At 38.6% G+C, this 209,236-nt stretch carries 202 protein-coding genes, 5 tRNA genes, 2 pseudogenes and 2 riboswitches; of the genes and pseudogenes, 94 read left to right on the forward strand and 115 right to left on the reverse strand.

What is annotated here, in order from left to right:
* The first annotated feature begins 368 nt into the window (after positions 1 to 368).
* Entirely contained in the window at positions 369 to 935 is a 567-nt protein-coding gene (locus H6G59_RS10375; RefSeq protein ID WP_190714089.1) for a transposase, read from the forward strand.
* A gap of 72 nt (positions 936 to 1,007) precedes the next feature.
* Here H6G59_RS10375 and H6G59_RS10380 read toward each other — a convergent pair whose 3' ends face one another.
* The gene (locus H6G59_RS10380; protein ID WP_190714091.1) at positions 1,008 to 1,505 is read right to left on the reverse strand and encodes a DUF937 domain-containing protein; all 498 of its coding nucleotides are present in this window, start codon (positions 1,503 to 1,505) and stop codon (positions 1,008 to 1,010) included.
* A gap of 156 nt (positions 1,506 to 1,661) precedes the next feature.
* Here H6G59_RS10380 and H6G59_RS10385 point away from each other — a divergent pair, with 156 nt between their 5' ends.
* Both H6G59_RS10385 and H6G59_RS10390 read left to right on the forward strand, forming a co-directional pair.
* Entirely contained in the window at positions 1,662 to 3,215 is a 1,554-nt protein-coding gene (locus H6G59_RS10385; protein WP_190714094.1) for a YcjF family protein, read from the forward strand.
* A 577-nt stretch (positions 3,216 to 3,792) separates the two neighbouring features.
* The gene (locus H6G59_RS10390; RefSeq protein WP_190714096.1) at positions 3,793 to 5,586 is read left to right on the forward strand and encodes a serine/threonine-protein kinase; all 1,794 of its coding nucleotides are present in this window, start codon (positions 3,793 to 3,795) and stop codon (positions 5,584 to 5,586) included.
* A 42-nt stretch (positions 5,587 to 5,628) separates the two neighbouring features.
* Here H6G59_RS10390 and H6G59_RS10395 read toward each other — a convergent pair whose 3' ends face one another.
* On the reverse strand, positions 5,629 to 7,740 hold the full coding sequence (locus H6G59_RS10395; protein WP_190714098.1) for a serine/threonine-protein kinase: 2,112 nt from the start codon (positions 7,738 to 7,740) through the stop codon (positions 5,629 to 5,631).
* Between H6G59_RS10395 and H6G59_RS10400 the strand changes: the two genes are divergently transcribed.
* Complete coding sequence (locus H6G59_RS10400) at positions 7,727 to 8,008, forward strand: hypothetical protein (protein WP_190714100.1); 282 nt, start codon at positions 7,727 to 7,729, stop codon at positions 8,006 to 8,008. The genes H6G59_RS10395 and H6G59_RS10400 overlap by 14 nt on opposite strands.
* Positions 7,995 to 8,702 (forward strand): rhomboid family intramembrane serine protease, encoded by a 708-nt coding sequence (locus H6G59_RS10405; RefSeq protein ID WP_190714449.1) that lies wholly within the window; start codon positions 7,995 to 7,997, stop codon positions 8,700 to 8,702. The genes H6G59_RS10400 and H6G59_RS10405 overlap by 14 nt, the downstream gene beginning before the upstream one ends.
* Before the next feature lie 46 nt (positions 8,703 to 8,748).
* On the opposite strand, the gene H6G59_RS10410 is transcribed toward H6G59_RS10405, so the two are convergent.
* The 8 genes from H6G59_RS10410 to H6G59_RS10445 form a co-directional block, all read right to left on the reverse strand.
* Positions 8,749 to 9,939: a glycosyltransferase gene (locus H6G59_RS10410; RefSeq protein ID WP_190714102.1), complete on the reverse strand. Its 1,191-nt coding sequence runs from the start codon at positions 9,937 to 9,939 to the stop codon at positions 8,749 to 8,751.
* Positions 9,940 to 9,966: 27 nt separating this feature from the next.
* On the reverse strand, positions 9,967 to 11,022 hold the full coding sequence (locus H6G59_RS10415) for an aldo/keto reductase (protein WP_190714104.1): 1,056 nt from the start codon (positions 11,020 to 11,022) through the stop codon (positions 9,967 to 9,969).
* A gap of 235 nt (positions 11,023 to 11,257) precedes the next feature.
* The gene (locus H6G59_RS10420) at positions 11,258 to 12,349 is read right to left on the reverse strand and encodes a Kelch repeat-containing protein (RefSeq protein ID WP_190714106.1); all 1,092 of its coding nucleotides are present in this window, start codon (positions 12,347 to 12,349) and stop codon (positions 11,258 to 11,260) included.
* Positions 12,350 to 12,407: 58 nt separating this feature from the next.
* Positions 12,408 to 12,929: a hypothetical protein gene (locus H6G59_RS10425; protein WP_190714108.1), complete on the reverse strand. Its 522-nt coding sequence runs from the start codon at positions 12,927 to 12,929 to the stop codon at positions 12,408 to 12,410.
* A 17-nt stretch (positions 12,930 to 12,946) separates the two neighbouring features.
* Complete coding sequence (locus tag H6G59_RS10430; protein WP_190714110.1) at positions 12,947 to 13,912, reverse strand: phytanoyl-CoA dioxygenase family protein; 966 nt, start codon at positions 13,910 to 13,912, stop codon at positions 12,947 to 12,949.
* 28 nt (positions 13,913 to 13,940) lie between these two features.
* The gene (locus H6G59_RS10435; RefSeq protein ID WP_190714112.1) at positions 13,941 to 14,894 is read right to left on the reverse strand and encodes a glycosyltransferase family 2 protein; all 954 of its coding nucleotides are present in this window, start codon (positions 14,892 to 14,894) and stop codon (positions 13,941 to 13,943) included.
* Between the two features lie 9 nt (positions 14,895 to 14,903).
* The gene (gene hpsE / locus H6G59_RS10440; protein WP_190714114.1) at positions 14,904 to 15,935 is read right to left on the reverse strand and encodes a hormogonium polysaccharide biosynthesis glycosyltransferase HpsE; all 1,032 of its coding nucleotides are present in this window, start codon (positions 15,933 to 15,935) and stop codon (positions 14,904 to 14,906) included.
* Between the two features lie 466 nt (positions 15,936 to 16,401).
* Positions 16,402 to 19,449 carry a PTS sugar transporter subunit IIC gene (locus H6G59_RS10445; protein WP_190714116.1) on the reverse strand — a complete coding sequence of 1,016 codons (3,048 nt, stop codon included), beginning with the start codon at positions 19,447 to 19,449 and terminating at the stop codon, positions 16,402 to 16,404.
* 525 nt (positions 19,450 to 19,974) lie between these two features.
* On the opposite strand from H6G59_RS10445, the gene H6G59_RS10450 reads away from it, so the two are divergent.
* Positions 19,975 to 20,178, forward strand: coding sequence for a chlorophyll a/b-binding protein (locus H6G59_RS10450; RefSeq protein WP_190714118.1), 204 nt, complete (start codon positions 19,975 to 19,977; stop codon positions 20,176 to 20,178).
* A 266-nt stretch (positions 20,179 to 20,444) separates the two neighbouring features.
* Here H6G59_RS10450 and H6G59_RS10455 read toward each other — a convergent pair whose 3' ends face one another.
* The 10 genes from H6G59_RS10455 to H6G59_RS10500 form a co-directional block, all read right to left on the reverse strand.
* Positions 20,445 to 21,782, reverse strand: coding sequence for an SLC13 family permease (locus H6G59_RS10455; protein ID WP_190714120.1), 1,338 nt, complete (start codon positions 21,780 to 21,782; stop codon positions 20,445 to 20,447).
* A gap of 114 nt (positions 21,783 to 21,896) precedes the next feature.
* Positions 21,897 to 22,541: a universal stress protein gene (locus tag H6G59_RS10460; RefSeq protein ID WP_190714451.1), complete on the reverse strand. Its 645-nt coding sequence runs from the start codon at positions 22,539 to 22,541 to the stop codon at positions 21,897 to 21,899.
* Positions 22,542 to 22,703: 162 nt separating this feature from the next.
* Positions 22,704 to 22,839: riboswitch (cyclic di-AMP (ydaO/yuaA leader) on the reverse strand.
* 17 nt (positions 22,840 to 22,856) lie between these two features.
* Complete coding sequence (locus tag H6G59_RS10465; protein ID WP_190714122.1) at positions 22,857 to 23,693, reverse strand: ABC transporter ATP-binding protein; 837 nt, start codon at positions 23,691 to 23,693, stop codon at positions 22,857 to 22,859.
* 190 nt (positions 23,694 to 23,883) lie between these two features.
* A complete protein-coding gene (locus H6G59_RS10470) occupies positions 23,884 to 25,326 on the reverse strand; it encodes an ABC transporter substrate-binding protein (protein WP_190714453.1) in 1,443 nt (480 codons plus the stop codon).
* 243 nt (positions 25,327 to 25,569) lie between these two features.
* Positions 25,570 to 26,421: a nitrate ABC transporter permease gene (ntrB, locus tag H6G59_RS10475; protein WP_190714124.1), complete on the reverse strand. Its 852-nt coding sequence runs from the start codon at positions 26,419 to 26,421 to the stop codon at positions 25,570 to 25,572.
* A 98-nt stretch (positions 26,422 to 26,519) separates the two neighbouring features.
* Positions 26,520 to 26,732, reverse strand: a riboswitch (cyclic di-AMP (ydaO/yuaA leader).
* Between the two features lie 326 nt (positions 26,733 to 27,058).
* Positions 27,059 to 28,339, reverse strand: coding sequence for an MFS transporter (locus H6G59_RS10480; protein ID WP_190714126.1), 1,281 nt, complete (start codon positions 28,337 to 28,339; stop codon positions 27,059 to 27,061).
* Positions 28,311 to 28,763: a MarR family winged helix-turn-helix transcriptional regulator gene (locus H6G59_RS10485; protein WP_190714129.1), complete on the reverse strand. Its 453-nt coding sequence runs from the start codon at positions 28,761 to 28,763 to the stop codon at positions 28,311 to 28,313. The genes H6G59_RS10480 and H6G59_RS10485 overlap by 29 nt, the downstream gene beginning before the upstream one ends.
* Positions 28,764 to 28,782: 19 nt before the next feature.
* The gene (locus H6G59_RS10490; protein ID WP_190714130.1) at positions 28,783 to 29,637 is read right to left on the reverse strand and encodes an ABC transporter permease; all 855 of its coding nucleotides are present in this window, start codon (positions 29,635 to 29,637) and stop codon (positions 28,783 to 28,785) included.
* Entirely contained in the window at positions 29,594 to 30,448 is an 855-nt protein-coding gene (locus tag H6G59_RS10495; RefSeq protein WP_190714133.1) for an ATP-binding cassette domain-containing protein, read from the reverse strand. Before H6G59_RS10495 ends, H6G59_RS10490 begins: the two co-directional genes overlap by 44 nt.
* Before the next feature lie 141 nt (positions 30,449 to 30,589).
* Positions 30,590 to 30,832, reverse strand: coding sequence for a hypothetical protein (locus H6G59_RS10500; protein ID WP_190714135.1), 243 nt, complete (start codon positions 30,830 to 30,832; stop codon positions 30,590 to 30,592).
* 148 nt (positions 30,833 to 30,980) lie between these two features.
* Here H6G59_RS10500 and H6G59_RS10505 point away from each other — a divergent pair, with 148 nt between their 5' ends.
* Entirely contained in the window at positions 30,981 to 31,775 is a 795-nt protein-coding gene (locus tag H6G59_RS10505; RefSeq protein WP_190714136.1) for an HNH endonuclease, read from the forward strand.
* A gap of 198 nt (positions 31,776 to 31,973) precedes the next feature.
* Entirely contained in the window at positions 31,974 to 32,882 is a 909-nt protein-coding gene (locus tag H6G59_RS10510; protein ID WP_190714138.1) for a DUF4351 domain-containing protein, read from the forward strand.
* Positions 32,883 to 33,039: 157 nt separating this feature from the next.
* On the opposite strand, the gene H6G59_RS10515 is transcribed toward H6G59_RS10510, so the two are convergent.
* Positions 33,040 to 33,804, reverse strand: a complete 765-nt coding sequence (locus tag H6G59_RS10515; RefSeq protein ID WP_190714140.1) for a DUF4058 family protein — start codon at positions 33,802 to 33,804, stop codon at positions 33,040 to 33,042.
* 303 nt (positions 33,805 to 34,107) lie between these two features.
* Here H6G59_RS10515 and H6G59_RS10520 point away from each other — a divergent pair, with 303 nt between their 5' ends.
* Positions 34,108 to 34,359, forward strand: a complete 252-nt coding sequence (locus H6G59_RS10520; protein WP_190714142.1) for a type II toxin-antitoxin system HicA family toxin — start codon at positions 34,108 to 34,110, stop codon at positions 34,357 to 34,359.
* Positions 34,360 to 34,773: 414 nt separating this feature from the next.
* On the opposite strand, the gene minE is transcribed toward H6G59_RS10520, so the two are convergent.
* The 5 genes from minE to H6G59_RS10545 all read right to left on the reverse strand — a co-directional run bounded on the left by minE (position 34,774) and on the right by H6G59_RS10545 (position 39,481).
* A complete protein-coding gene (gene minE / locus H6G59_RS10525) occupies positions 34,774 to 35,064 on the reverse strand; it encodes a cell division topological specificity factor MinE (RefSeq protein ID WP_127056565.1) in 291 nt (96 codons plus the stop codon).
* Positions 35,065 to 35,099: 35 nt separating this feature from the next.
* Positions 35,100 to 35,906, reverse strand: coding sequence for a septum site-determining protein MinD (gene minD, locus H6G59_RS10530; RefSeq protein WP_071187805.1), 807 nt, complete (start codon positions 35,904 to 35,906; stop codon positions 35,100 to 35,102).
* Positions 35,907 to 36,222: 316 nt separating this feature from the next.
* On the reverse strand, positions 36,223 to 37,284 hold the full coding sequence (gene minC, locus H6G59_RS10535) for a septum site-determining protein MinC (RefSeq protein ID WP_190714144.1): 1,062 nt from the start codon (positions 37,282 to 37,284) through the stop codon (positions 36,223 to 36,225).
* A 121-nt stretch (positions 37,285 to 37,405) separates the two neighbouring features.
* Positions 37,406 to 38,740, reverse strand: a complete 1,335-nt coding sequence (locus H6G59_RS10540; protein WP_190714146.1) for a four-carbon acid sugar kinase family protein — start codon at positions 38,738 to 38,740, stop codon at positions 37,406 to 37,408.
* A 246-nt stretch (positions 38,741 to 38,986) separates the two neighbouring features.
* Positions 38,987 to 39,481, reverse strand: a complete 495-nt coding sequence (locus H6G59_RS10545; RefSeq protein WP_190714148.1) for a DUF29 domain-containing protein — start codon at positions 39,479 to 39,481, stop codon at positions 38,987 to 38,989.
* Between the two features lie 257 nt (positions 39,482 to 39,738).
* On the opposite strand from H6G59_RS10545, the gene H6G59_RS10550 reads away from it, so the two are divergent.
* The gene (locus tag H6G59_RS10550; protein ID WP_190714150.1) at positions 39,739 to 40,719 is read left to right on the forward strand and encodes a class I SAM-dependent methyltransferase; all 981 of its coding nucleotides are present in this window, start codon (positions 39,739 to 39,741) and stop codon (positions 40,717 to 40,719) included.
* Complete coding sequence (locus H6G59_RS10555; protein WP_190714152.1) at positions 40,719 to 41,399, forward strand: alpha-ketoglutarate-dependent dioxygenase AlkB; 681 nt, start codon at positions 40,719 to 40,721, stop codon at positions 41,397 to 41,399. Before H6G59_RS10550 ends, H6G59_RS10555 begins: the two co-directional genes overlap by 1 nt.
* A 126-nt stretch (positions 41,400 to 41,525) precedes the next feature.
* Here H6G59_RS10555 and H6G59_RS10560 read toward each other — a convergent pair whose 3' ends face one another.
* Positions 41,526 to 41,780 carry a UPF0175 family protein gene (locus H6G59_RS10560; protein ID WP_190714154.1) on the reverse strand — a complete coding sequence of 85 codons (255 nt, stop codon included), beginning with the start codon at positions 41,778 to 41,780 and terminating at the stop codon, positions 41,526 to 41,528.
* Between the two features lie 144 nt (positions 41,781 to 41,924).
* Here H6G59_RS10560 and H6G59_RS10565 point away from each other — a divergent pair, with 144 nt between their 5' ends.
* On the forward strand, positions 41,925 to 42,380 hold the full coding sequence (locus H6G59_RS10565) for a DUF29 domain-containing protein (protein WP_190714156.1): 456 nt from the start codon (positions 41,925 to 41,927) through the stop codon (positions 42,378 to 42,380).
* Positions 42,381 to 42,637: 257 nt separating this feature from the next.
* Here the strand turns inward: H6G59_RS10565 and H6G59_RS10570 are convergent, their stop codons facing one another.
* Positions 42,638 to 43,465, reverse strand: coding sequence for an alpha/beta fold hydrolase (locus tag H6G59_RS10570; RefSeq protein ID WP_190714455.1), 828 nt, complete (start codon positions 43,463 to 43,465; stop codon positions 42,638 to 42,640).
* A 775-nt stretch (positions 43,466 to 44,240) separates the two neighbouring features.
* On the opposite strand from H6G59_RS10570, the gene metG reads away from it, so the two are divergent.
* From metG to lptC, 3 genes are all read left to right on the forward strand, one after another.
* Positions 44,241 to 45,842: a methionine--tRNA ligase gene (metG, locus tag H6G59_RS10575; RefSeq protein WP_190714158.1), complete on the forward strand. Its 1,602-nt coding sequence runs from the start codon at positions 44,241 to 44,243 to the stop codon at positions 45,840 to 45,842.
* A 147-nt stretch (positions 45,843 to 45,989) separates the two neighbouring features.
* Positions 45,990 to 46,619: a LabA-like NYN domain-containing protein gene (locus H6G59_RS10580; protein WP_016950273.1), complete on the forward strand. Its 630-nt coding sequence runs from the start codon at positions 45,990 to 45,992 to the stop codon at positions 46,617 to 46,619.
* The gene (lptC, locus tag H6G59_RS10585) at positions 46,619 to 47,962 is read left to right on the forward strand and encodes an LPS export ABC transporter periplasmic protein LptC (RefSeq protein ID WP_190714160.1); all 1,344 of its coding nucleotides are present in this window, start codon (positions 46,619 to 46,621) and stop codon (positions 47,960 to 47,962) included. Before H6G59_RS10580 ends, lptC begins: the two co-directional genes overlap by 1 nt.
* Before the next feature lie 154 nt (positions 47,963 to 48,116).
* On the opposite strand, the gene H6G59_RS10590 is transcribed toward lptC, so the two are convergent.
* From H6G59_RS10590 to H6G59_RS10620, 7 genes are all read right to left on the reverse strand, one after another.
* On the reverse strand, positions 48,117 to 49,442 hold the full coding sequence (locus tag H6G59_RS10590; RefSeq protein ID WP_190714162.1) for a D-alanyl-D-alanine carboxypeptidase: 1,326 nt from the start codon (positions 49,440 to 49,442) through the stop codon (positions 48,117 to 48,119).
* A gap of 317 nt (positions 49,443 to 49,759) precedes the next feature.
* Positions 49,760 to 50,830, reverse strand: coding sequence for an LOG family protein (locus tag H6G59_RS10595; protein WP_190714164.1), 1,071 nt, complete (start codon positions 50,828 to 50,830; stop codon positions 49,760 to 49,762).
* 783 nt (positions 50,831 to 51,613) lie between these two features.
* Entirely contained in the window at positions 51,614 to 51,967 is a 354-nt protein-coding gene (gene trxA / locus H6G59_RS10600; protein WP_277872038.1) for a thioredoxin, read from the reverse strand.
* Positions 51,968 to 52,287: 320 nt separating this feature from the next.
* A complete protein-coding gene (locus tag H6G59_RS10605; RefSeq protein ID WP_190714166.1) occupies positions 52,288 to 53,451 on the reverse strand; it encodes a GuaB3 family IMP dehydrogenase-related protein in 1,164 nt (387 codons plus the stop codon).
* Between the two features lie 126 nt (positions 53,452 to 53,577).
* Positions 53,578 to 54,108, reverse strand: coding sequence for a YdcF family protein (locus H6G59_RS10610; protein ID WP_190714168.1), 531 nt, complete (start codon positions 54,106 to 54,108; stop codon positions 53,578 to 53,580).
* A 538-nt stretch (positions 54,109 to 54,646) separates the two neighbouring features.
* Positions 54,647 to 54,720, reverse strand: a tRNA-Arg gene (locus H6G59_RS10615).
* A gap of 33 nt (positions 54,721 to 54,753) precedes the next feature.
* Positions 54,754 to 55,851 (reverse strand): tocopherol cyclase family protein, encoded by a 1,098-nt coding sequence (locus tag H6G59_RS10620; protein WP_190714170.1) that lies wholly within the window; start codon positions 55,849 to 55,851, stop codon positions 54,754 to 54,756.
* A gap of 404 nt (positions 55,852 to 56,255) precedes the next feature.
* On the opposite strand from H6G59_RS10620, the gene H6G59_RS10625 reads away from it, so the two are divergent.
* Positions 56,256 to 56,834 (forward strand): GNAT family N-acetyltransferase, encoded by a 579-nt coding sequence (locus H6G59_RS10625; protein WP_190714171.1) that lies wholly within the window; start codon positions 56,256 to 56,258, stop codon positions 56,832 to 56,834.
* A gap of 723 nt (positions 56,835 to 57,557) precedes the next feature.
* On the opposite strand, the gene H6G59_RS10630 is transcribed toward H6G59_RS10625, so the two are convergent.
* The 3 genes from H6G59_RS10630 to H6G59_RS10640 all read right to left on the reverse strand — a co-directional run bounded on the left by H6G59_RS10630 (position 57,558) and on the right by H6G59_RS10640 (position 62,267).
* Positions 57,558 to 58,388 (reverse strand): metallophosphoesterase, encoded by an 831-nt coding sequence (locus H6G59_RS10630; RefSeq protein ID WP_190714173.1) that lies wholly within the window; start codon positions 58,386 to 58,388, stop codon positions 57,558 to 57,560.
* A 209-nt stretch (positions 58,389 to 58,597) separates the two neighbouring features.
* Positions 58,598 to 60,016 (reverse strand): FAD-dependent oxidoreductase, encoded by a 1,419-nt coding sequence (locus H6G59_RS10635; protein ID WP_190714175.1) that lies wholly within the window; start codon positions 60,014 to 60,016, stop codon positions 58,598 to 58,600.
* An 88-nt stretch (positions 60,017 to 60,104) separates the two neighbouring features.
* On the reverse strand, positions 60,105 to 62,267 hold the full coding sequence (locus tag H6G59_RS10640; RefSeq protein WP_190714177.1) for a DEAD/DEAH box helicase: 2,163 nt from the start codon (positions 62,265 to 62,267) through the stop codon (positions 60,105 to 60,107).
* Between the two features lie 141 nt (positions 62,268 to 62,408).
* Here H6G59_RS10640 and H6G59_RS10645 point away from each other — a divergent pair, with 141 nt between their 5' ends.
* A complete protein-coding gene (locus tag H6G59_RS10645; RefSeq protein WP_190714178.1) occupies positions 62,409 to 63,800 on the forward strand; it encodes a serine/threonine protein kinase in 1,392 nt (463 codons plus the stop codon).
* Positions 63,801 to 63,814: 14 nt separating this feature from the next.
* Here H6G59_RS10645 and H6G59_RS10650 read toward each other — a convergent pair whose 3' ends face one another.
* The 3 genes from H6G59_RS10650 to H6G59_RS10660 all read right to left on the reverse strand — a co-directional run bounded on the left by H6G59_RS10650 (position 63,815) and on the right by H6G59_RS10660 (position 68,365).
* Positions 63,815 to 65,140: an ATP-binding protein gene (locus H6G59_RS10650; RefSeq protein WP_190714180.1), complete on the reverse strand. Its 1,326-nt coding sequence runs from the start codon at positions 65,138 to 65,140 to the stop codon at positions 63,815 to 63,817.
* A gap of 241 nt (positions 65,141 to 65,381) precedes the next feature.
* Positions 65,382 to 66,650, reverse strand: coding sequence for a tellurite resistance TerB C-terminal domain-containing protein (locus tag H6G59_RS10655; protein WP_242038846.1), 1,269 nt, complete (start codon positions 66,648 to 66,650; stop codon positions 65,382 to 65,384).
* A 371-nt stretch (positions 66,651 to 67,021) separates the two neighbouring features.
* Positions 67,022 to 68,365, reverse strand: a complete 1,344-nt coding sequence (locus tag H6G59_RS10660) for an ATP-binding protein (protein WP_190714184.1) — start codon at positions 68,363 to 68,365, stop codon at positions 67,022 to 67,024.
* A gap of 62 nt (positions 68,366 to 68,427) precedes the next feature.
* Here H6G59_RS10660 and H6G59_RS10665 point away from each other — a divergent pair, with 62 nt between their 5' ends.
* From H6G59_RS10665 to H6G59_RS10675, 3 genes are all read left to right on the forward strand, one after another.
* Positions 68,428 to 68,748 carry a TMEM14 family protein gene (locus H6G59_RS10665; protein WP_190714189.1) on the forward strand — a complete coding sequence of 107 codons (321 nt, stop codon included), beginning with the start codon at positions 68,428 to 68,430 and terminating at the stop codon, positions 68,746 to 68,748.
* A gap of 886 nt (positions 68,749 to 69,634) precedes the next feature.
* Entirely contained in the window at positions 69,635 to 70,873 is a 1,239-nt protein-coding gene (locus H6G59_RS10670; protein WP_190714191.1) for an aminoglycoside phosphotransferase family protein, read from the forward strand.
* 33 nt (positions 70,874 to 70,906) lie between these two features.
* The gene (locus tag H6G59_RS10675; protein ID WP_190714193.1) at positions 70,907 to 71,995 is read left to right on the forward strand and encodes a T3SS effector HopA1 family protein; all 1,089 of its coding nucleotides are present in this window, start codon (positions 70,907 to 70,909) and stop codon (positions 71,993 to 71,995) included.
* 15 nt (positions 71,996 to 72,010) lie between these two features.
* On the opposite strand, the gene H6G59_RS10680 is transcribed toward H6G59_RS10675, so the two are convergent.
* The 7 genes from H6G59_RS10680 to H6G59_RS10710 all read right to left on the reverse strand — a co-directional run bounded on the left by H6G59_RS10680 (position 72,011) and on the right by H6G59_RS10710 (position 75,022).
* Entirely contained in the window at positions 72,011 to 73,174 is a 1,164-nt protein-coding gene (locus tag H6G59_RS10680; RefSeq protein WP_190714195.1) for a tyrosine-type recombinase/integrase, read from the reverse strand.
* 1 nt (position 73,175) lies between these two features.
* Entirely contained in the window at positions 73,176 to 73,457 is a 282-nt protein-coding gene (locus H6G59_RS10685; RefSeq protein WP_190714197.1) for a hypothetical protein, read from the reverse strand.
* A gap of 75 nt (positions 73,458 to 73,532) precedes the next feature.
* Positions 73,533 to 73,703, reverse strand: coding sequence for a hypothetical protein (locus tag H6G59_RS10690; RefSeq protein WP_190714199.1), 171 nt, complete (start codon positions 73,701 to 73,703; stop codon positions 73,533 to 73,535).
* Between the two features lie 453 nt (positions 73,704 to 74,156).
* Complete coding sequence (locus tag H6G59_RS10695; protein WP_190714203.1) at positions 74,157 to 74,384, reverse strand: hypothetical protein; 228 nt, start codon at positions 74,382 to 74,384, stop codon at positions 74,157 to 74,159.
* Positions 74,374 to 74,580, reverse strand: a complete 207-nt coding sequence (locus H6G59_RS10700) for a hypothetical protein (RefSeq protein ID WP_190714205.1) — start codon at positions 74,578 to 74,580, stop codon at positions 74,374 to 74,376. Before H6G59_RS10700 ends, H6G59_RS10695 begins: the two co-directional genes overlap by 11 nt.
* Positions 74,580 to 74,780: a hypothetical protein gene (locus tag H6G59_RS10705; RefSeq protein ID WP_190714207.1), complete on the reverse strand. Its 201-nt coding sequence runs from the start codon at positions 74,778 to 74,780 to the stop codon at positions 74,580 to 74,582. The genes H6G59_RS10700 and H6G59_RS10705 overlap by 1 nt, the downstream gene beginning before the upstream one ends.
* Before the next feature lie 35 nt (positions 74,781 to 74,815).
* Positions 74,816 to 75,022: a hypothetical protein gene (locus H6G59_RS10710; protein ID WP_190714209.1), complete on the reverse strand. Its 207-nt coding sequence runs from the start codon at positions 75,020 to 75,022 to the stop codon at positions 74,816 to 74,818.
* A gap of 406 nt (positions 75,023 to 75,428) precedes the next feature.
* Here H6G59_RS10710 and H6G59_RS10715 point away from each other — a divergent pair, with 406 nt between their 5' ends.
* Positions 75,429 to 75,749 carry a hypothetical protein gene (locus H6G59_RS10715; protein WP_190714211.1) on the forward strand — a complete coding sequence of 107 codons (321 nt, stop codon included), beginning with the start codon at positions 75,429 to 75,431 and terminating at the stop codon, positions 75,747 to 75,749.
* Between the two features lie 93 nt (positions 75,750 to 75,842).
* Here H6G59_RS10715 and H6G59_RS10720 read toward each other — a convergent pair whose 3' ends face one another.
* A complete protein-coding gene (locus H6G59_RS10720) occupies positions 75,843 to 76,124 on the reverse strand; it encodes a KGK domain-containing protein (RefSeq protein WP_190714213.1) in 282 nt (93 codons plus the stop codon).
* A 93-nt stretch (positions 76,125 to 76,217) separates the two neighbouring features.
* On the opposite strand from H6G59_RS10720, the gene H6G59_RS10725 reads away from it, so the two are divergent.
* The 3 genes from H6G59_RS10725 (at position 76,218) to H6G59_RS10735 (ending at position 79,352) form a co-directional block, all read left to right on the forward strand.
* Positions 76,218 to 76,511 (forward strand): hypothetical protein, encoded by a 294-nt coding sequence (locus H6G59_RS10725; protein WP_190714215.1) that lies wholly within the window; start codon positions 76,218 to 76,220, stop codon positions 76,509 to 76,511.
* Between the two features lie 91 nt (positions 76,512 to 76,602).
* Positions 76,603 to 79,071: a DnaB-like helicase N-terminal domain-containing protein gene (locus H6G59_RS10730; protein WP_190714217.1), complete on the forward strand. Its 2,469-nt coding sequence runs from the start codon at positions 76,603 to 76,605 to the stop codon at positions 79,069 to 79,071.
* Positions 79,068 to 79,352: a hypothetical protein gene (locus H6G59_RS10735; RefSeq protein WP_190714219.1), complete on the forward strand. Its 285-nt coding sequence runs from the start codon at positions 79,068 to 79,070 to the stop codon at positions 79,350 to 79,352. Before H6G59_RS10730 ends, H6G59_RS10735 begins: the two co-directional genes overlap by 4 nt.
* 1 nt (position 79,353) lies before the next feature.
* Here H6G59_RS10735 and H6G59_RS10740 read toward each other — a convergent pair whose 3' ends face one another.
* The 9 genes from H6G59_RS10740 to H6G59_RS10780 all read right to left on the reverse strand — a co-directional run bounded on the left by H6G59_RS10740 (position 79,354) and on the right by H6G59_RS10780 (position 85,398).
* Positions 79,354 to 79,644 carry a hypothetical protein gene (locus tag H6G59_RS10740; protein ID WP_190714221.1) on the reverse strand — a complete coding sequence of 97 codons (291 nt, stop codon included), beginning with the start codon at positions 79,642 to 79,644 and terminating at the stop codon, positions 79,354 to 79,356.
* Between the two features lie 3 nt (positions 79,645 to 79,647).
* Positions 79,648 to 79,995: a hypothetical protein gene (locus H6G59_RS10745; RefSeq protein WP_190714222.1), complete on the reverse strand. Its 348-nt coding sequence runs from the start codon at positions 79,993 to 79,995 to the stop codon at positions 79,648 to 79,650.
* Between the two features lie 7 nt (positions 79,996 to 80,002).
* The gene (locus H6G59_RS10750; RefSeq protein ID WP_190714224.1) at positions 80,003 to 80,230 is read right to left on the reverse strand and encodes a hypothetical protein; all 228 of its coding nucleotides are present in this window, start codon (positions 80,228 to 80,230) and stop codon (positions 80,003 to 80,005) included.
* 57 nt (positions 80,231 to 80,287) lie between these two features.
* Positions 80,288 to 80,566 carry a hypothetical protein gene (locus H6G59_RS10755; RefSeq protein WP_190714227.1) on the reverse strand — a complete coding sequence of 93 codons (279 nt, stop codon included), beginning with the start codon at positions 80,564 to 80,566 and terminating at the stop codon, positions 80,288 to 80,290.
* Between the two features lie 196 nt (positions 80,567 to 80,762).
* On the reverse strand, positions 80,763 to 81,587 hold the full coding sequence (locus H6G59_RS10760) for a hypothetical protein (protein ID WP_190714229.1): 825 nt from the start codon (positions 81,585 to 81,587) through the stop codon (positions 80,763 to 80,765).
* Positions 81,580 to 83,619, reverse strand: a complete 2,040-nt coding sequence (locus H6G59_RS10765; protein WP_190714231.1) for a coiled-coil domain-containing protein — start codon at positions 83,617 to 83,619, stop codon at positions 81,580 to 81,582. The genes H6G59_RS10760 and H6G59_RS10765 overlap by 8 nt, the downstream gene beginning before the upstream one ends.
* On the reverse strand, positions 83,616 to 84,488 hold the full coding sequence (locus H6G59_RS10770) for a collagen-like domain-containing protein (protein ID WP_190714233.1): 873 nt from the start codon (positions 84,486 to 84,488) through the stop codon (positions 83,616 to 83,618). Before H6G59_RS10770 ends, H6G59_RS10765 begins: the two co-directional genes overlap by 4 nt.
* Before the next feature lie 11 nt (positions 84,489 to 84,499).
* On the reverse strand, positions 84,500 to 85,015 hold the full coding sequence (locus tag H6G59_RS10775; protein ID WP_190714235.1) for a hypothetical protein: 516 nt from the start codon (positions 85,013 to 85,015) through the stop codon (positions 84,500 to 84,502).
* Positions 85,016 to 85,068: 53 nt separating this feature from the next.
* On the reverse strand, positions 85,069 to 85,398 hold the full coding sequence (locus tag H6G59_RS10780; protein ID WP_190714237.1) for a hypothetical protein: 330 nt from the start codon (positions 85,396 to 85,398) through the stop codon (positions 85,069 to 85,071).
* 160 nt (positions 85,399 to 85,558) lie between these two features.
* Here H6G59_RS10780 and H6G59_RS10785 point away from each other — a divergent pair.
* The 3 genes and pseudogenes from H6G59_RS10785 to H6G59_RS10795 form a co-directional block, all read left to right on the forward strand.
* Positions 85,559 to 85,708: pseudogene (locus tag H6G59_RS10785) on the forward strand (T3SS effector HopA1 family protein); the annotation flags it as partial.
* Between the two features lie 224 nt (positions 85,709 to 85,932).
* Positions 85,933 to 86,664 (forward strand): hypothetical protein, encoded by a 732-nt coding sequence (locus tag H6G59_RS10790; RefSeq protein ID WP_190714239.1) that lies wholly within the window; start codon positions 85,933 to 85,935, stop codon positions 86,662 to 86,664.
* 146 nt (positions 86,665 to 86,810) lie between these two features.
* Positions 86,811 to 87,260 (forward strand): acyl-CoA thioesterase, encoded by a 450-nt coding sequence (locus H6G59_RS10795; protein ID WP_190714241.1) that lies wholly within the window; start codon positions 86,811 to 86,813, stop codon positions 87,258 to 87,260.
* 13 nt (positions 87,261 to 87,273) lie between these two features.
* Here the strand turns inward: H6G59_RS10795 and H6G59_RS10800 are convergent, their stop codons facing one another.
* The 3 genes from H6G59_RS10800 to menA are packed head-to-tail and all read right to left on the reverse strand — an operon-like array spanning position 87,274 to position 90,463.
* Complete coding sequence (locus tag H6G59_RS10800; RefSeq protein WP_190714243.1) at positions 87,274 to 88,620, reverse strand: 2-succinylbenzoate--CoA ligase; 1,347 nt, start codon at positions 88,618 to 88,620, stop codon at positions 87,274 to 87,276.
* Positions 88,605 to 89,564: an o-succinylbenzoate synthase gene (locus H6G59_RS10805; protein WP_190714246.1), complete on the reverse strand. Its 960-nt coding sequence runs from the start codon at positions 89,562 to 89,564 to the stop codon at positions 88,605 to 88,607. The genes H6G59_RS10800 and H6G59_RS10805 overlap by 16 nt, the downstream gene beginning before the upstream one ends.
* The gene (menA, locus tag H6G59_RS10810; protein ID WP_190714248.1) at positions 89,564 to 90,463 is read right to left on the reverse strand and encodes a 2-carboxy-1,4-naphthoquinone phytyltransferase; all 900 of its coding nucleotides are present in this window, start codon (positions 90,461 to 90,463) and stop codon (positions 89,564 to 89,566) included. Before menA ends, H6G59_RS10805 begins: the two co-directional genes overlap by 1 nt.
* A 299-nt stretch (positions 90,464 to 90,762) precedes the next feature.
* Here menA and H6G59_RS27825 point away from each other — a divergent pair, with 299 nt between their 5' ends.
* Positions 90,763 to 92,196 carry an isochorismate synthase gene (locus tag H6G59_RS27825; protein ID WP_422602235.1) on the forward strand — a complete coding sequence of 478 codons (1,434 nt, stop codon included), beginning with the start codon at positions 90,763 to 90,765 and terminating at the stop codon, positions 92,194 to 92,196.
* A gap of 950 nt (positions 92,197 to 93,146) precedes the next feature.
* Here H6G59_RS27825 and H6G59_RS10820 read toward each other — a convergent pair.
* The 3 genes from H6G59_RS10820 to H6G59_RS10830 all read right to left on the reverse strand — a co-directional run bounded on the left by H6G59_RS10820 (position 93,147) and on the right by H6G59_RS10830 (position 96,043).
* Positions 93,147 to 94,454 carry a glutamate-5-semialdehyde dehydrogenase gene (locus tag H6G59_RS10820; protein WP_190714249.1) on the reverse strand — a complete coding sequence of 436 codons (1,308 nt, stop codon included), beginning with the start codon at positions 94,452 to 94,454 and terminating at the stop codon, positions 93,147 to 93,149.
* 165 nt (positions 94,455 to 94,619) lie between these two features.
* A complete protein-coding gene (gene mazG / locus H6G59_RS10825) occupies positions 94,620 to 95,420 on the reverse strand; it encodes a nucleoside triphosphate pyrophosphohydrolase (protein WP_190714251.1) in 801 nt (266 codons plus the stop codon).
* A gap of 23 nt (positions 95,421 to 95,443) precedes the next feature.
* The gene (locus H6G59_RS10830; protein ID WP_190714253.1) at positions 95,444 to 96,043 is read right to left on the reverse strand and encodes a metal-binding protein; all 600 of its coding nucleotides are present in this window, start codon (positions 96,041 to 96,043) and stop codon (positions 95,444 to 95,446) included.
* A gap of 144 nt (positions 96,044 to 96,187) precedes the next feature.
* On the opposite strand from H6G59_RS10830, the gene H6G59_RS10835 reads away from it, so the two are divergent.
* From H6G59_RS10835 to H6G59_RS10855, 5 genes are all read left to right on the forward strand, one after another.
* Positions 96,188 to 96,260: transfer RNA gene (locus H6G59_RS10835), tRNA-Val, on the forward strand.
* Positions 96,261 to 96,629: 369 nt separating this feature from the next.
* A complete protein-coding gene (psb34, locus tag H6G59_RS10840) occupies positions 96,630 to 96,800 on the forward strand; it encodes a photosystem II assembly protein Psb34 (RefSeq protein WP_190714256.1) in 171 nt (56 codons plus the stop codon).
* Positions 96,801 to 96,979: 179 nt separating this feature from the next.
* Positions 96,980 to 97,180, forward strand: a complete 201-nt coding sequence (locus H6G59_RS10845; protein WP_190714479.1) for a hypothetical protein — start codon at positions 96,980 to 96,982, stop codon at positions 97,178 to 97,180.
* 34 nt (positions 97,181 to 97,214) lie between these two features.
* Positions 97,215 to 97,436 carry a hypothetical protein gene (locus tag H6G59_RS10850; protein ID WP_190714258.1) on the forward strand — a complete coding sequence of 74 codons (222 nt, stop codon included), beginning with the start codon at positions 97,215 to 97,217 and terminating at the stop codon, positions 97,434 to 97,436.
* Positions 97,424 to 97,867 carry a type II toxin-antitoxin system VapC family toxin gene (locus H6G59_RS10855; RefSeq protein ID WP_190714266.1) on the forward strand — a complete coding sequence of 148 codons (444 nt, stop codon included), beginning with the start codon at positions 97,424 to 97,426 and terminating at the stop codon, positions 97,865 to 97,867. The genes H6G59_RS10850 and H6G59_RS10855 overlap by 13 nt, the downstream gene beginning before the upstream one ends.
* Positions 97,868 to 98,145: 278 nt before the next feature.
* On the opposite strand, the gene H6G59_RS10860 is transcribed toward H6G59_RS10855, so the two are convergent.
* From H6G59_RS10860 to H6G59_RS10875, 4 genes are all read right to left on the reverse strand, one after another.
* The gene (locus tag H6G59_RS10860; protein ID WP_190714268.1) at positions 98,146 to 99,468 is read right to left on the reverse strand and encodes an ATP-binding protein; all 1,323 of its coding nucleotides are present in this window, start codon (positions 99,466 to 99,468) and stop codon (positions 98,146 to 98,148) included.
* Positions 99,465 to 101,828, reverse strand: coding sequence for an nSTAND1 domain-containing NTPase (locus tag H6G59_RS10865; protein WP_190714270.1), 2,364 nt, complete (start codon positions 101,826 to 101,828; stop codon positions 99,465 to 99,467). Before H6G59_RS10865 ends, H6G59_RS10860 begins: the two co-directional genes overlap by 4 nt.
* Before the next feature lie 168 nt (positions 101,829 to 101,996).
* Entirely contained in the window at positions 101,997 to 102,572 is a 576-nt protein-coding gene (locus H6G59_RS10870; RefSeq protein WP_190714272.1) for a Uma2 family endonuclease, read from the reverse strand.
* Positions 102,573 to 102,716: 144 nt separating this feature from the next.
* Positions 102,717 to 106,703 (reverse strand): magnesium chelatase subunit H, encoded by a 3,987-nt coding sequence (locus tag H6G59_RS10875; RefSeq protein WP_190714273.1) that lies wholly within the window; start codon positions 106,701 to 106,703, stop codon positions 102,717 to 102,719.
* 413 nt (positions 106,704 to 107,116) lie between these two features.
* Between H6G59_RS10875 and H6G59_RS10880 the strand changes: the two genes are divergently transcribed.
* A complete protein-coding gene (locus H6G59_RS10880) occupies positions 107,117 to 107,692 on the forward strand; it encodes a Uma2 family endonuclease (protein WP_190714275.1) in 576 nt (191 codons plus the stop codon).
* A gap of 227 nt (positions 107,693 to 107,919) precedes the next feature.
* Entirely contained in the window at positions 107,920 to 109,089 is a 1,170-nt protein-coding gene (locus H6G59_RS10885) for a DNA (cytosine-5-)-methyltransferase (protein ID WP_190714458.1), read from the forward strand.
* 18 nt (positions 109,090 to 109,107) lie between these two features.
* On the opposite strand, the gene H6G59_RS10890 is transcribed toward H6G59_RS10885, so the two are convergent.
* The gene (locus H6G59_RS10890; protein ID WP_242038847.1) at positions 109,108 to 109,839 is read right to left on the reverse strand and encodes a hypothetical protein; all 732 of its coding nucleotides are present in this window, start codon (positions 109,837 to 109,839) and stop codon (positions 109,108 to 109,110) included.
* Between the two features lie 529 nt (positions 109,840 to 110,368).
* On the opposite strand from H6G59_RS10890, the gene H6G59_RS10895 reads away from it, so the two are divergent.
* From H6G59_RS10895 to H6G59_RS10905, 3 genes are read left to right on the forward strand one after another with little or no spacing between them, the layout of a single operon-like run.
* A complete protein-coding gene (locus H6G59_RS10895; protein WP_190714279.1) occupies positions 110,369 to 110,665 on the forward strand; it encodes a hypothetical protein in 297 nt (98 codons plus the stop codon).
* Between the two features lie 4 nt (positions 110,666 to 110,669).
* Positions 110,670 to 111,068 carry a type II toxin-antitoxin system VapC family toxin gene (locus tag H6G59_RS10900; RefSeq protein WP_190714281.1) on the forward strand — a complete coding sequence of 133 codons (399 nt, stop codon included), beginning with the start codon at positions 110,670 to 110,672 and terminating at the stop codon, positions 111,066 to 111,068.
* Positions 111,065 to 111,256: a hypothetical protein gene (locus H6G59_RS10905; protein WP_190714284.1), complete on the forward strand. Its 192-nt coding sequence runs from the start codon at positions 111,065 to 111,067 to the stop codon at positions 111,254 to 111,256. The genes H6G59_RS10900 and H6G59_RS10905 overlap by 4 nt, the downstream gene beginning before the upstream one ends.
* 151 nt (positions 111,257 to 111,407) lie before the next feature.
* Here the strand turns inward: H6G59_RS10905 and H6G59_RS10910 are convergent, their stop codons facing one another.
* A complete protein-coding gene (locus H6G59_RS10910; protein WP_190714286.1) occupies positions 111,408 to 111,734 on the reverse strand; it encodes a type II toxin-antitoxin system RelE/ParE family toxin in 327 nt (108 codons plus the stop codon).
* A complete protein-coding gene (locus H6G59_RS10915) occupies positions 111,718 to 112,008 on the reverse strand; it encodes a type II toxin-antitoxin system Phd/YefM family antitoxin (protein ID WP_242038848.1) in 291 nt (96 codons plus the stop codon). Before H6G59_RS10915 ends, H6G59_RS10910 begins: the two co-directional genes overlap by 17 nt.
* Positions 112,009 to 112,184: 176 nt before the next feature.
* Between H6G59_RS10915 and H6G59_RS10925 the strand changes: the two genes are divergently transcribed.
* Positions 112,185 to 112,400 (forward strand): antitoxin, encoded by a 216-nt coding sequence (locus H6G59_RS10925; protein WP_190714288.1) that lies wholly within the window; start codon positions 112,185 to 112,187, stop codon positions 112,398 to 112,400.
* Positions 112,401 to 112,826: 426 nt separating this feature from the next.
* Complete coding sequence (locus tag H6G59_RS10930; protein ID WP_190714290.1) at positions 112,827 to 114,089, forward strand: glycosyltransferase family protein; 1,263 nt, start codon at positions 112,827 to 112,829, stop codon at positions 114,087 to 114,089.
* Between the two features lie 41 nt (positions 114,090 to 114,130).
* Here the strand turns inward: H6G59_RS10930 and H6G59_RS10935 are convergent, their stop codons facing one another.
* Together H6G59_RS10935 and ftsH are read right to left on the reverse strand one after the other, a co-directional pair.
* Positions 114,131 to 114,514, reverse strand: a complete 384-nt coding sequence (locus H6G59_RS10935; RefSeq protein ID WP_190714291.1) for a hypothetical protein — start codon at positions 114,512 to 114,514, stop codon at positions 114,131 to 114,133.
* A 205-nt stretch (positions 114,515 to 114,719) separates the two neighbouring features.
* The gene (gene ftsH / locus H6G59_RS10940) at positions 114,720 to 116,615 is read right to left on the reverse strand and encodes an ATP-dependent zinc metalloprotease FtsH (protein ID WP_190714299.1); all 1,896 of its coding nucleotides are present in this window, start codon (positions 116,613 to 116,615) and stop codon (positions 114,720 to 114,722) included.
* Between the two features lie 293 nt (positions 116,616 to 116,908).
* Here ftsH and H6G59_RS10945 point away from each other — a divergent pair, with 293 nt between their 5' ends.
* Together H6G59_RS10945 and H6G59_RS10950 are read left to right on the forward strand one after the other, a co-directional pair.
* The gene (locus tag H6G59_RS10945) at positions 116,909 to 117,454 is read left to right on the forward strand and encodes an NADPH-dependent FMN reductase (protein ID WP_190714300.1); all 546 of its coding nucleotides are present in this window, start codon (positions 116,909 to 116,911) and stop codon (positions 117,452 to 117,454) included.
* Positions 117,455 to 117,606: 152 nt separating this feature from the next.
* Entirely contained in the window at positions 117,607 to 118,170 is a 564-nt protein-coding gene (locus H6G59_RS10950; protein WP_190714302.1) for a Uma2 family endonuclease, read from the forward strand.
* A gap of 36 nt (positions 118,171 to 118,206) precedes the next feature.
* On the opposite strand, the gene H6G59_RS10955 is transcribed toward H6G59_RS10950, so the two are convergent.
* Positions 118,207 to 118,452, reverse strand: a complete 246-nt coding sequence (locus H6G59_RS10955; protein WP_190714304.1) for a DUF4926 domain-containing protein — start codon at positions 118,450 to 118,452, stop codon at positions 118,207 to 118,209.
* Positions 118,453 to 118,693: 241 nt separating this feature from the next.
* Here H6G59_RS10955 and H6G59_RS10960 point away from each other — a divergent pair, with 241 nt between their 5' ends.
* Both H6G59_RS10960 and H6G59_RS10965 read left to right on the forward strand, forming a co-directional pair.
* Positions 118,694 to 119,188: a hypothetical protein gene (locus H6G59_RS10960; RefSeq protein WP_190714307.1), complete on the forward strand. Its 495-nt coding sequence runs from the start codon at positions 118,694 to 118,696 to the stop codon at positions 119,186 to 119,188.
* Positions 119,189 to 119,194: 6 nt separating this feature from the next.
* Positions 119,195 to 119,743, forward strand: coding sequence for a Rho termination factor N-terminal domain-containing protein (locus H6G59_RS10965; protein WP_190714309.1), 549 nt, complete (start codon positions 119,195 to 119,197; stop codon positions 119,741 to 119,743).
* A gap of 54 nt (positions 119,744 to 119,797) precedes the next feature.
* On the opposite strand, the gene H6G59_RS10970 is transcribed toward H6G59_RS10965, so the two are convergent.
* From H6G59_RS10970 to H6G59_RS11015, 10 genes are all read right to left on the reverse strand, one after another.
* Positions 119,798 to 120,181: a type II toxin-antitoxin system VapC family toxin gene (locus H6G59_RS10970; RefSeq protein ID WP_190714311.1), complete on the reverse strand. Its 384-nt coding sequence runs from the start codon at positions 120,179 to 120,181 to the stop codon at positions 119,798 to 119,800.
* Positions 120,178 to 120,405 carry a type II toxin-antitoxin system VapB family antitoxin gene (gene vapB / locus H6G59_RS10975; RefSeq protein WP_190714313.1) on the reverse strand — a complete coding sequence of 76 codons (228 nt, stop codon included), beginning with the start codon at positions 120,403 to 120,405 and terminating at the stop codon, positions 120,178 to 120,180. Before vapB ends, H6G59_RS10970 begins: the two co-directional genes overlap by 4 nt.
* Before the next feature lie 63 nt (positions 120,406 to 120,468).
* Positions 120,469 to 120,744 carry a BrnA antitoxin family protein gene (locus H6G59_RS10980; RefSeq protein ID WP_190714315.1) on the reverse strand — a complete coding sequence of 92 codons (276 nt, stop codon included), beginning with the start codon at positions 120,742 to 120,744 and terminating at the stop codon, positions 120,469 to 120,471.
* On the reverse strand, positions 120,707 to 120,982 hold the full coding sequence (locus H6G59_RS10985) for a BrnT family toxin (protein ID WP_190714316.1): 276 nt from the start codon (positions 120,980 to 120,982) through the stop codon (positions 120,707 to 120,709). The genes H6G59_RS10980 and H6G59_RS10985 overlap by 38 nt, the downstream gene beginning before the upstream one ends.
* A gap of 97 nt (positions 120,983 to 121,079) precedes the next feature.
* Complete coding sequence (locus H6G59_RS10990) at positions 121,080 to 121,682, reverse strand: Uma2 family endonuclease (RefSeq protein ID WP_190714461.1); 603 nt, start codon at positions 121,680 to 121,682, stop codon at positions 121,080 to 121,082.
* Positions 121,683 to 121,799: 117 nt separating this feature from the next.
* Entirely contained in the window at positions 121,800 to 122,915 is a 1,116-nt protein-coding gene (locus H6G59_RS10995) for a ferrochelatase (protein ID WP_190714318.1), read from the reverse strand.
* Between the two features lie 800 nt (positions 122,916 to 123,715).
* Entirely contained in the window at positions 123,716 to 123,952 is a 237-nt protein-coding gene (locus H6G59_RS11000; protein WP_190714320.1) for a DUF3134 domain-containing protein, read from the reverse strand.
* A 234-nt stretch (positions 123,953 to 124,186) separates the two neighbouring features.
* Complete coding sequence (gene leuD, locus H6G59_RS11005) at positions 124,187 to 124,795, reverse strand: 3-isopropylmalate dehydratase small subunit (RefSeq protein WP_190714321.1); 609 nt, start codon at positions 124,793 to 124,795, stop codon at positions 124,187 to 124,189.
* Positions 124,796 to 124,878: 83 nt separating this feature from the next.
* Complete coding sequence (gene leuC, locus H6G59_RS11010; protein ID WP_190714322.1) at positions 124,879 to 126,282, reverse strand: 3-isopropylmalate dehydratase large subunit; 1,404 nt, start codon at positions 126,280 to 126,282, stop codon at positions 124,879 to 124,881.
* Positions 126,283 to 126,503: 221 nt separating this feature from the next.
* Positions 126,504 to 127,910 (reverse strand): lysophospholipid acyltransferase family protein, encoded by a 1,407-nt coding sequence (locus H6G59_RS11015; RefSeq protein WP_190714324.1) that lies wholly within the window; start codon positions 127,908 to 127,910, stop codon positions 126,504 to 126,506.
* 79 nt (positions 127,911 to 127,989) lie between these two features.
* Between H6G59_RS11015 and H6G59_RS11020 the strand changes: the two genes are divergently transcribed.
* Positions 127,990 to 128,622: a class I SAM-dependent methyltransferase gene (locus H6G59_RS11020; protein WP_190714326.1), complete on the forward strand. Its 633-nt coding sequence runs from the start codon at positions 127,990 to 127,992 to the stop codon at positions 128,620 to 128,622.
* Here the strand turns inward: H6G59_RS11020 and H6G59_RS11025 are convergent.
* Positions 128,623 to 128,695: transfer RNA gene (locus H6G59_RS11025), tRNA-Ala, on the reverse strand.
* Positions 128,696 to 128,784: 89 nt separating this feature from the next.
* Here H6G59_RS11025 and trhO point away from each other — a divergent pair.
* Positions 128,785 to 129,684, forward strand: a complete 900-nt coding sequence (trhO, locus tag H6G59_RS11030; RefSeq protein WP_190714328.1) for an oxygen-dependent tRNA uridine(34) hydroxylase TrhO — start codon at positions 128,785 to 128,787, stop codon at positions 129,682 to 129,684.
* A gap of 118 nt (positions 129,685 to 129,802) precedes the next feature.
* On the opposite strand, the gene H6G59_RS11035 is transcribed toward trhO, so the two are convergent.
* Positions 129,803 to 130,465, reverse strand: coding sequence for a class I SAM-dependent methyltransferase (locus H6G59_RS11035; RefSeq protein ID WP_190714464.1), 663 nt, complete (start codon positions 130,463 to 130,465; stop codon positions 129,803 to 129,805).
* Between the two features lie 244 nt (positions 130,466 to 130,709).
* Here H6G59_RS11035 and H6G59_RS11040 point away from each other — a divergent pair, with 244 nt between their 5' ends.
* Together H6G59_RS11040 and radC are read left to right on the forward strand one after the other, a co-directional pair.
* Positions 130,710 to 131,648: a phosphoribulokinase gene (locus H6G59_RS11040; protein ID WP_190714330.1), complete on the forward strand. Its 939-nt coding sequence runs from the start codon at positions 130,710 to 130,712 to the stop codon at positions 131,646 to 131,648.
* A 124-nt stretch (positions 131,649 to 131,772) separates the two neighbouring features.
* Complete coding sequence (radC, locus tag H6G59_RS11045) at positions 131,773 to 132,504, forward strand: RadC family protein (RefSeq protein ID WP_190714332.1); 732 nt, start codon at positions 131,773 to 131,775, stop codon at positions 132,502 to 132,504.
* Positions 132,505 to 132,539: 35 nt separating this feature from the next.
* Here radC and H6G59_RS11050 read toward each other — a convergent pair whose 3' ends face one another.
* On the reverse strand, positions 132,540 to 134,525 hold the full coding sequence (locus H6G59_RS11050) for an RNA-binding domain-containing protein (protein ID WP_190714334.1): 1,986 nt from the start codon (positions 134,523 to 134,525) through the stop codon (positions 132,540 to 132,542).
* 247 nt (positions 134,526 to 134,772) lie between these two features.
* Here H6G59_RS11050 and H6G59_RS11055 point away from each other — a divergent pair, with 247 nt between their 5' ends.
* Positions 134,773 to 136,101 carry a YcjF family protein gene (locus H6G59_RS11055; protein ID WP_190714336.1) on the forward strand — a complete coding sequence of 443 codons (1,329 nt, stop codon included), beginning with the start codon at positions 134,773 to 134,775 and terminating at the stop codon, positions 136,099 to 136,101.
* Between the two features lie 189 nt (positions 136,102 to 136,290).
* On the opposite strand, the gene H6G59_RS11060 is transcribed toward H6G59_RS11055, so the two are convergent.
* Positions 136,291 to 137,214 carry an ion channel gene (locus H6G59_RS11060; RefSeq protein WP_190714338.1) on the reverse strand — a complete coding sequence of 308 codons (924 nt, stop codon included), beginning with the start codon at positions 137,212 to 137,214 and terminating at the stop codon, positions 136,291 to 136,293.
* Between the two features lie 24 nt (positions 137,215 to 137,238).
* Here H6G59_RS11060 and H6G59_RS11065 point away from each other — a divergent pair, with 24 nt between their 5' ends.
* Complete coding sequence (locus H6G59_RS11065) at positions 137,239 to 138,483, forward strand: MFS transporter (protein WP_242038849.1); 1,245 nt, start codon at positions 137,239 to 137,241, stop codon at positions 138,481 to 138,483.
* 42 nt (positions 138,484 to 138,525) lie between these two features.
* Here H6G59_RS11065 and H6G59_RS11070 read toward each other — a convergent pair whose 3' ends face one another.
* Entirely contained in the window at positions 138,526 to 139,056 is a 531-nt protein-coding gene (locus tag H6G59_RS11070) for a YsnF/AvaK domain-containing protein (RefSeq protein ID WP_190714340.1), read from the reverse strand.
* A gap of 161 nt (positions 139,057 to 139,217) precedes the next feature.
* Positions 139,218 to 140,117, reverse strand: coding sequence for a DUF2382 domain-containing protein (locus H6G59_RS11075; RefSeq protein ID WP_190714342.1), 900 nt, complete (start codon positions 140,115 to 140,117; stop codon positions 139,218 to 139,220).
* Positions 140,118 to 140,590: 473 nt separating this feature from the next.
* Here H6G59_RS11075 and H6G59_RS11080 point away from each other — a divergent pair, with 473 nt between their 5' ends.
* Complete coding sequence (locus tag H6G59_RS11080) at positions 140,591 to 140,842, forward strand: hypothetical protein (protein WP_190714344.1); 252 nt, start codon at positions 140,591 to 140,593, stop codon at positions 140,840 to 140,842.
* 210 nt (positions 140,843 to 141,052) lie between these two features.
* Positions 141,053 to 141,844, forward strand: a complete 792-nt coding sequence (locus tag H6G59_RS11085; protein ID WP_190714346.1) for a DUF4231 domain-containing protein — start codon at positions 141,053 to 141,055, stop codon at positions 141,842 to 141,844.
* Positions 141,845 to 142,011: 167 nt separating this feature from the next.
* Here H6G59_RS11085 and H6G59_RS11090 read toward each other — a convergent pair whose 3' ends face one another.
* The 4 genes from H6G59_RS11090 to H6G59_RS11105 form a co-directional block, all read right to left on the reverse strand.
* Positions 142,012 to 144,996, reverse strand: a complete 2,985-nt coding sequence (locus H6G59_RS11090) for a hybrid sensor histidine kinase/response regulator (protein ID WP_190714348.1) — start codon at positions 144,994 to 144,996, stop codon at positions 142,012 to 142,014.
* Positions 144,997 to 145,240: 244 nt separating this feature from the next.
* Positions 145,241 to 147,493, reverse strand: coding sequence for a methyl-accepting chemotaxis protein (locus H6G59_RS11095; RefSeq protein ID WP_190714350.1), 2,253 nt, complete (start codon positions 147,491 to 147,493; stop codon positions 145,241 to 145,243).
* A 58-nt stretch (positions 147,494 to 147,551) separates the two neighbouring features.
* Positions 147,552 to 148,049, reverse strand: coding sequence for a chemotaxis protein CheW (locus H6G59_RS11100; RefSeq protein WP_190714352.1), 498 nt, complete (start codon positions 148,047 to 148,049; stop codon positions 147,552 to 147,554).
* 392 nt (positions 148,050 to 148,441) lie between these two features.
* The gene (locus H6G59_RS11105) at positions 148,442 to 149,488 is read right to left on the reverse strand and encodes a response regulator (protein WP_190714354.1); all 1,047 of its coding nucleotides are present in this window, start codon (positions 149,486 to 149,488) and stop codon (positions 148,442 to 148,444) included.
* A gap of 484 nt (positions 149,489 to 149,972) precedes the next feature.
* Here H6G59_RS11105 and H6G59_RS11110 point away from each other — a divergent pair, with 484 nt between their 5' ends.
* A complete protein-coding gene (locus H6G59_RS11110) occupies positions 149,973 to 150,317 on the forward strand; it encodes a DUF760 domain-containing protein (protein WP_071189614.1) in 345 nt (114 codons plus the stop codon).
* 230 nt (positions 150,318 to 150,547) lie between these two features.
* On the opposite strand, the gene H6G59_RS11115 is transcribed toward H6G59_RS11110, so the two are convergent.
* On the reverse strand, positions 150,548 to 151,753 hold the full coding sequence (locus H6G59_RS11115) for an HhoA/HhoB/HtrA family serine endopeptidase (protein WP_190714356.1): 1,206 nt from the start codon (positions 151,751 to 151,753) through the stop codon (positions 150,548 to 150,550).
* Positions 151,754 to 152,065: 312 nt separating this feature from the next.
* Between H6G59_RS11115 and H6G59_RS11120 the strand changes: the two genes are divergently transcribed.
* A complete protein-coding gene (locus tag H6G59_RS11120; protein ID WP_190714358.1) occupies positions 152,066 to 152,956 on the forward strand; it encodes a LysM peptidoglycan-binding domain-containing M23 family metallopeptidase in 891 nt (296 codons plus the stop codon).
* A 70-nt stretch (positions 152,957 to 153,026) separates the two neighbouring features.
* Here the strand turns inward: H6G59_RS11120 and H6G59_RS11125 are convergent, their stop codons facing one another.
* The 3 genes from H6G59_RS11125 to H6G59_RS11135 all read right to left on the reverse strand — a co-directional run bounded on the left by H6G59_RS11125 (position 153,027) and on the right by H6G59_RS11135 (position 155,694).
* Positions 153,027 to 154,067, reverse strand: coding sequence for a cysteine hydrolase family protein (locus H6G59_RS11125; protein WP_190714360.1), 1,041 nt, complete (start codon positions 154,065 to 154,067; stop codon positions 153,027 to 153,029).
* 339 nt (positions 154,068 to 154,406) lie between these two features.
* A tRNA-Arg gene (locus H6G59_RS11130) sits at positions 154,407 to 154,479 on the reverse strand.
* Positions 154,480 to 154,521: 42 nt separating this feature from the next.
* Positions 154,522 to 155,694 carry a murein hydrolase activator EnvC family protein gene (locus H6G59_RS11135; protein ID WP_190714362.1) on the reverse strand — a complete coding sequence of 391 codons (1,173 nt, stop codon included), beginning with the start codon at positions 155,692 to 155,694 and terminating at the stop codon, positions 154,522 to 154,524.
* A 150-nt stretch (positions 155,695 to 155,844) separates the two neighbouring features.
* Here H6G59_RS11135 and H6G59_RS11140 point away from each other — a divergent pair, with 150 nt between their 5' ends.
* Positions 155,845 to 156,036 carry a hypothetical protein gene (locus H6G59_RS11140; protein ID WP_190714364.1) on the forward strand — a complete coding sequence of 64 codons (192 nt, stop codon included), beginning with the start codon at positions 155,845 to 155,847 and terminating at the stop codon, positions 156,034 to 156,036.
* Between the two features lie 44 nt (positions 156,037 to 156,080).
* On the opposite strand, the gene H6G59_RS11145 is transcribed toward H6G59_RS11140, so the two are convergent.
* Positions 156,081 to 156,977, reverse strand: coding sequence for a prohibitin family protein (locus H6G59_RS11145; RefSeq protein WP_190714365.1), 897 nt, complete (start codon positions 156,975 to 156,977; stop codon positions 156,081 to 156,083).
* Positions 156,978 to 157,433: 456 nt separating this feature from the next.
* Here H6G59_RS11145 and H6G59_RS11150 point away from each other — a divergent pair, with 456 nt between their 5' ends.
* Positions 157,434 to 157,901, forward strand: a complete 468-nt coding sequence (locus tag H6G59_RS11150; RefSeq protein WP_190714367.1) for a DUF29 domain-containing protein — start codon at positions 157,434 to 157,436, stop codon at positions 157,899 to 157,901.
* 131 nt (positions 157,902 to 158,032) lie between these two features.
* Here the strand turns inward: H6G59_RS11150 and H6G59_RS11155 are convergent, their stop codons facing one another.
* Complete coding sequence (locus H6G59_RS11155) at positions 158,033 to 160,069, reverse strand: elongation factor G (RefSeq protein WP_190714369.1); 2,037 nt, start codon at positions 160,067 to 160,069, stop codon at positions 158,033 to 158,035.
* Positions 160,070 to 160,315: 246 nt separating this feature from the next.
* Here H6G59_RS11155 and H6G59_RS11160 point away from each other — a divergent pair, with 246 nt between their 5' ends.
* The 3 genes from H6G59_RS11160 to H6G59_RS11170 all read left to right on the forward strand — a co-directional run bounded on the left by H6G59_RS11160 (position 160,316) and on the right by H6G59_RS11170 (position 162,396).
* A complete protein-coding gene (locus H6G59_RS11160; RefSeq protein ID WP_190714371.1) occupies positions 160,316 to 161,311 on the forward strand; it encodes a tetratricopeptide repeat protein in 996 nt (331 codons plus the stop codon).
* Positions 161,312 to 161,421: 110 nt separating this feature from the next.
* Positions 161,422 to 161,976: a phosphate-starvation-inducible PsiE family protein gene (locus H6G59_RS11165; RefSeq protein WP_190714373.1), complete on the forward strand. Its 555-nt coding sequence runs from the start codon at positions 161,422 to 161,424 to the stop codon at positions 161,974 to 161,976.
* Between the two features lie 180 nt (positions 161,977 to 162,156).
* The gene (locus H6G59_RS11170; protein WP_016949276.1) at positions 162,157 to 162,396 is read left to right on the forward strand and encodes a hypothetical protein; all 240 of its coding nucleotides are present in this window, start codon (positions 162,157 to 162,159) and stop codon (positions 162,394 to 162,396) included.
* Positions 162,397 to 162,477: 81 nt separating this feature from the next.
* Here H6G59_RS11170 and H6G59_RS11175 read toward each other — a convergent pair whose 3' ends face one another.
* The 6 genes from H6G59_RS11175 to ndhC all read right to left on the reverse strand — a co-directional run bounded on the left by H6G59_RS11175 (position 162,478) and on the right by ndhC (position 165,573).
* Positions 162,478 to 163,149, reverse strand: coding sequence for a Shedu immune nuclease family protein (locus H6G59_RS11175; protein ID WP_190714375.1), 672 nt, complete (start codon positions 163,147 to 163,149; stop codon positions 162,478 to 162,480).
* Positions 163,150 to 163,152: 3 nt separating this feature from the next.
* A complete protein-coding gene (locus H6G59_RS11180) occupies positions 163,153 to 163,476 on the reverse strand; it encodes a type II toxin-antitoxin system RelE family toxin (protein ID WP_190714377.1) in 324 nt (107 codons plus the stop codon).
* Between the two features lie 125 nt (positions 163,477 to 163,601).
* On the reverse strand, positions 163,602 to 163,790 hold the full coding sequence (locus tag H6G59_RS11185) for a hypothetical protein (RefSeq protein WP_190714379.1): 189 nt from the start codon (positions 163,788 to 163,790) through the stop codon (positions 163,602 to 163,604).
* Between the two features lie 175 nt (positions 163,791 to 163,965).
* Positions 163,966 to 164,493, reverse strand: coding sequence for an NAD(P)H-quinone oxidoreductase subunit J (locus H6G59_RS11190; RefSeq protein WP_190714380.1), 528 nt, complete (start codon positions 164,491 to 164,493; stop codon positions 163,966 to 163,968).
* Complete coding sequence (locus H6G59_RS11195) at positions 164,486 to 165,220, reverse strand: NADH dehydrogenase subunit K (RefSeq protein WP_190714383.1); 735 nt, start codon at positions 165,218 to 165,220, stop codon at positions 164,486 to 164,488. Before H6G59_RS11195 ends, H6G59_RS11190 begins: the two co-directional genes overlap by 8 nt.
* Positions 165,211 to 165,573: a photosynthetic/respiratory NAD(P)H-quinone oxidoreductase subunit C gene (gene ndhC, locus H6G59_RS11200; RefSeq protein ID WP_127055227.1), complete on the reverse strand. Its 363-nt coding sequence runs from the start codon at positions 165,571 to 165,573 to the stop codon at positions 165,211 to 165,213. Before ndhC ends, H6G59_RS11195 begins: the two co-directional genes overlap by 10 nt.
* Before the next feature lie 237 nt (positions 165,574 to 165,810).
* Between ndhC and H6G59_RS11205 the strand changes: the two genes are divergently transcribed.
* Complete coding sequence (locus H6G59_RS11205; RefSeq protein WP_190714385.1) at positions 165,811 to 166,677, forward strand: methylated-DNA--[protein]-cysteine S-methyltransferase; 867 nt, start codon at positions 165,811 to 165,813, stop codon at positions 166,675 to 166,677.
* A gap of 198 nt (positions 166,678 to 166,875) precedes the next feature.
* On the opposite strand, the gene H6G59_RS11210 is transcribed toward H6G59_RS11205, so the two are convergent.
* Complete coding sequence (locus H6G59_RS11210; protein WP_190714387.1) at positions 166,876 to 168,948, reverse strand: hypothetical protein; 2,073 nt, start codon at positions 168,946 to 168,948, stop codon at positions 166,876 to 166,878.
* 375 nt (positions 168,949 to 169,323) lie between these two features.
* Here H6G59_RS11210 and H6G59_RS11215 point away from each other — a divergent pair, with 375 nt between their 5' ends.
* The 6 genes from H6G59_RS11215 (at position 169,324) to H6G59_RS11240 (ending at position 171,677) form a co-directional block, all read left to right on the forward strand.
* A complete protein-coding gene (locus H6G59_RS11215) occupies positions 169,324 to 169,668 on the forward strand; it encodes a rubredoxin (protein ID WP_190714389.1) in 345 nt (114 codons plus the stop codon).
* A gap of 54 nt (positions 169,669 to 169,722) precedes the next feature.
* Positions 169,723 to 170,745 (forward strand): photosynthesis system II assembly factor Ycf48, encoded by a 1,023-nt coding sequence (locus tag H6G59_RS11220; RefSeq protein WP_190714391.1) that lies wholly within the window; start codon positions 169,723 to 169,725, stop codon positions 170,743 to 170,745.
* Between the two features lie 233 nt (positions 170,746 to 170,978).
* Positions 170,979 to 171,227, forward strand: coding sequence for a cytochrome b559 subunit alpha (gene psbE, locus H6G59_RS11225; RefSeq protein WP_016949289.1), 249 nt, complete (start codon positions 170,979 to 170,981; stop codon positions 171,225 to 171,227).
* Between the two features lie 9 nt (positions 171,228 to 171,236).
* On the forward strand, positions 171,237 to 171,374 hold the full coding sequence (gene psbF, locus H6G59_RS11230; RefSeq protein ID WP_015115279.1) for a cytochrome b559 subunit beta: 138 nt from the start codon (positions 171,237 to 171,239) through the stop codon (positions 171,372 to 171,374).
* Positions 171,375 to 171,383: 9 nt separating this feature from the next.
* Positions 171,384 to 171,503 (forward strand): photosystem II reaction center protein PsbL, encoded by a 120-nt coding sequence (locus H6G59_RS11235; RefSeq protein WP_084776858.1) that lies wholly within the window; start codon positions 171,384 to 171,386, stop codon positions 171,501 to 171,503.
* A 54-nt stretch (positions 171,504 to 171,557) separates the two neighbouring features.
* On the forward strand, positions 171,558 to 171,677 hold the full coding sequence (locus tag H6G59_RS11240; RefSeq protein ID WP_016949290.1) for a photosystem II reaction center protein J: 120 nt from the start codon (positions 171,558 to 171,560) through the stop codon (positions 171,675 to 171,677).
* 419 nt (positions 171,678 to 172,096) lie between these two features.
* Here H6G59_RS11240 and psaI read toward each other — a convergent pair whose 3' ends face one another.
* Together psaI and H6G59_RS27340 are read right to left on the reverse strand one after the other, a co-directional pair.
* Positions 172,097 to 172,237, reverse strand: a complete 141-nt coding sequence (gene psaI / locus H6G59_RS11245) for a photosystem I reaction center subunit VIII (RefSeq protein ID WP_083389547.1) — start codon at positions 172,235 to 172,237, stop codon at positions 172,097 to 172,099.
* A 97-nt stretch (positions 172,238 to 172,334) separates the two neighbouring features.
* Positions 172,335 to 174,803 (reverse strand): hypothetical protein, encoded by a 2,469-nt coding sequence (locus H6G59_RS27340; RefSeq protein ID WP_242038850.1) that lies wholly within the window; start codon positions 174,801 to 174,803, stop codon positions 172,335 to 172,337.
* Between the two features lie 871 nt (positions 174,804 to 175,674).
* On the opposite strand from H6G59_RS27340, the gene H6G59_RS11255 reads away from it, so the two are divergent.
* The 13 genes from H6G59_RS11255 (at position 175,675) to H6G59_RS11315 (ending at position 185,617) form a co-directional block, all read left to right on the forward strand.
* Entirely contained in the window at positions 175,675 to 176,166 is a 492-nt protein-coding gene (locus H6G59_RS11255; protein ID WP_190714393.1) for a hypothetical protein, read from the forward strand.
* 243 nt (positions 176,167 to 176,409) lie between these two features.
* Entirely contained in the window at positions 176,410 to 177,057 is a 648-nt protein-coding gene (locus H6G59_RS11260; protein WP_190714395.1) for a pentapeptide repeat-containing protein, read from the forward strand.
* A 146-nt stretch (positions 177,058 to 177,203) separates the two neighbouring features.
* Entirely contained in the window at positions 177,204 to 177,689 is a 486-nt protein-coding gene (locus H6G59_RS11265) for a glutathione peroxidase (protein WP_190714397.1), read from the forward strand.
* Positions 177,690 to 177,781: 92 nt separating this feature from the next.
* Positions 177,782 to 178,606: an SDR family oxidoreductase gene (locus H6G59_RS11270; RefSeq protein ID WP_190714399.1), complete on the forward strand. Its 825-nt coding sequence runs from the start codon at positions 177,782 to 177,784 to the stop codon at positions 178,604 to 178,606.
* Between the two features lie 20 nt (positions 178,607 to 178,626).
* The gene (locus H6G59_RS11275; protein WP_190714401.1) at positions 178,627 to 179,556 is read left to right on the forward strand and encodes an alpha/beta fold hydrolase; all 930 of its coding nucleotides are present in this window, start codon (positions 178,627 to 178,629) and stop codon (positions 179,554 to 179,556) included.
* Positions 179,557 to 179,749: 193 nt separating this feature from the next.
* The gene (locus H6G59_RS11280; RefSeq protein WP_190714403.1) at positions 179,750 to 180,721 is read left to right on the forward strand and encodes a sodium-dependent bicarbonate transport family permease; all 972 of its coding nucleotides are present in this window, start codon (positions 179,750 to 179,752) and stop codon (positions 180,719 to 180,721) included.
* A 4-nt stretch (positions 180,722 to 180,725) separates the two neighbouring features.
* Positions 180,726 to 181,034, forward strand: a complete 309-nt coding sequence (locus H6G59_RS11285) for a P-II family nitrogen regulator (RefSeq protein WP_190714405.1) — start codon at positions 180,726 to 180,728, stop codon at positions 181,032 to 181,034.
* Positions 181,035 to 181,170: 136 nt separating this feature from the next.
* Positions 181,171 to 182,325, forward strand: coding sequence for an iron-containing alcohol dehydrogenase (locus H6G59_RS11290; RefSeq protein WP_190714408.1), 1,155 nt, complete (start codon positions 181,171 to 181,173; stop codon positions 182,323 to 182,325).
* A gap of 61 nt (positions 182,326 to 182,386) precedes the next feature.
* On the forward strand, positions 182,387 to 182,950 hold the full coding sequence (locus H6G59_RS11295; protein WP_190714409.1) for a Uma2 family endonuclease: 564 nt from the start codon (positions 182,387 to 182,389) through the stop codon (positions 182,948 to 182,950).
* 188 nt (positions 182,951 to 183,138) lie between these two features.
* Positions 183,139 to 183,873, forward strand: a complete 735-nt coding sequence (locus tag H6G59_RS11300) for a hypothetical protein (protein WP_190714411.1) — start codon at positions 183,139 to 183,141, stop codon at positions 183,871 to 183,873.
* A 547-nt stretch (positions 183,874 to 184,420) separates the two neighbouring features.
* A complete protein-coding gene (locus H6G59_RS11305) occupies positions 184,421 to 184,837 on the forward strand; it encodes a XisH family protein (RefSeq protein ID WP_190714413.1) in 417 nt (138 codons plus the stop codon).
* Positions 184,825 to 185,160, forward strand: a complete 336-nt coding sequence (locus H6G59_RS11310) for a XisI protein (protein ID WP_190714414.1) — start codon at positions 184,825 to 184,827, stop codon at positions 185,158 to 185,160. The genes H6G59_RS11305 and H6G59_RS11310 overlap by 13 nt, the downstream gene beginning before the upstream one ends.
* Before the next feature lie 52 nt (positions 185,161 to 185,212).
* Complete coding sequence (locus H6G59_RS11315) at positions 185,213 to 185,617, forward strand: hypothetical protein (protein ID WP_190714416.1); 405 nt, start codon at positions 185,213 to 185,215, stop codon at positions 185,615 to 185,617.
* Here H6G59_RS11315 and H6G59_RS11320 read toward each other — a convergent pair.
* Together H6G59_RS11320 and H6G59_RS11325 are read right to left on the reverse strand one after the other, a co-directional pair.
* Positions 185,614 to 185,916 (reverse strand): type II toxin-antitoxin system RelE/ParE family toxin, encoded by a 303-nt coding sequence (locus H6G59_RS11320; RefSeq protein WP_190714418.1) that lies wholly within the window; start codon positions 185,914 to 185,916, stop codon positions 185,614 to 185,616. The genes H6G59_RS11315 and H6G59_RS11320 overlap by 4 nt on opposite strands.
* Positions 185,913 to 186,179 (reverse strand): type II toxin-antitoxin system ParD family antitoxin, encoded by a 267-nt coding sequence (locus H6G59_RS11325; protein WP_190714420.1) that lies wholly within the window; start codon positions 186,177 to 186,179, stop codon positions 185,913 to 185,915. The genes H6G59_RS11320 and H6G59_RS11325 overlap by 4 nt, the downstream gene beginning before the upstream one ends.
* Before the next feature lie 122 nt (positions 186,180 to 186,301).
* Here H6G59_RS11325 and trmFO point away from each other — a divergent pair, with 122 nt between their 5' ends.
* The gene (gene trmFO, locus H6G59_RS11330; protein ID WP_190714421.1) at positions 186,302 to 187,624 is read left to right on the forward strand and encodes an FADH(2)-oxidizing methylenetetrahydrofolate--tRNA-(uracil(54)-C(5))-methyltransferase TrmFO; all 1,323 of its coding nucleotides are present in this window, start codon (positions 186,302 to 186,304) and stop codon (positions 187,622 to 187,624) included.
* Between the two features lie 126 nt (positions 187,625 to 187,750).
* Here trmFO and H6G59_RS11335 read toward each other — a convergent pair whose 3' ends face one another.
* Positions 187,751 to 188,044 (reverse strand): hypothetical protein, encoded by a 294-nt coding sequence (locus H6G59_RS11335; RefSeq protein WP_190714423.1) that lies wholly within the window; start codon positions 188,042 to 188,044, stop codon positions 187,751 to 187,753.
* Positions 188,045 to 188,276: 232 nt separating this feature from the next.
* Between H6G59_RS11335 and H6G59_RS11340 the strand changes: the two genes are divergently transcribed.
* A complete protein-coding gene (locus H6G59_RS11340; RefSeq protein ID WP_190714425.1) occupies positions 188,277 to 188,468 on the forward strand; it encodes a DDE transposase family protein in 192 nt (63 codons plus the stop codon).
* A 36-nt stretch (positions 188,469 to 188,504) separates the two neighbouring features.
* On the opposite strand, the gene ctpC is transcribed toward H6G59_RS11340, so the two are convergent.
* A complete protein-coding gene (gene ctpC, locus H6G59_RS11345; protein WP_190714427.1) occupies positions 188,505 to 189,788 on the reverse strand; it encodes a carboxyl-terminal processing protease CtpC in 1,284 nt (427 codons plus the stop codon).
* 132 nt (positions 189,789 to 189,920) lie between these two features.
* Entirely contained in the window at positions 189,921 to 191,144 is a 1,224-nt protein-coding gene (ispG, locus tag H6G59_RS11350; protein ID WP_190714467.1) for a (E)-4-hydroxy-3-methylbut-2-enyl-diphosphate synthase, read from the reverse strand.
* 113 nt (positions 191,145 to 191,257) lie between these two features.
* On the opposite strand from ispG, the gene H6G59_RS11355 reads away from it, so the two are divergent.
* The 8 genes from H6G59_RS11355 (at position 191,258) to H6G59_RS11390 (ending at position 203,268) form a co-directional block, all read left to right on the forward strand.
* Positions 191,258 to 192,310, forward strand: a complete 1,053-nt coding sequence (locus H6G59_RS11355) for a serine/threonine-protein kinase (protein ID WP_242038851.1) — start codon at positions 191,258 to 191,260, stop codon at positions 192,308 to 192,310.
* A gap of 299 nt (positions 192,311 to 192,609) precedes the next feature.
* Positions 192,610 to 194,235 carry a peptide chain release factor 3 gene (gene prfC / locus H6G59_RS11360; RefSeq protein WP_190714429.1) on the forward strand — a complete coding sequence of 542 codons (1,626 nt, stop codon included), beginning with the start codon at positions 192,610 to 192,612 and terminating at the stop codon, positions 194,233 to 194,235.
* A 103-nt stretch (positions 194,236 to 194,338) separates the two neighbouring features.
* Positions 194,339 to 196,528: a M48 family metalloprotease gene (locus tag H6G59_RS11365; RefSeq protein ID WP_190714472.1), complete on the forward strand. Its 2,190-nt coding sequence runs from the start codon at positions 194,339 to 194,341 to the stop codon at positions 196,526 to 196,528.
* A gap of 609 nt (positions 196,529 to 197,137) precedes the next feature.
* Positions 197,138 to 197,632 (forward strand): RNA recognition motif domain-containing protein, encoded by a 495-nt coding sequence (locus H6G59_RS11370; RefSeq protein WP_127055152.1) that lies wholly within the window; start codon positions 197,138 to 197,140, stop codon positions 197,630 to 197,632.
* 1,066 nt (positions 197,633 to 198,698) lie between these two features.
* Positions 198,699 to 199,967, forward strand: coding sequence for a glycosyltransferase family 4 protein (locus tag H6G59_RS11375; RefSeq protein ID WP_190714431.1), 1,269 nt, complete (start codon positions 198,699 to 198,701; stop codon positions 199,965 to 199,967).
* Positions 199,968 to 199,996: 29 nt separating this feature from the next.
* Positions 199,997 to 200,269: a hypothetical protein gene (locus tag H6G59_RS11380; RefSeq protein ID WP_190714433.1), complete on the forward strand. Its 273-nt coding sequence runs from the start codon at positions 199,997 to 199,999 to the stop codon at positions 200,267 to 200,269.
* 356 nt (positions 200,270 to 200,625) lie between these two features.
* Positions 200,626 to 201,414, forward strand: a complete 789-nt coding sequence (locus H6G59_RS11385) for a choice-of-anchor W domain-containing protein (RefSeq protein WP_190714441.1) — start codon at positions 200,626 to 200,628, stop codon at positions 201,412 to 201,414.
* A 126-nt stretch (positions 201,415 to 201,540) separates the two neighbouring features.
* Positions 201,541 to 203,268, forward strand: a complete 1,728-nt coding sequence (locus H6G59_RS11390) for an Rqc2 family fibronectin-binding protein (protein WP_190714443.1) — start codon at positions 201,541 to 201,543, stop codon at positions 203,266 to 203,268.
* A gap of 384 nt (positions 203,269 to 203,652) precedes the next feature.
* Here the strand turns inward: H6G59_RS11390 and H6G59_RS11395 are convergent, their stop codons facing one another.
* A complete protein-coding gene (locus H6G59_RS11395) occupies positions 203,653 to 205,245 on the reverse strand; it encodes an iron uptake porin (protein WP_190714445.1) in 1,593 nt (530 codons plus the stop codon).
* 345 nt (positions 205,246 to 205,590) lie between these two features.
* Here H6G59_RS11395 and H6G59_RS11400 point away from each other — a divergent pair, with 345 nt between their 5' ends.
* The 5 genes and pseudogenes from H6G59_RS11400 to H6G59_RS11420 form a co-directional block, all read left to right on the forward strand.
* Complete coding sequence (locus H6G59_RS11400; RefSeq protein WP_190714473.1) at positions 205,591 to 206,583, forward strand: metal ABC transporter substrate-binding protein; 993 nt, start codon at positions 205,591 to 205,593, stop codon at positions 206,581 to 206,583.
* A gap of 443 nt (positions 206,584 to 207,026) precedes the next feature.
* Positions 207,027 to 207,806, forward strand: coding sequence for a metal ABC transporter ATP-binding protein (locus tag H6G59_RS11405; RefSeq protein ID WP_190714475.1), 780 nt, complete (start codon positions 207,027 to 207,029; stop codon positions 207,804 to 207,806).
* Positions 207,807 to 208,022: 216 nt separating this feature from the next.
* Entirely contained in the window at positions 208,023 to 208,892 is an 870-nt protein-coding gene (locus H6G59_RS11410) for a metal ABC transporter permease (RefSeq protein ID WP_190714447.1), read from the forward strand.
* Between the two features lie 78 nt (positions 208,893 to 208,970).
* Positions 208,971 to 209,043: transfer RNA gene (locus H6G59_RS11415), tRNA-Phe, on the forward strand.
* A gap of 92 nt (positions 209,044 to 209,135) precedes the next feature.
* Positions 209,136 to 209,236, forward strand: a pseudogene (locus tag H6G59_RS11420) (IS4 family transposase); the annotation flags it as partial.

The raw sequence follows: 209,236 nt of genomic DNA on the forward strand, positions 1-209,236 counted from the left end.
TAATGAGACTTAATCCCAATAAGCGTAAGTATTATCAACAAGGTCTAAGAGCTATGAATCTTATACAGTCTGTCTTTTAGTTGATCTTGTCCCCCCTTCAGATAAATTTGTCACTGTTAATTATTCATGGGGTAGGGGTTTAGCAATGCTAAACCCCCACAATATCAGGTGCAACACCAGCCAACATCATGCAATTTCCCTATCCAAAAAAGTCCACAATCAATATCATTCATCAACATCAAAATCATTGCAGATTTGTTACCTGTTAACTATTCGTTGGGTTCGGGTTTAGCAATGCTAAACCCCTACAATATTTACAATTTCGGGTATAATATCGGTAAATATCAAAATAATTCCCCAATATAAAAATGCCCTATAATCCCCAAATCCATCATCGCCGTTCTATCAGATTAAAAAATTACGATTACACCCAAGAAGGTGCATATTTCATCACTATTTGTACCAAAAATAAACAATGTATTTTCGGTGATATCAAACAAGGGGAAATGAAATTTAATTTATTAGGTACAATTGCCCGTGATTATTGGCAAGAAATACCCCAACATTTCCCCCATATCAAATTAGATATATTTGTGATTATGCCTAATCATATTCATGGCATATTATGGATTGTTGAGAAAATTAAAATTACGAATCAGCAACGAAATTTTGGTGAAATGATTCCTGGTTCAATTCCTTGTGTAATTCGCTCTTATAAAAGTGCCGTTACTAAAAAGATTAATCAAATTTGTCATCAAAAAGGGATTTCTTCCGTATGGCAAATAAACTTTTATGAACACATTAATCAGGATGAACAATCTTTAGAATCTATAAGACAATATATTATTAATAATCCTTTAAATTGGGACAATGATCCTGATAATCTGGGTAAAATTTATTATGATAATACATTGTTATTAGATGTACCTTTTTAGTGTTGAGATTGGTAAGGGTTTAGCATTGCTAAACCCCTACGTTTTGCTGACTATCTACTACTCAGTTAATAATTACCTACCCAAATACCGACTCGCTAACTTAATAGCATCAGCAATATCAACATCACCATCACCGTCAGTATCAAGGAATTTATTCAGCATTGGATTTCCGCCAGATTGCAAGAAATTCAAAACTAAAGGCACTAATGTAGGTAATAATTGTTGAATCATTCCCGCATCTAAGCCAGTGCGCTGGGCTGCAACATTTGCCACTTGTTGTTGAATGGCTGGAGAAAATAGTGTATCGACGGCTTGGGAATCTGGAGAAGTACCTGCAAATTGATTCACCAAATCTTGTACAGCTTCTGTTCCCTCTGTAGCTTGCTTCTCTTGCAAAGATGAATGTACCTGTTTACCGACTACGGATAAAACTGATTGAATGGTTGAGGTATCAGCACCAGTGTTATTGCTTATCTGTTGAACAGTACTAACAATACTTAGCAGTGAACCTAAACCGCCTTGTTGATTAGAACTACTGACTGCACCGAGAATTTGATCAAAAAGTCCCATTCAGTTTTTTCTCCCTTTTTTCTGATTTTAGTAGTTCACCCAGGCAAATTTTCCTCAATCTACCAAATTGGGCTTTTTTATCTTCTGGAGAAAAACACTTAACCGATTAAGATCAGAAGCATCTAGCTTCTTAATATCTATTTATCCTTGCTATTCATGCCTCTGTCGCGCATAGTCACACTTATTGCTGGTCTGATTATCATTTTGGGGTTAGCCGTGTGGCTGATTGATTCACTGTCACGGCTTTACTGGCAAATATCCTATTCTCCCCTATTAGGTAATCTGCTGCTGTTGCTGTTGATTCTACTCCTGGGAGGATTGGTTGCTGCTTTTGTCTATTATGTACTGATACTGCAATCTGGTGAGCAAAAATCCCGCTATAACCGCAGACGAGTTACTCCTGCTCAAATTCCCGCGGCTAAATCAGATGCGGCTTCTACCACTCTCCAAGCAGTACGCCAACAAGTAGCACAAATTCAAGATGAAGTTACCCGCCAAGCTTTACTAAGTCGCACTAAGGAAATTGAAGCTAATTTAGCCAGGGGAGAAATTCAAGTGGTGGTGTTTGGGACGGGAAGTGCTGGCAAAACTTCCCTAGTTAATGCGATTATGGGACGGATAGTCGGTCAAGTAGATGCACCAATGGGGACAACCCAAGTCGGGGAAACCTATTGTTTGCGCCTGAAAGGATTAGAACGCAAAATTTTAATTACCGATACGCCGGGGATTTTAGAAGCGGGGGTAGCCGGAACAGAACGGGAACAATTAGCTAGGGCGTTGGCGACGGAAGCAGATTTGTTGTTATTTGTGGTAGATAATGATTTAAGGCGTTCTGAATATGAGCCGTTAAAGGGTTTGGCGGAAATTGGTAAGCGATCGCTCTTAGTTCTCAACAAAACTGACTTATATACAGATGACGACAAGGAAACTATCCTCGCTCGATTGCGTCAACGGGTACTAGGATTTATCGCTCCTAATGATGTTGTAGCGATCGCAGCTAATCCCCAACTCGCAGAATTAGAAACCGGCGAAACCTTCCAACCAGAACCTGATATTATCCCCCTTTTGCGACGCATGGCCTCTGTCCTACGGGCTGAAGGTGAAGATTTAGTTGCAGATAATATTCTTTTACAATCTCTGCGGTTGGGAGAAGAAGCCCGAAAATTAATTGATTCTCAACGTCGCCGTCAAGCTGATAAAATTGTTGAGCGTTTTCAGTGGATTGGCGCTGGTGTGGTATCTGTCACCCCTTTACCAATGGTAGATTTATTAGCTACCGCCGCAGTTAATGCCCAAATGGTAGTGGAAATTGGCAGAGTCTACGGTTGTGAATTGAACATGGAACGGGGACGAGAATTAGCCCTGTCTTTAGGTAAAACCATTGCAGGTTTAGGAATTGTCAAAGGCGCAATAGAATTACTCTCAACTGCACTACAATTTCATGTAGCCACCTTTTTGATTGGTAGAGCTATCCAAGGCGTGACAGCAGCTTATTTAACGCGTATTGCTGGAAAAAGTTTTATTGAGTATTTTCGCCATGATCAAGACTGGGGTGATGGAGGAATGACAGAAGTAGTACAGCAACAGTTTCAGATTAATCGCCGAGACGAGTTTATCAAAGTATTTATCCAAGAAGCGATCGCGAAAGTAGTCAAACCTCTCACAGACAGCTTTGAGGATAAACAAGAAAACGGCAAAGATTCTCGTTGAATAGAAGACTTTTTAGTCGCATCCATCAATCGGTTTCGCTTATAGCAGGAGTCAAGAGTCAGGAGACGCTTCGCAGACCTCCGGTTCAGGAGTAAAACCCTCTTGTAGTGAGAGTTTCATTATCAATTGATGTCCTAACCACCCTGTCCACGGCTATAATTACTTATTCAAAAAACTCGACCCGTCCCCCCGTTAGCCCTAATAAGTTTTTAACCGAACACAATATTACTCTACCCAACTCCCAAAACTCTATCCTTTTTTGTGTGTATTATCAAATTTAAGGCTTACAGTATAAACCCTTAAGTAATTAATTTATGTTTTATAAATTGATCAACTTCTAATCTAGTTGATTTTACCCATAGTTAAACGTCTCCCCATTTTGGAGAGAAGCTGAAAAAGCATGGAATCACTATGCTGATGACTATATCCAGAAGAAGACGGCAGTTGGGAGAAAGAAGTTTCTTGAACGTCTCTTAATTTAAAGATACAAATAATTATTTCTCAGTATTCCGGAAAGTACAAGGAAATTCAGAAAAGGTATGTAACAAGAATATAAAAATTTCTCAGTAACAAATATATGAATCAGCAAATAATTGGTAAATTACTACAAGGGCGTTACCACATTGTGCAAAGCCTTGGTGCAGGGGTGTTTGGACAAACCTATATCGCTGAAGATGTCCATTACCCAGAAAAACCCAAATATGTCGTCAAGCTGCTGAAAGTCAACAGCCATCAATCTACTTCCTATTTTGACTACCTGAGATTACGGTTTCTGACTGAAACAGAAACTCTCAAGCATTTAGGAGGCCATAACCAAATTCCCCAACTCATCACCTGCTTTGAAGAAAATGAACGATTTTACTTAGTACAAGAATATATTGCTGGACAGCCTTTGTCGGTTGAATTACATAGAAATAAACAAATGGAACGTCAGTGGAGTGTTCCTGAAGTTATGGAGTTTCTCGAAGATGCTTTAGGGATTCTCGCATTTGTTCACTCCCAAGGCTTCATTCACTGTGATATCAAACCAGAAAACTTAATCAGACGTAATTCTGATGGTAAATTAGTGTTAATTGATTTTGGATCAATTCAGCCAATTGACTTTAGTATAGATGCTGAATTACCCATTTCCCAGATTCCTGTAACTTCATTAGGTTACATCCCACCAGAGCAATTTCTTGGACAAACACAACCCAATAGCGATCTTTATGCTTTGGGGATGATTGCTATCCAAGGTTTAACAGGATTAACACCTTTGCAATTAACAATTGATCCTGCTACTAATGAAATACCCTGGTGTCTTGATAATCACCCAAGTGATGATTATCTAGCTGTTTTCCTCAGCCAAATGATTCGCTATAATTACCAAGAGCGTTTTCAGTCTGCAAATGAAGCGCTGTGGGTATTCAAACATATAAAATGGGAAACCCAGCTAGAAGAATTTGTCGCAGCACAGTCTCCAATTTCTGTAGAGACATCTGTAAAAAATCAAAACAATAAAAACAATAAACAAAGAAAATCTGATCCATTATTAGCAGGAATGCGATTAGGATTAACTATTAATTCTGTAATAGTTGGATTAGGAGTATATGCTTTAGTTAATAATTCTCTCAGCTACTCAGAAACAGGAACCTTATCTAAAGCAATAGCAGAATATCAAGCCGGAGATTTAGAAAAAGCAATTAGTTTAGCTAAATCAATTCCTTCCTATAGCAACGTATATCCAGAAGCTCAAGAGACAATTGCAGAATGGCAAAAGCAATGGCACAATGATACAAAAAAGTATTTAGTAGCTGAACAGGCTTTAAATGACGGTAAACTGTCACAGGTTATGAATTTTATTCCTCAAATTCCATACACTTCATACTGGCGTACTCAAAGAGAAAAATTAATTGAGAAAACCCTAACTAACCTGGAAGAAAAAACACACGCCTTATTAAACAAAGCCTACGCTAGTGCCGAAAATAGAGATTTTTCCGCTGCTTTAGAATACCTGCGTCAAGTTCCTCCAGAAAGTTCTGCTGGTGCTATAGTCCAAAAGAAGTTAGCTGAATACAATCAAAAAAAGCAAATGAGAGCCGGATATTTTTTACATACAGCCTATCAAAAAGCTTTAATAAGTGATTTTTCAAGCGCGATAAAATTTCTAGAAAAAATTACTCAAGATACTGATGTTTATCCTCAAGCTCAAATCAAATTGCAAGAGTATAAAACAAAACTAAAAATTCGGGAGAAAGTTCAAAATACTCTCAGAGTAAAAAAAGTTTTTCCTGTCAATCAATCGACTACATTGGGACAGATAGACTCAGATACTAAAACTGCATATTTTTACTCGCCCGATTCTCCGCGAGAAATAAATATTAGCAGTTAGATAACCTGATTGGAAAAATTAACATCATTTAAGATTATTTTTTTAAGAGTTTGAATTAGGCATTCGCAAAATCGGTACAATTATAGAGCGAGATTTTTCAGATGACAATTGAGTTTGTGCTTGTTTGATAGCATCTATTGCTTGTTGGTAATCAGGTTTGTATTTAATGGCTTGTTCATAAGATGAAATCGCTTCTGGATATTGTCTTAAATTTAAAAAAGCATTACCTCGGCTATACCAACTTTCGTGATGACTTGGTTGATAGCGAACTGCTTTATTATAGGATTCAATTGCATCTGCGTATCTTTGTAAATTATATTGTGAATTACCTAAATTATACCACACTTGATAATTATTTTTCTTTAAATAAATTGCTTTATTATAAGCTTCGATTGCTTCTGCATACCTTTGAGTTTGATGTAGTGACCAACCAATATTATACCAAGATAGATAGTTGTCAGGATTATATTTAATGACTTGTCGAAAAGAATCAATTGCTTCTGGATATCTTCGCAAAGTAATTAAAACATTACCTCTAGAAAACCAAGCTTGATAATAATTAGGTTTGTACTGCACCACTTTATCATAAGCCTTAAAAGCATCTTCATAGCGATTTAAATTCACCAGGGAATTTCCCCAATTATACAAAGCAGCTTCATAGTCTGGTTTTAATTCCACCGCTTTTGTATATGCTGTAATTGCATCATCATATTGTTTTAAAGTTTGTAATGCGAAACCTTTCTTATACCAAGTTTCATAATTATCTGGTTGCAATTCAATTGCTTGATCATAAGATTTAATAGCATTATCGTATTGTTTTAAATTTCTGAATGCATCACCTTTAGCATTCCACATCTCTGGATAATTATTTTTTATTTTTAACGCTTTATCAAAAGCAGAAATTGCTTCTGAATAACGCTGTAAACTTGCCAAAGCAAAACCTCTCCCAGCCCAAGCTTCTAAATAATCAGGCTGAATTTGAATAGCTTTATCATAGGACAATAGTGATTCTTGATATTTTTTTAATTCAAATAATGCTTTACCTTTACCATACCAGCCTTGAAAGTAATTGACTTTAATATTAATTGCTTTTTCATAAACTGCAAGTGCATCCTCATAGCGATGTAACTGCAAAAGTGTATTTCCTTGATTATATAATTCTGTCGCATTCTTAGTATTAATTTTGTTGAAAATAAATATTGATACTGTTCCCCCCAAACCTAGTAAAAATATGCCTAATATTAATTTGATAAATAAACCTTTTTTAGATTGTTGAGGTTTGAGATTATTAATTGAAGTAGCAGGACTTAAAGCTATTGTCCCAGATGGAGGTTTAATTAATTCTTGAAGTGCCTGTAATGCCACCGTGGCTGAACCAAAACGTTGACGAAAATCATAACAAACCATTTTGTCTAAAAAGTCAGCAAATTCTGATGTGACTATGGCATGATTTCGCCAAATAATTTCATTATTTTCGGAATCTTGTTCTATTTGTTCAGGTGATAATCCTGTGATTGCTTGAATGGCAATTATTCCTAATGCATAGATATCACTACTTAATTTTGGTGTTCCTTGCGCTTGTTCTCCCGGCATATAACCAGGTGTACCAATAACGATGGTAGATTTAGTTTTACCTGTGGGAGCAATTATTTGGGTTGTGATTTCTTTAACTGCACCAAAATCAATTAAAATTAATTTGCTATCTTGATCACGTCTGAGAATATTACGCGGGTTAACATCACGGTGAATTACTTTTTGTTGATGTACAAAGTCTAAAACTTCTAAAATCTCTTGTAACAACAAAACTACTTGATCTTGACTGAGGATTTTTCCAGGTGGTAACTCTTGACCTAGATCATGACCGATAATGAATTCCTGCACAAGATAGAATTCGGCATTTTCCTCAAAGTAGGCTAAAAGTTGGGGAATACAATCATGAGTTCCTAACTTGTATAAAACCTGTGCTTCTGTATCAAATAGCCGCCTAGCTATTTCCAAAGTGGCTGCATTAGTTGACTGAGGCTTGAGTTTCTTGACAACGCACTGGGGTGAGCCAGGTAAATGAGTATCATAAGCTACGTAAGTTTCACCAAATCCCCCTCCTCCCAGGTGGCTGATAATCTGGTATCTTCCAACAAGTGTGTTTCCTAGCATCTCGGTTGCTGAGTTGAGTGCAATATTACCTGATTACATCTTGCCACAGGGGACTGGGGAGATGAGGACGCGGGGAGAAGAGGACACGGGGAAAATTAAGAATTCCCTGTTTACGAATTACCAATTACGAATTACGCATTACCAATTACCAATTACCAATTACCAATTACCAATTACCAATTACCAATTACCAATTACGAATTACGAATTACGAATTACCAATTACCAATTACCAATTACCAATTACCAATTATATGATTCCTATTAGTGATAACATTCAGAGTTGGAAAAAGCCAATTATTACTTATTGGTTGATTGGGATTAATCTTGGTATATTTTGTTGGGAACTTAAATTAGATGCAAGTAATCAATTAAGTTCTTTTGTGAATAGTTGGGGGATAATTCCAGAGCAAACTAATGCGGCGATAACAAATGCCATTTTTTATAATTCAGCAGCTTGGATAGTTGTATTTTGGCGGTTAATTTCTCTACCTCTAGCGCTATTTTTGCATAGCAGTTTTAGTCAAATACTCGGCAATCTAATTTTTTTATGGGTGTTTGGTAAGACTATAGAAAGGGTTTTAGGACAACAAAGATATTTATTGATTTACTTAGTTGCTGGTATTTTTACTGGAATAGTGCAAATTTTCATGGAACCAAAGCTAAGTGTAGCAGTGATTGGAGCTAATGGAGCGATTGCATCTATTTTAGGAGCTTATATCATGAAGTTTCCTCAAGCTAAAATATATTCGATATTGCCTTTAATTATTGTATTCGTCCCAGTGGAAATACCAGCTTTTTTATATTTATTTTGGTGGTTTGTTCAGCAGCTATTTTATGGAATTGGCAGTTTAAATATTTCTGGTGGTGTAGCTAATCTTGGTTATTGGGGACAATTTGCAGGATTAGTTACAGGTGCGGCTTTTATGCGAATGGTGCAACGACGTTACAATAATTCGTAATTAAGTTTTATGTTATAACGAAGTTTAGATAGTTTCAGCTTCTCATTCATCCGGCATTTATAGAATGCTGTATATTGTATATTTCTTCTAACTTAGCAGTATTTAATTTTAAGTTGAATTTTTGTTCTACACAAGAACGCCCAGCTATTGCTAAACTATCCCGCAATTGTTGATTCTCAAGCAAGGTTAAGATGGATTTTGCTATAGTTTCCCAGTCTCTTTCTTGGGTTAATAAACCTGTTTGTTCATGAATTATCGCTTCAGGAATACCCGCATGAATAGAACTTACTACAGGTAATCCCATAGCCATCGCTTCTAGGATAACTATCGGGAGTCCTTCTGATTCTCCTTGAAGGGTTGTGATACTGGGCGCACATAGCAAAAGCGATCGCGTCATCCATTCTTTCACAATTTCAGGAGGTTGTACTCCTAGAAAACGGTAGCGATTGAGTGAATTTGCAGCTATACTTTCTAAAGTAGAACGCAAGGGTCCATCTCCAATCATAACTAATTCCACATTAGGCATTATTTTCTGGACTTGAGCCATTGCACGAATTAAGTATTCACATCCTTTCTTTTCAACGAAGCGTCCGACAAATAATACTACAGGTTCGCGTTGAATCTTAGGAACAGAAGTAAATTTATCTATATCTATACCAATGTAATGAACTTTGATTTTTTCTGGGGGACATCCTTTTTCAATTAGTTTCGAGCGAATAAATTCAGAAACAGCAATAAAACAATCAGCTTCTTGAAAGAGGCGATTGCGTTTTCTAACATACAGTTCTCGAAAAAATTGTCCGCGTCTTTTTAAATAATCTAAACTATAATCATACCAAGTTTTTCTTTGAGTTAAATCAATATCTGCTGTTGCATAATAACCATGAAAGGTAACAATTAAAGGTATGTTTAATTTTTTGGCTAAGGGTAGGGCTAAAACACCATCTAAACCAAAGTGAGCATGAATTAAAATGGGGGATAAGGCTTGGAGGTGTTTTATCCAATTAGGATGACAGAATTCAGCTAATTTATAGGCAGTTTTCCAAAGTTCAGAAGGGGAAACTAGCTCTCCCAAAATAATAGTTTTGTTTGGTGAAATCATGGATTTAGCACTAGACAATCGGGTATTGCCAACGTAAAATCCAGTATGAGATGAAAAGTTCTCAACTTGAGCCGGAATAAAAGTTTCTGAATAAGGGATTAATTGATCACGGTAGATGATTACTGTTGGTTTCATTATTTATTTTATCACAAAAGAACGATATTAGACTTTTTCATGTCCTGTAAAATTATCCACATCGGCAAATAATTCTTTCAGCTTCAACAAATCTTTATCAGATAATGGAGGCTGCAATAAAGAAGTTACATTAGCAGCAAGATGCTCGATATTTCCCGTACCAAATAACACTACATCAACTCCCAGTTGATGGCGACAAAAGCGATAAGCTGCATCTGTAATGTTCTTCGCTCCACCTTCATCAAACAAAAAATCTAGTGGTTTCTCTACGTTTAAAGGTTCAAGTTCAGCATATCCCATTTGCTGCAATTTTATTATTGCTTTTTTCAGATTTGTCGCACTACTTAATGCTCGTCTAACAGCAAACATTGAAAGCACACCAATATTTTTAGTAGTAGCTTGGGGAAGAACTAACTTTTGTGCAGATTGATTAAGGATATTAAACCCTATCATAATGGTATCCCAACAATCATCCTCAACAGCACGTTGTAGCATTTGATGACTTGGCTCTTTTACGAATGCTTCTGTGATGCCGATAAACCGTATTTTACCTGCATCTCGCATCTTAAATAAAACTGGAACAAGTTCTGTTAAAACGTAATCATATTGATTTATTGTTACACCGTGAAAATTATAGATATCTACATGGTCAGTTTGTAATTTTCGGAGGCTTTTTTCAACTTCTTTGACTAATTCCTTGCCAGTAATTAAGCGGTCTTGATTAAGCACTTTTTTCTTAGTAGATAAGACTACATCTTCACGCTTAATCTCCTTAATTGCTTTGCCAATAATTTGTTCAGTATTATAATCTTCAGCAGTATCAAATAAATTAATACCAAAGTCAAGTGCTGTACGGATAAGATATGCAGATTCTGCTTGACTTTTGCCTGTACTTTGACCGATTTTGCTATATCCACCACCACCTAAACCCATCACACTTACTCTGAGTCCAGTACGACCCAAGGTTACATATTCCATATTTGTCTGATTGATCTGAGTAATTAACTCATAGCTTCGTTTTGGTGGTTGTTTACCTAAATCACGGATTGATTTTAGGAAACTTTTAATAGACTTTTTAATCATAAGTAAATAGATTTGTAGTTATTAAAAAAGTAAGAATTCAGGAGTCAGGAGTCAGAATGCTTATGAAATGAAGAATAGATAGAAGTGAGATTTTATCAAAATCATCAAAGTTGACTAAAAAAGCCTTTATTCTCATGACTTGGAGTATTCTCTATCCTGAATACTTACATAAAAAACAATTTTACAGATTTCACATTTACTAAAAACTAAATAGTGCTAGGTTATATCTTTTTGATTATTTACTTCTGTTCTTCACAATATCTATCAAACTTTGATTAAGCAAAGTCCTACATTGCATATTATTATGTCTATTTCTACCACCTCCAGTAACAACTAACCATTTACTAATCACATTAGCCATACAAGCATAGAGATTAGTTGGTAAGGATGCTATTTCAGTCCAGGTATCTAGTTTGATGTCATAAAGAGTAATTTTGGGAATCAAATCTGTATAATACTTAGAACCTTTAATTGAATCCTTCAGTACCAGAAAAATTTGTAGGGGAAAATCATCAATTAGTTTGTCATTTTCATAGGCAAATATATCTGTTAGCTTTTCACTCAATAAGTGGGGATTTTGATTGTTACGCCCACCTATAATAACGATGTAATTATCTACAACAAAAGTTGATGGCTCAAAATGAGACCTGGGTTCGGGTAAACTAGCTAACTCTAACCAAGTATCTTTTTCCCAATCATAAACATGAACTGAATTAACATCAACTGGATTAGTATCATGGCGATGTTGACCGCCAATAGCATATATTTTTTCACCAATAGTAGCACTAGAAACATGACCTCGCGGATTTGGCAAAGGTGCTTTTTCTATCCACTCTGTTCCCCCATCCAGTGAGAGCGACCAATGTTCTCCACAAGTAGTGTCTCGATCCGCTGCAAATCCGCCAAAATAATGAAGTTTATTATGAATAATCTGAAGACCACCACCTGCACGAGGTTGAGGTAGTGGGATACCTTCTGTCCAAGAATTAGCGATCGCATCATATTGCCAGACCGCATCTGTTGTGGGTCCAGGATGATTACCCACAAATCCACCAGCAAACCACGCCCGCGACTCATCAAGAACTGCATTGATATGAGTAATAGGAGTAGGCATTTCACCTAATTTAGTCCATTGGTTGGCTTCGAGATTATAGACAAATACATCTTTGGTCGCTTGCCACCTAAATGTAAAGCCGCCAAAAATATAGAGTTGGTTGTTAATGACTGCTGTAGCACTTTCTAAGAGTGGAGTGGGAAGTGGAGCAACAGTTTTCCATAATTTGTGAGGTAGTGTCCAATTTTCTAATGTTTGTGTGATTGATGCCATAATTAATTGTTCAAAGTAATATTTTTGATAACCTGAAAAATTAATTGTTTTTACTTCACTAACCTACAGTTTCAGTAGAGGATGATCCAACTTTGATTTTCTCTGCATATTCTAACATTTTCTCCCTGGCTTTTTCCGTAGCTATTTTTAATCGAGTCTGGTCAATTTTCAACAACTGAATTTGGCGATCAGGATGACGTTGTAACCAATAATAGAGATTTTTTTCTAGTTCAAAAATTGCCCGTTCAATTTGCTCTTCAACTGTTGTTTCTGGTAAAAATAAACGCTCCTTACATTTTGGTTGACATTCTATAAGTTGAATATGACAATGCCCTTGTCCATTAATATAGGTATCAAATCTGAGAATCTCATAGCCAAAAGCATGAAATATTAGTGACGGACCTTCTGCTACATTAAGAACTTTCCAATATACCTCTAGACCAACATTATCACCAATTTCAAAATCTACAACATCCTTTCTAATTTTGTCTTTTTTTGATTTATATAGATGTTGTTTTTTAAGACTGCGGGCATACATATAGGAAAAAACAGAAGTTGCTAAATCACGAATAAAAGACATATTTAGTCTCCTTTTAATTAATAAAGGTATGAATATTTAGGAATCAACTTGACTATAGTGGGAAGAGAATCTTGCCAATAAACGCAAGCTTGTTTTTCTGGAGGAAGTTTTGCAGCGATAAGAGATAATTCTTCTCTGGATAAAAGATTTCTACCAGCCCGAAAAGGTTGATGGGGGCGACGACTTAAATAGCCAAAAGTAACTGCATGGCGAGAATATTTTGTGGGAGGTTTCCCACGATGATAAGAATGAGCAGTATCTACAATAATTACAGTTCCAGCTTTCCCTGTGTAAGTTGTTAACCAATCTTGTTGATGATTAGGTATTAGTTCTTCTATTTCTTGATGGTGGAAAAATTTGTATTTATCTTTGACTTTTTTCAATAGTAATGAACTAATTTCAGGGCGCATATACTGAAAAGGTCCGCCATCATCATCTACATCATTAAAGTAAATAATTATTTTTATAACTTTCCTGTCTTCATTGTCTATGTGCCAACGTCTAGTTGCCGTTTCTTTGCCATTATTAAGACTTAAATGTGCCATGAAGGTATCATAAGCAATGGGAGCGCCGATGTAATTAGAGACAATACTGATTAATCTATCTTCAAGTCCCCAAGTAAATATTTCTGGATATTTTAGGATCTGTTCTAAATTAGACTCAATGGCAAATTTACTGCTTTTTTTCTCAGAAAGTTTAGTAATTTCTGTCATTAACCTATTTACAGATTCAATAAATTCATTTGTGCCTGGTATTTCCAGAGATTCTAAGGTGGTTATATAGATGCCTTGCTGTTTCAAAGTTTCAATAATTATTGCATCATTGGTAGTAACTAATGGTAGCTGGTTATGAAAATTTTCTATATATTTTTTGTATTTAGGATAGAAAAATTTGGACTCTAGATAACTGTTATTAACTAGAGATTGGGCTAGATTTGGAAGACTATTTCTTAAAAATTTCCGAATTGAATTTTTGTTAATCATGGTTTTTTTAATAACTAAATGCTTTAAGTTATGTTTTGCTTAATGTAGCATTTGAAATTTTTCTTGCCTGAATTTTAGTATAAGTAAAAATTACTTTGAACATCAAATTGAGGCGGTAAATTAATTGCGGATGATATTGCAGATATTCTTGATATTCAGGAATCTGAAGAGCTTCATTTAAACTGGTGTAATTAATAAGTTGAGCCAAGGAATTAGCCAAAAGCTTATCTGTAAAATTTTGAATTTCTGGAAATCTATTTCTGAGATAGTATGCAACTTTAATATATAATTTCGATCTCTCAACCCCAATATTTTTCTTAAATGCATAAAGATTATTCCCATGACTGCGATGAACAGCAAGTTTTTCTGGGGCAAGTATGCCCGGAGATAGATGAATTGCAGCTAACCTTAAAAAGGCATCGCTAGAAATCACAAATTGATCTGGCATTGGTAATATTTGCTTAATATTATCGCGTTTAAAGCATAAACCTGTGGTTGCCGGAAACCAATAATTTAGCAATTTTCCCTTCAATATATCTTCTCGTAGGTCAACATATTCAAAGTTTTTAATACAACGGTTTTCAGATATTTTTAAAGGAAAACCTTTGATATCTACTTCTGCTAAATCATGAAAAATCCAACCTGCATTGGGGTATTGATGAAATAGCTCAACGATTTGACTGATCTTTTTTACTAAGTAATAATCATCAGCATCAAGAAAGCAAATTATTTGTCCCTTACTAGCTTGAAATCCTGCATTAAAGGCTGAGGCTTGTCCCCCATTTTCCTTGAAAACAGGGATGATTTTTCCTTCATAGCTACAAATAACTTCTTGTGATTCGTCTGTCGATCCATCATCAACAACTATAATTTCAGTATTAGGGTAAGTTTGAGCTAAGACACTTTCTATTGCTTCTGGTAGAAAGTTCCCGTAATTATAATTATTAATAATAATACTAACTAAGGTCTCTTCTAATTTCATAATTATGATTTATGGTTTGTTATCAAAGCATTTTTTCACGATCCAATTTTTCCAAAAATAAAAAGGACTCAATAAACTATATAATAAAAGTTCTCTTTCTCCAGCAGCCACTACATCTGTCGCAATTACGTTATGATACTTAGACCAGTGTAATATAAGCTTATGAAAATCATTGACAATATAAACTGGAATCATGAATTGTCTTTGCCAAGGTTCGTGTTTCAATATCCGAGTCCAATAACGACTCAATCCCACTCCACGAAAAAATTTGAGTACATAGTCTCGTTCAAAACGAGTTTTTGGTATCCGATGGTAAATCTCCATTGCGGGATTGTACCAAATTTCCCAACCTGCTTTTTTAATATACGATAATGCTTCTATATCTTCTCCTTTGGCTGCCAGAGAATCTCCAATAGGACCCTGCAACTGTAGGCATTCTGGAACATTTTTATCCCAAGCTGATTTGCGAATTACTAAGCCAGCACCTGGAGGAAATAATCCCAAACGATTAGATAAACCATGATTAAAGCAAATCTGTTTCTCTCGCTCTATGATTGGTAAAAAACCAGCTATCCGTTCAAAATTTTCAGGAGGTTGAACTTCAAAATCTCCATGAATCTGACTTCCATAAGCACCAGCTTGAGGGTTTGCTTGACCAAAAGTATAGGCTGAAGCTACCCAATCCGGTGCGGGGATATTGTCATCATCCAAAAAGCCAACTAGAGGAGATTTAGCCTCTTGCATAGCTCTAATTCGAGCAAAGGATGCGCCTTGTCTCGATTCAAAGTAATAGTTAATAGAACAATTCTCTATCCAGTTTGACTGGTACTCCTGAATAATCTTAGCTGTGTTATCAGTACTATTATTGTCAACTATAACAATTTCCCAGACAATATTTTCTGGGTTGATCTGCGATCGCAATTGCTCCAATAAATCAGGTAAGCATTTTTCCCCATTGTATGTGCGAATAGCGACAGTGAAGTCAATTAATTGATTTGGCTGCTGTAGGTGTACTTCTATTTCTTTGAATTTGCTCGTCATTATTGATACAGGCAATTTTATGTAACGGAACTCAAACAGGTTTGAAAAATAAATAAGCGTTTAACCATTGCCGAGTTAGGAAAACGCACAAAATGCCTAAGCACAGGGATTTTATGGCGATATTTCAACAGGTGGACTGGCGAAGGTATACTGAGAAAGTATACCAAAATTCTGAAATATTATTTGTTGGGCAAGGTAATTATTATTAACATAATATTCATCAGTACATCGTCAGTAATCCTATGAATTGGAGGTGTTACTGAAACCAAGTAAGTATGAATTTAGATGTAGAGCCGAGAATCCCTACCCAGGTCACGTCTCTACAAGGGTTAAAACATCATCGAAAATCATTTTCATACCTCAAATCAGTGCGATCGCTAGTGTAGATGTCTGTTAATTAGCAGTTCATTCCAAAAAAAACCTCCCAGATGGGAGGTGAAAAATATAGCGGAGATAATTTATAAACCTAGACAAGCACTACAGCGATCGCACCTCCTAAAGCCGCAGCAATACCGGAAACAACTGCCGTTGTAAACAACCACCAAGCAGCATTAGCCGCAGCTTTGCGCGTTTCCTCGGCTTGGCGCTGTGCTTGGTGTTTCACCTGTTCTAGGCGATGTTGAGCTTCGTGCTGTAGGCGTTCGGCTCGTTGTAATACATTATTCCGGGCGCGTTCAATTTGGTCAACAATGCGGTTGGCATCTTCTGCTGAGATATCCTCACGAGAACTCAAAACAGCTACCAAGGTATCCCGGTTAAAAGATGAAAGGCGATCGCGTAAGGCATCAAATCCAGCTTGGGGATCATCAAACAATTGGCGGATATCATGGGTAATGCCATCATAATTAAGTTCCGGGCGATCTAGAGCATTGAGATAATTACGAACACGGGCAAAAACGCCCTCAATCACATCTTGAATCCGCCGTTGGATTCCCCGTACCTGTTCCACAAATTGGTCACGCACAAGGACAATATTATCGGCAATCCGGGCTGCATCTTCATCAGTTATGTCTTCCCGAATTTTCAACAAAGCAATAATGGTTTCCCTATCGAAATGCGCCAAGCGATCGCTCAAACTTTCCATTCCCACTCGTGGATCATGCAACAATAATTGCAAATCCCGCTTGATGCCTTCTGGGTTCAATTCTTCCTTACCAGTCAGCCGTAAATACTCTTGCAGGTAAGCTTGGAAATTTTGCATTCTTTGCTGTGTGCGGGTTGCAAGGCGACGTGGCGCACGGACAATGTTCCGAATTGATGTCTGCACACCATCAATAATTTGATTAACTTGTTCCTCACTCAAATCTTGACGTTGACTGAGCAACTTGACCAAAGTATCTCTGTCAATATGTGATAAGCGACGACGAATTGCCACAGCACCCTGTTGCGGATTTTCAAACAATCTCGTCAAATCCCGCTGAATTCCTTCAGGATTCAATTCCTCCTTACCAGTCTTTCGCAGGTAATCTGCAATCGTAGTAGTAACAGAGTCATATTGTTCCTTGGCTTTGTCTGCAACCAGTTGCGGTGTATGGCGGATGCTATGCCATGATTCCTCAACCGCATCAATAATGTGATTAACTTGTTCTTCAGACAAATCTTGGCGTTGACTCAATAACTGCACCAAAGTATCTCGGTCAAACCGAGACAAACGCCAGCGAATGGCGGCCAGTCCAGCTTGGGGGTCTTCTAAAAGTCTTTTTAAGTCAGCCCGGATAGCATCAGGATTTAATTGTTCCTTGCCTGTATTACGCAGATATGACTCGACATTTAGCCAAAGGGTTTCCGCTTGATGTTGTGCCTGTTGAGCCAGTCCTAAAGATTCTATCAAAACGCGATCGCGCTGCATTTCCAATTCATCCAAAATCGGATCTAATTCCCGTTCTTGAATATCATTGCGTGCTAAGAGAATTTCCCCCATTTGTTCCCGTTCAACTTGTGCCAATCGTCGGGATAGAGTTTCATGATCTGCTTCTGAATCTGCCAAAAGCGGTTTGAAATCTCGCTCAATTCCTTCTGGTGTCAAATTTGCTTTCGGAGTCACCAACAGATAACTTTCAACTCGTCGTTGCAAATCTTGAACAATTTCTCTTTCTTCCTGGGCTGTTACTGTTACTAGCACATTATCCCGCACAGCTACCAATTGATCTGCAATGTGGCTAATTTGAGTTTGCGTCAACAGTCCCCGCTGTTGGAGAATATTTACAAAATCCTGGCGAGATATTTTCTCTAACTCCCTGCGGATTGTCCCAGGATCAGCAGCAGGATCATAAATCACATCCCGAAATTCTTGAGCAATTCTTTCCTGACTTAATTGCCAAGCATAGGTGTTACCCAAGTAGTTTTCAATATCGGCACGAATTGGGCTGTAAGGTTGTTCTGTAACTTGTTGTATGACTTTTTGTCGAGCAGTACCAAAAGTACGCAAAATTTTCTCCACATCCAAATCTGATAAATCTGCCCGACCCAACACCACACCAGTCAGGGCTGAAAGTGTTTGTTGAATAAAACCAGGTTTTTCTTCTACCTCTTTGGTAGCGTGGGTTTCCGCAATTAGCTGCTCAAGTTTAGCATTGAGTTCATCTGTTTTAGTTTGTCCTGGGGGAAGTGATTTCAGATAATCCACCAACTCACCCACCCGGTCTGTGCTTGGTACTTGCTGACTCACCACCTGTTGCCAAATTTTGTATAAAGCATCAGCAATGCGGTTAACTTCTCGTTTAGATAAATCAGTACGACTGCTGATTAAATCGATAAACTGCTGACGGTCAATGTTGCGGAGGTCAGGACTGTTAGCGATCGCTTTAAATTGTGGTTCATTGAGTAACCTTTCAAATTCACCCCGAATCTTAGAGATATCTATCTCTGGGGGACGTAGCTTTTCTATGTAATCTTCTATATTCTCACGAATACTTGCTGGAGCGATGGCACTGCCAAATTCTCGCCTTACAGCCGACGCAGCCGCTTCAGCCGTTGCTACCACTTGCTGATTCACAGCTTTAGCACCGAGTGCAGCCGTAGCTGTTCCCATAATTGCCTGAAAACCAGAAGTGGCTGTATTGACCACTGAACCAATTAAGGAACCTACAGTAGTAGTACTCACCCAAACCAATAATAAAAAGTATGCCCCCCAAATAACCAATCCTAAAATTGCTCCTAAACTGGGATCTAAAATCAATAGACTCAATTTCACAGCCAAGAAACAAGCGATTAATAAGGCTAGTGTAACTGTGACTAATGTCCAAATCCCTAAGCCAGTACCAATTTTGCGAATCGTGCCGCCGAAACTTTCAACTTCTTCTGACTCTGATGAATGCCCCAAGTATGAAATACCAGCAGCAACTGAGAGATTTGTGAACACTAATTGGAACGCAAAGGCGAGAATCACACCAGAAATTAAAGCCACAAAAAAGCGGGGACCGGAAGTGAGTACCGATGCCTGTGCTGGCGTGACGTTGGCGGGGTTTACAGGTATTTGTGCCATCCACCATAAATGTTTGTACAGTTCCAGCATGATTTGTATTTCCTGCCTCTAATTAAATTTGAGAAATTTGATTGAGAAATTTGAGAAATTAAAGATTTCGTTAGTATTTGTGGCAATATCCAACTCCTCTAGCTTTCAGAATCCAGGAATATAGTCGATCCCCACATCCATCTAAGGTGGGAAAATATTATCTAACGTTAGACAGAAATTGCCGATTTTAGACTAGTTTAGACTGTTAATTTGTGTTAAAATTATCTCTTTTTTTAATATAAGTTTTACTATTTATTTAGTTATATATTTTGAGTCTTTGCTGAACATAAATCATAACTTAATTAGCTGAATTTACACTTATTTATAATTACTGGCTATGTCAACCTCTCAGGGTGGATTTGTCTGCGCCAATAGTTTTTTATTATCTTCCACAAGTAGTGCCTCTAGTTTGTACCTCTAGGCATAAATAAATTTTGTGTACTAACGTTACCTTGAAGTTAAGCATTAAATTGTTTAGGACAAAAAAGTCAAGACCTCAAACTAGCTTAATTTTGGAGGTAAAAAATGGAAACTCGCTCATCTACTGATATATCAGCAGTTGCTAAAGCCTATAATGGCGTAGATCGTAACGCCTTTATCTTCGGCTGGAATCCCCAAGCCGAATTATGGAATGGACGCTTGGCAATGATTGGATTTATTGCCTATCTAATGTGGGATTTATTCGGCTACAGTGTTCTCCGTGACGTGCTGCACATGATCAGATACTAAGCCAATTTACCTTGGGCTGGTAATGGGTAATTGATAATTGGTTAAATTCCTCTTTAAACCCCGTTGTGTACCTGCCACCTTTTCCTTAACTATAGGGATAATATTTGATTTGGAAATATACGTAGGGTGGGCATTGCCCACTCTACAAAACTTAAAATTTTCAACTACTGGGTATTTTCAAAAATCAAATATAACTTCCATAATTTTTTAAAAATCTCTTTTCCTGTTCTTGATAGCCAATGGGGATTTTTGATAATTTGCACAACTCAAAGTAAAAAACGCACCAATACGTAAAAAGCAGAAGTCACAAGTTGAAGCAACATTACAGGAATACCGTAATGTAAAAAAGTCTTAAACGAAATCCTTCTTCCATGCTGTTCAGCAATCCCCGCAGCGACAATATTAGAAGAAGCACCGACGAGAGTGCCATTACCTCCCAATGTTGCACCAAACATCATGGCGTAAAACAATGGTAAAACTTCTGGGGGAAACTGTCCTTGATAGTCTGAGGCTAAAACTTCTGCTGGTGCTAATCCCACATTGACGATATATTGTTTCAGCAAGGGAACCATGGCCACAACTAAAGGAATATTAGGAATAACGCTAGATAATATCCCCACTAAAAATAACAATACTAGGGAACCTAGGAGAATATTTTTCCCCAAAATCGTTCCTAAAATACCTGATAAACTTTGAATCACACCTGTTTTATCCAGTCCCCCAATTAGCACAAAAATGCTCATAAAAAATATTAATGTACTCCAATCTACATCTTTTAAGATGTTGTTGACAGTATCAATGCGGCTGTGATGAGATAATAATAAAGCTAAAGCAGCCCCTAACAAAGCCACCGCAGCAGGTGAAATAGGTATCGGTAAGGATTCACCAATTACAAAAAATAGCAATACAAAACCTACAATTACTCCACCCACCATTAAAACTCGTGGATGATTGATTTGTGGATGTGGTAATTCTGCTAAATCATCTAGTCTTGTATTCCAAATTTTTCTAAATAAAAATGGTAGTGTAACAATCACAGAAACAACAGCAAGTACACCTCCTAAACTCAAATTCCATAAATAATCTATAAAGCTAATATTTACAGCATCACCAACTATAAAAGTGGCAGGATCTCCAACTAAGGTTAACAACCCAGCACTATTAGCAACAAACACCATCAAAATTAATAAAGGCACAAAATTAACTCCTATTTCTTGTGCCATGGGTGGAATTAAAGGTGCTAATAACATTACGGTAGTCGCATTGGGTAAAACTGCACAAATTGGTGTTACTAATGCCACTATACCTAATAGTAATTTTTTGCCACTACCTTGAGCGAGAATGACTATTTGTGTAGCTATATAACTGAAAATATTAGTCGGTTCAAATGCTCTTACTAAGACCATTACACCAAAAAATAAACCCAATGTTCCATGACTTTTGCTAATGTAACCAACAGCTTCCGGCAAAGTCATGATATTAGCAAAAACTAGCAACAATGCTCCCAATAAAGCCGCAATTGTGAGATGTACCCATTCCGTCATGATTAAAAAAATAACGGAAATAAATATGATTATGCTCAGGATAGCTTGCCAATTTTCCACACTCTAAACCTCGAAATATTACTGTTTGCATAGTAGCGAAAAAGCCACCTAAAGTATAGGTGACTTTTCCATAATTTTAATTTAATTTCCCATCACTGTAATTGATAACAGCAATTATTCATCAATACAACTGGGAATACCCAAGACAGCGCAGGGAAAATTAGTGCCTAGCGTCTTAATCATCGGATGATTGATGGATTTACACCCTAAAAACAGAATATCAGCGGCTTCTGATTCCACAAATTTTTTAAGTTCTGCACCAATACTGCCAAACCGCAGATGTGATTTAAATGATCCCTGCCATTCTTCAGCTAGAGTTTTTGCTTGCGAGAGAATTTTGTCGGCTTCTTGCAAAAAAGTTCGGGATTCTTTTTGTAGCTGTGGTAAACTTGCTGTTATTTTTGGTTGCGTCAATACCAACGTAACTGATTTTGATATATCGCTCACAGGACATTCTAATTGAGGCTGATTGTGAGCAACTTTGAAAATATCAAAATACTGATTTTTCAAGTTTTCTTCTAATACATACACAGCGTGAACTGTAACTTGAATGTTAGTAGCTAAACTCGTTTGGTGGGCAATCCAACAGGCAATATCTAGGGCTGTGTGACTCTGAGGGGAAGCATCATAGCCAACAATTAAATTAATGGAGTTGGCGACTTGATATTGTTGAGAAACGAGGTGTTCAGCTTCTGGTAACAATACCATTTGTTCAATTAGATCATCACGACCTATAGCACTTTGTAAACGTGCTAACATTGGCTTAATTTTCACAGTTTTAACTTCTCTCCCATGAAACGAGTGACGAATGAGAAGCAGGGATGCCAATTTAGGATTTAGGATTTAGGATTGAACCAAAATCATCAATCTAAAATTGATTTAGGAAACCCCAATCATAACTGCTACTACAGCCAAGGTTTTGGGGGTTCCTTCCATTGCCGACGGAGTTAGCTGACGGGCTAAGACTGGAAGGTGTCTCTCATAAGATTAGCCCCAATTTTTGGTTCCTCCGTTTCAAATCCAGCTTTCATGAATTTGAATTAGGCTACCCGCTAAAAACATAATAATACTATTTTATTCTTCTGAAGTAAAGTGGTGATCTAGAAAATTTAGAGCGTGGTTGCGGAGTTCAAAATATTCTTTAGAATTTCGGATCACACTGCGATCGCGTGGACGCTGAAACGGAACTTTGAGAATTTCCCCAATATTAGCGCATGGGCCATTGGTCATTAATACAATTCGATCAGACATATAAATTGCTTCGTCTACATCATGAGTAATCATCATTACGGCTTGACGATGATTTTCCCAGATATCTAATACCTGACGCTGCAATTTACCACGAGTTAAAGCATCTAGTGCGCCAAAAGGTTCATCCATTAATAACATTTTCGGACGAATTGCCAAAGCTCTAGCAATACCTACTCTTTGTTTCATACCTCCAGAAATTTCATCAGGATATTTATCGGCTGCTGATGTTAAGTTTACCATTGCCAAGTGTTCATTGACAATGCTAATTCTTTCGGCACGATTAGCATTTTTTAGCACTTCATCAACAGCTAAACGGATATTTTCGCGTACCGTTAACCAAGGTAAGAGCGAGTAATTTTGAAATACCATCATCCTATCTGCACCTGGCTTGCGGATTTCTTTGCCATCTAAACGTACTGAGCCAGATGTGGCTTTTTGAAATCCACCAATAATTTTCAGTAATGTTGATTTACCACAACCTGAATGACCAATTACAGAAATATACTCATCTTCACCAATCGTAAGATTAACGCCATCTAAGACAACAGCATCTCCTTTGTCTGGTGTTGGATAAGACTTGACCAAATTTTCAATTTCCAGAAATCCATGCTGGGGCTTAACTTCTTGATAAGACTCGTTTGAGAAGGAGGTATATTGCATGATTAAATATTCCTGAATTAGTGAAATTTTGAACCCAAAAATTAAGACATGAACAAATGAGTTATTTCTCGTTCCCATACTCTGTATGGGAATGAATTCTAGAAGGCTCTGCCTTTAATGAATGTAGAGGCAGAGCCTCTGTGATAGCATTCCCAGTCTCTGACTGGGAACGAGATAATATACACCTACTTTAGGACATAAAAAAGCGATTGGGAGCGTTAGCCCTGATGGCAAAACTATTTAGATAACCAACAGGATCACTAGGGTCAAAGCCTTTTTTATCTATGAATGCTTCGGGCGATTCAACCTTATAATCATCCTTGGGGCATTGAATTCCCATTTCCGCAGCTATATCCCGATATAAATCTGTTCGCCACCCTCTTTCGGCTATTTGATTGGCATTTTTGGGAATTTCTTTGATTTGTCCCCAACGAGCGGCTTGAGTCATAAACCAAATACTTCGAGAACGCCATAAAAATGTGGAATGTTCTCCTGTTTCTTGGGGAATATTTTCAGGAATATCGTAGAAAATTGTGGTATCAGCAGCTGTAATAGTGCGGTCTTTACTATCAAAGCCACCATAATTGTAATTACCAATAATTCCTGGAGAAGTCAATTTAGTTATGGGCGCATTTTGCTGTTTTGGTTTTGCGCCAGTAAAGGATTTTTCTGTCATTAATTGTGCTACTTCTTGCCGATTTTCAGGTTTACTGCAATACTGACAGGCTTCAATCATTGCTTTTACCAAAGAACGATAGGTTTTGGGATAATTATTGATGAAAGATTCCATTACTCCTAGCAATCTGTCTGGGTGTCCTTGCCAAACTTCTTTACCTTGAGCGAATGTAAAACCGATGCCTTCGTTACCTTGAATTGCTCTGGTGTTCCAAGGTTCGGCTACCATGTAAGCTTGCATTGCGCCAATTCTCATGTTTGTCACCATTTGCGGTGGGGAAACGATGATGACCCGAAATTCCTTGAAGGGGTCTACACCAGCAGCCGCAGATATATAGCGGACAAAGTATTCATAAATAGCAGAACTCAAAACTACCGCCCAAATTTTCTTTTCTGGGGGTTGTTGGTTAAAAAATCCCCGGAAGTCTCTTCCAAAGGCTTCTAAAGCACCATCACCATATTTTTGTTGATATTCATACCAAGGACGTATGCCAAAGTCCCACATTTCTTTGTTCATGGTCATGGCGTTACCATGACGGTGTATGGTCATGGCTGCACATAGGGGGGCATGACGCGCACCTTCTGCGCCAATTCTGGCATTGGTGACAGCACCGGATACGACGGGTGCAGCATCGAGACGACCAAAAATTAAACCGTCGCGGGAGTTTCCCCAACTAGCTTCGCGGTTGAGTTTGACATTTAAGCCGTATTTGCGGAAGAATCCTTTTTTCCATGCGATCGCAAATGGCGCACAATCATTAACAGGAACATAACCAACAGTAATATCGGGTTTTTCTAAATCTTCGGGTCTAACTAAAGGTTCCACAGCTAAAGCAGCTTCCGTCAGTCCTTTAACAGACTTATCTCCAGATATCCCACATGATGACAACGCTAAACCCGCAGTCGTTGCACCTATTCCCTTAATAAAATCTCTACGAGTCCAATTATTTTCACTCATAATCGTATCCAATTTTGGATTATGTAAGATTTGCTGAGTCCGCTTTACAGCAGTTTTCATCTATATTGGAGACTTTCGATTAAAAAAATGTCCCAATTTGTAGTGTGAATGTAGGGGTTTAGCACTGCTAAACCCTTACTCATACTTTCTTAGACCACACTCTTCATTTCTCTGGAACGACTCTGCACCTCTGCGTGAAAAAATGTGATTTATTTACCTAAAAATCACTTTCAATAAATTGTTTTACTTCACACTTCCCGGACGGTGAGTAACTAACTCTTGAAGTTTACCCACACCATAATCTAGAACTAAGCCAGTTAAGCCAATTACAAACACAGCCAGAAATACAGAACTAAGATTTAAACGGCTCCATTCATCCCAAACAAAAAAGCCGATACCCACACCACCTGTCAACATTTCTACGGCAACAATTACCAGCCAAGCAATTCCTAAACTAATTCGCAAACCTGTAAAAATATAGGGCAAACTGGCAGGCCAAATAATTTTGATAATCTGTCGCCACCGAGGCATTTCCAACACCTGTGCTACATCTAAATAATCTTTAGAAACGCTAGAAACTCCCAAGGCTGTATTAATAATAGTTGGCCACAGGGAGGTAATGAAAATGACAAAAATAGCTGAAGGATCTGCCAAATTGAATATGGCTAAAGAGATAGGCAACCAAGCGAGGGGTGAGACGGGTTTAAATATCTGAATAATAGGATTAAAAGCCAGCATTGCCGGTCTAGACGTCCCAATCAAAAACCCCAAGGGAATAGCGACTAATGCACCTAACCCAAAACCTAATAATACCCTGCGTAAACTGGCTAATAATAACCACCCAATTCCTAAGTTACCAGGACCTCTTTCATAGAATGGATTTAAGATGTAGTCCAAATTTGCAATTAAAGCTTCTGTTGGTGTAGGCATCAATTCACGATTAGCAAGTGCTACTACCCACCACAACAAAATTATTCCCACAAAACCTACAACAGGCAATAAGAACTCATCCCGAAAAATAACAGGTTTTGCTTTTTTCCAAGCAAGTCTTCCAGCAACGGCAATCGTTGCAGCTAAATTCAGTTGCAAAATCATATCGTAACCTCAACAGAGTTCAGCACGCATACACTGAAACTGAGCAGTACCAGCCTTGGACACTGATGAGATCAAAACATTATCAAAATGCTGTCTCTTCAGTCTCCTCTCAATGCCTACGAAGTTAGCTGACGGGCTAGGGCTGAGAGATGCCCCTCTTTCAGAAGTGATGAGTTTTGAGTTCTGAATTCAATATTGACTAAATTCTCTACTTTTGACTCTTAACTAGTCACTTTCTAAGAGATACGCCCCACAATTTGGTTCCTCCGCTCCAGCCTTAGGTTAAGTACTGGATTAGGCTGACTTACTCTAAAATATATACTAACAGCGACACAATAACATTAATATACAGTAAAAGCATCTGTGTTGATGATTAATATTATTAATTTAACTACTTAATTTTCCTAAGTGTCCTAGTTTTTCAGTAATAATTCCTATCTATAGAATTATTTTGTGAGTGAATCTCTACCTATAGGCATACCAGGGTTAGCGCATCTCATATCATGTCCGGTTGTTCGCGCAGCTTGGCGGTAGCCATAATCCGACTATAAGGGAACACCAAAAAATAAATTACCCAAAAATCGTAGGGTGGGTTAGGACGGTAGTCCGTAACCTACCATAAAAGTAGGGGATTTTTCTATTTGGAAGTCCCTAAATCCTCATGTAATACCCCCAACTTCCTAATCTCCGGCCAAATCAACGCCGTAGCAACCACCACCAAAATCGTCCCAATACCCCCACTAACCACAGAGAAAACAGGCCCAAATAAAGCCGCAACTGCACCAGACTCAAAACCCCCTAACTCATTCGATGCACTAATAAACACACTGTTAATAGCCGCAACTCGACCCCGTAAATGGTCAGGAGTGCGAATTTGCACCAAGGTATGACGAATCACCACGCTAATGCTATCTAACGCCCCACTTAATGCCAACATCAACAGCGACAACCACACCCAACGAGACAGACCAAAAATAATTGTCACAATCCCAAACCCGACAACCGACCAAAGTAATGCTGGCCCGGCTTTACGGATAGGTGGTAGATATACTAATAATGCTGCCATAATCAACGCACCTATGGATGGGGCTGCTTGTAAATAACCCAATTCCACAGGACCGACTCGCAAGATATCTTTAGCAAATACGGGTAATAATGCCACTGCACCACCCAGCAAAACAGCAAATAAATCTAGGGTAATGGCTGCGAGAATTAGTTGATTATTCCAAACAAACTCAGCACCAGCAGCTAGAGATTTCAGGGATATTGGTTCTTTAGCAAAGTTGGTTTTTTGGGGTTTAATTGTGGCTGTAAGGAAAAAACATGATAGTGCTGCTAAGGCTGCTAATATATATACTGCCGTCGCGCTCTTAAAAATAGCAATGCTAAATCCTCCCAACGCTGGCCCAATTACCGAAGCTAATTGAAAGCTACTACTATTCCAAGTCGCTGCATTAGTAAAAGCACTCATCGGTATCAACTGCCACATCAGCGCATCACCAGCAGGTTTGAGAAATGCCCTAGCTACACCTGTTAATAATAAGCAGCCATAAACTAAAAAGACTGCACCTTTGTTAAATGAAATAACAGCCAAAGCTATTGAGCAAAAAGTTAGCAGTAGTATTGAAAATAAAGTAATCTTTTTCCGATCATTTTTATCGGCAATATGTCCCGTAATCAAAGTCAGCGCAATCATCGGTACAACTTGCGCCAACCCTATCAAACCCAACACCATCGCTGAATTTGTCCGCTCATATAGCTCCCAGCCCAGCGCCACGGTCTGCATTTGTCCCCCTGTGAAGAGGAGTACGCGCCCAATGCTAAATAGCCGATAATCTCGAAATTTCATGGCTGCAAAAGGATCGTGTTGTGCAGCCTTGGTGTTATGGTCAGTTGGTTTCTGTTTGCTCGAAGACATTTTTTAGTAGAGTCAAGCCGGATTCAATATGTGATACTTGCTCTGGTGTCAAACCCTGTAGAATCTCCGCAATTTCCCCGCGAGTTTTTTCCTGGGATTGCTCTAAAAGCAGTTTTCCCTCTCTCGTCAAATTCAGGACTACTCGTCGTCGTTCTTGAGGATTATCTGTCCGTTGCACCAGATTACGTTGGACTAATTTTTCTATAGTTGTTGATGCTGTGGCACAGGTGACTCCTAAATGATCTGCTACCTCAGATAAGGAAGCACCGGGATTGCGATTCAGAAAAGCAAGCGATCGCAATTGTGGTATGGATAAAGAGTCAGAACTGTGCGATCGCATTTCGGCTCGGATAAACCGCATCAATAAGGGGACTGTTTCCATCACCCTAGCGGCACATTTTTCAGAGGGTTTATCCAAACTCATAAGACTGTTTTCTCCTACATTACATCGCCACCCGTGGATAAAGTCGTCCACAGATGTAAGTCAAACCTATTAATGTTAGCAAGAGAATTGTACAGTCTAAACCGAACCCATAAATACTGGAGCCATTGGCCAGCATCGCACCCCGTAAAGCATCAACTTCATAGGTTAAAGGATTTATACTCGAAAGAATCTGTAACCAACCCGGCATCAACGAGATCGGATAAATCGCATTACTGGCAAAAAACAACGGCATTGTAATCAATTGTCCAATTCCTGTAAACCTTTCTCGCGATTTCACCAAACAGCCAATGATGAGTGAAAAAGTACAAAAACAACCTGCTCCCAAAAACACAATTAGCACAACTTGCAAAAAAGCCAAGGGATTGAGATTGAGTTTTACACCCAACAACAAAGCCAACAGATAAATCAATACCACTTGGGAAAAGCAACGAATCCCCGCAGCAAAGGCTTTACCCATGACAATCGCTGCACGGGGTATGGGTGCAACTAAGAATTTCTGCACAATCCCTAAATCACGTTCCCAAATTAAGGTCATCCCCCCGCTAAAAATGGCGACAAACAGCGCACTTTGAGCGAGGATACCAGGAGTCATGAAATCTAAGTAAGGTAAATTACCTGTAGGAATAGCACGAGTCCGAGTAAAAACTTGCCCAAATATCAGCAGCCATAAAGCTGGTTGTACTGCCCTAATCACTAAATCACTAGGATCATGGCGCAGTTTTCTTACTTCTAATTCAGTAATTACCAGGGTTTTGGTAAATAGTTCTTTAATGCCAAAAAAAATCCCCTTTGGACGCTGATATTTAGTTTCAACCCAACCGTTGAGTGGTACGTCTAGTTCTGGCTGTTTCACGATAACTCACTCCTGATACTAATTGATTTCCTGCGTAATGGATGAAGACATCATCTAAGGTTGCGTCTGGTTTGGCGATCGCTGCTTTTAAGTCTGCGGGTGAACCGGTGATAATTTCTTTACCCTGGTTCATAATCACGACTCGGTTACAGAGAGTATTTGCTTCTTCTAAAAAGTGAGTAGTTAAAAAGATGGTTGTACCAAAATTAACCCGCAGTTCTTCCATCAGCTGCCATACTTGCGATCGCGCGACTGGATCTAATCCCACTGTTGGCTCATCTAGAAATAAAATTTGCGGTTGATGTAGAATAGCTTGGGCAATTTCCAATTTCCGAATCATCCCCCCAGAGTAAGTACCAACTAAGCGATGTGCTGCATCCTCCAAACCCATGAATTCCAGCACTTCCGCAATTTGCTGTTTTCTCCGTCGAGAGGGAATATCATACAATTTAGAGAATATTAAAAGATTTTCATAACCTGTCAAACTCCCATCTGCTGATAAAGCTTGGGGTACATAACCTATTACCCTTCTGACTGATTCCGGTTGACGAGTCACATCATAACCAGCTAAATATGCTTTCCCGCTACTGACTGGTAGCAAGGTAGTTAACATCTTAATTACTGTACTTTTACCAGCACCATTGGGGCCTAGTAAACCAAAAACTTCTCCCGCTGTTACGGAGATATTCAAAGCATCAACGGCTGTAGATTTTTCAAAGCGGCGCGTCAGTTCCAAGGTTTGTAATATTACTGACTTGGGAACTTGTGCAGGTATTTCCGCAGATTCTATTCTTCCCGTAAGTTTTGTCACGAGTAGGATTTACTTCCTTTTTCAAATATTTAGTTTATCTAAATATTAGTTTGACATATTTCTTGTAAAAGTCAAGACCAAGGATTAATAATGACAACCCCAGTCCCAGCAAAATCATTTTCGTTACGAGTAACAAATAGATCATGGGGTGAAGGTATCGCGGGGTAGACTGCGATGCCTTCGGCGAGCGAAGCTATCGCGGTTCAAGTCGAGTTCTTCAGCGACTTCAGCTAGGGGGGATTGACGGAAAAATTCTGAGATTTTAGTAGGTTGTTCTGAGTTGGTATTACCTGTAGTTAGGCTTTGGGCAAGGAGTTGAATAATATATAGTTTATCGTTATGCGAAAGCTGAAGCAGTTGTTGTTCGAGTTCTGGAATAACCATAATGGGGTTTGAATGAAGGATAATTTTATTGTACTTTCAGCGTCTATTCGTTTAAATCTGGAGTTTAGACTAAAGCAGAGCGATAGCGTATAGTTTAAGTACAAATATCTATAAATTAGTTAGTTGAAAAACAAGGAAGGTTATTAATTTGACTGAAAGCAATAAATACGGACTTACAAGAGACATACCAGAAGATGTGAAGAGAAAAGTGAGACAGAGATGTGGATTTGGTTGTGTAATATGTGGTAATGCTATAGTTCAATATGAACATTTTAACCCTCCTTTTGCACAAGCAGAAAAACACGACCCAGATGGTATTACCTTACTTTGTGGAGGTTGTCACAATGAAGTTACAACAGGATTTGGATCTAAATTTCTGGTTAGTGAGAATTCAAATAATCCATTTTGTTTAAGAAGAGGTTACACTGCTCATAGATTGAAAATGGAGAATGATTATCCAGTGGTTGTGGTAGGGACAACAAGATGGGAAAACACCATAACTATATTTGAAGTGTTTGGAGAACCTATACTCCAAATTGAACCACCGGAAAAAGCTAATACTCCTTACTTGATAACAGGTGTATTCTGTGACGAGGAAGGTAATGAACTTTTTCGCATTGTTAGGAATGAGTGGATTGGTTCAACGAGTAACTGGGACATAACATTTTCTGGAGGTAAAGTTACTATAAGAAGAAAATTGCGTGACATAGCACTTCAACTTCAATACAAACCGCCCAGTGAAATAATTATTACTAAAATCAATATGTACTATAAAGGAGCTAGAATCTTTGGAGATCAAAATGGATTTAGGGCAACTGCTCCAGATAAATCTACTATTTCAATTGGTAGTTCAAATTTTAAAGGATTTTCATGCCGTACAGCATTTTCAATTGATTATTCAAGTGTCATAGTAGGTTATATGTGTGAGTATACTGGCTTTTGAGTCAGGAGTTCTCTTTAGTTCCAAAAGTTTCCTGATGAAATAAGAAGCCTAAAACAATACCTTCATCAATATCTGCTTTAACCAAGCTTCCTGTTCAGAAGATAAAGCAGGTTTTAGAATTTGTGCATAATCAATTGCTAAATGCTATATAATAGAAGTCTAAATTATTTCCCAGATTTTACTCAAAATTAAAATTTAATGACTAGGTTCATACATGATAAATTCGCCAAAGACTATCTAGAAGAATTATTAAAAGATTACGGAGAAGTCAAAGCATCAGAAAAAGTCTCAGGAGAAATTAAAGAAATAGATGTTTTATTCACACCTGCTAAACAACAAACTTCTAAATTACAAATACTGGGGTTACTAGGAAGACTTGCCGAAAATCCGGCAATAATAGAACCATACCGCAATCCAGCTTCTACCGATGAAATCTGCGACTGTATTCTCAAGTTATTAGAAGTTAAGGCTTTATTGCGACGAGAAGCTAAAGCCAATAAAATCAAACTTCAGGAGTCAGAAATTCCTAAATTGTGGATTTTGACCCCCACTATATCTGAAACTCGTTTATCTAGCTTTAGAACTATCCAAAAACAAGATTGGTTATCGGGAGTATATTTTTTAGCAGATGCCTTGCGGACAGCAATTGTGGCAATACACCAACTACCACAAACACCGGAGACTTTATGGTTGAGGCTTTTGGGTAGGGGAAGCGTACAATCACAAGCAATTATCGAGTTGCAAGCGTTACCATTAGATCACCCTTACCAAAAAGCCACCCTGGAATTAGTTTACAACTTGCGCGAAAATTTGAGAGTAAATCAAGAACTAGAAACAGATGATAGGGAGTTGATTATGCGACTAGAACCACTTTATCAAAGAGATAGAGAACAAGCTAAAGAAGAAGGAAGACAGGAAGGAAAACAAGAAGGGGAAAAAGACTTAATACTGCGTCTACTACATCGCCGGATTGGTGAAATTGATGCGTTATTAATCGAGCGAATTACAGGATTATCTATTGAAAAGTTAGAAAACTTAGGAGAGGCGTTATTAGACTTTTCTAGTGTTGCTGATTTAGAAGCTTGGTTAACCCAACACTTAATCTAATTCATTAAATCTATCAATATCCATCGTCAGGAACTTTGGTCATTTTACCAGCTGCTGTACGTCGAGTATTGGTAGAAAATGGATTAATCCATACCAACTCTTTCGACAGTTTTTTAGGAAAGGTTGCAAGCTAAAATCTTATCTATAATTACACTGCCTAAATATTATCCAAAATCTCTCTTACCCAAGCTTCCTGTTCAGAAGATAAAGCAGGTTTTAAAACTTGTGAATAATCAATTGCTAAATCAAATCTAGCTCGTTCATAGATTTCATTCAATAGCTTCTGTAAATCAATCACAGGTTCATTTTCTCCTAACCGCAAAGGAACAGGAAAAACAGGAATAGGATCTTGTAAATCAAAACTGTAAAGATCTGCATCTGGACGCTGATGACTGCGGCTAACTAAAATGTGATAATCGCTTTTAGTTGCTCCTAGAATTGGGAAAGATTCACCTAATCTCAATAGGTCAATTTCCACTAAATTAGTAGCAGATGCTAAAATTTTTTGTCGCTTGTTTTCGTAAACTGTTCTACCTTCCTTAGACCGTTTATTTTTGGGAGAAAGTATTTCAATTACAGTCACTACTTCCCGGCTTTGTGTTGCTTTCACTTCCAAAAATCGCTCAATTACCTCTTCATACATGGGAACTTTAACCTTACTAGGTTCAGCCAGTTTTGTAGTAGTTAAAGTTGTCCCAGTTTCTGCATTATTATTTCTTTTGGCAACGGCTACATCTGCAATTCCCACAAGGCAAATATCATCCACACTTGTGTAAACTCTCTCTTCAATAGAAACCCTGTATTTAGGGGCAATTTGAGGAGTTAAATCATCAGCTATGGCTACAATTAAACGATTATGTACTTGATGCCACAATTCAGGTTGTTCTAAATACGTATTCATACCAGGAAACGGATTTTGCATTTGCACTGTCTCCAAGTTATCTCTATCTCCTTTTCTATAATTATTTTATCTCATTTGTAACACTGCTAGATGACAATCATTCAGCAATACATTCAATTCTTCTGCAACTTGAAAAGGATTTTTACTTAACATTACAGCTTCATAAGGATTTCTCCCAGTTCTCAGGTTTTGATCTATCCAAAGTTGGTGAAAGTGTTACCGTTCACTTGCCTAAAGCGAATATACTAGATCAAGAAGCAATCAAAAATTTCGCTGAATACCAGAATGATATTCTAAACCAGTTAAAGGAACTGATTCGACATCATGGTTAGAGATATTCAGTTTACTGATCTAGAACAGTTGCTTTTCAAGATAGGTTTTACTAAAGTACCAACAACAGGTTCTCAACAAATCTATCAATATCCAATGTCAGGAACTTTGGTCATTTTACCAGCTTACGAACAACAGGCGTATGTTCAACCTGTGCATTTGGTAGCTGTACGTCGAATATTGGTAGAAAATGGGTTAATCAATTCCAATTCTTTCGACAGTTTTTTAGGAAAGGTTGCAAGCTAAAGTATCACCTATAATTACACTGTCTAAATGTTATCTACAATCTCCCTCACCCAACTTTCCTGTTCATGGAAACTTTAACTTTACTAGGTTCAGCGAGTTTTGTAGTATTTAAATCTGCTGTCATGGAAGGCAGAGCCTTCTAGAATTCATTCCCATACAGAGTATGGGAACGAGAAATGAACGAGAAAAGACTATTTTGAACACTAACCTACTTATCGAGTCCGGCTAATTACTGTTGAAAAACTCGACCTGTCTCCGCTTCAGCCCTAATAATAAGTATTTAATAGGACATCATATAAGAGGGAATTTAATTTTTTAACTAGTTCAGTGGGTTTAAGTCCCCCGGTTCTAACTGCCTTTTATCCCCACCCTGTAAAGGGATGGGGTATTACGGCAATCTTGATAAAACTACTATTATGTATCGCTACTTTCTGTATCCGTGCTTTCTTTGACTCGACGGATAGGTAAATTAGCAATCAAAGCGGTTGTGCGTTGGTTGCTTTCTAAGGAAAATTCCAAACCGTCTGTCTCAATTTCTACATAGCGACAGACTATGGCCAATATTTCTTGGCGCATTTTCTCCAAGGTTTGGGGATCTAAATCAGCGCGGTCGTGGGCGATAACTAATTGCAGACGGCGTTTAACTTGAGTGCGACTAGTGTCAGGTGTGCGAACAAACAGTTTTTCTAAAAGTTCAAGAATCATTGCGGCTTGGTTTAAGGCGGAGACTGGAAAATGAGTTAAACAATCTTTGTCCACAACAATTTCCGCAAGCGGGAAAATATGTTGTCGTTGGAGGAGTCAAGCTCAAGAAATTCAACAGTTTCCCCTTCTAATCTACGAGCAATGTTCTCAAAAGCTACGGCAGCGACAGAGGGAGTTTCTGATAATACTAAGGGTTCGCCACGGTTGGTAGAAACAATAACACGCTCATCGTCAGGGATCACCCCGATTAAGGGAATGGCGAGAAGTTCCTGAACATCTTGCACAGACATCATATCATTTGCCCGTACCATTGCAGGTCGGATGCGGTTGATTATTAAATGAATCTTTTTCACTCCTTGTGCTTCTAATAACCCTACTACCCTGTCAGCGTCCCGAACGGCGGAAATTTCTGGAGTGGTGACAATCAAAGCTTCTTTAGCTGGTGCGATCGCATTTTTAAACCCCATTTCAATGCCGGCAGGGCTGTCGATAACTACATACTGGTATTTTTGGGACAGGGCATTTACCAGCAGTTTCATCTGTTCAGGAGTGACTGAATCTTTGGTACGATTTTGGGCAGCTGGTAAAAGTACAAGATTGGGTTGGCGCTTATCTTTAACCAAAGCTTGTTCTAGACGACACTCTCTGGCTAGTACTTCTACAGCTGTATAAACGATCCGGTTTTCTAGTCCTAGCAGCAAATCTAAATTTCTCAGACCAAAATCCGCATCAACCAGGGCAACTTGACGACCTATTTTGGCTAAAGCCATACCCAGATTGGCGGAAACTGTGGTTTTACCCACTCCTCCTTTACCGGAGGTAATTACAATAATGCGAGTCATAATAACAAGGGAACGATTAGGCTTTGTGGAAATAAGTAGGTGAGCGTAAAAGCGTAAATATTTATAGCAGGTGACAGGAAGTGACAGGTGACAGTGCTAGAAGCCTTTTATTGTCTAAGTTTTAGCATTGGTTGATGTCCTAAACGCCTTGTCCGTTGCTATATTTTTAGGAGCAGGTTAAAGACAAGGAGGAGAAGGCAAGAGGTAAAAAGGTTTTATACCAGTAAATATTTCGTTGCATAGTGATTTTTATTTTTGCTGTTCTAATGAGAAAAAAGGCAGGAAGAAAAGATCTTCATCCGTAAATATTGAGGAACTATTGATTAATCTTACTGAACTGACTGCGAGAAAAATCAATGGCTTTAGCAATGCGAATTCCTTCGGGTGCAATATATGCCACTTCTGGGAAAAACTGTGTGAGTGATTTTTCAGGCGCTCTAGCTAAAGCATCGGCGATTCGCAATTGGGTTGGTTCCATTTGTAAAGCCATAATTAGACTCTCACGATTTCCCAGCGCACCAGCATGAGCAATTCCCCGTAGACGACCCCAAACTAGAATATCTCCATCGGCGACGACGATACCACCAGGATTGATATCTCCGAAAATAATTACCGTGCCGGGATGACGGATTTCTCCACCAGATCGTACAGTCATTTCTAGATAAAGAGCATCTGCTAGAGGTGTGGGAGTAGTTTGGAGATCAGAACTCAGGGATGGTTGAAGCTGAATTTGTTCTACAGAATAACCTAATGTACAAGCTGCGATCGCTGTTTGCCTCCGACTAGTCGCCACTGATTTTAGCTGAAGTTGGACTTCTGTTAACGTTTCGGCTAGTTCTTGCAGTTGTCTACTATCTAATAAACGGTCTTTTGCTACTAGATGCACTGGCGTATTCACTATCCGCAATCGCTCCCCAGCATTTAGCCGCTGCTTCATTTGTTGCCACATTTGCGACCAACTGAGTTCCGAAGCAGGTACTTGAGATTCAGTTGGCAAAATTAATAACAGTCTTCCTTCCTCAGTTTTTAACTGGACTTGGATAGAATTATTGGCATTCTGTTCTGGTAATGCTAACTCAATACTGTTCAAATCCGTAAAGACAGAATCAGATTCTACATTTGGTTGAACAGTATTAGATTCTACATCAACAGACGGAGAATTAGTTTGTAAATGGAGGAGAACCGAATTTAGCTCTTTATTGGGGATAATAGAATTATCTGCATCAGCAACAGTATTCTCTGCCTCTATCTCGGCAGTTTTAGCAATATTTACCTCTACATCAGCTTGTTTAGAGATAGATTCTGCATCAGGAAGTGGAGAATTTGACTCCGTTGTCAATTCCAAATTTTTTGGGAAATTAGTAGAATCAGAATTCATTGGTGATTGGGTACTCGATTTTGGATTTTGGATTTTGGATTTTGGATTGTATTTAATTAACTCCCATCTCAACTCTAAAATCTATTTCCGCGTCAGAGCATCTCTCCACCTTCCCATCTTCCTAATTACCCATTTTTTTTGCAGTCAGTCTTTGATAACTTGTAGCCAAAGCATCAGCATTACCGACATTACCGGGAAATAACACTACTGGCAAGTTAGGAAACTGGGGATGATCAGATGGTGTGATTACCATTGAACAACCGGCTAAAATTTGACCAAGTAACCGGGCTGAAGTTAAAGCCAGTCCTGTACTCAAAACATCGTTAGAAGTAATACCACCTTTACTGATTAAAAATCCGATATCAGCTGGTAAACCTTTCACAATATCCATGAGTAAAGCCGAAACTGTAGCCCCAAAATCTAACCTGGTTTTGACATCTTTAAAAGACAATTCCTGACGGCTAGTGTAAACTACTGGTGTTTTACCAGCTTTATGTACCGCTTGAACATTTTCGAGAATCTCGGTTAGCAGTTTAGCAGATTCGTTGACTCCATCATCAAGTAACCTTCCTACATTCACTTCTATTCCGACTGTCCCCTCTACCTGTAACAGCGATTCTAACTGTTGAGTCGTCTTTTTGACATGAGAACCCACAATCACTGCACCGGGTTTGCCACCACGCACGTATTCTGCCATATTTTCGGCGGCGATAGGTTGGGGGGGTAAGGCAGCCAAAGCTGTTAAAATGCTGGCAGCAGAACGGAATAAAAAGCGTTTTCCTTGACTTGCGGCTGTTAAGACATCGACAGCAAAGTTGTTGAGATCTGCTTGATTTTCTCCGTCTACTACACCACACTGATTATCATGCAGTTGTAGCAAGCGTTCTAAACTACCTGCACGGATATCTGCAAGTAAAAATCTAGTGACAGTATCTTCTTTGATGCGTCCTTTGGTTTTTTCTTCTACGTACTTGGGAAGATAGCTGTAATTGTAACTAAATACGGAATCACGAGCAAATTCGGTTTCATGTACGGGAGTGGGAATACCATCAATAATTAGATAATGAATGCTGTCGCGGGTAATTCTTCCTCCCTCGAAAAATGCAGGTACGAGAAAATGAGCATCAAAGGAACCGAGTTCTTCAGCTATGACATCGGTTTCTATGGGATAATGTCCGCGCAAGGTAGAGTCAGAACGACTAACTACGAGAAAATCGTCAATTTTTTCTGCTGCTAATGCGAGTTTGAGATTTTGACAAACTGCTCTGGTTACGGCTGCGGCTGACTCTGGGGTTAGCGATCGCGTATTGGTTAAAATAAAGAAAATCGGTGAATCATCTTTTAAGCCCAAACGTAAGGTTTCCACATCCCACCGCATCAGCAATAAGCAACTGTGAACGGTTTGTGAACCGGTGGGATCATCATCAAGGACAATTATTTTGGGTTTGTTATTCATAAATATGTCAATGGTGGAAAATATCAAAAATATTCACTAACTTGTAAAGTTTGCAGATTCGACTAAATTATTTACTACTAAATCTTGGTTATTAGCAAACAGCTTTTTATTATCGCGCAAAATCTGTTCACTTTTTAAAGCGTGAAGCAAATCTTCTTTAATTACTGGCAGTGGGGATATTACTTTTCCGGTGTCGCTAATGTTACTTTGGCACTTGTCAGAGGTAGCGAGAGTTAAGTAAGTATTTTATTCGGGTTTATTGTGATGATTATAGTTATATTCGGGAAACCAGTTTTCATCTAAGACTTGTTCTAAAGAACCAATGGGTATAAGAGGAAATATGTCAATGGCAAGTTGAGAACGATCTGATGCTTCTAATCTAGCATCTTGATAACATTCATCAAATATTTCTAAAATGTAAGGTTTTAAACTAGGACTATCTTTAAGTTCATCTTTTATCTGTGTACGAAATGTTCTAATTTCCCCTTTCCAATGTCCTTGATTACGTTCTCTTTCACTATCCCAATATTTGAGTTTTAGTAGATGGACAAGAAGCTTAATTAGTAAACTTTTAATTGCTCGCTTCTGACTTCTACCCATAGTTTCTAATTCTTCTAACAAATTCTCTAAATCAACCGAGGAAAATTGTCCTGTGCGAAGTTGGTTGATGGTTGTTCTCAGCCACAGGTAATAGTCTTGATCGTATAGGGTTTGAGTTGTTGGTTGTGTTGATATAACCATATACTGGCGAGGATTTTGCTATTTCTTTTATTTTAGCTTAATTTAGTATAAATATACTTACTTCGTAACAGGTATAAAAAGCTAAATTTATACCAAAAACACAGGTTGATGAAATCAGCCTATATGTCAAATCTACTGACAAAAATCACGATAAATCCTCTATATGTCATTGACAATTCTCAGCACGTAAAAGTATAATAAGTTCGTTTACTTATCAGTAAATAAGGTAAGACATAGTCAGTGGTGTGAGAAATGATATGATAATACCCATAAATAATAATGGTAAAGTAATTTATCAGCAATCAGATGAACTTATAACTTTTTTTAAGGAAGCAGTTCAAAAACCATTCAACGATCATCCAAGAACAGAACAATGGGAGAGATTAGTTATAGAGCCTTACAGAAGTAAGAACTTTGTTGAAATCAAAGCTATCGTAGGTGAAGGACAACAAAACGGAAAAAATTATGTTCTTTCAGGTCAAGCTAACTTTGACCAACCTTATAAGGGATTAACACAAGACGAAAGAGTCCTAGTCTATTGTTATAATAATATGAAGCAGCACACCGTAAGTCAATTATATATTTTCGAGAAGCATTCAGAAGTTTTTGAACCATACTTCTTTGAATCAAATAAGCAAGTTTTATTTCTGGACTTCGGCTGTGGACCTCTTACTTCTGGAATATCAGTAGCAAGATACTTTTCAGAACATTCACAAGGAAGGAATCAAAAGCTAAAATTCCGGTATATAGGCATAGATAAGGCTGAATCTATGCTCCGAAAAGCTAAGGAGTTTAGTCAGTTTCCTAAACTTTTTCATGAGGAAAGTAAATTTTGGTTTTTTCAGCCTAATTCGGTATCAAGTTCCTTTGCAGAAAGACCTTCTTCTTACATAACAAACTTTGCTGATGACACTTCATTAGTTGTTTTAAATTTTTCCTACTTCTTTGCTAGTCCTTCCCTAGATACAACATTTATTACGCAATTAGTTGAATTTTTGAAAGAATCAGTTTTTACAAAATTCCTGTCTAGTGATATCTGCCTCATTTTTCAAAATCCTCAACATTCAGGCTTAAATACTAATTGGCATGAGTTTTGTCAACAAGTCACTCAGTTTAAAAGTATTACAAATGGACCAATTGAAACTAATTTTTACTACCATGACATTTTGAGTGGGGTTCAAAATCGGGAAACAAAGCTTTACTATGACATTCGATTTTTAGATATGGGAGAAAACTAATGCGCCAAATCAAGAATAAGTTAACTATTGGTAATCAGTTAAGTCTTTTTGAAGATATTCCACTTTTTCAAGAGGATAAAGACAAGCACAGTGAAAGTCGTCTAGAAACAGTAACTTATGAGCAAATTAGCGACTTAATTTATGTTCGTAATTTCATCAGTAGTGATGAACATGATTTTTTAGTGGAGAAGATTGACAGTCAGATGTGGCTTACAGATTTGCAAAGAAGAGTACAGCATTATGGCTATAAGTATGATTATAAGAAGCATAATATTGATAAGTCATTTTACATTGCACCTCTTCCTGACTGGGCATTAACCTTAGCAAAAAGGCTACATAAAGTCTTTAGCCCAACAGTACCAGATCAAGTAATTGTAAATGACTACCAACCGGGACAAGGTATTTCTAGTCACACAGATTGCGTATCTTGTTTTACAGATGTCATTATATCTTTAAGCCTTTGTTCATCATGTGTAATGGATTTTAGTCATAACCAGACAGGAATGAAAACTTCGCTATTACTTGATCCAAAAAGTTTAATTGTCCTTCAAAATGAAGCTAGATATAACTGGTCACATGGAATAGCCAAAAGAAAAAGTGATTCTTTTGAAGGGAAAATAATTAAACGTTCTCGACGTATTTCTCTTACATTTAGAACTGTCATGTTCTCTGATAAATAGAGTATATGTAAAATCAGCGAAAACGTATCTAAATATTATGGATAAGATGTATTTTCCCTCTTAAAGTCCCCCAAAGCAGCAACAATAGCAATTAAAGGAGAAGTATTAATAACAATTTCCCTTGTGTTAGGCATTTTCTATATCAGATAATAATTCCTCTGCACTTAAATCAATTAATGGCACTCCATAATCATTTAATTTGAGGATAAAAGTTACTCTCTCTACTCCCACTAATGCCGCAGCCATACCAGAAGAAAGACGTTTCATTTCATATAGTTTAACTGCCATTGCCCATTTTGCTTCTTGTTCAAACTGTTCTCTAGTTTTACCAACAGCATCAGGTAAAGTTTCAGGGTAGTTAATTTTGAGTTGCAAAGACATAATTTATAAGACAGCTACATGATTAATTATACAGTATATAGCTTGTGAGTCTAGATTACCTATGCAATTATGGCTTATCCTAATCTTTATTTTCCAATTTATGATAAAATATTAATTAACCCTTATTCTAAAGATGAGGTATTGATGAAAAATACATTAACCAGCTTATCATCTTCTCTCTACAACCAAGACTTTCATCTTTGGGTAGAGTCAACGATTGAAATATTACAACAAAAAAGATTTGCAGAATTAGATATAGAAAATCTAATTTCTGAAATAGAAAGTATGGGAAATAATGATAAAAAATCAATTAAAAGTAACTTGAGAATTTTGTTGATGCACCTTTTGAAATGGCAATATCAACCAGAAAAACGGACAAATAGCTGGCGTACAACCATTAAAGAACATCGTAACCGTTTAGAAGATGATTTTGCAGCTAGTCCGAGTTTAAAGAATTATTTTTTAGAAGTGTTTAATGAATGTTATCAAAAAGCCAGAGATTTAGCAGCATCAGAAACAGGTTTATCTATCTCTGTTTTTCCACTAGAATGTCCTTTTGATACTAATTTAGTTCTCAAGTCTGATTTTTTTCCAGAATAATTTTAAAAGCCAGATACATAATTAATTGTACAGTATTTATCGGGCGCTGGTGTAGTTTGTAGAAGAGATAGCGCAATCGCTGTTTCTTGGATGCCCGTACCCCTACGGGGAAGCAAGCTACGCGTAGCGTCTCCTCAAGGAGAAGGGCTTTTGTCAGTTGGCTTATCCTAGAAAAGAGGACAACAATAAATTATGTCTTAGTTTTTTGTCCAGAAGTTCGTGAAGAATTTCATAAGATTATTTAAGCATAACTGTCTTTAATTGGGAATGATTTTTTGTAATTTCTTACTTACCTCCACATCAGTTTCCAAAAATTCATTAGCTTGAAGAATTTCATACAGATTTACATTTTCTTCTAACAAACAAGCATGACCGCTATCAGGTAATAATACTGTCTTAGTATTAGGTAAAATATCATCTAATCGTTCTACCTCACTGACAGAAGGTAAAAGACGATCGCTTCCCCCTGCAATTAATAACACTTGTTGCGTTAGCTGTTGCAATTTTTCCTGATCAACATTAAACTCTCGCAATAACCATAACCGCCAGTTAATGGTTTCTGGTGGGACTGAACGCATAGCTTTTAGCAGTTCATGGCGATCGCTACTAGACATCCGTGGTAAAGATGCCAAAAACGGTAACAGTCCTAATGCACCAACATCATAAAACCATGATGGCACTAAGTCAGTTAATTGAGATAATGAGTTCAGCCAAGGACGTAGTTTGAAAGCTGAAGCGGGATTAATTAAAATAATGCGTTTAAATAACTGTGGTGATCGGGTTGCTACTTTCATCGCCAAACAACCCCCAAATGACTCACCACACAGGTAAACTGGTCGGTGGCAGCTTTTTTCTAATTCTGAGTGAATTAAGTCTAAAACGTTGTTTGTTAGCACATCCCAGGTAGTGAGGTCTTTCCTGGGGATCGCCAAGCATCGAACATCGAAGCCAAGTTCTAATCCAGCCGTTTGCGATCGCAACAATTGACCAGTTCCATCCATCCCTGGTAAATAAACAAACAGCGGATACTCTAGTTGTACTCGTTTCGGTGTCAGAAAACAAGGTTTAAGTTCAACGTGTGCCATTTTACAAATGTGTGTCTTCATTATATTAACCTTGTTTAACTTTACCGTTTCATTCACGCTGATGGGGAGATCGGCGGACAAGAGATGCGGGAATGCGGAGAAAATTACCAATTACCAATCATTAATCATCAACCTTTCCAGACAAAAATTAGTCAACTCTGAAATCTTGATTACAGAATTGAGTGCAGATTCTAAGATTATATATAAATATATGAAAGCACTAAAATTACCCTTCACACTTTCATTCAAGGTTGGTAATTGATGATTGAAAATAAATATTTAGAAAAACTATTCTCTGTTTCCTTGCGAATAAAAAAATTGGTGCAGCTGGCAAACTTCGGCATTTTTCTGTGATTTCGGAGAAGATAAATAAATCCTGAGATTATCCAGAATATTTTTTCTCAAAAAATCGCAGTTAATCTTGATGTGATTTTTACATTTCTTTACTCTATTTTAGAGCATCTTCATAGAATGTCTAAATTACAGATTCAACTATATTTTCTGAATTGGGGTTAGTGTTTCGTCTATCAATACCATTCCATTTTAAGAATCAGTGCCATAAACTGCTGACACCATGATCTTTAGCAACTATTATCCCTAATGGGACGATAAATTAGCTGGATTTCTAGATATTAGATAACAATTCTTGAGTTGAGGAACTTTGCTAATATTAAATGGTAGTTTGAAAAAATGAGTAGCCATGTTATATAATTACGTGGTTTTACCGCATTAACGAAGAGAGAAAACGGTTTAATAATTTGTTTTTTAATTTTGCATGAATCTAGTGAATAAAACAGAAAAGACATTTGCACTGACGACACCTCTATACTATGTAAACGATGTTCCTCATATTGGCAGTGCTTACACAACAATGGCTGCGGATGTAGTGGCACGGTTTCAGCGCTTATTGGGACATCGAGTACTGCTAATTACGGGTACAGATGAACATGGACAAAAAATTCAGCGGTCAGCAGCTAGTTCTGGAAAAGCACCACAAGAATTTTGTGATGAAATAGTACCCAGTTTCCTGAACTTGTGGCAGGTTCTCAATATCCAATATGATCGCTTTAGTCGCACCACCGCTGCTAACCATCACGCAATTGTCAAAGAATTCTTCCAAAGAGTTTGGGAAAATGGCGATATTTACCAAGGACAACAAAAAGGTTGGTACTGCGTATCCTGTGAAGAATTTAAAGAAGAACGGGAACTGCTCGAAGATAAACGCTGCCCCATACATACTACCAAGGAAGTAGAGTGGCGAGACGAGCAGAACTACTTCTTTAGACTATCCAAATATCAAACCCAATTGGAGGAATTCTATCAGTCTAGACCAAATTTTATTCAACCTGCAAGTCGGCGGAATGAAGTCCTCAACTTTGTGAATCAAGGTTTACAAGACTTTTCGATTTCGCGGGTAAATCTCGATTGGGGTTTTCCAGTACCTGTAGATTCTAAACATACCCTTTATGTTTGGTTTGATGCGCTGTTAGGTTATGTCACAGCATTGTTAGAACCTGATGCAGAACCGACTTTAGCCAATGCCTTAGAAAAATGGTGGCCAATTAATCTGCACCTCATTGGTAAAGATATATTGCGTTTCCATGCAGTTTACTGGCCAGCAATGCTGATATCAGCAGGTTTACCCTTACCAGAGCGAGTTTTTGGCCATGGATTTTTGACTAAAGATGGTCAAAAAATGGGGAAAACCCTAGGTAATACCCTAGATCCTGTAGCGTTAGTTCAACGTTATGGTAGCGACGCAGTTCGTTATTACTTCCTTAAGGAAATCGAATTTGGCAAGGATGGCGATTTTAATGAAGTTAGATTCATTAATGTTCTGAATGCAGATTTGGCAAATGATCTAGGTAATTTGTTAAATCGCACCTTAAACATGGTGAAGAAATACTGCGCTGGTAAAGTGCCGTCAATTGCTCAGTCAGCTATCCCGGCTGAAAATTCTTTAAAAGCAATTGGCTTAAGTCTAGGAGAGAAGGTGAAACAAGCCTACGAAACACTAGCTTTCAATGAAGCCTGCCATGCTGTTCTGTCGCTGGTACAAGCCAGCAATAAGTTTATTGATGATCAAGCTCCTTGGACATTATATAAACAGGGAAAGCAGGAAGAAGTTGAAGCAGTGCTGTACACGGTTCTTGAATCAGTGAGACTAGCAGCTTATCTCCTCTCCCCGATTATTCCCAATATCAGCAGTGATATTTATCAGCAACTCGGCTGGGGAATAAACTTTAACGATCAAACAGAAAGTTTAATTATTGCGCCTTTTACTACCCATGCAACATGGGGCGTATTATCCGATCAACAACAGTTGGGTACACCTCAACCAGTTTTCAAGCGGATAGAAGCTTTAAAAAATGATTAGTACTTTCCATTTTTGATTTACGCAAAAAATTTGATCGGGGCTTAATTAATCAGCCCCGGAAAATTATCATAAGCCACTCTAACAAGTATGTAAAAGTTAGCGATTTCTATCAAAAATAACAAGGATAAAAACTGAGGTATGAGAACAATGTTGAATAATTTGGAAAACGACTCAATATTTACGCCAGAGCAGGTTTTAGAAAATCGCGGTCGTGTGGCTATATTTATTGATGGCTCCAATCTATTTTATGCGGCGCTGCAACTAGGAATCGAAATTGATTACACGAAGTTGCTGTGCCGTTTAACTGGGGGATCAAGGCTGTTGCGTGCTTTCTTTTATACGGGAGTAGACCGAACCAATGAGAAACAGCAGGGATTTTTGCTGTGGATGCGTCGCAACGGCTATCGAGTCATTGCTAAAGATTTGGTACAGCTGCCAGATGGCTCAAAAAAAGCTAACTTAGATGTAGAAATAGCTGTGGATATGATGGCGCTGGTCGATTCCTATGATACCGCAGTTTTAGTGAGCGGTGACGGCGATTTGGCTTACGCGGTAAATTCCGTCAGTTATCGTGGTGTGCGGGTTGAGGTGGTGAGTTTGCGATCGATGACTAGTGATAGTTTAATTAATGTGAGCGATCGCTATATCGATTTAGAAGCCATCAAAGAAGATATTCAAAAAACACCCCGTCAAAGCTATCCATATCGACCTTTAGCTGGGATGGGTTTTTTGGATGACCATCGAGATAGTGAAGGACATTTAGAAATTCCAGAATAATGCAATATCAAGAAGGCAGGAAGAATGAGGGAGAAAATTCTACAAAAAGCAGGGAACCAGAGAGCATTGAGCAAGGGGACAATAAATATGGAGATTTTAACTCCGGCTCATCTTTCTCTTTTTCACCCTTGCTTCTTTGTTCAAAACTTCTGAGGAGAAGTAAAACCAACTCCTCCTGCTTCCATTTATGGAATAATTTACAATGGCCAGTCAATTGGTATTACTTACCTTTAACTTTATTTTTGGTCATTGGATTATTTTCTTGTAGTAATCAATCATCTACTAAATCAAATAATGATGATTCATATCCACAAAAAGTAGATAGTAAATTGACTTTTTTTGGTGTTGCTTTAGAACAATTTGATGAAGTTGGCAGACCAATTTGGAAAGTCAGAGCTAAACAAGCAAAATATACCAAAGAAAAGGAAATAGGTGAAGCCGAAAATCCTGATGGTGAACTATACCAAGATGGCAAAGTAGTTTATAAAATTAAAGCTGATAAAGCCGACATCCAGCAAGATGGCAAACAACTGTTGCTCAAAGGGAAGATTATCGCTACAGATCCTCAGAATGGCATTGTTTTGCAGGGAAATGAATTAGAATGGCGACCAAAAGAAGATTTATTAATTGTTCGCAATCAGCTAAATGGTACTCATAAACAGTTGAAAGCTGTAGCACAGGAAGCAAGAGTTAAAACCCGTGAACAGCGTGTAGAATTCTCCGGGAAAGTGGTAGCAAATTCTACTGAACCACAATTGCAAATGCGAACTGAGCATTTAGTTTGGCAAATCAAAGCCGAAAAATTAATTAGCGATCGCACAATCGAAATTGACCGTTACAAAAATAATCAAATTACTGACCGTGGTAAGGGAAATGCCGCAGAAGTTAACTTAAAAACTAAAATTGCTACTATTCAACCAAAAGCCCAGATACAATTACTAGATCCACCGATGCAAATAACTAGTAACTCTATCACCTGGAATATAACTCAAGAAATGGTCACTACAAATTCACCCTTGCGCGTTTTTCACCAAGCTGAAAATGTGACAGTGACCGGTAATCAAGGGAAAATGAATATCCCACAAAAAATAATTAATTTAATCGGCAATGTCAATGCAGTGGGACAACGTCAGCAATCTTTAAAATCAAATATACTCACTTGGGATGTAGACAAAAAACTTCTAGAAGCCCAGGGAAATGTCGTTTACCGCCAAGTTGAGCCAAAATTAACTTTCACAGGTGAAACAGCCGTCGGCAACCTGCAAACAGAAAATATCACCGTTAACGGTGGTACTTCTAAAGAGAGAGTGCTAACGGAGATCATTCCCCAGGATGGAGGTTAGGAAGGGACACGGGGATGGGGTGATGGGGAGATGGGGAGATGGGGAGATGGGGAGACGCGGAGACGGGGAGACGCGGGGACGTGAGGAAAATTAAGAATTACCTGTCACCTGTCACCTGTCACCTGTTCCCTGTTCCCTGTTCCCTGTTCCCTATTTACGAACTTTTCAACAAGATTTCATTTCGGCTCCCTGCACCTAATTGTGGTAAAGAATTCTTAGGAGAGTGGGGAGCAAGGGCATGAGGTATGCCGGCAGATACTTGCAATTGTTTGACGAGGTGTTGCAAAAGTTTATCCTGTTCAGCACGGAAACCCGATACATTACCACCACGATTGATGATCGCAAACCAGACTAAACCGCGATCGCGTGTGGGTACAACTCCGGCTAAAGCACTCACATCATTAAGAGTGCCAGTTTTCATTACAGTCGCAATTGGTAGGTGTCTAGCGTGCAGTGTCCCCCGATCATCAAAGCCAGACATAGGGAATAAGTCACCCAGAGTTAACTGATGGGCTGATGCTTCTCTTTGCAGCGCCATTAGCATAGCACAAGCTGCTCTAGGGGAAATACGATTTTCGCGTCCTAGTCCAGAACCATTAATTAACTGAATTTCCGACTGTGGTACTTGAGCAAGATTAGCGGCCGTGGCTTTAACTACAGTTGCTCCCCCCACTGTATCCGCTAACATTTCTGCAATATCGTTATTACTGTAAACATTCATCTCCTTAATCAGTTGCTTTAAGGGTAAAGAGCGATGACGTACCAGTAAGGTTTGTTGGGGTTTGGGCTGTGCTTCTACTTTAACAGTACCAGCAATAACAACTTGGGGCTTGGGTGTTCCCTTAGGCATGATTGAGTATTGGTAAACCACAGAACGATTCCAAGTCTTGTGATTCAGGGCTTGCTTGAGCAATTGACCGGCCAACAGGGGCTGACGTTGAAAATTCATGGCAAAATTGCCAATAATTACCAAATTTCCCTTTACTTGCTTAATGCCGATTTTGTTGAGAGTATTACCAAGAGCGATCGCTTCTTCTCCCACAAACATCGGATCATTACCACCTGTAATCACCAAATCACCCTGTACTACGCCATTGACTACGGGGCCTGTTGCACTGATCAAAGTATCAAATTGATGGTCTGGACCCCAAGTTTTAAAAGTGGCTAATGAAGTTGCAATCTTAGTTAAAGATGCAGCTGGTAAAGGTATAGTCCCTTGGTGATTAGCCATCAGCATAGGACCTGACTGCAACCAAATACCCTGATGTGGCATCAGATTCTGGGCTACCAACTTCGAGGTAATCAACTCCTTGAGATATTGCTGCACTGTCATAGCACCTGCTGGATTAGGATCAGGAGCAATAACAAAGCCAGGGCTACTTTGCCAAGCCAATGCATCTAAAGCATCTAAAGGCTTAATCTTCACTCCAGCCATGTCTAGCCAAAGCGAAACCAAACCTGAACCTAATAATTCCAGCATATTTAATTCCTCTATCTTGTTTCAAATTTTTATATTGTTTACTTTGCTGGGCTATCACGCCTTTGAATTGGAGTTTTTTGCACTGGGAATGCTTTTCAAGTAGAAAAGTAGTCAATAATGGACAGCTTAATATACAAGCTGTATTTATGCTAATCAGCAATAAATAAAGCTTATGCTACGCCGTCTTTTAGAATCCAAAATCTAAAAATCTAAACTCCAAAATCCTATCAACATACTAGTCATAGTTTTCACCAAACGTATTTGCTTACCCTCTTTACCCTACTTAACTTCAGCCAGTTTTTTTAATCGAGTAGAGCTTACTTCCTTTCTGGGTGTGCTGCTTCCTCTTCCGAAGGAGTACCCATTTGATTAATGGCTGCAATCATCTGATACAAACGCCCTAAGTCTCGCTGATTGAAGTATAAAATTAGGCGAGGTAATTCAGATGTTTCATCTTGTCCTTCTTGAGGTAATGTCTGACTTTTTGCGATTTTGCCCTTAACAAGAATGTCCTTAAAGTCAGTATTTAGTCGTTCTACGTCAGCATCTGATAAATCTTGTCTCAGACGGATGACTAACTGATCACCTACATAGCGACTAGAGTGATAAACCTGGTAAAACTGGGTAATTGCATTACAAGCAACTTCCAGATTATCTGTGATGGTGTATAAACTAGGATCATCCGGACTAACAAGCCCTGTTTTTACCAATTGCTCATCAACATATTTACTCCACGAGCGCCAGTAATCACCACCAGGGGTATCTATTAAAACCAAAGGAACTGGACCAAATTTTCCTGTTTGGCTTAATGTCATACATTCAAAAGCTTCATCTTGAGTGCCAAACCCACCGGGAAATAAAGCCACAGCGTCACTTTCTTTGAGCAGAAATAGCTTGCGAGTAAAGAAATATTTGAAGTGAATCAGTTTCGGATCACCTTCAATAAAAGGGTTGGCCTGTTGTTCAAAAGGTAACTGAATATTTAAGCCAAAAGAATTTTCTCGCCCAGCACCTTCTTGCCCCGCCTGCATGATACCACCACCACCACCTGTCATGACCATAAATCCCAATTGAGAAACAGCGCGAGCAAACTGAAGTGCTATCTGGTATTCAGGGGTTTCTGGTGCTAAACGGGCAGAACCAAAAATAGTGATTTTGCGAACATGACGGTAGCCATAAAAAAGCTGAAAACCGCCTTCCATGTCTGCTAAAGCGGCGGATAATATCTTCCAGTCAAGACGCTCAATTTCACTATCAGCTAGACGAATTATGGTGGCAAGTGCCTGTTGGATAAATTGCCGATGTTTTAAGGTCGGTAAACGATCTATCAATTCAGCCATATCGGCTTGGAGAGACTCTAAGTAGTCAAACGACGCAGATGAGGTCATGAGAATAGCCGTAATGATGGCATTATATTTTATCTAAATTTTGTGCCTAATTTGTCAGAAAAATACTAAAACTCCCGTGAGATTAAATTTTGAATTTTCAAATTGTTATGATGATACAAAATAATCAGTAGTTGTGCAAAATAAATTCTCTACTTGGGATAGGGAACAGGAAAATCTTAGTTGGGATAAAATAAGGGGATTTTATTTTGAGTAAATATTTTTTAATTCCAAAACTTTAAATGATTGGCATCAAGAAATTTGAGATTAATGAGGGTTTGCTGATAGCGTAGCTTGGCGTAAGCCATAAAAGTCTTTTCGTTAGGGTCAGGAGTCAAAATTCAGAATTAGAAGCATTAAGAATAATTCAAGGAAAGGAAAGTGATTGGTTTTTGATGGGTTTAATGTCTATTTTTTGCACCTGACAAAGCCGTTTATTCCCCTCAATTCCTTGATTTATATACGTTTTATGGTTATATGCCTAACCACACGATCCGCGAACAGGGACCCCTAATTACGAATTACGTTGGCGTAGCCTGCTGTAAGCATTATTACGAATTATTTAAGTTTGATTTTTGAATTATCCCCACATTACCAAATTGCCAGAAATTAATCCTAGTATCCCAATAAAGTATGGATGTATCTCGTTAAAGAGACACATCCCTCTTATTTGAAAATAAAGTTGTCCAGAGACACGAATTTTGCGCCTCTAAAACTAGCTGATAAATATTCACCTAACACTAGATCAAATGGACAACTCAATAGCATTTTGTAAACGATTGAGGTTCAAAGATACTTCTCTAAAGTAGTAGCTAATGTAGTTTTCGGCACAGCACCGACAACCATATCTACTTTTTGTCCATCTTTAAAAATCATTAATGTGGGAATGCTGCGGATACCATATTTACCGGCAACTTGAGGATTCTCATCAGTATTGACTTTTACTACCTTGAGTTGACCTTCATACTGCGATGCTATTTCATCGACAACAGGAGCTACCATCCGGCAGGGGCCACACCAGGGAGCCCAAAAGTCAACTAAAACAGGTACATCGCTATTAATTACTTCTTGATCAAAACTGGAGTCTGTGACTTGTGTAGCTGCTGACATGCCTAAAAACCTTTGCCTATTGTATTTGATGAGTTTCGTGAAAATTCTACCATAGCAAAAACGGATGCTCGAAAGCTAAGAATGTACATTTGCAAAGAAGCTATAAAATTTATGCATGATCATAAGGAACCGCCCGAACAGTAGTCCGGGCGGAGTGTGGTGTGAGGAGTGAACGGAAACATGCGTCTCCGCTATTTCTATTGTAGGCGACATATAGGATTTTTCCAGTGATTGTTGAGGGCGCTGGAAAAATTTTTTGGTGGCAGGTGACAGAGGGCAGGGGGCAGTAGGTAATTATTTCTCCGCGTCACCGCGTCTCCCCATCTCCGCGTCCCCGTTCCCCAGTAGCTTTACTTACCCATGCCTAATTGTTGGGCTTTTTGATAGACTTTGCCTTCGGTTAACAGTGAAGGAGCAATCACAACTTCAACTTGCTGCATTTCTTTAATATTTTTGGCTCCTAATGTACCCATGCTAGTTTTTAAGGCTCCGACTAGATTATGAGTCCCATCATCTAGTCCAGCAGGACCCGTGAGTATTTGCTCTAGAGTACCGGTAGTACCCACACGAATACGAGTACCACGAGGCAGAACTGGGCTTGGAGTGGCCATGCCCCAATGATAACCCCTTCCTGGGGCTTCAGCGGCTCTAGCAAAGGGAGAACCAATCATGACACCATCAGCACCGCAGGCGATACACTTACAAATGTCTCCGCCTGTAATTAAACCACCATCAGCAATTACAGGGATATATTTACCAGTTTCCCGATAATAATCATCTCGGGCTGCGGCACAATCTGCGATCGCTGTTGCTTGTGGTACACCCACGCCCAATACCCCACGAGATGTACAAGCAGCACCAGGTCCAATTCCCACCAATACTGCCGCTGCACCGGCTTTCATCAAATCCAATGTGACTTCATAGGTTACACAATTGCCCAGCGCCACAGGAATGGGCATAGAACGGCAAAATTCAGCTAAATCAAGGGGAATGATCGACTCTGGGGACAAGTGGGCTGTAGAAACTACCGTAGCTTGGATAAAAAATAAATCCGCCCCAGCTTTGGCGACTACTTCACCAAATTTACTAGCACCGGCTGGAGTAGCACTCACTGCCGCAATACCGCCTTGTTGTTTAATTTCCTGAATACGTTTTTCAATTAATTCCGGCTTTATTGGTTCGGCATAGAGTTCTTGCATTAGGGCCACAAATTCTTCTTTACCGACGGAGGCAATCCGATCTAAAATCGGTTCGGGGTCGGCATAGCGAGTTTGGATACCCTCTAAATTAATCACGCCTAAAGCGCCTAACTGGGACAAACGGACAGCCATATTGACATCGACAACACCATCCATTGCACTGGCAATAATGGGGATTTCTCGTTCAATATTGCCAATAGTCCACTTAGTATCTGCCAAACTCGGATCGAGTGTTCTGTTACCGGGGACTAGAGCAATTTCATCAATTCCATAAGCTCTACGAGCTATTTTTCCCCGCCCAAGTTGAATTTCCACGCTTTCACTTTTCTCAAATCTGTTTAAGCTAGGGTATCAAATTGTGGGGATATTGGCAGGGATTTTTTCTAGGAGATAGGGTATGGGGGACTGGAAATTGGTTTTTCCTGAATTCCGAATCCCCATTTATCTTCTATTTTTAGCTTGATCTGCGCCTGTATAGCCAGTCGCTACCCACAGAATAGCTCTAGCTCCATCACGGATCGATTTTTCAATGGGTTCTGGCGATTTTTGTGAAGGAACTGACACGGCTTGAAAATAAATACCCCGACTACCTAAAATAATTTCACCGATAACACAAGCACGACGCATATGAAAGTCGGAAGTAATTAAATAAACTCTTTTAATGCCGCGAGATTTCAAATCATCTACCAAGGTAGTAAAATTAGTAACTGTATCTACGGCTTCATAGTCCAAGTGCAAACGCCGGGGATCAACTCCTGCTTTGGTAAACACTTGTTTAGTATATGTAGGTGGACTACCTCCAGTAATCCATATCGGTATATTGGGATGCTTACGCGCAAAATCTGCTGTAAATTTTTCCCTTTCTAAACTTCTCGTGGAACCACCTAAAACTAACATTGCTTGCGGTTGTACAAATTGGTTTTGTACTTCTTTGTATCCCCACCACAGTAAGAATGGTAGAATAAAAGACATAAGTCGCAAAGATTTACCTGTAAACAGTAGCTTATTCAAGGCTCTATAAAGTAAGTCTGTGAAGACCAGGATTTTCTCTAAAAATTATAAAGTTATGCAGAGTAGGAAGTTTAAGCAAATTATACCCAAATTAAGATTTGGCAAATTTTTATGTGGATATGTATTGAACTACACCATAAATATAGTAATGCTATCTTTGATGAATTATACTAACCCATATTTGAAAATATATCATAGGGGTGGAAACCCATTTCTTGATTGAATTTTTTTAGATCATGAAAATAAACAGGATCTATTTTGGAAACTAATTAATATATTCATTTCACCTTCATGCACTGATGTGAATTGTTACTGAGAAGGTTGTTAAAATTTTAGCCCTCTAATAAATGAAATGTTCATTCACTATAAATTTTATCCGGAAAAATTGTGGTGAATCATCAAATTTTCCCTCTCCAAGACGAATTCAGAGAGGTTTTTGATCACAAAACTGCACTCGATGCTGCTAAAACTAAAAACATCTGAGCTTGCAGTAAAAATACGGGACTGGTGCGACTTGAACGCACGACCTGACGCTTAGGAGGCGTCCGCTCTATCCAACTGAGCTACAACCCCAACTATGAAGCATTTACAATTATAGCAGTAGTTTTAGGAAGACTGCCAAATATTTTCCCAAATACCGCCACCAACTTCTAAACCACAAAGATGACTTTGTGCCTTGAGAATAATTTTAGATTTGCTGCCATTTAGTTCTCGCAATTCTAAATCTAGTTTTCCTTGCATGGTGTCTCGACAACAGTATGCTAACCCATCGGTTGTGGGTGCGCGTAGGGGCGTACCTGGTAAATCGGTAGTTCCTGTCAATTCAACCTCATAGTGAGAGTTTTTGGCTTGCATTTGCCATCTTCCCCAAGGATGAATTTCCCAGTTTACTTGTGAATTCCAGGGAACGAATTCATAAAATTTGCCTTGGTAATGTATCCCAATCATGGCTACAGATTCCATCCACCACAATACACCACGTCTTCCCCCTCCGGCAGTTAATGCTAAGTCTGGTTCGTCGTCAAAATAATTACAATTAAGCCAAAACCATTTTTGGGGAAAAGCACCACCCCAATTTTTTTCTCCGTAAGCTGGGGCGTTGGTGAATTCATAGATTTTACCATTCCAGTCTATAAAACCGGTGGCTAAACCGTGAGCCATTAAAATTTGCCATCCTGGTTCAAATATCTGAGAAAATGATAACCACCCGGCGGTTGATTGCTGAATATTATTTTGATTACCCCAAGCGTATACGGGTGTAATCTCATACTGCCATCGGCAATAATTACCTGTTCCATGATCTGTAATTATGCCTTGGTTTAAGGTCGCGGTGGCTTGATAGCCTTGTTGAATATGATGCTCAAATTCCGTGGGGGCTAGATATTGGGGGGAAATTTGTAGGTCTGTTTTTCCCCAATGTCCCAAAGCTAAGACATCCTGACTCGCCCAAAATTTGTTGACATCAGGAAAAGTACGACAGAGATACTCATCATTTATGCCCAGGATTTGGGCTGCACCGCCACTATAAGGCTGATTACCGATGGGATCTTCGATGGAGTACATGAAGGCAATGGTTTGCCCAATTTCGGGCAATGTAACGCGATAATACCAGCCTTCAAAGAAGCGGCGACTACTTCCGTCCCAATGGTAGCCGCTGTGGGGTGTTTGGGTTAAGTCTAAGAAGTTTTTGGGAATAGTAATCATCGGTTGTGATTTGTTGCCTATTTTCAGTATGAGTCATGTTCATGTTTTAACACAAGAGGATGTCTCAAAAGTTTTGGGCAAATACAAGCCGCCACTACACAGCCCCACTGTACGTACGTGTAATCGAAAATAAATACTTTATTAAACCGTAAAAACGAGTTTTATTGTTTAGATACGGCTACTATCCTTGTAGGCTATCACTTATAAGTAAGTTGGCAACCTTAAACAATGTGATTGTCTTATAGTAATAGTCCGGATGGTTTTTTATAATTTTGTATCTTTTATAAGCTAGAATACAAGTAAATTCAAGTATAACTACCGTAGTTACGTAGGTCAGGTAAGATAAGTATAAATACTTGATTTTCAAGGTATCGGATTTTTGAAGAGCCAGGAGTATTGGAACTATGAAAGAGCGGGTAAAAATTTTACGGAATGTGGAGAATAAATATGTTGAAGCAACTATTTTACCTATCACTCCGAGGCATATTGAAGAAATAGAATTAATTTGGAAACCCCAACTTAAACATAATAATTGCTGGGATCAAAATTTAGACTTCAGAACCTATTTTCAAAAAGGAGAATCAGATACAAAATTCTATGTTTTGGAATGTAATTGCATGACTCAGGGTGTAATTTGCTTAACTTCTAATTACTTATCAATGTTAGAACCAAGTAAAAATTTGCTTTACTTAAATTTATTAAATGTCGCTCCTTGGAACCGTTTAGAGATCCAAGATCCACCAGATTTTAAAGGAGTAGGAACAACTTTGACAACATTTGCAGTTATACATAGTATCAATTTTGGATTTCAAGGGAGAATAGGTTTACATTCTGTAGAAAAAGCAGAAAAATTTTATGAGAAAATGCATTTCGTTAATTTAGGGCATGATATCAGCTACCAGAATTTAAAATATTTAGAATTGCCTAAAGACGATGCGGAATTAGTAGTTCTAAATTATTTATTGCTCTGCAATTTAAATTAGTAGCATTCATTATATTAGGACTTACGCAAAACAGAACCAAAGTAGTGGTAATTCATGAATTACCGCTACACAGGAATAAGGTTTTCAGTCACATCTTGCGTAAGTCCTATAGCAATCCTATTGGAGTTGTGAATCCCTTATGGGAGACGGAGGCAAAGACAAAAGAGATAAAAAGTGAAAAAAACATTAAGAAATATTTCAGGAATTATTGCAATACTTTAATGAAGTTCAACTTTAGTAAATATACGGCACAGATGAAAAAACTCATGCTAGATTAAGAGCAAGGTACGAAAAAGTTAAAAGTCAAACAAAAACTTTCGAGTTAGAGCCTGTACCTCCTGCTCTAATGCCTTCGCAATAACTGTTAGGTTGTGGCTTCCTGTACAATATGTTTTCGCCTTGATTTCATCGAGTTGTGATTGGAGGTGTTTGAACTCATAGCCAGAAATGCCTGCCTAGTTAGAATGAAGGATACACAATCCTGAGTAGTTGATTGCGAATCAGGTTCACCTTAGTTGATGTAGTTAATTCGGGTTATCCCATTTTATTAAATTCTTGCTTGATGATGAAGCCGCTGTAAGTTGCTGATGTAGATCGGTCGCAACTTCAGCGGTTTCTGTTGTAATAAGTCCTTGTTGAGTGGGACTAAATTCCTAATAATAGCTGTAATTAAATATGATGTTTGTTCTCATATATTTTGATATAACTCAATAATCCTAGATGTTATTCACTTTGTAAGGTAATTATAGTCACTTCTGGTGGACAAAATAATCTTCCGGGGAAATAAGTTCCTAAACCACGATTAACATATAGCTGATTTTTGCCTATTTGATGTAAGCCTTGTGACCATTCCCAATGGTGGAGAATAGAGTAATTTTTTCGCAAAAATGACACTTTACGCCGGATTTTGATAGGTATTTTTCGCAGGATTTTTTTGTAAAAATACACTGCTGGGCCTAGACCGGGAATCACGATTTGTCCACCGTGAGTATGACCAGATAATTGCAAATCTACGCGCCATTTTTGCAATGTTTCTGCTGTATCTGGGTTGTGGGATAGAACTATACGCGGTGTAGTAGGGTCTAGCTGATTCATGACTAGTGTAGGATTGAATTCCTGTGAGTAACGGTCTGCTAGTCCTATTAGTGGTAATTCTTTTCCTAATGGATAAGCGATTTCGTTCCAGAGGACATGAATACCAATTTTTGTCAGTGCTTTTGTAACTTCAGATTTTGAATTGACATAACATATATCATGGTTCCCCAATACAGCATAGACACCACAACGACTTTCCAGATGTTTGAGGTTTTTTGCTAGTTGCTGAATAGGTTCTGGTGTTGTAGTGATGTAGTCACCAGTTAAGAGAACTAAATCTGGTTGTTCTTGGTTGCTGAGTGCGATCGCTCTTTCTAGCATTTTATCTGATAATCGCACACCATCGTAATGAAAATCTGACATCTGCACCAGTTTTATACCTTGTAATGATGCAGGTAATCCCGCAATCTTAACCGTTAATTTCTCAGTACTCAACGGTCCAGATAATAACCTGTGCATAAGGCGGTTAATAATTTTTAATAGTAGGGCTTATAGTCTAGCGAAAATTAATTGATTAGTTTGTATCTATGGAGTAACTTTTTGGAAATTTCATGAAAGTTGGATACCTTAGCGTGTTTATACTTGTTTGATTTAAAGGTTATTCAAATTTTAGCAATACAATCGAGGGCGGGGAAACCCCGCCCCTACTGAAAAATTCCCAAAAAAAATTATTCCACAACCGCAGGTAGAGATGTTGCTAAACTTTCTCCATTAGTCAAATTTTCTCCTTGACCTTGAGAAGTGAAAATTTGTTTCAAAACCTGCATCAAGATGCGGGGATGGAAAAATGCCCTGGGTTGCTTTTGCATATGCATTACTTCTAAAAATAATTGATGAACTTCCGGACTTTGGCTTTGCAGCATCAATACTTGTTCTAAATACTTCTGCATCAGTTTGTTGATTAAACTGGTTTGTCCTCCCTCTGTGGTAGACCAACGGAAATCCTCACCCGTAGCTATCATCCAAGGTACGCTAATGACCTTGTTGAGTTGCTTTTGAAATCTTCGGGATAGACCAATTAAATTACCTTGTTGACTTAAACATTCATCCAGAGTCATAGCACCTAAAGCAGCGGTAGTCATACCTTGACCGTAAACGGGATTGAAGCTACAGACAGCATCACCCACTACTAGGAAATTTTCTGGAAATCGAGACAGTTTTTCATAATGATGCAGACAGTTTTCTGTGCGTTTATAGGCATAAATTGGTGACAGGGGTTGGATTTTTTTGATAGTTTCGTAGATAATAGGCGATCGCAAACTACGAGCAAATTCTAAAAAACCTGCCTCATCCGTAGGTGGATAATCCCGACCAACACCAACTAATGTGATAATCCAGCGATTACCTTCGACTTGATAAATCACGCCCCCACGAGTACCAGGTGCTTGTGTTGTTATATACACAGCGTTCCAATCTTTTTGCAAATCAGCCGGAATCTCATACCAGCGACTAGCGTAACCTAAAAAAGAATTGACAACTGTTTCCTGGGGTGGTTCATAGCCCATTGCTTGTAACCAATGAGGTGTGCGTGAATTTCGTCCAGTTGCATCCACCACTACATCAGCAAATATCTCTACTTCCGGTTCGTTAGCAGTGCGTATCCGCACACCCGTCACACTGACTTGATTGGTAAGTAAGCCCGTTACTTGTGTTGCTGACCTCCACTCCACACGCTCATTTGCAGTCAAACGTTTGCGGATAGTCCACTCCAGCAAATTTCGGCTACAGGTGCGGGTAATTAGTTGAGAATCAAAGCGGGGAACCCAACCGCGAATACTCAACCAAAGACAATCTGCTGTCCAATTGATAACCGATGCGTCTGAATCTGCTAATTCAGTGACGATACCAGGAAACAAATATTCTAGAATTTGCTGACCCCGCATCAGTAACGCATGAGCATGAAAGGATTGGGGTACACCAGGGCGTTGTTCTGTTTGTTCAGCTGCTTCTTTAAGCAAATCCCGTTCTACAATGATTACACGGTCAAAATGCTTCGTCAGTACCTGAGCCGTCAGCATTCCCGCAATACTTCCTCCCATGACAACTGCGGTTTTTTCTGTAGCTATGCAACTATTGGCGGAACCCATATTGTAATTCACCTTTTTGGATACAAGTTTTACACAATTGCTTTGTTAATATGACCACAACGATAATAGCACTTTAACTTTTCTCTCTTTACCAAAGTAAAATCTGTTGTCTCAGTTCCTCCATATCTAAATAATCATTCACAAAAGCTTTCCTTAAAAGTTCATCGGGAATAAATTTATCATACTTTTGTAATTCTGGTGCTTCTGCATGACTAACTAAATGTTCTGCTGTAATTCTTTGCTCACATAAAGAATAAATTTCTGGATAAACAGATGAGAATTTATTTTTCCCTAATTTTAAAGTCAAATAATAAGGATTTATCCCACCAATACTGATAATTTCTAAAGATTCTCGACAAAAGGAGTTAAGCAATCTTTCTAACGTGCGATAAGCCACAGTACCCATCCAAGGAAAGATGCAGCATTTATTTTTTTCTAAAAGCAGAATATTTTGTTGATCTAATCCAGCCTTTCGCGTTAGTTGACGAATTTCCTGTAAACGTAATTTAGCATTTTTTTGTAAATAGCTATATTCTGTATTTTCTAATAAAACCTGCCGCATACGTTGCAAAATTCGGGTATGAATAGTACCACTACCACCACGCCAATAAATAGTAGCTTTACCCTCAGCTTGTTTAACGAAAATAGCCTTTTTTTGGAAGTCAACTTCTATAACTTCCCAACTTCTTCCAGCTAAAGCAAATTGATTACCAACAGGAGGTGGTGTGACAATACTACCAATTTCCGTTGCTCCTTGTTTAACGACATATTCTTGACTATCAGCAAAGACAGCATAAAACTGAAATTTGTTGACTATTTTTTCTCCTAATAAACCGATAATTAATTTACCTTGTTCAGTTTTTTGAATGTGATTAATATCAATTAAATACTGTAGTAATAATTTATAATCAGTTTGAGAGATATTAATAAATGGTAGTAAGCTAAAAATTTGTTTAGCTAAAGCAGCGGGTGAAAGCTCCCCAGTTGCTGCTAAAATACTCAGGGTTTGATGATAAAGTAAACTTAAAGGATATTTAATCGGTTTGATTGGTTCTAGCCAACGTTCTTCTAAATAAAGTTGAATAATAGCGATACACTGCAAAAGTTGCCAAGGAATTTGTTCAGGTAAAGAAGCCTCTGATAATGGTTGTTCTTCTGCACAAACAAAACGCATATCCGCCGATTCACCTCTTCTGCCACTGCGTCCCAATCTTTGTAGAAAACTGGCAACAGATAAAGGTGATTCTAATTGTATGACTCGTTCTAATTCACCAATATCTATACCTAATTCTAAGGTTAATGTGGCAGCAGTGACAGCAGGGTGATTTGGTTCACGCATGGCATTTTCCGCAGCTTGTCGTAAACTGGCGGAAATGCTACCATGATGTACATGATATATGTCTGGAAATCCTTCTTTTTGAGCTATTTGGCGTAGAGAAGCAATAATAGATTCTGTTTGAGTACGGTTGTTAGCAAATATTAGACATTTACGAGATTTAGTGGCATTAAAAATATATTGCTCGTATGCTGAATTTTCCGCTTCTTTTTCAACATAGAAATGTTCTATAGCTAATTTTATTTGGCGTTTACCAGCTTCAATCTTGGGAGTAATGACTGGCTTATCTGTTCCCGAAGCTAACCATTTTTCAGCCATTGAGTAATCACCAAGAGTTGCTGATAAACCAATGCGGCGTGGTTGTATTTGCGTGATTTTTGCTAAACGCTGCAATTGACAAATAATTTGATCACCACGTTCTGAACCCATAAAAGCGTGAATTTCATCAATGATGATAAAACGCAAATCAGCGAAAAGTCGAAATAATTCATTATTTTTGTTAATCAATAAACTTTCTAGAGATTCTGGTGTAATTTGCAGAATTCCTTGGGGATTTTTTAAAAGTTTGTTTTTGCGACTTTGAGATACATCACCATGCCAAGAACATACTGATATATCTGCAGCTTTTAATAAGTCATTAAGGCGTTCAAATTGGTCATTTATTAAAGCTTTGATAGGACTAATATACAATGCACCTATTGTAGCAGTTGGTTGTTCGTGTAATAAAGTTAAAATTGGTAAAAATGCGGCTTCTGTTTTTCCCGCAGCGGTAGCCGCAGCAACTAGTAAATGAGCATCGGTTTCAAAGATCACCTCACAAGCAGCAATTTGCACTGGTCGTAATTCTGTCCAATTGTGAAGATAAATATATTCTTGAATGAAAGGTGCAAGTCTAGAAAAAGTGCTGTTACTCATATTAATTTGGGATTTCAGATGTAATAATAATTTCAGAAATAACACTGACTCTGATGCTAGTTGGCAGTTTAAGTAAGCTTACAGTAATCTAGTAACAAGGAGTAAACTTCTAAAAATAAAAAAGTTCTAAAAAACTGCCAAATGACAAATCAAGATTTAGGTGATTTTGCCAAAGAGACGCTCTGCGAACGCTACGAAGTACAGCAGCAACTGGGCAAAAAAGCAGGACGGAAGACGCTGTTGACTCGTGATTTGCAAACCCAGGAACTAGTAGTAGTGAAACTACTTTCGTTTAATGATGAATTTCAATGGCACGACTTGAAGCTGTTTGAACGTGAAGCCGAAACTCTGAAAACTATCTCCCACCCAGCAATTCCCCGTTACCTAGACTACTTTGAGTTAGATAACCCTGACTACAAAGGTTTTGCGCTCGTACAAAGTTATATTCCCGCTGAATCTTTAGAAACACAACTGAAAGCAGGACGTAGTTTTAGTGAGGAAGAAGTTAAACAATTAGCGACAGCAATACTAGAAATTCTTAAATATTTACACGGTCGTCAACCACCTGTAATTCACCGCGATATCAAGCCTAGTAATATACTGTTGACAAATCGCTCTGGTAATAGCGTTGGAGAGGTTTATTTAGTAGATTTTGGCTCAGTGCAAACTATTGCTAGAACAAACAGCACGATGACTGTTGTTGGTAGCTATGGGTATATGCCCCCTGAACAATTTAATGGTAAAGCTACTCCTGCTTCTGATCTTTATGGTTTGGGTGCAACTTTAATTTATTTAGTAACAGGTGAACATCCAGCAGATTTACCACAACAAGATTTAGTTATTAAATTTGAAGCAGCAGCTAATATTAGTCCGGGTTTTAGCAGTTGGTTGCGGAAGATGACACAACCTATTTTGAGTAAAAGATTGGCTTCTGCTGAACAGGCTTTACAAGCTTTAGCACTACCTAAAAATAAAACTCAAACTCCAGTCAAGATATCTAATTCAGTTTTAGGAAAACCATTTGGGAGTAAAGTGAGTTTGTATAAAAATGCTGATTTTATAGAAATTATCATCCCTCCAGTGGGTGGATTTTCCAAAATAGTGATGATGTTTTCTTGGTATTGTAAGGTAGTTTTACCGCTTTCATTTTTAATGTTGTTGCCGATGTTTAGAATCATTTCACCTCTGCTGATTCCAGTTAGTTTGTTAATATTATTTCTTGTCATTTGTATGTGCTTTTTTGGCAATAAAACCCTGCATATCAATAGGACACACATTTCTTCATATTATGAATTGTTTGGTATTGAGCGACATCATCCACTTCCTAGTCTGAAAAAATATATTGTTCGCTTAGAGATAACTCATACTTACTACAACAATAAACCTCAAGCTTGTTTAATTATCTGGTCAGGAATGCAAAAGTATAAAATTCATACTGGTGAAAATAATACTTTTGCTATCAGTACTCTAGAACTTGATTGGTTAGCTGAAGAAATTAGCAATTGGCTAAAATTACCAATTACTAGAAGTTAAGAGAAAGTCCTTAATCACAAACTAAATTCAGCTGCATCTCCATCTGTATTTTCACTATTACCTACAGTAGTAGGCTTAAAATTAGAACCATGAATCAATTCACTAAAGTTAATTTCTTGATTTTGATGGAGAAGATGTAAGACACTAATAAAATCGCGAATAATTTCTCCTGGTGTTAGTAAAGCTTCTGCACCTAAACGACTGATAATTTCTTGGACAAATTCCTTTAACTCCCTATTTGTTAAAGTCTTTTCATAACCAAAATTGAGAGCATGGATTTCTGTTAATCGTTGCAACAGTGATAATATTTCTGTTTCAGTTAAAGGATTGAGTCGAATAACTGGACTCATATATTCTTGTACACCGACTTGGGTAGAAAAACGACTTTCTTTTGTGCGTCTACGCCAAGCTTGGTCAGCAAAAAGTCCCCGATTTGGGTCTTCTAAAAATTTAGTTGTTCCCCCAATGAAAATACCCAGATTTTCGGCTTTACATTGCATGGTGTCGTTGAACATTGATAATAGTCTATTATAGTTTTTTTCACGAGTGACTGTAGTGGATATTTGATATAAATTGACGGCTTCATCTACTAAAATTAACATTCCTTTATAGCCTATTTCGGCTACAAATTTAGCTAATAGTTTGATATAATCAAACCAGCTATCATCATCAATAATAACCCGTACTCCTAATGCGGCTTTAGCTTCAGTTTTGGTATTAAATTCTCCCCTCAACCAGCGCAAAGACGCATTTTTCAATTCATCATCATCTAAACGATAACTACGCCAATAAGCAATGATTACACTACCAAAATCAAAGCCATGAACTAAGTCTTCAATATAGTGAACTACTTCTCGAATTTTTGCTTCTACTTGCTCATCAAAACCTTCGTCATTGGGATTTATTCCCTGTTCTTTAGCTACTTCTTGCTGGATTTTATTAATCCATCCTTCTAAAATAGAAATTAAAGCGCCACCGTCAGGACGAGTTTTTGTAGCGAGACGACTCATCAATTCTCGATAGGTTGCTAAACCTTCATTGTTACTTCCTGCTAGTTTACGTCCAGAGGATAAATCAGCATCAGCAACTACAAATCCTTGCTCCATTGCACGGTTACGAATCATTTGCAGCATGAAGCTTTTACCGGAGCCGTAGTTACCAATTATAAACCTAAATGCGGCTACACCTTCGGCGATATCGTTGAGATTGTTTAATAGGCTGTTAAGTTCTTTTTCTCGGCCTACTGCTATGTGTTCAATTCCTATTCTAGGGACTACTCCTGCACCAAGAGAGTTAATTAAAGCGGTGGATACTTTTTTGGAAATTTTTGGTTTTGTCATGTAGTTGATTTTAATCGATTTTCAATGCTTATGTAAATAGCCAGTATATGACAGGTGACAGTCGAAAAAGTCTTTTGGGGTCTAGTTTTTATAATTAGTATTAAATGCAAGATATTTTTGTCGTAGTGAGCAATTTAATCGCTCTATTGCCAGGTTTGATAGGGCTAAAGCCCTGACTACTAACTTTTGCTTTATTCAGTTTTATTATTTAGAGAAAATTATTTAATTGGATAAAACAAATTTATTTGCTAGGCTTTTCATAGATTTTTATTACTTTTTTAACGTTGGGTATATGTTCTTGATAAATGGCGGGAATTTCTTGTCCCGTTTCGATAATTAGTTCACCGATAGTATTATTGGCGATTTCATTTATGGAGTCAATTAATAGATTTGGCATTGTGATGTTTGCTTCGGCAATTTGTTTAATGATAGGCTTGGGATTATCTTGCTCAACTATGGCTTTTAATACTTGGACTTCATATGCTGGGAGATTTTCCAGAAAATCAGTCCATTCTGTGGGTAAATTATCTGAGGTGTTGGGTTCATAATCTAGAAGTGATAGCGGTTCGAGTAATTGATCAAAAGGAAACAAATCAATATCTTCTTCTTGTGGATTTTCATTTCCTATTTCTTGATTGATTGTATCCATTTGTTGGAGTAATTCCCAAACTTGACTTTGTAACGAGTCACGTTCGCTTTGCAATAAGGAAATTTGGTTTTGTATTTGGTTGAGTTCTGATTGTTGCGCTGCTGTCTGTTTCTGTAAAGCAATTAAGTTATTGTCTAAATTTTCTCTAGTTGTTTTTGTATCGACAAGTAAGTTATTTTCTTGGACTATCTGCATTTCTAGTTCTTGCAGTTCAATTCGTAATTCATAGAGTTTTTCTTCTAGTTGGGGTTTAAGTCTACCTAAAAGAGTTAAATTACTTTCGATTTCCTGTCTTTCTTCTTGAAAGGCATCTACTTGAGTTTGTAGTTGGGTTATTTCTGCGCGTAAACTATGACAATTCAATTCTAGACGGCGTTTTTCTGCCGAGAGGGTAGAACAGTTATTTTTCAATTCTTCTGTAGTATTTTCTAGATTATGAAGTTCAGTGCTTAAAATACTAATTTCAGATTCTAATTGCTTTTTTTGTCCTGCGAAAGTCCCTAAATCTCGATGGAGACTATCTCTTTGATTACGACATTCGGCAATTTGATTTTGCAGTTGTTGTGATTCGCTATAGAGAATAGTACGATGCTCTTCTATTTGTTTTATTTCTCTAGCGATACGAGATTTTAATCCTTCACGTTCTCTAATTTTTCTATGGAGAGAACTTAAGACTAACATTTCATAGTTTCTGCGACGTTTATCAACAAATAAGGCAGATGAATAAGTAGCTAATACAGTAATCATGCCTGTGATTAAGGCTTTAGTAAAATCCCAGTTGGGGACGAGGCTTAGACCAAAACTCACACTAAAGGCAGCTATACCTAGAATTAAGCGATTACTGATTATTGCTGATTGCATCTTGCTTGTTCTTAGTGTATTAAAGTTTTCCGAATTATGTTTTACTAATGTCATTACTGCTCACATTTTATTAACTATATGGTTGGAAGTACAAATTTTTTTGTCAAGTTCAGATATAGCGATCCTATTTGAGTTGAGAATTTATCTGTGAGGGAAGGTAACAGGGAACAGAAAGTTTTCATGAATTCATTTAGGATTGCTATATAAAGTTTGTTTTTCCTCGCTCCTGCTGTATGTTTACATAATTCTGTTAATAGTTAAAATTGCCCTCACTAGTGGAAGAAATCAGAAGACAACAATATTGACAATAAAAGTTTTTTTACAGGTTTTTATTGATTAGTTATTTCTGTTAGCCTACACTAGTAAGTTGACTACAGGCTATTGTTATTTTCCCCAAACAAAGCTAACTCTGCTTTTAAGAAGTCAATGAATTGACGTGCTGTTCTGCCAGAACGTCCATTATGGCGAGTTGCCCATTGCAAAGCTTGGTATTCTAAATCTGAGTGAGTGAGATTAATGCCTGTTTGTGCTGCTAAATGTTGAACAATTTGTAAATAAGTCTTTTGATCTGCGGCTTCAAAGGTTAAAGTCAGACCAAAGCGATCGCTAAATGACAGCTTTTCCTGCATTGTATCCCAAGCATGGACTTCCTCATTATCCTTAGGGGTAGGTCGATCACTAAAATACTCTCGAATTAAGTGACGACGGTTAGAAGTGGCATAAACAACTGTGTTTTGGGGTCTAGCGGTTAAACTGCCTTCTAAAACTACTTTTAGGGCTTTAAAGGCATCGTCATCTTCTTCAAAGGAAAGATCATCAACGAAGATGATAAATTTCTGTGGCACTCCCCGCAAATGCTCGACTATTTTGGGTAAATCTTGCAGTTCTGATTTGGCAACTTCTATCAAGCGCAGGTTTCTGTGACTATATTCGTTTAACAAAGCTTTGATTAAGGAAGATTTGCCAGAACCTCGACTACCGTAAAGTAATACGTGCAGTGCTGCCTCTCCTGACAATAAAAATTCTGTATTTTTTAACAGCGCATCTTTTTGCCACTCATAACCCACCAGTGTAGTTAGCTTCACCGAATCAGCATAGGGGATACCCACAAACTGTCCTGCTTGCCAGCGAAAAGCCCGGTATTCGGCAAATAAACCTGTTCCATATTGTCGATAATAAGCTGCTAAATCTTCTACAGCATCAGCCCAAGTTTCTAATTGGGGAAGCGAGACCCGCAAACCTTGCTCAAATCCTACTTTTTCTGGCTCTTGGTACCACACAACTGGGGAAACTGGTAAATGGGCGACAATTTGCACCCACTCGCTTAAAATCGCGCTGTTACATTCATAGAGACTTTGCAATATTTGTAAATCATTTTGGGCTGCTGCGACTAAAGCTGAGGGCAAATGGGTAAATTCTCGCTGTTGAGCCAATTTGCTAAACGGGTTATCAGCGATGAGAATCTGATTGATTAAGTATTCCTCCCAAGTTTGATTGCTGGCAGCTAAAGCTTGGAAGTAGCTACCGTAAGCTTGGAGACAATCGCGCCCATCTGCGTCAGTGTAACGTATTGCTTGTAACAGTTCAAGAAATGCGATCGCTACTTCGCCTTTGAGAACGGATTGGTAAAGTAAAAGAGAGGCAGCTTGACGCTGGAGGAATTGAACTTTGGTATAAGACGAAGTATGTGCCGTAGGCATCGCTGGATTATCCATCAATCAACTGTAATTTTCTGCTGACCCTAAAAGTAAAATCCAAATCTACATAGGTTGTAACAATGAATTTAGGTATAGTTGCCGCTTTTGGCTACGGCATTTTATCGTTAGTAGGTGGCATCATTGGCTACATTCAGGCTAAAAGTAAAGTTTCGTTATTAAGTGGTGGCATTAGCGGTTTGTTACTAATTTTTTCGGCTTACTGTCAACTCCAGGGGCAAACTTGGGGTTTGACTTTAGCATCTGTTATCACTGGTATTTTAGTAGTTTTCTTTGCGTTGCGACTAGCCAAAACACGTAAATTCATGCCGGCGGGATTGATGATTATTTTGGGTATGCTCACATTAGCAGTGATTGTCAATCAAATTGTTGTCTCTAATTAGCCCCTTGCTGTGATCTAGACTTCCCCTAATCCTCATCAACGGCGTTCACAGTAACCCATAAAAAACTTTAGTTCCTCTTACCTCCTGCTGTTTTCAGTCCGTAACAGTGTTTAAGTCAAAAGTTACATCTCTCTGATGCCAGTAATTATATGAGTACTTTTGTTTTAGCAGCCAAGAAAATTACTTTTGTTACAAATTACATAGTGATGACATACATGGTAGTTGTAACAAAACTTGCGATCGCTCAAGTATCGGTGTAATATAGTGAGCTTAATCTAGTCACCATACAGATGTTTTTTTCATACTATAAACCTTAAGTGTATCTTTTTTATCTCTTGGGATTCCTAAGGGCTACACCTTTACCTAGCTTATTGTCTGTTAACAGCCTTGATAAGTAAATATGGCTACACCTGGCCAGATATCATAAATCAAATAGGATTGTTATGTTTGCTCAACCGAAGTTAACATCCTTAACAGATAAATACTTCCGAGCTAATAACATTAACTACAACTACAAAAATATAATATATATGTAGCTGTTCTAAATGATATGTGATCAAATCTGCCTGTTATTGTCGGTCTCCATAAGTAAGTATGGCTTAGTCCACGCAAGCTATCACCAATTCGTTAGGAGTAATGCATACCAGATTTATAATTTTAAATAGTGTAAAAATTCTATGTTATTTTCACTAGAGTTTAAAGAAAAGATAAAGTATATTTTGCCATTCTGGCAGGTTTGATTCACACAAATGAGATATTAGTAGATATTAGAAATAGTTCTTGATGTTCGTATTTTTTTGGTATCACCCTTGTACTACTGGCGCTAAGTCAATCTCGGTATAGGTAATTGTCTGATCAATCAATTTAAGAAACTAGGAAATAATAAATGTTATTATCACTGTCTTCTCAAAATGTTATCCAGTATCTGCACAAGGTAGGACTGTGTAGCGCAGAAGATAGCGCATCATATGCATCTGAGTTACTAGAAATTAATCGAAAAAATCGCAATTTCCTGGTAACTTTAACAGATAATCACAAACTTTTAGTGAAACAAAAACGACATATTGATTTGGATAGTATTCATGATGAGTTTTATAATGAATGGCTGTTTCACCAATTGTTGCAAAAGTTTCCAGTTCTTGGTAATATTTCCTCGCTCGCTTCATTAGTACTTAATTTTGATGAAGAAAATTCTATCCTTATCCGTAGCTACTCAAGCGAATATGTGGAACTAGAAAAATTTTATCAAAACAATAGTATTTTTCCTAAAGAAATTGCTACAGCTATTGGTACTTCATTAGCAGGGTTACATCGTACAACTTTCCAACAGCGAGAGTATCGTAATTTTATGGAAACTGCTCCCCAAGGACAGTTTCGCTATAATTTTTACAATCCTGCTCAAGGTATAGGCTTAATTAGCTCAAAGATTTTTGGCACAATTCCCACTGAAGCACTCAAATTTCATGCTCTTTATCAGTGTTACGAAAGTCTAGAATCTGCAATTGCAGACTTGGCCTATGAATGGAATCCTTGTTGTTTGACTCACAACGATTTGCAATTGTATAATATTTTGGTTCATTCTCGTTGGGAGCAGCTAGATAATTGTTTAGTACGGCTGATTGACTGGGAAGCTTGCGCTTGGGGAGATCCAGCTTTTGATTTAGGAACTATACTAGCAAGCTATGTCAAAATTTGGCTTTCGAGTCTGATAGTAGATCCTACTCTAGAATTAGAAGAATCTTTGCATTTAGCGATGATACCGCTAGAAGTTATTCAACCTTCAATATTGGCTATTATTCGCTCTTATCTTCATGGATTCCCCATGATTCTAGATTATAATCACAACTTTATTGTGCGTGTTATTCAATTTACGGGCTTGGCAATAATTCATCACATTCACGCAATGATGAACAACCGTAAATATTTTGATAATACCAACTTGTGTATGCTCGAAGTTGCCAAAAGTTTATTAATTATGCCTGAACAAGCTGTGTTGACTATTTTTGGTGCTTCGGAATCAGAGATTCTGCAATCTGTAACCGGATTTGAGAAACTACGGAAGCCAGAAAAAGGACAGCAATTAGTGCAGATTTTTTACGAAAAAACTCGTCTGCGCGGTTGTTAATATTGTCAATAAATTTTGAGTGCAAATTAATTAATGCTAGATGATTCTACTAATCAAATTCTCAATTCTTTGTTTGATATTGCTACTAATATCCAGATCGAGTCTAACTTTTGTATTCATCATCCCAATTATCAACCGTTTTCTTTGCCAGCTACAGTAGCAAATAGGTTTCAACAAAACTCGCCAGCTTTACAACAGAAATATCTGGCTTTACTACTGCGTAATTTTCTCTACGGTATCTATTATAATGGTTCGCTACAAACAGTTTTATCAGTGAATGCTGATGCTATTAATTTCTCAAAGTCGCCCAATTTAGATCAAAATTTCAGTTTGGGGATTGATTGGGATTTTTATGAGCAACTTCACCAGAGTAATCATGGAAATGGTCACTATGAACCTGATTGGCAAGTGTTACGATTAGAACCTGATAGGAGTATAGCTGTAACTAAAGGTGGTTTGACATTGTATGTTGAGCCAGAATGCTATCTCCAATCTCGTCAAAAGTCTCCCAAGGTGGGTGATTCTATTGCTATATGGATGCCCAAAAATCGCTTACAAAATGGCTGTTATGTGGCGGTTAGTAATGTCGGACAAAAGCGCTCAAATACACCAGATGCTGATTTAGGAGTAGGGCGGATTTATTTTAATTTTATGCCATCAGGTGCGATCGCTCTCATGGAGAGTCTGACACAACAACTAAATAATACAGAAATTCCCTTTAGCTTTCAGGTTCTCTATAATCCCGCTGCATACGGGCGCTATGATGCAGGTGTACTTCATTTTGAACGACAAGATTACCCCATAATTCACAAAATTCTTCAAGCCGTTTATAAACAGCATCAAAGTCATTTTCAGCCAGAAATACCCTTATTTACCAAATTTTTAGCTCCCGGATTGAGTTTAGCCGAAGAACCAAGCCACAAATTTGCTGCACAGGAAAGTTTTGGGCTAAACCGTTGTCAAATCGTCGCAAATGCTTTGTTAGAAGCTTGGGAGAAAGGTAAAAATGCCATTGAAGAACGGATACAGATTATTGACGAACACTTTGCACAGCACCTGGTTGACGTGCATCATCCTTACCTCAATCCTGCTTCTGAAGATATATATCAACCTTTAAATTGAGTAGTAAATGAGTAGTCAAAAATCGGGGCAATTACTCTCTGTTACGCTGGGGTGAACATAATATTTCAGTACCGTCGCCACGTTGTCCCCAATCCACAGAGCGACTTTATCAGGTGTTGCCCCCGAAGCGATCGCCCAAGTCGCGAAAGTGTGGCGTGTGGCGTAAGGGTTCAGGTAATAGGGAATCTTACCCGCGTCAACCAATTCCGTAACAACCCCTGGATAAAAGTATTTCCTGTTTTTATAAGTAGAGCCAGTCCCTTTCCAGAAATCATTCATGGTGTAACTGGTCAACCTGTTGTTTTGCTTGGTTAAGAAGATTATTTGCGCGGGGTCAGGGCAATCCGGCTTGATTTCTAGTAGCAACTTTTGAAGGCGAGAGCCAGGTTGCACGGTAAAAATCCTCTTCTTGCCATTTTTCGTGCCTTTGGTAATGCCATGTAAATTCCTGGATTTGGCGATCGCAATTTGGCATCCGTCTGAAGAAATATCGCCCCAAGTCAAAGCGAACGCTTCCCCCAGTCGGCACCCAGTCCAAAACAGAAATTTTACTAGAGGCGCATAGTGAGAATGTGTAGGGTGTTTCTCAAATGCTTCTATGATGATGTCGCGTTGCTCTAGGGTGAAAGCTCTAAATCCGTCTACATCAGTGGATTTTCGTTTGGGCTTGGGGATAAGTAAATCCTTGAAGGGATTCTGGGAAATTAGCTTAGAGTTAACAGCCCAACGACAGCAGCGGTCAAGGTGATGAAGAATATCCCATGACATATAAACCGAGGTATTAGCCAGTAGCCAGTTTCTGATTTTAGAAGCTTCTGACAGCTTCTCTGTGGGGAATCTTTTGATGTAGCGTTCGATTTTTCGGTAAGTACCCCTAATAGTTGTCTGCTCTAGTTGGTGTTCCTGAAATTCGGTGAATTTTTCCCAGAGTTCAATGATTGTTATGTCTGAGTTTTCGACTTGTTTCGACTTCTTATCCCCAAACCGATACCGCTCAAGTGTAGGGTCAAATTCACCTAAAGAAATTTCGCGCTGGATCAACTCCCAACGCGATTCTACATTTACTCTATTAGCTTTATTATCTTTCAGTCCAGTGGATAGGTAAAATTGTTTCGAGTAACCGTTGACCCGAAATCTGATAATTAATTTTTTAGATTTAGGTTCAATGGTTACAGCCATATTAACTACTCCAGTCAAAAAAGATATGCGAAATAGCGCCGCATTGACTACAAGCTAAATGTTCGGAATCTATCTCAATACTTTTGTCGCAAGTGTGGTCATCAGCAAATACTTCAGGGTCTTCATCCCACCGGAATTGGTCACAGTTCGCATCATCTTCGTAGGGGTCGAAATCACTCTTTTCGTACCCTTCACCACCCGGATTGGTGCAAGTGTCTTTAGAATCTATACCCTCTGGTGTTGGTCGGCACAGAATGTAAATGCAGTTGTAACAACTTCTCATCTCTGCTATCTCCAATAGATTGTATCTGCATTACTAAAAATATAATGCAGATATACCGAAAGTATTGCTTTGCAGCTAGGCTGCGACTTTTACTTCTTTATCCCAGCAGACTTTGTAGTTCACCGAGGCATCAAGGCGATTAAGTCTTTGAGCGTGCATTTCTGCTTCTGGTCTGGTTCCAAATCTAGTCACAATCCTGTAGCTATGGTCTGGTTCCGTGTAAACAATCCAGGGTAAACGATTCATTTGTTCTGTCCTGATATCTAAAGTCCAATCACATATTCTGTGGAATCGTCGAAGCTCAATTACGCTCACAAATCGTTGTCGTTGGTAGAAGAAATTGATTAGATTTGTGTTGCTCAATTTAGCTCTCATGGGAATAAAATCACGGTGATTATAGGCATCATTGTCGCTATCAAAAGCAGCAAGCAAGGAACCGGATGAACCTTGTACATTAGCCTCATTAAGTCGAGTAAGTCGTATATCGCTGCTTCCATCTCGTCCAAAAAATCTTTCATCGTAAATATGGCATTAGTTGATTACCCGGAATTCTAAATCGTGGGACAAGAGAGAATGTTATATCCCTAGATTGGAATTCAATTATTCCAAAAGGAGCGTAGGCAGTTTGGCATCGTGTGATTCTCAATTCAAAAGAGCGGGTTTTTATTTGGGTACTTCCCCAGTTGTTAATCTTGATTTTCATTCCGTTACGTTTGAATCATTTTCATTCAGAGCCTTTATTAATTCATTGGCTAACTCAACAGCCTTTGTTGGTATAGAGTGAGGGAAATATTCGTTTTGAATGATAAGCCCCTGCATGGCCATTGCTGCAAAATATTCACGCTTAGTTAGTCCAAATTCGGCATCGATATAATTTCCGCCTGAATCAACAAGGGGAAATATGCCATCATCTTTTCTAGTCTGCATTGAATCCTAATCTCTCCTTAACTAATTCATTGAACGGATAAATGTCTACTTCACTTATTGATATTCCTGCGGCTTTAATTTCGTCTTCGTAACCGCATACTTTATCCTCTATTTCGTTGTCGTTACTGGCTACGATGTGAGCGAATTGTTTCCCGTCAATCGTGTAAAGCAGTAGGTAAGGTTTTCTCGCTTGCATTAATTCTCCTCTAGGCGAAAGGTTACACGATAGGTTTTACCCGGAACAAAGGGGTCTTTATTATTAGGGTCTTCAGTTTTGAAAGTAACTTCGTGATTAATTTCGGAATACGTTTTACCTTCAAGTTTTATGATTGTTTCTCCAAATTTGTTTTGAGTTATGTATTGGCATTCAAGCCTTAAGCTAATGTGTTCATCCATTGGTAATTAGTTGTTAGTAATTGGACATTTGAAAATCACGAGTCGGATTCCCCTTTTAATGGCAGAAGTTCCCAGTTCGTTTCTCTGATATGAGAATCAGAAGAAGAGCAATCTGAAGAAAAGCAATTTGAAATCCTTTCATCCAGCAATTGTTCCGCTTCATGATCTTCGTAGCCATCAAAATGTATTTCTGTATCTGGTGGCAGTTGGGACAGTCTTTCAATTAATTCCTTTGCTTTCATTTGTTTGGTAATTAGTTAATTGGACATTGGACATTGGACATTGGACAAACCCCACCCCTCGCGCTGGTTGTGGTGGGAGAACTTACTCGTGTTGTGGAACTTGCTCCGGTTTATATAGGTGTCCTGTGGGGGTGATCATCTGGCAGATCGTTGGTCTGAAGGCTGCCATCTCTCCAAGGTTCGATTTTCACCGAGTTTCAGGAGGGAGCGTGTTAAATTTAGTTTTACATTTATTAAACACAATGCTATATTAAACATATATCAAATCCGCTGTCAAGGATTTTATATATGTCTTTTGGTTTAGTAAATGTAAAATAGTTGCAAGAGTTTAATGGGCAGCAATGGCACGACCGAAAACCACGGCAGAAGATGTAACGACAGTCTCCCTAAGACTGAGCCTTGCGTCATGGAATCGATTTCAGGCAATAGCCAGCACATTGGGGCTGAGTCGGTCTCAACTAGTGGAGAAGATAGGAGAGGAGGAAATACAGATCGGAAACTTACCCCAGTCAGAGACACAACTCCTGGGAAAATCCTAGAGCGCCTAGAAGCGTTAGAAGCTCAACATTTAGAGTATGTTCATTCCCACCAAGCTCGGCTAGAGGCGCGGCTGGGAGAAAGTAAGCAATCTGAAGAACAATTCAAAAAAGAGTCTAACCAAATCAAGAGCGACATTTATCATTTGGCAACGGCTCAACAGACGAATGGGAACGGACATATAAATTAGGACGAATTTACCAATTTGGTAAACCCGTCTTTTTTTTGACCGTTCAGACAGTGTGCAATTAAGCCACTGTCACAGGGGAATTAGATTCTCAAGTTAGCGCAAATCATCCAGCGGTGATTCTGGTTCATCTGGGATAAATTCAAACTCCATTTTTAATTTCAGTTTGCCCTTGCGCCATCCACCACCAGCAGTGGACAGAAACTCGCAAGTTGCACCTTCTCTCACCAGGCGAGTGACTAATTCACCACCATCCCGATGACCAGAGGCTGTCTCTTCTATATCCTTCATTACCTTGCTTACCTTGCCGGTAGACAAATCCCACCCGTTTACCTTTTCTGGAAAATTTATAACGTCATCGTCACTCGGTTTAACCATTGTCTGTGTTTACTCCAATTAACAACCAGGCAGATTAGCTGCAACTAACCTGCCTTTACCCAGTATTCCCAATTTCTAATTACCAATTACCAAATGAACGACACCATATTAGGCTTCGAGCGAATACTAGAAGACATTTCCAAGAATGACGAACACAACTTACTCTACACCCACAAAGAAGTAAGAACACTAGCACGCAGTTTCATAGCATTCATTCAAAGCCCTGAATGGTGTGAAATCACTCGTTACGACAAAGAGATAAAAGCCTTGTTGGTTTGTTTATCTTGTCGCGGGATTAATCATTATGACCGCGCATTCTTGGCTGGAAGAATTATTAAATATCTCAGTCAGGAAAGGCAATATCAACAAAGCCACGACTATTTTTAAGCAAAAAAAAAGGGCATCCAGCCCCATTCAACTCAAGGAAAATATGCATACATCTGTTAATAATTATAGCATTTTAAAGGGAGGTATTTAAATGTACTCAACACAAATACCTCCAAGTAATATCGAATGTGAATCAGCCGTTTTGGGCGGAATCCTCCTAGACCCCAAAGCTATCCACAGAGTAGTCAAAATTCTTCCAGAGCAAGCTTTCTACGTCCAATCTCATCAAACAATATATTCGGCTTGCGTTGCGCTCTATGAGCGACAAGAAGAAGTTAATCTGTTGTCCGTAACCAACTGGCTCCAAAATAATAAACAACTTACCGCAGTTGGAGGTAGGAGCAACCTCGCCCGAATATTTGATTCATGCATAAGTTCAGATAACATCGAAGAACTAGCCGACTTAATCAGCGAAAAATTTATAAGACGGCAGTTGTTTAGTCTGTCTCCGAAATTTGAAGCTCACGCACAGGACACTGAAAAACCCCTGGCATGGATACTAGAAGACTTAGAGCAACAAATTCTTCAGATTACCCAGTTGAGAAATTCCAAAGCTAAAGGTTACTGGAACAAAATTGACGATGTAGCGTTTGAACAGTTGTGTAAAGATTTAGAAGAAGTAGAGGATATCGAAAATTCAGCCCAGCGCGATTGGGCAATGAGAAAGTTATCTAAGAAATGGAAGTTTAGCAGTAAGAAGGAACTGCTAGATTTTCACGCTAAATGGCTCGACTCCAGAAACGTTACCACTACCTATTCTGCCAAAGAATACTTCCTTAAGTACGGTCAAAGTGAGCAAGATTGGTTGATACCTGGCTTCGTACCCAATCAATCAGTTATTGCCCTTTACGCGGACGGTGGTGTAGGTAAAACCCGACTAGCATTTACTTTAGCTAAACACATGGTAACAGGCGGAGATTTCGCCTACGAAGGTACAAATTCCGCGCCCATGAACACCCTTTTGATAGAAACTGACCAGGGACCGAGAAATACCAGCAAGCTTTTAGAGATGCAAGATTTCTTGAGTGAGAATTGCGCTGGCAGGTTGACAATTTGTGATGAGTGGAGCGCTAACGAATTTGGTAAACTTCGCTCAATGTTGAGAAAACATCAATCACGACTGGTAATCATAGATTCTCTAACCTCAATATCAGTTGATAGCCTCTACTCAGAAAAAGAAGCTGAGTATGCCCGTCCGCTGGTTCGCCTCCGTCACATTGCCAAAGAATTTAACTGTAGTTTTTTGGTAATTCACCACGCCAATGCCGGAGGCGACATGAGAGGCAGCCGCGCAATCAGAAATACAGTTGACGAGGTCTGGAAATTCACCAAGACCCAGAGCGAGATTGGGGACTTCAACACACTAGAAATTGAAAAAACCCGCAGTCGCGGGCCAGGTAAATATAAATTTAACTACGATGATGAAACTTGGGGCTGGAAGTTTGTTGGAAGACTGGAAGACAGCGTGATGGGTGACAGTACCAGCCAAAGTACTAATAATATGCAGCGTTGTCTGCAATTTTTACAGAAGAACAAAGGGATAGCGTTTGAAGCCGCAGAAGTAGCTGAAGTATTGGGCAGTAACAAAGATTCGATTCGCCGTGACCTAAAACGAGCAGCGGGGGAAGGGTTGGTTAATTCTGGGCGATCAAGACGGGATAAGCGAGCCGTTGTTTATTACCTTGGAAATAGAAGTGATCAATGTGATCAAGAACTGATCACATCGTTGATCACATCTCCATTCAGTCAGGGAGAGGGTTCTGGGAGATGTGATCAAAAACGGCCAAGTGATCAGCCATCTGATCAGTTTGAAAATAAAATCAACTCTGAGCAGATGGCCGTTATGGCCGTTATTGATCACATCGACCTCAAACCCTTGCAAATAGCGGAAAAAGAAGTGATCAGCGAAGTGATCACTTCTAAACCGACTGATCACTTTAGTACAGAACTAGTACAACAGGCAGAAACAGCACCCGTTGACAAATTCGCCTGCCCACCACCTGTTGACATGACCTATGACCCCGCAGCAAATGCCGAATTGCTGAAAGAAGCTTTGCACGATGAATCCTGGGAGATGATTACCGAGCTAACCGAGGCGTGGACAGCTAAGTTTAAAAAAGAGGTATGGCTCCACTTGTCGGAGGAGGAGCGCGATGCCATCAAAAATATGAAGCCCAAAGAAGTGCTAATTTTCAAGGACGGAATTTTACCTGTATTTGTAGAGAAAGAGCAGTACTTCTCTGTGCCTCATCAGGTGATGGTGAAGATATTCATGATTAATGACGTTATCAAGGAATGTACCTGCGAAATTCCGATAGGGAAAAAGGTAATTCGCTCTGACGTGAAGTTTCATGATTTAAAAGCGGGTGCAGGTTCGTATTTCTGGGAGTTGCGTCCAGGGGATAGAGTGAAAATTTGCATCGGTGAAAATGCGGGCAAAGAAGCGACCGTATCGTCCCAGATGCCTAACCAGGGACCAGTGTTCCTGAAAATCGATGGGATGAGGGCTTCAAAAAGTAGTAAAACGCCATACTGGGGACACCAGATTGAAAAACTATGACTAGCCCGTGGCGATTGGCTGCACGTTCAGCAATTCGGAGTGCGATCGCTCAACTACCACCGGATTGCGATCGCATCCAAATCAAAAAAGCAATTGATGCGGCTTACCCATTTGGAGCCAGAGAATATCATCCCTACAAAATTTGGTTAAGCGAACGGGCTGATGCATTTCATGAACTGGGGCTTCTTGACCCTAAGAAACCGAAGCCCAAAATGCCTAAAAAGAAAAAACCACCCATTAACCCCGACGGTGTAGTGGATGGTCAACTAAGTTTGTGGTGATTCATTCAACACATTTATCAAGCTTGGCTTCTATCCGGTCAAGCTTGGCACCGAATCTTTTTCCTTGCCCTTGAATTTTTTCAGTTAAACTTTCTCTCGCGGCATGAGAATCCTGAATGTGTAAATCTAATCTTTTATCGAGGGAAGTAACTAGCTTGCCGAGAGAATCGCCCACAGCATCAATTTCTTTGTAAATTGCCGCTTTTTCACCAGCCGCCTTCCATGTAAGCCAAATAATTGATGGTAGTTGCATTAATGCAATTTCCATCAAATCACTGATATTATTTTTCATTTATTAACCAACGAATCCTACTCCCTCCCAAACTCTAACCGTAATATCGGGTATCCACAGTCTGGGTTTTATTTCCAAGTTACCCAAGATATCCGCCGCATCAAGCTCTAATGTTTGATACCCAATATATAGCCGCCGCCATCGGGTGTAGAAATTATTCCCCGGTGACTCAGGAAGCGTAGTAAATGGGGCGAGATGAGCAACAAAGTTAATATCCCATCCCCCAATCTTGCTTAATTCAATTGCCACCAATCGGCTAGTAAAAGGATGAATTACTACAATCTTCGGCCGTGGGTTGGTATGAAGATTGTAGTAACTAGCCTGGAAAATTTTACTCCAGGTGATAGGCATTATTGAATTAAGGTATTATAGTAACGCTGCTTTCCGCCGCTACGTAAGCAACATCAGCATTGATGGTCTGAGTCTGAATACTGCCTTGCACGAATCGCGCATCAGTCTGAGTTTCAATAAAATCACTGGAATCAATTGCATTTGCAACTGTAGACTCTATGAAAGCTGTTCCGTTCCAATAAGCGTCTACATTTCCTGCTGTATTCTTCCGAACAACAATATATCCTGCTGCCATCTTTGAAAATCTCCTACATCAACTTGATTGCTTTAAAAGTAGAAAAATGCGAATAAATTAATAGGTAAATCGGCGACGGCGAACAGGAGCCACGCGAATAATATCCTGTCCAAGATATTTACTGTTTTTTGCGTCTACGGCTATGGTGTCAGCCTTAGTAGGGGAACAAAGAACAACAGCCCGTCTATCCTGTCCACCCTTGGTGTAATACAGGGCAACAGGGAAGCACCCATTCAAAAGCGCATCTGCAACTCCTGACCCTACAAGGGTTTTACCAGTAGGAACCTCGCCTGTAGCAGATTCATCCCATCCAAGGTCCGATGCAACACCCGACACTGATGTTTTTCTTGCTTTGATCTTGACGACTTTGTTATTCGGCAACTCAACAAAGTACGTTGTCTTTTTACCAGCTGGGGTAGGAGTCGCCATACATTAACCATTGGACTACAACGCAAATCCTAGCAATGGATATAGCGCTTCGTAAGTCATGGAAACTTCATAAAGTTTCCTTCTTTTGACACACAATTCACGGTTAAAGCAGAATTAGACCTCCATGCCTGTAGGTTGTATCTACAAGCATGAGAGGCTGCGGACTGCCTGGTATCTCCATATAAGAATATCGAAAGAATACATTCGCTGTGGGACGGTATCGCTTTATCAAGCGTTGCTTCCCATAAACCAACTGCTTCTCTGACTTTTTATAGTTCGGTCGTTTGGGCTTATTTTCGCTCAACCTATCAACGTCATAAGGTGTATTTGTTAGCTGCAACATTCTTTTTATTATGTCAACGGCATCACCTTCAGAGTTTGAATAAATTCGCAGTCGATAACCTTTCTCTTTGTGAAAGTATATGTATTGATTCTTTCCCTTGGTTATGCGAATCCCGTTATTGCCTTGAATAAAAAGAGATTTGATTTCCGTGGCCAGCGAAAGAGCTTTTGCTGGAGTGATACTTGATTGGGTTTCATTCATCAGACGAAAACTGTAGCAAGCATCAACTTTAGTTAATCCTTTGGGAACACTTTCTGCATCTTGAGAGAAATAAAGGTAAACAATAGGATGTCCCTCTACGGGAGGATCATATTTATCATGGCTGCCAAAGATAACTGCTAAGTTAGAGCGTCCATAACCCAAAATATCGTAAAAAAGCCTGTGTCGTGCAGCCATACAAAGCTCGTTATCCTCATCAGTCATAGTACAGGCGCTTCTTAGCCTATCTCGCGGCGTTGCGACGTTCGGTATCCAGCTATCTCCTAAGTCCTTGAAATACAGCGCTACCTGTTTGTTAAATTGTTGTCGAGTGACACTTTGTAAATGTTCAAAGCTACCAGGATTTTCGGGTAAGTTATTAGTCATTGGCGTTAAATATGTCGGTGATATCTATCTCAGGAAACGCGAGTAAAGTTTCTTTCGATGTGTCTTGTTGTTGTTTTATTTTCTTCGCATCATCCGCCTTGACTCCATCTTTCTTTCCCTCGTCTTGGTTTACAGCTTTTACTAATTCAGTTGTTGAGTCTGTCAACTGGGTTACTGAATTAACCACGTCAAGAGGGATTTGAGTAACCATTTGAACGGTGGAAGCGGTCTGATTTAGCTTCTCTAGTTTGATTAAAATTTGATTATCATAATTAGGGCTAGGGTTCATCCAATTGTAGGCTTTCTCTCCAACTACGCCCCAAATCCTGAGAGCGTTTCCTATTCTTCCTTGTTGCCCTCCGACAATCTCTAAGGCATTTGTAATCGTATTGCCAAGGTCAAAAACATTATTCAAGACATTCGATGTAGCCTGATAGATTCTGTTAGCTTTAGCCCAAGAGTTAGAAAGATTTGTATAATTAGTCTCTCCTACAATTCCCTTAATAACATTCTCAACAGTGCTATTTATGGCTTCACCAACATTAAAAGTATTCCCCGCGTCATCCTTGGGGATTATTAAAGTAAGTACGTTGGTCAATGCTCCTACCAAAGTTTGAACAATATCATTGCTTAACATTGCAGCATTATGAACTGTAGCCGCAAAGGTAAGAATATTCAGCGCTCTATCGAGTTGGAGCCACTTAAACCCAGCTACCAACTTGAGAGAAACCGCAGTAACAGCAGCTTGTACATTTTTTGTCAGAGCCAAATTGGCTGTTGTTGTTATGTCGATTTTTTTCAGCAGCCCCAAATCGGGATTGTTGTAATTGTTTGTTGTGTAATTATTGATAATTGTCACGCTCTTACCTACCCCTACCTTTAACGCCCCTATGGCGGCTTTTATTGCATTAATCGCAAGCCAAATTGCTGCTACTTCAATAGAGAAGGTGGCAATTTTAGCAAGTATTTCTGGAATTTTATCCGTTAATGGTTTCAGCTTTTGAAGCTCTTGAAGTACGCCGGATTTAATTTTATTAAGTTCACCTCCGAAGTCATTTTTTAGTTTATTCAGTTCCTTGAGTAAATCAACATTGATTTTTTCAAGTGCTTTAAGAAATTCAGTTTTTATATTTTCAATTGTCTTGAGCAGATCAACGTTGATTTTTTCAATGGACTTGAGCAAATCGGCATTGATTTTTTGAATTGTCGCATTGATACTCTTTATTTGAGAATTCAAGGATGCAACCAATTCATTGATTTTGACTTGTAAAGCACTGAGGGATGATTTAATCCCAGCAACTACTTTCTCTAGTCCGATGACTCTATCTTGCAACCTTAGTAAAGCATTCTTTGTAGAATTGGTTAAAAATTTAATTTCATCTTTAATAAATGCCTCTAATCGCTTCATGGCATTTAATGCGGATTTTTCTAGAAATTTAATATTTTCTAGTGCAGCTTCAGCCCTAGTTAGGGCTTTTTCTGCTTTCCCTTCGGCTTTCACCGCAATAGTAGCTGCTGCTCGTGCGTCGTCCTTCGCTGATTGGATAAGTGGCAATATCTTGGAAAAGTCGATACCATTTTTTGATAATAAACTTATTATCAAATTCAATCCTTCGGAGAAAAGCCAACTCAAAATAGCTGATTTAAGAAGGAAAGGGATTGACTTCCCCAAAGCCGCTAACCCAGCTTGAAGAAGTTTTATATCTATTTTTAATGTCGCTATCTCCTGAGTTTTTATTGCTAAATCAGCCGAAATTTTACCGATAGTTTGAAATACATTCTCTACTTTCTTTAGGGCTTCGTCGGACTTCTTCAAGGCTTGATTAGCGATATTCTTTGTTTTTAGTAAGTCAGACTCTATTCGTTTTAACCTACCTTCAATCCCTCCTAAAACTGCATCATTTGGACCAGGTTGTTGACCCTGAATTCTATCTACCATCTCGGAAACTGCCTCAAGCCCTTCCTGGAGAAGGTCCACCGACGTGTTTACAGCTTTTGGGAGAATCTCCCATGCTGGTTTAATTGGGATCATAGGAAATTCTTTATGCCTCTAATTAGAAAAGTGAATGCTTTAACGAGGAAATTGAAGCTTTGAACCTTATTGACCAGTTGAACACCTATTCCATCTAATTGATTGATGTAATTCTCTAGATCACCAACCCGTTTTTTTAGCGATGAATCTTGTTCACCGGGTTTACCATCGTAGCCACGTTCACCACGCTCACCCTTAGCACCGGGTTTACCATCGTAGCCACGTTCACCCTTAGCCCCTGGCTTACCGTCATAACCATCGTAGCCACGTTCACCACGCTCACCTTTAGCACCGGGTTTACCATCGTAGCCACGTTCACCACGCTCACCTTTAGCACCGGGTTTACCATCGTAGCCACGTTCACCACGCTCACCCTTAGCACCGGGTTTACCATCGTAGCCACGTTCACCACGCTCACCCTTAGCACCGGGTTTACCATCGTAGCCACGTTCACCGCGCTCACCCTTAGCACCGGGTTTACCATCGTAGCCACGTTCACCGCGCTCACCCTTAGCACCGGGAATACCAGCCTTATTCAATGCTTGTTTAGCCAAACCCAACGCCTGATTAGCGATACCTTTAGCCGCAGTTAGCTGAGAAAGAACAGTTGACATCTGTGATTCCAAAGCAGAAACTCTTTGTTCTAACCCCTTATCACCGAGAAGGCTATTTATAAGTGCAAGGATTTGATTGTAAGCTTCGTTAACAGCCTGACTAATAATATTGGCTCTATCCGATTTAGGAATATATTTATTTAATTTATTCTCCAATTCCGCTAACTCTGCCTTAGTGGCGAATTTACCATTCAAGGCTTCAACAGCAGCAGTCAGCGCCGCAATTTGATTTGAAATTTCATCGCAACTGCTCATAAATATTTAATTTATTTAATAGATAAAACTTTTTTTGTCAGTGCAGAAAGCAGGTTAAAAATCGTCGCACAATCTAAACAGCAATCTCCACAATCCAATGTATTTTCGGGACAGCAATCCTTTTCCTCCACAGAATTGGGGTCTATTATGATGTACGTAAAAAGTTGTCCATCATCAGTAATTTTTAATGTGTATCCAGTGGGAGTAAAAACCGCCTCTGTAATCACGAAGGAGCCTCTACTATTGCACAAGACGTTTCTTGTATTGGGGTAAAGCGGCGGCTCTGGCTGACCGTTTCTCGTTAAATGCCTCCAGCCGTACATACAAGAACCTAATGGCAGAACAGTACTACCCCAGACATCTGTGGATACTCCTGAGAAATTTTCAATGTAAATTGTGAATTCTTCGCTCCCCTTAAAGCCTATTCTCCAGTTTCCCTGCTCGATGATTTCATAGGAGTAATTCTGGGGATTATTGATGAGATGCTCCCCACCTTCATCCCAGATAATTCTGCATACTTCGGTCATTGTACCTGCCCAAGTTTTTAAATTAAGAGAGCGGTTTCGCCCTCTTAGAATATTTAGTAGTCGTCTGGGTCTAATGTTGATCCAGAATCAATCTTGGCTAGGTTTATTGTTAGCTGATCAACGCGGTAGGAATCATTATTTGTCCCGCGATTTGTAAAACTAGCAAATCCTGTCTCTATATATATGCTTTGGTCGGTGTTTGCGTCAAAAGCTGTTTGAGTTAAAAACGACTTAGCAAATAGAATAATTGCCGCCAATAAACTTTCAGCTGTATTGCTTGGCGATGCTGTTAATCCTGGTAAGTCTGCTTTAGTAATTGTTACCGTTGTCGCGGTTTGTGAAGCACCACTTCCAAACACTTGAGTGATTGTTGGTTCAGCCATGTTGGCACTAATAGTTAGATAATCTAATTATTTTAGTAGAAATTGAGTAGTATTTTTTTATCTCAGAGCCTGGTAATTGAGAATAAAATATTATGATTTGAGTAGCAAATGAGTAGTATTTTCGAGGCGACAAGCTGAAACCATCGTGGCTGATAAGTCAAGTAATGCTTTGTTAGAAGCTTGGGAGAAAGGTAAAAATGCCATTGAAGAACGGATACAGATTATTGACGAACACTTTGCACAGCACCTCGTTGACGTGCATCATCCTTACCTCAATCCTGCTTCTGAAGATATATATCAACCTCTATAGCACTGGGAACTAGTACAATACGGCGTAAATAAACCAACTATTCCAAATCTCTAAAAAGCTCATACTGTATTCATTTTGACTTTCGATTTCCGCCCTGCGGTACTAGCCTCAAATCTAGTAACAATAAAAATTATGCTAATTTATACAGTTAATATTGCTCATCTAAGTAATTTTTCAGTTTGCAAGTTTTGTGTTAATGTTAAGGATATTACTAAAAAATTTATATGCCGCAGCCATCTACTCCTGATGTAGAGTTACCAATTTATATCTCTGCTAAAAAAATTACACAACTTTTAATTATTATAATTTTATGTCTTACCCTAACAGGCGTTATAAGTGCTTATTTCTGGATTGCCGAGTTTCCATTTCCAAGCTCAAAATGGTTTCACGATCTCTTTAGCCTGGATGCAGAGTTAAATATCCCGGCTTGGTATTCATCGTTTATATTATTATTTTGTTCGGGATTATTAGCAGTAATTTCTTCAATTAAAAAGACAGATAGGTATTTTATTTATTGGAAAAATCTATCTTTAATATTTCTTTTTTTCAGCCTCGATGAAGCCTTTAGTTTCCACGAAATTTTGATTATTCCCTCCCTAAGAGAACAATTTAATTTAAGCCCAATATTTTTTCACACCTGGGTTATATTTGGGATTCCTGCGGTTATATTTTTTCTATTTAAATATTTCCAATTTTTCCTAGATTTACCTAAGAAAACTCAATATTCATTCCTTTTTGCTGCAATTTTTTATGTAAGCGGATCTCTGGGTATGGAAATGGTAAATGGGCTTTTAAGAGAATATTTTGGTCGGCGTGACATAATAACAACAATCGGCATAGTGATTGAAGAATTGTTGGAAATGATAGGAATTGTAACTTTTATCTATGCACTGCTAGCTTACTGTAGCAGTTTAAAAGAAATTATTAATCTAAAAATTTATATATCTGAAAAGTAGGTTCAACCCCAGGGCGAACGCATCTACTCATGCATCATTTCTACAATGTGGTCTATTTCAATAAAATTTGCTGTAAGTAAAGTACAATAAATTCTTATAGGAGGTATTTTGCCTGCTATTTGTTTTGATTTGGGAATCTTGATATTATGATTTTCAATTATCACCGGGTTGTGCGTTTTCAAGATACTGATGCAGCTGGAGTAGTTTATTTTGCAAATGTTTTGGGAATTTGCCATGAAGCTTATGAGGAATCACTAATAGCTATCGGTATTAATTTGAAAACTTTTTTCACAAATCTATCTGTAGCTTTTCCGATTGTACATACTAATGTAGATTTTTTTCGCCCCATGTATTGTGGTGACAAGCTAGTGATTAGATTATTATCCCAACAAATAGGTGTGAATAAGTTTGAAATCACCTATGAAATTACGGTGGATGAGGTAATAGTTGCTAAAGCTATGACTCGTCATGTTTGTATTGATGTCAATAGCAGAATGAAGCAAGAGTTACCTGATTATATCAGCAATTGGTTGGAAACTCATCGTAAAGACTCAGAGGGGGCTGAGAGAAGAAAGTTGCGGGAGGGAATTGTATAAGTTCTAATTATAATTACTTGGTTTTCAGAAAATTCTCAGCAATTTCTTGAACCTGTTGACGGTTTATTTTACCTTGGGCATTTCGGGGTAAGTTTGGTAGGGAAATCCAATATTTAGGAATTTTGAAGTTACTAATTAGACTTTTGAGTTGGTTTTGAATTTCAAAGGTAGAAGTATTTGAGTTTTTGGGTATATAAATTGCTGTTAGCGCTTGTCCCCAATATTTATCAGGTATGCCAATTACACAAACATCAATAATTAGGTTAGTTTTTCTAATTGCTATTTCAATTTCTGCTGGGTAAATGTTTTCACCACCTGTAATGATTTTGTCGCTACTACGTCCGCTAATATGTAAATAGCCTTCTTCATCTAAAAAACCAATATCATCTACAGAAAAATCATCTTGATTTTTCCAAAGTTGTGGATAGTAACCTAAAGCCAGGGATTTCGCTTGAATATTGATATTTCCTGTAAGATGATGAATTGTGATTTGGGCATGGGGTAAAATTTTTCCACTACTCATTTTACCTTTGAGAAATTCATCTGGTTTAAGAGTGGCAATTTGAGAAGCGGTTTCTGTCATTCCATAGGTAGGTGCTAGACGAATATTATGAAATCGCGCTTTTTCTAACAATTCCTCCCATGCTGGCGCACCTCCTAAAAGTACTGTTTCAAATTGAGATAACCATTGAGTTAATTGGGGATTTTCTAACAAGCGTTGTAATTGTGTGGGTACTAAAGATATAAAATAATCTAAATAATTAAGATTATATTTTTGTCGAAATTCTATTTCTTTAAATGTGCTAATAACTAAGTTGCCACCAGTGAGAAAACTTCGCATAAATTGCATTAACCCACTAACATGATATAATGGTAATACACAAAAAGAATTAACGGTTTTTAGGTGAAAATATGCTGTAAATCCTTGTACAGAAGCCGTTAATGTTTCCCAAGTGTGAATAGCAAATTTAATCTTTCCCGATGAACCACCAGTAGGAATCATAATGGAATCGGTAATTGGTAATGGATAATGGGTGATTGGTGATTGTACACAATGATTAGCCACTCCCCAAACTATATCTGGTTGGACTAAATTAAAAACTTGTTGCCATTCATCTTTTCCCCAATCAGGGTTACAGAGAAAAACTGAACATTTGGCTGCACAAGCAGCGATAAAGCCTGCTAAAAATCGCACTGGTTCCCGTTCAGCTAAAATAATTTTTGGTGGTGTTTTCTTTATCGATAATTGAGTTAATTCTAAATATAATTCATTTGCTATTTGCTGAAATTCTTGGCTATCATAACCAATTAGCCAATCATGATTTTCTATTTTCTGTAAATAGTCTAAAGGTTTTTCCATAGACTTTGAGGAAAGGTTGAATCTGGTTGTTTAAAAAAGTGGTTAATACCAAAACCAACAGCACGATTATTTAGAGATAATTCTACTGCTAATTGCAGTGCGGCTTGTCTAGCAATTGGGGTTTCAAATACAGATGAAAATACGGCATCAATATTATATTGTTGGCAAAATTTTCTCAACCGAGATGGTGAACCGGCTATTCCTGGTTTAATCACAAAAATTCCTCGCCAACCTTGTTGATAATAGTGTTCGAGTTGTTGTAAGGTGGCGACAGATTCATCTAAAGCAATTGCTGTAAAATATGAATTACTCAATTCTAATACTTCTGCAAATTGATTCACAGCTAAAGGTTGTTCGATAAATTCTATTTTTGGTTGTAAATTATCGCAAGTTTGTAGCCATAATGTTGCTTCTTGGTAGTTGAGTCCACCATTAGCATCTAAACGTAGTTTTGCCGAATCGGGTAAGTTTTTAATTAGTAAATTAAAGATTTCTAATTCTTTAGTTATCTTATCTACGGCAATTTTCCATTTAAATGTTTTATATCCCTGTTCCCATAAACTCTGCCATTGATTTAAAGCAGCTTCTCCTGCTGGTAATAAACCACTATAGGTGATATTTAGAGGATTTATAAATTCAGATTTATCACCTAATTTTGATAAGGCTGATTCAAAAGCAAATTGACAAGCTGGTAAGTTATCAGGAATCGCCAAAATCATCTCTGATGTAATTTCTTTTGGTAGCTGGTGACAAAAATCTAAAGCTTGTTCAATGGTTTCAGAACCAAACCAACTGATAGGAGAAATTTCTCCCCAACTAACTTTACCTGTAACATCAATCAGACGGATAATTATGCTTTCGCGGATTTCCCAAATTCCATGATTTGTCACAACAGGACGAGTGAAGTTGTGATTAATCCGACGAAAGGAAAATTGATATTTCATTACCCCAGCACAAATCCTACACCTAACAGCAAACAACTCCAGAAATGCACAGCGACAGCGATGAATTTACAGTTACTCACTTTGTCTGGTTGGTTGTGATTTTCTAAAACGTGGCGACATAATTTGAATGCAAAGGGTAAACTTACCCAACTTAACAACGTCCAAACTGGAAAAATTCCTAATAAAACGAATAAAAGATTAAAGGGATAGATACTAGCAGTGAACCAGACTAAGACTTTAGCACCTGTTTGAGTACCTAAGCGAACAATAGGAGATCGCTTTCCAGCCGCTATGTCATCTTTCACTTGGTGGAAGTGTGAGCAAAATAGAACTAAACTAGTAACAATGCCAACAATCACCGAAGCTGCTAAATTAGTGATTGACCAAGTTTGAGTTTGACTGTAGTATGCTGCTGATGTTCCCAAGGGGCCAAAGGCGAAAAAGCAGAGAATTTCCCCCAAACCCTGATATCCTAGACGAAAGGGAGGTCCCTGGTACATATAGCCCAAGCCGCAGCATAGCAAAATGATACCAATTACAGTTGGGTCTTGTTGTAGAAGTGCGATCGCTATTATCCCCAGCAAACCCGAACCTAAACATATATTTCCTAGCCAAAACATTAACTGCTTGTTACCAGTCAAATTTACAAGGGAGTGATGTTTATTCTTATCAATACCTGTTTCTGCATCAAAAACATCATTACTGATATTTTCCCAAGCCAGAATTAAAATTGCCGCAGCAATAAATATTGAAAATATTGTGGGATTAAGAATCTTTGTTTCCGCAAATGCTACTGCTGAACCTACCCATATAGGCATAATAGCAACACTGTACATCGGCGGTTTGATTGCCGCCAGCCATAATTTATTTTTGGGTATAGAAATCTGATTTTGAGTCATCAGCTGTGATGAGTTAAATTGCTATAAATTTACTGCTCAGTTTAGATTTTATAATCTTGCGAGACATTTGACGCTGGGAAATTCCCAAAAAATGCTAATTTTGTGATTGCTGGTTAACCTTCAGGTAATAAAACTTAGCTTTACATTTTGCAGTCAAAAATAGTATCAGTTCTGGGAAATCCCAAAACCCAGCAAGTCAGAGGCTGGTTAATGGTCACTGAATATGCTACCTATAGAAATACGACCATGACTTATTACGCTTTAGGAAGATAACTTAAAAAAAATTAACTTACACATCCATGACAATTTCACCATGTCGCAGCAGGTTCTTTGTAGATTATAAAGATTTGCATCAATTGCTGTTAGCAGTTCAGAAAAAGTGCTGCAAAAATCATCCCCAGCAAATTGTGAGTATTTCTCTAGAGATTGACTTAATTGATCCTTTAGTTGTTTTAGATAAATTTTCCCAAGCAAACACCTTAAATTTTTACTTTGAAAACAAAAGTAAAGGTGAAGCGATTGCGGCAATTGATGCTATAGCAAAATTAGAGATTGGCGGTAAAGAGAGGTTTACTAAAGCTGAGGAATTTATCAGAAATTTTTTAAGAAATGTAATTCATTTTGGCAATAGCCGTCAACCCTTTGCCGGAATTCATTCCTTTGCCGGAATTCATTTTTTTTGTTGCTTCAGTTTTTTTGAACAGCATCACCAACCGAATTATCCATTTCCTGCTGCTACTATTTTTCTACCACATTTGCAAGTAGCTGTAAAAAATGAATGCTGCACCTTAGTCATAAATAGTATTATTAATTCTGATGTTAATATTCAAACAATATTACAAGAAATAAAAAGCAAAATTGAAATTATCCAATCTTTAGAAAATTACTCACTTCATAGTGATATCTTTCCTGTCAACTTACTCAAAAAGAATATTACCAATCCCGATAAATTCAAACATTCAGTATTATCAGTTTTGGAAAAAATCCAAGCTAATAATTTAAGGAAAATTGTTTTAGCGGATATTCTCGATGTCAGTTCAAGCAATGCTTTTAATTTATTCAAGTCATTAAATAATCTCCGGCAACTCCACCCTAATTGTTATGTTTTTTCTACAAGTAACGGCAAAGGACAAAATTTTATTGGTGCTAGTCCAGAACGCCTAATTAGTATTCAAAATCAACAATTAATTACTGATGCTTTAGCAGGTTCTGCCCCCAGAGGTAAAACTCCTAGAGAAGATGCAGAAAATGCTAATAAATTAATTAATAGTACTAAAGAAAAACATGAACATAAACTAGTACTAGACTTTATTACACAACGTCTATCACAACTAGGTTTATTTCCACAAATTCTATCACCACGTCTGCGACAATTATCGAATATTCAGCATTTATGGACACCCATTAGTGCTGTAGTTCCTGCTAATGTCCACCCCTTAAAAATTGTCGGACAATTACATCCTACACCAGCGGTTGCAGGTGCAGCTAGAGATATTGCTTGTACAGAAATTCGTAATTATGAAAGTTTTGAAAGAGGTTTATATGCCGCACCTTTGGGTTGGGTAGATGGTTCGGGTAATTGTGAGTTTATTGTAGGGATTCGTTCGGCATTAATTGATGGCAATCGCGCTAGACTTTATGCAGGTGCTGGTATCGTTGCAGGTTCTAATCCTGAGAAAGAATTTGCTGAAGTACAACTGAAACTGCAAGCATTACTCAAAGCCTTAGTTTAGGGGAAGTTGGTTTGGAAAGGGGTATGAGTACAAACCTATAGTTCAACGGGTCGAGTTTCCATCCCCTTGCGGGGAAGTTGGTTTGGAAAGACGCGCTGATGAACGATGAAGGCGTTAGCCTCAATCAAGTAGTTTCCATCCCCTTGCGGGGAAGTTGGTTTGGAAAGAAATCTAGGGTTACAACTCGGTAACGCAAAAACAGAGCAGTTTCCATCCCCTTGCGGGGAAGTTGGTTTGGAAAGATAGCTTGATGTATCACCTGCTTGTGGCTGAAGGATTGTTTCCATCCCCTTGCGGGGAAGTTGGTTTGGAAAGAGTTAACTTCTAGAAACCTTACTGAGCAAGAGTTTCAGATACCCAAATCGACACCACTTTTTTTATTGACAAAAAAGCAGTGCTTATTGATAAAAAAACTGCCTATTTCAACAGTCGAAACCCTTACTACAAAAGCAATCGACACCAATCAACGAAGTTATGCGGTTTTCAAGGTTCTGACGAGTGGTGTCGATGACCTCGACACATCTTCTATATGTACAGCAAATAACCATAAATGTCAAGTTTTTTACAGATTACGAGCCACATTTATCGAAATTTTCTAACCAGCGAATTACATCAGCTTGACTAGAAAAATCTAAAATTGCTTCTGCTTATACCAATTCTATGTGAGGCTGCACAGAATCCTTAAATCCATAGATTGAACCATCCTTATCTGTGTTTATCTGCGTTCATCTGCGGTCGATTATTCTTGATATTGTATTCTATGCAGCTTCATATTACAGCAGAATTCAGGAGTCAAAAGTCAGGAGTCAGGAGTAAAACTGGCTTGGTGTCTAGGTTTCAATTTTGATTCTGTACCTCATTGATCTGCAATCTGCTGTAATTTGGTATTAAGGCGAAAAGTTTTTGTAAGGGGCATAAATCCCCGTTACAAAAACGGACTCCTGCCTTCGTTAATCCAAATCTCGATGTGTAAATGATTTAGCATTTGCACCCGTGTAACTAGATACAATATGACCATCACCACTCATTTGATATTTATAAGTTATCAAACCTTCTAAACCAACTGGGCCGCGAGGTGGCATTTGTTGGGTACTAATTCCCACTTCTGCACCAAAACCATAACGAAAACCATCAGCGAAACGAGTTGAACAATTGTGATAAACTCCAGCTGCATTGACTAAAGCTTGGAATGTTTCCGCAGCTTTTAAGTCTTCAGTAATAATGGCTTCTGTGTGACGAGAACCATATTCGCTAATGTGAGTTATTGCCTCTTCTAAAGAATCAACAATTTTAATGGATAAAATTAAATCGCTGTATTCTGTTTTCCAGTCGGTTTCTGTTGCAGCCGCAATATTATCTAAAATTTGTAAAGTGCGTTGATCACCTCTTAATTCAACATTCTCTGTTTGTAAAGCTGCGGCAACTTTGGGGAGGAAGTCGGCAGCAATGCTGCTATGAACTAATAAAGTTTCAATCGCATTACAACCTGATGGATATTGGGTTTTGGCATCAACAGTAATATGGATAGCTTTAGCAATATCAGCCATTTTATCTACATAAAGATGACAAATTCCATCAGCATGGCCTAATACTGGAATTCGCGTATTTTCCTGTACAAATCGGACAAGAGAATTAGAACCTCTGGGAATAATTAAATCTACATATTTATCTAAATGTAAAAGTTCTAAAATTTCTTCTCTGGTGGTTAGCAACTGCACGGCATCGGGGTTAACAGCAGTATGAGATAAACCTTGTTTAATGGCTTTCACTATGGCTTCACAAGAACGTAAAGCTTCTTTACCACCTTTAAGAATTACACCATTACCGGATTTTATTGCTAAAGAAACAATTTGAATTGCTGCTTCGGGACGGGCTTCAAAAATGATTCCTAAAACGCCCAAAGGACAAGTAATGCGTTTGAGAATTAAGCCTGTGTCAATTTCGCGGTGAATTTGCACTTTACCCACAGGGTCTGCTAATTTACCCACATCTCGCACTCCAGCGATCGCATCTCTTAACTTATGTTCATCTAACTGCAACCGTTTATAAAGGGGTTTAGCGATTCCTGCGGTTGTCGCTGCTTGACAATCAGCCAGATTTGCTTGGAGAATATCATCTTTAGCTGATTCTAAAGCCAGAGCGATCGCTTCAATAGCATGATTTTTGTCCTCAGTCGAAAGAACTCCCAGCTTACTAGCAGCTTGACGGGTTTTTTGAGCAATCTGAATTAAAGAATAAACAACTGCTACAGTGGTCATGGTAAAAATAAATTTACTTACAGTAGTAGTCTACAGCACTAAAACCTTATTGTACTTCATTCACCTGAAATCCGCTGTATGATAGCAGTGTATCAAGTTTACCGAAGACGGGTTGATCAAAATTGATGATTTGGAGTTAATTTCCTTTTCCCCTATTCACAATATTTAATGACCAAGTTGAGCTTTTGCCTGTTGCCAGAGAGCATCTAATTCTTCTAAACTGTAATCTGTAAGCGGACGTTCAATAACGTTTTCCATTTTTTGTAAACGCTGAATAAATCGCTGACTTGTACCTTGCAAACCTGCACTGGGGTCAAGTTTATGCCATCTAGCAACTTGAATAATTGCAAATAGCAAATCACCTAATTCTGATTCTTGTCTTGCCGGTGTTTCTTCAGCTAAAGCTTGTTGAAATTCCCCTAACTCTTCGTGAAACTTTTCCCACACCTCATCAACATTATTCCACTCAAAACCAACATTTGCAGCCGTTTGAGAAATCTTCATCGCTGCATTTAATGGAGGAAGACTACGCCGATAACGACTAAGTTTATCACTAAGTTTTTGTGATTCTGGAGTTTCTCCCTTTTCCGCCGCTTTGATAGTTTCCCAATTTTGGTGTACCTCATCCATACTTTGCACCTTCACATCACCAAAAACATGAGGATGACGACGAATCAACTTTTGAGAAATACCCTTAGCCACATCTTGGAGAGAAAAATCACCAGATTCACTCGCAATTTGCGCTTGTAATACCACTTGTAATAATAAATCACCTAACTCTTCAGCGATCGCACCTTTATCCCCAGTTTGAATCGCATCAACCACCTCATAAGCCTCCTCAATCACGTAAGGCGTAAGACTTTCTGGCGTTTGTGCCAAATCCCAAGGACAACCTTCAGGCGATCGCAATTTCGCCACCACCTCAATTAACTCCTGCAAAGCTACCAAAGACTCATTACCTTCCATAAAACCTCCTCTTCCCTCTGCGTTTACCTCTGCGTACCTCTGCGTTTTTTAACCGCCTTTACACCCCGCGTCGGCTTACGCTTCTTAATTTTGCCATTAGGAAGTAACCCTTGAATTCCTTGTTTCTGAAAACGTTTATAAGCCGAACCAGTCCAATCGCTGAGAGAATGACTCATCGCCCCAATTTCAAAGCCAAGAAACAGAGCCAAAAATTCTCCATAATAAAGAGAGAGCGATCGCCCTACACTCCTCCAAACCTCCCCCCAGTTCAAAGCGACATTACCCAACTTCGCAAAAACCACCAAAACTATCAGCCCCACAACCACGAGAAAACTCGTCAGATATACCACCCGCAAAGTCGTACCAATAATCGGCCCATGCGACAAAAAAGACCGATGGCGCAAACTTTTTTGATAAGGTAGCCAAATCCAACGCAAAAACCCCCAACGCTGAAACTGACGCGAGTAAATATCCAAATCGGGGCCAAACATCAGCCCTCCAAACATAAACCCCCCCGCCACCAACAACGTCATATTACTGCTGCGAGTGGAAACCATTGTCACACCCGCCACAAATGGCAAAGACCAGATAGTAATGCGATCGTGCGTCTGACCAGAAGGCATATTCAGTCCTGACTGCTGTTAGCGGTAGCTCGGCGTTTAGCCCGTACTGAGTAAGTATAGTTCTTAAAAGCATATACAAAAAAATTTTCCCAAAGACTTGCAAAATTCCAAACAGCTATGTTATATTAAACAAGTGAGAAAAACGGGCGGTTAGCTCAGTTGGTAGAGCGCCTGCCTTACAAGCAGGATGTCATCAGTTCGAGTCTGGTACTGCCCATTTACAATAAAAACAAAATTCTTAAGATAGCAGTTTGCAATTAATTTGTGAACTGCTAAATTTTTTATAGGAATAAATTTGTTTAGTCTTGACAAGACATATTTAGATTAATTATTTAACATACTCTACGGATTGAGTTTATATATTTTTTCAACCCGCTTTTGTTACATTTCCTCTGGAAACCAGCACAGATGAACTTCCCTGCGGGAAATCACTTCATGTCTTGTCTGCATAGCTGTGGTTCTTCCCCATCGCTGATAAGCAAGCCTTATTAACGCCATCTATTATTTTTTGTCAAGTTCTATTGACACTTCGTAACAAACTTGTTATATTTATTTACATAAAGTAACAACCCAAAAGAAAAACATTATGTATACCACCATTAACGAAAACGGCATTCTCAATAACTACTCTACTGAGCCAAAACTTTACTACGCAGAATATCCAACTAAAGAGCAACAAAAAATTTACGCCTTTCAAGGTGCAGTAGCGATTTTATTCGTCTCATCTATAGTTTTAATTGCGTTAGGAGTCAGTTAATCTTTTTAGTTTTGGTATTAGTGTCTAAATCGTCATTCTTATTTCTCCTATAAACCTCGGTTAGTTTCGCCGGGGTTTTTTATTGCTTAATTTTCTTTCATCAAATCCTCTGATTTCTCCGTATAGTTAAATTAGAATTGCTATATATAAGTTAAATTTGATTAATAATGGTAAAAACTATGTTGCTATCAATTGAAGGTGTTTACAAACACGGTAAGATAGAACTTAGAGAATTACCATCTGAGATTTCAGAAAGTTTTATTATTGTCACTTTTAGTAAAATATTACTACTAAACCTTGATCCACGCGATTCCTACGGAGCGCTTCTCTATCGCATTTCCCCTACATCTCCCAACATCCCTAAAACAGCGTATAGTTAAATTAGGATAAAAACTATAAATAAGCAAAAAATCTATGCCTAATTATCAAGAATTGTTAGAGCAAGCTAAAAATCTGACTCCTGAAGAACAGCTTAAATTAGTTGAAAATTTATCTATTTTAATTCGTCAACAATTGGAAATGACATCAAAACCAAAGCGTAGTATTTTAGAATTGCGTGGTTTAGGTAAGGAAATTTGGGTAAATATTGACGCTCAGGAATATGTTAATCAGGAACGTGATTCATGGAATGGCTAAATAAGTTACAGGGTAAAATTATAGGTTTAGATACTGCACCGCTAATTTATTTTATAGAAGAAAATCCTCATTATTTGCAAGTTACAGATACGTTTTTTACAGCTATGTATAAGGAAGAGTTTAGCGTTGTCACGTCGGTTTTAACTATATCAGAAGTTTTAGTTTATCCTTTACGTGCAGGAAATACAATATTAGCTCAACAATATCGTGATATTCTTTTCAATTCACAAGGTTTAACGAGTATTGAAGTTTTACCAGATATTGCTGAAAATGCAGCTAAATTAAGAGCAGATTATAATTTAAGAACACCGGATGCTATTCAAATGGCCACTGCTATTTATGGAGGTGCTTCTTTTTTCTTGACTAATGATATACGTTTACCTTCTTTACCTGGGTTAACTGTGTTGGTTTTAAATCAATTGATAAGTTAGGTGTTTTTAAATATAGCGAACTGACAAGTCAGCGCTTGCGCTATCGCATCCTCCTCATACCTAACAGCGATTCCTACGGAGTGCTATCTCTTTGAGTCCCGTCAGGGATACGCTATCGTACTTCCACACAAACCAAAACAGCGAACTGACAAGTCATCGATTGCGCTATCGCATTTCCCCCAAACCCCTAAACAGCGAACTGACAAGTCAGCGCTTGCGCTATCGCTCTCTCCCAAATCCCCTAATTACTAGTAGAGGATTTTGGCATACATTTATGTTCAACCTCCACCAAGCATAGGTAAATCCAAATCCTTACCAGTTAATTTAATAATTAATCGTCCAAATGCTATGATTGAATCCTTATTGTTCTTCAAAAAGTCTAAAGTTTGTCCAATCTTATCAGCTTGCTTTTGAGTCAGTAAGCTTCCCCATACTCTACGTCTCTCATCTAGTTGTTCTGGGGTTGATGATTCAATTTCTTTAAGTATCCACCATTCAAAAATAGGTGAGAATATTTCCCAAGTTGGTGGATTAGTTTGTGTCCGATTCAATAATCCCCGTGCATTTAATTCAATTAGCTCCCTTTCTTTTTGGATAAAAATAGAAGTTATATCACTTAAATCATACTTGGAATTAGTAACTTTTCCTTTTAGCTTTTGTAAAGCAATTAGCATTAAAAGCATTTGTTCATCTGGACTAGATCCTTCCCAAAATCTTTCAAATACTGGACTAGCTACACTTTGAAATTTTTCTCCTACTGGTGTTAAATCATTTAGAGGTGCGCCCACATCTATACGATGATCAAAAATTTCAGAGGCCACCATTTCAGCAAGCTGAGGATGATAACCCGATAAATAAGCAATATAACGAGATTCAGATGAAGTAAATAAGGGTTGATCTGTTTGTTCAATCCTATGTAGGAGCTTTAAAATATCATCTTCACGAAATAGTTGTAAACGACAACTTGTAAACCCATTCTCAAATGGTGATATATTTTGAACAGCTAAAGGTTTGCATAATTTTTGAAGTGAGTAGCGAGTAGCAAGAACTAAGTTAGCTTTATTGAAATCTCGTGTAGTTAGAGAACGAAGACCTTGTAGAAATGTACGACTGCTATCAAGATGTTCTGTATCAGTTCTTATTAAAGCATCAAAATCATCTAATACTAAAACTATTCTTTTATTTGCTTCTGCTGCTACATCAAGAACATCATGAAAATCATTAGCTCCCAGTTCAGCACCTTCTTCTATCCGTTGCAGTAAAGCCTTACATTTTTCTTTTATAGGGCTATCTTCAAGTTTTCTATCTAAAGTTTTTGTACATTGAAACCAAAATTGACTTGCTGTTTTAGGATGAACACTATCTGAACAATTTAAAAAAACAAAAATGTAATTCTGGAAGTTATTCAGTGTCAAATCAACAGATGGACTAGAAATATATTTAAGCATAAGACTTTTGCCAATACCTCGCTCACCATATATTTCTAAAGCACCTCCCTCAGCTATCAAAGAGCTAAAAAATTTACTTACTCTTTTGCGATCTATAATAGCTTGTTCCGGTGGTGTACTATTCCGGAGAAAAGGATTAATTAAACTTTTCATGATTTATCCTCCAACGTGGTTTTTAACGTTTTTAATTTGGTTTTTGCAATCATAATTATTAGGGGATGATAAATCTCTTCAATTTTATCAAAAATACCACTTAATAATAAAATTATAGGCGTAAATATTCCTATAAAGCAAATACAGGCAATAAATATGGTAAGGAATGCAATAAAGATATTAATTATCCAACCAACAAGATATTGCTTAATGAATAGAAATACCAAGACAATATAGGCGATAAATAATATTGTAATAAACAGGGCAGAAAAGTCTTGAACAGCATAACTAGTTATAATCCTTAGTTCTTTGTTACTTAATTGTACTTCTGCTTCTTCTAAAGATAAGACTAATTTGGCCGCAGTTGCCGGATTGATATCTGCTTTTGATATCTGTATTCGTGTAAGCACAACCCATACTTTCTGCTCCTGAATTTTTAAATTATCATAAATATATTCATCATTATCCGTGCTTAAATTAAAATTATTTTTAATGATTTTTTCTTGTATAGATATTATTTTAGATTCTAAGATACGTATTTTTTCTGATCTAATCTTTTCTTGTTTACGAGCAAGGTCAATCGGTGAAATACTACTATTTCTTTGCACTATATAGGTTCTATGATTTATTTTTGTTTCTGATGATAAATCAGAATTATTTTTCATGGCATTATGTTGATTCTGTGTTTCAAATTCCTCGATTTGTTTAATCTTTTGTATTTCTTGTGTTTTTCCTGTTAAATCTTCTTCATCAGGAATCTCTTGAATAAATGCTAATTCTTCTTCTGGATCAAAAGAGTTATTCCTTTGCTCAATATTTAACAAAGTTTCAACTTCCTCTAGGCATTTCTCCAATTGTTCTGTCAGATTTCTTATTAATCCCCTCTGCCATTCATTACTATTTTGTAATTTTATTAATTTTTCATATTGCTCAGATGCTACAGAAAAATCACCTTTATTTTCAGCATATTGGGCATATTTTGCTAAAGCTTCTACCATTTCAGGTAAAACATTATGATCATACAAATATAGTTTACATAGTGCTTCTGCTCTGCCAGCTAAATCTTCAGTAAGATAATATATATCAGCTAATCCCCGCAAAGCACTGCAATGATTTGGTATATGTACGAGTACCTCTTTATAATCTTTTATAGCAAAATCATAACTGCCAGCCTGACGTGCTTTATCTGCCAATTCACAGCGATTATTTGCTAAAATTTGGTGAATATCAATCTCTTCTTCCCTGCTAGGTTCTAAAGGTATATTCTCTGTTACCCAAATTCTTACTATTTCCACAGCTACACCAATAGCCTGATTATTACCTTTCAATAACTCCCATTTTATAAGACTTTCTAAGGTATTGTTCAATTCCTCTCTGTTCAAGTGAACCCGGTTTTCCATTAATAAGTGAACAATGTTATCTCTATTAGCTTTTTTTATATCAGATGTTAAACTCGCAACAGTAGCTAATACACGTTCCTCAATAGTAGGTACACGAGCAATACTAGCAATAGCACCTTGATAAGCTTGAAGAGTTTTAGGTATTACAAAATTTACATCATTAACAGTTGCTATTTCTCTTTCTTCATCTAAAACTACGTATTCAAATACTTCAGAACATAATGCTTGCGTGAGATGAGGTTGTCCATTCGTTAATTCATAAATCCTATCAATAGCTGTTTCTTCATAAGTCAGTATTCCAAAAGTAGGCTGAATTATTAGCTGTTTTGTTTCTGGTTGAGAAAAAAAACTAATTCGTTCTTCTTTAGATGAACTAACTATAGGATCATATTGTATGGGTAATTTACCAATGTCTTTTCCAACTGTCAAAACCCACTTTAATTGGTGTTCACCTTTTACTAACTCGCCTAAAAAAGAAACTAAAACCTCTGTAGATTTATTAATTGTCTGCTCACCTAAATTATCAAACTCATCTACTATAATTACAAGTTCCTGGTTTCCTAAATTCTCAAAAACTTGAGGCAACCACTCATCTCTAAATAGTGTATGACTAGATTCCCATTGATTAAGGGTGGGTACTTCAATATTAATTTCTTTAGCAATAGCATTGGCTAAATGATTTTGAAACTGTGGCAAGGTATCTTGCACATAACGTTGAATATCAAATATTACAGGAACAAGAGGCAATACCTTCCCCATTCCTGATTTCTCATCCTTTAAAAAATTGTATAATTTTTGTAAAAATGAACTTTTGCCGATACGACGCTGCCCTTGTAGCAATACAACATTTGAACTAGCTAAAGCTTGGTTAACTTTTGCTAGTAAATCTTTACGACCATAAAAATCTGAACCTGTAACTGGTGGACCGGCTTTATAAGGATTAATAACTAAGGTAGTCATTGAGGGATTACAAATTTAAGGATTAAGGCAGCCATTACATTTGTCTCTACTTCTATATTGCCGTAAGCTGGTTGTACTTTACTATATTCCTGTAATATTTATTGTACAAGCTGGCGATATCTAGTTAATGTATCCATTAAAAAATTACTTCTTGCCCTATCTCATAAACTACCAAATCATCCCCAAATTCAACACAAAACCATTTAAAACATCTTCCCCCGAAACCGTAGCAGGAGATTCCAAAACCTCAACATCTTTTCCTGGTCTATAAATCTCCACTTGTCGAGATTTACGATTAATTAATATACTCAAACGTACACCATTATCTATATATTCCCTCATCTTTTCCTGTGTAGTTTTCAAACTATCACTAGGAGAAAGTAACTCAATTACAAAATCAGGACAAATAGGAGGAAACTTTTCCTTTTCCTCATCACTTAAAGCATTCCATCTTTCTAACTTTATCCAAGAAGCATCAGGAGAACGGTCTGCACCATTAGGTAATTTAAAACAAGTGGAAGAATCAAAAACTATACCTTCTTTATTTTGCTCATTCCAAATCCAAACTTGAGCAGTTATACCCGCATTCCGATTTCCCGTTTCTCCTCCCGTTGGTGGCATAATAATTAAATCCCCATTTGCTGTTCTTTCAAATCTCAATTCGCAGTTATTTTGACATAGCTGAAAAAACTGCTCATCAGTCATATCTATCACTGATTTTAAACTCACAGTTAAAGCATCCATAACCACATCCCACAAATACAAAAATTATCGCTTTACTCAAATCATAAACCAATCTCTCTCTTTCTCCGCGCCTCTGCGCCTCTGCGTGCAAAAAAAAAATAAAAATATCAAAAATAGGCAGGTATAAAACCTGCCCATCTAAACCTATTCTATACCTTCAATCCGATTTTCCACCTCCTGATACAACTCTCTCAACCGGTCTAAATTCTCCTCACTTGTCTCCCAATAACCGCGACCATTCACTTCCAACAAAGTAGAAACAATCTTGCGGAAAGAATGAGGATTGAGATTCATCAAACGTTTCTGCATTTCCTCATCTTTAATAAACGTCTCATTCGTGTCCTCATAAACCCAGTTATCCACAGCACCAGCAGTTGCACTCCAACCAGTGGTATTTACCAACCGTTTAGAAAGTTCGCGCACACCTTCGTAACCGTGAGACAACATCCCCTCATACCATTTGGGATTTAACAACTTCGTCCGCGCATCTAAACGCACAGTTTCCGATAAACTTCTCACCTGTGCATTCGCTGTAGTTGTATCTGCAATGTAAGAAGATGGTTTCTTGCCATCTGCACGCAGACTTGCAACTAATTTAGTAGGATCTGAGTCAAAATAATGGGAAACATCTGTTAAACTGATTTCTGAAGAATCGAGATTCTGGAAAGTTGCATCAGCAGTTTTCAAAGTAGTTTCAAAAATCTGCCGTGACTCATCCATAACACCAGGATTATCAGAATTGAAAGAGAAAGATTTGCGCTTCAAATACATTTCTTGCAATTCAGCTTCACTATCCCAAGTGCTATTCTCCACTGCCAGGTTAATATTAGAAGAATAAGAACCAGAAGCATTAGAGAAAACGCGAGTTGCAGCTTGACGCAGATTTATGCCCATTTCTTCCGCTTGTTGCAGTGCGTGTTTCCGGACAAAGTTCATTTCCAAGGGTTCATCAGCTTCCGCAGCCATTTTCACACCTTGGTCAAGCAAGTTCATTTGGTTAATGAACAAGTCGCGGAATACACCAGAACAGTTAATTACAACATCAATTCTGGGTCGTCCCAACTCTTCTAAAGGTATCAATTCCAACTTATTCACCCGTCCCAAAGCATCGGGAACTGGACGCACACCAATCATCCACATAATTTGGGCGAGGGATTCACCGTAGGTTTTGATGTTATCTGTACCCCAGAGGACACAGGCAATGGTTTCTGGCCAGTTTCCTTCATTTTCAGACTTGTTCCGTTCCAACAACCTATCAACGACGATTTTCGCAGATTGGACTGCGGCGGATGTGGGGATAGCTTGGGGATCTAAGGCGTGTATATTTTTACCAGTGGGTAATACATCAGGGTTACGAATAGGATCACCACCGGGTCCGGGGAGGATGTATTCACCGGCTAAACCTTGGAGAAGTCCACCGAGTTCGTTATCTGCACAAACTTGTTTTAAGCAGAATTCCAAATATTCAAACAGGGGTTTTAACGCAGAGGTGTCAACGTTGGTATAACCTGATTTGTGCAGAGATTCTACCCAAGGTTCTTTTTTACCCATGTTGAAGAAATTCAACTTGGAAACTAGGGAAACTCTACCTTCTGCGTCAATTTGTTCTTGTACTAATGCTGTGACAGCCGCACGGGTAGCGAGGGTGATATCTTGTAAGAGTTGGACATCTGCTAAAATGCCGGCATCGTTACTTCTGTAGATATCTTCAATGTTGCGTCCCAGACTCTGAGCAATAATGCTGGGTAGACCGATGATATTATCTTCTTCACGATCTAAACTAGCAATATTTACCAAAGTTGCGATCGCTTCTTCGGCTGTTGGAGGTTTACCAATTACGTGCAGTCCACAAGGTAACAACCGCGATTCAATTTCCATCAACCGACGATAAACGCTACCAACGATATTATCCCGTTCTTCAGGGGACATATCCTTAGAGTCGGTTTCTGGTAACTCAATATCTTTGTCTAAGTTGACAATGCGGCATTTATCCATGATGGAATTGACAATGGAAACACCGCGTCCTGTGTCTTTCAAAGTTTGGTAAGAAGCAATTAACTCACTGAGTTCTTTCAAACCTTTGTATAAACCGGCATTTTCCGCAGGTGGTGTCAGGTAAGAAATTGTTTCTGCGTAACTGCGACGTTTAGCAATTGTAGCTTCGCTGGGGTTATTGGCTGCGTAATAATACAGATTCGGAATTGAGCCAATTAGTTGATCTGGGTAACAGTCACCAGACATTCCCATTTGCTTACCAGGCATGAATTCCAATGAGCCATGTGTACCAAAGTGTAACACAGCATCAGCGCCCCAGATTTTTTCTAGATAGGTGTAGTAAGCTGCGAAACCGTGGTGAGGACTAGCAGAACGAGAGAATAACAAGCGCATGGGGTCGCCTTCATAACCAAATGTTGGTTGCACTCCGATGAAGACATTACCAAACTGCTTACCGTAGATTAACAGATTTTGTCCGTCGCTGTTTAAGTTTCCGGGAGGTGGTCCCCAGTTTTCTTCTAAGCGTTGGGAGTATGGTGTCAGTGCTTCATATTCTGGCACAGACATTTTGTAAGCAATGTTGAGTTCGGGGCTATTGTATTGTGCTTGTGCGTCGTGGATGACTTGTTCTAGCAACTCTTGGGGAGTTTCGGGAATGTCCTGCACGTCGTAACCGTTGTTTCTCAGTCCTTTCATAACTTCATGGATAGAACCGAATACGTCTAAGTATGCGGCTGTTCCCACGTTACCTTTATCGGGAGGGAAACTGAAAACGGTAATGGCGACTTTTTTGGTTAATTTGGGTTTGCTGCGGAGATTTGCCCATTTTAACGCTCGTTGCGCCACGATTTCTACTCGATCTTGGAGTGCGATCGCTTTCCCGGTTGCCCCATCTTTACCTGATAAGATAATCGGTTCAATTGCCCCGTCAAGTTCAGGTATAGCAATCTGTAAAGCCACTTGAATGGGATGTAACCCCAAATCGCTATCTAGCCATTCTTCCGTGGTTTGGAAGACCAAAGGCAAGGCCACCATGTAGGGACGATTTAACCGTTTTAATGCTTCAATAGCTTTCGGATGATCTTGTCTAGCCGGTCCACCCACCAAAGCGAAACCAGTCAAAGAAACTACCGCATCTACTAACTGTAATTTAGTTGTAGGTTCGTAAAAGTAAGCTTCTATCGGTTTAGAGAAATCCAAACCACCAGCAAATACAGGTAGAACTCTTGCCCCTAATGATTCCAATTCCTGAACAATTGCCACATAATGGGCATCATCGCCAGTAACTAAGTGAGTCCGTTGCAATACCAAACCTACGCATGGTGCGAGAGGATCTTTTAAATTTTTGGAGATGTCCTTGCGAGCAGAATACCAGTTCAGATATTCTCGCACATCCTCAAACATACTCGGCGCTAACGGATGCCAAATCCCCATATCGGGGTAAACAACTGGTGCTTGATAGTCAGCAGCAGCAAAGTTTTCTTTTTCTACGCCTTTTAATACGTATTTATCAGCCAGCATCAGCAAGAAGTTTTCCAGGTTTTCCGCTGAACCACCTAGCCAATACTGAAAACTGAGCATGAAGTTACGCGCGTCTTGTGCTTTTTCCATTGGTAGGAATTTCAGCACTTGGGGAAGAGTCCGCAACAGTTTCAGCATTCCGTCTTGGAAACCAGCGCCAGATTTTTCCTTGCGCTTCTTCATGAAATTAGCAATGACGCTCTTAGATTGTCCTAACTGCGCCAAAGAGAAGCTACCCATTTTATTGAGGCGCATAACTTCGGGCATGGAGGGAAAGACAACCGCCACATCTAGATTATCACGATGGGGTTCAACTGCCGCAACTACTTTCTGAGCTAAGTCTTCGATGAAAATAAGTGAAGCAATGAATATATTAGCACTAGCTATATCGCGTTTCAACTCCTCATAGTTTTCAGAGTTGCGGAGTTCTTCAATCAAGTATCCACTGATTTCAATCGCTACGCTGGGATGATTAGCGTTAATTTCCCGTACCGCTTGTGATAATGCACTTTGGTATTGAGATTCCAGTACGACATAGACAACCTTGATTAACTTACGTCCCCGTAAATCGTCAGGTGCAATATGTCTAATAGTGGACTTGACTTGGGTAAACATTCAAATAAGCTCCTTTCAGGCGTGTTCTCGTGAAGTTTTTCACGGCTGATGTCACCGCTTCTAACTCCAATTATTTTCGGCAATAAGAGTTTTTTATCAGAAAACTCCCATTCTGTGGGGATTTTGTCCTATATCTGACACAAAATGATATAGAAAACGACACATTTATTTACAAAGCTTAACAAAAAATGCGGATTCTCTCACCTATATGTAAATTCTGTTTACATAGTTAAACAATTACTTAGTTATAAAATAACAAAAAATTTTCAGTAATTTTAACATTTTATAGTTCTATTTGACACTAAAAGCTCCAATATTATGACAAAATAAAGCTATTCATTGGTAACTAATAATATAGAATAGGATATGAGATAGTTAAAATTTCTCCCTAAACATTCAATGAGGATATGACCATGAATGCTTTAACTGTCAATTTGAAATCATTAATAGAAATGACTGATGAGCAGTTTTTTCAGCTATGTCAAAACAACCGCGAATTGAGATTTGAAAGAAATGCAAATGGAGAGTTAATAATTATGCCACCAACGGGAGGAGAAACGGGAAATCGTAATGGTAGAATCACTCAACAATTAATGAATTGGACTGATGCTGATGGTACTGGCATCGCTTTTGATTCTTCCACTTGTTTTAAATTACTAAATGGTGCAGATCGTTCTCCTGATGCTTCTTGGATAAAGTTAGAAAGATGGGATGCTTTAACTGATGAGGAAAAACAAAAGTTTCCTCCTATTTGCCCTGATTTTGTGATTGAGTTACTTTCTCCTAGTGATAGTTTGAAGACTACACAAGAAAAGATGAAGGAATATATAGATAATGGAGTGCGTTTGGGTATATTAATTAATCGTAAATCTCGTCAAGTGGAGATTTATAGACAAGGAAAAGAAGTTGAGGTTTTAGATTCTCCTGCTACGGTTTCGGGGGAAGATGTTTTAAAGGGTTTTGTTTTGAATTTAGGGATGATTTGGTAATCTTTCAATCTCCGTCTCTGAGGAGATGTTTGGAAAATTAGGAAATAATTAATTTATAATACATATTAATAAATAGTTAGAAAAAAATATAGGAAAATTAGTATAGCTAGACACGAATTAAATATAGTGATACACTTGATCTAGTTAATCATATATGAGCAAGTTTTTTATATTGCTCATTATATAATTACTTATTTTATCTTAGCAATTTTTTGGGAGCAACAACCGTGATAGATGGTAAAGCTATTTGTATTTCATTATTTACAGGTGCTTATGGTTTAGATTTAGGATTAGAACAAGCAGGTTTTCATACTGTAACTGTAGTCGAAAAAGATCGTGATGCTGTCAAAACAATAGCTCTTAATCGTCCATTTCTGCAAGAAAGTGCAATTCCCAGAGAAATACAAAATGTCACCTCTCAACAATTACTTGAAGAAGGGGGAATAGTTTTGAATTTAGGTCGTGTTTTACAACCTGGAGAAGTAGATTTAGTAACGGGTGGTCCACCATGTCAACCATTTAGCACCGCAGGAAAAAGAGGTTCGGTTATGGACCCTCGCGGTAGTTTATTTATGGACTTTATTCGCATTGTTAAAGAAGTTAAACCCCGTTTTTTCTTAATGGAAAATGTTAAAGGTTTGCTTTCTGCTCCACTGCGTCACAGACCAATTAATCAACGCGGAAAAGATTACCCTCCTTTAGAACCTGATGAAATGCCTGGTTCTGCTTTAAAAGTAGTATTATCAGAAATGAAGGAAATAGGCTACAACGTCGTTTATAATCTTTTAGAAGCAGCAGATTATGGTGTTCCACAAAATAGAGAGCGTGTAGTATTTATTGGTTCTAGAGATGGTGAAGCTGCTACATTTCCTATTCCCAAATATTGTAAAGATGGAAAGATTTTACCTAAATGGCGGACTTTAGGAGATGCTATAACAGATTTAGTTGATACGGAACGAGAATTTATGGCTTATACAGAAAGTCGCTTAAAATATTTAAGATTATTGGAAGCTGGACAAAACTGGAAACACTTACCGGAAGAATTAAAAAAAGAAGCTATGGGAGGTGCTTATAATTCGGGAGGTGGAAAAGTAGGTTTTTATAGAAGATTATCTTGGAATAAACCTTCTCCAACAATCACAACAAGTCCACATCAAAAAGCTACAGATATGTGTCATCCTGTAGAATTGCGTTCTTTAACTGTTCGTGAATCTGCAAGAATTCAAACTTTTCCCGATGATTGGATTTTTTATGGTTCTGTTAGTTCTAAATACAAACAAGTTGGTAATGCAGTTCCTGTATTACTTGCAAAAGAAATTGGTAGTTATCTTTTCAACTTAATTCAAGGAAATAAAGCAAAAGGGAAAGAAATTTCTGAACAATTATCGCTTTTTTAATTATAAAACAGCAAGTGTTTATTTTGTAGCCAATTCAGCAAAAGCTTTATCAATTTTCTGTAACATATCTCGTATATGATTTTCAACTAGATCATAATCCATACAAATCATGTTCCAAAATTGTTTACCAGCAATACGAGGAATGTTACTTCTGTTTGAAAAAGTCCATTTACCTAAATCAAAAGCTGCTATAAACAAAGGGCTTTGATGGATACTCAATTCTTTTTTTGCTCTTGGTACTTGAGAACCAGTCAATGTTCCTTTTAGAGTTTTTAGTTGTGCAAACTTAACCGTTTCTTCCGAAAAAACTAGAATATCAATTCCAGTAATTTTAATTCCAAATTCAAATTCCGGGTTAATAATATAAGGACTAATATTAGATATCTTTTCCCAGAGACTTCCCATTGTTGTACTCAGACTTCTTGTCACTGAGTTGCTGGTAACTAGCAATTTAGCTCCGCAGAGTTCAAAAAGATTGGATGGGTTAGGATGATGATCAAGTATTGCACTTTTTTTTTCAAAATCTAGTTTTAACCACTCAATAAAATCATCTGCAAATTTTTCAGTTTTACTACCAATGAGTTGAGATTGTCTATCTAATTCTAAAACAGATCCATTCTGCTTGTCTTGTGCAATTTGGTATTGAAAGTAAGCTGGTGCTATTGAGGAAATAATTTTTCCATATTTATATGCTATGTGTAAATCTTCATCTGCGATGTGAGTCACATCAATTAATGAAGCATGATGCAAAATTAGTGCTTTCCGTTCTTGGACAGAAAGTGGGATTAAAGTTTCAGCAGTTAATTCAGTAGACATACAAAGCTATATTTAACTTATTGAGCTTTCTTAGTATTACCCAAAATTACCCCCTAAACTGTCATATCTACTGAAATTGTATTTGATTGTTGGTGTAAAATCTAAATAAGTACAAAAATACTATGCAATAGCGATCGCCATTTAAGAATAAGTTGGAATAGCGATAGCATAAGCACTGCTGCAAGCAGTGCGCCGAAAATTGGGGTAGTTGTGAGCGATCGCGAAGTGCTGACCGTTCACGTAGTGTTCCGTAGGAAAGCGATCGCCATTTAGGAATAAGTTGGGAGAGCGATCGTTTAAAATTGGGAATGTTGGGGTGCGATCGCGTATCCCTTACGGGACTCGTAGAGATAGCGCGACCTAGAAATCGCTGTTTGGGAATGAGTATTAAAAACTTAATTTATTGAACGATATAATATAAATAAGAATTAGCTTTTTACAAAACACAAACAGAGTAAACAACATGCAAGAACAATTAACCGACTATCAACAAGAACTAACAGAACGCATTTCTCATGTTGTAGATAAACTATTTCGTGGTAGTAGTTTCTACATGGTGAAATTAGATCAATATGAAATGACTGAAATGTTAATAGAATTATTTAGCAGATTTTCCCCAGAAGAAATGAGAGCAATTAAAGAACATGATTTAAGCAGAAGAATTAGTAAAATATTAACATTAGAAGCTGTTGCTGGGACATTAAATGATTTAACACCAGAAGAAATAGCGATTTTTGATGCAGCAGTAGCCAGAAAATAAACCCATGAATTTTTTACTTGATTCAAATATTGTTAGTTATGCGCTAAAGAAAAATATAACTATAAATAATAAATTGAGAGAGTTAAGCTTTCTTGGTTCAGAAATATTTATTAGTTGTATCACCTACTATGAAATAAAAAGAGGTTTGATATCTCTCAATGCTACTAAACAATTGGTAGATTTTCATGGATTTTGTAATGATTATCCTGTATTATTTTTAGATGATTTAGAAATTATTGAAAAATCCTGTGAAATTCATGCCAAATTAAAAACCAGAGGTACTCCTATCCAAGATGCTGATATTTTAATAGCAGCTACAGCAATTGTCCGCGATTTAATTCTCGTTTCTAATGATTCTGATTTGTTTAGAATTGAAGGACTTAAATTAGAAAATTGGTTATGATAAAATCATACCCGCAATTTATGAACCATAGTGAAGCACTCCGCAAGAATCGCCATTTAAGAATAAGTTGGAATAGCGATAGCATAAGCACTGCTGCAAGCAGTGCGCCGAAAATTGGGGTAGTTGTGAGCGATCGCGAAGTGCTGACCGTTCACGTAGTGTTCCGTAGGAAAGCGATCGCTGTTTAGGAATAAGTTGGGAGTGCGATAGCGCAAGCGCTGTTTCTTGGATGCCCGGAGGGCTTTTGTCAGTTCGTCTAAAATTAGGGTAGTTGTGAGCGATAGCAAAGCGCTGACCGAAGGTATCGCTATTTAGTCTCAAATTTTATCACTCACCTCCTCATAAATCCTGTATATTTTCCAATCTCTGCTGAGAACCATGACGAACACGATGAATATATACAACTCCTTCCTCTTCCTCCAGATTTTTAACCGTAAATAAAATTAAAAATTGTTTTTGATAAAGAAGTTGTCGAACTTCAATTTCCATATACTGACTTTCCATAGCTAAAGAACAACGTTGTGGAAAACTTTCCAACGTCAGCATAATTTCATAACATCCCCGCACCCAACTAAAAGCTCTTTCCTGTGAATTCTCTTTTATCCACAGGAAAATACTCTCAATATCAGCAATAGCACTAGGTGAAATCTCAATCCGGTATGCCATATTTTTCCTTAAATTCTGCAAATGCTTGATTTAAGGGCATACCCTCGCCTTGTTCAAACTCATTTATACTTTTACGTATCTTAGCAATAGATTCAAGTAATTCAAGTCTATCAATAAGTTTTTGATAACTTTCAGCATCTTGAACCACAGCAGCAGCTTTACCATTCACAGTCAGCACAATAGGAGATTTAGTTTCTTTTAACTTATCCAGAAACATCTTTGCTCCTCGCTGAAATTCTGATAAGGGGTGAATATTGCTTAGGCTAAACATCATAATTTCGATAAATTATTTGATAATTTCATGTTAATTGTATGAAAATATTTTGTCAAGGGAAGATATTATCGCCTTTTAGTTGTTTGTCATTGTTATCGAGAAAATGATTCAATAATTAGGATTATTTCAGCCAGAAAAGCAGATAAACTAGAACAAAAACAATATCAGGAGTTCCTATGAGAGAAAATTATAATTTTTCTAAATCCGTTAAAAATCCCTATTCTAAACAGTTAAAAGAACAAGTTACAATTGATTTAGAAAAGGATGTTATTCAATACTTTGAAGAAATAGCTCAAGAAACAGGTATTTCTTATTTGAATTTAATTAATCTTTATCTGCGTGAATGTATGGAAAATAAACGCAAGTTATCGTTAATGGAAAGTAACAATTAAATTTGTATTTCCAGAAGTTGATAATGGCACAAACTTCATGTAGTGATCGCGCTGAATTCTTTTGAATTTACTGTTGGTAACAGTTATTTACCTAAACGATCCTATTTGTTTGGATCTTTTTTATCCTTTTTATCCTTGGCATCCTTCTTAGGCTTTTTAACTTCTTTATTACTTTTTCTTTCCTTAGACATCAGTCTTACCCAACTAGGTTTACTTATCAAAAATGCCATATTCTGCTATTAGTAAATCAAGCTGTAACTTACTTGGTATACTTTGAAAGCAGCAAGAAAAACATTACCCATTTATGCTACTAATTACCATGATACATCGTTATTTAGTTTGGTTATTAATTTGATTCACCTATGATACAAAACTTAAGATACTATATACCTACATCCAACTTAGATTTTGATAGGTAATAATTAAATGACTCCAGTAGATATTCTCATTCTCTCCAATGGCCCAGGAGAAGTGACAACCTGGGTACGTCCTGTTGTTAAAGCATTGAGACAACAACTAGGAAATGATCGTTTACAAGTGAGAATTTCTGTAATATTATCACCTTGTCCCCATGCTAGTGGCAAAGAAACTGCTATAGCAAAATCTTACCAAGAAGTTGATAGAGTTCAATCACCTGAGCATTTTTGGCAGTTTTTATTGTGGGGAAAAACCGCCGAAAATTGGGACTGGAGAAATCAAGGTGTAGTGATATTTCTGGGTGGAGATCAAATTTTCCCGGTTATTATTGGCAAAAAATTAGCATATAAAACAGTAGTTTACGCAGAATGGGAAGCGCGTTGGCATAATTTTATAGATAAATTTGCCATTATGAAAGCTCAAGTTGCAAAAAATGTCTCTCTTAAATATGCTGATAAATTTGCCGTTGTTGGCGATTTGATGTTAGAAGCAGCCGCAGAAGATGAGATACAATCCAAAATCCAAAATCCAAAATCCAAAATTGAAATGATTGGGATTTTACCAGGTTCAAAAGCCGCGAAATTAACCCAAGGTGTACCATTAACTTTAGCTATTGCTGAATATATCCATACCAAAAGACCTCAAACTAAGTTTGTGATTCCTGTTGCACCAACTTTGAATTTACAAACTTTAGCCAGTTTTGCAGATTCCCAAAAAAACCCTTTTATGCAAATTTTTGGCGCTAATAGTGCTGCTTTAATTATCCCAGAAACAGATAAACCAATATTGAAAACAGAAACAGGATTAACTATCGAATTGTGGCAAGAAAATCCAGCATATAAATTATTATCTCAGTGCAGTATTTGCTTAACTACAGTTGGTGCAAACACGGCTGAACTTGGTGCTTTAGCAGTGCCAATGATTGTTTTATTACCTACTCAACAAATGGATTCTATGCGTTCTTGGGATGGTTTACCAGGGTTGTTGGCTAATTTACCGGGAGTGGGTACAAATTTTGCCAAATTGATTAATTGGTTTTTGATCAAACGCATAGGTTTATTAGCTTGGCCGAATATTTGGGCGCAAGAAGAAATAGTACCAGAACTTTTGGGTAAACTCCAACCCTCAGAAGTTGGGGAAATGGTGTTAGACTTTTTAGAAAATCCTGAAAAATTGGACGCTATGCGAGATAAACTTCGCAGTGTGAGGGGTGAAAGTGGTGCAGCGGATAAATTAGCAAGTTTGGTAAAAGAAGAGTTGGAAAAAGTTTGAGTATTTAATAAACATCTACTGAAAATTAAATACGAATTGTTTTAATCTGAAGATTCTCCATCTCTGCGTCCTAATTCAAAAATACCTGTACCCATACAAGCAAGTATGCCGGTGCTAATTCCCCAGCTATCACCTAAACTGATTTCCAAACCCCAGTTACATAAAGCACCAAATACTATGAAAGGCACAATGCTAAAAAGTGAAGCGTAAAAAGCATTTTGCGATTCTCTGGCTTTACGTGTTTTTTCAAATTCTGATTGACTGGTGTAGAGAAAGCGTTCTGCAAAGTTAAACCACCTGTTCAATTGCTCTGTCACCCATTCCCTGGTTGAAGCAAAACCGATATACAGCGCCAAAGACCATACACAGGCTCCTGCGATCGCAATTTTATCTAATTCAAATCTAAAGGGCAATATATCAAACATGGCGTGATTTAATTCTCTAATGTCTAATTTTACCTTAATTTCTGATTCAATCGACTTACTGAGTAAATTTTGCCAAGGTAGGCATCTCTAGGCGATTAGAAATCACAACTTAAAATAAAAAGTTCTCGAACAGTCTTTTTAATTTTTTCATTAATCAAAAGAGTCAATAGTCTCTTCAACTAGACCATTGACTCTCAATGATTACCTAATACGGCACAGCTAACTTTTTATCTGTAACTTGAGTTTGCGTATTTTCATTGACAATCTTGCGGAATAAATCCCCCTCAATTGTTTCCTGTTCTGCTAACAAATCGACTAAACGCTCTAAAACCAGGCGGTTTTCTTGTAACAGTTCTTTGGCTTTGATGTAGCAATTATTAACAATTACCCGGACTTGAGTATCAATTTTAGCGGCTATTTCCTCAGAATATTCTGATTTATTCCCCCAGTCACGCCCCAAGAATACTTCCTGATTTGGACTTTCCAAGGAAACCAGTCCTAATTCCGACATCCCAAACCGTGTTACCATTTGTCGTGCCATGTTTGTGACTTGTTGTAAGTCATTTCCAGCACCTGTGGTTACTTCCGCCTTACCAAAAACAATTTCCTCAGCAGCACGACCTCCTAACGCTGCTAGAATCCGCGCTAGGATTTGAGAACGAGAAATTAGTCCTTGTTCTTCGTTGGGCGTAAACCAAGTTAATCCCAGGGCTTGTCCTCTGGGAATGAGGGTAACTTTTTGTACTGGGTCATGGTCTTTAATTAACGTACCCACTAAAGCGTGTCCGACTTCATGGTAAGCAATTAGGCGTTTATTTTTGCTGTCTACCAATGCTGTACCTTCCATTCCAGCGACAACTCGATCTACTGCATCATCAATTTCTAGAATGGTAATCGCTTCTTTGCGTCTTCTAGCGGTGAGAATTGCGGCTTCGTTGAGGAGGTTAGCTAAGTCTGCGCCGGTGAATCCAGGTGTGCGACGAGCGATCGCATCTAAGGACACACTAGCATCTAATTTCTTGTTCCTGGCATGAACTTGTAATATCTCCAAACGTCCTTTCATATCAGGTGCGTCAACAGTTACTTGTCTGTCAAAACGACCAGGACGTAAAAGTGCGGAGTCTAAAACATCGGGACGGTTGGTAGCAGCAATAATAATGATGCCTGTGTTACCTTCAAAACCATCCATTTCTGTTAATAGCTGGTTGAGAGTTTGTTCTCTTTCATCATTACCACCACCGATACCTGCACCCCGTTGTCTACCGACTGCGTCAATTTCATCAATAAAGATGATACAAGGAGCATTGTCTTTGGCTTTCTTGAACAAGTCGCGGACACGGGAAGCACCCACACCCACAAACATTTCCACGAATTCGGAACCGGAAATACTAAAGAATGGGACAGCAGCTTCCCCTGCGATCGCTTTTGCGAGTAAAGTTTTACCAGTTCCTGGTGGTCCAATTAACAATACACCTTTAGGAATTTTTGCACCTACAGCAGTAAATTTCTCTGGTTGTTTGAGGAAAGTCACAACTTCTTGGAGTTCTTCTTTCGCTTCTTCAATCCCAGCTACATCGTCAAATTTTACTCCTGTTTTCGCTTCCATTTGGAACCGAGCGCGGGATTTGCCGAAATTCATCGCTTGGTTAGAAGCATTAGTAGAACGACGGAGGAACAAAAGCATTAAAGCTACCAATGGCAAAATCCACATCAGATTGATTAACAACCCCACCGCAGCCCTACTGTTAGCAGAGGAAACCTCACCAAACTCAACGTTCTTTTCTTTGAGTTTGTTAATTAACTCCGAGTTTTGATCTAAAAGTCTTACTGGTATAGGTGGTGCATCTGGTTTTTGGTCTGCCAAATAAACTTTAGCTATTTGTTCAGTTTCATCAAGTTCTACTTTTTTAACTTCCCCTTGCTCTGTTTTTTGGAGCAATTGCCCATAACTTAAGGAATTAGCCGCTGCTTTTTGTGCCAAGACGGGAGAAGCGCCAACAATTCCTGGCAACATAATCATACTGGCTGCTAAAGCCCCAGTCCAAGCAATACCATTTGTTGAGCGCTGTTTCTTCAATGCCTTTTTGCCAAGATTTGTCATAATATTTACCCTTTCTCTTTTGACATAAGCTGATATTTGGTTTTATGCCTATTCTTCTAGCAAAAATTCCCATAACTGGAAATTACGGTTTTCCTATCTAGTCTAACTTCCAGACAAAAACATTCCCACGTATTTACTACTTAACTCATGTAGCTGATCAACTAGGGTAATCTAATCCTCATAACATCAAGTTTCTCCTGAAACTAAAATTTGACATATTACGCAATCAATCGCTAAGATAGTCATAATCATAATGACTACGCTTTTTAAAATTCTAGTTTGGTGGGTGAACTATGGTAAAAATTGTTGGTATTGGTGGTAGTTTAAGACCTGGCTCCTATACCCAGCTAGGGTTACAAGTGGCAGCACAACGAGTAGCAGCTTTAGGTGCAGAAGTCGAAATTCTTGATTTACAACAAATGCAGCTACCTTTTTGCAATGGTGGTAAGGAATATCCAGAATATCCAGATGTACAACGGTTGCGCGATACTGTTGCTAATGCAGACGGCTTAATTTTGGCTACACCAGAATATCATGGTAGTGTGAGTGGCGTGATCAAAAACGCTTTAGATTTAATGACTTTTGATCAACTGTCTGGGAAAGTTGCTGGTTTGATTAGTATTTTAGGTGGACAAGTAAATAGTAATGCTCTCAATGACCTGAGAGTAATTCTCCGCTGGGTGCATGGTTGGGTAATTCCCGAACAGATAGCTATCGGACAAGCTTACAGTGCTTTCAGTCCTGAAGGTAAGCTGCTGGATGAAAAGCTTTCTCAACGGTTTGATCAATTTGCTCAGAGTTTAGTTGATAACACTCGGAAATTGCGGGGAGTAAATTAGCAATAGGGAGATATGGGGAGGATATTTGCAAGCTATTCTCCCTTTTTAGCGTAGAAAAAAACTTTGTTGAGGACAAGATTAGCAGCTAAAATTTATCTGTAGAATAGCAAAGTAGAAGCAGTGCAAATATTACCTTTTAAGGAAAACTTCAAATGGTACAAACACCTGCTCAAATTATCACCCTAGAAGAATTTCTAAAACTGCCAGAGACAGAACCTCCCAGCGAATATATTGATGGACGCATTATCCAAAAACCAATGCCACAAGGAGAACATAGTGCAGTTCAAACTGAGCTACCACCTGCAATTAATCTGATATTAAAACCCGAAAAGATAGCCAGGGCTTTCTCAGAACTTCGTTGTACTTTCGGTGGACGCTCAATTGTACCTGATGTTTCTGTCTTCTGTTGGGATAGAATTCCACGTCAAGAAAATGGTAGAGTTGCCAATGTTTTTGCAATGGCTCCAGATTGGACTATCGAAATTCTTTCACCTGACCAAAGTCAAACTAAAGTTATTAAAAATATTTTACACTGTCTCAATTATGGAACTCAGATCGGCTGGTTGATTGACCCAAAAGAAGAATCTGTGTTCGTTTATTTTCCAGATCAAGCAACGGCTTTTTATGATCAACCAAATGCACGTTTGCCAGTACCAGCATTTGCTAAAAATTTTCATCTTACTGTACAAGATTTATTTGCTTGGTTATTGGAGTGAGTAGATGATTTTGTGAATTAAAAAATTAGCGCTCGCCTACACAGCATTAGCCATAAGTCTTACTGTAGGTCTATCTCCACTGGTTGGTAAGCGGAAACAATTCATTGGTAATGTGACAACTGCTACAGTATTTCCTATCATATCGAAAAACTCAACGCTATATCCTGTTTCTAATCCTTGAACATTATGTTGCTCAACCACTGTTCCAATGTATCCAGCATATAAACCTTCTTCGGGAAGATCACGTAATAAGATGACATCGGAGTAAAGAGAAAAATTCATCGTAACCTCATAAAGGTTTGTTGACTATGCAACAAGCGATCGCACTATAAAAAAATACGAAATATGGGTAGGATGGATTGATTATACCTCTAATATAAGCGATAATACTAAAGAGGTTAGTTTGCAAATACTTGGACGTATCTGCGAATTAACCTCAAAGCATTATAGGTCAAGGAAGGGTTAAAACTTAATTCTCGCATAAGTCTATTCTAAAGGCTGTGTACAAAATCATAAAGTTGTTATGAAAGATTATCCCCCAACTAGCTATTTTCCTAGCCAACCAGAGAAATTAACGAGAGAGGAACTTGAATCGTCGTACCTTGACATCCGTCAGAACTACAAAGGACTTCAGTTGAGTCGTGGTCAATTTGCCGGAAAAGCAAAGCGACTTCAGGAGGAGCTAGAGTCACTTAGTCAAGAACAAGAAAAACTACTTGAAAAACTATCTCTAGAAGCAATTAACAAGAAAGAGCTTCTGGTAGTTATGAAAGAACTGCAAAAAGTTAGTCAGAGGCAAAAATATCTTGTTGGACAAGTTCGCCAAGAATTTGAAGCTGTCAGAGATGATAAAGGTAATGTAATCAAGAAATTCAACCGCATTATGAGGGCAGTTTATCAACTTTTGAATCAAGATATTGGGGATGCTTTCAAGAAAGAGAAGACTGTTGAAATTGAAGATGACGACTACACAGATCAAAGTCCTAGAGGTATTGGTAAATCAGAACGTCATTGGTAAGCAATTATGTCAAATAAAGTAAAAAAGGTAAAAGCTGAAGTTGTCAAACCTATTACATTAGAAGAAAGCTTTGATATTGTCTTAAATAAACTGGAAAAGTTAGAGCAAGATATGGTTGATTCGGATAAAGCAGTATATCGAGCCGTTGGAGAATTTGTTGACAGTACAGTTACTGTTACTCAAAATATAGTTGATATAGCTTTATCTCCTGAGCAATTAAATATTGATTCAATATCTGAGGATGATTTCTGTCAAGAGTTAAATAAACGTTTTAACTTACTCAGAATAGAAGCTGATCAGCTTCTATTGACAGCTTATTCCGATGAAGAAATTGAGCGTGTTTTAAGGGTCGAAAAACTTCTGGACAGAATTACAAATCGAATCAATTCTTTACCTTTAAATGCTACAGAACAAAGTAATAAAACAAAAGAAAAATTACAACCAGAATTGAAAAATTTATCAATAACACAGCTAAAGGCAATAGCGAAAGAAAGAAAATTAAAAGGGTACTCAAATCTAAAGAAATATCAGTTAATAGAACTGCTATCTCAGTGAATTAAAACTTATCACTAATGACTCATAAGTCCCATTGTTCCACAATCAGTTCAATTACCACAACCTCTGAAGAGAATAGGCATCAAAAGCCGCATCACGACTAATCAAAACGAGAGAATGATTTATAGCTTGTGCCACCAAAATCCTATCAAAAGGATCACGATGATGCAGGGGTAAATAACGGAATTGAACAGTATCAGTGAATGTAATAGGGAGAATCTTGATATCCGCAGCAATGAGTTGAGGTTCAATATCTTCAAAAGTACCCTTTAGGGTTAGTTTGCCAATGTTGAGTTTAATTGCTATTTCCCAAATACTGGCAATACTCAAAAAAACAGCTTCAGCAGATTCAATCTGATTTTTAGTTGCCGCTGGCAGGTTAGCATCATTAGAGACAAACCAGATAAAAGCATGAGTATCTAATAATAATTTATTCATTCCATATATTCTTTCATATCTTCAAGTGGCTCATCAAAGTCATCCGGCAGTGGTAAAACAAACATTCCTTTCATTGTTCCAGCAACACGACGCTTCTTTGTAGATTCTGCTTGGGTAGAGTCTTTAGCGTGCTTCTCTATCAAAAATTCAATGTAATGAAGTACCTCTATCTGAAGAGACTCAGGGAGTTCTTCTAATTTTTCTAAAATGACTGGCTGTATCATTATATTCTCAACTCCAAACCTCGGTTAAAGCAACACAAAAAGAGGACAAATAAGTATAAAAATTTACTCATGAGCTTCCATATAGGCTCTTAGTAAAGCGTTGATTTGAGTTTGATAACCACGCCCTTGAGACTTAAACCACTCCAAGACATCACTATCAATGCGTAATGTTACTTGTGCTTTGTTTTTAGCAACAGGTAAACCCCTTTTCACCACTGCTTTAGCAAATAATTCAGGTGTAATTTCCGGGCAGTCTGACAAATCAATATCTTCATCAGTCATTGCATCTAAACGCTGCCAATCAGTTTGAGAATTGCTCGAAATAGGTTCGTTGTTCATAGTTGGTTGCTTTTCGTGCAGAAATAATCCGTGTGCGATTGCTGCGTTCTGTGTGGACAACAGCAATTACTCTTCCTTGTAATAAACCGAATGTGACAAACCGCTGCTCTCCATAGTCGTAGCGGTCATCTTCTACCGTTACCGTATCTCCATCAAACACGGCTGCAACGTCTATAAAATCAATGCCGTGTTTACGAATGTTTGCAAGACGCTTGGCCTCATCCCATTCAAACTCCATCACCCGATAAAAACTATATTTATTTTATTGTAACTACAATTTGTTATTACAGCGACTGTGCAATAATTTCTAGTTCAAATCAGCAAGGTGAATATTCTCAACTCCAAACCTCGGTTAAATCCAACACAAACTCAGGTAAAACATCTTCCCCAGATAAAGTTATAGGATGATCTAAAACTTCCACATCTTTACCTGTTCGGTAAATTTCTACTCGTTGATTTTTGCGGTCAATCAACCAACCTAAACAAGCACCATTTTCTATATATTCTCTCATCTTCGCTTGCAACTTTTCCAGAGAATCAGTTTTAGAACGCAATTCCAAAACAAAATCAGGACAAATTGGGGCAAAAGTTTCCTGCTGTTCTAAACTGAGAGCATCCCATCTTTCTTGACGTATCCAAGCAGCATCAGGAGAGCGGTCAGCACCATTAGGAAGATGAAAACCTGTTGAAGAGTCAAATGCTTCCCCTAATTTACTTTGACGGTTCCACAGCCACAGTTGTCCAGCGATATCAAAGTTTCTTTTTCCGGTATAACTTCCCGTTGGTGGCATAATAATTAACTCTCCCGCAGCAGTTCGTTCTAATTGTAAATCTCGGTTAGCAAGTGCCAAATCAACAAACTGCTCATGGGAGATTTTCAGTGTTATTGTAGTAGGGATATTCACAGCCATAGCTGGAGATACATTAGCTTGTGTCATCATTCCCTCCTGAAACTGGTACTTTTGTTGTAGTTAGTTCCAGATTAACATTCAAACTTAAAACAGGAAGCAGGAGTAGTTCGTAATTGGGCGGGGAAACCCCGCCCCTACTGTCACTTAATGGTGATGATGATGGTGAGTTATGGCTAACTCTCTATTAACTACCATTTCTTCAGCTTGCATTAATTCTGCAATATGAGCATTTGCCCATTCAGCAGCCATATCTAAAAACTGCGGATTGTCATTTACACAAGCCATTTGTAAATAATCAACATCAGAATGCTGTTTCTCTAAATCATGGATGATGTGGTGAACATCCAAGAGAGTTTCGTGGTTTTCTGTTGCAAAACCAATAGGCATAAAGACTATCACTTTTGCACCTAATTGAATTAGGTTTTTAGCCGCTTGGGTAGCAGTTGGTTGTGTCCATTCAATTAGCGGTGTATCGTGGTTGAGCCAACCCACAGAAATTAAAGGATAACGGTTAATTAACTCATTTCTGACTAATTCATAAAGCGCTTGACTTTCATCAATTCCCGAAGTAAATCCCTTGGCTTTGTGGGGACAACCATGATTCATCAGCACAATACCGATTTGGGAAGGTAAATAAGCTGCGGCTACGTCAGCATTAATTTTCTCTTCTACCAACTGAGCCATCAATTTGATATATCCTGGTTCATTGTAGAACGAAGGAATATAGCGCATTGCCTTAACCCAATGTTCTTCACCATCAGCTAATTCTACAAGAGCATTATTCACTTGCTCAATAGCAATACCACTGGTGAAAATGGAATCAACAACCAAAAGTGGATAAATCAAGATTTTGCTAAAGCCTTGATTTTTAATTTCTGCTAAAACTTGATTTGGCAAAAAAGGAGCGCAAAAGTTAAAGGCTTTGAAAACTTGGACACCACTGCCCCATTTGTGTTGTAATTCATGTTCAATACCAGCCCGTTGCTTTTCAAAGATGGCATTGTGTGGGGAGATAAAATCGTGGTGTGTGTGTCCCCATTCATGACGGTCAAATAAAGCTAAAAGCTTTGCTAAAGGGGGATAAATCCAAGTAGGAACAGGTGCGAATTTCGCAGTCAGTAGATTTAAAGCTTGTTCGTTATAGTTAGCAAAATCTTCGTAGCTTTCGACTTCGCCGTAGCCCATTAGTAATACGGCTACACGGTCTTGGCTGGGTAGATGCTCGTGGGTATGTTGCAGTTTTTCCGGCGTTGCAACCACAATTAAATCCTCAATATAACCAGAATGCAGAGAGTTTAAACAGGAACAACATCAAGTCCTTTTAAATACTTATCATTAAGACAAACGCGGTTACGCAGAGAGTTTTTTTGATAAGCAATGAGCCAATCTTGACATAACTGTATAATTCCCTATACTCATCAATTATTATCCCATCCAGGGGGATAGGATAGACATAAACATAAAAATATACATCTAAAGATATAGCTTTGCTATTTCTTTACATAGAAGCTTGAGTATTTAGCAATGTCTCCAAAGGAATATAAGAGAGCAAATTTCAGTAAAATTTCTTATATTGGCAGAAATCACCACAAAGTTAAAACTCTATCATGTCCGCCTAATCACTTATCAAAAAGAATCTCCGCGTCTGTGCGTCCCCGTGTCAGTCTAAATGATAAGTATTCAAACGGACATGATATTACTCGCTGTCTTGTGACTTCTGCCTTGTAAGTACTAATCTTCTAAGAGGATGTCACCTGAAGTATCAGAATTGATCAAGATCCCCCCTTACCTCCTTAAAAAGGGGAATAAATTACTCAAAGTCCTCCTTTCTAAGGAGAGTCACTGCGTTGGTGAGGCAGTGCGGTCTTGGGGAGCCAGTCCGTTGCGGGAGTTTCCCCCGTTGAAGGAACTGGCGTGGTTTCCCCCATGAGTAACTGCCGTTCACGTAGTGTGCCGTAGGCATAAGGGTTCCCCGACTTGTAGCAAGTGGCGTGGATTTAGGAGGATCTACCAGTGTTAGATCCCACACTAAAAAGTTTATGGCTACGCCACGCAAGCTATCAGACATCCTCTAAATCAATTTCTGCGTCGTCATCATCATGATCATAGGGGATATCGTCGAGGTCTATGATTTCAGAAATTTCTTCCACTTCATTGAGACGATCTGATTCTACCTGCTCACGCGCTATCAAGCGCCCAGTGGATTTTAGCCATTCCAGAAGCACAAATTCATTACTTGTACGAATTACAGTAGCTCGTTGGTTGCGAGGTTGTTCATGCAAAGGGCCGTTAAGCATAAAAAAATTCTCTTTGAATTGGGGAAAAACTAGATTGACTCAAAAGTTGGACAGAAATGCTTTTTTAAGTTCCGTTAATGGTGTTCTAAACTGGCATCTCTGCATGGAAATAACCTGACAAGTAAATAATACTCTCAGTTTAAACTATCTTGACAAGAAAATACTAACTTTACTATAATGGTTAACTTTTTTATATCGTCCGGTTCCCCAGCCCAGCCAGGGAATGTAAGACTATTAACTTGCTGCTAATATTTCCCAACCAATGTAAGGCAATTTCGCGGCTGTGGCCTTTACCTGTTCTGCATTTGCTACTAACTGTCCGCAAGCGTCCCAAGTTCCCGAAATAAACGTGCTTCTGGTTCCTTCACCAAGGAAAACTGGGACGGTAAAATCACCCATCTGCACTTGCAATTTTTCCAAATCTATGGTAAGAGATGCTTGGGGGTTAGCGGTGACTAATTCTTGCAGTTGTTTAACTGTTTCGCTGGGTGCAGTTACGCATGGTATGCCCATGGCGACGCAGTTACCAAAGAAGATTTCCGCAAAACTTTCACCAATGACGGCTTTGATTCCCCATTTTGCTAGGGCTTGGGGTGCGTGTTCTCTTGATGAACCACAGCCAAAATTGCGGTTGGCTATTAATATTTTCGCGCCTTGGTATTGGATTTGATCAAATGGGTGTTGACCGTTTAAGGCTTTCCTATCGTCGATAAATACGCCTTCTCCTAAGCCGTCAAAGGTGACTGCTTTTAGGTAGCGGGCGGGTATGATTCTGTCGGTGTCTATGTCGTTACCAATGAGGGGAACGGCGTTACCGGATATTTGTTTGATTTCACTTACCATAGTTTTGAGTTGATGAAGGTCTCACGCAAAGGCGCATTAGCGAAGCGAAGTACGAAGTACGTTAGGCGCAAAGGAAGAGGGGGTTACAGTAGTTCGCGCACGTCGGCGATTTTGCCTTTAATGGCTGCTGTGGCTACCATTGCGGGACTCATGAGTAGGGTACGACCGGAGGATGATCCTTGTCTTCCTTTGAAGTTGCGGTTGGAGGAGGAGGCGCTGATTTGTCTACCTTGAAGTTTGTCGGGGTTCATGGCTAAACACATGGAACAGCCTGGTTCTCTCCACTCGAAACCGGCGGCTTGGAAGATTTTATCTAGCCCTTCGGCTTCGGCTTCTTTTTTGACTCTTTCTGAACCGGGTACTACGAAGGCTTTTACACCCTCTGCTACTTGGCGACCTTGGGCGATTTTGGCGGCTTCTCTTAAGTCGCTAATGCGTCCGTTTGTGCAGCTTCCTATGAAGCAAACATCAATTTTTGTTCCTTGGATGGGTTGACCTGGATATAGATCCATGTAGCGGTATGCTTCTTCGGCGATGAAGCGGTCTTCTTCTAGGAGTTCTGTGGCTGTGGGGACTTTTTGATCTACGCCAATTCCTTGACCGGGTGTAATTCCCCATGTGACTGTGGGGGGAATATCTTCGGCATTAAATACTACTACGTCATCATATTCTGCATCAATATTACTACGCAGAGATTCCCACCAAGTAATGGCTTGTTCCCACTCTGCACCTTTGGGGGCGAAGTCTCTATTTTGCAGATAATCGTAGGTGATTTGGTCGGGGTTGACGTATCCACATCTTGCACCGCCTTCGATGGCCATGTTACAAACGGTCATCCGTTCTTCCATGTTCATCTGTGCAAAGGTTGTGCCGCCAAATTCGTAAGCGTAGCCTACGCCACCTTTTACGCCGAGGGTACGGATGATATGCAAAATTACGTCTTTGGCGTAAACTCCGGGTTGGAGGCGGCCGTTAACTTCGATTTTGCGGACTTTGAGTTTTGATAATGCTAAGGTTTGGGAGGCGAGAACGTCTCTAACTTGACTGGTTCCAATTCCAAATGCGATCGCTCCAAATGCACCATGACTTGATGTATGACTGTCTCCGCAAGCAATGGTCATTCCCGGTTGGGTGAGTCCCAGTTCAGGAGCGATGACGTGTACTATACCTTGATTCCCTGAACCAATATTGTAAAAAGTTATGTCATTTTCTTGACAACTCTTTTCTAAAGCCTGAATCATTTCTTCTGCCATGCTATCCACAAAGGGACGAGCTTGGTTTTCTGTGGGGACGATATGATCAACTGTGGCTATTGTCCGTTGTGGAAATAATACTTTTAAATCCCGCTCCTTGAGCATAGCAAAGGCTTGGGGACTGGTAACTTCATGAATAAGATGTAGTCCAATAAATAGTTGTGTTAGTCCTGACGGAAGTGTCCCAACGGTGTGTAAGTCCCAAACTTTGTCAAACAGGGTTCCCTTGCTCATACGTCAATCTATGTTAAAGGAGTCGGATTTTTTATGGTATCAGAAAATTGTCCGCTGTGGACAAAAAGCTAAAAGAATTAATCTGTGAACAGGAAAAATCCTTTTGTCTGGGTGTGAAACTAATCTTTAACCGAGTACCGTGGGTTTAAATCCCCGTCACAAAACTTAATTACGAATTATGAATTACGTTGGCGGTAGCCTGCTGTAAGCACTATTACGAATTATTTAATCAACTCCTCTAACATTACCTGCAAATCCTTTGTCAAATCACTCACTCCCTTTCTCAACTCCTGTTTATTCCCCTGACAACTCTCCCACCTTTCACTGACAGAAATTGGTTCACCTACAGTAATCATCGCTTGTTTTAAACCTAAACGCGGTCTTCCTGGTAAAGTAGAATCTTTAATCCGAGACAACATATCAAACATTAATAATGCTGTTTCTGCAAATCTTTCCGCAGTTGGGTTTTCCTGAATATAATTAGCAGTCACAGCCACAAAACTTTCGGCTATTCTCATATGTTGCATTCTTAAATCAGCTTCTTCTGCTACCCAGTCAGCCAAGCCACGTTTGAAAGGTGGTAAACTTTGAATATCCTCGATATCATCCCGATAAATGTAATTCCAACCTGCTTCTTCTAAACGCCGACATCTATCAATAAAATTACCCTGGGGCTGAATATTAAAATATTGTTCTGTGATTTGTAAAGCTGTATCCATTAATCGGTGTAATCTGGTAATTAACACTTCATTAGCTGGGACTTTTTCTTCAGGGATGATTGGTGGTAAATCTCGATGATAGAACCGACGATAAAAATCTTCCATTTCGGAAATTAAGTATTCAGCTAAACGCAAAACACGTTGATATAAAATTTCTTCTTTTTTCTGTTCTGTACTAATTTCCGCAACGGGTAAACCACTATCAGTTTCTAATTTAGATAACAGCCAATCTATTTTTTCCCAAGGTGGATTAACGTAACTATATTTAATAGCAATAGGAATAATAAAAACCGTTTCTTCTCTGTTTGCTTTTTGTAAATCTTCCACACACCAAAAACCCAATTGTGCTACACCCGGTTCTAGAGGACTAACTATACCACTGTGACCATTTGTACCGCCTTCGGGTGCAATGGCAATAGGCAGTTTTGCATTAGCAAATAAATCCCGCGCCATTTGAATAGAGTTTCGGTCTACTCGTCTTCCCCTGCGAACGGGTACACCCCCAAGTCCAGAGAATAACCATCCTAGCCAATTTCCTGCCCATAATGTCATTCCCCGTTCATACATAAAATGACTATGTAGTGGATATTTTAGAGCAATCCCTTGTTGACGCGCCACTTTGGGAACGATGCGGGTAAGACAATATAACATAGTTAGAGGATCTTCTACCTCTGGGTGACGAAATGCGATTAAAAAGCGGATTTTCCCAGCTTGAAATTCCTGGTATAATTTAGCTAAGACTTCGGCATTCTTGGCTTCAATATTGACAATACCCGCAGGTAGCCAAGGTCTAGTTCTCACCTGAAGAAAAAAGGGGAGAAACCAAGAGGTAATTTTAACTATTAGGGGGTTATGGCGTTGGGGAATGAATTTGAGTGGTGGTTGAGTAGAATGAATTGATTTAGGCAAGTTGTTCTCCTGAATTTCTGGCTAAAAAAGTGAAAAAATAGCGATCGCTTGATTGCTTAATTCTGATAATTTAAATTATATGAACACAGCACCAGACAAAAAACAATTCGCACCCGCAACCCAGCGCAACCGAGAAGCCATTTTAGAGGTACTTTTACAAGTATTACCTGCCAATGGAACTGTTCTAGAAGTTGCCAGTGGCACAGGTGAACACGCCGTGTTTTTTGCACCTAGCCTCAAACCCCGACAATGGCTACCTTCTGACCCTAACCCCATATTACGCGATAGTATTACTGCTTGGGCAGAAGAATTAAAGAGTGATAATATTTCTCAACCTTTAGACATAGATGTAGAGTTACCAGTTTGGCCAGTGGAGAAAGAAGCATTACCCGAATTATCTATTGTCGCCATAGTTAACATTAACATGATTCATATTTCCCCTTGGTCAGCCTGTTTAGGACTTATGGCTGGTGCTGGACGGATTCTTCCCTCTGGTGGTATTCTTTATTTATATGGACCCTACAAACAAAACGGTAAACATACCGCACCGAGTAACGAGGCTTTTGACGAGTCTTTACAGCTGCAAAACCCAGAGTGGGGAGTGCGTAATTTAGAGGATGTGATCAAAGCCGCTAAAGAGCAAAATTTGATTCTGCACAAAACCTATCAAATGCCAGCAAATAACCTGTCACTGGTATTTCGTCATCATTAATGGAGATTAGCGGACTCGAACCGCTGACATCCTGCTTGCAAAGCAGGCGCTCTACCAACTGAGCTAAACCCCCGTTTTCAATGCAAAAGTTTTTAAGAACAAAAAATTCAAAATTTTATATCTTGACAAGATATTATCCTAATATTCATTTTTTGTAAATAGATGAACCAAAAAAATATTTTAGTTGTGGCTGCACTGTATAAGTTTATCAGTTTACCTGATTTTGCCGAACTCCGAGAACCCTTGCTATCTTTTTGTCAGGAACACGGCATCAAAGGCACGATTTTACTAGCCCCGGAAGGGATTAATGGTACAATTGCTGGTTCCCGTCAAGCAATCGATGCAGTTCTTAACTTTCTCCGTCGTGATACTCGGTTCACAGATTTAGAACATAAAGAATCATACACAGAAACGCCTCCTTTTGAAAGAATGAAAGTGCGGTTAAAAAGAGAAATTGTAACTTTGGGAATACCTGAGATCGACCCCAATGAAAAAGTGGGAACTTATATCAGTCCTCAAGAATGGAATGATTTGATATCTGATCCAGAAGTCACAGTAATTGATACCCGTAATGATTATGAAGTAAGTATTGGTACTTTCAAAAGGGCTGAAAATCCGCAAACCCAGATCTTCCGAGAATTTCCAGAATATGTAAATAAACAACTTGACCCCAGCAAACATAAAAAAGTGGCTTTGTTTTGTACTGGTGGTATTCGTTGTGAAAAAGCCTCATCTTATCTGCTTTCTCAAGGATTCAATCAAGTATATCACCTCAAAGGCGGCATTCTCAAATATTTAGAAGAAATTCCAGCCGAAGAAAGTTTATGGGAAGGAGAGTGTTTTGTATTTGATGAACGAATCGCAGTTCGTCACGGATTAGAAGCAGGAAGTTATGAGTTATGCTTTTGCTGTGGACATCCCATTGCAGAAGAAGATAAAACATCCTCTAAATATGAAGAAGGAATTTCCTGTCCGCACTGTTTTGATAGTTTGACCGAAGACAAAATAACGAGACAACAGCAAAAATGGAAACAGCATAGCAAGCATATCATGTCCGATTGAATACTTATCATTAGGGCTGACGCGGGGACGCGGTGAGTTTTTTGATAACCAATTAGCCGGACATGATATAACTTTAATCTTTGCGAACCTCCGCGCTAACCTCCGCTTACCTCTGCGTTTAATTCTTCATTGCTAAAGTCAAACCATCAGCGATAGGAACCAAACTCAGAGTAATTCGTGAGTCTTGATGTAACTTTTGATTCAAAAAGCGAATCTTGTTAGTTTGATTATCCTGAACTTCGGAATCTGCAACTTTACCAGACCAGAGGACGTTATCAATGGCAATTAGTCCACCTGGTCGAATTAATTTGAGCGATCGCTCATAATAGTTTTCATAGTTCCCCTTATCAGCATCAATAAACGCAAAATCAAAACTTTCTGCTTCACCAGATGCCAATAATTTATCCAAAGTTTCCAAAGCTGGGGCGATGTGTAAATCGATTTTATCAGCTACCCCAGCACGTTGCCAATAACGCCGAGCAATACTCGTATATTCTTCACTCACATCACAGGCGACAATCTTAGCATCTGCGGGTAAAGCCAAGGCAGTTACCAAAGAGCTATAACCTGTAAATACACCTACTTCTAAAGTTTTTTTTGCACCTATCAGCTTTACCAACAACGCCATAAATTGACCTTGTTCTGGGGAAATCTGCATCTGAGCCATAGGTAATTGCGAGGTTTCCTGACGCAGTTGAGTTAATACGTCTGGTTCTCGCAGGGAAACAGACAGCAAATAATTATACAGATTTTTTTCTAAGCCAATTGTTTGTTTTGTCATCATTCAAAAATATGCCTGTCATACATAGCACAAACGGATTTTGACACAGATACACAGATGATATCACGTCCGTCATTTGCCTGCCGACTCTACCAAATATCTCCTCAACTCCGTTTATGTAGAGATGTTGCAAAGATGATTTTCGTTGGATTTATTTCCAATTTCCCTTCTAAAATTAGTAAATTAATTAAAATGGTTATCTGTAAACATTATCACACAACTAAGTTGTGTTAAAGGGGGTAAAATGAGCCGTCCAATTATTCTTGGGATTGTTGGTGACAGCGCTGCTGGTAAAACGACATTGACTAGAGGAATTGCTCAGGTACTTGGACCGGAGAATGTTACCCTCATATGTACAGACGATTATCATCGTTACGATCGCACACAACGGGCAGAAATTGGGATTACAGCCCTTCATCCTGACTGTAACCATTTGGATATTATGCAGCAGCATTTATCACTGTTACGGACAGGACAGCCGATTCTCAAGCCGGTTTATAGCCACAAAACAGGGACATTTGAGCCGCCACAATACATTAAACCTAATAAATTTGTAATTATTGAAGGTTTACTAGGTTATTCTACCCGTGCAGCCCGTGACGCTTATGATGTAAAAGTATATCTTGCCCCTCCGGAACCAGTTCGTGCTGCTTGGAAAGTTAAGCGGGATACACAAAAGCGTGGTTATACCCCAGAACAAGTATTAGCAGAACTAGAAAAACGTGAACCAGACTCAGAAAATTATATCCGTCCCCAGCGCCAATGGTCGGATATTGTCGTCAGTTTTTATCCCACAAAAGAGGACGAAAATGAAACCAATGGTCATTTAAATGTACGTTTGGTGTTGCGTCCTTCTATTCCCCATCCAGATTTTACCCAAATTACTGAATCTGGTAATGGTGATTCTCAATCAGCAGTTCGTCTGGGACTAGATAGAGATATGGGTAAACCAGTGGATGTTCTGGAAGTTGATGGTCACGCTACCTTAGAACAGGTGACTAAAATAGAGCATATTATGTGTTCCGATATGCCTTATTTAAAGAATATATGCGATCGCGAAATTAATCCAGAACTAGGTAAAATCGCGGGTACAACCGGAGAAACACTGCAAAGTTATCCCCTCGCACTTACACAGTTAATCATTACTTACCATATGCTCAAAGCTACACAAATTTATCAATAAGCAAGCCCTAAGTAATACTGAGCAAAATTAAAGATTTTGCAAACAAGGATAATTGGTCAAGCAAATAAGAGATAAATAAATATAGCTCTACCCAATTATTCCCAATCTCAAATCCTAAATTGGTATGACTTATTGCCTCAGAATTGCCGACTTACCCGAAAATGAGCGTCCACGTGAGCGACTAATGACACATGGTCCGAAAATCTTAGCCACTGCTGAATTAATCGCTATTTTGCTAGGTACTGGACAAGGGCCAGGTAAACTTTCTGCAGTCGGCTTGGGGCAATATATACTACAGGAGTTAGGCAAACATCAGCGTGACCCTTTAGCAGCTTTAAGGGAAGTTACACCAACTGAATTGATGGCAATTCCTGGTGTGGGACCGGCAAAAGCCACAACAATTCTCGCAGCAATTGAATTAGGCAAACGCGCTTTTTTATCTCGTCCCTCCGATGGAACAGTAATTGACAGTCCCCTTGCTGCGGCCGCGACGCTTAGTCAAGACTTGATGTGGCAAAATCAAGAACGTTTTGCAGTAGTATTATTAGATGTGAAAAATAAGTTTTTGGGAACAAAGGTAATTACCATTGGGACTGCGACGGAAACTTTAGCTTCTCCCCGTGACATTTTTCGGGAAGTGATTCGTCATGGTGCAACGCGAGCTATAGTAGCACATAATCACCCTTCTGGTAATTTAGAACCTAGTGAAGCTGATATAGAATTGACAAAGCAATTATTAGCAGGTGCAGAACTTTTAAGTATTCCCTTATTAGACCATTTGATTTTAGGGAATGGTACTCATCAGAGTTTGCGAGAGACTACAACTCTCTGGGATGATTGTCCCCAGGGGGATTGATTTGATTGCTTTTTCTAAAACTGGTCAATATTGGCTTAATTCTTTGTACGATATCCCTGATTGGGATGAGTAGGTTTATCAGGGTATCGTAATTCCAGTTGACCTTTTTTTTGCATCTTGCTTAAGTAACCAAGCCGTAATGTATGGTAAGAACGATCTAATAATTCTTGGAGTTGTTTATTATTCAAAAACCTTTCTTTGCAAAGCTTGAGAATAGTTGCTTCCATAATATCTGTTGATACTTTGCCCTTATTCCTGACAGGTGCTGCAATTGCTTTTAGTACTTCTAAAGCATCGGAGCTTAATTCCAAATCATCGGAGCTTGACTCCAAATCATCGGAGTTTGACTCCAAATCATCGGAGCTTGACTCCAAATTATCGGAGTTTGACTCCGAATCATCTGAGCTTGACTCCAAATCATCGGAGCTTGATTCATTAGGTCTTAATTCTGAAAACAAATTATCTGCGTTAGTTTGTTTCCCTAATATAGGGGTTTGAGCTACTAATTCAGCTTCAGATTCTGGCGGTTCCCCAGGAAAAAAGTAGAACGTACCACGGGTAGCGCCAGCAGACTCTAGAAAGCTATCTCTGACAAGCGCACACAAAGCCTTTGTTAAATCATGTGGATGAGTTGTTGTCATAGATTTAAGCCGAGCATGAGTAACTTTTCCCTCAATGGCTACTGTTGCTAAAGCAAGTCGCTGGTCATAAGACAACTCTCGAAATGAGGAGCCAAATCGCTCGTCAAGACCTTGGAGAGTTTCTTCCGGTAGCAAGTTGACCATCAGCATTCCTAATATTGTTTGATCGGGTTCCACTTGGTCTAACAGAACAGGTACTCGCCAGTGCTGCCGCTTCCAGTTACGGTAAATTCGGGGAATACCTGAGCCTGCTTGTTCACCGACTCCCACTAGTTGAAACATTTTTTGTAATTTGCGATTCCGGCAGTCACTATTGCCACCCTGTAAAGCATCTTCTAATGGCAGGCGCATTGTACCAGGATTACGAAATAAAAACATATCAGATTGCTTGGTAATCTGAATTGCTAGTCGTCCTGTATAATCTGCATGAATTATTGTATTAATTAAGGCTTCACGTAATGCTTCATGCACTGGTGTTTCATCTACTCTTTTTGTACCCTGAAGCTTAAAGGGTACTTTGAGGTCTGAGAAAAGTTTTTGAATTACCTGGCGATAGAAGTCATAAAGGTTTCCTGACCATGTTCCATCGGTGGTAACGCGATCTACCCAGCGAGTATCAGTCATTTGTTCTGGATGATCTTGATAATCTACAACATAATTAGGTACAACCTCAAGGATGGATGGAAGTTTACCAAACATCAATAGGCCTGCCAGTGTCAATCCCTCACTGCCATTTTCCCTATCTTGTACCCAACCACCTATAGACCGTAGAAATTCTTTATCATCTAAATCTAGCCAAGGATGATCAGGTTTAGTAGCTTTGAAATGGTTACGATATATTTTGAGTGTGTTCTGATCAATATCATCAAAACCGTAGTTTTCCAGTAACCGAGCATCTCGCACTTCTTCCACCTGCTCTGCCAGCATTCGCTTAACAGTTTCTTCATCACAATGGTAGTCTCCTTCATGGTTTCTTCGGTAAGTACCTGTTATGGGATTTTGTGCTACATAGACTGGACGTTGTGACCGCTTGGCTCTCGGTACTTGGATGCGTAATACTTGCTTACCTTGTATATCAATCAATTCCACCATTTTATCGGTAAGTAAGTTGACACTGACTCGTTGTCTATTGTTTAGCCCATCCCAGAGGTTTTTGAGAACACGCTCTGGAATAACAATACCTGTAGCGTTAAATTTTCCTTTAGGTTTTTCTTCTATTCCCAAAAAAATGACACCACCGTAGGTGTTAGCCATTGCGGAATAAGACTCAAAGAAACTTTTAGGTAGTTCACCTTTTCCGTCTTTACCTGATGCCTCTTTGGCTTCAATATCACAGCCTTCTGCTAGTTCTTCGATGTCCAAGATTGATAAGCTCACCATCGTCAATCCTCAAACTGCCAAAATATACCCACACCACTTCATGGAGGATCTGTTAATTAATTTAACAGTATTTATAAACATCATGTGCTATTTATTTTCTTGCAAGTATTCGTAATCCCCGAAAGTTCATATAAGCCTATTTGTCTCTCCGTCACTTACTTGGACAGACAAAATTTCCTAACTGAGCTAATTTCTCATCAACACACCACAGCTATACTAGAAATGGTGGCAAGATGAAATTACACCAATGACTGAGCAACCCAACACAGACTCATTGAAAACACCGACTGATGAAATTAAACCCAAGTCGGAAAATGATTCTTGGAAAAACCGCATTTCTGGTGTTGTCAACAAAACCACAACCAGATTAGTTCAACTCCTACCCGTAGACCAAGTAACACAGACCATAGGACAATGGTTTACTGTCAGTGATGCCCAAGTAGCCGAGATTTTAGAGACCATTCGCGCTGAATTACCCACTACAGAAGCGTTGTTGTTAGGGAAACCCCAAGCGGGTAAAAGCTCTATAGTTAGGGGTTTAACGGGAGTTTCTGCGGAAATTATCGGACAGGGTTTTCGTCCCCACACCCAAAATACCCAACGCTATGCTTATCCTTCCAGTGATTTGCCCTTGCTAGTTTTTACGGATACGGTGGGGCTAGGAGATGTAAATCAAGATACCGAGAAAATTATCCAAGAGTTAATTGGTGATTTACAAACAGAGGCTACAGGGGCTAGAGTCTTAATTCTGACTGTGAAAATTAATGATTTCGCAACTGATACCCTGCGACAAATAGCTCAAAAATTGCGTCAACAATATCCAAATATTCCCTGTTTATTGGTGGTGACTTGCTTACATGAAATTTACCCACCCCAAACAGAGGATCATCCCTATTATCCCCCAGATTTTGCAGAATTAAACCGAGCATTTACCCAAATAAAAGAGAATTTTGTGGGTTTATATAATAATGCAGTTTTGATTGATTTTACTTTAGAAGAAGACGGTTATCATCCTGTATTTTATGGTTTAGAAGGACTGCGAGATAATTTAGCCGAACTCTTACCTGAAGCAGAATCAAAAGCAATTTATCAATTATTAGATAAACAAGCTGGGGAGAAATTAGGTAATATTTATCGGGATGCAGGAAGACGTTATATTTTACCTTTTTCGATTATGGCAGCTACTTTAGCAGCAGTGCCTTTACCTTTTGCAACTATGCCTGTTTTAACAGCTTTGCAAGTATCAATGGTGGGATTATTAGGTAAATTATATGGGCAAACCTTGACACCATCTCAAGCTGGGGGTATTGTGAGTGCGATGCCTTCGGCGGGCATAGCCATCGCTGGTGGTTTTTTAGCCCAAGCTGTAGCACGGGAGTTAATTAAATTTATCCCTGGTTTTGGCAGCGTAATTGCTGCATCATGGGCAGCAGCTTATACATGGGCTTTAGGTGAAAGTGCTTGTGTTTATTTTGGTGATTTAATGGGTGGGAAAAAACCTGATCCCCAGAAGATTCAAGCAGTTATGCAAGATGCATTTGAGAGTGCAAAAGATCGATTTAAGGGAATTCGTTAATTGGGGTTGCTGACTAAGAGTATGATTTTGATAAAATCTCACCTCTCTCTATTCTTCATTTCATAAGCATTCTGAACCGATAGCGCAGCGTGGCGTAAGCCATAGGTCTGCGTAGCGTCTCCTGACTCCTGACTCCTGACTCCTGAATTCTTACCCAGATTCAATCTAAATGCATCGTTTCACAAAATATCAAGCCACTTTATCTACAGGTAAGACATCATGAAAATGGTTGTAGTCAACATAGCGATGTCCATCAGATGTGTGGTGCATAATATCAACAAATCTGTGATTCCATAAAATCTCATTTGCACCATAACTATAACGAGCATGAACAACCTGTGCAACAGTTTCATCAATACCACTAACAGAAACCATCAATAAAGAATTGGTGTGAGTTAGAGATTCTGCTGTCATTCCATAGAGAGGACTAGACTCATCAATAATATGCATTACTAGCCAGGATAAAGAGAAATTAGGTGTCTGATTACGTAAAAGTTTAAGATCATAAATTCGACGGATGTAATATCCTTCTACTGTGATTTCGTCGCGCATTAAATACATCCGCATTTGTGCTTCTAAAATCATGTTCCGGCGCTGGTTAGCGGTACGAAATGTCAGCGTGGGTAATCCTTCATGGGGTGTAATAACAGCTACACGGCTAAATATCACACGGGCGGTAGGTCGAGAGAAACGGGCAAAGGCTAATCCTGTCATCACAGCAATTCCCACCACACCAATCATGGCTTCAATGGTGACAATGATATTGGCATAAGTTGTTTTTGGATACATTGCACCATAGCCAATAGATGCCAAAGTTTGCACACTGAAGAAAAAGGCATCTGAAAAAGAACCTGGTTGAGCATTAGCAATACAGTCTCCTCCTAACCAGTAAGCGAAAGCAAAGAAAGCATTAATAGCTACATAAAAAATACAAATTAGGATCAAGAAACTAAGCCAGGGAATGGTCAGGAGCAAATGGTAAGGATCACGCCAGTAAGAATACCATGCACCCATACCCATGATCTCAAATTGTCCATTGTGGATCTTGATATGAACTCGGGGAATTAAATATTTTTTTTCCTTCCTGGACTGTTTCTGCAATCGAAATTTCATGGGGAGTAACCAAAAGCATGATGAATGGTAGTATGGCAAAAGATGAATGCAGCTATAAAGCACAAACCTGGTGGTTATTTATTCCTGATGAATCGCAATTTTTGGATTACTGCTTTAATTGCCTTTGTGAACTCCCTGAGTTTTACAATTTTAATTCCTATTATCTATCTTTATGGCAAACAATTTGGACTGAACGATTTCCAAACCAGTTTATTATTTTCTATCTACTCTATCGCTCAATTTTTTGCAACTCCTGTCATTGGTAAATTATCCGACCGTTTTGGACGTAAGCCTTTACTAATAATCAGTTTAGCGGGAACAGTCATCGCTAACTCCATAGCTGGAACTGCAACAACTGCGGGACTGCTTTTTTTCGCCCGATTTTTAGATGGTATCACCGGCGGTAATGCTTCTGTGGCCCAAGCGGTAATTTCTGATATCACCAGTCCCAAAAATCGCGCTCAAGCATTTGGAATTTATGGGGCTGCAATGGGTTTAGGCTTTGTCTTAGGGCCAGCTACTAGCTTGTTAGCACAACAGTTTTCTTTGGGGGCTGCTTTTTTAGCTTCTGGTGGAGTGGCATTTGTTGCTCTGTTAGTGACAATCTTCTTCTTACCAGAAACTCTTCCACATCAAGCTACCAAATCCAAGAATATTTTTGATTTAGGCTTAGGAAATTTAATTAAAGGTTTGGCAATGCCGGGAGTTGGTATTTTGCTCCTCATTAATTTTTTAACGGGAACAACTTTTACTATGTTTACCTATGCATTCCAGCCTTACTTTATTCAAGTATTAGGTCAAAATAGTAAGTCTTTAACATTGTTGTTTTTATTATTTGGCATCCTAGGTGTGATTATGCAAACCTGGGGAGTGTCTATGATGAGTAAGAAAATTGATGTAGTTAAAATATTATTTTTAGGGTTGTTTTTTCGGAGTTTTTCATTTGCTTTGATGCCGATTTTTCCTAATATTACTTATTTTGTAATTATCAGTATCATGTTTTCAATATTTAATTCTTTAGTCCAACCGATGATTAGCACGTTAATTTCTCTGAATGCTCAACCACAAGATCAGGGAACTGCATTGGGTCTGAATGCTTCTTATTTAAGTATTTCTAATGGCATTGGTCCGGTAATTGCAGGAGTCATTGTCAAACAATCTAATCCCCTAACCTATGGCTATCCTTTATATTTGGCAGGATTGTTAACATTTTTTGTTTTAGGTTTTGCCATATATAATCGGAAAAGATATACACCTCGTAATTCGTAATTCATAAAAAAAGGTGGGAATTACCCACCGGAAAATTAACTACTATGAAAACTTTGGTTGTTGACTCTGAGAACAGCGATTAAACCATTCTTGATACTTGTGCTGTTGGGACTCATTTTCTAGAATAATTGCCAATTTTATCTTCTGGCATCCATGATTTTGCTCTAGCGCGATCGCATTTAAAAGTAAACTAACAATTTTTGGAGAACTAAACTCACCACTGACCATTAAATTACTATCAAAACTTGTAAATTGTGGTGTTTCTCCTGTGGTTAACTCCACACCGGAAATTTCCCCTTGACTTAAATCAATTTCTGCTAGTTGTTTATGTTCTGGGCTAACTTGTTCAATAATCAACTTTTCTCGGCGTACAGGAACCTGTATCATGTAAGTTTCAATTTCTTTACGAAGAATCACCTCTCCTACTTTCTGCTTGCGGTTATTAACAACCAATTTTTCTTCAAGGAGAGAGATAATTTTTTCCTCAACCGTTGTCAAATACTTTGAATTGACAGAGGCATCTTTTTCTAGGTTATGGTCATTTAGTGTTTCCGAGCTTAAATATTCAGGCATATACTCTATTGATGATTTTTCTGTGTTCATATAAGTAGATAAGTAGATTTATGAGTTTTTTGTACAATAGAATTAGTTAGCCCGCCTACGCGGGCTAAGTTAGTGTCACCTCAGCCTTACAGATAGACTGAGGGAAATAATTGTCATTTTTTCAAAACCAGTTATCGTTCTTCAATCGGTAGATTAGGAGAACTTACATCTAACTCTTCACGACGTACTGTTTCTTGAGTTTCAACGTTATCTTGTTCTACAACTTTTTTAACTCTAACTTCTTCTCGGACAAATGCTTCTTTGCGAATTTCAGGTGTTTCTTCGTAAATTTCCATGCGAGTAACTTCACCTTCGCGGAAGTCAGCTTCACGAGCAGAAACAGTTCTACCAGCATCGTCCGGTGTTACACGTTCAATAACTACGTGTTCTCTTTGCACTGGTACTGATACTCGTGCCGTGTCAGTTTCTACGTGCTTACCAACTGTGACTTCGCCAGTTTTGCGGCGTTGTTTATTGGCGATAAGCCTTTCTTCATACAATCTCAGAGTCTGATGATCTTGCTCATTTAAATGGAACAAATCAGGCTCATGTTCGTAGCTATAAGTATCGCGGTTGTAAGTTGATGTAGTAGTTGTGGCTACTCCTAGGGATGATTCTACAGGTACTGATGATTCTACAGGTACTGATGATTCTAGAGGAGCGGTGCGATACTGAGGATTGCGATATACTCCCCGTACCCGTTCTTCGTAGTCGTAATCTGTCGTTAGACGTTCGTTGTATTCTGGTAAATTTTCTGCTTGCTCTCTTGTTAAAGCAAGAGCGTAAACGCGATCAGTATTATACTCGATGCGAGTGCGGCCAATGGGTAGTAATACTTTTTTACCAAAAATCCAGAACCCTAAGTCAACTACTAAATAGCGAAAATGACCTTCATCGTCAACTAAAACATCATTAACATTACCAATCTTTTCGTTAGTTCCTTCGCTGTAAACTGCGAATCCTTTAATATCTTTACCTTCAAAGGCATCGTGGTAATCAGGATCAAACTCTTGTAATTTGTAAAGACCCATTATATTTTTCCTCGAAAATATTATAGAAATAGAATTTCTTGATTTATTTCAATCCTAAACATTTATTCAATTTTCCTCTTCTCCCTATCGACTGAATTGAATTAGGCTATTTTTATCAAAAGTAATATATTTTTATGCTGAAAAGTTATCTTTAGGAATAATAGACAGACGCGGGATTAAGTCGATTCTTGTTTGACAAGTAATTAGATAAATCTGAGAGGATGTTTTAAAAGTCATGAAGTTTACCTAAAAACCTCTCTTCTGCAAGGGAAGAAGCTTTAAAGTTTTTCGATAAACTTATATACGAGTTATATATGAGCTACTTTGTTTATTGTAACTTCATATCATTGAAATTTACTACTATCCATATATCTATGGGTTTAAATCTTTCATTGACACTGTTCCCTGCCCACACAAATAAATATGCCTACGGCTCCTGCAAGGGATACATAAATCAAACAGGATTACTATATATGAATTTAACTCCTAAATACTTACCAATACAGACTAAGAATATTCAAGTTCAAGAAACACCCACTCAAGGTTCACCACTTCAAGATTCATTAATTAATCGAGGTTTGCAAAAAGAACAATATGTTGGTATCTCTATTCTGTTACTGGGATTAATTGCTGTTGTTGGATTTTTAAATCGTAGATTTGAATATGCGTTAATTTTTGCTCTTACCCTTAGTATTATCTTAATTGTGTTTTTTCTCAATGTTTAGAGGGTTAGTGAGAGGTGTTATCTTAACAAACTTGTATTAAATACTACTTTCATGTAATATACTTTATTGTTTGTGAAAATCACCTTTTCTAGGCTTTTCACCCAATTTTCAAAGGATAACAGGCAAAGACCACTGGAAAAATAGCGAATTTTGAGTATCCAAATGGAAATTGCCTGTACGTCTAATCTGTTGTCTTAGCCAGGTGAAAAAATGTTGTTGTTCTTAAAGTTGATTGATTATTTATTAGCGGCTGTTTTTATCAGTGCTGCTATCATCATTTATTTCGATTCCAGTAATCACGAATATCTAATAGCTGGTTCAGCAGCTTTAGCTATTGCAATTTTTTTGTTTCTACTCAATAGAAGCTCAGTTAATAATGCCAATAAAGAAGCAAAAAAGATTGATTTTGAAAAAAAAGCGGAAATTTACACCTCTTTATTAACTCATAATAATTCTTTGGAAAACAATACAATCATCCCTGCTAGAGCCAAGGCTTTAGAGTATTGCCAAGATTTGATTAATGATTATAAAAACGTTAGAAATTGGGCAAGAAATCTTTACTACGTTTTGCAAATTTCTACCGTTGTTTTGTCTGGTGTCACACCAATTTTAGTGTTGGTAGATAAATTAGAAGCAGGACAAGCTTGGCTGAAGTGGCTACCAGTAATCTGTCCGGCTCTGGCTTCTATTATCGCCAGTATAGTCACTTCTTTTCCTTTTCAGAAGAATGCGGTTGCTGCTAACACAATTGTTGAGTTGTTAGAAGCAGAACAAGAGAAGTTTATCTTAGGAATTACACCAGCTTATCGTTGTTATGATGTCACGGATGAATCTGAACAACAACAACGAATAAGCCAATCTGTGGAACAATTTATTACTCAAGTAAATAACATTCACCTGCAACAAGTGCAACAAGCTACTGAACAACAAAAAGATAAAAAGGAGCAAGCACCTAGTGAACAGTCCAGTTCTGATACAAGCCGAAGTGAACAACCAGCTTAAAATGGGTTTGATTAGGCTAATCTACTGAGGTACAAATTTATCTGCGTCTATCTTCTTCTATCTGCGGTTCCATCTTTCTTGCTGTACCTCACGAAGTAGAGGAATTTTGTAAGCGATTAATGAGGGGCTTTCTCTGCCCCTGTTAACGTTTCTAGATTGTGGTTTATTCAATTATTAGATGATGTTGTTTCTGCCATCATAAAAATCATATCTTCCAAAGTTCTTAACAAATCTTGCTCATTATAAGGTTTAGAAAAATAAGCTCGCGCACCTAATTGCATTGCCATTTTGCGATGTTTATTACTACTACGAGAAGTCAACATAGCCACAGGAATGTTTTTTAAATCAGTGTTGGATTTGACACGATCTAAAAAGCTATAACCATCAAGACGCGGCATTTCAATATCACAAATTACAGCTTGGACTTTTAAGCCACTTTCTAACTTTTCCCAAGCATCTTGACCATCTTTAGCCTGTTCAACTTGATACCCTCCTTTTTCCAAAGTTAGAGCTAAATAACGGCGGACATTAATCGAGTCATCGACAATTAAAATCATGCCTTTTTGGTGAGCAGGTCTAGCTATGGGTTTATCTTTTTGTGGTTTGAGAAAAGCAGTTTTTAATCGAGTTGTAGGTAACTTGTTACTTCTGTGAGGACGTTGATTAGTCGTAATCCAAGATACTAATTCGTTGGTATTTACCAGTGGTACTACCCGACCATCACCAAGAATTGTGCAGTTGCTAAAACCGTCAGGTAAAGGTATATTCCCTTCAACTTGGCGAATCGCTACTTCTTGTTCACCCCAGCAACGGTCTACTTGCACAGCTACTGGTTGATGATCGTTTTTGACTATTAACACGCTACTGGCATTAATGCCTGTTGGACTTTCTATGTCTAAACTATTGTAGTGGGAACAATTAAACTCAAAGTAATTACCCAAACGCATTAAAGGTAACATACTATCTTGCCAGTTGAGAAATTCCCCTCCATCCATTGAGAAAACCTGATCGTTTTGCAGTAAAAAGATTTCCGCAACTACATCTGTAGGAACTGCTAAAACCATGCGTTGGTGTCGTCGGCTGCCAGTATCAATCTCTACCAATAACACTCGTGCGACTGACAGTGTAAAGGGTACTGATAAAGTAAAAGTCGTACCAATTCCTGGTTGTGTGTCAACTTTAATATCACCCCGCACCATTGTTAGATTATTGCGAACTACATCCATTCCCACACCACGTCCTGATAAAGCTGTGACTTGATCAGAAGTTGTAAATCCAGGTTCAAAAATCAGTGATAGTAGTTCCTCATCACTAGCACCAGCGATTAGGGCTGTATCCAAACCCATTGTTATCGCACGTTGGCGGATTTTTTCTAGAGAAATGCCTCTACCATCATCACGCATAGTAATGATAGTGCGATCGCTCCGGTGATAGCCTCTAATTTCAATTAATCCTTGTTCTGGCTTCCCTTGAGCGCGACGGGTAGCCGGATCTTCAATTCCATGATCAAAAGCATTACGTAACAAATGCATTAACGGCTCATTCAAAGCCTCTAAAATACTGCGTTCAATTAAAGTTTTCCCACCTTCAATATTTAACTGCACATTTTTGCCATACTCAACATTTAAATCACGAATTGCTCTGGGAAAACGCTCTACCAAATCAGATAAAGGACGCATCCTCACTTGTGTTAACTTTCTCTGGGCTTGCTTGGATGTCTTATTTAGCTTCCGCGCAATTTGATCTGTATCATCAACACTGAGTTGAATATCACTTGTGACTTCTGCTACCTGAACAATAGTTTCCATCACCTCCTGAGACAGCAGGTTTAATTTCTGATATTGATCTACCTCCAAAACATTAACACCTGACTCTGTTGTTGGTGTCTGGTGATTAGCTTCTGACTCTTTTGATGCAGATAACCTAGAAGACAAAGTTTGCGTAATAATTTTTTCATATGCTAAACGCACTTCTTGATGTTCTTGGTCAAGAATTTGCACTCTTTGGCTAAGACCAAAAACCAGTTTTCGTAATCTTTCTAGTTGTAAATTTAGTCCATTTCGCTGGATAATTATTTCTCCAAATAAATCATTAATTTCCTCTAGTTGCTTACTAGGAACTCGCACTGTATTTTCATGAATTTCTTTATCTTTAGAAACAGTGGCGATCTCGCTTTTGCGTTCAATTTGTTTATAATCTGAAGATGGAATTTCTTGAGTAAATGCTATATTTTGTTCAGGAAACTCCACAGCATTAATTTCTGGAGGTAACTCTATCTCTAATGAGCCAAAATCAGTAGTCAGTCCCTCTGCTACCAAGAGATTTTCATTAATTGGGACTATGGCCGAGGTAGAAACCTGCTCTTGAGTATCCCTGACTGCACCCAGATGAATGTCTCTTGGTAAGCTATTTCGTTGATTTGTCAGCACTAAAGCTTGCGATCGCCGCCATGCTTGCAATGCTAACTGGGCAATTTCTACAACCCGCTCTGGAGCAGTTTCTAAGTGATGGTTGACTGATTCACAAAGCTGAGTAAAAGCAGTTAACTGAAGCATTTCTCCCAAACCACCCAACTCCGCAGCCATTAGCCCCACTTCTTGGTGTAACTCCAGTTGAGAACTATTTGCTAACAGAGATTCTAGGCGCTGTAAATACTCTTCCACCTCGGTTTCAAACAATAAAGGGATAATTCCCTGTCCATCTTCTGGGGATAGCATGGTTGTAATATCCTCTGGAGATGGGTCGCCCAAACGCTGATGTAATTCATCAAAAATTGGATAGCAAAAGGTTTTTAACCATTTATCATCTAGAGATTTTCTCTGTGATAACAAATCCACAATTTGCCGTAGCCAATCAACACCAGATAATAATAAACTCTGTAAATGAGTGTCAATTTCTAGAGAATTTTTACTAGTTTTTAAAACCTTAAAAGAATCTTCCAAGCGATGAGCCAAATCACTCAACACCCGAAACCCCATCATCGCTGCGCCACCTTTAATAGAATGAGCGGCTCGCATTGCAGCATTAATCTTATCTAAATCGATATGTCTACTAGTGTCGATTTCTAGCAATATACTTTCTAATGTATTGAGATAATCAGTTGCCTCTTCCAGAAACTGCATCTGGATTTCCAATTCTTTATCATTCGTCATAAATCATTAGTCCTCAGTCATTCAATTTTAGGTTTGGGATTTTAGATTTGGAATTGACAATTTATAACTTGATGCCACTGGGAATTAAAATTAAGTAGGTGGGCGTAAATAATTATCGTTGGGATCAAGCTGCTCTTGCGGGAGTAAAAAAGGGTTTTATTGTGCTGATTTACAGCAGTTTTTATATAATTCGAGTTTGCTCTGTGCTTGAAGCGTGAGGCTGAAAATAGCTACAATGACTAAATCAATTGACTTTAAAAGTCTCGACAGTCTTTTGCAAATGTTGGGAAATCTCCACAGTTTTTTGTAAAGATTCAGAAACTTGGTAAGAAGAATCGCTGGTGTGTTGGCAAATAGCAACAATATCTTTCATCAATTGGCTCGCAACTTGCGATGTTTGTACCTGAGAAACCGTAGCTGTAGAAATTGACTGCACTAAAGTATCTATTTGCTGCGACACATCTAAAATTTCACTCAAACTCTGTTTGGCATCTTCGACAATTTGGGTACTTTCAACTACCTGAATAGTTCCTATCTCCATTGCCTTCACCACTTCGCTGGTTTCTCGTTGAATTTTATCGACAATTTGCTCAATTTCTTGGGTAGCTGCCGCACTCCGAGCCGCTAATTCCCCGACTTCTTCCGCAACTACAGCAAAACCTTGACCTTCTTCCCCAGCCCGTGCTGCTTCAATACCTGCATTAATTGCCAACAAATTAGTTTGCATGGCAATTTGGTTAATTAAAGACACAACACGGGAAATTTGTTGAGAAGATTCTCCCAAATGCCTGACTTTCTTAGCAGTTTCGCCCACTGTTTCTTGCAAAGACAAAATATTTTTTACTGTCAAATCCATCGCTTTTCCACTTTTGATAGCGGTGTGGTTAGCATGATTAGTAATGGCAGTAACTTGTTGAGCGTCATCAGCTACAGCTTGCATGGAACTAGTCATTTGCTCAACTGCTTCTAAGGTGCGATTGATTTCAGAAGCTTGTGTCAGTGCTTCCGCTGCTAAGTGTTGGATAGCATCTTGATTAGAGCCAAGGGCTGTGTTGACTTGCGTAGCAGTCTGTTTGACTTGGGTGACGATATCCCGCAAGCTTTTGACAATTGAGTTGAAAGCATTAGCAACAGTACCAACTTCTCCTGATGTGACATCAGCTTGTACTGTTAAATCTCCCTGAGCAGCACTTTCTACCTCGGTAAGTAACTTCAGAAGTTGTAGATGTAGTGTGTCTTTTTGTAGCCATTCCGGCTCTGAGATAGCTTCTCTATGAGCCTTAATTTCCAACTCTTTGACAGAAACGGGTAATTCATTCTCTCTGGAAATCTCCACAGGAATCTTGATTTCTTCTTCAGCCCGGATTGCGACTACCGCAGATTTATCTAAATTTGGCTTTGTCATTCCCTTGGCTAACCAAGCCACTAGTAATGTCATCAATAATGCTATCAGTGCTGTTCTATGAGCAATAAAAATCAGAAATTGTCTTTGCGGCTCAACAGCTATTTCGGCATCTTGAGCCATCATTACCTGCCAGTTGAGTTGCGGTAAACCTGCTATTTTTCTCAATGGTAAATAACTGACTATTTCTGGCTTTTGATTAATTGTCTGAACTCCTGTTAAATCATTGACATTTTGCCTAGCCAGCAGATTCGCTAAACTAGGATATATTACTGTAGCCTCTTGCCCCAATAAATCTGACTTGGGACTGAGAAATACTTTTCCTGAAGTATCAACTAAAGAATAGTTATTACTATGGGTTACGTAATTTTTAATGAATTCTTCTAACATTTTTAAAGGCATTCGGGTTCGCACTATGGCGATAGTTTTGCCCGTGGCTGCTTCTTTAACTGGTGCAGCTATATAAATTACTAAACCGATATTTTCTAATTTTTCTGGTTGACTAATAACAACAGCGTTTTTTTGCAAAACCTCTTGAAAGTATTGTTGGTTTCTTTCCTGTTGTATGAATTTACCTTGATTTTGCAAAATTACTCGCCCATTGAGATCCAATACTGCTACACTGTCATAGGCTTTATAGGCTGTAATAAAGCGGTTGAATACTACCTGTTTTTGGGTAATAGCAGTGCTTTTACTCACTAGATCATTCGTCAAAAATGGCAGATTAGAGAGGATCTGAATATCTCCATACCTTGCCAACATAAAACGATTAATAGTATCGCTGAAGCTAATTACTTCATTTTCTTGATTTATGATAATTTGCTTAGTAATTGATTTGCTGCCAAAGCTATAGGCGATTATTCCCATTCCCATGACTGGTAATGTACCAATAGCAATTGCAAAAAATATCGCTTTTGTGCTTAATTTAAGTTGCTGCCAATATTTAACTGCATAATTGCCAGAATAATTGTGAGTTTTTTGGGCATCAGACTTACTAGCAATTTCGTTTCTAGAATCACTGACTTTTGATGATGCCATTATAGATGCTTGATTTTTAGGATCACCACTTTGAGTAGTCTTGGTTTTATTAAACATGAAATAATTCCCCTGACGTTATTAAAAATAACAGTAAATAGCGATTTATTTTGATTGGTTAATCACTGCGATTATTACCATAATTTACAATACTCTGTGCATCTAATACAAGTAGAGTTTCTTCTTTTTGATCTACGCAGCCACATAGATAAGGAACCAAACTAGATGCCACTTGTCCTACAGGAGAATGAATATCATCTGACATCAATTTAGTTGTACCTTTAATTTCTTGCACAACTAAGCCCAAAAGCAATGATTCTACTTTAATAACGATGATATTATACTGTCTGAGCCGATGATCTAGGCATTCTAAATTAAACATTTTTGGCAGATCAATTACCCAAATAATCCGACTGCGCCAATTCATTAATCCTAAAATACAGGCAGGCATATTCGGCATGGCAGTCACAGATTCAACTGGTATAATAATTGCTTCTTGGGTATGATTAACTGATAAAACTGCCGTAGTTTGTTGATTCAATTGAAATTTAAGATAGCTATCTCCCGATGAGCTTTGAGTTGGTTGATAGTACAGGTTTATTTTTGAATTTGCCATATATTAAATTGGTTAAATATTGAAGATGTTTAGCTTAGTAAGGGCATCTTTAATTATTAATATCATTTGATTGGTTAAATTCCTATGGCAAATAATCAAAATGGTTCTTCAGTACCTAATATGCAAAATCGAGGCAAAAAAATCCTAGAAACCTTAATCTGTATAAGAAATGAGGCAGAATTTTTAACCTTATTGCCAAATATTGTCTCTTTCCCCTGTTAAGAGTTCCCTGTTCCCTCTTACCGACTGGTAATCTAGCATAACAAGTACCGTAGAGCCATCAAAATCATCATTAGTAAATTTAAACTCCCTAGTTAAAGTTCATGATAAATTCTATCAAACTCTCTATTGCCAGTATTAATAATTTGTCTATTTGACTGGCAATTATTCAATCAGCTGATGTGTTTAGACACCATTTTTAGCAAATCTGCTCTGGTAAAAGGCTTGGTTAAATAGCCTGATGACCTCACAATCTTCGCTTTTGCTTTGTCAATAAAGCCTGTTCTTGCCGTCACCATAATAATGGGTGTATTTTTAAATGCTGAATGCCTCCGTAATAATGAGCAGAGTTCATAACCATCTAAATTTGGCATTTCTACATCTAACAAAATTAAGTCAGGTTTACTCCTGATAATTTGCATTAAAGCTTTAATTGGGTCATTAATCAAGACTACTGCAAATGTTTGTTCATCCAAGAAATGCCTCAGAGAATTCAAAACTGCTTGGCTATCATCTATACAGGCAATTGTATAATAGTTTTTACTAAGAGACGACCGCGTATTTTTGTGATTTTTCTGTTCAGCAAGCGAAATTTTTAGTGATTTTGATGATTTTTCCTCAAGCTGGGTTTCCGGTAATGTCTGAGTTGGTAAACTGCTATTAGATGGCATTACTGGCTTGATATTCTGACGGTAGCGTAACTGCTTTTGACAATGTTCTACGATTAATTGCAAATCTAAATGACAGAATTTTGGTAGTTCATCCCAAGAATTATCGGAATTAAGTTTATAATTACCTTCTTTTAAACAAAGAAATGACTCCAGCACTTCTTTCGCTAATTCTTCTATCAGCATTCCAGCTTGTGCAGAAGTAATATAATCTTGTTGAACTAGCCAGCAAATAGCATGATAATCTGCATTTGCTATGAGGTGAGATTCATTCGGGGCTTGGGAAATCAGCCCCATCTGTTCATAAGTTGCGTTGTCAAAAGTAGGAATTTGCTGATTTAAGCGTTGTAGGTGACTTTCAAGACGCTCAAACACTTTAACGGAATAAGTAGCATAAGTTAGTTTACCGTCTTGTAAATAGATTGACCAAGAAACTCTATTAGTGAATACATTTAAGCATCCTGTCACTCGTCGAGTACTGAGTTGTGCCAACAGGGACAGTGGATGTAGTTTCTGAAACAACCTGTAGCTACCTAGAGAAGTTGTCATCATTGTGCTTTTACTTCAGCTAAATTCCATACTTGTGATTTGAATTTGCATATAGCAGTCCTATCTGATTTGTGATGTAGGATTTTAGCATTGCTACACTCGTACTGATACAGAAAATAGACAAGCTAGGAATAAGCAAAAGATTTGCTCACGAATTATTTAGGATTGCCATAGCATATACTTCACAATTAAAATCAAGTATAAAACATCAAATACTTTGTCATCCTAAATACAAAATTTGATGTTCTAGTTGGTGGTAAAACTCTACAATAACAATATTCTTAACCACTTTTAAGCCCGTAGAGTGTCTGTAGCCTTTCTTTACCCGTTGTTTTTACAGCATATGGAACGGCTTTTTTTAATTGTTCCTGGCCTTCTGTGATCTCTACTTGTAATCTCAGCCGGTGCGTTGCAACTTTATAAGAATGCACTATCCCTTGACAATGGTTTAGAGTAGAATTAGCAACTAAGCTAAAAAAAATTGCCAATGGTGTTTGATCCTGACTTTTTGAATGACAACTCTGAGCAACACCCTAATCAGCTTTTGAACGATCACTTTGGGGAAAATCCGAATCAGTTACTCAAATATTTGCAGCATCAGTCTCCCGAAGTCTTAGCCCGTGTAGCCCAGTCTGTCAGCCCGGAAATTAAACAAATCATTTCTCAAAATGTCCAAGGGCTGGTGGGAATGCTTCCAGGAGAAAGTTTTAATGTGCAAATTACTACAGACCGCGATAACCTAGCAGGGCTGTTAGCATCAGCAATGATGACCGGGTATTTCTTGCGCCAAATGGAACAACGAATGCAATTAGAGCATTTGTCTAATCAATAGTCAAGAGTACAGGCGCGATTGATCAAAGATGACACGGGGACTCAGAGACTCGGAGACTCGGAGCTTTTGATGCGTCTCTGGAACGAAAGTTCCAGGGGTCTGAAACCCCGTCTGAATCTTCTATTCAGACGCTGGAAATTGGGCGGGGTTACAATCGGAGTTTAATTTCTGTCTCCGTGTCACCGCGTCTCTCTCTCCGCGTCTCTTCGTAAACACGTCTGTAATATTAATTACTGGGGCGGATAAGTTCCTGATAGCACTTTGAAGGTTTGAATTTTTCCCTTGCGGTTGACTTCGATTTCTAGAATGTCACCCACTGTACTTGATTCAACAATCTTCTGTACTTGGGCTGTAATTTTCACTACTTTACCGTTAATTTTTTGAATCACGTCTCCAGGAAGTAATCCTCCCTTTTCTGCTGGAGAATTTTTCAAAACTTCCTTAATGACAACACCAACATCTGGCTGAATGTTGAGTTTGTTGACTTGATTCAACTGTTGTTTTTTGGCAGGAGAAAGGTCTGTCATTTCCACTCCCAAAAAGGGATGATCTGCTTTTCCTTTGGTAAATAGCTCATTAGCAATCCGGGCGGCGGTTTCTATGGGGATAGCGAAACCAAGTCCTTGAGCATCGGCGCGGATAGCAGTATTAACGCCGATAACTTCACCTTGGGCATTTAAGAGGGGTCCGCCAGAGTTACCTGGGTTAATGGCGGCATCAGTTTGGATAAAACTAACACGCTTATCGGGAACACCGACTTGGGCGCTGGTGCGATCTGTGGCGCTGATAATGCCGATAGTCACAGTATTATCTAAACCTAAAGGATTACCGATAGCGATCGCCCATTGACCAGGAATTAAGTTTTGTGAATTACCTAACTTCACTGTGGGCAATTTATCAGCCGGAATTTTTACCACTGCTACATCTGTTATAGTATCAACTCCTACTACTTTCCCCTCAAAAGTTCGACCATCTTTGAGGGTAACTTGTACAGTATCTGTCTCGGCTACTACATGAGCATTGGTTAGTAATTCCCCATTTTCGCTCAAAATAAATCCTGATCCTGTACCTCGCTCAATTCTTTCTTCGGGAATTGGTTTTTCATCTTCCCCAAAAAAACGCCGCCATACAGGATTTTTTAAAGCTTCAGAAATCGGATTGGCCACTTTGCGAGTCGCATTAATTCGCACAACCGCTGGCCCTACTTTCTGCACAGCAGTGGCAATAAAATTTACATTATTGCCACCAACAGAATTTCCCACTCCTTCGGTAGGATCAGGCATAACGGATTCTGGAGGTAAAGCCGCTGTGACATTTTTTAACTCTAGAAATGAGGGATTGTGTGGCAAAAGATATCGACTACCAAATACACCAAAACCACCGCCCATTACTACTAAAAACAGATAAACGGCTACTTGCTTCACAGATAACTTCATATTAATTAATTAAGAATAATTGCGCTCACAGCTAGACAGTTACTAATTTCTAAGTGTAGTCAAAAAAGAAGAAAGGGGGCAGGGGGCAGAGAGATATTGTGGGGGAGATAAGTAGGCTGGTGTAAATATTTTTCGTTGGGATCAGGCAGGGGCTTTCTTGCAGGGGGAAAGAGGATTTTAGCCTAGTTCATATTTTTTACATAGTTTGGTTTTTTGCGCCGATCTGCTTAACTTGGAGTTAAGCAAAAAAATATCCTATCTTTAAGATTCCCCAACTAAAATCTAGAATTAGCGCTCTCTGAACTTGTTGACATGACTTTTCCCTATCGTTCAATGTTTTTGTATAGCTTAGTTAGCGCATTGGGGCTAATATCCACAATGCCACAACCACAAAGCGCTAATGCTGCACCAAGTTGTTCAACTCCTGCCCTATCTCGCATTCAACGCCATCAAGTTTCTCGTGGTGAGACTTTAGAGGGCATAGCCCAGGGCTACAAGCTCATGCCAGCAACAATTATCGGCATGAATCCATTTATCAACAACGGGACTGTGAGGGTTGGTACTGAACTTCAGATTCCTCCCTTCAATGGAATTGTAGTAGAAGTACCCCCCACTCAAACTTGGCGACAAGTTGCGGTCAAGTACAAAGTCCGTCCAGATACCCTGTTTGAGATTAATGGTTGTCAACAAAATCCTAGAGTTGTTTTTGTTCCGGTTGTTCCTGGTGTAGCTGGGTCTTCTAATCGTATTATTGCTGCTTCCCCTCCACAAACTGCACCATCTGCAACAATAGCGGGCTATCCTTTATCGAGTGCAACAACTGTAGCTTTACCTTATGGCTGGCAAATCAACCCCATAACCAAGGAAGTTTTTTTTCATAGTGGTGTAGATTTGGTAGCACCAGTGGGTACTCCTGTGGAAGCGATCGCACCAGGTATTGTAGTATTTGCTAAAGACCAAGGTACTTATGGCAAGTTGGTAATTATTAACCACCTTGGCGGATATCAAAGCCGTTACGCCCAGCTTGAGACGATAAATGTCACTTTGGGTCAAAATGTCAAAAAAGGTGACTTACTGGGAACTGTAGGAGCTACAGGACAACCGACTTCTAGAGAACCTCATCTACATTTTGAAATGCGTTCTAACGGTTCCCTGGGTTGGGAAGCTAAAGATCCAAAAAATTATTTAACAAGTGATAAGTGACAGGTGACAGGTGACAGGTGACAGCGGAAGAAAGCAGAGTAAGCAGGGAGAGTAATTTCTAAAATCTGAATTACGAATTACGAATTACGAATTCATCCGTTGATTTAATGATGTGCATTCCTGCTTCTGCAAATCTGGCAAATGTCGCGTTAGCTTGTTCTGTGTAGTCAACTACTCCCGGAACTACAACAGGAGAAGTGCAATCTTCAAGTAGATAGATTTTATTTGTCAGGGTAGGGTCTACTTGTTTTATTTCTGTTAATAAATCATCAATTGTCCAAGCAACACAATGACTTTTAGCTTGTCCTCCAATAATCACCGCATCAAATTCTAAAAGTTGTTTAATTAAATTTTTGTTTTTTTCAGCAATTGGCTTTTCGTCAAAACCTACTAATACTTCTGGACGTAAAATAGAATAATTTTCTGTTAACGGATTTTCACCTTTTAATTCAAATTGAGTTTGACTTTGACGAGCGATACTATGAAAAAATATGGCTTCTTCTACAGATGAAACCAAAGCCTGACCAATTCCGCCTAACATGGAATGATAAGGCCAAACTGTCAGCGGGTATTTCCCATTTTGGCTAAGTTGTTTCACGTAATGAAAAGCTTGTTTTTTTAATAATTCATAATCGCCATTTGTCACACTATTAGCAACTGCTGGGTTAACTTGCCAAATTCCTTGTTCAATATCTGCGGGTGTAATGTTGGTTGCTGCTGGTGTCGGGTGTTCTCCATCTGCATTTATCCAAAAAATAGGATGGAAGATTTGCATTGCTGTATGAGTATCTAGGGTGGGAATAATTTTTGTAATTATGCCCAAGTTGCGATAAATAAATTCACACAATCGGGTGTTATCATCAACTGCACCAGTTCCTGTTTGTCCACCCACATATAATTCAAAATCGGGAATACAAAATGTGTTTTGGACATCTATTAATAATAGACAAATGCGGGTTTTATCTAATGTTGCTGGTTGGATGTTTTGTTGTTTTGCAAATATTTCTGCTTCGGCTGCGCGTTGTTGATAAGGTACACGCCAGACTTCGCCGACTTTTGCAGGGTTGAAGTGTGTGGGAATGGGGAGTTGGGTTGTTGTTTGGGTGTTCATAATTAAATTTTAATCTTGTCTATATATCCCTCTCCTCAGAAACATTTATCTTTTTTGAAAGAGGGTTAAAGCAGATTACAGATAAGTGAGGTATACTCTTGTTTATATCTTCATTTTGGCTACGTTTGATTCGATTAATTCCACGCTTTTAAAAAACAGGTTTACACACTTTTGCGGCTGTACCTCATAAACCTGAAATACACTGTAATTTTGGAAATTTGGATATTTGAGGTTTTCTCAAACTTGCCAATTCCAATGGGAATGCAAATAATGGTCGGTTAAGGTGAAGAAAAACTGAGAAAAAATTAATTTTCTTTTTGATTTGTAATAATTAAAAAACGAGCGCGGAGGGATTTGAACCCCCGACCCACAGGACCGGAACCTGTTGCTCTATCCACTGAGCCACGCGCCCTCAAACATATACCTCATATTATATCATACTTTTTGAATTTGATTACAAGTAATTTGCTGGGTCAACGGGTGTACCATCACGACGGACTTCAAAATGCAGGTGAGGGCCTGTAGATAAGCCTGTAGAACCGACAGATGCGATCGCTTGTCCTTTTTGTACAGCCTGTCCTTCGCTAACATACAACTCACTGCTGTGTCCATAAAGAGTGCTGATACCGTTGCTGTGACTGATAATTACAGCTTTACCATAACCACCATACCAACCTGCAAAAATCACCGTACCTGAATCTGCTGCCCGAATTGTACTACCATAACTGGCTGCAAAATCCAAACCGGCATGAAAGCGACGATAACCGAGAATTGGGTGTATTCTCCAGCCAAAAGGACTGCTGGTGGGTGCGTCGCTGGGAAATGCAAAGATACCCGTACCACGAATCCAAACTTTACTGTTAGCTTTTGCTAGTGCGGCTTCCCTTTCTTTTTCTTGAATCAAAGCTTCTAGATTTTGAGAATCTTTCTCCAGTTGATTTTGTGCAGCTTCTAAAGCCAAGCGATCGCTATTTAAGCGTTGAACTAATTCTGTTTGTGACTGGGCTTGATTTTGATAATCAGCTTTTTGGGCTAGTAATTGTTCTCTAATTAAAGCAATTTGGTTTTTCTGCGCTTCTACTTCTGTTCTTTGTTGAATTAATAAATTTGCTTGTTGAGACAGTCTCGCTAAAATTTGCTGATCTGCTTTATAAACCAACTTCAACTGATAACGACGACTGATAAAATCGCTAATATTTTGACTTTGTAGTAAAACAGCTAATCCCTGAGAAATAGGGGAACGTTGAATATACCGCAATCTTGCGACTGTTGCAACTTGCCGATTTTCATAATCTCTTTCTGAAATAGCTAAATCAGCTTCTAACTGCTGGAGACGTTGGTTAGCTTGTTGTAATCTAAGTTCGCTTTCTTGAATATAGCTATTAGTAGTTTGGATATTTTGCTTGACACCAGTTAGGTGTTTTTGTGCTTCTATTTGTAAATTTGTTAAGCGATTCTGTTCCTGAATTACATTCTCACGTTGTTGCTGAACTTGCTGCTGTTGTTGTTTAAGGGTGTTAATAGAATTTGCAGATACTGGCAACAGTATGAAAACTGTCCAGAAAATGCAACAACAGATCAGAAATAACCACCAGAATCTAATTTGTTTAAAAAATGCCGTTTTCATCTAGTTAAATTCCGCCCAAGCAATGCAGATATGAACAATATTATGCCCAAAATTGGGTAAAATTTAACACCCATCCCCAGATCACCGCCCCAATTTCTTAGATAAGTCGGTGATCTTGTTGTTCAAATCTCATTTAGGATAGCCATATATATGTCAAATTCCATTAACTCGCAACCAGTGCCATGTCAGAGTATTTGTAAAGACTGTGCTTTTTATGTCAAATTAGAATGCACTCACCCTGATGAATCTGGAGTTAATTGTGATACTGTGATTTTCTGCAATTCTTTCACTCCTGCGGAAGAAGTTGACAGTCCTTGTGTTTCTTTTGGTAATGATGATTAATATTAATTAGGTTCGTACTCCCAGCACAAACATCTGAAAAGATTTTATGGTTTTGTTGTTACTGAATCTGGTTGAATTAAAATAGGAATTCCCCCCTTTTCAGAACCGATAACTACAATCTTAGAGTTATTAGATTGAGCAAGTTTTTCTGTAGCTTCAATTGTGCGTAATTGCAGAACTTGGTTAGTGAGTCCACCAGAGATAATTTTTTGAGCATCAGCGATACCTTTCGCTTCTATTGTCTTGCGTTCAGCTTCTTGACGCTCTTTTTCCAACACAAATTTCATCTGTTCATTTTCTTGTTCTGCTTTGAGTTTTTCTTGAATAGCTGTTTGCAGAGTTTCAGGCATTTTCACATTTCTCAAAAGTGCTTGGTCAACTATAAAACCCAAACTTGGTATTTCTTGTATCAGTTGTTGATTAATTTTTTGAACTATTTCTTGGCGTTTTGTTGAGTAAACTGCACTTGCTGGATAGTTTGCTGTAATAGCGCGGACAGTAGAACGAAATCGGGAAATGATCAATTGTTTTTCATCAGTTCCAATTGTTTTATATACTATCGCTGCTTTCTGGGGGTCAAGTCTATATTGAAGACTGACATCAAGATTTAAACTCAAACCTTCTTGAGATGTTGTGTCTATGTTTTCCTTAATATCTTTAAGACGAGTAGAAAAATTCAAAACTTTAGCAAAAGGGTTAACTACGTGGACACCTGAATCGAGGGTATTGTCGGAAACTTTACCAAATAAGTTGACAATACCAACATTCCCCGGTGGAACTATCACCAAAAGTCTGGAAATAGAAGGCATTAGTGCAATAGTACCAATCAATATGGTAATTCCACGTACCGCAAATTGAGTCTTTGCATTGGTTATTCTGCCGGTTTGGAGATATATGAGAATTGCTATGAGACTTGTGAGGAGGGAGAATATAAAGCCCATGAGATTTTCTGTATTGTTAAGATGTTATATATACTTAACATACAAGTATAATAATAAGTTTAAGGTTTGGTTATCAATAAAATCTATTATTCTCAATCTCTGTCCTGTTTACTTAAACGGGTTTCAAAAATATCATGATCTTCTTTCTGTCTTTTGCGTCTAACGCACTTCGTGCTTCGTTGGTGCGTCTTTGCGTGAGACAAAAAACGGAAGGTAGAACCTTCCTGATAGCATTCCCAGTCAGAGACTGGGAACGAGATTAAACTATTTACCGTTATTAATTAGAATGCGTTCAGCTAACTTTTCCGGGACTTCTTGCAAATGATCTTCCAATGAAAAGAAGCAACGCCTAAAGTAAGCGATTTAAGTATAATGATTATATCACCTAATGATTCTATGCGTACCTAAAGAGCTTACCGTAAAATCTCACAATTTATTTGAGGAGGTTGGAATAAAATGACAGCAACTCAACCAACAAACCTGACTAATTCAAATCTTTATAATGAAGACTTTTATCTGTGGATAGAAACAACAGCCAAACAATTAAAAAATGGTAACTTTGCAGAAATTGACTTAACTAATTTAATTGAAGAAATTGAAAGCATGGGGAGAAGTGAAAAAAGAGCATTAAAAAGTAATTTATTAGTTGTATTAATGCACCTACTCAAATATAAATATCAGCCAGAAAAACGCAGCAATAGTTGGTTATCTACTATATTTGAACATAGACGCAGATTGAAAGAAGACTTAACCGAAAGTCCAAGTTTAAAAAAATACTTCTCTGACGTATTTAACGAATCTTATCAAGATGCAAGAAAACAAGCATCCTTAGAAACAGGATTATCACTTGATACTTTTCCTGTAGATTCTCCCTTTACTACAGATGAAACTTTAAATCAAGATTATTTACCAGAACAACATTGATTTTTTTCTTATCTTTTCTCCTTCCTTTGCGTCTTTGCTCCTTTGTGCCTTTGCGCGAAATAAAAAATAAAAAACAGAAGGTAGAACCTTCTAGATAGCATTCCCAGTCAGAGACTGGGAACGAGATTAAACTATTTACTATTACCGTTACCACCATTAGTAGTGAGAATGCGTTCAGCCAGCTTTTCTGGTACTTCTTGCAGATGATCTTGTTCCCAATGGAAAGAACCAACACCAAGAGTAAGCGATCGCAATTCTACAATAAAATTCTGCATTTCCGCTTGGGGTAAATATGCAGCCACATTATCCCAACCTGGCCAATCATGTCTACCTTCATAACCCAAAATCTGCCCCCGTCTACCAGTCAAAAGTTGCAAAACTTTAGAAGTAAACTCACTGGGACTATTCACATCTACCTTTAAAATCGGTTCTAATAAAGTAGGTTGGGCTTGGGTTACTCCCGTCTGCATAGCTAACCGTGCAGCTTGTTTAAAAGCTTGTTCCGAACTATCAACGCTGTGATAAGAACCATTTGTTAATGTCACCGCAACATCTACCATTGGAAAACCCAAAGGCCCGTGGGTGAGAAATTCCCGCACACCCATTTCTACCCCAGGAATGTACTGTCTAGGAACCACACCACCAACAATTTTTTCATTAAAGTTGAAACCTTCCCCTCTTGGTAAAGGTTGAATATCTAAATAAACATCTCCAAATTGTCCATGTCCACCGCTTTGATGTTTATAACGTCCATGCACCGAGTTTACAGGTTTACGAATAGTTTCTTTGTAAGGAACTTGAGGTAAATGAGTAGACATAGGTAAATTATATTTGCGACGTAATCTATCTAAAGCAACTTGCAAATGTATTTCACCTTGTCCCCAAAGGATAACTTCGTGGGTGTCTCCATGTTGTTCCCAAGTTAACGCTGGATCTTCTTCCAATAACTTAGTAATTGCACTGCTGAGTTTTACCTCATCATTGCGTTTTTCAGGTGTAATTGCTAAAGCAAAAACTGGTTCTAATTGTTTAGCTTTGGGTAATTCCATCATTTGGGAATCTGTAGAAAGTGTATCCCCAGTTCTCATTCCTTCCAACCGACTTATAGCCACAATTTCCCCAGCTACAGCTTGATTCACTTGCTGTTGTTGTTGTCCCATTAAACGGTAAAGACCACCAGTACGAACACCATTTAAAACAATACCATCAGTTAATGTTCCTTGCCATACTCGCACTAGGGAAACTTTACCACCTTGAGGAGTGTAAAAAGTTTTGAGAACTTGCGCTAAAGGAGTATCACTGATTTTCTCCAAACGCCGTTCCATTGTTGTTTCTGGTTCCGGTGCTTCTCTAAGTAAAGCTTCTAATAAAGGTCTAACACCAAAGTCTTGTTCTGCAACACCAAAGAAAACAGGTACTACTAAATCAGCACCTAATTCCAGTTTTAAATCTTTGATAATTTCCTCTTGGGAAGGTTCAATGTCTTCTAAAATTTCTTCGAGTAAATGATCGTCAAAATTTGCCAAAGCTTCTAACATTTCTGCTCTGGCTATATGTTCTTCTGCTTTTAAATGTTCTGGAAAAGGTATAGAATCAGCAGGTGAGCCGGCATGATATTGATAAGCTTGTTCACTTACCATATCTATAAATCCTGTGAGTTGTTCCCCCTGCATAATGGGAAATTGGTGCAGCACTAAAGGACGACTAGAAACAGCTTTCAGTGCGTGTAATGTTTCTAAAACGTGAATATTCACCCTATCCATTTTATTCACAAAAACGATATGGGGAATTTCCCAATCATCAAGGAATTTAAATAATGGTGCTAGGGTAAGAACTCTATCTTTGATCGGTTCGCAAACGACAATTGCGGCATCGACTCCCATTAAAGCATTATATGTTTCTTGGGCAAATTCTATAGAACCGGGACAATCTATAAAAGTGAAGCGGGTATTTTCATATTCGGTATTAGCTGCGGATACCTCAACACTCATACGCCGATCTCTTGCTTCGTTGGCGCTATCTCCGACTGTGTTACCATCTTTAACGTTACCTTTGCGAGAAATCGCTCCGGTGACAAATAACAAACTTTCGAGTAAAGTGGTTTTTCCGCTCAAATAAGGGCCGACAATTGCCACATTCCGCGAACCGGATTTTACTTTTTCGTTCATAAATTCTCCTTTGCGGTGATTCCCTGAACCGCATTCTGTGTTTTTCAGGAGTAATTCATTTATGTGGTCAGGAGAATTATTCCTGCTTTAATTTTTTATTATCCTCCTTTTAATCTAAAGATAAAAAAATCGTTGCTTGTTGTAAGATTTAGCTTAAGAAAAGTTAAGTAGTACTAAGTTTTATTCTGAATCTAAACTTTTTGTAAAATAATTCGTTTGTAGCAATATTTTCTATCTAGTAAATTTATGACATTATCATTAAAACAATATCCTCTAATTGGAATTGTCACTTTGCTGGTAATAAATGTAAATATTAGTCCAGTAATTTCAACCTCTCCCCCAATCAACTCAACTCAATTAAATATAAAACCCCTCTTCTACAAGGAGAGAGGCTTTAACTCCCGATTCCCGCGTCGGGAGGTTAGGTCTTTTTTCGCTCAAACTATCAATCGTCAAACGGCGTTAGACAATTTAAATCAAGGCTTACAGGCGATTCAAGGGGGAAAGCTTGAAGATGCAATTACCGCGTTTCGTCAAGCAACTCGATTAGATCCGACCTTAGCACCAGCACACTATAATTTAGGTTTAGCACTGCGACAAGCTGGAAAACTACAACCAGCAGCAGATGCTTTTTATCAAGCTACGCAAACAGATCCTCTATTTGCTCCGGCTTTTGCTAATTTAGGAGGTGCGTTGTTAGAAGGGAATAATTTACAGTTAGCGGTTGATTATTTACAACGGGCGTTACAATTAGATCCGCAACTGGGCTTTGCCCATTATAACTTGGGATTGGTACGAGAAATACAAAAAGATTGGGAGAGTGCGATCGCATCTTTTAAAAAAGCCATCACATATAGTCAAAATTCCCCAGAACCAGCCTATCATTTAGGAATGTCTTATTTGCAACAAGGCAAAATTGAACTCGCACAGGAAGCCTTTACCAAAGCAATCACCATAAATCCCAGATATGCAGAGGCGCATTATAATCTTGGTTCAATTTGGTTTAATCAGGGCAAATTTAACGAAGCATTAGCAGCATTTAGAAAATCAGCCGAAGTAAATTCCAATTATGCTGATGCTTATTATGGTGCAGGATTAGTTTTTATACAATTAAAGCAATATTCAGAAGCAGTTAAAGTATTCCAATATGCCAGAGATTTATATAAAACTCAGAAAAATTCCCAATGGGCAATAAATGCTGAACAATTGTTAATACAAGCACAAAACTTAAATAACAATTAAATAACCAATTAAATAACAAACCACGCTGAGGCGCGAACCTTTAATATTACGTAACAATAAGATAATTGGGTTAACTGGCTGGTGTGGTCTGAATCCCAATAGGAATGAAAATGCATACACAGAAACGCTTCAAGAGCCGATTTTTATTTTTTGACCGCTGGTTAGATCGTCATGCGATCGTTCGCAACATGGAGGCTTTCCAAGACTTAATTGTCATTTTCCTCTGTTTAGCCTTGTTTGCAGTCATGTTAGTACAATTGTGGGGAATATTTATTTCTCTCACTCATTCACTAGACTACAAACAAGTAACAGCTAAAATGTTATTTGTGTTGATTCTAGTTGAGTTATTTCGACTACTCATGATTTACTTACAAGAGCATAGTATTGCTGTTGGTGTAGCAGTCGAAGTCACAATTGTTTCCGTTCTGAGGGAAGTAGTAGTTCACGGTGCGCTAGAAATTTCTGGAATACAGACAGCAGCAATTTGTGGCTTATTGTTGATGTTGGGTGGACTATTATTAGTGTGTGCGAAAACACCACATATGGATTGCATGAGTGCTAACACAAAGTTTTGCCCGATAGTGCATCAAGGAGGTAGAGAACAGGAAAATGAACTAGAATTTCGATATTCACGTACCTGTGATGAAAACCAACCTCCTGCATAAGTAAGCCAAAAGACATAATTCTCTGGCTAGATAAACCAAGCCATAAAAGTAGCAAGTGGGAATACCAAATACTTGAGGCTGCCTCAGCAGCCTTGATACTTTTCCTTCAGCTTTTTGGTAGATGAAGGACTCTTTGAGAGTGAGTATAAATTAATTAGAAACTTTCAAAAGGGTAAATTTATGACTACTGGTAACGGACAATCGCAACAACCAATTAGTAATTTAGAGTACGACTTCATCACCGTACTGCACAACAAAGCCGCAGCAGTACAAGCTTACGAACGTTACATTCAAGATGCACAAGAAGTTAATTCTCAACCTTGTGTAGAACTATTCCAAAAATTGCGTCAATCAGAAATTGAAGAAGCACAAGAAATTCGTCATCATCTGCAACAAGTGATGGCACAAGGAAGGATGTAAACTTTAAATCCGTAGGGTGCGTTAGCGACAGCGTAACGCACCATTGATATTTTTGAAAATGACCCTTAAAATTTAGTATAGTCAATCACTTTCATTTGTTGAAATATTTTCTTCAGCCTCTGATTCTGCTTCATAAATCAGTGAATATCGTAAAAAGCTATCTCTAATATCTCTAGCTAACTGATCAAATGTTATGCAAATAATTTTGCGGGAATCTACTAAAACTTTATTTAAACGCCACTTTAATCTAGCTTTATCAATATCAGAGATAAAAGCATCTCTACCTATAATAAGGATTCCATAAAACTCTATATTTTCACTACCGAAAATAGAACGAGCTAAGGAAGTATTTTTAAAATCATCAATTTTCCAAAACCAATCAATAATTTGACTAAAACCATGTTCAAATCTGGGCGACCAATCTGATGTACTTCTTCCTTTATCTACAAAAATACTGTCTTTAGTAGCGTCTTCAAATTCAATAAAACAGTAGGTATTATTGACAGAATCACCGATGGCTAAATCGGCACGAAAATCCCCAAAAAAGCTAAATTCATGTTTAATTTGGTCAAATCTAACCATCTGAGGAATGTAAAAAGCAATATATGCAGATAAATGTAGTCGCTGCTTAAAAAAAGGGAGTATATGTTCACTTTCTTTTAATTCACGATTATTGAGAAGTAACTTTTCAAATTCTTCAAGCTCAACTAGACATTTTTTAAGGTCTAAATTGAATGAGTCTAGCCCTTTCATTTGCTAACTAACCTCTTTCAATTTTTGATAAAACCTCTCAAGACGGTCATGATTAACTATATCAACAATAGTGACTTGTCTATCTTTAAATTCAAAAATAACTCTATATTTTAAACCTGCTCGCGCAATAAAAGAATTAGGAATAGATTTCAAAGCGTGAGTGTCTATATCTGAACAATTAGGAAATTCTTCTAGACAATTAAGAACACGAATTACTTTCTTTTTATCTTCAATTGGTAAAGTGTCAAGTGCAATTTGTGCTTTATCAAGTAAAACCACTTGATTTTTAGTTAACTGTTGGTTGCTAGATTCAATACCTGAATTCATAAAATCACATATTTTTCTAGATAATATTTACATTATACTATGATTAATGAAACTTTGACCACTCATTATATCGCATACCAAACACCCTAGCAGTGCTATCAAAATTAAAAATCCGTCTGCATAAATCATACATTTGAAATTATTTGACTTATTTCTTGTAGGGTTAAAACTCTTTCACATTCTGTTTCAGTCATTTCTCTAAAGACTATTTGCCCTAGAGATGCTAAGAAGTATTTTAATTTTTGTAGGTTTAGGCAGTAGTCAGTTAGCTTTTCCATAGCTATCTCTGACTTTTCGCCATTGGGTAATTTCATCTTTTGAATTTGGGTAGATGCACCTAATACAATAACTACTTATTTAAGATTATATCAATAAATCACATCTCCTCAGCGAACCTCTGCGCTTACCTCCGCGTTCCTCTGCGTTAAAAAACAATACCCCTCTCCGCCACCGGAAAGGGGTAAATCACAGATTCAAACTCAGCACTACCTAATAAGCATCTTGCAACTCATAGAAATCAGGAGAGATGTAATCCTTACGTAAAGGCCAACCCACCCAATCTTCCGGCATCAAAATCCGCTTCAAATTGGGATGACCTTCATAGATAATGCCATACATATCGTAAGACTCACGCTCTTGCCAGTCCGCAGTCTTCCAAATCCAGTAAACTGAAGGCACAGAGGGATTTTCTCTAGGTAAGAACACCTTCACCCGGACTTCTTCTGGCTTAACAGCATTATCACTTACCTTCACCAAGTGATAAACACTTACCAATTCTTGTCCTGGCCCCAAGTCAATACCTCCTTGAAACTGGAGATAATTAAACCCGTAGGCGTACAAAGCTGTAGCGGTAGGAAGCAAGAAATCTGCTGCTACCTTAATAATCTCTACCCCGTTCACGTCTGGGGCTAAAGATTCATGGTCAAAGCCATTTTCTGTCAACCACTGAGAAACCTGACCAGCTGCAACTATCGACTCTTCTGCTGCTGGAACTAAATTAGATTCTTCTTCAGCCACGCTTTTCTTCCTCCTTTGTCTTTGTTGTCAGTAGCGCAGGTGGTATGGGCATACCTATTGCTTCCGTCAATTCCTTCGGTGGAGTAAAGCGGGTATCTGACTGCATATACTTACCAGTTAAAATCGTTGGTACTGGTTTCAAGTTATGAGTCGTGCTGTAATAGCGGTGAGTTTGCTTAATTTGACCCCGTTCTTGCATGGAATCATTAGCAATTTTTTTCCGCAGCTTAATAATTGCGTCAATAATCGCTTCAGGACGGGGAGGACAACCGGGCAAATACACATCTACAGGAATCAGCTTATCAACTCCGCGCACAGCACTAGGAGAATCAACACTGAACATTCCGCCAGTAATTGTACAAGCACCCATAGCAATTACATACTTGGGTTCAGGCATTTGTTCATAAAGACGCACCAATTGAGGAGCCATCTTCATGGTAATTGTTCCCGCAGTGATAATTAAATCGGCTTGCCGGGGGCTAGAACGGGGAATTAGACCAAAACGGTCAAAGTCAAATCGAGAGCCAATTAAAGCTGCAAATTCGATGAAGCAGCAAGCTGTACCAAACAGCAAAGGCCACAAACTAGAAAGCCGCGCCCAGTTGTAGAGGTCATCAACGGTGGTTAAGATGACGTTTTCTGACAGTTCTTGAGTGACAGTAGGGCGCTCAACGGGGTTGATGATGCGCTCTTTGTCCTGGGTGGTTATGTTAGAATTCAAGACCATTCCAAAGCTCCTTTACGCCATGCGTAAACTAAGGCGATTACGAGAATCGCAATAAAAATCAGCGCTTCAATAAACGCCAATAAACCCAAATGGTGGAAAGCAACCGCCCAAGGGTACAAAAACACAGTTTCTACGTCAAAAACGACAAAAACTAGTGCGAACATATAGTAGCGAATGTTGAATTGAATCCAGGCTCCGCCGATGGGTTCCATTCCAGATTCATAAGTGGTGCGCCGTTCCGGGCTGAAGCTACTAGGTCTGAGGAGCTTGGACGCTGAGAGCGCCAGGGCTGGTACTAGGCTACAGAGGAGGAAAAAGCCTAGAAGATATTCGTAACCGCTGAGGACAAACACAATGGATATCTACCGCTGATGGTGCAATTGAAATGGATATTGTTCTTTTACATTATATCTTTTCAGGCTTTCTGAAATCGTGGAAATTGACACACTGAGGGTATGGTGTTGATTTGATCGCCAATTAGTTGCCAATTAATTGAAAAATGCTCATGCAGTTTTTATGAATAGCAAAAAATGGGTGGTATTGAACCACTGCTATCGATAAATTGAGGGCTGGGTGAATAAATTGACAATATGAATTCCTCCATAAAAGCTAATAGTTACAATAGAGAAACCTATGAATGTATTGCGAAAGCGATCGCATTCCTGCATGAAAATCATCTGCACCAGCCTGACTTGCAAACCGTAGCTCAACACGTACAACTGAGTGAATATCACTTTCAGCGCTTATTTACGAAATGGGCAGGAATCAGTCCCAAACGTTTCTTGCAATATCTTACGGTTGAATATGCAAAATCCAAAATCATTGAGACTAAGAGCCTTTTATCTCTGACTATGGATGTGGGGTTATCAAGTCCAGGACGTTTGCACGACTTATTTGTGAAGCTAGAAGCCATGTCACCCGGTGAATTTAAGTCTGGGGGCGCTGGGTTGAAGATTTGGTATGGTATTCATGAAACCCCTTTTGGTGATTGTCTCATTGCCACAACAGTACGTGGTATCTGCAATCTTCATTTTCTTGATACAGGGGATGAAGAAACTGCTGAACAGACGCTGCGTCAAGAATGGAAAAATGCGGAAATCATTCATGATCAGGATGTGACAGAAGAAACTATTACTCGCATCTTCCAGCCAGTTGCAGACAATAGTCCTCCATTAATTGTTCATGTTAAAGGGACTAACTTTCAGATTCAAGTTTGGCGATCGCTACTGAGAGTTCCCTGGGGAGGGATTACCACCTATCAAGGTTTAGCAGCATCAATGGATCGTCCAACCGCTGCTAGAGCCGTAGGTAATGCACTAGGGAGTAATCCAGTTGCCCACTTAATTCCCTGTCATCGGGTGATTCGAGAATCGGGTGAGATGGGTGGTTATCGGTGGGGATTAGAACGTAAGACGGTTCTCCTGGGATGGGAAGCTAGTCGAAATCAGCTAAGTTAACCCATATCGATCACCACAGTATGGAGTATATTGATTTGAATAATTATTACATTCAGGAATTAAACACCGTCTAAGTTGAAATCTGTAGTTTTTTCCTCTAAAGTTCTAATTATCTGTTTGGTTTCAGGTTTTATTTTATATTCTTCCTGTTATATAAAAATTGCTTGTAGATAGTAGAATTAAGGGTTGAGCAACATTTCATTTTTTACCTCTACGATTACGCGAACTAACGGAAGTTTTTTTAGGAGGAGGAGTTATCCACTCACATTCAAAGGTTTGCTGAATCAATTTTTTCAGGCTAATTACCTTAACAGTCCCAGGATAAGAAGAACCTTCCTGACTAGCAATATTGATAATCTCATATCCAATAGCACTTAAATGTGGAGAAAGATGAACTGTACCAAAATACTTGAACGCATCACGAACATAACTGTTTTCTTCTGGAATTAAATCGAAGTCCCAGACCAAAATATGGTCTGTATGGATTAGTGGATGATTAAAATCGAACTCATCAGATGAACACTCTGGATCTGGGGTAAAGTTGAATTTATACTCAACGGTTTTGCAGGAATCAGCAATTAAGGGTCTGCCTTCGTCATCTCCTACGGTAATGCTATCAATCCCAATTCCTGAAAAAGTTAAAGGACGCAGCCATAAATTTGCATAGGGAGAATCAGGTATGACGAGATGGGATAGCAAAAAATATAATCCCCCTACACCATGTTCTTCACCCAGCTGCGGTTCGACAAAAATTTTCCGACTCAGTTGCGGATTGAATTGTTCGATAGGATATGTATCACCCTCAGTTGTTTTAATACCCTTGATAAAAAACCGAGTTCTATTTTGTAAATCGTTTTTACGCTCATTAAGTTGCGTAGTATAAGCATCAAGTCGATCTGCAATATGTTCTTTGTTAAGACGGTCAACAAGTTCTTGAAAAACTCTGTGTTTTTGTCTAGCTTCATCAAGAAATTTCTTGATTTCCACTATAAATTCATTATTATTGAGCGTTTTCTCAGATTCTTCTGTTAGGGAATTTCGGTTTGTAACGAGCCTAAAATTTCCATTGATCATGAATGCATAGTGTCTATGCCCATCATCACTTGCCAGTTCGCTATATTCTCTAAGTTCGCTGCTTTCATAAAATTTTTCGTATCGACAGACTTTGACCCCTTGTGAACAGATAAAAGTTCCTCTCTGATCTGTGAGTCGAATACCAGATCGCTTACCTCCTCGTCGATCTAACTCACGATATTCACTGTGAGCGCGACGATTACCATCAACTGCAAGAATCAGACAATAGCTTCTTTCTTCAAAAGTGATCATCTTAGCGTATCGAGCGCAAAATCTTCCATCAAATAGTCTTGAAAGACTTGTAGGTAACTTAAAGCCTTCTTCTGCTTTGTCAAGATAGGGATACCCATCAGGAATTTTTTCAAGTCCATCTGGAAATAATGGTTTATCAGAAGACAGCCACAGAAAGAGTTCACAGTCATTTCGATATCCTCTATCTTTCTTGAAAGCTAAGGAGACAGACTCAGAGAAGCCAGTTTTTTTAGGGTGTAAGGTTCTAATATCTCCATGTCGAGTATTGAAAGAAATATAGTTTTTAAGATAAGAAAGTTTATTCGTATTCCTACCATAGTAGGTCGAGAAATTATCTACGTTTAAACCCTGGACTAAAATCATCGTTCCCTGGGAAAACTCCTGCGTAAAGAAGTCTTCGCTTAATTGCTCAAGGATGGGTGTTGATCGCTCGTCTGGATGCAATAGTAGTTCTGGTAAAACTTCCCAAGGCGCTCTAGTTTCCTGATTATCTAAGGGATAATTAAGATTTAAATTATCTTTAGGGTTATCTATTTTAATCCATCTCCAAGCTGAGTCAGATTGACAACGAGTGATAAGTGCAAATTTCTTAGAGTCGAAGCATAGCTTAGATCCTTGGCATTTATATCCAATTGTCTCACCAAATGTTTTTGTACTTATGCCAACTGAAAAAAATGATTCATACAAAGTAACTCCATTAATGCTATCTTTTTCATGTTCGCTGAGTCCTATACCATTATCAAAAAAGATAAATCCTTCATACTGAATCAATGGAAAAATCTTAATTGATGAAGCATTAGCATCATAAGAGTTGGAAATTAACTCGCGAATTACTTCACATGGATCTTTGCGATTTTCCGAAAGTTCTTTAAGGATATGTTGAAAATCAACGTGGGATCTTCTACCCATATTTTGATTATTTTTAGGAAAGTTTTGTTGCGACATTTTATATTTAAATTATTAATTTATTAATTTATTAATTGGTTGTTACTGGCAATATTGCCTGTATTATAGCTTTTTTCAGTATTTTTAGAATGTTTTAAGAGATCAAAATAAAATTAATTAACAAAAGATTTATCAAAACGCTACATGGTACTTTATGTTTTGAATATATGGTTATAATATTGCTTAAATTCATCACTACTTTTACGGTACTAATCCAAACCGAGAGAATTCCAGATGCATATCTCATCAGCAATAGGATAAACCCCGACAGTATTCACACTCTGGCTATCCTTTTTGAGAGTGATAGAAAAGCCTAATAAATATGTCATAATTTGTAACGTATCTTTAAGATTTGCCCTCTGGGAGGCTTTAGCCATGAGCGAACAAGCTAAACAAGCTATTGAAACTCCAGTTTTAGATAGGTATGAATGTCGCTCTTGCGGTTACGTTTATGAACCTGAAAAAGGAGACGATAAAAGTGATATTACTGCTGGGACACTGTTTGCAGAACTACCTGTCAGTTGGCGTTGTCCAGTTTGTACTGCTAACAAGGTAGCTTTTGCCAACATTGGTCCGGCGGGTACAGCATCTGGTTTCAAAGAAAATTTAGGTTACGGCTTAGGTGTTAATACCCTGACACCAACCCAAAAGAACATCTTGATCTTCGGTGCTTTAGCCCTTGGTTTCTTGTTCTTTATCAGTCTTTACGGCTTACAATAAGAACCGGTTTTCACAAATACCTTACAAAAATTTAGAAAAGACTAAGAAATACTGATGCACTCAATTGTAAAAAAGTGGCAAGGAATTTTTGCCGCCTTAATAGTAGTTATAGCTTGTATAGGTTGTAGCAAAGTTCCCTCTATCAGCTACAATCCTTGGCAAGTTATTAATGTACCAACAGAGTCGAAACTATTCGATATTGGCTTTACTGGTAATCCCCAGCACGGTTATTTAGTTGGTAGTAATGCTACCTTATTGGAAACCAAAGATGGTGGAAATACTTGGCAGCCTCTCAAACTGGAACTAGATGATGAAAGGTATCGCTTTAACTCAGTCAGTTTTAGTGGAAATGAAGGCTGGATTGCTGGAGAGCCTTCGTTGCTGCTACATACTACTGATGAAGGCAAGTCTTGGTCACGTATTCCTTTAAACGAAAAGTTACCCGGTAGCCCAATTGCGATCGCAGCCTTGGCTGACAATACAGCCGAAATGGCGACTGACGTGGGTGCTATCTATAAAACTACAGATGGTGGTAAAAACTGGAAAGCACAAGTCGAAGCTGCTGTTGGTGTGGTGCGGAACTTAGAGCGATCGCACGATGGCAAGTATATTGCTGTTTCTGCAAAAGGTAGTTTTTACTCAGTTTGGGAACCAGGACAAGCCGCTTGGGAACCCCATAACCGTCTGAGTTCTCGACGAGTAGAAAATATGGGCTTTGCTGATAATGGCCAACTATGGTTATTAGCACGGGGAGGTCAAGTTCAATTTAGCGATTTGACTAAACCCGATGAATGGCTAGATGTAGAATATCCAGAGTTGTCCACAAGCTGGGGTCTACTAGATTTGGCCTATCGCACACCCAATGAAATTTGGATTGGTGGCGGTAGTGGTAATCTATTACGCAGTACCGACGGCGGCAAAACTTGGGAAAAAGACCGGGAAGTAGAAGGAGTGGCCGCTAATTTTTACAAAATTGTATTTTTTCAGCCAGACCAAGGTTTTATCATTGGCGATCGCGGTATTTTGCTCAAATATAACCCCAGTGCAGAATCAGCCGACCAACCAGAGGCGGCTTAAATAGTACCGAGTACCGAGTACCGAGTACGAAGCGTTGAGTAGGTTATGATTATTGCCTTTTTACTCAAAACTCGGTACTCAAAACTCGGTACTCGGTACTCAAGCCTCCTGAAAGGCTAGTTTAGAAATTCATCCAGAAGAGATTTCTGAGAAGAACGTTGCAAGTTGTAACTCTTTCTAAACTTTGTAGGATAATAAACTCAATACTAGTTTTCGTGAAGGTAGTAATTTAAATGGCAGGTACCACTGGAGAGCGTCCGTTTTCGGACATTATTACCAGCATTCGTTACTGGGTAATTCACAGCATCACCATTCCAGCTTTATTTGTAGCTGGCTGGCTATTTGTCAGCACCGGACTGGCTTATGATGTGTTTGGCACACCCCGTCCTAATGAGTATTTCACACAGGTTCGTCAAGAAGTGCCAATTGTGAAAAACCGTTTTGAAGCTAAAAAGCAAGTAGAAACATTTATCGGAAAGTAATTTGAAATCATGACTAGCGGCAATAACATCAATCAACCAGTTACCTATCCAATTTTTACGGTTAGATGGCTCGCAGTTCACACTCTAGGTGTGCCAACTGTCTTCTTTTTAGGAGCGATCGCCGCAATGCAGTTTATTCAACGCTAGGAGCAACTCATGGAAAGATCGCCTAATCCTAATCAACAACCAGTTGAATTAAACCGTACCTCTCTTTACCTAGGACTACTATTAGTTTTTGTTCTAGGGATTCTATTCTCCAGTTACTTCTTTAACTAACTGGAACTGTCTTGACTAATTTCTGTTGATTTGTTCTTAAGGGAGGAGAAAACAGTGTCTGGAAGTGGAAGAATTCCCCTGTGGGTCGTCGCTACGGTCGCAGGTTTAGGTGTAATTACTGTTGTAGGTATTTTCTTTTATGGAGCCTACGCTGGAATCGGTTCTTCATTGTAATGATAAGCTGATCCGAATTTTTGTTTAAAAAACAACAAAAAAAACCGCCTGTCTGTTTTAGATGGGCGGTTTTGCCATTAAAAATTGGGGCAGGGAGCAGGGGGCAGCTGACAAGGGTAGGTTTTTAATATTATCTGTTAAGGCAGGACTAGGAAGGCGAGGAGGGAAAGTAGACAAGGAAGATTTTCTCCGCTCAATGGTCTTTTTGCTACTAAAAGAATATGATTTTGTACGGTTTTCCTCCCTTGTCCACTGTCCTTCCTTGTCCCCCAAGCCTTGCCCTCACGACAATGTAAAATACCTACCCTTGTGAGGGGGGCAGGGGGCAGGGGGCAGTAGGTAATAATTTCTCCCCATCTCCCCATCTCCGCGTCACCGCGTCACCCCATTACCCCATCTCCCAATCTCCCCATCACTAATTAGGCGATATCTTCGCTTTCAATATATGAAAATAGAAATGCGAAGACTACTGCTGGCAAAACTAGACCAGTCAGAGGTACGAAAATGGAAGGCAAAAATGAAGAATAGGCCAAAATAGAGGGCAAAAATGAACCTGACATAGTAAAAGTCCTCTTAAGTCACACTACAATTCTGTTAGGAGCTTACTTTAAAATTCTGCCTATTTTTGCAAATTCTCAAGATTTTTAACACAGACGTTTACATACCCAGCAGTTGATCGAGTTCTATACTCGGTAAATCGGGAGGAATCACAGTTTTGACTAATGTAACTTTGCGACTTTCCTGTTGGGTAGTTAGATCGAGAGCGATCGCTTCTATACGAATTTCCACACAGCCGAAAGGCACAACTAACTGAGTTACTGCTTCCCAATTTCCCCAGGGAGTAGGTCGCAAATCTTTAAGTAGATGAGGTCCGTCTAGCAACCCGCGAGTTTGGTAATCTTCAACCCATAACTTAACTGCCATCCCTGACCATACCTCAGACAGTTCTAAACGCACTTTCACAGACTTTCCAGCCAGCAATTCACCATTGGGCATAAACAGTTGAGGTGTTGGTAACGGTGCCAGCAAAGGACTAAATATATCTACCAGTGGTTGTTCTTGTGTTTCAGGAGACTGATTGTTGTTCTCATTTGTCAGTGCAGTATAGATATCGTCTAGAACGATTTCTTGGGATAACCTAGCATTATTGCTCAGGAGCGGACTAGGAGGTAGTATTTGTTCTGCTTCTAGTGGTGATTCCCCAGTATCTAAATAAAGATTTTCTTCAGTATTATCTACATCTAACTCCTCAACTGCCGAATAGTCCTCATTGAGAGTTAAAGGCTGCTCCTCATTTGACTCATGAGTATGATGATCTTCGGATACTAACTCCATACCTTCTGGTAAAAAGTATCCTTGGCTTTGCATCCACTTTCTAATTAAAGGTGATGTATCTGGGGTATTTGCTGTGATTAATTCTTCACTGTCCAGAGTAGGAACTTGAGCAGCAGAATTTTCTCTCAATTCGACATCAGGCTCATCTTGAGACAGTGGATTTTCTTCTTCAGGTGCGACGATAGCTTCGCTCTCTTCTCTACGTTCGCGGAGCGTGTCGTAGACAGAGGCTTCGCCAACAAGACGCTCCGCGTAGCTTGCTTCCCCGGAGGGGTACGCCGTAGGCATCGCTTCATTGAGCGTATCCCTATGGGTAGCGTCTCCTACGCAAGGTATGGTTACCATCGGCTGAGACTCATCTGGTGTATTGCTTTTAACTTCTTCTGGATCGGGTGTTTTTAATCGTTTTAAGTAAGGTAAAGCGGTTTTTATCTGTTTGATCACCAGCTTTTCCAGATTAATTGGCGCTATCTTGACAGTTTCTTCCGGTGTCAGAGAATCTGCAACTACAGAATTAGTAGCAATGGCATCTTTTTGACTCCTAGGCAGTTTCGGTAGTTGTGGTGAAAGCCTATCCAAAAAAACTGTAGGTTTAATTTGCGGTGGTAGAGGTTTACTTGGAGATGGTTTCAAGATGTGAAACTGGGCTAGTTTTGGCTTCTTGCCCAAATTGAAAAGTTCTAAACCGATACTGACAGGTTGTTCTGGCTTTGTGGCTTCCACCTGGGTTGATGGCTGATTGTTGTCAGTTAATAAGTCTGGTGTAATTGATTTTTTGCTTCTAACTGTCAGTAATTCTGTTACATCTGCCGTAATTGTAAAAGCATTGCTGCCTAAGAGTATGACTTCACCACCATTCGTAATTGCGCCATATAAACTCATATCTGCCAAAATCAACTTCGATTCACACTCAGTCGGAATATCAATGGCGGTACTAAATTTAAAAGGCAGGGTTTTAGCTGTTAAAGGCTGCTTGAGTTGAGTTAGGATTTTTGACTCTAAAGGCGATCGCAGTTCGATAACTAGTTGCAGCTGATCAAGGCTTGGTGTAGATAATATTTCCTCTTCCAGATTCCCCATTTCTGCCAATTCCACGTCCCCATTTACTGTTATGGGTTTTCCCCAACTAGCAATGTAGCTATCCCGTTCTAAAGATAGTTTGATTGGTGAAAGTGGTGATATTGAGCGAAAATCCTCAGATAATTGCTCCTCTTCCAAGGAATCCGAGGTGGGTAAAGCCAAATCTATTAAGCTTTGTAAAATCTGTTCTGCTGTCTCGCCTTTAACCCAGACTGGGCTAACAGGCTGATTAATAATTATATCTTCTTCGGTTTCTGTGAAAACATCCTGGATGTCCAAATTCTCATTTGGAGTAATCCCAGATTGATTTTCTCCATCTAATTCCTGATGGAGAATACCTAGCTTTGGTTGCTCACTTAATTCTAGGGGTAAAACTTTGATAGTAAGCGTGTACTGCCAGGATTTACCCAGCATATGCGTCATCAAGTCGCCAGAGCATCGTAACTCCCAAATTCCCGGTTTGAGATCAATAAAGGGAATTACAGCCATAAGTCCATCTGTATTAGTGCGACGCAAACGCTTAAAAATTCTCCGTTTGGGGAGAACTTCCTGGATTGACGAGTGAGTTACCCGCACTTCTACATCTGTATTAGCAAGGTGAGAACGAGCCAAAACTCTATACTTACCTGCCAAAATTTTTAGAGTTGGCGATTCCAGGGTTTGCCAAGTGTGATCGCCCTGTTTCTGTATCAGAAATTGCCAGTGTTCCATTGTGAGTAATGCCCAAACCGAAGAGTCGCCGATTAATATTTTGCATTAACTTGCTTGCAAGTTTAACTCAGGAATACGTAATTGCATCACTTATCTTGGTTCAAGATATCTACTATAGTAATCCGGTTTGATTTCTGTATCCCTTGCGGGAGGCGTAGGCATATTGATTTGTGTGGGCAGGGAACAGGAAAGAAGGGTTTCACTATTTACTGAGTCTTGTTCAATAATCAAATAGGAGTCCTAATATTACCTCTCAAAACGGTTGAGTTAAGGAAAATCGTAAGTTAAGTGGAACACAGTAGAGTGCTAATATCAATTCACTTAAACTAAAGCTACAAATGAATCTCCGCGTCTGTCTATTTGTATCAACCTTCAAGTGAAACGGTGTAAGGCAAGGCTAATAAAGAGTCTGCTGTTTTACCCATCAGACAAAAAAAACGATAGACTCATTACAACTATGAGAATTCAAAATAGTTGCTGGTGTGTATATAGCGTTTCCTAGTCGGCTGAGGTACAAATTTATCTGCGTCCATCTGCGTCAATCCTCTTCTATCTGCGGTTAAATCTTTAAAAGCTGTACCTTGGGATAAGGCAGGGGGCAGGGAGAAAAAGGGTTTGAGTCTTGTTTACTTTTCTTTACATAGTTTGTTTTTTTGTGCCTACCTACTAAATTAAGCAAAGAGTCAATAAGTTCACCCTCTTTGACTCCTGCAACTCCTAAATTCTGCTTTGGTCGGATAATTTTACATTTATTGTTAAGTATCAGATTTTAATAAAGATATCCAGATAAATAGTGAAAAATCTGACAATTCATGATTTTTATTTGATTTATTATTAACCAGATTAAGTTTATGACAAATATAATTTGATTATGCCTAATTCAAAAATTTTTTCCACATCTTTAAATTTTCAAGAAGATTACCCTTGTCCTGTTTGTCGCATCGGTAAAATTTCCCATATGCCATTAATGGAGGCGATGTCTTGTGACTTTTGCCAAGAGATTTTTACCGTTAATTTAGAACTACAACAAATTAAAATGCCTTCTAGAGAACCTCCATTGGTTTGGCGGTGGAATGGCTACAAGTGGACAGAAGCCCAGTTAGAAGGTGTAGAATTGGGTTGGGGTTATGTGGTCGCCGCAATTGCTTTTGTATTTTTTCCTACTACTTTAATTGCCATAGGAGCTTATCATTTTCCCCCACAACTTAATGATCCTCTGACTTGGGTACCATCTATCTGGACAGCACTGACTTTTTTATCACATTTAGCAATCATAATTTGGATTTTCATTGAAGTTTATCAAATCCCAATCGTGGCATATTTTCGAGCTATAACTCGCTGGAGAAATGGATTAATCAGGTGATTCAAAATTCAAAATAGAGCCGACCGCACGCTAGGCCAAAAAAATTGCAGACTGTTAAATCAGGAAATTTACAACCCAACGGGAGTCTACTCTTAAGTGTAATATAAGCTACCAAGCTTTTACTTAGTGTTCTGATAGGGTAGCCTTTCTTTTCTGATATGAGCGTAGCGATCGCGATCGCGTGCGGTCGGCATCACTCATAATTAATTTAATGATTATCTGAATTGTCCACCAACACATTGTATGAGCGAACTGGAGCGGTATTACAGAGTCTTAGAATTGGAGCCTGGAGCAACACTAGAAGAAGTAAACCAGGCTTATAAAGATTTAGTGTTTGTTTGGCATCCTGATCGCCTCCCTAAAGACAACCACCGCTTACAAAAAAAAGCTCAAGACAAGCTCAAAGCCTTTAATGAAGCTCGTGATCAATTGCGTTCTTTAAAAGATAAGCCTCAAACTGCACATAACTATAGAACAACTTCGCCAAAAAAACCACCAACAACAAATTATCAACCACCAAATCAAAACCCAGACTTGAGTGGAAAAGATTTCAGTCGAGCCAACTTGAGTAACAGAGACTTATCCGGTAGAAATCTGAGTTATGCCAATTTAAGCGGTTCTAATCTCAGTGATACTTTTATGCACAAAGTTAATCTCAGAGGAGCGGATTTGTCAGAAGCCAATTTGTTTAGAGCTAACCTACTGTTAGCCGATTTGAGAGAAGCCAATTTACGCAATACTAATTTGATTGGTGCGGATCTCAGTGGTGCAGACTTGCGGGGTGCAGATTTGACAGGTGCTAGAATTCGCTCAGGTGAACGGTTATTGGTGAAACTGATTGGTGCCAACTTAGCTGGAGCTATTATGCCAGATGGGGTAATTCATAGCTGATACTAACCAAGTCTTTCGGATAGGGAATTCTTAACAGTGGTAAAAATCACATAATATTCCTATAGTGTACAAAAAGCTAAAAAACCCAGTTAACATTACCTACTATATGGGAAACTTAGTAATATTCCTTATGAATCACATTGCCCATGAATGGTATCATATATGACATTTCAGTGAAGACAATCAATGGAGAAGATAAGCAACTCAAAGTCTACACCGGCAAAGTACTATTAATTGTCAATGTGGCTTCCTATTGCGGTTACACTCCTCAATATGCGGGACTGGAAAAGTTAAACCAGAAGTATAGAGCCGCTCTTTTGCAGATTTTAGGATTCCCCTGCAACGATTTTGGAGCGCAAGAACCAGGAACTAATGCCGAAATCGCGCAATTCTGCACAAGCAAGTTTCAGGTTTCTTTTGAACTATTTGATAAAGTTCATGCTAAAGGTTCTCAGCAGCATCCCCTTTATGCTCAACTTACTAATGCAGTTGAACCAAAGGGAGCAGTAGCTTGGAACTTTGAAAAATTTATAGTCAGTAAGCAGGGGGAAGTAGTCGCTAGATTTAATAGTAGTGTCAAACCAGATTCACCAGAATTAATTGCCATAATTGAAAGAGAATTAGCAAAATAGTCATTGATCATTAGTGATGACATAAAAAGTCTTGTACTATTGATTATTGACTTGGGAAAAAACACTTTTTAATTAATTGGTGTTAAATTGTCATGAATATTGTAATAATTGGTTGTGGTTATGTTGGCTATGCAGTTGCTCAATATTGGCAACGAAATAATAATTTTGGGATCACTGCAACCACAACTAATCCTGAGCGTGTTCCGGGATTACAAGCAGTATCTCAAAAAGTTATAGTCACCCAAGGAAATGATACAGAAACTCTAAAAGCTGCATTAAAAAATCAAGATGTAGTTCTGTTGGCTGTGGCAGCGAAAAGTGCAAATTCCTATGAAGAAACTTATCTGCAAACGGCGCAAACATTAGTTTCAGTACTACGAAATTGTCCCCATATTCGCCAATTGATATATACAGGAAGTTATTCAATTTACGGAGATAGAAATGGTGTCTGGGTAGATGAAGAAACTCCACCAGCACCAGCTAATCTTAATGCTCAGATTCTTCGCAAAACTGAGGATGTTTTACTATCAGCAGAGAATGAAAACCTCCGTGTTTGTATCTTGCGTTTGGGGGGAATTTATGGCCCTGGTAGAGAATTGGTAAAAATATTTGGACGAGTCGCGGGGACAACTCGTCCTGGTAATGGCGAAGATATAACCAATTGGATTCACCTCGATGATATTGTTGGTGCTATAGAATTTGCTCGCAATCACCGCTTACAAGGTATATATAATCTTGTGGATGATGCACATCTTACTAGTCGAGAATTAATTGGTAAGGTCTTGACAAAACATAATTTACCTAATGTTATATGGGATGCAGCAAACAAGAGTACCCGCCAATATAATACCTGGGTGTCGAATCAAAAGTTAAAAGATGCTGGCTACAATTTGATTCATCCCCAGATAATTTTTTAGCGGCGCTTAAATTTGAAATCATGCAACCATCAAACGTAGCTAATACATTTGCTGTAACACCACCTATCTCTGAGTTTTATACTTGGCAGACTTATCGCTGTGCTTACGAAGTTCATCAACCGGCAAATGCAACTCCATCTGATATTCCTTTACTATTAATTCATCCCATTGGAGTAGGATTATCACGGCAATTTTGGCAGAGATTTGTCCGTGAATGGTATCAGACAAATCACCAGAATTCTATTTACAATATTGATTTATTGGGCTGTGGTGAAAGTGATATGCCACGTAAAGCTTATACACCAGTTGATTGGGCAAAACAGTTAAAACACTTTTTACAAACTGTAGTAAAAAAACCTGTAATTTTAATAGCTCAGGGTGCTTTATCACCAGTAGCAATTGAATTAGTTAAACTGGAACCAAATTTAATTGCGGGAATTATACTTTCTGGTCCCACGGCTTGGAGTGTGACTACTAAAAATGCCGCTAAATGGCGACAAAAACTGCTGTGGAATATCTTTGATTCACCTATAGGAAATGCTTTTTTTCGCTATGCCCGCACTCGCAAGTTTTTAGTTTCTTTCTCAATAGAAAGACTTTTTGAATCTAGTGATGCCGTTGATGAAGAATGGTTAAGCACCTTAATAGCAGATGCTAAAAATATGGGTGGACGCTATGCAGTATTTTCTTTTTTAGCTAGATTTTGGCAGCGAGATTATAGTGGTGATATTGCGGCGATTGTGCAACCAACATTAATAGTTTTAGGAAATAAAGCATCAGCGATTAGCAAAGAAGGTAAAAAAGAAACCCCAGATGAGCGTTTAGCAGATTATCTAGCTTGTTTACCTCAAGGTAGAGGAATGAAAATCAACGGTAGAAATGTTTTACCATATGAATCTACTGCTGAATTTGTGGCGGCTATATCTCCATTTATTAATGAACTTTCTTAGCTCATATCTGGCATTTATAACAGGGCTGTAGCCCTGACTACAAACTTGTAATTATTTACGTGACTGAGTATTTTTTGCTACGATTACGCAAAATATCATAAGTCAAATCTGATGACTATAAAATGTTCTAATTGCCACTCTCGTGTCAAACTGATGAAGGAATCTTAATTATGAAATTATAGGAGTGGTGGAAATGGATGTCAGCTTGATTGTGTCCAACATCTTGAATCCACCTGTGTTGGCTTTCTTTATGGGGATGTTGGCGGTTTTCCTGAAGTCCGATTTGGAAATTCCTGCACCTATTCCCAAGCTGTTTTCCCTTTATTTGCTATTTGCGATTGGGTTTAAGGGTGGTGTGGAACTGGTAAAAAGTGGTATCAGTCAGGAGGTGATTTTCACTATGCTGGCGGCGATTTTAATGGCTTGTATGGTTCCGATTTATACTTTTTTTATTCTCAAGGTTAAACTGGACTCTTACAACGCTGCGGCGATCGCTGCTACTTATGGTTCAATTAGTGCTGTCACCTTTATCACGGCTAGTTCTTTTCTCACTCAAGTGGGTATCAGCTTTGATGGTTATATGGTTGCAGCCTTGGCTTTGATGGAATCTCCAGCGATTGTTGTGGGTTTGATATTAGTAAAATTATTTACTGCTGATGAGAGTGACAGAGAGTTTAATTGGTCGGAAGTATTACAAGAAGCATTCCTAAATAGTTCCGTATTTCTCCTAGTTGGTAGCCTAATTATGGGTTTACTCACAGGTGAACATGGTTGGACGACATTAAAACCGTTTACACAGGATATGTTTTACGGAGTCCTCACTTTCTTCTTGTTAGATATGGGACTTCTGGCTGCGAAAAGAATCAAAGATTTGCAAAAAACCGGCGTTTTCTTAATCTTGTTTGCCATACTAATACCAATAGTCAATGCCGGAGTTGGTTTAATTATTGCTAAACTAATCGGTATGCCGCAAGGAGATGCTCTCTTATTTTCTGTGTTGTGCGCTAGTGCTTCTTACATTGCAGTTCCAGCAGCTATGCGACTAACAGTTCCTGAAGCTAATCCTAGTCTATACGTTTCCACTGCTTTAGCTGTGACATTTCCTTTTAACATCATCATTGGCATACCCTTTTATTTATACGCAATTAATATCTTTTGGAGTTGAGATTATGGAGTTAGTTAAACGGCTAGAAATTTTTGCTAATTACGTCGAAGTCGGCAAGATTTTAGAAGCTTTAGAAAAAGCTGGTGTCCCCGAACATACTGTTATTAAGAATGTTGCTGGTAAAGGTAGAGGAGGAACAGACAGTGATGATTTAGCAATGACACTGCTAGATAACATTTATATTATTGCTTTCTTTCCTCCTGAAAAATTGCCACTAGTGGAGGTGCAGATTAGAAAAACTTTAAATAAGTTTGGTGGGACTTGTTTTATTTCTGATGCCTTGGAATTGAAAACAACCAAGTGTGTTGGTTAGGTAAATCTAAAATTCTCCACTTCTCCCATAACTTCGCCTTCTTTTTGGGAAAAAGTATTCTCTAGGTACAGGCGCAAAAATCAAGAAACTGATTACAATACTCAAGGTGAAATCTAATTCCCTTGTGTGATTAATCATGGAAAATTTTGTTTTTTACAACCCAGTTAAAATCCTATTTGGCAAAGGTCAAATTGCCAATATTGCTCAAGAAATCCCCGGCGATGCTAAAATTCTCATCACCTACGGCGGTGGTAGCATTAAAGCCAATGGCGTTTATGATCAAGTAAAATCGGCATTAGCGGGAAGAAAGGTATTTGAGTTTGGGGGAATTGAACCCAACCCCCACCTGGAAACTTTGATGAAAGCAGTGGAATTGATACGCAAAGAAGGTATTGATTTTATCTTAGCTGTGGGTGGTGGTTCCGTTGTTGATGGGACTAAATTTATCGCTGCTGCGGTTCCTTTTGTGGGCGACCCTTGGGATATTTTAGCAAAAGGCGCACCAGTAAATGCGGCTGTTCCTTTTGGAGCAGTTTTGACGTTACCAGCAACTGGTTCGGAAATGAACCCAACTGCGGTGATTACCAAGTCGGAAACTCAAGAAAAGTTATATTTCGCTAATCCCCTGGTGTTTCCTAAATTTTCTGTTCTTGACCCAGAAACGACTTTCTCCCTGCCTACAAGGCAAATTAGTAATGGGATTGTGGATGCTTTTACTCATGTGATGGAACAGTATTTAACCTATTCAGTGAATGCACCATTGCAAGATCGCATGGCTGAGTCAATTCTGAAAACGCTGATTGAAGAGGGGCCAAAAACCTTAGCAAATCCTACAGATTATGATGCACGGGCGAATTTAGTCTGGTCTGCGACAATGGCGTTAAATGGGTTAATTGCTGTTGGTGTACCTCAAGATTGGACAACTCACATGATTGGTCATGAGTTGACAGCGTTGCATGGTATGGATCATGCTCAAACTTTGGCGGTTGTGTTACCTAGCACGTTGACAATTAGGCGCGATCGCAAATCACAAAAGCTTCTACAATATGCAGATAGAGTTTGGGAAATTGTCGGTGGTTCTGAAGATGAACGGATAGATGCAGCAATTAGTAAAACTCGTGATTTCTTTGAGTCAGTTGGTGTTCGCACTCGTTTATCTGATTATGGTGTGGGAGTAGAAACTATTCCAGTAGTAATCAAGAATTTAGAAAAGCATGGGATGACAGCTTTGGGGGAAAATAAAGATGTTAACCCGCAAGTTGTTGAGAAGATTTTAGCTCTTTGCGTTTAGAGATTAAATAATTAGGTCAGGCTTTTGTCTGACCTGTATGATCAGATAGGAGTAAGTCAAAATGGTACAAGCAATATTAAAAACTCTCACATTGGAGGAGTTTCTGCAACTACCAGAAACGAAACCTGCTAGTGAGTATATTGATGGTCAGATTATTCAAAAACCAATGCCACAGGGAAAACATAGTATAGTTCAAGGTGAACTTGTACCTGCGATTAATTTTATCGTTAAACCGAAACAGATTGCTCGTGCATTTCCTGAGTTACGTTGTACCTTTGGTGGACGTTCAATAGTACCTGATATTGCAGTTTTTGTGTGGAGTAGAATTCCCCGTGATGAAAATGGAGAAGTTTCTAACACATTTGCGATTTCTCCAGATTGGACAATTGAAATTTTATTACCTGATCAAAATCAGGCAAAGGTAACTAAAAATATTTTGCATTGTTTAAAATATGGTACTCAAATGGGTTGGTTGATTGATCCAAGTGAACGGACTATTTTTGTTTATCGTCCTCAACAACAAATTGAGGTATTTGATGAATCAGATATGTTAATTACTGTACCGTCTTTTGCTGGTGATTTACAACTGACAGTTGGTGATTTGTTTGCTTGGTTGTTAGAGTGAAATTGATTATTAATTAGAATTAAGAGTATAATAAATAGATATATAGCAGTTATTGGTTGAGTGAATTACAAATATTGAAGAATGATTTATTTGTTAGATATTAATACCTGTATTCAATATATAAATTTGGTTTATTAAAACTCCATTTTTATTTAGATAGTCTCTCTTTGGCAAGTCAATTAACAAAAATGACAGACACATCTACACATAATCAAGATAATTTGACAAATATCTCAAAAATCCTATGGGATAAAGTTTTAAAACCTGATAATTCTTGGAAAGATAACCCTAAATGTAGTGAGATACAGCAAAGATTATCATATTTTAACCCTAATCATCTTGATACTCCAGAGCATATTGATAAAGTTATTAAATGCGTAATTAGAGGAGTGCGTCTTACAGAAGAAGCAATTAATTGGTATGAACCTTCTATTGGAGGTGAAAAACTTACCGTATATGATAAATTACGAGGAGTCCAATGGCGACTTGTAATCGCTTATATTGGATTTGAAATTACTACTAAAGCATTAATGAATAATTTTGGGGGAGTATTGCCATCAAACGTTATTATTAAATTTATAAAACAGTCTAATCTCCCAAGCTATAATCCACTGATTCCACCAAATCCGAAGAAAAAAGAGAATCTTGATAAATGGCTTGCAAAAGATGAAGATGCAATTGCTGAATTCCTGGGAGTAATAAGTCCCAAGGATAAACAACTCATTAAACATTGGATTGTTCAATCTAATTCTATTTCTTCTTGGGAAGAAGCGGTACAACTTGCTAGATTTTTCAGAAATGCCTCTGCACATGGATTTCTTTCGGCCAAAAAAGTCCAGGATTGGGAACTTAAGCCGGGTTTATCTATTCTTGCTGATAACTTGGGTGAAATTATGGCTGCTGGACTAAAAAAATTGATTTAGAAAATTACAGCAGATTCCCAACTTCTCTAAGCAGTTGAAGATATGAATCTTTTCGTTATTAAAAAACAGGTATTGACATTTGCTACCTAACTATTTAATATATAAATTATGTATATAAAACCAACTTGTAGAGACGAGTATGGCTTAAAACGGATTGATCTACCTGAAAGGGGCATCATAATTATTCCGAATATATACATACTACATAAAACTTAGAATCTAAGTTTTAAGAATACACAGTGAACTCATGGCATCAAACTTTTTGCCCACTGTGTATTTCCCATAGCTTTACTAAAAATTTGTGAATAAAAAGATACCTGACTGCTTAGAAAAGTCGGGTATCTGAGTTTTTGGCGCTATGTTGAAAAAATAGATATTGACGTTTGCTATTTAACTGTTTATAATTATTAGTTGACGAAAGTACGGTGAACTCATGGCATCAAACATAGTAGCCGCCGTACTTTCTTTGTCTTTTAATCAGAAATTAAATAAGTAAATAGCTTCAGTTAGAATAACAGCATTAGTGTAAAAGTGGACGCATGATGAAATGTCCAGAAAAGACATCTTCCATGATTTAGTCAAAGATGCTCTCAGTCAAGACGGTTGGACTATCTCTCATGATCCTCTGCACTTAAGTATTGGCAATTTGAATATTCAGATTGATTTAGGGGCTGAATGTCTGATTGGTGCAGAGAAAGATCACCAAAAAATCGCTGTTGAAGTGAAAAGCTTCCTCAGAGCCTCAAAAATTACAGATTTCTATGGTGCTTTGGGACAATATCTATCTTACAAAATTGCCCTACAGGAAAATGAACCAGAACGCATATTATATCTAGCAGTTCCCGATTCAACATATCAGTCATTATTTGGAGAAGTTCTCATCCAAAAAGTCCTACAAAACTATCCTGTTAAACTAGTTGTCTATGATGAAGTAACAGAGGTAATAAAATTATGGATAAATTAAATTACTATCGCCAATGTTTGCGAGAATTTCTCACCGAATACGCCAGCTACGGCTCAGAAGATCAAAATATGGAAACCCAATTGATCTTTGATACAGAAAATGATCATTACCTTTTACTACGCACTGGTTGGGATAAAAAACGCCGAATTCATTCCTGTATATTTCATTTTGATATCAAAGATGGAAAAATCTGGCTTCAGGAAAATAACACAGATATTGATGTTGGTGAAGAACTAGAAGAAATGGGAATATCTAAAAAAGAAATTGTCATTGGTTTTCATTATCCTTCACTGAGGCAACATTCAGAATACGCTGTTTCTTAATTTGGAATTCAGCATTTTCAATCTACTCTATTCTTATAATTATTAATTAAATATGCTTACTGAAACTGTTACACTACAAATACCCGAAATTATCTATCAACGGTTAGTCAATACCGCTCATGCTACTCAACGTCCTTTAGAAGAAGTCATGCTTCATGCTTTACAAGTGGGTAGTCCACCAGCATGGGATGATGTACCAGAGGAATTTCAAGCAGAACTTGCAGCTTTGGATAAGTTAGATGATAATATTCTCTGGCAAATTTTCCATAGCCAGAAAACAGGCGTAGACATGGAAGAATATAATATCTTACTAGAGAAAAATTCTAGTGGTACATTGACAGAGACAGAAAGATTAAATTTAATATCTCTCCGACACGAAGCAGATCTTTTTATGTTGCGTAAAGCCCAAGCCGCAGTTTTACTTCGTTGGCGAGGATCTAGTTTACCAAATCCTTAAATCTCGGATTCAGAAAACAAAGATTCAAGATTACGATATCCATTAACTACTCGAATAATTTCTACATCATCTTTTATCAACCGATAGAAAATAATATAAGGATTTACAGATATTCCTCGCAATTCTGGTGATAGTTCAGCGTAACTACGACCCATATTAGGAAATTGGACTAAAGTTTGACATTTATTTTCTATTGAATTTAAAAATTCAGTTGCAGAATCTAAATTGAAATTGGATAAATACTCACAAATTTCATTTATATCTTCAATTGCTTGATCTGTTAAACTGTAATTACTCATTGCAAAGATTCACCTTTTTGGGCGAGTTTTTCTCGCAATATTGCAAAAGCAACTTCACCAGCAGTCAATTGTCCCCTATTAGCTTGTTCAATACCCACAGCTACTTTTTGACGGGTTTCTTCTAACCATTGTTCATAATGTTTATCTCTTTCTTCTAATAATTGCAAAGCTGCTACAATTACCTGATAGGCATTTTCATATTTACCACTTTGCAATTTGGATTGAATCAACTGTTCTTGTTCCGGTTGAAGGCTAATATTCATAGTCATAAGTACCAGAATTGATAAATTTAATAACTTGAGGATTCAGTATTGGCAATTGTAACCTACTATTAATTGTTATTATAACCAAAGTAATAATTAAAAAATATCACAGAAAAATTACTATGACACAACAACCGATACAAGTAATAGGCGGTGGACTGGCAGGAACAGAAGCAGCATGGCAAATAGCCCAAGCCGGCGTGCCCGTAATTCTCCACGAGATGCGCCCTAAACGCTTCAGTCCTGCCCATCATACGGAAAATTTAGCAGAATTGGTCTGTAGTAACTCCTTCGGTGCTATGGCAAGCGATCGCGCGGCAGGATTATTACATGAAGAATTACGTCAACTTGGTTCTATCATCATCGCTAAAGCTGATGAACACGCAGTCCCTGCCGGTGGGGCTTTAGCGGTAGACAGAGGACAATTTGGGGAAGACTTAACCCAAACTTTAGCAAATCATCCTTTAATTGATTTCCGACGAGGAGAAGTGACAGCAATTCCTGAAGGTATTGTAGTATTGGCTAGTGGTCCTTTAACAAGTCCCGATTTATCCGCAGATTTACAGCGTTTTACCGGGATGGAATATCTCAATTTCTTTGATGCTGCTAGTCCGATTATTTTAGGAGATTCTATTAATAAAGATATTGCTTTTATGGCTTCCCGCTATGACAAAGGTGAAGCAGCATATCTGAATTGTCCCATGAATAAAGAGCAGTATTTACATTTTTGGTCAGAATTACGTCAAGCAGAACAAACAGAATTAAAAGACTTTGAGAAAGAAACAGCGAAATTTTTTGAAGCTTGTTTACCAATTGAAGAAATGGCTCGAAGAGGGGAAGATACCATGCGTTATGGTCCCCTGAAACCAGTGGGTTTATCAGATCCTCGCACCGGAGAACGCAACTATGCGGTAATTCAATTGCGTCAAGAAGATAAAGCCGGTCAACTTTGGAATATGGTAGGATTCCAAACTAATTTGCGGTGGGGTGAACAAAAACGAGTTTTTCAAATGATACCTGGTTTGGAAAAAGCCGAGTTTGTCAGATTAGGAGTAATGCACCGCAATACTTTTTTAAATGCACCCCAGTTAATGTCTGCAAGTTTGCAATTTAAAGAACGTCCAACTTTATTAGCAGCAGGACAATTAATAGGAACAGAAGGTTACACCGCTGCATCTGCGGGAGGTTGGTTAGCGGGAACAAATGCTGCACGGTTGGCTTTAGGAAAAGAACCGCTAATTTTACCTGTAACAACCATGATGGGGGCATTATTTGAGTTTATTAGATCCGCTGCACCTAAGCATTTTCAACCGATGGCTCCTAATTTTGGCATTGTCCCAGATTTGGGTGTAAGAATCAAGAGTAAACCGGAGAAATATGGACGTTACCGCGATAGATCATTAGCAGATTTAGCCAGCTGGAAAACGGAAAATTTAGCTGTTTAAGTTAATAGGGAGAAAGTATTTTAATTACGAATTACGAATTACGTTGGCGGTAGCCTGTCGTAGGCATTATTACGAATTACGTTGGCGGTAGCCTGCCGTAGGCATTATTACGAATTACGAATTATTTTATTCTTTCTCCTTCAAGGTGACTAATCCATGTATACCTAATCCAGTAATCACACCTCCCAGTAATCCCCAGGTAGCATCTGCGAAAACATTAATCCGATGGGCTAAAGCTCGATGATAGGCAAATTGGAGATTTCTATCATTAGCCTTTTCGTCCTTTACCAGTTGTTCGGCATAACTTTCAGCTTTAATTAGTGCTGCATAATCTGTGCCAAAATAATAAAGAGAGATTAGCAATACTAATAAACCAGGAATCACTAAGGTTAAAATTATAACTCCTTGGCGTGTCTTCATAGGATAATTATTAGTAATATTAATTACATGAGATTGCAAAAAGCTTTGAGTTGCTACATATTGAAGGGAAGATAAAGCCCACTACATAGTGTGTATTGTAGTGGGTGATAGCAGTAACAAACAATGTCATTCTTATCATCTGTTATTTATGTAACTAATTCAATTGTTTGATGTAATAATTGCATTGTTATATTGCATTTATTGTAAGTCCACCACAAATCAAATTTTTGAAATGACCGAAGAAAAAACACAAACTTGGTATATTGTCAAGCATAAATCTGAAAAATGCGAAATAGTCCCAAGCCAACAAATTGAGGACAACAACCCAGACATTATTGAAAAATGGGGAAGTTTTAGTAGTCCACAAGAAGCCATTTCTCGGCGTATTGGATTAATTAGGGCTGGAAAATGCCAACCCATTTAATTTTAGATTTTGGATTTTGGATTTTAGATTTTGGATTTAATTCTTATTTATGGTCGTAGTGCTTTGAGAAACTTGCTTACCTAAAACTTCCACAGCTTTGGCAAATTGAGGATCTTCTAGAGTAGCGAGTTTATCGCGCTCACGTAGCCATAAATCTTGTCTTTGTGCATCTGTCAATTCCACTTTTACATCTGGATCAACACCATGTTTGTTAATATCTTTACCACTGGGGGTATGGTATTTGGCAATTGTCACCGCTAACCCTGAGCCATCTTCTAGAGGACGCACCGATTGTACCAAGCCCTTACCAAAAGTTTGCGTACCCACCAAAACAGCGCGTTTATTATCCTGCAAAGCCCCTGAAAGAATTTCACTGGCACTAGCGGAACCTTTATCTACTAAAACTACCAAAGGTTTAGTAGTCAAAGCTCGTCCCCTAGCTATTTCCCGTTCCTGCTCACCTTGACGGTCAATAGTGGAAACAATGATCCCTTTATCTAGCCACATCCGGGCAATGTCCACACTGGAAAATAGTAAACCACCAGGGTTGCCACGTAAATCTAAAATATAACCAGATACTTTTTTTGCTTCTAACTTGTTAATAGCATCTTTCATTTCCTTGCCAGCATTGGCACTAAACTGATTCAGACGAATGTAGCCAATATTACCTGCTGGTGTTTGCTTCTGGGAATACTTAACTGGATGGATTTCAATCCGCGCCCTTGTAATATTAAATTGTTTTGTCTGACCATTCCGCAGAATTTTCAGCTTGACGGCGGTTCCGGCTTCACCACGAATCAGAGATACAGCCTGATTAGTGTCCATCCCTTCAGTGCTTTTGCCATCAATTTCTAGGATGATATCCTTAGCCAGAACCCCCATTTTAAAGGCAGGTGTATCTTCAATTGGGGCAATCACAACCAATTTCTTGGTTTTTTCATCCTGACTGATAGTAATACCAATACCCGTGAGTTCTCCAGAAGTATCTACTTGCATACTCTTGAATTCCTCTGGGTCCATAAACCGGGTGTATGGATCTTCTAGCTTTTTGAGCATTTCCCGAATGGACTTATAAGCTTCCTGCTGATTACTGTAGGACTTGCTTAAGTATTCTTTACGAACAGCCCGCCAATCTACCTGATTGAAAGTGCCGTCTACATATTGACGGTAAACGATGTTCCAAACTTCATCTACCAATTCCTTGGGACTTGCTTTAAATAAAGCCTGACCACGGGAGTGAATGCCAAGACTAGTAACAGCAATTGTAGAGAGCGTTACTGCCGTAGCACCTAAAACAAGTCTACTTTTTGTAATCACCATAATGACAGTTGTGTCAGAGGGAAAATTTATAGTCAGTATGCCCAATCTAACACAGGGTCAGCAATTCCAAATTCAAAATTAAGATTTAGGATGACAAATATCAGGCGACCTGGATGGTCGCCAATTTGAAAATTAAGGGTCTACCCAACGGCCATCAGCCTTTATGAGGTTGATTAACTCCTCTACACCTTGTGATTCTGGGACTTTTTTAATTTCTTCTCGGCCACGATATAAAGAAATGTAACCTGGGGTTTTGCCGACATAACCATAGTCAGCATCTGCCATTTCTCCAGGGCCATTGACAATACAACCCATGACGGCAATATCTAAGCCTGTTAAGTGTTTGGTGGCTTCTCGGACTGTGTGCAGCACTTCTTCTAAGTTAAATAAAGTCCGTCCGCAAGAAGGACAAGCGACATACTCAACCATTGTTTTCCGCAAACCTAACGCTTGCAGAATGCTGTAACAGACAGGAATTTCTTTTTCTGGTGCTTCTGTCAGAGATACACGAATTGTGTCACCAATACCATCAGCTAGTAATGTGGCAATGCCGGCTGTAGATTTAATTCTGCCATATTCCCCATCACCGGCTTCGGTTACGCCAAGGTGTAAAGGATAGTCCATACCTAAATCATCCATGCGCTTGGCCATTAACCGATAAGCAGCTACCATGACAGGAACTCGTGATGCTTTCATGGAAATGACCACATTGTGAAAATCCAAAGATTCACAAATGCGAATAAATTCTATGGCAGATTCCACCATGCCTTCGGGGGTGTCACCATAGGTAAATAGCATTCTTTCGGCTAGAGAACCATGATTTACGCCAATTCTCATGGCTTTACCTTGATCTCGCAAGGAAATTACCAGCGGTGCTAAGGTTTCGCGGATTTTTTCGCCAATTTCGTCAAATTCAGCTTTTGTATATTCAGTGCGATCGCTGTTAGGTTTTTCAAATACATATAACCCTGGATTAATTCGCACTTTTTCGATATGTTTGGCGACTTCTAAGGCGATTTTCATACCGTTGTGATGCACGTCGGCAACAATTGGCACATCACGGTAAGTTTTAATTAATTTCTGTTTAATTTCCGCCAAGGCTTTGGCGTGTCCTAGACTGGGAACTGTGACGCGGACTATTTCGCAGCCTATTTCATGGAGACGACGAATACCTGCTACAGAACCGTCAATATCTAGAGTGTCTTCATTAATCATGGATTGCACCACCACGGGGTAGCCTCCCCCAATGGTGACATCTCCCACTTTGACAGGACGGGTTTTGCGGCGTTTGATGGTGGTATCAAAGGCAGGTTGACTTGTAGTGTTGGTATTTTCAAGAGTCGGCAGAGTTTGCATAACCTTAACAGGTAGATTTTCTGTAGCTAAAATATCAGATTGCAAGGGGTTCTGCTTCTCAGATTGCCACAGTTGGGGCTGTTTTGGGGGATGATGTTGATAAAAAGGGGAAATTGGGTCGGGGAAACAATAATGGTGATACTGTTTTTCAAGTTAATATTAAAATTTCCCAACCACTTCATAAAACTCCCGATATTCAAACTCCTGGTTTTATCCAGCCACCACAAGCAAAAACTAAAACTAAGCTATTTGATGTCATCCAAAAATTAATCAAATTAGCAATAGGTGGAGAAAAACAATTAACAGCATTACGCAATTATCAAATTATCAAATCAATCGGTAAAGGTGGTTTTGGTGAAGTTTATTTAGCGCAACATTCCAAAACAGGTAAATTTGTGGCTTTAAAAGTCATGTTACCAGAAGTTGCACAGGATGAAAATCATGTCCAAATGTTCCTCCGGGAAATTGAAAACATGAAAGCTTTAAAACATCCTCATGTTGTAGAATTATTTGATTATGGTTACGCGGAAAATATATTTTTCCTAGTTATGGAATATTACGAAGCTGGGAATGTTTATGATTTAATGCAGCAATTAGGAGGAAAATTACCTGTAGATATGGCTTTAGGAATTATTCTGCAAGTTTTAGATGGTTTAAAATATACCCATAATGCAGAAATCCCTTATGTCAAATTAGCTAATGGTAGTTTTGGTAAAGGTAAAGGTTTAGTTCACCGTGATTTAAAACCGAATAATATTTTTCTCTGTAATATTAATGGTCAACTAACCGCAAAAATCGGTGATTATGGTTTAGCGAAATCTTTTGATTTAGCAGGTTTAAGTGGACAAACTTTTACGAAAAGAATGGGGGGTACACCTGGTTTTATTCCTCGTCAACAAGTGCTTAAATTTAGAGATGCAAAACCTGATGTAGATGTATGGGCAGCAGCAGCTTGTCTATATAATATGTTAACAGGATATTTCCCCCGCAATTTCACAGATGATCCTTGGTTGGATATCTTGCAAAATAATCCTGTACCCATTCTGCAACGCGATCGCAATATCCCTATAAAATTAGCTGAAGTCATAGATTTAGCTTTAACCGAAAAGCCGCAAATCTATTTCCAGAGTGCTGCAAAATTCAAGGAAGCGTTAATAGATATTTAGTTCTTAAATCCCGTAAATCGCAAAATCCTGATTCAGACAATCTTCGAGGCTGGAAAACCAGACCCCATATGCGCGCACAGATTCCCATTATAAAATAACTATAATGGAAACTTAGACATTTGTCAACTACGATCAGAATTAGGATTTATTGGATTTGAGGATTTTCTGAATGAAGATAAATATAAATCCTGTACATCCTTTAATCCTCTAAATCCTGATTCAGACAGTTATCATTTTGGAAAAATAAGATCTGAAAAAGATTACATTAAGTTAAGTAAGGTTACAAACAAATTACAATCATGTCCACAGAAATTGAAAATGAACTTCTGGAAGCGGTGGAACTACGTCGCAATTTTGCGATTATTTCTCACCCTGATGCTGGTAAAACTACGCTGACTGAAAAGCTATTATTATACGGGGGTGCTATCCATGAAGCTGGGGCAGTAAAAGCCCGCAGAGCGCAGCGTAAAGCAACTTCTGACTGGATGGCGATGGAACAACAACGGGGTATTTCCATTACTTCAACGGTGTTGCAATTTATCTATCGTAATTGTCAGATTAATTTACTGGACACTCCTGGACACCAAGATTTTAGTGAAGACACCTATCGAACTTTAGCCGCTGCTGATAATGCGGTAATGCTGATAGATGCTGCGAAAGGATTGGAACCTCAAACCCGGAAACTATTTGAAGTGTGTAAACTTAGGGGTATCCCGATTTTTACATTTGTCAATAAACTCGACCGTCCGGGAAGAGAACCCCTAGAACTGCTGGATGAGATTGAGCAAGAATTGGGATTACAAACCTATGCGGTGAATTGGCCGATTGGGATGGGCGATCGCTTTAAAGGTGTTTTTGACCGCCACCAACAGCAAATCCATCTCTTTGAACGTAGCTCCCACGGTAGCAAAGAAGCCCGTGACACGACCATAGATTTAGGTGATAGCAGAATTGAAGAATTACTGGAACAAAGCCTTTTCCACCAACTAAAAAATGATTTAGAACTGTTAGAAGGAGCAGGAGGAGACTTAGATTTAGAGTTAGTCCATCAAGGAAAAATGACACCCGTGTTCTTTGGTAGCGCCATGACTAACTTTGGGGTGGAGTTATTTCTCAAGTACTTCCTGGATTATGCCCTAAAACCAGGTACACACAGTAGCAGCGTTGGTGAAGTTCCCCCAAGCTACCCAGAATTTTCAGGGTTTGTCTTCAAACTGCAAGCCAACATGGACCCCAAGCACAGAGATCGTGTGGCTTTTGTCCGGGTCTGCACAGGTAAGTTTGAAAAAGATATGACAGTGAATCATGCTCGCACTGGCAAAGTTGTCCGTCTGTCTCGACCACAAAAACTCTTTGCCCAAGAACGGGAATCCATTGATGTGGCTTATCCAGGTGATGTGATTGGTTTAAATAATCCCGGCGTTTTTGCAATTGGCGATACAATTTATACAGGCCAAAAACTGGAATATGAGGGAATTCCTTACTTTTCACCAGAACTGTTTGCCACTCTCAGAAACCCCAACCCCTCAAAGTTTAAGCAGTTTCAAAAAGGCGTTTCCGAATTGAGAGAAGAGGGTGCTGTACAAATTATGTACGCTACTGATGAAGCCAAGCGAGATCCAATTTTAGCAGCGGTGGGTCAATTGCAATTTGAAGTGGTGCAGTTTCGCCTCCAAAATGAGTATGGAGTGGAAACTATACTAGATTTACTGCCCTACAGTGTTGCCCGTTGGGTAGAAGGAGGTTGGGAAGCCTTGAATCAAGTGGGACGTTTATTCAACACGACAACAGTTAAAGACAGCATGGGACGACCAGTGTTGCTGTTCCGTAATGAATGGAATTGCCAACAATTAGAGGGAGATCATCCAGAGTTAAAATTAAGCGCCATTGCCCCGGTATTTTCTAGTCAGAACACAGTTCTTTGACAAGGAATGGTCATGGGTGATGGGTTATGGGTTATAGATGAGTGTTTTTTTACAATTACCTTTTTCCCAATTACCTTTTTCCCAATTACCTGCCAAAATTTGTATGCCTTCACACCCCGAATCGTCTTTGGAGGCTGGTTTAGTTGCCCTCAAGGAAGGAAATTACTACGCAGCAATCACTCAACTAGAACCTATTGCTAGTAGCCAGAATCAGAGCAATACTTGCCTGCAAGCCAAAGTTGGGTTGGTCATGGCTTATGCACGCACAGGCGAAACCTCAAGAGCGATCGCTTTGTGCGAAAATCTGATATCGAGTCATAATTCCCAAGTTCAAGAGTGGGCAAAACGCGCTCTTGAACACTTGAACAAAAGCCAAAAACGGCAGAGAAAAGCCAAAAGCACCGAAACGGGATTTGTTGCTTTTGATAATTCTTTACAGAAGAAACCACAAGAAGCTATCCCAGAAAGAAATACTCATAACAGAGATATAGCAAATACAGGCTTCCTCGGTCTTAGGGGTAGTAAAAAAACTGAAACGTCCAGCATTTATTGGCGGCAAGCTAGACGCGCTAAGGTATGGCAACCCTTGCGTAAGCAGAATTTTATGCTGTCAATACTGTCTCTGTTGGTGACAGCAGGAACATTCATGTCCCTGTTTTGGGTGTTGCAAGCAATACTGAAATTACCAATGGGTTTGATCAACCTGATTTTAGACAAACTACCCTATTTAACGCCATTACCACTTCTATCTGGTGATCCTAGTTCACTTATACTAGGTTTTTTGTTAGTCTTCATCGGGCTGTCTCCTTGGTTGCTAGATTGGCTACTGGCAACATTTTATGGTCAACAACAGTTGTCCAAAGAAGTTTTACACACCCACAGTCGTGAAGCAGTCCGCGTTATCCAACGTACTTATCAACAGCGACACTTACCTCTTGTCAAACTGCGGATTTTACCAATAGCTGCACCAATGATGTTGACCTATGGTAATTTACCCCGTACAGCCCGGATAGTTGTGAGTCAAGGTTTGTTAGACCAATTAGGGGATGATGAAATAGCTACTATTTACGCCTTGGGACTAGGGCAGATTCAGAGATGGGACTTTTTTGTCATGTCCTTGCTGCTACTGGTGACACTGCCGTTTTACGAATTATATCAGCGAGCCGCAGACTGGGGGAACAACTGCCAACAGCCGATCTGGCGCTGGACTGCTACAAGTTTAACTTGTCTTTGCTATGGAATTTGGTGTTTGCTGACCGGTACAGCCTTGCTTAACTCCCGATTTCGGCTTGATTATAGCGATCGCTACGCCGCTGAAATTACAGGTAATCCCAATGGTTTAATTCGGGCTTTACTCAAAATTGCCATTGGTGTTGCTGATGATATCAAAAAGCAACAACATACTTCCTGGGAGTTAGAAAGCCTGAATATCCTCGCCCCAGTTAGCTACCAACAAAGCCTGTCTTTAGGAAGTATGGCAACTCATCTTCCCTTTGAATCATTCTTAATGTGGGAAAACTTTAATCCCTATCGGCGATGGTTTACCATTAATAACAGCCACCCCTTAATCGGCGATCGCATCCAACGCCTCTGCCAAATAGCCAGTCATTGGCATCTAGAAACCGAAGTACATCTGACTAGTCAAGAGTTTTGTCCAGTAAAGCCTCAATCCTTCTTATTACAAATTTCTCCTTGGTTGGGAATTCCCCTGGGTTTTGTCTTAGCAGGTCTATTCTGGATAATTTGGCAAACGGCATTTGCCATGCATTTGTTAAACCTGAAGTGGATTTACGATGATTGGTCTTTCGTCGCCGGTTTTCTATTGATAGGCTTTAGTATCGGTACAGTGATGCGGATTAATACCTTTTTTCCTGATATTAAACCTTTAACCTTGCAAACTGATTACTACCTACCCAACCTATTAACAGACCCTACAGTTTTACCAATTGATAGTGTCAGTGTTCGTCTTGTTGGTAAACTCTTAGGCCGTCGTGGCACTAGCAACTCTTTAGCGCAAGACCTAATCTTAGAATCCAATACAGGGTTAGTGAAATTAAACCATATTCCTTGGCTAGGACAGTCAATCAACCCCCAGGAATGGATTGGTAGGCAAATTATCGTTACAGGTTGGTTACGGCGTGGGGCAACACCTTGGATTGATATTCAAACCTTGGAAACTCAAAGTGGCAAAACCATTAATAGTCCCCATCCCATTTGGTCTACTGTCTTGGCAGTCGCTGCCCAAGCATGGGGTGCATACATTGTCCTGACCGCTCAGTCTGTAACGGGATGATGCCGCAATTGAATCAATGATTACCAGAAATGTAAACAAAAGTTGCATAATCCTTCCCAAAGTGTTACATTTATTCACAAAATCAATGGCAACTGACGTAATTCATCTACATAACTCGGTGATTGGTCTGGCTGCTGGTACTATCTCATCCCCTTTGATACCCCCAACACAGCAGTAAATCAACCAGCCAGTGGCTGGTTTTTGTTTCCAATTTCTAACTTTGCCAAAAAAAATGTATTTTATGCTACGATGCAATAATACTATCGGCAGAAATGTAGGTGCTGAACTAGCTACGTAAAAAATACCGTGATAATCTTAAGGGATGGTATTTTACTCTGCCGATAAAAGCTAGGAAGAATTCATTTACTGTGGCGGACGGTGGGCTATTAAATTTACAATTCTTAGAATTAAGGTGTTATTAACTGAGCGTGGTGGCGCGTTTGTCTTAAATAAGCTTGATCCCAACAAAAAACTGTATTGTATAGGTTGACAGTTTGGATTAAAAAAATTGGTTTATGGCGATTTTAGTTAATAGCATCTATTTAAAAGCCAAAGCCAAGTGATTGTTTTTGTCAAAATAAGTTCATTTCAACTCTGGAGGTATAGTTCATGTCTGTTCGCCTATATATAGGTAATTTGCCAAAAGAAGAAATAGATCGTCTAGAGTTGCAAGCAGTTTTTGCAGCTGAAGGCGATGCTGTCACCACTAAGCTAATCAAAGACCGCAAAACAGGCAAATGTCGTGGTTTCGGGTTTCTGACGGTGAACAATGACGAACAAGCAGACCAAATTATTGAAAAGTATAATGGTCAATTGTTCAAAGACACCGCTATTAAACTAGAAAAGGCATTACCTCGTACCAAAGGTGAAGAGGGTGATGAGCAGGCTCCTAAAGCTGCTAGTCAAGCTACCAGCATTCCCACACCTACCATCAACAAAGAAAATAACCGTCGTGAAAAAGGCGCTAAGAAATCTCGGCGTGGTGGTGGTGTGCGCGAAACAACCAGCAGTAATGTTGATTCAGACGCTATTCGTCCAGACCCCCGTTGGGCTGCTGATTTAGAAAAGCTTAAGCAAATGTTAGCTGCACAAACTACTAACTGATCATCTGGGGAAAAAGATTAAAAATTAAAAATTAGCAAAGTATAAGATTTTTAATTTTTGATTGTTCCCTTATTAATCAGAGGAAGTGTAGCTAAATTTACTAATTTTATCTGAGTGAGTTGGCTTCTCTGCTGGTTCTAGCATCCATCTGTAGTCGCTACTCAGACTAAATTTTGTTTTGCGGCTAATCTCAAACTGAAATCATCAGCACCAATCTGGGATTGCTCTCTGTGCAAATAAAAAATTATTGAGCAGTGATGAAAGCCAAAGCAGGCTATTCTCGCTGCTCAATTTGATTTTATACAGCAAAGTTTATATTAACCCAAGTTGCTACTTATACCAATTCTGTATAAAGATGCGCCAAATTCAAAAAGGAACGTTCGCGAAGCTCGGCGTTAGCCATACCACAGAGACGCAGAGGACACAGAGAAGAAAAAGACAAGGTTATAAAATTAAGCGCAGCCTCATAAAGAAATGGTATTACAGCAGGTTGCAGGAGGTACAAAATTTAATAACAAAGCTATAGCAGGTGACAGGTAAGAGATACAAAACTGGAAATCCAGTAAAGTGTGAGGTTTTTGCAGAATTGTATCTTATTTAACAAAAAAATACATAACATAATAATAGTATAAGTAACCACAGTTAATAAAAACAAATTTGTGTCAGAATTTTTTTGATTGTTGCACATTTGTTGATAACCAATAACTGTAAATTCACACGTAATTTAGGTTTAGTGTTTTGATTGAATAAAGAACTAAAACTGCTAAATTAAAAATCTCTAAAATTTACTTGGTGTTGTACTGCAAAGCAGCAACAGCAAATATTTTGCATGATTTATTTAAAATAAATAGATAAAAAAAGCTAATTTTATTAAAAATAAATAGAACTAAATCTATCGAAAGTATTAGAGGAAAATATGGAGTTTTAGGTATAATGAAATCAATATTTTTTGACACAATTAAATTAAAATAAAAATTAAGCAAAGTTCCTCAATACTTCAGGTAAGCGTGATAAACGCCACTATGGAACTGCATACTACTTTGTGACAATCAGCAACACACAACTTATGAACTCTACCACTGACAAACGCATTGCCTTGATTTCAGTCCACGGTGATCCGGCGATTGAAATTGGGAAAGAGGAAGCCGGGGGACAGAATGTTTACGTCCGCCAAGTGGGTGAAGCACTATCCCAGCTAGGATGGAAAGTTGATATGTTTAGCCGCAGAGTGAGTGCTGACCAAGAAACAATTGTTCAACATAACTCTCACTGTCGAACCATTCGGTTAACAGCAGGGCCTGTGGAATTTGTCCCACGGGATAATGGTTTTAAATACTTGCCCGAATTTGTGGAACAGTTACTTGAGTTTCAAACAGAAAACAGCATTAAATATCAGTTGGTTCATACTAATTACTGGCTGTCTAGCTGGGTAGGATTGCAGTTAAAGCAAATCCAAGGAAGTAAACAGGTTCATACATATCATTCTTTAGGAATAGTCAAATACAACGCTATAGAAAGCATTCCTCTGGTTGCGAGTCAACGCCTAGCCGTAGAAAAAGAAGTTCTGGAAACAGCAGATAGAATTGTGGCCACAAGTCCGCAAGAAAAGCAACATATGCGATCGCTTGTTTCCCAAAAAGGTGCGGTTGACATTATTCCCTGCGGTACAGATATTCGGCATTTTGGTTCAGTAAAAAGAGAAGCCAGCAGAGTTACCTTGGGAATTGACCCGGAAAGCAAAGTTATATTGTATGTAGGCCGTTTTGACCCACGCAAAGGCATAGAAACCTTGGTACGCGCAGTTCGTGAATCTGAGTTTTATGGTTCAAAAAACCTGAAACTAATTATTGGTGGAGGTAGCACTCCCGGTAATAGTGATGGTAGAGAACGCGATCGCATTGAGTCCATTGTCAACGAATTGGGGATGAGTGAATGTACTATCTTCACCGGTCGTCTCAGTCCAGAAATCCTCCCAACTTATTATGCTGCGGCTGATGTGTGCGTCGTTCCCAGTCATTACGAACCTTTCGGATTAGTAGCAGTTGAAGCGATGGCCAGTGGAACACCCGTCATAGCCAGCAATGTGGGAGGACTTCAATTTACCGTCGTTAATGAAAACACTGGTTTATTAGTACCACCCCAAGATGTAGCAGCTTTTAGTAACGCCATTGACCGCATTCTCAGCAATCCCGAATGGCGAACACAACTAGGTCAAGCTGGTAACAGGCGAGTTATGAGCAAGTTTAGCTGGGATGGTGTAGCTAGTCAGTTGGATTCACTATATACTGAACTGTTGCAATCTGTGAAAGAACCTGCTTTGGTTACGCTAGGGTAAATTCAAAAGAGAGTTAGACAGGTAAAACGATGGAAGTTCAAGAACTCAAAAAATTTCCTAAGCCCAGGAAACCAGAAACTGAAGCAACAACTTCTCAACACATCAAGATATTAGACTGTAACCAACCAGTTAGTCGGGTAATTTTTGAGTGTTGGCATTGTAAACAAGGTCTGTTGAGTGAAGTAGACGTATCATCTTCACAGTTTCTAGAAATTCAATGCCCCAATTGTGGTAGAACAGCTTTAAGATTGATGGCAGAAAAAGTGATTTCAACCACAGCTATCCCTTCACCCTGGCAATGAGCTATAGCAGATGACAGGTCACAGGTGACAGTGCTAGAAGCCTCTTATTGTCTAAGTTTTAGCATTAGTTGATGTCCTAACTGCCTTGTCCATTGCTAAATTAATTAGAAGCCTGAAATCCTAACTAGAATGAACCCAGAAATTGTGTTTAATTTCTGGGTTTTGCTTCGTTTTATGGCGTGAAAGACCCAAAGATAACAGGAGTTTTCGATAAAGTAGACGCAAGAATTTATACATTATAAAGTTTCCATGAAAAGCAGGTAATATTTATTTGAAGCTCCTAAAACATAGGTTTTAACTTGCTACTATTTTATTTAGTAGAGCAATTAAATACTTAAGCAATATTACGTAAAACTATGCTGTCTATACACAAATATAAATCTCTTCTGGTTTTGGGGTTGGTAACATTGGGGTTAGGACTCGCTCCAAACCAAGCAAAAGCAGTGACATTTACTCCTTTAACTTCTCAAGATGCTACCCCAGGTTTTGATGATGCGGATTTTAATCTCTTGCTTAACAACGGGGACTTTAAAGAATTATTTGTTGCTGAAGGACGAATCGGGAATAATGGTACTGGTGGAAATGGAGAGCGAGAATTAGGCATTAACAGAGATGTGGCTATTGGTGGCGCACCTGTGGCTCAAGGTAATTTTACCTGGGGTAATGGAAAACTATGGGATTTTAGCTTGGAATACGATGGAAGTAAGGTAACTTATAAAGTTCTTGATGGTAACCAAACCATATCATTAACCTCTCAAGAATTTAGCGGACCTGTTAACCAGATTTACTTACGCACGTTTGCCCGTCAAGATAATGGCATTACTAATACAAAAAATGCTGTATCGTTGACTAATTTAGTATTCAATGGTACATCTATTGGTAGCCTAGCTTCTGAGGGTACATCAACCAGTAAGGATGTAGATTACTTGGGTTTGAGTAATATTTCTTCACCATTTACCTTAACTGGGAAAACAGCTTTAAGTTGGTTAGGTGCTGCACCATCTCGTTCTAACCTTGCTTTTCAAATTAAAGTCGGAACTTCACCACAATCCGAATCTGTACCAGAACCCGGTATGTTAGGTGGTATATGCTTGGCTGTTACTATGGGTGCGGCTGTGAGTAAAAAAAAGAAAGTAGCTGTTTAGTGATCAGAATGCTAGTTTACAATATTAACCGTTAGAATAATTCTGAAAGAAATCGGAGTATTTAACAGTTTTGTTTTTGGCTGTTGGCTTCTTGATGGAAAAACTCCCCTATTGTGACTAATCGTTTTGCAACCAGTTGATTTTACTACCCTCACTGCTGCTTGTAGCGAACTACGGGCTGACTGGCTACCTTCGCGGACAGAGCAGGTTTACCAGCGCGATCGCTATACTATTGCCATAGCCTTACGTACCCTAAAACAACGGGTTTGGCTAGAAGTGTCTTGGCATCCCCAAGCTACCCGCATTTGTATTGGCGAACCACCACCACGCACACCAGATACTTTCACCTTCAGTCAACAATTAATCCATCAATTGGGTGGTTTAGCCTTAGTAGCAATTGAAGCGATCGCACCTTGGGAACGTGTAATTGATTTACAGTTTGCTCGTCGTCCTGGAGAAAACGCCCTCTATCACTTGTATGTAGAAGTGATGGGCAAATACAGTAACGCCATTCTCACCGATGCCGACAATTTCATTATCACCGCTGCTCATCAAGTTAGTCAGCAACAATCCAGCGTTCGTCCTATTCAAACCGGACAACCTTATGAAATACCACCCAAACAAACTGGCCCTATTCCTAGTTTGAGCGAATCCCAAGCACGTTGGCAAGAACGGGTGAGTTTAGTACCAGGCGCTATTAAACGGCAACTACTCAAAAATTATCGTGGTTTGAGTGCAGCTTTGCTAGATACAATGTTGCTAGTAGTAGATATACCACCAGAAACAACCACAGATACACTCAATGCTGATGATTGGCAGAGGCTATTTGCACATTGGCAAGAATGGCTACAAGCTTTAGAAGCTGGTAAATTCCAACCTGGTTGGACAGCAACCGGTTACACTGTCATGGGTTGGGGTGTTGTCGCACCAGCTAAAAACATCCAAGAATTACTGAACAAATATTACACCGACGAATTAAATAAACAATTATTTTCTCAATTACGCCATCAGTTAACTCAGAAACTGAATAATATTCTCGGCAAATTACGCACCAAAGCCCAAACTTTCAGTGAGAAATTGCAGCAATCAGATCAAGCTGATGATTATCGGCAAAAAGCTGATTTATTAATGGCGTATCTGCAAAACTGGGAACCAGGGATGAAAGAAATTATCCTGGCAGATTTTGAAACTGGTAAACCAACTGCGATCGCACTTCTCCCAGATAAAAACGCCGTCCAAAACGCCCAGAAGCTTTATAAACAGCACCAAAAACTCAAACGCGCTCGTGCTGCTGTGGAACCGTTATTATTAGAAGTCCAAGCCGAAATTGATTATTTAGAACAAGTAGAAGCAGCTATTTCCCAACTCGACAACTACCAAACAGCAGCAGATTTACAAGCTTTAGAAGAAATTCGTGATGAACTCATTGGGCAAAAATATCTGGAAGCCCTAGAATATCGCAGCCGAAGTACCACCGACTCTCCCAGCACTAATTTTCATCGTTACCGCACTCCTAGCGGTTTTGAAGTCTTAATCGGTCGCAATAATAACCAAAATGACCAACTGACATTTCGTGTAGCCGGAGATTATGATCTGTGGTTTCACGCCCAAGAAATTCCTGGTAGTCATGTTTTATTACGTCTTGAACCTGGTAAAGTTGCAGAAGAAGCTGATTTACAATTTACTGCTAATCTTGCAGCTTACTTCAGTCGCGCCCGTCAAAGTGACCAAGTACCAGTAGTTTACACCCAACCCAAGCACGTCTACAAACCCAAAGGAACTAAACCAGGACTTGTAATTTATAAACAAGAAACCATCATTTGGGGACAACCGCAAATAATTCGTAATTCGTAGTTCGTAATAGTGCCTACGGCAGGCTACCGCCAACGTAATTCGTAATTCGTTTATTTATCCCCGCGTCACCCCATCACCCCATCACCCCATCATCCCATCACCCCATCTCCGCGTCCCCGCGTCCCCGCGTCACCCCATCTCCGTATCTTACCCTAGAGATAAATCCTACTCACCTGCGGATAGATATTTTTTGAGATATTTTTATGAAAAAAGTGTACTGGCTGTTACAATCTTGTTAAGAAAAGTTGCCCGTTAAATTTTGGGAACGCGCAATTTGGTTTTGACTCTATTGAGAAGACAACGCGAACAACGTTTTTTAGACCAGCCCGTGGGAAGGCTGGTCTTTTTGTTAAGATGGTGATTTTGAAAAGAAAGATTTAGAAACTAGAAACTGAAGGTGGTTCTCAAAGCACCAATGACTACACCATCATTATTATCGTTATGATCTGCTGCTGTTAGCCAAATCACACCTGGGGTAATGGTGATATTGTCGCTGACTTTGTATTGATAAAATGCCTCAATGTGATATGAGGTATCTTGGTCTTCAGGTACTCCAGCAAAACTGGAACTTGTAACTCTCGGTTCCATTCCTAGGATAACACCAGCCAAGTTACCTTTTTTGCCCAAGTCTGGGAAACCAAGAGTAACAGCATAGTTCCAAATGTCAACATCTCCCTTTGTACCTGTCAATACCTGACTATTGGTATATCCAGCCCAACCACCTATGACAAATTTATCACTGATGCCAATTGATGCTTGAACACCGTAAGAGTTGCTAGAAAATGCTTCACTGACATCCGTGAATGTGGCGAGATTACTACCTGTGAGTAGTGGCTGTTTGTAGGAATTGATATAAGTTAGACCAAAGGAAATGCGATCGCTTGGTTTGATAGTCAACTGCGCCAAAGCACCATAAGGGCCATCAAACAAACCATTTTTTGAAGATGGGTCATTAGCTGTACTACTCAAATAAGCTAAACTTAATGTCAAATTTTTACCGAACTGGTGATTTACTCCCAACCCAGCACCACTGATCTGAGCATAAATCGGGTTGCGTGTACCGAAGCTTGACAATGCACCAAATCCACCATCACCATCAAAAAGATTCACAGTACTGGTCACGTCATCTGCTGCACCAGCATTAGCAATAGCGATTACCTGTGTGTTTTTGCCTAACGGGAACTTATACCACAGTGCATCTAAAGAAACATTATTAGTACCATCTAAACCTTGAAAAAACAAGTTGCCTTCTGGAGTATTAATATCAGGAGTCTGGATATTATTACTCTGGAGTCTCGTGAACAGAGTATCTTGACCAGTGAAACTAGTTACAAATTCGACACGCGCCCGCGCCCCAAGGGTAGTATTTTTGTCTGTAATCGGTCCGTCAACATTGTCACCTGATAAAACATCACTGACAACTGCGACAACTTGTCCTTGTAGTTTGGTGGTAGTAGAAAATTGATTGGCTTCTAATTCAGAAGCCCTCGCTTCTAATGCATCTACACGTCCCCGCAAGGTTGCTAGTTCTGTGGAAAAATCTTCTCGCAGTTTTTGTAATGTTGCTAAATCTTGTTTTGTCAAAGAGTCGGCAGTTGCGGTAGCAATTAGTTCATTTACCCGATCTAAACAAGCATTCAAACCAGCCGCAAACTCATACCTTGTCATGGCACGATTACCACGATAAGTACCGTTAGGATATCCAGCAATACAACCATAACGTTCTACTAAAGATTGTAAAGCTTGGAATGCCCAATCTGTGGGTTGTACGTCTGATAACTGAGATACTGATGTAACTTGTGAAATTAACTCTTTTTGATTTATATTTTCAATTTGTTGATCTGAATTGGCTACAACAAGTGGTTCACTGGCTTCTATTGTTGCTAGTGCTTCTCCTGCCCACGCTGCTGCACTCATCAATAGTGTTGCGCCGCTAACTACTGGACTAGCTAACAGATATTTCCATGATTTTTGCATTTTTCACTCACACCTATTTGCTAACAATCAGCACATTACGTGCTTATACGAAATGAGAGATTATTAAAAACTGATCTCAATATACTAGCAGTAAGCAGCATTTTTTTTAACTAAAAAAGTCAAGGAATCTTCATGAATGGGGAAAGCTAGTATGAGGCAGTATCTTCTCAACAAAATCATCTGTCATTACTGAATCTCCGTATATTACACCGATAATGCAGGATATTTTTGTCAAACCGACATGATAATGAGAATTATTATAGTATAATGTTTAGGATTAAGTCTTGTTGTGAATAAAAATATTGACCTAGGTAAAGACAGTATTTTGAAGGAAGGGAAAACATGATGATTGAGACTGATGTCAGCCTAAGAATAGGCAGATTTAGAGGTAAAATATTGTCTCTCATGGCGCTGCTAATGTTGACAATGTTTTATGGCTGTACCGAAACCAAACAGGTGGCACAGACAGATACAGAACAGTCAGAACCAGCAAAGCCACCAAAAACTAAAGTAGTCACAACATTTTTACCAGTGTATTTATTTACCAAAGCAGTAGCGGGAGATGCAGCAGATGTAGAAATTTTAGTCCAGCCGGGTACGGAGATACATGAATATCAGGCTACACCGGCTAATGTGAAAGCGATCGCAACGGCGAATGTATTAGTAAAAAACGGGCTGGGTATAGAAGAATTTCTGGCAGATACCGTCAAAAATGCCCAAAACACCAAATTAGTCGCAATTGATGCCAGCAAGGGCATTCAAGCTATTAATGAAATTTCTCCCATAGAGAAAACAGCGAAGGAAGAAAAAGATCATAACCACGAACACGGAGATGGGAATCCTCATGTTTGGCTAGATCCAGTTTTGGCTAAACAGCAAGTAGTCAATATTCGAGATGGATTAATTGCTGCTGACGCTGCGAATAAAGCAACGTATGAAGCTAATGCGGCGGCATATATCCAAGAATTAGAGAATTTAAATAATGAATTTCAGCAGACTTTACAGCAGACTCCCAATTGCACCTTTATCACCTTTCACGATGCCTTTCCTTACGTAGCTAAACGCTATAACCTCAAACAATTAGCTGTTGTAGAAATTCCCGAAGATCAACTTTCACCCACAGATATACAAAAAGTTGTTAATGCTGTGAAAAAATACAAAGTGAAAGCCTTATTTAGCGAACCTGGAGTAGATAACAAATTATTTACCAGCCTGTCTAAAGACTTAAATTTAACTTTGCGAACTCTGGATTCTTTAGAAACTGGTGAGACAAATCCACAGTATTATTTTAAAGCTATGAAATCTAATTTAGAGACTTTATCAACAGCTTGTAAATAATTTGATAGAAATGCAGGTTACTAATCTTTTGATTTTTACTAGTCCGCGACTTCCATTCGTTCGTCGGGCTTTTTATACATTTCTTAAGATGAAACTGCACAAAATAAGATTTCTAGAAGTTTTAACCGCAGATGATAGATACTCGTAGAGTGGCTTTTCCAAAAGTAAGCAGACAAAACCGATGACTTCATGATTTTGTGCAAACTCAAATTAAATTAAGTAAGTAGGCAAAAAAATCAAACTATGTTAAGTAAGGTAACAAATTTTTAAATTGGCTCGTAGTTAGGGCTTTAGCCATACTTTAAGGTCTAAATATTTCACTACAAACCTTTAATTATTGACATTACTCTACTTAGGATTACTTGCCTGCTAAATAGTGATTTAAAAAACGTGAAAAACTGGAGTTTAAAATCTAAAATTCGATGAATAACGACCAACAATTAATGACATTACCAATATTAAAAGTAGAGGGATTAACTGTCTATCAAAGCAGTTATCTAGCGGTGCGGGATGTTTCTTTTGAATTGTTAGCAGGAACAGACACCGCTATAGTCGGACCGAATGGTGCGGGTAAGAGTACTCTAGTAAAAGCTATTTTAGATTTAATTCCCAGAAGTGCGGGTAAGATTGAAATATTTGGTCGTCCAATATCTAGATTAGGAAGTTTACATCACCTGTTGGGCTATATGCCACAAAACTTTATTTTTGATCGTAGTTTTCCGATTTCTGTCAGTGAATTGGTGGGACTAGGAATAGGTGATAGAGAACAGGTGACAGGTGACAAAAAACATTTATTTTCCAAGTTTTGGCAAAATCACAGACAAAAATCAGCAGCAATAACCGCAGCTTTACAGCGAACTGACGCGTATCATCTACGAAATCAAGCAATTGGAACTCTTAGCGGTGGTCAACTCAAGCGGGTGTTGTTGGCTTATTGTTTAGTAACTCCGCGCAAATTTTTGATACTTGATGAAGCTTTTGCTGGGGTAGATGTGCAAGGTGCGGCTGATTTTTATGTTTTACTAAATGAATTAAAGAGAGAAGAGGGTTGGACAATTTTACAGGTTTCCCATGATATTGATATGGTAAGCCGTCATTGCGATCGCGTCCTTTGTCTGAATCAAACTCTTGTATGTACTGGTAAGCCAGAAATTGCCCTTTCACCACAAAATCTTTTAGCTACTTATGGCCCTGGTTTTAGTCGCTACGAACACCATCACTAAACAATTCAAAATTCGGCGTTGCTGAATAAGGAGATGATTGAGGCTGACGCGGAGACGCAAAGACGCGGTGATTATATATTGATGCAGATTCTCAAATCATCCCGCAATTATGCAATGCCCAAAATTCACATCAAAATTCAAAAAGTTCAGTAACAGCCTGACAAAGACTGAATCATAGGTTGTGGTTAAATAAATGTATTAAAAAAAAGCCAAAATATGCATTTATTGATTTTGCATCCACACAACTTGTTAGCTACTGCTAATAATCCAGACTTAGTGAGTTTGTTACAATTCCCCTTTATGCAACGTGCCATTATTGGTTCTGTATTAATGGGAATACTTGGCGGTTTACTGGGCAGTTTTGTTACTTTGCGCCAGTTATCATTTTTTAGCCATGCTGTTGGTCATGCAGCCTTAGTAGGCGTAGCATTAGGCGTATTACTCAACACAAATCCTACTTGGATGTTGTTACCTTTTACATTGATTTTTGGGATTGTTGTCCTCTACTTAGTGGACAAAACAGACTTAGCTAGTGATAGCGTTCTCAGTATAGTTCTATCAGGAGCATTAGCAATAGGTGTCATCCTCACCAGCATGATTAAAGGATATCGTGGCAATTTGATGGCTGTACTGTTTGGCGATATTCTCGCGATTGATCTCACAGATTTAATTTTGACACTGCTGGTACTTGTCGGTAGTACCGTTTTTTTATTATCAACCCTGCGATCGCAAATTTTGTTAACTCTTAACCCTGATGTTGCCCAAGTACAAGGCGTTCCGGTGCAATTGTATCGTTATGGGTTTGTCGTTTTGCTGTCTTTAGCCGTTGCTGTAGCCATTAAAGCTGTTGGCGTTTTACTCGTGAATGCCTTTTTAGTGATTCCCTCTGCTACCGCTAAACTCATGAGTCACCATTTTAGCCGCTTTCTGATTCTGTCAGTGCTTGTCGGTTCTAGTACTAGCATTGGTGGAATTATGGTTTCTGGGGTGTTTAACCTGGCTTCTGGTCCTAGTATCGTTCTGGTACAGTTCCTGATGTTCCTTCTCGTTTTCACTTGGGTAAAGTTAGGGATAAAGGCAGCGTAAAAGTTTCTTCTGTAAGCCACTTGACAAATCTTTCTTTCTTTGCTAAATTGATTAATCGTGGCGGTAATAAAAAACCACGCCGGGATAGCTCAGTTGGTAGAGCAGAGGACTGAAAATCCTCGTGTCACCGGTTCAAGTCCGGTTCCTGGCACTTGTTAAAATAGGCGAAAGCCTTGATAATTAAGGTATTTACAAAACTCCTACTGGAATTAAACAAATTTCCGGTAGGAGTTTTTGCATTTTATTGATTCAACAATTATTACATTGACAAGTAAGTTGTTATGGGTGTTAGGTCATCATCAAGTAAAACTGTTTAGTTCTTTAAATCTTGCTACAGGAAGTCC

Origin of the sequence: Anabaena lutea FACHB-196 (assembly GCF_014698305.1) — a bacterium.
Classification (GTDB): domain Bacteria; phylum Cyanobacteriota; class Cyanobacteriia; order Cyanobacteriales; family Nostocaceae; genus Anabaena; species Anabaena lutea.

Excerpts from the sequence above, each read along its gene's own strand:
- H6G59_RS10375 (WP_190714089.1), top strand. The coding sequence starts at position 369 with ATGCCCTATAATCCCCAAATCCATCATCGCCGTTCTATCAGATTAAAA.
- H6G59_RS10380 (WP_190714091.1), bottom strand. The coding sequence starts at position 1,505 with ATGGGACTTTTTGATCAAATTCTCGGTGCAGTCAGTAGTTCTAATCAA.
- H6G59_RS10385 (WP_190714094.1), top strand. The coding sequence starts at position 1,662 with ATGCCTCTGTCGCGCATAGTCACACTTATTGCTGGTCTGATTATCATT.
- H6G59_RS10390 (WP_190714096.1), top strand. The coding sequence starts at position 3,793 with ATGAATCAGCAAATAATTGGTAAATTACTACAAGGGCGTTACCACATT.
- H6G59_RS10395 (WP_190714098.1), bottom strand. The coding sequence starts at position 7,740 with ATGCTAGGAAACACACTTGTTGGAAGATACCAGATTATCAGCCACCTG.
- H6G59_RS10405 (WP_190714449.1), top strand. The coding sequence starts at position 7,995 with ATGATTCCTATTAGTGATAACATTCAGAGTTGGAAAAAGCCAATTATT.
- H6G59_RS10410 (WP_190714102.1), bottom strand. The coding sequence starts at position 9,939 with ATGAAACCAACAGTAATCATCTACCGTGATCAATTAATCCCTTATTCA.
- H6G59_RS10415 (WP_190714104.1), bottom strand. The coding sequence starts at position 11,022 with ATGATTAAAAAGTCTATTAAAAGTTTCCTAAAATCAATCCGTGATTTA.
- H6G59_RS10420 (WP_190714106.1), bottom strand. The coding sequence starts at position 12,349 with ATGGCATCAATCACACAAACATTAGAAAATTGGACACTACCTCACAAA.
- H6G59_RS10425 (WP_190714108.1), bottom strand. The coding sequence starts at position 12,929 with ATGTCTTTTATTCGTGATTTAGCAACTTCTGTTTTTTCCTATATGTAT.
- H6G59_RS10430 (WP_190714110.1), bottom strand. The coding sequence starts at position 13,912 with ATGATTAACAAAAATTCAATTCGGAAATTTTTAAGAAATAGTCTTCCA.
- H6G59_RS10435 (WP_190714112.1), bottom strand. The coding sequence starts at position 14,894 with ATGAAATTAGAAGAGACCTTAGTTAGTATTATTATTAATAATTATAAT.
- hpsE (WP_190714114.1), bottom strand. The coding sequence starts at position 15,935 with ATGACGAGCAAATTCAAAGAAATAGAAGTACACCTACAGCAGCCAAAT.
- H6G59_RS10445 (WP_190714116.1), bottom strand. The coding sequence starts at position 19,449 with ATGCTGGAACTGTACAAACATTTATGGTGGATGGCACAAATACCTGTA.
- H6G59_RS10450 (WP_190714118.1), top strand. The coding sequence starts at position 19,975 with ATGGAAACTCGCTCATCTACTGATATATCAGCAGTTGCTAAAGCCTAT.
- H6G59_RS10460 (WP_190714451.1), bottom strand. The coding sequence starts at position 22,541 with ATGTTAGCACGTTTACAAAGTGCTATAGGTCGTGATGATCTAATTGAA.
- H6G59_RS10465 (WP_190714122.1), bottom strand. The coding sequence starts at position 23,693 with ATGCAATATACCTCCTTCTCAAACGAGTCTTATCAAGAAGTTAAGCCC.
- H6G59_RS10470 (WP_190714453.1), bottom strand. The coding sequence starts at position 25,326 with ATGAGTGAAAATAATTGGACTCGTAGAGATTTTATTAAGGGAATAGGT.
- ntrB (WP_190714124.1), bottom strand. The coding sequence starts at position 26,421 with ATGATTTTGCAACTGAATTTAGCTGCAACGATTGCCGTTGCTGGAAGA.
- H6G59_RS10480 (WP_190714126.1), bottom strand. The coding sequence starts at position 28,339 with ATGTCTTCGAGCAAACAGAAACCAACTGACCATAACACCAAGGCTGCA.
- H6G59_RS10485 (WP_190714129.1), bottom strand. The coding sequence starts at position 28,763 with ATGAGTTTGGATAAACCCTCTGAAAAATGTGCCGCTAGGGTGATGGAA.
- H6G59_RS10500 (WP_190714135.1), bottom strand. The coding sequence starts at position 30,832 with ATGGTTATTCCAGAACTCGAACAACAACTGCTTCAGCTTTCGCATAAC.
- H6G59_RS10510 (WP_190714138.1), top strand. The coding sequence starts at position 31,974 with ATGACTAGGTTCATACATGATAAATTCGCCAAAGACTATCTAGAAGAA.
- H6G59_RS10515 (WP_190714140.1), bottom strand. The coding sequence starts at position 33,804 with ATGCAAAATCCGTTTCCTGGTATGAATACGTATTTAGAACAACCTGAA.
- H6G59_RS10520 (WP_190714142.1), top strand. The coding sequence starts at position 34,108 with ATGGTTAGAGATATTCAGTTTACTGATCTAGAACAGTTGCTTTTCAAG.
- minE (WP_127056565.1), bottom strand. The coding sequence starts at position 35,064 with ATGATTCTTGAACTTTTAGAAAAACTGTTTGTTCGCACACCTGACACT.
- minD (WP_071187805.1), bottom strand. The coding sequence starts at position 35,906 with ATGACTCGCATTATTGTAATTACCTCCGGTAAAGGAGGAGTGGGTAAA.
- minC (WP_190714144.1), bottom strand. The coding sequence starts at position 37,284 with ATGAATTCTGATTCTACTAATTTCCCAAAAAATTTGGAATTGACAACG.
- H6G59_RS10540 (WP_190714146.1), bottom strand. The coding sequence starts at position 38,740 with ATGAATAACAAACCCAAAATAATTGTCCTTGATGATGATCCCACCGGT.
- H6G59_RS10545 (WP_190714148.1), bottom strand. The coding sequence starts at position 39,481 with ATGGTTATATCAACACAACCAACAACTCAAACCCTATACGATCAAGAC.
- H6G59_RS10550 (WP_190714150.1), top strand. The coding sequence starts at position 39,739 with ATGATAATACCCATAAATAATAATGGTAAAGTAATTTATCAGCAATCA.
- H6G59_RS10555 (WP_190714152.1), top strand. The coding sequence starts at position 40,719 with ATGCGCCAAATCAAGAATAAGTTAACTATTGGTAATCAGTTAAGTCTT.
- H6G59_RS10560 (WP_190714154.1), bottom strand. The coding sequence starts at position 41,780 with ATGTCTTTGCAACTCAAAATTAACTACCCTGAAACTTTACCTGATGCT.
- H6G59_RS10565 (WP_190714156.1), top strand. The coding sequence starts at position 41,925 with ATGAAAAATACATTAACCAGCTTATCATCTTCTCTCTACAACCAAGAC.
- H6G59_RS10570 (WP_190714455.1), bottom strand. The coding sequence starts at position 43,465 with ATGGCACACGTTGAACTTAAACCTTGTTTTCTGACACCGAAACGAGTA.
- metG (WP_190714158.1), top strand. The coding sequence starts at position 44,241 with ATGAATCTAGTGAATAAAACAGAAAAGACATTTGCACTGACGACACCT.
- H6G59_RS10580 (WP_016950273.1), top strand. The coding sequence starts at position 45,990 with ATGTTGAATAATTTGGAAAACGACTCAATATTTACGCCAGAGCAGGTT.
- lptC (WP_190714160.1), top strand. The coding sequence starts at position 46,619 with ATGCAATATCAAGAAGGCAGGAAGAATGAGGGAGAAAATTCTACAAAA.
- H6G59_RS10590 (WP_190714162.1), bottom strand. The coding sequence starts at position 49,442 with ATGCTGGAATTATTAGGTTCAGGTTTGGTTTCGCTTTGGCTAGACATG.
- H6G59_RS10595 (WP_190714164.1), bottom strand. The coding sequence starts at position 50,830 with ATGACCTCATCTGCGTCGTTTGACTACTTAGAGTCTCTCCAAGCCGAT.
- H6G59_RS10610 (WP_190714168.1), bottom strand. The coding sequence starts at position 54,108 with ATGTCTTTTATTCTACCATTCTTACTGTGGTGGGGATACAAAGAAGTA.
- H6G59_RS10620 (WP_190714170.1), bottom strand. The coding sequence starts at position 55,851 with ATGATTACTATTCCCAAAAACTTCTTAGACTTAACCCAAACACCCCAC.
- H6G59_RS10625 (WP_190714171.1), top strand. The coding sequence starts at position 56,256 with ATGAAAGAGCGGGTAAAAATTTTACGGAATGTGGAGAATAAATATGTT.
- H6G59_RS10630 (WP_190714173.1), bottom strand. The coding sequence starts at position 58,388 with ATGCACAGGTTATTATCTGGACCGTTGAGTACTGAGAAATTAACGGTT.
- H6G59_RS10635 (WP_190714175.1), bottom strand. The coding sequence starts at position 60,016 with ATGGGTTCCGCCAATAGTTGCATAGCTACAGAAAAAACCGCAGTTGTC.
- H6G59_RS10640 (WP_190714177.1), bottom strand. The coding sequence starts at position 62,267 with ATGAGTAACAGCACTTTTTCTAGACTTGCACCTTTCATTCAAGAATAT.
- H6G59_RS10645 (WP_190714178.1), top strand. The coding sequence starts at position 62,409 with ATGACAAATCAAGATTTAGGTGATTTTGCCAAAGAGACGCTCTGCGAA.
- H6G59_RS10650 (WP_190714180.1), bottom strand. The coding sequence starts at position 65,140 with ATGACAAAACCAAAAATTTCCAAAAAAGTATCCACCGCTTTAATTAAC.
- H6G59_RS10655 (WP_242038846.1), bottom strand. The coding sequence starts at position 66,650 with ATGCAATCAGCAATAATCAGTAATCGCTTAATTCTAGGTATAGCTGCC.
- H6G59_RS10660 (WP_190714184.1), bottom strand. The coding sequence starts at position 68,365 with ATGGATAATCCAGCGATGCCTACGGCACATACTTCGTCTTATACCAAA.
- H6G59_RS10665 (WP_190714189.1), top strand. The coding sequence starts at position 68,428 with ATGAATTTAGGTATAGTTGCCGCTTTTGGCTACGGCATTTTATCGTTA.
- H6G59_RS10670 (WP_190714191.1), top strand. The coding sequence starts at position 69,635 with ATGTTATTATCACTGTCTTCTCAAAATGTTATCCAGTATCTGCACAAG.
- H6G59_RS10675 (WP_190714193.1), top strand. The coding sequence starts at position 70,907 with ATGCTAGATGATTCTACTAATCAAATTCTCAATTCTTTGTTTGATATT.
- H6G59_RS10680 (WP_190714195.1), bottom strand. The coding sequence starts at position 73,174 with ATGGCTGTAACCATTGAACCTAAATCTAAAAAATTAATTATCAGATTT.
- H6G59_RS10685 (WP_190714197.1), bottom strand. The coding sequence starts at position 73,457 with ATGAGAAGTTGTTACAACTGCATTTACATTCTGTGCCGACCAACACCA.
- H6G59_RS10690 (WP_190714199.1), bottom strand. The coding sequence starts at position 73,703 with ATGAATCGTTTACCCTGGATTGTTTACACGGAACCAGACCATAGCTAC.
- H6G59_RS10695 (WP_190714203.1), bottom strand. The coding sequence starts at position 74,384 with ATGCAGACTAGAAAAGATGATGGCATATTTCCCCTTGTTGATTCAGGC.
- H6G59_RS10700 (WP_190714205.1), bottom strand. The coding sequence starts at position 74,580 with ATGCAAGCGAGAAAACCTTACCTACTGCTTTACACGATTGACGGGAAA.
- H6G59_RS10705 (WP_190714207.1), bottom strand. The coding sequence starts at position 74,780 with ATGGATGAACACATTAGCTTAAGGCTTGAATGCCAATACATAACTCAA.
- H6G59_RS10710 (WP_190714209.1), bottom strand. The coding sequence starts at position 75,022 with ATGAAAGCAAAGGAATTAATTGAAAGACTGTCCCAACTGCCACCAGAT.
- H6G59_RS10715 (WP_190714211.1), top strand. The coding sequence starts at position 75,429 with ATGGAATCGATTTCAGGCAATAGCCAGCACATTGGGGCTGAGTCGGTC.
- H6G59_RS10720 (WP_190714213.1), bottom strand. The coding sequence starts at position 76,124 with ATGGTTAAACCGAGTGACGATGACGTTATAAATTTTCCAGAAAAGGTA.
- H6G59_RS10725 (WP_190714215.1), top strand. The coding sequence starts at position 76,218 with ATGAACGACACCATATTAGGCTTCGAGCGAATACTAGAAGACATTTCC.
- H6G59_RS10730 (WP_190714217.1), top strand. The coding sequence starts at position 76,603 with ATGTACTCAACACAAATACCTCCAAGTAATATCGAATGTGAATCAGCC.
- H6G59_RS10735 (WP_190714219.1), top strand. The coding sequence starts at position 79,068 with ATGACTAGCCCGTGGCGATTGGCTGCACGTTCAGCAATTCGGAGTGCG.
- H6G59_RS10740 (WP_190714221.1), bottom strand. The coding sequence starts at position 79,644 with ATGAAAAATAATATCAGTGATTTGATGGAAATTGCATTAATGCAACTA.
- H6G59_RS10745 (WP_190714222.1), bottom strand. The coding sequence starts at position 79,995 with ATGCCTATCACCTGGAGTAAAATTTTCCAGGCTAGTTACTACAATCTT.
- H6G59_RS10750 (WP_190714224.1), bottom strand. The coding sequence starts at position 80,230 with ATGGCAGCAGGATATATTGTTGTTCGGAAGAATACAGCAGGAAATGTA.
- H6G59_RS10760 (WP_190714229.1), bottom strand. The coding sequence starts at position 81,587 with ATGACTAATAACTTACCCGAAAATCCTGGTAGCTTTGAACATTTACAA.
- H6G59_RS10765 (WP_190714231.1), bottom strand. The coding sequence starts at position 83,619 with ATGATCCCAATTAAACCAGCATGGGAGATTCTCCCAAAAGCTGTAAAC.
- H6G59_RS10770 (WP_190714233.1), bottom strand. The coding sequence starts at position 84,488 with ATGAGCAGTTGCGATGAAATTTCAAATCAAATTGCGGCGCTGACTGCT.
- H6G59_RS10775 (WP_190714235.1), bottom strand. The coding sequence starts at position 85,015 with ATGACCGAAGTATGCAGAATTATCTGGGATGAAGGTGGGGAGCATCTC.
- H6G59_RS10780 (WP_190714237.1), bottom strand. The coding sequence starts at position 85,398 with ATGGCTGAACCAACAATCACTCAAGTGTTTGGAAGTGGTGCTTCACAA.
- H6G59_RS10790 (WP_190714239.1), top strand. The coding sequence starts at position 85,933 with ATGCCGCAGCCATCTACTCCTGATGTAGAGTTACCAATTTATATCTCT.
- H6G59_RS10795 (WP_190714241.1), top strand. The coding sequence starts at position 86,811 with ATGATTTTCAATTATCACCGGGTTGTGCGTTTTCAAGATACTGATGCA.
- H6G59_RS10800 (WP_190714243.1), bottom strand. The coding sequence starts at position 88,620 with ATGGAAAAACCTTTAGACTATTTACAGAAAATAGAAAATCATGATTGG.
- H6G59_RS10805 (WP_190714246.1), bottom strand. The coding sequence starts at position 89,564 with ATGAAATATCAATTTTCCTTTCGTCGGATTAATCACAACTTCACTCGT.
- menA (WP_190714248.1), bottom strand. The coding sequence starts at position 90,463 with ATGACTCAAAATCAGATTTCTATACCCAAAAATAAATTATGGCTGGCG.
- H6G59_RS27825 (WP_422602235.1), top strand. The coding sequence starts at position 90,763 with ATGACAATTTCACCATGTCGCAGCAGGTTCTTTGTAGATTATAAAGAT.
- H6G59_RS10820 (WP_190714249.1), bottom strand. The coding sequence starts at position 94,454 with ATGACCACTGTAGCAGTTGTTTATTCTTTAATTCAGATTGCTCAAAAA.
- mazG (WP_190714251.1), bottom strand. The coding sequence starts at position 95,420 with ATGGAAGGTAATGAGTCTTTGGTAGCTTTGCAGGAGTTAATTGAGGTG.
- H6G59_RS10830 (WP_190714253.1), bottom strand. The coding sequence starts at position 96,043 with ATGCCTTCTGGTCAGACGCACGATCGCATTACTATCTGGTCTTTGCCA.
- psb34 (WP_190714256.1), top strand. The coding sequence starts at position 96,630 with ATGTATACCACCATTAACGAAAACGGCATTCTCAATAACTACTCTACT.
- H6G59_RS10845 (WP_190714479.1), top strand. The coding sequence starts at position 96,980 with ATGTTGCTATCAATTGAAGGTGTTTACAAACACGGTAAGATAGAACTT.
- H6G59_RS10850 (WP_190714258.1), top strand. The coding sequence starts at position 97,215 with ATGCCTAATTATCAAGAATTGTTAGAGCAAGCTAAAAATCTGACTCCT.
- H6G59_RS10855 (WP_190714266.1), top strand. The coding sequence starts at position 97,424 with ATGGAATGGCTAAATAAGTTACAGGGTAAAATTATAGGTTTAGATACT.
- H6G59_RS10860 (WP_190714268.1), bottom strand. The coding sequence starts at position 99,468 with ATGAAAAGTTTAATTAATCCTTTTCTCCGGAATAGTACACCACCGGAA.
- H6G59_RS10865 (WP_190714270.1), bottom strand. The coding sequence starts at position 101,828 with ATGACTACCTTAGTTATTAATCCTTATAAAGCCGGTCCACCAGTTACA.
- H6G59_RS10870 (WP_190714272.1), bottom strand. The coding sequence starts at position 102,572 with ATGGATGCTTTAACTGTGAGTTTAAAATCAGTGATAGATATGACTGAT.
- H6G59_RS10875 (WP_190714273.1), bottom strand. The coding sequence starts at position 106,703 with ATGTTTACCCAAGTCAAGTCCACTATTAGACATATTGCACCTGACGAT.
- H6G59_RS10880 (WP_190714275.1), top strand. The coding sequence starts at position 107,117 with ATGAATGCTTTAACTGTCAATTTGAAATCATTAATAGAAATGACTGAT.
- H6G59_RS10895 (WP_190714279.1), top strand. The coding sequence starts at position 110,369 with ATGCAAGAACAATTAACCGACTATCAACAAGAACTAACAGAACGCATT.
- H6G59_RS10900 (WP_190714281.1), top strand. The coding sequence starts at position 110,670 with ATGAATTTTTTACTTGATTCAAATATTGTTAGTTATGCGCTAAAGAAA.
- H6G59_RS10905 (WP_190714284.1), top strand. The coding sequence starts at position 111,065 with ATGATAAAATCATACCCGCAATTTATGAACCATAGTGAAGCACTCCGC.
- H6G59_RS10910 (WP_190714286.1), bottom strand. The coding sequence starts at position 111,734 with ATGGCATACCGGATTGAGATTTCACCTAGTGCTATTGCTGATATTGAG.
- H6G59_RS10915 (WP_242038848.1), bottom strand. The coding sequence starts at position 112,008 with ATGATGTTTAGCCTAAGCAATATTCACCCCTTATCAGAATTTCAGCGA.
- H6G59_RS10925 (WP_190714288.1), top strand. The coding sequence starts at position 112,185 with ATGAGAGAAAATTATAATTTTTCTAAATCCGTTAAAAATCCCTATTCT.
- H6G59_RS10930 (WP_190714290.1), top strand. The coding sequence starts at position 112,827 with ATGACTCCAGTAGATATTCTCATTCTCTCCAATGGCCCAGGAGAAGTG.
- H6G59_RS10935 (WP_190714291.1), bottom strand. The coding sequence starts at position 114,514 with ATGTTTGATATATTGCCCTTTAGATTTGAATTAGATAAAATTGCGATC.
- ftsH (WP_190714299.1), bottom strand. The coding sequence starts at position 116,615 with ATGACAAATCTTGGCAAAAAGGCATTGAAGAAACAGCGCTCAACAAAT.
- H6G59_RS10945 (WP_190714300.1), top strand. The coding sequence starts at position 116,909 with ATGGTAAAAATTGTTGGTATTGGTGGTAGTTTAAGACCTGGCTCCTAT.
- H6G59_RS10950 (WP_190714302.1), top strand. The coding sequence starts at position 117,607 with ATGGTACAAACACCTGCTCAAATTATCACCCTAGAAGAATTTCTAAAA.
- H6G59_RS10955 (WP_190714304.1), bottom strand. The coding sequence starts at position 118,452 with ATGAATTTTTCTCTTTACTCCGATGTCATCTTATTACGTGATCTTCCC.
- H6G59_RS10960 (WP_190714307.1), top strand. The coding sequence starts at position 118,694 with ATGAAAGATTATCCCCCAACTAGCTATTTTCCTAGCCAACCAGAGAAA.
- H6G59_RS10965 (WP_190714309.1), top strand. The coding sequence starts at position 119,195 with ATGTCAAATAAAGTAAAAAAGGTAAAAGCTGAAGTTGTCAAACCTATT.
- H6G59_RS10970 (WP_190714311.1), bottom strand. The coding sequence starts at position 120,181 with ATGAATAAATTATTATTAGATACTCATGCTTTTATCTGGTTTGTCTCT.
- vapB (WP_190714313.1), bottom strand. The coding sequence starts at position 120,405 with ATGATACAGCCAGTCATTTTAGAAAAATTAGAAGAACTCCCTGAGTCT.
- H6G59_RS10980 (WP_190714315.1), bottom strand. The coding sequence starts at position 120,744 with ATGAACAACGAACCTATTTCGAGCAATTCTCAAACTGATTGGCAGCGT.
- H6G59_RS10985 (WP_190714316.1), bottom strand. The coding sequence starts at position 120,982 with ATGGAGTTTGAATGGGATGAGGCCAAGCGTCTTGCAAACATTCGTAAA.
- H6G59_RS10990 (WP_190714461.1), bottom strand. The coding sequence starts at position 121,682 with ATGACACAAGCTAATGTATCTCCAGCTATGGCTGTGAATATCCCTACT.
- H6G59_RS11000 (WP_190714320.1), bottom strand. The coding sequence starts at position 123,952 with ATGCTTAACGGCCCTTTGCATGAACAACCTCGCAACCAACGAGCTACT.
- leuD (WP_190714321.1), bottom strand. The coding sequence starts at position 124,795 with ATGGTAAGTGAAATCAAACAAATATCCGGTAACGCCGTTCCCCTCATT.
- leuC (WP_190714322.1), bottom strand. The coding sequence starts at position 126,282 with ATGAGCAAGGGAACCCTGTTTGACAAAGTTTGGGACTTACACACCGTT.
- H6G59_RS11020 (WP_190714326.1), top strand. The coding sequence starts at position 127,990 with ATGAACACAGCACCAGACAAAAAACAATTCGCACCCGCAACCCAGCGC.
- trhO (WP_190714328.1), top strand. The coding sequence starts at position 128,785 with ATGAACCAAAAAAATATTTTAGTTGTGGCTGCACTGTATAAGTTTATC.
- H6G59_RS11035 (WP_190714464.1), bottom strand. The coding sequence starts at position 130,465 with ATGACAAAACAAACAATTGGCTTAGAAAAAAATCTGTATAATTATTTG.
- H6G59_RS11040 (WP_190714330.1), top strand. The coding sequence starts at position 130,710 with ATGAGCCGTCCAATTATTCTTGGGATTGTTGGTGACAGCGCTGCTGGT.
- radC (WP_190714332.1), top strand. The coding sequence starts at position 131,773 with ATGACTTATTGCCTCAGAATTGCCGACTTACCCGAAAATGAGCGTCCA.
- H6G59_RS11050 (WP_190714334.1), bottom strand. The coding sequence starts at position 134,525 with ATGGTGAGCTTATCAATCTTGGACATCGAAGAACTAGCAGAAGGCTGT.
- H6G59_RS11055 (WP_190714336.1), top strand. The coding sequence starts at position 134,773 with ATGACTGAGCAACCCAACACAGACTCATTGAAAACACCGACTGATGAA.
- H6G59_RS11060 (WP_190714338.1), bottom strand. The coding sequence starts at position 137,214 with ATGAAATTTCGATTGCAGAAACAGTCCAGGAAGGAAAAAAAATATTTA.
- H6G59_RS11065 (WP_242038849.1), top strand. The coding sequence starts at position 137,239 with ATGGTAGTATGGCAAAAGATGAATGCAGCTATAAAGCACAAACCTGGT.
- H6G59_RS11070 (WP_190714340.1), bottom strand. The coding sequence starts at position 139,056 with ATGCCTGAATATTTAAGCTCGGAAACACTAAATGACCATAACCTAGAA.
- H6G59_RS11075 (WP_190714342.1), bottom strand. The coding sequence starts at position 140,117 with ATGGGTCTTTACAAATTACAAGAGTTTGATCCTGATTACCACGATGCC.
- H6G59_RS11080 (WP_190714344.1), top strand. The coding sequence starts at position 140,591 with ATGAATTTAACTCCTAAATACTTACCAATACAGACTAAGAATATTCAA.
- H6G59_RS11085 (WP_190714346.1), top strand. The coding sequence starts at position 141,053 with ATGTTGTTGTTCTTAAAGTTGATTGATTATTTATTAGCGGCTGTTTTT.
- H6G59_RS11090 (WP_190714348.1), bottom strand. The coding sequence starts at position 144,996 with ATGACGAATGATAAAGAATTGGAAATCCAGATGCAGTTTCTGGAAGAG.
- H6G59_RS11095 (WP_190714350.1), bottom strand. The coding sequence starts at position 147,493 with ATGTTTAATAAAACCAAGACTACTCAAAGTGGTGATCCTAAAAATCAA.
- H6G59_RS11100 (WP_190714352.1), bottom strand. The coding sequence starts at position 148,049 with ATGGCAAATTCAAAAATAAACCTGTACTATCAACCAACTCAAAGCTCA.
- H6G59_RS11105 (WP_190714354.1), bottom strand. The coding sequence starts at position 149,488 with ATGATGACAACTTCTCTAGGTAGCTACAGGTTGTTTCAGAAACTACAT.
- H6G59_RS11110 (WP_071189614.1), top strand. The coding sequence starts at position 149,973 with ATGGTGTTTGATCCTGACTTTTTGAATGACAACTCTGAGCAACACCCT.
- H6G59_RS11115 (WP_190714356.1), bottom strand. The coding sequence starts at position 151,753 with ATGAAGTTATCTGTGAAGCAAGTAGCCGTTTATCTGTTTTTAGTAGTA.
- H6G59_RS11120 (WP_190714358.1), top strand. The coding sequence starts at position 152,066 with ATGACTTTTCCCTATCGTTCAATGTTTTTGTATAGCTTAGTTAGCGCA.
- H6G59_RS11125 (WP_190714360.1), bottom strand. The coding sequence starts at position 154,067 with ATGAACACCCAAACAACAACCCAACTCCCCATTCCCACACACTTCAAC.
- H6G59_RS11135 (WP_190714362.1), bottom strand. The coding sequence starts at position 155,694 with ATGAAAACGGCATTTTTTAAACAAATTAGATTCTGGTGGTTATTTCTG.
- H6G59_RS11140 (WP_190714364.1), top strand. The coding sequence starts at position 155,845 with ATGTCAAATTCCATTAACTCGCAACCAGTGCCATGTCAGAGTATTTGT.
- H6G59_RS11145 (WP_190714365.1), bottom strand. The coding sequence starts at position 156,977 with ATGGGCTTTATATTCTCCCTCCTCACAAGTCTCATAGCAATTCTCATA.
- H6G59_RS11150 (WP_190714367.1), top strand. The coding sequence starts at position 157,434 with ATGACAGCAACTCAACCAACAAACCTGACTAATTCAAATCTTTATAAT.
- H6G59_RS11155 (WP_190714369.1), bottom strand. The coding sequence starts at position 160,069 with ATGAACGAAAAAGTAAAATCCGGTTCGCGGAATGTGGCAATTGTCGGC.
- H6G59_RS11160 (WP_190714371.1), top strand. The coding sequence starts at position 160,316 with ATGACATTATCATTAAAACAATATCCTCTAATTGGAATTGTCACTTTG.
- H6G59_RS11165 (WP_190714373.1), top strand. The coding sequence starts at position 161,422 with ATGCATACACAGAAACGCTTCAAGAGCCGATTTTTATTTTTTGACCGC.
- H6G59_RS11170 (WP_016949276.1), top strand. The coding sequence starts at position 162,157 with ATGACTACTGGTAACGGACAATCGCAACAACCAATTAGTAATTTAGAG.
- H6G59_RS11175 (WP_190714375.1), bottom strand. The coding sequence starts at position 163,149 with ATGAAAGGGCTAGACTCATTCAATTTAGACCTTAAAAAATGTCTAGTT.
- H6G59_RS11180 (WP_190714377.1), bottom strand. The coding sequence starts at position 163,476 with ATGAATTCAGGTATTGAATCTAGCAACCAACAGTTAACTAAAAATCAA.
- H6G59_RS11185 (WP_190714379.1), bottom strand. The coding sequence starts at position 163,790 with ATGAAATTACCCAATGGCGAAAAGTCAGAGATAGCTATGGAAAAGCTA.
- H6G59_RS11195 (WP_190714383.1), bottom strand. The coding sequence starts at position 165,220 with ATGGTCTTGAATTCTAACATAACCACCCAGGACAAAGAGCGCATCATC.
- H6G59_RS11205 (WP_190714385.1), top strand. The coding sequence starts at position 165,811 with ATGAATTCCTCCATAAAAGCTAATAGTTACAATAGAGAAACCTATGAA.
- H6G59_RS11210 (WP_190714387.1), bottom strand. The coding sequence starts at position 168,948 with ATGTCGCAACAAAACTTTCCTAAAAATAATCAAAATATGGGTAGAAGA.
- H6G59_RS11215 (WP_190714389.1), top strand. The coding sequence starts at position 169,324 with ATGAGCGAACAAGCTAAACAAGCTATTGAAACTCCAGTTTTAGATAGG.
- H6G59_RS11220 (WP_190714391.1), top strand. The coding sequence starts at position 169,723 with ATGCACTCAATTGTAAAAAAGTGGCAAGGAATTTTTGCCGCCTTAATA.
- psbE (WP_016949289.1), top strand. The coding sequence starts at position 170,979 with ATGGCAGGTACCACTGGAGAGCGTCCGTTTTCGGACATTATTACCAGC.
- psbF (WP_015115279.1), top strand. The coding sequence starts at position 171,237 with ATGACTAGCGGCAATAACATCAATCAACCAGTTACCTATCCAATTTTT.
- H6G59_RS11235 (WP_084776858.1), top strand. The coding sequence starts at position 171,384 with ATGGAAAGATCGCCTAATCCTAATCAACAACCAGTTGAATTAAACCGT.
- psaI (WP_083389547.1), bottom strand. The coding sequence starts at position 172,237 with ATGTCAGGTTCATTTTTGCCCTCTATTTTGGCCTATTCTTCATTTTTG.
- H6G59_RS27340 (WP_242038850.1), bottom strand. The coding sequence starts at position 174,803 with ATGGAACACTGGCAATTTCTGATACAGAAACAGGGCGATCACACTTGG.
- H6G59_RS11255 (WP_190714393.1), top strand. The coding sequence starts at position 175,675 with ATGCCTAATTCAAAAATTTTTTCCACATCTTTAAATTTTCAAGAAGAT.
- H6G59_RS11260 (WP_190714395.1), top strand. The coding sequence starts at position 176,410 with ATGAGCGAACTGGAGCGGTATTACAGAGTCTTAGAATTGGAGCCTGGA.
- H6G59_RS11265 (WP_190714397.1), top strand. The coding sequence starts at position 177,204 with ATGAATGGTATCATATATGACATTTCAGTGAAGACAATCAATGGAGAA.
- H6G59_RS11270 (WP_190714399.1), top strand. The coding sequence starts at position 177,782 with ATGAATATTGTAATAATTGGTTGTGGTTATGTTGGCTATGCAGTTGCT.
- H6G59_RS11275 (WP_190714401.1), top strand. The coding sequence starts at position 178,627 with ATGCAACCATCAAACGTAGCTAATACATTTGCTGTAACACCACCTATC.
- H6G59_RS11280 (WP_190714403.1), top strand. The coding sequence starts at position 179,750 with ATGGATGTCAGCTTGATTGTGTCCAACATCTTGAATCCACCTGTGTTG.
- H6G59_RS11285 (WP_190714405.1), top strand. The coding sequence starts at position 180,726 with ATGGAGTTAGTTAAACGGCTAGAAATTTTTGCTAATTACGTCGAAGTC.
- H6G59_RS11290 (WP_190714408.1), top strand. The coding sequence starts at position 181,171 with ATGGAAAATTTTGTTTTTTACAACCCAGTTAAAATCCTATTTGGCAAA.
- H6G59_RS11295 (WP_190714409.1), top strand. The coding sequence starts at position 182,387 with ATGGTACAAGCAATATTAAAAACTCTCACATTGGAGGAGTTTCTGCAA.
- H6G59_RS11300 (WP_190714411.1), top strand. The coding sequence starts at position 183,139 with ATGACAGACACATCTACACATAATCAAGATAATTTGACAAATATCTCA.
- H6G59_RS11305 (WP_190714413.1), top strand. The coding sequence starts at position 184,421 with ATGTCCAGAAAAGACATCTTCCATGATTTAGTCAAAGATGCTCTCAGT.
- H6G59_RS11310 (WP_190714414.1), top strand. The coding sequence starts at position 184,825 with ATGGATAAATTAAATTACTATCGCCAATGTTTGCGAGAATTTCTCACC.
- H6G59_RS11315 (WP_190714416.1), top strand. The coding sequence starts at position 185,213 with ATGCTTACTGAAACTGTTACACTACAAATACCCGAAATTATCTATCAA.
- H6G59_RS11320 (WP_190714418.1), bottom strand. The coding sequence starts at position 185,916 with ATGAGTAATTACAGTTTAACAGATCAAGCAATTGAAGATATAAATGAA.
- H6G59_RS11325 (WP_190714420.1), bottom strand. The coding sequence starts at position 186,179 with ATGAATATTAGCCTTCAACCGGAACAAGAACAGTTGATTCAATCCAAA.
- trmFO (WP_190714421.1), top strand. The coding sequence starts at position 186,302 with ATGACACAACAACCGATACAAGTAATAGGCGGTGGACTGGCAGGAACA.
- H6G59_RS11335 (WP_190714423.1), bottom strand. The coding sequence starts at position 188,044 with ATGAAGACACGCCAAGGAGTTATAATTTTAACCTTAGTGATTCCTGGT.
- H6G59_RS11340 (WP_190714425.1), top strand. The coding sequence starts at position 188,277 with ATGACCGAAGAAAAAACACAAACTTGGTATATTGTCAAGCATAAATCT.
- ctpC (WP_190714427.1), bottom strand. The coding sequence starts at position 189,788 with ATGGTGATTACAAAAAGTAGACTTGTTTTAGGTGCTACGGCAGTAACG.
- ispG (WP_190714467.1), bottom strand. The coding sequence starts at position 191,144 with ATGCAAACTCTGCCGACTCTTGAAAATACCAACACTACAAGTCAACCT.
- prfC (WP_190714429.1), top strand. The coding sequence starts at position 192,610 with ATGTCCACAGAAATTGAAAATGAACTTCTGGAAGCGGTGGAACTACGT.
- H6G59_RS11365 (WP_190714472.1), top strand. The coding sequence starts at position 194,339 with ATGCCTTCACACCCCGAATCGTCTTTGGAGGCTGGTTTAGTTGCCCTC.
- H6G59_RS11370 (WP_127055152.1), top strand. The coding sequence starts at position 197,138 with ATGTCTGTTCGCCTATATATAGGTAATTTGCCAAAAGAAGAAATAGAT.
- H6G59_RS11375 (WP_190714431.1), top strand. The coding sequence starts at position 198,699 with ATGAACTCTACCACTGACAAACGCATTGCCTTGATTTCAGTCCACGGT.
- H6G59_RS11380 (WP_190714433.1), top strand. The coding sequence starts at position 199,997 with ATGGAAGTTCAAGAACTCAAAAAATTTCCTAAGCCCAGGAAACCAGAA.
- H6G59_RS11385 (WP_190714441.1), top strand. The coding sequence starts at position 200,626 with ATGCTGTCTATACACAAATATAAATCTCTTCTGGTTTTGGGGTTGGTA.
- H6G59_RS11395 (WP_190714445.1), bottom strand. The coding sequence starts at position 205,245 with ATGCAAAAATCATGGAAATATCTGTTAGCTAGTCCAGTAGTTAGCGGC.
- H6G59_RS11400 (WP_190714473.1), top strand. The coding sequence starts at position 205,591 with ATGATTGAGACTGATGTCAGCCTAAGAATAGGCAGATTTAGAGGTAAA.
- H6G59_RS11405 (WP_190714475.1), top strand. The coding sequence starts at position 207,027 with ATGACATTACCAATATTAAAAGTAGAGGGATTAACTGTCTATCAAAGC.
- H6G59_RS11410 (WP_190714447.1), top strand. The coding sequence starts at position 208,023 with ATGCATTTATTGATTTTGCATCCACACAACTTGTTAGCTACTGCTAAT.